This window comes from Streptomyces sp. cmx-4-9, assembly GCF_046548835.1.
In the GTDB taxonomy this organism is placed as follows: domain Bacteria; phylum Actinomycetota; class Actinomycetes; order Streptomycetales; family Streptomycetaceae; genus Streptomyces.
Map to the genome: position 1 here is coordinate 666,688 of NZ_JAEBEE010000002.1, position 219,380 is coordinate 886,067.

The following is a 219,380-nucleotide window of genomic DNA, read 5'->3' on the forward strand; positions in this document are numbered from 1 at the left end:
GCGCCCTCGGGCGCAGCGGACACCGAGCGGTCGGTGCCGGCCCGCGTGACCGTCGACCCCGCGGTGTCGACGACGACCACCGAAGCGCCGTACACCTGCGCGTACCGGTCGATCTCGGCGGACAGCTCCGCCCGGTCGGCGCCGGTGCGCACCCGGTCGGCTAGGTCGGCGAACCGCACCGCCTCCGAACGCCGCTGCAGCAGCAGATGCTCGGTCCGGCCCCGCGCGTACGCGTCGGCCAGCGGCAGGGAGAGCAGCAGCGCCGCGACCCCCATCAGCACCGTCAGGACGGCCAGCAGCCTGCGTCTCACGGCCGGCCGAGCTGGTAGCCGAAGCCGTGGACGGTGCGCACCAGCGCGGGGCGGCCGGTCTTGGCCCGGATCCCCGCGACGTGGACGTCCAGCGAGCGGGAGGCGGCCAGGAAGGCGTCGCCCCAGACCCGGTCGAGGATCTCCTCGCGGGAGTGCACCTCGTCCGGACGGGCGGCCAGGAAGGCGAGGACGTCGAACTCGCGGCGGGTGAGCCGTACCTCGACCCCCGCCACGGTGACCGTCCGGCGCGCCGCGTCCACCTCGACGTCCCCGCAGTGGACGGGACCGCCGGTGCCTGCGCCGCGCCCCGGGTGCGGGTCGGTGCGGCGGCGCACGGTGTCGATGCGGGCCATCAACTCGGCCATCCGGAAGGGTTTGACGACGTAGTCGTCGGCCCCGGCCCGCAGCCCCTGCACGATGTCGCGCTCCTCGCAGCGCGCGGTCACCACGATCAGCGGGGCGTCGCAGACGGTCCGCAGCCGCCGCAGCAGCTCCAGCCCGTCCAGGTCGGGCAGACCCAGGTCGAGCAGGACGAAGTCGGCCTCGCGGACGTGCCGCAGGGCGTCCAGCGCGCGGCCGGCCCTGCGGACGGTGTGCCCGCGCTGGGCGAGCGCGGTGCCCAGGGCCTGGGCCATGCGGTCGTCGTCCTCGACGAGCAGCGCGTGCATAGAGGGTGTCCCGTCAGCCGTGAGCCGGGCGGTAGCTTACGGGAGCCGCCGGTCGTGGTCACCGCGGCCGGTCAGCCCGCGGCCCCGGTGGGGGAGGCGGCCCGGTCGGGGCCTGCGCCGCCACCGGGCGCAGCCCCGCTGCCGTTGCCGCTCCCGCTGCCGGAGGCGGCGTCGGCCTCGGCCTCCGCACGGCTGAGTGCGGTGTTGCGGGTGTCCGGCATCAGGACGTAGGTGACCAGCGAGACCAGCGCACAGGCGGAGACGTACCAGAAGAACATCGTCTCGCGGCCGCTGTTCTTGAACCACAGGGCCACGTACTCCGCCGTGCCGCCGAACAGCGCGTTCGCCACGGCGTACGGCAGGGCCACGCCCAGGGCGCGCACCCGGGTCGGGAACAGCTCGGCCTTGACCGCCGCGTTGATGGAGGTGTAGCCGGTGACGATCACCAGCGCCAGCAGGGACAGGCCCAGCGCCTCCCCGTACGAGGTCGCCGAACCCAGGGCCGTCATGATCGGGTAGGTGCCGACGGTGCAGCCCACCGCGAAGGTGATCAGCAGCGGGCGCCGCCCGATCCGGTCGGAGAGCATCCCGGCGAAGGGCTGGAGCACGGCGAAGAGGGTCAGGGCGGTGAAGCTGACCAGGGTGGCGGTCGTCTTCGCCATGCCCGCACTGCCGACCAGGTACTTGGTGAGGTAGGTGGTGTACGTGTAGTAGGCCACGGTGCCGCCGAGGGTGAGCGCCATGACCAGGCCCGCCTGCCGGCGGTGCTCCCACAGCAGCTTCAGCGTCCCGCGCGCACCGTCGTCCGGGCCGTCCCCGGCGGCCGGCTCCTGCGTGAACGCGTCGGTCTCCTGGAGCCTGCGGCGCAGCCAGAAGACGACCACGGCGAAGAGGGCTCCGACCAGGAACGGGATCCGCCAGCCCCAGCTCTCCAACTGGACCGTCGTGAGCGTGTGCTGCAGCGTGATCAGGATGCCGAGGCCGAGCAGCTGGCCGCAGGTCATCGACACGTACTGGAACGAGGAGCCCAGGCCCCGCCGGCCGCGTTCCGACACCTCGGTGAGGTAGGTCGCGCTGGCCGCGTACTCGCCGCCGATGCTCATTCCCTGGAGCAGCCGGGCGAGCAGCAGGACCAGGGCGCCGGCGTATCCGGCCTGTCCGTAGGTCGGGGCGACGGCGATCAGCAGGGCGGCCACCGACATCATCGTGACGGTGAGCGTGAGGGCGCTCTTGCGCCCGTGCCGGTCGGCCGCGCGGCCCAGGACCCAGCCGCCGACCGGCCGCATCAGGAAGCCCACCGCGAAGATCCCGGCGGTGTTCATCAGCTGGGTGGTCGGGTTGTCGCCGGGGAAGAAGGAGTCGGCGAAGTAGATCGCGAAGCTGGCGTAGACGAACCAGTCGTACCACTCGACGAGGTTGCCGAGCGAGCCGCCGACCAGGGCGGTGCGGCGCTTCCTGCGCTCGTCTGCGGGCGGTCGGGAGGGCAGGGCGGCGGTGGCGGACATGGCGGCTCCAGGGGAGGTCCCGGACGGGAGGAGGTGAGGTGCCCAGAGCATGGAGCCGGCGGCGGGGCCAGACAAGGACCGGCACGGAGATCTAACAATCCGCTAAGAAAGCCCACCCCTGCGGGGGGCGTGAGCCGCGTCTCACCCGGGCTGCGGCGCTTGTCCATGCAACGAGTTGCATAGAAGGATCAGGGGCATGGCACTCGAGCACGCGATCCTCGTCTCCCTCCTGGAGCAGCCGGGCTCCGGCTATGAGCTGGCCCGCCGGTTCGACCGGTCCATCGGCTACTTCTGGACCGCGACGCACCAGCAGATCTACCGCGTGCTCAAGCGCATGGAGGGCGACGGCTGGCTCGACGTCCTCGAAGTGCCGCAGCAGGCCAGGCCGGACAAGAAGGAGTACTCCGTCGCCGCCGCGGGCCGCTCCGCCCTGGCCGCCTGGCTCCAGGAGCCGATCCAGCCCGACACCGTCCGGCACGAACTTGCCGTGAAGATCCGCGGCGCCGCCTTCGACGACCCCGCCGGACTGATCCGCGAGGTCGAACGGCACCAGCGGGTGCACGCCGACCGGCTCACGCACTACCTCGCCGGGGAACGGCGTGACTTCACCGGCCCCGACGCCCCCGCGGTGCCCGACGCCGGACGGGAGCTCCAGCACGTCGTGCTCAGGGGCGGCATCGCCTACGAGCGGATGCAGACCGCCTGGCTCCAGGACGTCCTGGACACCCTCCACCGGCTCGCCGGGCACTGAACGGCCGCCCACCCGGCGCCCGGCGGCCGCACCGCCGCGCACCCCCCCCCCCGCGGCCCGGCACCGACCGGCCGTGCACGCACCTGCCAGGCCTCCCTGCCCGGCCTCCCTGACCGACCTCCCCGAGCCCGATCCGCCGAGTACCGCCGAGTACCGCCGGGCCCACGACCCCCGAAAGGCGACCCCCGATGACCGACCCGCTGCTGTTCAACCCGCACACCTACGACCCCGCGCACTTCGACCCGGAGACCCGCAGGCTGCTGCGCGCGACCGTCGACTGGTTCGAGAGCCGCGGCAAGCGCCGGCTGATCGAGGACTACCGGTCCCGCGCCTGGCTGGCGGACTTCCTCGCGTTCTCCGCGAAGGAAGGCCTCTTCGCCACCTTCCTCACCCCCTCCGCCGCCGCCGGCGAGGACGAGCCGGACAAGCGCTGGGACACGGCGCGCATCGCCGCCCTCAACGAGGTCTTCGGCTTCTACGGCCTGGACTACTGGTACGCGTGGCAGGTCACCATCCTCGGCCTCGGCCCGGTCTGGCAGAGCGACAACGCCGCCGCCCGCAGCCGCGCGGCCGAACTCCTTGCCGAGGGGGAGGTGTTCGCGTTCGGCCTGTCCGAGAAGACCCACGGCGCCGACATCTACTCCACCGACATGCTGCTGGAGCCCGCCGCCGACGGCGGCTTCCGGGCCACCGGCTCCAAGTACTACATCGGCAACGGCAATGCCGCCGGCCTGGTCTCCGTCTTCGGCCGCCGCACCGACGTGGAAGGCCCCGACGGCTACGTGTTCTTCGCCGCCGACAGCCGCCACCCGGCCTACCACCTGGTGAAGAACGTCGTCGACTCCTCCAAGTACGTCAGCGAGTTCCGGCTGGAGGACTACCCGGTCGCCGCCGCCGACGTCCTGCACACCGGCCGCGCCGCCTTCGACGCCGCCCTCAACACGGTCAACGTCGGCAAGTTCAACCTGTGCACCGCCTCCATCGGCATCTGCGAGCACGCGATGTACGAAGCCGTCACGCACGCCCGGAACCGCATCCTGTACGGCCGTCCGGTCACCGCCTTCCCGCACGTGCGCCGCGAACTGGCAGACGCCTACGTCCGCCTCGTCGGGATGAAGCTGTTCAGCGACCGCGCCGTCGACTACTTCCGCTCCGCCGGCCCCGACGACCGCCGCTACCTGCTGTTCAACCCGATGACCAAGATGAAGGTGACCACGGAGGGCGAGAAGGTCATCGACCTGATGTGGGACGTCATCGCGGCCAAGGGCTTCGAGAAGGACACCTACTTCGCCCAGGCGGCCGTCGAGATCCGCGGCCTGCCGAAGCTGGAGGGCACGGTCCACGTCAACCTCGCCCTGATCCTCAAGTTCCTGCGCAACCACCTCCTGGACCCGGCCGGCTACGCGCCCGTGCCGACCCGCCTCGACGCGGCCGACGACGCCTTCCTCTTCCGCCAGGGCCCCGCCCGCGGCCTCGGCTCCGTACGCTTCCACGACTGGCGCACCGCCTACGACGCGTACGCCGACGTGCCCAACGTCGCGCGCTTCCGCGAACAGGCGGACGCCCTCTGCGAGTTCGTCACGACCGCCGCCCCCGACGAGCAGCAGAGCCGCGACCTCGACCTGCTGCTGGCCGTGGGCCAGCTGTTCGCCCTGGTCGTGCACGGCCAGCTGATCCTGGAGCAGGCACAGCTGTCCGGGCTGGACCAGGACGTGCTCGACGAGCTGTTCTCCGTCCTCGTACGGGACTTCTCGGGCCACGCCGTCGAGCTGTACGGCAAGGACTCGGCCACCGCGGAACAGCAGAGCTGGGCGCTCGGCGCCGTCCGCCGCCCGGTCGTCGACGAGGACCGGGCCGCCCGCGTCTGGGCGCGCGTCGAGGCGCTGGCCGGGGCGTACGAGATGGCCCCCTGAGCCGTCCCGTCCCGTCCCACCGCGCTTGCCCGCCGGGCCCGGTCCCGTACTCCCGCGGGTGAGTCGTCCACCACGGACCGCCCATGACCTGCCCGCCGCGGGCGGGCGCAGGTGCGCGCCCGCCCGCGGCGGTCCCTCAGGCCGTGACGGGCCGGCCGGCGGCCGCCATCCGGACGACATCGTTGCCCAGCGAATCCAGCCAGGTCACAGCGGCGAAGAACCGCGGCGGACCGACCTCGGGCACCGGGTCCGGCGGCGAGGGGTCCGCCCGTGACCCGTCCACCGGTTGCGCCCGGTCCGGCCCCTGTACGGCAGCGGGGCCACCGGCTCCGACGGACCCGTGCGGTCCGTCGGAGCCGGAGAGTTCCGCCCGCTGCGCCCTTTGCGCCGCCTGACGCAGGCCGGCGGCCACCGCGGCGCCGTGCTCCCGCAGCCACACACCGTCCTGCGGCCCGGGAGCCTGGCCGCCGCGGACGAGCAGCCGCCGTGAACCCCACAGCACGTGGTGGCCCGTCATCATGGCCGCCTGCCAGTCCGAGACCGGGCCCCCGGCCGGCCGGGGCTCGCTCTGGAACTGTGCAAACGCCGACTCCGCCAGCGACAGCGCGAGTTGGAGCGGCCGGTCGTCGGGCTCCTTCCCCGGCCGGCCCGCCGCCACCGCGGCCGTCGTGTCCTCCACGGTCTCGGCGGCCCGCGCCAGCAGCAGGGAGACCGCCCGGTGCAGCTCCAGCTGGGCGCCCCGCGGCCACGCGAGCAGGCCGAACACGATCCCGATGAGACTGCCGATGAGGACGTCCATGAACCTGACCTCGGCCAGCCGCCAGGTCACCGGCGCCAGCTGCGCGAACGCGAAGGACACCACCACGGTGAACATGCCCTGCGCCCAGCCCACGCCGCGTACCGGCCCCACCAGGAACGCCACGAACATGACCACCGGCAGCGCGATCGCGTAGACGGTGGTCCTCCCGCCCACCGAGGCCAGGACGGCGGCGGCGGCCAGCGCCCCCAGCAGCGTGCCCGCCAGCGCGTGGCGCACGGCCGTACGGGTCTGGGCCGCCGTGGTCCGGGTCAGCGACAGGACGGCGAGCATCGCCCAGAAGCCGTGGGGCAGCGACTCCACCCCGGCGACCGTGCGGGCGGCGGCGAGCGCCAGGCTGATCCGCACGGCGTTCTGGAAGTACACCGAACGCGGGACCGCGTGCGCCGCCAGCCGGTGCCACCACAAGCGCGGCGCCCACAGCGCGGCGTACCAGAAGCGGCCCGGATCGGACGCGGCCGACGACAGCGCCCGGCGGCCCCCGACCGCCAGCCGGGCCGCCGTGGAGAAGGCCAGGGCGGCGTCCGCGACCTCCAGCACGGCCGCGCGCCGCCGGCCCCACGCCACACTCGGGGGGCGCCCGTCCCCCGACCGGGCCTCCTCCCGGACGCGCTGCAGGGCCTGCGCCGCCGCCCCCTGCCCGGCCGCCCCCGGAGGGGATTCGGCGAGCAGGGCGGCAGCCTCCGCCACGGCCGCGCGGACCGCGGGCAGCACCGCGGGCATCTCCTGCGGCGGCGGCCGTACCGCCGGAGCCGGAGGCAGGATCACCAGCCGTCCCAGGAGCGTGCGCGCCGCCAGGCCCGTGTGGGCGAGCGCCCGGTCCCGCAGACCCGGACCGGCAGGCCGCTCCGCCTCCTCCACACGGAAGGGGCGCAGGCTCTCGCCGGCCGCCCGGGCGGCCGCGGCCGAAGCGGCGGACAGCACGAACGGCGCGCGGCCCACCTCCGCCACACAGCGCTCGGCGGTGGCGGCGGCGTCGGCCGCCAGCCGCAGGTACGGGGAACCCCGTACCTCGGGCAGCACGAACAGCTCGGCGAGGATCAGCAGCGCCAAGCCGACGGTCGCGCCCACCAGCCGTTCGCCGAGGGTGTCGGGGGCGTACGGCGGGAAGCACGGCAGGATGTAGAGGAGCTGGAGCCCCGGAGCGGCGCCGCCCGCCCGCGGCCCGGCAGCGGCAGCGAAAGCCAGCAGGAAGCCGATCACCAGCATCCCGGCCACGGCGCTCCAGGTCCGTACGGCGAGGTGGGTGCCGACGGTCACCAGAGCCCAGACCAGCGGCGTCGTCCGGACGAGGACGGCCGCCCGCTGGGGCCCGGTCCCCGGAATGTGGGACAGGGCCGCCATCGAGACGGCCGAGAACAGGGCGTAGGTGGCCGCCACCGGCTCATCCAGCCCGTAGAGGAACAGGAAGAAGCCGGCACACGCGGCCAGGGTGGTGCGGAGGGCGCGCCGGGCCGTGGTCGAAGGACCCCGGCCGGCGCCGCCGTCACGTTCGGCGCCCATGACCCCATGATCGGGCCGCCGGCCGGAACCCACCACTACGGAGCGGGCGGACCCGTCACCCCTGCCACACCACGACGTCGAAGGTGCCCCGGGTGTCGGAAGCCTGCCCGGCCGTCTCCTTGGCGGTCAACCGCGCGACCTTGCCCTCATTGGTCTTCGCGCACACGGTGATGCCCGTCTTCAGGCTGATCTCCTTGCCCGTGCCCCGGGTCTCGACCGCGGCCGCGCAGTCGGCGTACGAGGGCGTCGTGCCGGTGTCCGTCCACACCAGCGCCTTCGCCCCGCGCTCGGGCCGGAGCTTGCGCCCGGCGAACTCGAAGACGCTGAAGTCGTTGTCGCTGTTGACCTCGGACTCGGTCGGCGGCTGCGCATCCAGGTCCTTGTCCTCGGCGTACGCGATCACCAGGGAGCCCTCCCACCGGACGGTGCCGGCCGTCTTCGGCGCGGGGGAGGGGCCGAGCGCACCCGCCGCCGGCGTGCCGCCCGACGCCTCGGGGGCCGCCGGAGCCGGGGCCGAGGCCGGGGCCGCGACCACGTCCGAGGGGGAGGGCGCAGCCGGGGGCTGCGCCGCCGGCGGGGTGCTGGGCGCCGCGGACTTGCCGGGGGTCAGCAGGTAGGCGCCGAACACCGTGATCACCGCGGCCACCATGGTCGCACCTGCCCCGATCCAGGCGGTCCGGTGGGAGGAGCCGCCGCCGGCGCCCGAGGGCGCCGCACCGGAGGCGGGGCCGGCGTGCCAGCCTTCCGGGGGAGGGGCCTGGCTGCCGTACCCGGGTTCCTGCTCTCTGTTCACTGCTGATCGTCCCCCTCGTGTGGATCTTGACCGGGGTAGATTACCCGTGCCGCGCGCCCCCGGGTCCCGGCCGCGGGAGCCCGGCCCCGCCGGGCCGGCGGCTCAGCGGCTCACCGGTCCTGCGCGAGTTCGTACAGCTCCCGGAACCGGCCGCCGGGCACCGCCACGAGCTGGGCGAAGGAGCCCTGTTCCGCGATCCGGCCGCCGTCCAGCACGACGATGCGGTCGGCGAGCCGGCAGTTCTCCATCCGGTGCGTGACGATCACGGTGATCCGGTCCTCCTTCATGTCCCGCAGACCCGCGAACACCCGGTGCTCCCCGCGCGGGTCCATCGCGCTCGTCGGCTCGTCCATGACCAGCAGCCCCGGCCGCCGGTGGAAGGCCCGGCCGCAGGCCAGGCGCTGCCACTGGCCGCCCGAGGGCTCGTGGCCACCCCAGAACGACCGGGCGAGCAGCGTGTCCAGACCGTGCGGGAACCCCTCGACGGCCGTCCGCATGCCGACGGCGTCCAGGGCCTCCCAGACGGCCTCCTCCCCGCGGGGGTCGGGACGGCCCAGCGTGATGTTCTCCCGCGTGGAGAACGGCCACGAGCCGTAGCTCTGGGTCACCAGGCCGACGTGCTGCCACACCGTGCGCTGATCGGCGTCGGAAGTGGGCACGCCGTCCCAGGACACCGTCCCGGTGGTCGGCGCCGTCAGCGCGGTCAGCAGGCGGATCAGCGTCGACTTCCCGGCGCCGTTCTCCCCGACGACGGCGAGGACTTCGCCCCGCGCCAGGGTGAGCGAGACCGGCCCGAGCGCCGGCGCGTCCTTGCCCGGGTAGGTGTACGTCGCCTCCTCCAGCCGGATCTTCTCCGGTGCGGCCTCCACCACCTGCGGGCCGCGCGGCCCGGACCGCTCGGCGGCCTCCTCGATGAAGGTGGCGTAGTCGCCCAGGTAGAGGGCGTGCTGGAACATGGCCGCCCCGTAGACGACCAGCGAAGCGAGTGCCGCCGTCGAGGTCCGCATGGCGACGATCGCGGTGCCGGCCGCCGCCAGCGCCATGTACCCGCCCAGCAGGAGCGCGGCCAGGGCCCCGTAGGTGGCGACGACGAACAGGCCCGATGCGGCCGCGGCGGCCAGGTACACGGCCAGGTAGCGGGGCGCCGAGCCGACCAGTTTGGAGTCGATGCGCTCGCAGACCGCCGCGTACCAGTGGTGGGCGTACGGCCGCATCGCGTTGCCGCGCAGCTCGTCGGCCAGCTTGGGCGTGGTGAGGTGCCAGCGCATCATGTGCTTGATGTTGCGCGAGGCGATCGTCTGGTTGTGCAGGGTGTGGTCGAGCCGGGCGGCGTACACGGAGCCCAGGCCCCGGGGCACCACCGACAGCAGGAGCAGCGGCAGGAGCGCGGGGTGCACGACGGTCAGCACGGAGGCGACGGCAGCCATGTCGATGAGGCCGCCGGTGAAGCCGAGGGCGTCCTGCAGCAGCATGGCGGACCGTGCCGAGCCGGTCTCGGCGGCCTCGGAACGCTCCGTGAAGTCGGGGGCGTCGTAGGCGGCGAGCTCCACGTCCATGTGGGCGTCGACCATGGCGAGGTCGGCGAGGGTGGCCATCCGCGGGGTCAGCCGGCGGGCCGCGCTGCCGGTGGCGATGGAGCACAGGGCGCCGAGGGCCGTCATCGCGGCGGCGAGGACCAGCGGCCCGGTGGCGGCCGTGACCCGCTCCTCGACGCCGCCGCCGGTCAGCAGCGGAACCATGGCCCGCGAGACCGCGGCCAGCGCCGCGGCCGTGCAGAGGCCGCCGAGGACCTGGGCGGCGACGAGTACGCAGAACACCCGTCGGTCGACCGCGAGTGCGAGGCGGGCGGTCTGGGTGAGGGCGGCCGGGACGCGCCGGGCCATCTGCCCGAGCGAGAGGGCCTCCATCGTCCGGTGGTGCCGGCCCCAGGTGTAGGTGAGCTCGGCCGGGGCGGGGGGCTCGGGGAGTACGGCGGGTGCGGCGGGTGCGGCTGTGGTGCTCGTCCCGGGTTGCCGGGACGGCTGCCCGGCCGGCGGACCGGCGTGCTTCTCGGACATGCTGCGGCTCCTTCGACTGCCTTCGATTGCATCAACTGGCGTGCCACTGGCCCCGGTTCACCCGTGCCCGGACAGGGCGGAGCGGCCCGGCGCCGCGGTGTGCGGAGGGGGCGGTCCACGGGGGTGGGGGAACTGGGAGGAGTGAGTACAGCGCAGCCGGCGGGCCGGAGCAGCGGGATCTGGCCGACCTTGTCACGGCCTCAGCCGCGGCCCGTCCGGGGGGCCGGATCCGGCGGAGGCCGCAGGCACGGACCCGGGGAGGAGTGAGGTTGGCCGGAACCCGCCCATCGGGGCCCGGGGCCGTCGCCGGCGGTTTGCGGCCCGCGGCTGGGGCCCCGACGGCGGTCGTCGTCAGGGGAGTTGGCACGGGATCCGATGGGGTGGTGTAGCGGGGCGTCCGGCAGGGGAGGACTGGATCGGGCGCCCCTGACCGGGGGCGGCGCGGCCCGCCTCCGGGGGCCGCACACCGACGTGGCAGAGGGACAGGCATGGCCAACGGCACCGTGAAGTGGTTCAACTCCGAAAAGGGCTTCGGGTTCATCGCCCAGGACGGGGGAGGACCGGACGTATTCGCCCATTACTCGAACATCTCCGGCAACGGATACCGCGAGCTGGTGGAGGGCGAGACGGTGTCGTTCGACATCACGCAGGGCCAGAAGGGCCCGCAGGCGGAGAACATCATCCGCGCCTGACCGCACCCGCCGTCCGGCCGCACTCATCGGCCGGCCGCACCCGCTGTCCGGCGGCGCCCGCACCCAGCTGCGCGGCGCCGTCGGCGCGTCAGGGCCGGCCCCGGCGGCCGCCCGCGGACGGAGGCTCCACCACGGGCCGGCCGGCACGCCGCCGCCGCTGCCTCCCCGGCCCGCCGGGTTCACGCGGCCGGGGGCGAGTCCGTGCCGCCGGGTGGGGCGGGCGCCCGATGCCCGGGCCGGGTCTTGGTCCGCACGCACCCTGGGCTGCCGGCGGCGGCCCCCGGCCGAAGCGCGCTGTCCGCGCGCCCGCCACCCCTGCGCCCCTCGCCGCCCGTACTCGCCGGGCCTCTTCGTGCTGGTCCATGAGGTTTCCGGGCTCATTTGCGTACGGTGTTCTTTGCTGCGTACAGTGTGCGCGTGGCAGGCCGGGCCGGTTCGGACGTCTTCGTTCCGGGGGGGCGAGGCCGTTCGGCCCGGGGGGTGCGGCAACGCTGGAGCGGAGCCGGGGGCGGCCGTGCCGCTCCCTCCGGGCGGCCTGCCATGGGGCCCGGTTCCGTGGCGCGGCGCCGGCATGAAACCGGTGCCCGGGCGGGGCGGGCAGCCCAGACAGCACAGAGCCACCCGACCTGCTCGGGGGCGGGCCGGGCGGCTCCGTGCATCTGTCCCCGCGCAGGTGTCCCCGCGCATCTGTCCTGCGCATCCGTCTCGGGGGAGCCCCCCTGGAGCTCGGCGGCGCGTGCAGGCGCGGGATATACCCTCTATGCGAATACCGTACGCATCAGCAGAGGAGCCGCATGGCGGCACAGCCGAAGGCCGGCGCCATCCCGTCCGTCTGGGCGCGCGCCAAGCCCGCACCGAGCCAGCCGGCCCTCAGCCGGGCGCTGATCGTCCGGGAGGCGATCGCCATGCTCGACGCGGACGGCATCGAGGCGCTGAGCATGCGCAAGCTCGGCGCCCGCCTCAACGCCGGTGCCACCTCGCTCTACCGCCACGTCGCCCTCAAGGACGAGTTGATGGAACTGGCGCTGGACGAGGTCCTCGGCGAGGTCGCCCCGCCACCCGAGGACCCTGCGGACTGGCGGACGGCCGTCACCGACTTCGCCGCGTCCTTCCGGGCCACCGCCCTGCGTCACCCGTGGATGTGCACCGTCCTGGGCCAGGCGGGCCTCGCCTACCTGGGACCCCACCTCAGCGCCCTGTCGCAGCGGCTGTCCACCCTGTTCACCAACGCCGGCTTCCCCGACCCCGGCACCGCGATCAACGCCCTCTACTCCTACGCCATCGGCATGGTCACCACCGAGCTGGCCTGGTTGAACACCGTCGCCCGCTCCCGGCAGACCGAAGCGGACTTCCTCGCCCGTCTGCTGCCCCCCGCCTCACACGAGGGGCAGTCCGGCACACAGGCCGCGGACCCCCGTACGATCCGCGACGACCATTTCGACAACGCCCTCGAACTCGTCCTCGACGGCCTGGCCTGCCAACTCACCCGCTGACCGCCCGCCACACCCACGACGTCCGCCCGCCGGCCCGGCGGGTCAGGGCGGCGTGCCGGGCCCGACGACGCCCCCCGCACCCGGGAGTCCCTGCGTCAGGAGCCGGGTGCGGAACAGGTCGAGTACGGTGTCCAGCGCCTCGCGGGTGGGCTCGCCGGGCTCGTCCACGAGGTGCTCGGTGAGAACGGAGTGCGGGCGCAGGACGGCGTCCGGGTTCGCCGCCGCGTCCTCGATCTCCACGGCGACGAACGCGTCGCCGAGCTCGCGCCGCAAGTGGGCGAACCGGGCCCCGGGGGACAGCCGGTCACCCCGAAACCGCAGGCCCGTGACCTGGAGTCCATCCCGTTCGCAGCGCCGCCGGACCGCTGCGAGGTCCGCGGGGGCGATGTCGACGGCGCCGGCCCGGCCCCTGGTGCAGGCCAGCGGGAGCGAGGGCTGGGACAGGACCGGGACCAGGAGCCGTTCATCGGTGGCCATGGCGAGGGCGAAGCCGCCGGTCAGGCACATGCCGACGGCGCCGACCCCGGGGCCGCCGCAGCGCTCGTGCTCCGCGGCGGCCAGCGCGCGCAGCCACCCCACCACCCGCGAGGTCCGCCCGGTGGCCAGCAGCGTGAACTCCCGGCTGACGCACACCTGCCACAGGGAGGCGGCGGTGTACCGGGCGGCGCTCGGCCAGCCGTGCGCGCCGGGGTGCCCATCGCGCCCGGGGGTGCCTAACAGGACCGGCAGCACTGCCGTGCAGCCGGTGTCCGCCACCTGCGCCGCGAACTCCAGCACCTTGGGGGTGATGCCCGGGATCTCCGCCATGACGATCACCGCCGGCCCGGTGCCGCGGCGCAGGATCCGGCGGGTGGTGCCTCCATGGGTGAACGTGCTCCGGGTGAAACCCGTCAGATCGTGGTCTGCCATGCGCCGGCGCTCCCTCGGGTGGGCCCTTCCGGGGCACCCGGTAAGTTACCGGTCCGTAGGCCCGGGGGAAACGGAGGTGCGCCCGGCGGCCGCACCGTGGCAGGGTGGCGGGCCGCGCACCGGCCCGAAGGGCCCCCGCCGTCCACCGAGGAGCATCCGTGATCCCAGCCCGACTGGCGCCGCTGCTGGAGCAGTTCGACTTCGCGTGCGAGCGCCTCACGGGACGGCTGGCGGGCCCCGTCACGGACAGCGGGGACGGGGCGCAGACCCGCGTCGGCCCGTTGACGGACGAGGAGTTCTTCTGGGAGCCGGTGCCCGACTGCTGGTCGGTCCGGCGGCGCACGGACAGGCCCGGGGCCCGCGCGACGTTCCTGGCCGGCGCCCGCGACGGGGACTGGGGCCGGGACGCGGCCCCCTACCCGCACCCGTGGCCGCCGCCCTTCACCACGCTCGCCTGGCGGCTGAGCCACCTCGGCGAGATGGTGGCGCTCCGCGCCGACCACACCGCCGGCCGTCACGTGCTGACCCGTGACGACCACCGGGTGCCCGGTGGCGCCGGGGAGGCGGTGCAGGCCTTCAGCGAGGGCGCACGGGCCTGGCGGAAGGCGCTGCTGGACGTCGACGACGCCGCGCTCGACACCGTGGGGTACTCCACCTACCCGCACGGCAGCGACGCCGAGGAGCCGTTCGTGGACATCGTGTGGTGGGTCAACCAGGAACTGCTGCACCACGGAGCCGAGATCGCCCTGCTCCGCGACCTGTACCGGGCCCGGCGCCGCTGACCGGCCGGCCGCGCTCAGGCAGCCCCTTCCGGAGGGTCCCCGACGAGTCCGGCCACGTGCTCGGAGATCGAGTCGAGGAGGTCCGCGGAGGCCGCCTCGGGCCCCAGGACGAGCAGGTGCAGGGTCAGTCCGTCGGTCATGGCCGCCAGGTAGCGGGCCAGCGCGGGCACCGGGATCCGCAGCGCGAAGTCCCGGTCGCGGCAGAGGTGTTCGATGAGCTCGGTGTACGTGTCCGCGTACAACTCGTACTGCCGCCGGGCCAGGTGCTCGAAGCCCGGCTGGCGCAGGGCGTACTGGGTGAGCTCGTAGGTGAGCATGTGCTCGCCCGGATGCGCTGCCACGTGGTCCCAGTACGCCCGGAAGCCCGCCCGGACGGTCTCCCGCAACGTGGCCTTGGGCTGGATCGCCTCCTTCACCACGCCGACGTAGTGGCCGGTGATCGTGGTGATGACCGATTCGAGCAGGGCCTGCTTGGAGTCGAAGCAGTAGTGGAAGACGCTCAGCGACACACCCGCCTCGGCGGCGATCGACCGAGTCGTCGTCCGGGCGACACCGTCCCGGGTCATCGCGCGGATCGCGGCCTCGGTCAGCTGGCGGCGCCGTTCGGCCGAGGGCCTGCGAGCCATGGTGGTTCCTCTCCTTGCCGTGCAGGGCGGGGCCGGCCGGATCAGGAGCTGATCCGGCCGGCCCCGGCCGTTGCTCTGGTGGTGCGCCGCGCGTCAGCTGCTGAAGACGCCGACCTCGCGCAGGGAGTAGCCCCACTGGGTCGCACGCCGCAGGCCCTGGACACGGACGTAGCGGGCCGACACCCCGGAGAACCGGGCCGTGTCCAGGCCCCCGTCAGAGGTTTCCGTGGACCACACCGTCCGCCAGTTCGCGTCGTCCGTCGACACCTCGATCCGGTAGGCCTTGCCGTACGCCTCCTCCCAGTCGAGCGTCAGACGCGCGATCCGGCTCGCGGAACCGAGGTCGATGCGCAGCCACTGGTTGTCGTTCCATTCGCTCGCCCAGCGTGAGCCGGGATCGCCGTCCACGGCGCGCCCCGGCGAGTAGTCCACGAAGGGGTTCCACCACTGCGCCGAGGAGGCCGAGGCGCCGGAACCCGCGGCGAGGTTCACCCCGGAGCGGTGCTTCTCGGAGCTGCCCCAGGTGGTCAGGTACGACTCGGCGCCCTTGAACAGGTCGTCCACGACGCCCTGTCCGCCCACGATCCGGATGTCCTCGATCCAGTCGGGGACCAGGCCGTAGTGGGAGGCGCCGTCGGTGTTCAGGTCCCATGTGCGCGCACCGGTGGTCTGCTTGTCGATGACGGAGCCCCCGTCGGTGCTGCGGAAGGGGTAGCGCACCGGGTTCGGGGTGTCCGCCCCGCGCGGGCCGGGCCAGCCCCCGACGCCGTTCATGTCGGTGCCGTAGCCGTAGCCGACGCCGTACTTGTCACGCAGCGCGTCCGTCCGCTTCGCCTCGGCGCTGAAGCCCTCGGCGCCGCTCATGTACGAGGCGACGAAGCCGCCGAGCTTGTAGACCCGCTCGGTCCAGTCGAGGTCCATCCAGCTGTGCGAGGAGATCACCCCCGGGTACGACTCGGACTCCAGGATGTCGAAGGCGCGCCCCGCCGCCTTGACGCTCATGTGGTCGACCTCGAGCATCATCTTGCGCTTCATCATGCCGCGCACCGCGTACTCGCCGAGGTCGGTGAGGCCCCGGGTGTTGCACTGCGCGTCCGCGGCGTACGAGGGGACCGTGACGCCCGGCGGCAACTCCTTCTGGGCCGCGGGCGCCGCGGCCAGGCCGATCGGGTTGTCGTGCTGGGGGCCGGTGCACTTCTCCGTCTGCCAGAACGTCCCGGTGGACAGGAACTGGCCCACGTTGATCGCCGTACCGAGGGTGCCCTCGTCGAAGCGGACCCCGCACAGGGCATTGTCGAACTTGTGGCACAGGAACATGCTGCGCACCCCGAGGCGGTGCAGCTCGTCGAGGCCGCGGTCGACGTCCGCCTTGCTGCACTGCGCGATGTCGAGGACCTGCTTGCAGCCGAAGGGCTCCGAGGTCTCGACCCCGAGGACCACGGCCAGTTTGCCCTGCTGGACCACGTCACGGGCCTGGGCCGAGTCGGTGACGATGCGGAACCAGCCCTTGCCGGGGCCGCCGTACATCCGGTCGATGTAGGCCTGCATGTCGTACGTCTTCTGAGCCTCCAGGCGGATGGCGGTCATCTCGTCGCAGCCGCGGTCCTTGAAGAAGTAGACCGAGCAGATCACCCCGTTGGTGACGAGGTCGTTGACGAGCACCCGCTGGCCGCCGCGCCAGGCCCGTTCCACCCAGGCGTAGTAGTTCTGCTGGTGGGTCAGGGAGTCGTGGGCGGGCCAGTCCTTGAAGGTCGGCCAGCCGTCGGGGTCGTGGCGTCCGTCACCGCCCTTGGTGATGAAGTCGAACACGGCGAGCGTGCCGTCGGGGTAGTGCTCAGGGCAGTCCTTGAGCGCGTCCGCCACTCCCTGCTCGGAGAACGGCTTGCCGCAGATGAGACGGCCGCCGAAGCCCTCGTTGGACATGATGTGGTCGTGCGCGTCGACGAAGCCGCGCACCCGGCCCTGGGCGTCGGTCCCCTTGAACGGTTCGCCCGTGACGTTGATCCCGGAGTCGGGCGCGGGCCGCGCGACCGGATTCCACCAGCCGGGGTCGGCGGCCGGGGCCGGGGAGCCGGCCGCCGCGCCGAGCACGGAGGCCACCACGGCGAGGATGAGCGTCAGCACCGCGAGGGGACTGCGCCGGATCTTCGGCCGTTTCCTTTGGTGCGGGTGTCCAGTCATGGTCATCACTCACGTCTCACGTCGGCGGACGGCACATGAAGTTGTCATGGCCCGCGCAAATGTTGGGTCGAGAATCCCGACCCCCGCCCGGAGAGTCAAGAGTCCGGGACGGATGACCTGATGACACGTCAGAATGTTTCGGTGGCACGGGAGGTCGCGAAGCACCGGCGTCCGGGGTGGTCGCCTGCCACCATGGCGGGGACCGCACACCCCGACCACCGGAGCGGAGCGCCCGTGCGTCACCGATGGAGCAGGACGGCCGCCGCCACCGCACTCGGCGCGGCCCTGATCGCCCTGGCGGGCTGCTCGGGAGGCGCGGAACCCGCCGCGGCCGGCAAGGCCTCCCCCTCCACGGGGTCCCCGCCGCCCGCCACGACCCCTGCACCCGCGCCGCCCGCCCCGACCTCCGCGCAGCCCGCAGCCCCGTGCGTGGACACCTCGGGCATGGGACCGCAGGAACTGGGCACCTACCTCGCCCGGCTCAAGAGCGGCAGCGGCTCCTACGGCAGCAAAGCCCTCAAGATCGACGGGGACGGGCTGGACTTCTCGCCCGAGTCGAGCGAACGTCCCTGCGCCGCGGTCAAGCTGACGCTCAGCCGCTACTGGGTGGACGTCGACCGCTCCGGGGCGTCGTCCGGCCCTCCCCGGCCCTCCCCGGCCGCCACGGAGTTCCGGTACGTCTTCCTGGACCGGCCCGTCCTCACGGTCGGCCCGGCCGACGGCATCGTCGAGGGCAGCGTGCCGCCGCAGTCCGCGGCCTGCCGCGGCTCGCTGTCGGTCGTCCACACCGGAGCCGACATCACGGAGGCGGAACTGCCCGGCGACCTCACCATGCCGACGTCTTTCACCTCCGCGGGCCGCGGCGCCATGGACGTCAAGGTCACGGCCGAGCGGGTGCTCGCGGCGACCTTCGTCCCGCCGTCCGCGCCCAGCGGCTGCTGACCCTCCCGCCGCTCAGGAGACGGCGTACCACTGGCTGGCCCAGCCGGTGTTGATGATGCCCTGCGACTGCTCGGCGAGGTTCACCGCGGCGGGCAGCGAGGTCTGCCCGGTCAGCACGGTGCTGTACCGCAGCTGCGGGGGCGCCAGGCCGGCGTTGACCGAGATGCCCGCGCCCGTGGACTTGAGCGTGAGGGCGTTGGTGGCCCACTCGCCGTTCAGCAGCAGGGCGATGAAGTAGGTGCCGGGCGGGGCGGTGAACGGCTTGGCGAGGGCCAGCGGCTTGGCGATCGGTTCCGTCATCAGCTGGGGGGAGATGTCCGGGGTCGTCGCGAGCAGGGCGCCGCCCGCGTCGTACACGCCGAGGTGGCAGTTGACGAGACGGGCGTTCGGGTCGATGCCGGCCAGCCCCAGCCAGATGTTCGACCAGGTGATCTCCTCGCGCAGGACGATCCGTACGAGGGTGATCCGTCCACCGACCCCGGCAGCCGACTGCGCAGTGACGTGCCCCGCGTCGTTGGGGTCGCCGGTCCACGCGAGGAGGTTCTGGTCCTGCGGCCGGGGCCCCTCGAACCCGCCCTGACCGCCGGGCGCGGAACTCTGCGCGGGCGGCGGGGTCGGCTGGTCCGCCGCCCCCGGGCGCGTGCCCGGTGAGGTGCAGCCGGCCAGGACGAGCAGCGCCGCGAGTGCGGCGGCGAGGCCGGTGGCGGCGGTGGTGGTACGGGTGCGCATGGTCCCCCCATGAGGTACGGATGTGACTGAGGGGACATGGTCACACGGGTCGGCGGCCTCTTCGTACAGGTGGCCGAGGCGGCCTGAGCCACCCCGCCGGCCGGGCCTGACGTCAAGGGCCGACGAAGCAGAACTCGTTGCCCTCGGGGTCGTACATCGTCTGGAAGGACCCCTGGTCGTCGGTGACCGGAGCGCCCGCCGGAGCAGCCCCCAGGCGTACGGCCCCGGCCGCCGCCGCCGCGACGTCCTCGACGGCGATGTCGAGGTGGAGGCGGTTCTTCCCGGCCTTGTCCCCGGGCACCGGCTGGAAGGCGAGCCGGGCGAAGCCGGGCGGCTCGACGTGCGACCAGCCGCGGCCCCGGTCGACCGGTTCGCCGCCCAGCAGGGCGGCCCAGAACCGGACGAGCGTTCCGGGGTCGCGGCTGTCCACGACGATCTGGTGCAGGCGGGCGCGCATGGACCGAGCATAGGCCGCCGGTCCCGCCACGCGCCGCGGGGGCGGCGGAGGCGGGGACGGGGGGCGCGGCGGCCGGACCGGGCCCGCGGCCCCGGGGGCTCACAGCGGGCGGCTGAACTCCAGCCGCTCGGCGAAGTTCCGGTAGCCGGCCCGGGTGAAGGCCTTCGCCATCGCGGCGTTCGCCGCGTCGCAGTCCCCGCGGACCTCCCGGGCGCCGTTCGCCGCGAGGAGCCGTGTGCCCCGGACCACGGCCGCGGCGGCATACCCCTTGCCGCGGTGGGCGGGCGCCACACCCACGAAGCCGATCACCGCCACGCTCGGGTTCTCCGCGGGAAGGCTGATGACCGCCGGGGTGCCGTCCCCGTCGTAGCCGATCTCCCACCAGTGCGGCTCGTGCCGCAGTTCCGCCGTCTCCTCGAAGAGCCGCTCGGCCGCCTGCCGTGCTCCGTACCGCACGACATCGGCGGCCAGCCGGGCGTCCGCCGTCTCGCCGAGCAGCTCCGCCAGGAGGGCGAGGAAGGGGGCGGGTCCGAGGCGGTCAAGGCTGCGGAAGTCCAACCGGGCATCGACGGGCGGAAGTTCAGCCCCGGCCGCCCACCGGAACCGGCGCCCGTCGCGGATGACGCGGAACCCGGCGGAGCGCAGCAGCTCCGCGCGGCGCTCCGGGTCCCGCTGGAACTGCGGTGCCTGGGCGGGCGCGTCCACGACGTGCTCCAGCTCGTCCGCACCGAGGCTGCGCGCCGTCGCGGCGGCCGACTCCAGCAGCGCGGCCGCCACCTCGGCAGACCCCGGCGCCTCGAACAGGACGACGGCATACGGCACTTCCTGCCCGGGCAGGGTCCACAGCACCGCGCTGCCCACCGGCGCGCCCCCGCCGTCCTCGGCGACCAGGCACCACTCGGGACGCGTGCACCCTGCCGCGAGCAGCTCGCCGAGGTAGGCGCGGGTCGCCGCATTGCGCTCGGCGTCGTCGGGGAACTCCAACAGCGCGGGCAGTTCACGGGGGCGGGCGGGGCGGATCACGACCACGGGCAGTCCTTCGTACGGTCGGGGAAGTGCAGGGGCACCCGGCGACGGTAGCCCCGCGCCCCTCGGCCCACCAGTCGATTACCCGGCGGCCGGACGGGTTCCGGGCCGACGTGGCCGGGGAACGCATGGGCGATGTCCGCGGGCTCACGTAGGGTCGGCCCGTGAGCTCACACGTGGTTGTCGGTTTCGGGCCCGCTGGGGCCGCTACTGCTCGCCTGCTCGTCGCGCAGGGGCATTCCGTCCGGGTCGTCACGAGAACGGGGCGCGCGCCGGAGCCCGGGATCGAGCACATCGCACTGGACGCGGCGGACGGCGCGGCGCTGACCGCCGCCGTGCGCGGCGCGGCCGCCGTCTTCGGCTGCGCGGCCCCTCCCTACCCGCAGTGGGCCGGCAAGTGGCCCCCGCTGGCCTCGGCGCTGTACACGGCCGCCGAGGAGACCGGGGCCGTGCTGGTCCTGCTCGGCAACCTGTACGGCTACGGTCCCGTCGAAGGGCCCCTGACCGAGGACCTGCCGCTCGCCGCGACCGGAACCAAGGGCCGGGTGCGCGCCGCGGTCTGGGAGGGCGCCCGGGAACGGCACCACCAAGGGCGCCTCAGGGCAGTGGAGTTGCGGGCCTCCGACTTCTTCGGCCCGGGCGTGACCGACGGCGGCCACCTGGCCGGCCGGGTCCTTCCCCGCCTGCTGCGCGGCAAGCCCGTCTCCACACTCGGCGACCCCGACGCCCCGCACAGCTGGACCTACCTCCCCGACGTGGCCCGGGCCCTGGCCGAGGCCGCCGGGCACGAACGGGCCTGGGGGAGGGCCTGGCACGTGCCCACCGGACCGGCGTTGTCCGTACGGCAGATGACGGACCGCCTCGCCGCGGAGGCGGGGACCGCGCCGGTCCCCGTACGCGGGCTGTCCCCGGCGCTCCTGCGGGCAGCCGCGGTGTTCTCGCCCATGCTGCGCGAACTGAAGGAGGTCCGCTACCAGTTCGACCTCCCGTTCCTCGTCGACACGCGGGCCTACGAGAAGGAGTTCGCGGTCCGCGCCACCCCGCTGGACGAACAGGTCAAGGCGACGGTGGACTGGTGGCGCGAGCGGCTGGCCGGCACCGGACGACGGCCGTGACCCGGCGGGAGGACATAGCCGTCGTGGGGATGGCCTGCCGCTTCCCCGGAGCGCGGGACCTCAACCAGTTCTGGCGGCTCCTCACGGCCCCGCAGGCACAGTTCTCCACCGTCCCCGACACCCGCTGGCGCAGCGCCGCCTTCCTCAGCGACGACTTCCGGGACAGCTCCTCCGCCTCCACCGACACCATGGCGCTGCTGCCGGACGTGGGCCACTTCGACGCCGCCCACTACGGCATCCCGCCCCGCCGGGCCAAGTCGATGGACCCCCAGCACCGGCTGCTGATCGACCTCGCCCGCGAAGCGATCCAGGACGCGGGATGGGAGGCCGAGGGCTTCGACCGGGAGGAGACCTCGGTGATCACCTCCCTCACCGAGAGCGGCTACCGCGAACTCAGCACCATGCGCATCCGGATGAAGCAGCTCACCGGCGGAGAGTTCGGCGCCCGCGTGCCCGATCCCCGCTGGCCCGAGGCGGTCCGCGCCGTCGACGCCCTGCACGGCACCTCCGTGGCGGGCCTGCTGCTCAACATGGGTCCCAACAGCATCAGTTCCGTCTTCGACCTGCACGGAGAGAGCTACGCACTGGACGCGGCCTGCTCCGGCGGGCTGATGGCCGTCGCGAACGCCGTGCACGCCCTGCGCGCCGGCCGCAGCCGCATCGCCCTGGCCGGCGGCGCCCAGCTGATCCTCGCCCCCGACCTGCTGATCGGGCTGAGCCGGATCGGAGCGGTCTCCCGCAGCGGCCGGTGCCTGCCCTTCGGGGCGGAGGCCGACGGCTTCGTCCTCGGCGAAGGCGCCGGGGTCCTCGTCCTGCGGCCGCTGGCCGACGCCCTGGAGGCCGGGGACCGGGTCTACGCCGTGATCCGGGGCGTGGGCAGCGCCAACGACGGCACGGTGCAGGGCGGCATGCACCCGCAGGCCGCCGGGCAGCTGCGCGCCCTGCGCCGGGCCTACCGCGACGCGGACCTCGCACCGGGCTCCGTGGGCTTCCTGGAGGCGCACGGCACCGGGACCAGGGTCGGGGATCCCGTCGAGGTCGCCGTCCTGCACGAACTGCGCGGTGAACGGGCCGCGCCCGCCTACCTGGGCGCCGTGAAAGCCGTGGTGGGGCACGCACTGAACGCCGCCGGAATGGCCGGGCTGGTCAAGGCCGTCCTGGCCGTCCACCGGGGAGTGGTGCCGCCGCAGCCGCCGTTCGCCCTGGCCGACCGCACCCGGCTCGACGCCGCAGGGCTGACCATCGCGACGCAGCCCGCGCCCTGGCCGGCGGCCGACGGGCCCCGGCGGGCCGGGGTCAGCGCCTTCGGCTTCGGCGGCACAGGCGTCCACATGGTGCTGGAGGAGAGCCCCGCGCCGCCGGCCCGCCCGGCACCGGACGCCGAGCCGCACCTCCTGCTGCTCACCGCCCGCGACCGGGAGGGACTGGCCCGGCACGCCCGGGAGATCGCCCGGGCCGTCGCCGACGACCGCCTGCCGCCCGCCGCCGTCGCCGGTACGCTCGCCCGCCGGACGCCCTTCGCGCAGCGCCTGGCCCTGGTGGCCCGGGACCCCGACGAGGCCGTCACCCGGCTGACGGCCGCGGCCGAGGCGGTCGCAGCGGGCCTCACCGGGGAACTCGGACCCGGGCAGGTGGCGGGAACCGCGCCGCCCGGCCGGCCCGAAGAAGCCCTCGCCGTCCCGGCGCCGGGCTCGCTGCCGGCCGGGGAGCGCGCCGCCGCGCTGGACCGGCTCGCACGGCGGGCCGTGACCGGGCCGGGGCTGCTCCCCGACCAGGACCGCACGCCCCCCTGCACGCTGCCGCCGAGCCCGCTCGCGCCCCGGCACCACTGGGTCGTCGACGCGTCCGCCCGCGACGTCGGGGACCCGCCGGAGCCCGCTCCGGAGCCCGCAGCGCCGCAAGCGGCCCAGAGCGCCGGCGGGGCCGGCGCATCCGTGGTCCTCGAAGCGGTGTCGCGGGCCGGGGTGTTCCCGCTGTCCGACCTCAGCGGACGGATGGCCCTGACCACCGACCTGGGCTTCGACTCCCTGATGCTCCAGGAACTGGAGGTCGCACTGGCCAGGCGCGCCCCCGGCTTCACCACCGAGGAGATCTTCCGTCCCGGGCTCACCATCGACGAACTGACCGCCCTGGTCGGCCCGCACCTGCCCGGCCCCCCGCAGCCGCAGTCGCCGCCCCCGCCGCCCCCGCCGCACGGAGCACCCCTCGCCCGCCGCGCACCGGTTCCCCGGCAGCGGGAGGCGGCAGCCGGGCAGGCCGCCGACCCTGCGACCACCTGCGTGGACGCCTTCCCGGAGGTGGCGCAGTTCGAGGAACGGTTCGACGCGATCACCGCCGGCGGGGCGGACTTCCCGTACTTCCGGGTCCACGAAGGCACCATCCGCGACACGACCGTGATCGCCGGCCGCCCCTACCTGTCCTTCGGCAGCTACAACTACCTCGGACTCTCCGGCCACCCGGCGGTCAACGAGGCCGCCCGCGCGGCCGTGTCCCGGTACGGGACCTCGGTCTCCGCCAGCCGGATGCTCTCCGGCGAGCGGGAGCTGACGGTCCGGCTGGAACGGGCCCTCGCGGCCTTCCTCGGCGTCGCGGACTGCCTGACCCTCGTCAGCGGCCACGCCACCAACGTCACCGCGATCGGGCACCTCGTCGGCCCGGGGGACCTGGTGGTGCACGACGCGCTCGCCCACGACAGCATCCTGCAGGGCTGCCTGCTGTCCGGCGCCGCGCGGCGCCCGTTCGCCCACAACGACACGGAGCAGCTGGAACACCTGCTGCGGCTCAACCGGCCCCGGTTCCGGCGGGCACTGATCGTCGTCGAAGGGGCCTACAGCATGGACGGCGACCTCGCCGACCTTCCTGCGGTGATCGAGCTGAAGAAGCGCCACGGGGCCCTGGTGATGGTCGACGAGGCGCACAGCATCGGCACGGTGGGCGCGTACGGCCGGGGCATCGGGGAGTTCTTCGGCGTCGACCGGTCGGGGGTGGACCTGTGGATGGGCACCCTCTCCAAGGCTTTCGCCAGCTGCGGCGGCTACCTCGGCGGCTCGGCCCGGACGGTGCGGTGGCTGCGGCACACCCTGCCGGGGTTCGTCTACAGCGTCGGCCTGACCCCGCCCAACGCCGCCGCCGCCCTGGCCGCCACGGAGCTGATCGTCGCGGAGCCCCACCGGGTGCGTACGCTGCACCGCAATGCGGACCTCTTCCGCGCGCTGGCCGCCCGGGCCGGACTGCCGACGGGCTCCAGCGCACACACCCCGGTGGTCCCGTGCCTGCTCGGCGACTCGGCACGGACCCTGGAGGTCGCGGACCGGCTCTTCGCCCGGGGCATCGTCGCCGACCCGATCTTCCACCCCGCCGTCGAGGAGGGGCTTGCGCGGCTGCGCTTCTTCCTCACCAGCGACCACCGCGAGGAGGACATCCGGCGGGCCGTGTCGGTGCTGGCCGAGGAGGTGGCGGCCACGGCTCCGGCCACCGGGAGGTGACCCGGGGCCGACCCGGGGGCGGCCGGCGTACGGCAGGGCCCCTCCGGCCGCGGGGGAGCGTCAGAACAGGGTGCGTTCGATCCGGCTGAGCATGTCGGACTTTCCGGGGGCGCCGCCGTCCGGGGCCGCGCCCTGCTCCTGCCCGCCGCCGCTCAGCCGCTGGGACAGGAGGTAGGCGATGACCTCCGCCTCCTGCTCCTGGACGTCGTCGTAGGTGGCGCGCAGGAGCATGTCGCGCACGAGGTCGGGGTCGAGGTTGGGGAAGAGGAGGCGGGCACTCGCCTCGTCCAGCCAACCGGCCCCGCGGTGGCAGCAGATGATGTGGCCCAGCTCGTGCAAGATGATGTGCTCCTGATGCGCGCCGGTCGTGTTGGCGTCGTAGAAGATCAGGTCCTCGTCGCGGGCGGCGACCCACATGCCGCAGGGCTGCGACGCGGGCATCTGCATCGGGACCAGCGTGATGGGGCGGTCGCGGATCTCGCCGAGGTAGCGGCAGAGCTCGGCCAAGTCGGCGCCCTTGGGCAGGGCGAGTTCCGCTATCCGCCGCGCGCCGTCCTTGCGGAGCTTCTTCAGCTGGGTGCGGCGGTCCTGGTCGGCCGACCTCCCCTTCCCGGTGAGCTTCACTCCGGGTCCGCGGGGTCGGTGACCGGCGGGAGCCCTTGCAGTTGCCGGTACTGGTCCATGATGGCCGTGATGGCCTGGAGGTTCTCCTTCTTCATCCCCGCGGCCCGCATCGCGACGGAGCGCACCCCCGCCTGCCGCAGCGCCTCGATGGCGGCGACCTGGCTGAGCACGGACTCGGCGACCTTGTCGTCGAAGAAGTAGGCGACCGAGACGCCGAAGAAGCGCGCCAGGGCGGCCAGCAGGTCCGGGGAGGGGTTGGAGCGCTTGCCCGTCCGCAGCTGGGACAAGTACACGCCGCCGACCTTGAGTTCGGGGTTGGCCCGCTTCAGTTCCTCCGCCACTTCGGCGTTGGTCCAGTGCTTGCCCTTGGGACGGACCGTCTTGAAGAGGTCGTCCAGACGTACTGCCAGCATGGGCCGGTCCTCAGTCTCGGACACTGCGAATCTCCCTTCCGTCACCTCCTCGGCATTGCCCTCAGCTATCCAACAGTTTTGCAGATTAGCGGTCAGTTGACAATCTGCCGAGATTCCGCCACCGTGGACCTCGCCGATAGCTGACAGCTAACTTCGCTTACGGGGGTAGTCGGGTTGGTTGGTGGTTGTCGGAGCCCGTTCCGGGCCGGCCCTCGGGGGATGGGGGCCGGCCTGGGCGGGGGTACTCGCAGGGCCCGGGCCGTACACACGGGGGGAATCCGGGGGACCCGGGGTGCCACGGGGGAGCAGCGGGGGAAGACCCGCCCGGCCTGACGGGGGGCAGACCGGGCGGGAGCCCTCACCTCGCCCTGCCGAGCCGGCGGTAGACCGATGCCACCTTGGTGAGCCAGGCGACCTCGGCCGTGAAGTTGTCCGTGTCGCGGTCGTCGAAGTCCCCCGCGTCCTTGTTGTGGTCAGGGATCGTGCCCGCGCGCTTGGCCTGCAGCGCCTGCCTGATCTGGGCCGCCTCCGCGAAGGCCTGCCGGTACTCCTCACTCCCCTCGGGGTCCGCGCCGTGCGCGGCGCGGTCGATGTAGGGGCGCAGGTCCCGCCACCCGTCGCGTATCTCGATGACCCTCCGGTGCAGCCGGTAGTCCAGATCGGAGACGGCGGCGGACACCGGCGGCTCCAGCACGATGTCCGGGGAGGACTCGTACAGGTCCCGCCACAGCGGGTACAGCGCCCGGTAGGCACGGTAACTGCGCGCCCAGTCCAGCAGTTTGGCGGCGGGCGTCTCCCAGGACGACAGGGTCAGGCTCAGGGACAGCGTCACGATGCCGAGCGCGCTGAACACGTTGGACGCGAGCTGCCAGACACCGATGTCCACGCCCCACGCAGCGGTGAGGATGTTGACCGTCCGGCACAGGCAGTAAAGGAACAGGATCACCGCGGCCACCGACAGCATCCGCAGGGCCTGCCGCAGCGAGGCCTTGCCGGTCATCCGGGCGTACGGACCGCACTGGCGGAAGATCGTCACGCACGGCACCGCCTGGGACACGATGAACACCAGCAGGTAGGTGAGCACCAGGGGTTGGCCACTGCCGGTGTTGAAGTCCTCGGCGGGCCGGGACGTCCCGTCGGCGACGAGGAAGAGCGCCACCAGAAGCGCACTGAGGGCGGTGCCCGCGATCAGCCAGTAGCGCGCCCTGCGCGCCGCCTCCTCGGTGGCGGCCGCCCAGCGCAGCAGGATGATCTGGGCGCTGACGCAGAACAGCACCGCCGACACGTGCATCAGGAGGACGGCCAGATTGCCGACTCCCAGGAAGCTCCCGCTCCCCATGGCGACGGCGCCCATCGTGAAGGTGAGGCACTGGAGCAGCAGGGTGGTGAGCAGGGTGCGGTAGGCGCTGTCGTGCCAACTGCGCTTCACCTGGCACAGGCGGTAGACGAGAGCGGCGTACGACGCGAGCGCCGCTATGACGAAGCAGAGGGTCCTGGTGGTGTTCACGGCCTGCTGTCCCGTCCGTGCGGCGCGTGCGGCGCAGCTGCGGACCCGTCGGCGCGGGTGTGCCCGGCCGGCGCGACCACCAGGCCGATGCCCTCGGCCGCCACGGCGACGGCGAAGTCGAAGTACGCGGCCTCGTCACGGACGCTGTCGTGGGTACGGCTGAAGACCTGGAATACGAGGAGGCCGATGAGACTGCTCCACAGGACGATGCCGCGCTCGACGAGGTCCGCGTACGGGGCCTCGGGCGCGCCCCCGAACAGCTCCACGGCCTCGGGCCGGAGCAGCGACGGGCCCTTGAACGGGCGCTCGGGCGGCGCGAGTTCCCCGCCCTCCAAGGCGGAGCGCACGATCCCGGCGAGGACCGCGGGGGTGCGCGAGGCGGGCGCCACGGTGTCCTGCGGAGCGTGGTAGCCCGGCACGGGCGAACCGTAGATCAGGGTGAACTCCGCGGGGTGGGCGAAGGACCAGGCGCGCAGCGCCCGGGCCACGGCAAGGAGCCGCGCCCCCGCCCCGGCCCCGGTGGCGTCCCGGTCGGCCTGCTCCATCGCGGCGGCCGACTGCTCGTAGGCGTCGACCACCAGCGCGGTCAACAGGTCGTCCCGGTGCGGGAAGACGGCTGCGGCCTCGTCGGCGGACCACCCGGCACGCGCGGCGACGGCCTCCAGGGAAAGCCCCGCCGCCCCTGCTTCCGCCAGCAGTTGGCGTGCCGCGGCCTTGAGGGTCCGGTCCCGGCCGGCGCTTGCCGCCGGTGCAGGTGTTCGGGAAGCATCCATGGCCGAACCGTACCCGTCGGTCACCAGACGTCGGGGGCGTTCGCCCGAGACCTCCGTGAACTCCCGGCGATCGCCTGCGTACCGCACCGGCCGACGGCACCGCCCGGGACGGCGCACGCCGTCGCCCGCTGCCGGCGGACCTGGTGGCTGCGCAGTGCGGTGTACAGCGCGGCGGTCATGATGCTGGCGGCGCACCAGGCGCCGAGGACCACGGCGAGCGTGGTGAGGACGGCCATGAGGACTCCTCGGGTGGGGGACGGCCGTTACGGCACCGGGAAGGGACCGTGAGCGGCGCCGGCCGCCGCGACGGGTGAAGGGTACTCACCGTGACGGACGCATACCCGGGGGGTGCGGACTTCACGCTGACTGCCCCCGATGGATTGCGGGTGTGCGAGGCGGGTTCGAGCGGTACTGCCGGCGCCGCCCCAGCACCCCGCCCGGCTGCCTCCGGCGGCCCCTGCCGCATGCCCCGCGGCGCCCGCGGCCCGCCGCCCGCCGCCCGCCGTCCGCCGCCCCGCTCCGCGATACTGGCGGCATGCCGCTGAATCCGCGCTCCGTGGAACCGGAACCCGTGACGGCCGTCGCCCCGCACGCGGCGAACCGCGCGCTCCTCACCCAGGCCTGGCGCGACCTGGCCTTTCTGCACTGGGCCGTCGACCCCGCCGACGTGGCCCCGCTGCTTCCGTCCGGAACCGCGCCGGACACGCTGGACGGGGTCACGTACGTCGGCCTGGTGGCCTTCCGGATGCACCGCGTCGGGTGGCTGGGCCTGCCCGGCATCCCCTACCTCGGGAGTTTCCCGGAGACCAACGTCCGCCTCTACTCCGTGGACGGCCACGGTCGCCGGGGCGTGGTGTTCCGCTCCCTCGACGCCGCCCGCCTGATCCCCGTGCTGGTGGCACGCTCCGTGTTCCGCCTGCCGTACGTGTGGTCGCGGATGTCGGTCCACCGCGACGGCCGCACCGTGACGTACGGCAGCGCCCGGCGGTGGCCCGGACCGCGGGGCGCCCGCAGCAGGATCTCCGTACGGATCGGGGAGCGTATCGAGGAGCCCACCGCGCTCGAACACTTCCTCACCGCCCGCTGGGGCATGCACAGCACCTTCTTCGGACGCTCCCTGTACCTGCCCAACGCCCACCCGAGCTGGCCGCTGCACCGCGCCCGGCTCCTCGACTGCGACGAGGACCTGATCGCCGCCGCGGGGCTGAGCGCACCGGCCGCGCCCGCGGCCAGCGTGCTGTACTCGCCCGGTGTCCCGGTCCGCTTCGGGCCCCCGCCCCGTCCGCCGGGCCGCGCGGCGGGCAAGGGGCCCGGCTCGCGCTGTTAGGGTGACGTGTGCCCGTCAAGCGGGTGTTTTCGGTTTCCTGACTTTCCAACGGGGTAGAACGTGAAGCTTCGCCATGTCCGCGCGGTCGCCGTCTTCGGTATCGCAGTCGTCGCACTCACCGGGGCCCGCGGCTCCCACGGCGGCAGCTGCGGCGGGGGCCACAGCTCAAGCTCGAGTTCCAGCGGCGGCAGCAACAACAGCGACGGCAACAGCAGCAGCAGTTCCGGTGGTTCCTCCGTGCCCGGAGGCTCCGGCAGCAGCAACAAGGCCGAGCGCGACATCAAGATCGACACCTGCAAGCTGGACGACTCCGGCAAGAACCTGGTCGCCCGGCTCACCGTCACCAACAACGGCTCCGTGGACTACACGTACAACGTCACCATGAAGTTCCGCGGGGACAGCGCCACCAGCGCCACCCCCGCACAGGCCCGCGTCACCGGGCTCAAGGTCAAGGCGGGCGCGTCCGCCCCCGCCGAGGCTACGACGCCCTACCCGGGCAAGGGTGACGGCAGCGAGTACAAGGAGTGCGTCGTCGACACGGCCTCCAAGAGCGCCCTCTGAGACACCTGCTCCCCGCAGGGCGCATGCCGGCGGGGCACGCCCGCGCCGGACGAACGGCGCCGCCGCGGCCGGCATCCGGCCGCGGCGGCGCCGTCGGCGTCAGTACACGAGCCGGTACGTCACGTCCTTGGCCACCGGGTCCGGCGCGGTGTCCGTGTAGAGGATCCGGACCGTCGTGAAGCGCCGCAGGTCCGGCTGGTCCGGCCAGGCCTCCGGGTGGCTCAGCGTCACCGTCACCGGATAGGCGCGGAAACGGCCCGCGGCGCAGTAGGGACGGCAGTCGTTCACCATGTCGGTGCCGGTGGCCGTCGCGGTCCCCGGCCCCCAGGTGTCCCAATGCAGCCCGACCAACCGGTTGTTGCCGTCTCCGCAGGCCAGCAGGTACTCCTCGGGGCGTACCTGCGCCTTCGAGGAGCAGTCCACGACCACCACGGGGTCGGCGGCCGGCGCCGGCGCGACGGCACCCGCATGCGCGGAGGCCGAGATCACGGCAGAGGCCGCCAGGACCGCTGCCGCGCACAGCACGGTCGTCGTCCGCGCCCGGGAGCGGGGCGCGCGTGCGGGGCGTTCACCTGGTGAGACGTTCACGGGGGGACCTTCCTCGCCTTGCCGCGGCCGCCTGCTGCACGGCCGTACCCAGCTTCCCCCATCCGCGTGGTCCCCGCACCCGGGCGGCGGCCCGCCGCCCGAGGGCTTCGACTAGGGTCGGCGGGACAGCACACCCCGTACGACGAACGACCACGAGGAGCAGCCGTGAGCAAGCCGGCGTCCACCGCCCTGCAGCAGCAGATCGCCCGGGAACTCCAGGTGCCGGAGACCTTCGACGCACGGCTGGAGATCGAGCGTCGGGTGGCTTTCCTCACCGAGCGCCTCACCTCCACCGGCCTGCGCGGCCTGGTGCTCGGCATCAGCGGAGGTGTGGACTCCACCGCCGCCGGGCGGCTGTGCCAGCTCGCCGTGGAACGCGCCCGCGCAGCCGGCCACGACGCCACCTTCTATGCCATGCGGCTACCCTACGGGGTCCAGGCCGACGAGCACCACGCCCAGCTCGCCCTGGAATTCATCAACCCCGACCGGGTGCTGACCGTGGACGTGCGGCCCGCGAGCGACGCCGCACTGGAAGCGGCCCTCGCCGGCGATACCGTCTTCCGCGACGCCGCCCACCAGGACTTCGTGCAGGGCAACATCAAGGCCCGCCAGCGCATGATCGCCCAGTACGCGGTGGCCGGCGCCCACGACGCGCTGGTCGTCGGCACCGACCACGCCGCCGAGGCCGTCTCCGGCTTCTTCACCAAGTTCGGCGACGGCGCCGCCGACGTGGTCCCGCTGACCGGGCTGACCAAGCGCCGGGTACGGGCGTGCGCCGACCTGCTCGGTGCCCCCGCCGAACTGGTGTGGAAGATCCCCACGGCGGACCTGGAGACCCTGGACCCGGGCAAGGCCGACGAGGACGCGCTGGGCGTCACCTACGACGAGATCGACGACTTCCTGGAGGGCAAGCCGGTCGACCCGCGCGCCTTCGACACCATCGTCCGCCGCTACCGCCTCACCGAGCACAAGCGGCAGCTCCCGATCGCTCCGTAACCGCCCGGACGGGCCGCAGCCCCCGGCGGCGGGACCGTCCGCCGGCTCAGGCCACGGTGACGCGGGCCAAGGCCCACGACGTGTGGTCGAAGGACGAGCGCTGATTGGCGTCCTCGACCACCAGCCGCAGCACATGGACGCCCCGGACGTCCACGTCCACCGGGACGGGCCCGCCCGCCGCCGTCAGGGTGGGTGTGGTCAGCAGCAGCCGGTCGTCGCCGTAGACCCTGGCCCGCGTGGCCCCCAGGGCGCTCTGGGCGGCCGAGAAGTCGTCGATGCCGACCAGGGCGGTGAACCGGAGGCCGGCGCCGCCGAGGTGGTAGGCGATGTCGCTGGGCGCGTGGACGCCCAGGCCCTTGGCGTACGCCGTACCACCGAAGGAGATCGGCGGGCCGTCCCCGGCGGCGTTCCGGCCGTTCGAGGCATCGCGTTCCACCGGGCCCCAGCCGTTGGCGGCGCTGATCCAGGAGAGATCGGACAGGTACGAGTCGCGGGCGGGGGCGGGCGGGGCCGTCCCCACGCCGCCCCGGGCCGGATAGCGGACCGGGCCCGCAGGCGTGACCGCGCTGCCCTCCGCGGTGAACTCCCAGGTCCGTCCCGGTTCGGCGGCCGCCGGCGCGGTGACCTGCCAGGAGGCGGTGAGCCGGGCACCGGCCGGGAGCTGGTCCGCGGTGGTCGCCGAAGTGGCGGACACGGTCCAGCCGGCCGGGGCCCGCAGGACCAGTCCTGCTCCGGTCCAGGGCCGGGCGGAGCCGTTGGCCAGCGTGGCCGTCACGGTGGAGGCCCGGCCCGGGACGATGGCCGGCGGCAGCGTCAGACGGGTGCCGAACGGAGTCCGCGCGTAGCTGTCCTTCCACGAGGAGCGCATCAGCGCCACCAGCTCGGCGGCCCGGGCCGGGTACCGGTCCGCGAGGTCTCGGGTCTCGCCCAGGTCGGCGGCCAGGTCGTACAGCTCGACCTGCCACTGGGCGTCGGGAAGGTCGTGCCGGCGCTGGGGGGCGAAGCGGACGGCCTTCCACTGGTCCTTGCGGACCGCCTCGGCCAGCCAGCCGGCGCGCTTGTTGTCCTGGGCGTCGGCGCGCGCGGTCACCCCGCTCTCGTCGCGGAACCAGTACAGGTGCCCGTGGCGGGCCGCATCGGGGCTTCCCGCGAGCAGGGGAGCGGCCGAGAGCCCGTCCACGTCCGCGGGGGCGGGGGCGCCGCCGAGTTCCGCGAGGGTCGGGAGGATGTCGGTCAGGGAGGTCGGACGGTCGCTGTCGCCCTGGCGGACCCTGCCGGGCCCCCACGCCAGCAACGGGACGCGCACCCCGCCCTCGTACAGGTTCCGCTTGTAGCCGCGCAGCGGCCCGTTCGCATCGAACAGGTCGGGGTTGACCCCGCCCTCCTCGTGGGGACCGTTGTCGCTGGTGACGAGCAGGACGGTGTCCTGTTCCAGGCCGAGAGCGCGCAGCCGGTCGACCACCTTGCCGACCAGCGAGTCGAACCGGCCGACCTGGGCCGCGTGGCCCTTGTCCGCGGCGGACCAGGGCCGGCCGGCGTAGGCGCCGGTGTCCGGGACGTCGCTGGGGGCGTGCGGCACGGTCGGCGTCAGCAGCAGGAGGAACGGCTCGGCCGCGTGGGCGCCGATGAACTCCAGCGCACGCTGCTCGATGAGGTCCGGTGCGTACACCTTCCTGGCGCCGCCCGCGTTCGCCGGGATCGTCTCCTTGACCGCGTTGTGCCACAGGTACTGCGGGTAGTACTGGTGGGCGTGGCCGTGGTCGATGTACCCGTAGAACTCCTCGAACCCGCGGGCCGCCGGATGGCTCTCCTGGTCCGCGGCCTCCGGTCCGAAACCCCATTTGCCGACGACCGCGGTGCGGTAGCCGCGGGCCCGCAGGACCTGCGCGAACGTGGTGTCGGACGCGTTCAGCGAGCCCTGCACCCCGGAGGGGTTGGCCCGGACCGTGGAGTGCCCGGTGTGCAGCCCGGTCAGCAGGGAGCAGCGGGACGGGGCGCAGACGGCGGCCGTGGAGTAGGCGTCCGTGAAGCGGAGCCCCTCGGCGGCGAGCCGGTCCAGCCGGGGCGTACCGATCAGCTTCTGCCCGTAGGCGCCGAGCTCCCCGTAGCCCAGGTCGTCGGCGAGGACGACGACGAGATTCGGCGGCCGGGAGGCGGCGGGGGCGGCCGCACCGGCCCCGGTGGCCCCCGCCGGGGCAGGCTCCGGCGCGGCGGCCGCGGCGGTCCCGGGTACGGCGGCCGCGCCGAGCGTGGCGGCCGACCCGGCCAGGAAGCGACGGCGGCTGGGCATGGGGGCAGCTCCTCGGTGACGTGACGTGATGTGAGGCGAGGTGAAACGGCGTGAGGTGCGGTGGCGGGGCAGGGGCAGGGCAGGGCAAGGCAGCGGCCGACCGGGGGCCCGGGAGGCCGCGGTCGTCCCGCCGATGCCGATCATGGGGTGGGTAACGCGCGGGGACCATGCACGGGGCATGAAGAACGTGTGACGGGGCCGCCGCCCGGCCGGTGCGGCGACAGGGCAGGCCGCCGCCCGTCAGGCCCAGCACAACGCGCGCACCGGTGCGGGAGCGTGTGCAATGAGCGGAAACGGATCACGTCCGCAGTCGTCGCCGGGAGTGCCATGAGTCTGCCGTCCGAACCTCGCGGCGAAGCGGCCCCGCCGCCTCCCGGCCGGACCATCTCGCGGTCCGGACGGACCGCACGGAGCGTCCTGTCGGCCGTGCTGCTGACCTTGACCTGCCTTCTCGTGCCGCTGTCCCTGATCACGGTCTGGGTGCACGACATCGTGCTGGACACCGACCGGTACGTCTCCACCGTCACACCGCTCGCCTCCGACCCGGCCATCGAAGCGGCGGCCGTGCACCGGATCACCGAAGCGGCCGACGTGAAGGTGGACGGGCCCCGCGTGACGGCGGACCTGGCGGCCTGGCTGGAGAAGCAGGGTCTGCCGCCCCGGGTCGGCACGGCGGTCAAGGCGCTGGGGCCCCAGCTGGACTCCGCCGCCGACCAGGTGGTCTCGAAGGCCGCGACCCGGTTCGTCGGCAGCGACCGGTTCGAGGCGGTGTGGACGCGCGCCAACCGGGCCGCCCACACGGCCGTGGTGCACGCACTGACCGGGCAGGGCCGCGGCGCGGTGGGGGTCGAGGGCGGCACCGTCACCCTCGACGTCGGCGCGGCCGTGGACAAGGTGAAGGAGGACCTGGTGGACGCGGGGCTCTCGCCCGCCGCGAAGATCCCCGCCGTCGAGAAGCAGATGGTGCTCTTCCAGTCCGCCGAGCTGGGCAAGATCAGAGGGCTGGTGAACCTCCTGGACCGGGTCGGCAACTGGCTGCCCGTCCTCACCGTGCTGCTGGGCGCGGCCGGGGTGCTGCTCGCCCGGCGACGACGCCGGGCCCTGGCCGCCACCGCCCTCGCCGCGGCCGCCGCCTGCCTGCTGGTCGCGGGGGCGCTGGCCCTCGGGCGCCGCTACTACCTCGACCACCTGCCGGAACAGGTGCAGTCCCCGGCGGCTGCCGCCGCCGTCTTCGACACGCTGGTGCGGTTCCTGCGGGCCGCCCTGCGCACCGCGGTGGTCCTCGGCGTGGTCCTGGCCCTCGGAGCCTGGCTGTCCGGAGCCGGCCGGCTGCCGCGCAGCCTGCGCCGCACCGCCGACCGGGCGGCCGACTCCGCCGCGGGCTGGGGCGCCGGCCACGGGCTGACCACGGGCCCGGCGGGCACCTTCGCCGACGCCCACCGGCGCGCCCTCACCACGGGCGTGCTCCTCGTCCTGGCGCTCGTGTTCGCCCTGTGGAACCACCCGACCGTGCTGACGGTCCTGCTGCTCGTGCTCATCCTCCTGGCCGTGCTCGCGGTCCTCGCACTGCTCGCGGCCACGGGCCGGGCCACGGCGGCGACCCCCGCCAAGGACCCGCCGCCCGGCCGGTAGCCGCAAGCCCCCGCCCGGCCCGAGGACTACGGGGCTCCGCCCGGCCCGGCCGCGGCCCCGGTGTGCAGCCGGCGTACCGCCCAGGGCTCGTGCGCCAGGACCTGGCCGACGGCGATGGCGGCCGCAATGACGAAGAAGAGCGCGATCAGCCAGGAGAGCAGCACGAAGACGGAGCCGAGGGGCCCGAACTCCTGCATGCTGCGCTCCACGGCCCCCGGCATGTAGACCTTCGAGCCCAGGACCAGCAACTCCGCCCCGAACCCCGCCAGCACCGCCCCGGGAAGCAGCGGCAGCCACGGGACGCGGCCGCCCAGCAGCAGGTGCTGCGTCCACCACCACAGGAGCACCCCGCTGACCGCCGCCAGCACGAAGCCGACCACGCGGCTGGTGCCGAAGGCCGTCTGGAGCGCTCCCTGGAACACCAGGGCGGCCAGCCACATCCCGAGCCAGGCCGCCCACCGCCAGGCCGTCAGCCTCGCCCCCGCCTTGGGCAGGTGCCAGGAGCGTTCACACGTCGTCTGAAGGGCCCGGCTGCACGCGGTCGCGGACACCAGCGTCACCACGACGCCGACCGCGCCAGTGCCGGCCAGCGCGGTCGGGTCCGTGCCGGCGTACACGTCCCGCACCTGGTCCAACGCCGCGTCCTGCAACCCGAGCGTTCTGCGCAGCGAGGACACGAGTTGGTCCTGGAGCCAGTCCGGTGCGAGCGCCCCGATGACGAAGACGGCCGGCAGCGCCCCGAGGAAGGCCTGGGCGGCCAGCCGGGTGGCGCAGTCCAGGACCCGGACCTCCGCGAACTGGCCGAGTACCCGGCTCAGCAGGGGAGTGTGCCGGCGCATCCAGCCGGGTACGGCGAAGCGGGCGCGGCGCGTTCCGTTCTGCGGCTCGGACACGACGGGTCTCCTCCGGGACGGGCACTGCTGCGGGCGGCGTCGCCGCCCTTGCCCAGAACCATGACGGAAATCCGGGTGTATCCGGCATTTCGCCACTCGGGCCCGCCACACCCGTGATTGCATCAGCCACGGGCGCCCCTCCCGCGGGACCCGTGAAGGAGTGCGCATGGCCGGCTCGGCTGAGGTGACCCCGCCCCTTCGGCCCGGAAGGGGGCGCCGCACGGCCGGCCCCGCCGGCGGGGCCTTCCACCGCCCGACGCGGGCCATGCGCCGCAACCTCGCCCAGGCGGTCTGCGCCGCCGTCGGGCTGGTCCTCGGGCTGCTCGCCCCCCACATCGAAGGGGGACCGCAAGTGGACGCCGCACGGGCGTCGACCATGCTGTTCACCATCGGGTTCGGCATCGTCAGCCTCGTCGCGATCATCTACTCCATGCTCTTCCTCGTCGTGCAGTTCTCGGCGAGCACCTTCACGCCGCGCCTCGGACTGTTCCGGGAGGACCCGATCGTCTGGTGGACCTTCGCCTTCGTCGTCGGGGTCTTCCTCTTCTCGGTGAGCGCGGGACTGGCCGCCGGCAACAAGGAGCAGGTCTCCGTCGCCGTCCCGATGGCCACCGTGCTGTTCGCCCTGGTGGCGCTCGCCGCCATGCGGACCCTGCAGACGCGCGCCTTCACCGCGATCCAGCTCGCTCCCGCGCTCGCCTCGGTCGCGGAGCGGGCCCACCGGCTCATCGGCGCGCTCTACGCCCGCCCGTACGCCCCGCACGCCCCGCACGCCCCGCACGTCCCGGACACCTTTGAGCCGGGGGCGGACCAGGCGGACGAGGCGGGCGGGCTGGACGGGGCGAGCGAGGCAGACGAGGCGGGCGGGACCCGTACCACCGTCGTGTGGCCGGGCGACGCGACCGTGCTCCAACAGATCGACGTACCCGCCCTGACGGCCGCCGCGGAACGCCACGGCTGCCGCATCGTGCTGGCGGCGGCCCCCGGCTCCTTCCTTCCCCGGGGCGCCCCGCTCGCCCGGATCCACGGACCGGGGGTGCCGCCGCAGGCCGTGCTCAAAGGGGTGAGGACCGGCCCGGAGCGCACCTTCGACCAGGACCCCGGGCTGCCCCTGCGCCTCCTGGCGGACATCACCCTGCGCGCCCTGTCCCCGGCGGTCAACGACCCGGCCACCGCGGTGCAGACGCTGGACCACACCGAAGACCTGCTGACCCGCCTGGCCGGCCGGGACCTGGCGATCGGCACCTTCACCGGTCCGGGGGGAGCGGTCCGGCTGACCGTGCCCGTCCCCACCTGGGAGCAGTACGTGCGGCTCGCCGTGGACGACGTGATGGTCGCCGCCGCCGAGTCCCCGATGACGCTGCTGCGCCTGCGCCTCCTGCTGACCCGCCTCCGGGCGGCGTGCCCGCCAGCGCGCCGCCCGGTCGTCGAGAGCCGCCTGACCTGGACCGAAGCCGCCGGCTCCGCGCGGTTCCCCCTCCACTGGTCCGAGCCGCCGGGGAGCTGACCCGCCCGCCCCGGCTCCCTCGGCCGGCCGGCCGGCCTCGGCCTACGGCCAGAACCAGCACCGGTCGGCGGCTCGGCGGGTCACGGGGGTTGCCGTCTGGCGAAGGGCCTTGCCGGCACGCGCCGGGCGCTGTTGCCGAAGGCCCCGCGGCGCGGGCCGTACGTCCCGGCGGCGGCGAGCCCGCCGGACCCGCGCTGACGGACTGGCGCCGAGGCCCGCCGGAGTGGCGCCACCGGCCCGGCGGACCGACCGGCGCGGAGGCCATCGGACCGGGCGCGGGCCCACCGGCCGAGGCTTGCGGCCGGCGGGGACCTCGCCCCGGGCCCGACGGGCCGACCCGGGTGTGGAGGCCGCCTGACCGGCGCGGAGGCCGTCGGATCGGGCGCCGGCCCACCGGCCGAGGCCTGCGGCCGGCGGGACCCTCGGCCCGGGCCCGACCGGCCGACCGGGGCGTGGAGGCCATCGGACCGGGTGCCGGCCTACCGGCCGAGGCTTGCGGCCGGCGGGGCCCTCGCCCCGGGCCCGACCGGCCGACCGGCCCGTCCGCTGCTGAGCGGGCTGCGGCCCCGCGAAACACCCGGCGGCGACCGGGAGGCCGTTGCCGGACGGAGGCCGGGTGCCGGCCGCCCGTCAGGCGCCGACGTAGGCCGCGAGGTGCTCGCCGGTGAGCGTGGAGCGGGCCGCGACCAGCTCCGCGGGGGTGCCCTCGAACACGACCAGACCTCCGTCGTGCCCGGCGCCCGGCCCCAGGTCGATGATCCAGTCGGCGTGCGCCATCACCGCCTGGTGGTGTTCGACGACGATGACCGACTTCCCGGAGTCGACGAGCCGGTCCAGCAAGCCGAGCAGCTGCTCCACATCCGCCAAGTGCAGGCCGGTGGTCGGCTCGTCGAGTACGTAGACGCCGCCCTTGTCCCCCATGTGGGTGGCCAGTTTCAGCCGCTGCCGCTCGCCGCCGGAGAGCGTGGTCAGCGGCTGCCCGAGGCTCAGGTAGCCGAGCCCGACGTCGGCGAGCCGTTCCAGGATCCGGAGCGCGGCCGGGGTGCGCGCCTCACCGGAACCGAAGAACTCCACGGCCTCCGCCACCGACATCGCGAGCACCTCGCTGATGTCGCGCCCACCGAGGCGGTACTCCAGCACCGACGCCTCGAACCGCTTACCGTCGCACTCCTCGCACGGGGTGGCGACGCCCGCCATCATCCCCAGGTCCGTGTAGACCACGCCGATGCCGTTGCAGTTCGGGCAGGCGCCCTCGGAATTGGCGCTGAACAGCGCAGGCTTCACGCCGTTGGCCTTCGCGAAGGCCTTGCGGACCGGGTCAAGGAGACCGGTGTAGGTCGCCGGATTGCTCCGACGGGAACCGCGGATCGCGCTCTGGTCGACCGACACCACCTCCGCGTCCGCTGGAAGCGAGCCGTGCACGAGTGAACTCTTGCCCGAGCCGGCGACTCCGGTGACGACCACCAGCGTCCCCAGCGGGACGTCCACGTCGATACCGCGCAGGTTGTGGGTCTTCGCCCCCCGGATTTCCAGAGCTCCGGTGGGTTTGCGCACGCTCTCCTTGAGGGAGGCCCGGTCGTCGAGGTGGCGGCCCGTGACGGTGTCGGCGGCGCGCAGCCCCTCGACCGTGCCCTCGAAGCAGACGGTGCCGCCCGCCGCACCCGCCCCCGGACCGAGGTCCACGACGTGGTCGGCGATCGCGATCGCCTCCGGCTTGTGCTCCACGACCAGCACCGTGTTGCCCTTGTCCCGCAGGCGCAGCAGCAGGCCGTTCATCCGCTGGATGTCGTGGGGGTGGAGCCCGACCGTCGGCTCGTCGAAGACGTACGTGACGTCGGTCAGCGGTGAACCGAGGTGGCGGATCATCTTGACGCGCTGCGCCTCACCACCCGACAGCGTGCCCGAGGGCCGGTCCAGGGACAGGTAGCCGAGGCCGATCTCCACGAAGGAGTCGAGGGTGTGACGCAGGGTGGCGAGCAGCGGCGCCACCGAGGGCAGGTCCAGGCCCCCGACCCAGGCGGCGAGGTCGCTGATCTGAAGGGCGCAGGCGTCGGCGATGCTCATCCCGTCGATCAGCGAGGACCGGGCCTCCGCGCTCAGCCGGGTGCCGTCGCAGTCGGGGCAGGTGGTGAAGGTGACCGCCCGGTCCACAAAGGCCCGGATGTGCGGCTGCATCGCCTCCCGGTCCTTGGACAGGAACGACTTCTGGATCTTCGGGATCAGTCCCTCGTAGGTGAGGTTGACGCCCTCGACCTTCACCTTCGTCGGCTCCCGGTACAGGAAGTCCTGCATCTCCTTCTTCGTGAACCTGCGGATCGGCTTGTCCGGGTCGAGGAAGCCCGACTCGGCGTACGTCCGCACCGTCCACCAGCTGTCCGACTTCCAGCCGGGGATGGTGAACGCGCCTTCCGCGATCGACTTCGAGTCGTCGTACAGCTGGGTGAGGTCGATGTCGGTGACCGAGCCGCGGCCTTCACAGCGCGTGCACATGCCCCCGGTGCGACTGAAGGTCTGCTTCACGGTCTTCGTGCCGCTGCCGCGTTCGACGGTGATCGCACCGCTCGCCCGGACCGAGGCGACGTTGAAGGCGAAGGCGTTGGGCGAGCCGATGTGCGGCTGCCCCAGCCGGCTGAAGAGGATGCGCAGCATGGCGTTCGCATCGGTGGCCGTGCCCACGGTGGAACGGGGGTCGGCGCCCATCCGCTGCTGGTCGACGATGATCGCGGTCGTCAGCCCTTCGAGGACGTCGACCTCCGGGCGGGCCAGGGTCGGCATGAAGCCCTGCACGAAGGCGCTGTACGTCTCGTTGATCAGCCGCTGGGACTCCGCGGCGATCGTGTTGAAGACCAGGGAGCTCTTGCCCGACCCGGAGACGCCGGTGAACACCGTCAGCCGCCGCTTCGGGATCTCGATGCTGACGTCCTTGAGGTTGTTCACGCGTGCCCCGTGCACGCGGATCAGGTCATGGCTCCCGGCGCCGCGCGGCGCAGGCGACTGCGCGACCGTCTTCTTGGCCCTGTCCATCGTGTCTCCATCTGTCGGGCGGAGCCGCCTGAGCGGACCCCGCCTCCGTCGCCGTCGCCTCACCCGGTCCGGCCGTGCGCGTGCTCCGCACCCGCAGCAGCCAGGCTAGGCCGGGCACCCGTGCGGGCGCTTCTCCGATCGTGACCGGTCCGGGCGCCGCTTGCGCCGGACCGTACCGGCCGCCGCCCGGTCAGTGGTGGGCGCTCGGACGGCGGCTCGTGGACCGGGGGCGATACTGGAGTACCGTCCCCCGACGGGCAGCACGTTCGGCCGGACTGCGAGGAGCCGTACATGACCATGGCGAGAGACCTGTTCATCGTGGCCGTGGAGCCGCAGCCGGAGCGCTCCGTGGGGCAGGGCGACCTGTCGCTGTGCCTCGCGGGAGCCGAGCTGATCGACCTCCTGCGCCTACAGGCCGTCGCCCTGGACGGTGACCTCATCGTGCCGGGTCCGCCGCCGGCGTCCGAGGACCGGCTGCTCTGCGAGGCGGCGGCACTGGTCCGCCGGGAACCCCACGAGCCGGTCGAGGACTGGCTGTGGCGCAGGGGCCGGGACCTGTCGGCGGCCTACCAGTCGGCGCTGGAGCAGGACGGCCAGCTGACGCACGCCCGGCGCGGCCGGCTGCCCTTCGGGGCCACGCGCATGGAACTCGCCGACACGCCCGCCCGGCGCCGCGCGCTGAGCCACTGGGAGGCGGACGAGCCGGTCCTGCTGGCCCTGGCCGGCGCCCTCGGGATCCGCGGCGGGGCGTCCGAGGAGGACGCGGCCCCGGGCGGCGAGGCGGTGACGACGGTGGTGGCCGCCGTGCACGACGCGGTGCGGGAACTGGAGGCCGTGCGCCAGAGGCGTTCGATCGAGAACGCGGCGTTCGCCAACGTCTGGCGAGTCCCGTAGCTCCCGCCCCGACACCGACACCGACACCGACACGACACCGGCATCTACACCGGTACCGGCTCCGCCGTGTCCGGGGCGGAGTTCCGGCTCAGAGCGGCGGCGGGCCGCCGCGCGGTTGCGGTGCCCCGCCGAGGAGTTCCCGTACCAGCGCGCCGGTCTGCTCCGTCTCGATGAGGAACCCGTCGTGCCCGTACGGCGAACCGATGACCCGCACCCCGCCCGCCCCCGGGATGCCGGCAGCGAGCTCCTCCTGCTGGGACAGCGGATAGAGGCGGTCGGAGTCCACCCCGGCCACCACCGTCCTCGCGCCCACCCGGGAGAGGGCGGCGCGTCTGCCTCCGCGGCCGCGCCCGACGTCGTGGGTGTTCATCGCCTCGGCCAGGACGGCGTAGCTGGCGGCGTCGAACCGCCGCACCAGCTTGGCGGCCTGGTGGTCGAGGTAGGACTCGACCTGGTAGCGGCCGCCGCGCGCGGGGTCCTCCCCGTCCTGCGGGCGGTGGCCGAAACGGGCCTCCAGTTCCGCGGCGCTGCGGTAGGTGGTGTGCGCGATGCGCCGGGCGATCCCGAGCCCCGTGTGCGGCCCCCGCCCCGGTCCGGCGTCGTGGTAGTCGCCGCCGCGCCAGCCGGGGTCGGCGCGGATCGCGTGGACCTGCGCGCTGGCCCAGGCGATCTGGTCCGCGCTCGCCGCCGCCGGGCAGGCGAGCAGCAGGAGCGCCGCCACGCGCCCCGGCCGCGACACCGCCCATTCCAGCGCCCGCATACCGCCCATGGACCCGCCGATCACCAGGGCCCACCGTCCGATGCCCAGCGCGTCGGCGAGCCCGGACTCCGCCCGCACCTGGTCGCGCTGGGTCAGCCGCGGGAAGGAGCCGCCCCAGCACCGCCCGTCCGGACCGGGCGACGCCGGACCCGTACTGCCCTGGCAGCCGCCCAGGACGTTCGGAGCCACCACGAACCACCGGTCGGTGTCCAGCGCCCGACCCGGCCCGACCAGGGCGTCCCACCAGCCGGCCGTCGGATGGCCGGGCCCCGCCGGACCGGCGACGTGGCTGTCACCGGTCAGCGCGTGCAGCACCAGGACCGCGTTGGTCCCCCCGGGCGCCAGCCGGCCCCAGGTCTCGAACGCCAGCCTGACCCCGGGAAGCCGGCCGCCCGACTCCAGGGGCAGGGGCCCCGGGTGGTCATGCCACTGCCGGCGTCCCGGCGGGTCCCCCTCCTGCCACGCCCCGGTGGCGGGAGGGGGACCCGCGGGCGGCGGGGAGCCTGTCCCGCCGATGCTCAGGACGCCCCCTTCGCCGCGCGGAACCCGGCCTCCAGGTCCGCCTTGAGGTCGGCCGGGTTCTCGATGCCCACGGACAGGCGCACCAGCCCCGGGGCAGCGCCCGTGGCGGCCAACTGCTCCTCGTCCAGCTGGCTGTGGGTGGTGGAGGCAGGATGGATGATCAGGCTGCGGACGTCGCCGATGTTGGCGAGGTGGCTGAAGAGCTCCACACCGTCCACGAAGCGCCGGCCCGCTTCGGCGCCGCCGCGCAGCTCGAAGGAGAGCACGGCTCCGGCCCCGCGCGGCAGGTAGCGCCGGCCGGCCTCGTACCAGCGGTTGGAGGGAAGGCCCGGGTAGTGCACGACCGCCACCTCGTCACGCTGCTCCAGCCACTCCGCCAGCACCTGGGCGTTGGACGAGTGGCGCTCCACGCGCAGGCTCAGCGTCTCCACGCCCTGCAGCAGCAGGAAGGCGGAGTGCGGGGCGATGGCGGGGCCGAGGTCGCGCAGCAGCTGCAGGCGCAGCTTGGCGGCGTACGCACCGGGGCCCAGCGCGGGCCAGTACTGCAGGCCGTGGTAGCTGGGGTCCGGTTCGCTGAAGTCGGGGAACCGCTCGGCGTGCGCCCCGAAGTCGAAGGTGCCGGCGTCGACGACGACACCGCCGATGGTGGTGCCGTGGCCGCCGAGGAACTTGGTCGCCGAGTGGACGACGACGTCGGCGCCGTGCTCGATCGGGCGCAGGAGGTAGGGCGTGGGCACGGTGTTGTCGACGATCAGCGGAACGCCGGCCGCATGGGCGGTGTCGGCGACGCCGCGGACGTCGAGGACGTTGCCGCGCGGATTGCCGAGGGTCTCGGCGAACAGGGCCTTGGTCGTGGGCCGGACGGCCGCCCGCCAGGCGTCGAGGTCGTCCGGGTCCTCGACGAAGGACACCTTGATGCCGAACCGCGGAAGAGTGTGGCGGAACAGGTTGTACGTGCCGCCGTACAGGGAGGCGCTGGCGACGACGTGGTCCCCGGCGCTCGCCAGGTTCAGGATCGCCAGGGTCTCGGCCGCCTGCCCGGAGGCGAGGGCCACGGCGGCGACGCCGCCTTCGAGCGCGGCGACCCGCTGTTCGAGGACGTCCTGGGTGGGGTTGTGGATGCGGGTGTAGATGTTCCCGGGCTCGGCGAGCGAGAACAGGTCGGCCGCGTGCCGGGTGTCCCGGAAGACGAAGGAGGTGGTCTGGTAGATCGGAACCGCCCGGGCGCCGGTGGCCGGGTCGGGGGCTGCGCCGGCGTGGAGCTGCTTGGTCTCGAAAGACCATGCGGACGTGTCGGGTCCGGTGGGCGCGCCCTCCGGGGCGGGAGCGGCGGGAGCCGCGGGACCTGCGGGTCCTGCGGTGACGGGGTCGGTCGGCTGGCTCATGCTTCTCCTGGGTGGCGTGCGGTGCCCGGGCGGGCGTACGGGACGGCCGTGCAGGTCATGCGGGGGTGAGAGCAGGTGCGCAGGAGCCGCGGCGGCGCCACGGGCCGTGTCCGGGCAGGGCCACGGGCGGCACGGGCGCGCCGGCAGGGGGAGAGGACGGCCCGGGGGCCGCGGCGCCGCGTCTCAGCAGGCGGCGGGACAACTCGTGGTCGTGACACGCGCGTAGTCCACGTGGCGGCGGGTCACGAGTACGGTCATGGGCTCAGGTAACCACAGCCCGGCGGTGGCGCGCCAGGGCCTCCGGCCTAACCGGCCGGGAACGACCCGCCCGGCACCGGCTCCCGGGGCTCCGACGGGCCGCCCGGCCCCCGCACGGGAGGCACACGGCATGAGAGGCCGTCACATGGCTGACGAGAAAGCGGGGTTCAGCCGACCAGCACGCCCGGGTTGAGGATGCCCCGCGGGTCGAGGGCGCCCTTCGCCGCGCTCAGCGCGAGGGCGAAGGGGTCCGGGCGCTGGCGGTCGTAGCCCGGCCGGTGGTCGCGGCCGACGGCGTGGTGGTGGGTGATCGTGGCCCGGTGCCGGTGCAGGACCTCGCTCGCCACGGCCTTGAGGTCGTCCCAGAGAGCCACCTCGTCACCGGCCCGGCCGGCTGCGAGCACGGTGAAGTAGGGCGCCGCGCCGTCCGGGTACACGTGCGTGAGGCGGCAGTTGACGGTCGCCGGATACCCGGTGGCCTTGAGCGCCGCGGCGCCCACCTCGCGGCGTACCTCCTCGATGAGCGCGGGTACCCGGTCCCAGGTGGCGGCCGTCTCGAAGGTCTCCGCCACGGCGCCCATCCTGGCCAGGCCGTCGCGCAGGTAGGGCATCCGCAGGAAGGCCTCGCGCCAGGCGCTGACGGCCCGGTCGGCGGGACCCCCGCCCGCGCCGCTCCCGGCTGCCGGGCCCGCGGACCGTCCGCCGTGGGCCCGGGCCAGGTCGACGGCCTGCGCGAGGCGGTCCGCGACGGGCGTGTCCGCCGACTCGAAACCGAGGACGAGGACGGCGCAGCCCTGGTGCGAGGCGCCGGACAGGGCGGCCTCGCCGGCGTCCAGCAGGCGGCAGTTGGCGGGGGAGAGGTCGGACTGTGCCAGCGCGCGCACCGCCTCCAGCGCGGCGGGGAAGTAGGTGAAGGCGACGGAGGCGGAGGCCTTGTGGACGGGGCGGGCCTGCAGCCGCATCCACGCCTCCGTGATCACGCCGAGAGCTCCCTCGGAACCGAGGAACAGGCGGTCGGGGGAGGGCCCCGCACCCGAGGAGGGCAGCCGCCACGAGGCATGGGTGCCGGCCGGGGTGACGACACGCAGGGACTGGACGTGGTCGTCGATGTGCGTGCGCCCGGTGGCGTAGTGGCCGCCGGCACGGGTGGCGAGCCAACCGCCCAGGGTGGAGAACTCGAAGCTCTGCGGGAAATGCCGCAACGTCAGTCCGTGGGGCCGCAGTTGGTCCTCCAGATCCGGGCCGAGGGCGCCGGCCTGGATGCGCGCGGACCGGCCTGCGGTGTCGACCTCCAGGACCCGGCCCATCGCGGTGAGGTCGAGGGACAGCACGGCCCGGTGGGCGTCCCCGCGGTACTCCACGCCGCCGGTGACCGAGGAGCCGCCGCCGTACGGGATGACGGCGATCTGCCCGTCGCCGGCCCAGTCCAGCAGGTCGGCGACCTCCTGCTCGTCCGTCGGCCGGGCCACGAGGTCCGGGAAGCGGCCGGGCCGGCCGCGCAGGGCCCGTACGACGTCGCGGTACGCCTTGCCCATGGCGTGGGCCGCACGCTGCTGCGGGTCGGTGTCGACCAGGTGGGCCAGGCTGCCGGGCGGTTCCACGGCCGGGGGCGGGACGGCCAGGTCGCAGACCCGCGGGACCGGGAGCGGGCGGGCCAGCGTGCCGGGTATCAGTGCGCCCATGGCCGTGCACTCGGCGTCACCGGGATGGGCGTCGGACCACCCCCAGCCCCACCAGGAGCGGAGGCGGGACGTCGGCTGCTGCATCAGTCCGGACATGAGCGGGCTCCAGGATTCGCAGGAACGAGCAGGAACGAGCAGGAACGAGGAAGAGCGAGGAAGAGCGGGCAAGAACGAGAACTTACCGATCGGTAAATTACTTACTGATAATATTCCGCCATGGCAACCCCCCGCTCGAAACCCGGCACCAAGGGAGTCCCCCGGCAGGACCGCGAACAGCAGATCCTGGCCGCCGCAACGGAGGAGTTCGGCACCTGCGGCTACGCGGGCGCCTCGCTCGCCGCCATCGCCGCGCGGGTGGGCGTCACCAAGACCCTGCTGCACCAGTACTTCGGGACCAAGGAGGACCTGTACCTCGCCTGCCTTGTCCCCGTCGGCGACCGGCTGCTGGACACCATCCGCGCCGCGATGGGCCCAAGCCCCGCCACCGGTCACACCCCCCTGCGGGTGCTGCACAGCATCTTCACCGCGCTGGAGGGCCGGCGGGAAGCGTGGTTCGTCCTCTACGACTCCACCCTGCCCCCCGGCGGCGAGGCCGCCCGCCGGGCCGCCGACTACTGGTCCGCCATCGACCGGCTCGCGGCCGACGGAACCACCGCGCTCCTGCGGTCGGCCGGATCCACCGACCCGCTCGACGCCGACGCGCTCACCTACGTGTGGCAGGGCCTGGTCGCCACCCTCGTCCGCTGGTGGGTCAAACACCCCGACGAGTCCCCGGACGCCATGGCGCAGCGCTGCGCCCGCCTGTTCGCGGCCGCAGCCGCCCTCACCCCCGCGACGGACGGGGCCTGACCCGACCGGACCGGCAGGGCACGGCACGGCATCCACCGGCCCGTACCGGCGGAAGCGCCGACACGAGCACCGGCGGGCGCTCCCGCGTGACCGGCTCGCCGGCGCGTTTGCCCCCGCCCGTCGGGGGCAGACGGCGGCCATGTCCGAGACCACTGACCCGATGAGCGCGGGAACCGTCACCACCAAGGTTCCCGCTCGCCTGGACCGGCTGCCCTGGTCCCGCTGGCACTGGATGATCGTGATCGGCCTGGGCACCGTCTGGATCCTGGACGGCCTGGAAGTCACCGTCGTCGGCAGCATCGCCAGCCGGCTGTCCGAGGACGGCAGCGGACTGTCCATCACCGACGCTCAGGTGACCGGCGTCGCAGCCGCCTTGTACGTGGCGGGCGCATGCTTCGGCGCCCTGGTCTTCGGACGGCTCACCGACCTCTTCGGACGCAAGAAGCTCTTCCTGATCACGCTGGCCCTCTACCTGGCGGCAACGGCCCTGACCGCGCTGTCCTTCTCCGTCTGGTGGTTCTTCCTCTTCCGCTTCCTGACCGGTTTCGGCATCGGAGGCGAGTACGCCGCCATCAACTCCGCGATCGACGAACTGATCCCGAGCAAGTACCGCGGCCGCGTCGACCTGATCATCAACGGCAGCTTCTGGCTCGGCGCGGTCGCCGGAGCCCTGCTGTCGGTGGTGGCCCTGAACACGGACATCTTCCCGGCGTGGCTGGGCTGGCGGCTGACCTTCGGCCTCGGCGTCGTCCTCGGGCTGGTCATCCTCCTCGTACGGCGCCACGTCCCCGAGAGTCCGCGCTGGATGTTCCTCCACGGCCGGGCCGAGGAGGCCGAGGAACTCGTCGCCGACGTCGAGCAGCAGGTGGAGGCGGAGAAGGGCCGGTCCCTGCCCGAGCCGGGCGAGGCCATCACGGTGACCGTGCACCGCAGCATCGGCTTCGGCGAGATTGCGAAGACGGTGTTCCGCACCTACCCGCGCCGCGCCGTGCTCGGCCTGTCCCTCTTCGTCGGACAGGCCTTCCTCTACAACGCGATCACCTTCGGCTTCGGCTCCATCCTGGTCACGTTCTTCGACGTCTCCAGCTCCGTGACCGGCTACTACTTCGCCGTCATCGCCTTCGGGAACTTCCTCGGACCGCTGCTGCTGGGCCGCCTGTTCGACACCCTCGGCCGACGGCCGATGATCTCCGGCACCTACATCCTGTCCGGCCTGCTGCTGTTCGGGACGGCCTGGATGTTCGGCGCCGGCATGCTCACGGCGGTGACCATGACCGCCTGCTGGTGCGTGGTGCTCTTCTTCGCCTCCGCCGGAGCCAGTTCGGCATACCTGACGGTCAGCGAGATCTTCCCCATGGAGACCCGCGCGATGGCCATCGCCTTCTTCTACGCCGTGGGCACCGCGGCGGGCGGCATCTCCGGCCCGCTGATCTTCGCCGGACTCACCTCCAGCGGACAGGTCTCCGACGCCGTCCTCGCGTTCTGCATCGGCGCCGGACTCATGGTGGCGGCGGGGCTCGTCGCCGTGTTCTTCGCGGTCGCGGCCGAGGGCCGCTCCCTGGAGGACATCGCCAAGCCGCTCTCCGCGAAGGAAGCCGCCTGACGCGTCCGCGCCCCGCGGGCCGTCCCCGCCCCGTCACGCCGGATGGCCGGCCTCCAGGTCGCGTACGTCGGCGAAGCGCAGGGGCGGGCCATCCGCGGCGGTGGCCTCGGGTGACTGCTCGGCCGGCGACAGCAGGAACCCCACGTGGTCGCCGCCCGGGACCTGCTCCTCGACCCGGCCGGTGAACCAGGCCCGTACGTCGGCCAGTACCGGCGCCCCCTCCAGCCCGGGCCGCCACTCCACCCCGGCGAACTTGTCCACCTCGTCGCCGGTGCGGCCGCCGAAGAGCCCGGCCAGGGCGTGCTGGTCCCGGCGCAGCACGTGCACGGTGAGGCAGGGGGCCTGCCGCGCGACGCGGTAGGTCCGGTTGGCGGTCGAAAGCCAGACCATGAAGCGCGGCGGGTCGATCGAGCACTGCGAGGCGAACCCGACCAGGCAGCCCGCCCGTTCCCCGTCCGCCGCGGCCGTGACCACGTACATCGGGCCGTCCATCGCATCGGCGAAGGGGACGGGGTCCTTGTCCTCGGGGGCAGGTCCGGCGTCCGGCATGTCAGCCACTCCTCACGGGCCGGGGCGGCCACTCGCGGCCACCTGCGCACCGGAGCGGCGCAGACGGCGCCCCCGCACCGTACGCCCGGGCAGGCGCCGCAGGGTAGGGATGAGACGGGTGGGGATGAGCCGGGAAGAGATGGGCCGGTGAGGTGTGGGCCGGGGAGGACTTGGCCGGTGGAGCCGGGCCCTCAGGGACGCGGCGCGGTCCGCACGGCCAGCAGGACCGTGTCGTCGTCGGCGTGCGGAGGCGACACGGTGTCCACGAGGTGGCGCAGCAGCCCGTCCAGCGGAGCCCGCGGGTCCGCCGCGGCGAGCAGCCGGGCCGTCTCGGCGATGGCCTCGCAGAGGTCCCCGTCGCGGTGCTCGACGAGGCCGTCCGTGTACAGCAGGAGGGTGCTGCCCGGCGGCAGCAGGACGGTGTGCGTGGTGCGCGGCACCGCGGGCAGCGAGGGGTGGAGCAGGATGTCGTGGGCCCACAGCGTCTCGTCGGTGCGGTCCGCGCGGGCCAGGACGGGCGGCGGGTGGCCGGCGTTGGTCCACGCCAGGTGCCAGTGGCCGCCGGCCCGAGGGGTGAGGTGCGCATGGACGAGGGTGCCGCTCGCCGGGATGCCGATGTGCCGGCAGGCCGCCTCCAGAGCGCCGAGCGCGTGGTGCGGGGGCCGGCCCGGATGGTCGTGGTCGGCTTGCCGGAGCATGATGCGGACCTGGCCCATCACCGTCGCCGCCGCCATGTCGTGCCCGGTGATGTCTCCGACGGTCACGGACCAGCCGCAGGCTCCGTCGGGACCCGGCAGCGGGTACACGTCGTACCAGTCCCCGCCCACCATGTCCTGCCGGGCCGCGGGCCGGTAGAGGACGGCGGTCTCCAGCCCCTCTACGGCGGGCAGGTCGGTGAGCATGGCCTCCTGGAGCTGCCGGGCCACCGAGACCCGCTCGTCGAGGTACCGGGACCGCTCCACGGCCCGGGCGGCGTATCCGGCCAGGGCCAGCAGCACGGCCCGTTCCGCCGGGCCGATCGTGTACGGGATGTCCCAGCCCAGCTCCAGGGCGCCGACGACGGCCTGGACGCCCGGCAGGGGAATGCAGATCGCCGTGTGCAGGCCCAGTGGCCGAAGGCGGCCACGGCCTCCGGGGCGTATCCGTCCCGGAGCGCCTGCGGGTCCTCGACCACCACCGTGCGGCCCTCCCGGACCGCTCGCGCAGTGGGCCAGCCCGCCTCCGGCCCGTACGCATCGCCCGCCTCCAGCCCGTACGCGGCGCCCGCCTCCGCCGATGCGGCGCCCTCGCCACCCGGCGCGGGCGCCCGGTGCAGCCTGCCGTCCTCACCCACCAGCACGAGCCCCACATAGGACGGCTTGAGGTCACCGCTGACCAGGTCGCCGACCCGCGCCCGCACCTCGGCGGGGCCCGTGGTTTCGCCCAGGTCCTCCGCAGCCCGCAGCAGCAGCTGCGCACGGCTGAGGAGCACCTCCATGCGGTCCGCAGCCACCTCGGCGAGCGCGGCGGCCGCCTCGGCCTGCTCGCGGTCGCGCAGCGCGGCCTCGGAGCGGTACCGCAGCCGCATCTGGGCGCTGCAGGCGGCCGCCAGGTCCCCGAGGTCGCGCAGATCGTCCGGCGTCCACCGTCGCGAGGCGCTGTCGGCCACGGCCAGCACGCCGAGGAGCTCGCCGCCCGGCCCGACGAGGGGGACCCCGGCGAACGCGGAGGGCCGGTCCTCGGAGATCCGCCAGGCCGCGGGGCAGCCCAGCTCGGCCACCCGGCGGCAGCCCGCGAGAAGGTCCTCGTCGGATGGTGACGCGGCCGGCCAGGACTCCCAGGTGCCGGGGCCCCCGTCGGCGTCGGCCACCCACACCACGGCCCGCGGGGCGTCCAGGAGCCGGGTGGCCAGGCGCGCGAACCTGTTCACCTGGGTCCTCCCTTCCCGTGGGCGCCCCGCCGCGGCGCACGGCGCTCCGGGCACACCGTCGGCCGGTTGCTGCTTCCAGCTTGCCGGTACGTCGTGCGCCGCGCCCGCCCACCGGCGCGGCGGCGCCTTGCGGCCGGAGCGCGGCGGCGGCAGGCTCGGACCGGCGTACGTCACGCCGCTGCGGAAGACGGGAGGGTGGCCATGGACGCCGAGACGGGGGGCAGCACCGGGGCCGGGTCCCCGGCTCAGGACGAGTCGGGGGCGGGGACGGCCGAACGGGCCGCAGACGCCGCAGGTGCCGCAGACGCCGCAGACGCCGCAGGTGCCGCGAGGGCGGCCGGGGACGAGGGCGGCGAGTCCGCCTGCCTGCTGCACCTGGTGTGTCCCGACTGCGGGCGGCTCACCATTGGGCGCGGTGCGACCGTCTGCTCCTGCTGCGGCGCCCCGCTGGCCTAGGCCGCCGCTTTCGGCCGCTCCGGCCCGGACGGCAGAGGGGGAGGGACGACCCGTGCGGATCGTCCCTCCCCTTCACCCCCTTGGGGGCCGTCAGGATGCCCTCGGTCACGCCGCGGGCCGTGACGTCACCAATAGTGGTTCCGGCCGCCGACCGCGTGCCCGACCGCGCCGAGCACCCACAACACCACGCCGATCAAGACGAGGATCAGGCCGATCGTCCACAGGATCGAGATGGAGAAGACGAACCCGAGGATCAGCAGAATCACGCCGAGGACAATCATGACAACCTCCTTGTCCATCAGAATGCGGACGCTGTGCGTCTACCACTCCTGCGGCGGGTTCACGCCTGCCCGGGGCGGGCAGTTGCGCCGACGGCCCCCGAGGCCGGCCCCAGGCGGTTTTCAGCCGTTCTCGGCCAAGGCGGCGAGCACCCGGTCCGGGGTCAGCGGCAGTTCCCGGATCCGCCGCCCGGTGGCCCGGGCGAAGGCGTTGCCGATGGCGGCGGCCGCCCCCACCGTGCCGATCTCGCCGATCCCCTTGCTGCCCATCGGGTTCAGGTGCTTGTCGTCCTCTTCGATCCAGTGCGCCTCGATGTCGGGCACGTCCGCGTGCACCGGCACGTGGTAGGAGGCCAGGTCCCGCGCGGCGAAGTCGCCGTGCACCGGATCCAGCGGGGCGTGCTCGCTCAGCGCCATCCCCAGGCCCATCACCATGCCCCCCACGAACTGGGAGCGGGCCGCCGTCGGGTTCAGCACCCGGCCCGCCGCGAACACCCCCAGCATGCGCAGCACCCGTACCTCCCCGGACACCGTGTCGACCTGCACCTCGGCGAACTGGGCGCCGAAGGCGTGCCGCGCATAGGGCGAACGCTGCTTGGCCGAGGCCGTGGTGTCGGCGGACGCGCACAGCCCGCCCTCCGGCACCCGGCCGCCGTGCCGGTTCAGCTTCAGGGCGAGCGCGGTGCACGCCCCGTGCACCGCCCATCCCCAGGACGCCGTACCCGAGGAGCCGCCGGCCAGGGGCGCGGGCGGCAGAGAGGTGTGCCCGATGACGGTCGTCACCCGCTCCGCGGCCACCCCGAGGGCGTCCGCGGCCACCAGCGCCAGGACCGTCCGCGCCCCGGTGCCGATGTCGGTCGCGGCAATCTCCACCCGGAAGCTGCCGTCCGGCAGGGCGTACGCCCTCGCCTGCGAGGGGGCCACCAGCACCGGGTAGGTGGAAGCCGCCACTCCCGCACCGGTCAGCAGCCCGTCCCGGGCCTGCGGCCCGCGCCCCTGCGGCCAGCCGAAGCGCCGGGCGCCCTCCCGCAGGCAGGCCGGCAGGCTGCGGCTGCTGAAGGGGCGGCCGCTGTCCGGCTCCACCGGGGGCTCGTTGCGGATCCGCAGCTCCACCGGGTCCAGGCCCAACGCGTCGGCGAGCTCGTCCATCGCCGACTCCAGCGCATACATGCCCGGCGTCTCCCCGGGCGCCCGCATCCACGACGGCGTGGGCACGTCCAGCGGCACCACCCGGTGCGCCGTGAGCAGGTTCGGCGCCGCGTACATCACCCGCGCGGGTACCGCCGCCTGCTCCACGAACTCCCCGATCCGCGAGGTGTACGTCGTCACCTCGTGCGCCACCGCGGTCAGCGCCCCGTCGGGCCCGGCGCCGAGCCGCACCCGGTGCAGGGTGGAGGCGCGGTGCCCCACCACGGCGCCCATCTGGTTCCGCGGCAGGGCCAGCTTCACCGGCCGTCCGGTACGCCGGGTCGCCATGACGGCCAGCACCACGTGCGGCCGGGGCGTCCCCTTGGAGCCGAATCCGCCGCCCACGTGCTCCGAGTCCACACTGATCTGCTCCTCGGACAGGCCGAACAGCGAGGCCAGCTCGGCCCGCACGGCTCCGGCGCCCTGGCTGGAGTCGTACACCACCAGGCGCTGCGCGTCCGCGTCCCAGGCGGCGGTGGCCGCGTGCGGCTCCATCGGATGGTTGTGCAGCGGGGGGACCGTGTACGCGCAGTCCACCCGCACCGCCGCCGCCTCGTACGCGGCCCCGGCGTCCCCCTGCTCGCGGCGCGCGGGATGCCCGCCGTTGGCCTTCTCGGGCGCGTACGCCCCGGGGTGGTCCGTCCGCAGCACCACGTCCGGCGCCGCGCCCGGCTCCTCGTACACCACGGACACCGCGCCGGCGGCGGCCCGGGCGTCCTCCAGGGTCTCCGCCACCGCCAGGGCCACGAACCAGCCGCTGTGGGGCACCTGCGGATCCTGCAGGACCCGCAGCTCCGGGTCCTCCGTCGCACCCAGCCGGGGCGCGTCGAACACGGTCAGCACCGCCACCACCCCCGGCAGGGCCCGCGCCGCGGCCGTGTCCACGGAGGCCACCCGCCCGACGGCCACCGCGGCGGGCACCGGCCAGGCGTACAGGCAGCCGGCGGGGGTGTGCTCGGCGGCGTAGCGGGCGGTGCCGGTGACCTTCAGCGGGCCTTCCCGCCGTGGGGCGGGCGAACCGAGGGCGGGAACGGACGTCGGTGCGGGGGAGGAGTCGTCCACGGGGTGCTCGCAGTCTCTCGCCGGGTCGGGATCGGAGTCGGGGTGCAGGTCCGGATGCGTGCCGCGGGCCGGGCGGCGGCCCGGTCAGCCCTGCCGCGGTGCGGCGAGCCGGCCCAGGACGTCACAGGCGAGGCTGCGGGCGAGGACCACCTTGAAGGCGTTGTCGCGCAGCGGGCGGGCCGCCGCCAGCTCCGCCCCCACCGCCGTGCGGAACGCCTCGGCCGTCGCCGGACCGCCGAGCAGCTGCTCCTCCGCCGTACGGGCCCGCCACGGCCGGTGCGCCAGCCCGCCGAACGCCAGCGCCACCCGGGTGACCCGCCCGTCCTCGGTCTCCAGCACCGCGGCGACCGAGGCCAGCGCGAAGGCGTACGAGGCCCGGTCCCGGGCCTTGCGGTACCGGGACGGCGCGCCGAAGGCGCCCGCCGGCAGCAGCACCGCCGTGACGAGCTCGCCGTGCCGCAGTGCCGTGTCCTGTTCCGGGTGGTCCCCGGGGAGCCGCAGGAACCCGTCGAACGCGACCGTACGGGGTCCGCCGGCGCCGGTGATCTCGACCTCCGCGTCCAGGGCGGCCAGCGCCACCGCGAGGTCCGAGGGGTGGGTGGCCACGCAGAGGGGGGAGTGCCCGAGGACGGCGTGGTCCCGGTTGATCCCGTCGAGCGCCCCGCAGCCGCTGCCGGGCTCCCGCTTGTTGCAGGGCTTGGCCACGTCCTGGAAGTAGCCGCAGCGGGTGCGCTGGAGCAGGTTCCCCCCGGTGGTCGCGGCATTGCGCAGCTGGGCGGACGCCCCGGAGAGCAGGGCCTGGGCGAGGACCGGGCAGCGGGCGCCGGCCAGCGGGTGGGCGGCGAGATCGCTGTTGCGCACGCCCGCGCCGATGCGCACTCCGCCGTCCGCGGTGGCCTCGATCCCGGTCGGCAGCAGCCCGGTCAGGTCCACCAGGGTGTCCGGCTGCTCGACGCCGAGCTTCATGAGGTCCACGAGGTTGGTGCCGCCCGCCAGGTACGCCGACCCGGGGCGGCCCCCGTGGGCCGTGGCCGCCTCGGCGAGGCTCTGCGCCCGGACGTAGCCGAAGGGCTTCACGCGACCACGTCCTGCACGGCGTCGACGATCCGCGGGTAGGCACCGCAACGGCACAGGTTGCCGCTCAGCCGCTCGGCGATCTCCGCACGGGTCAGCGCGACGGGCCCCCGGTCCCCGGGCGGCAGCCCGCCCGCCGCCCCGTATCCGGTGCCCTCACCGGAGTCCGTGACCGTCACCAGCGAGGGAGCCCCCGCCGCGGCCTCCGCCAGCATGCCGACGGCCGAGCACAGCTGGCCGGGCGTGCAGTAGCCGCACTGGAACGCGTCGCGGGCCATGAAGGCCTCCTGGAGCGGGTGCAGCGCGCCCCCGCCCGGGGCGAGGCCCTCGACGGTGGTGATCAGCGCCCCGTCCTGCGCCACGGCGAGCAGCAGGCAGCTGTTGAGCCGCCGCCCGTCGACGAGGACGGTGCACGCCCCGCACTGGCCGTGGTCGCAGCCCTTCTTCGCACCCGTGAGGTCCAGCAGCTCGCGCAGCGCGTCGAGGAGCGTGGTCCGGTGGTCCAGGTCGAGCCCGTGCCGTTCGCCGTTGACGTGCAACGTCACCTGCGAGCGGGTACCGGCGTGGCCGTCCATGACGCAACCCCTGCCTCTCGTAGCGGTCCTCGCACCGGACGGCGTCCGCGGGCCGGACCGGTCGGTTCTCACAGCACTAGGGGGTATCCGGTCGGCGCCCGCCTCACACCTCCCGGCGCCCCGCGTCCCACGGCTGCCGCCGTTTGCCGCCGACGACCGGGGGAAGGAGCGCATCCCCCGACCCACAGCCGGGGCTCCCGACGGAAGGTGGTGGACAGCGTGACGGACGAGGACGTCCTGCCCCGCGACCACACTCAGGCGATCCTGGAGACGACCAAACGCGTCGCGGTCCTGCTGAAGGACTCGGGCGTGCCCTTCGCGCTGGCGGGCAGCGTCGCGGCGTTCGCGCACGGACTCCCCGCCCGCTTCCGCCACGACACGGACTTCTGCCTGCGCCGGCAGGACGTGGACGTGGCGGTGAAGGCGCTGGCCGAGGGCGGCATCCGGCACGTCGACGCGCCCGAGGACTGGCTGGTCAAGGCGCGGGACGGGGAGGAGGAGATCGACCTCATCCTCGACCTGGCCCGGCGCCCCGTCGACGAAGCCCTGCTGGAGCGGGCCGAGATGCGGGCCGTGGACTCCGTCCGCATGCCCGTACTGGCCGCCACCGACCTGATGGACAGCCGGCTGTCCGCGCTCTGCGAGCACTACTGCGACTTCGGCGACCTGCTCCCGATGGCCCGGATGCTGCGCGAACGGATCGACTGGGACCGGCTCGACCGCCGCCACCGCGCCGACCCCCTCCCCGACTCCTTCCTCTACCTGCTCGAACGCATGGACGTGATCCCCGCACGCAAGGAGGCGTCATGAACGGCGAGGCCACGGCGGCACCGGAGTACCTGGCCGCCCACCTGTGCGAGCGTCTGGCCGAGGCCGACATCGCGGAACTGGGCGTACGGGTGGAGGTGCGCGGCGGCTCCGTCCTGGTGTGGGGCCCGGTGCCCGACGCCGCGTGCCGTGACACCGTGCTGCGGCTGGCCGCCGAGGCCCTCGACCCGCTGCCCTGGCGCCACGACCTGTCCGTCGTGGGCACGGGCGCACCCGACCACGGAGAGGACCTGTCGTGATCCGCGTCGCGGCCGTCGGCGACATCCACCTCGCCCCGGGCAGCGAGGGTGTCCTGCGGCCCGCCTTCGAGACCGTCCACGACCACGCCGACGTGCTGCTGCTCGCCGGCGACCTCACCCGCCACGGCACCCCCGAGGAGGCCGAGGTGGTGGCCGGCGAGGTCGCGGGCCTGCCCGTCCCCGTCGTTGCGGTGCTCGGCAACCACGACTACCACAGCGACCAGGAGAAGGCAGTCGTCCAGGTCCTCGCCGACGCGGGCGTGACCGTGCTGGAAGGCGAGTCGGTGGTCCTGGAGGTCGGCGGGCACCGCGTGGGCATCGCCGGTGCCAAGGGATTCGGCGGAGGTTTCGCCGGGCGCTGCGGCAGTGATTTCGGCGAGCCCGAGATGAAGGCGTTCATGCAGTACGGGCGCGCCTGCGCCGACCGTCTGCACGAGGCCCTCACGGAACTGGCGGACGCCGGCTGCGACGCACGGGTCGCCCTGACCCACTACGCGCCGGTCCCCGACACCCTGGCCGGAGAGCCCCCGGAGATCCATCCCTTCCTGGGCAGCTACCTGCTGGCCGAGGCGATCGACGCGACCGGGGCCGACCTGGCCGTCCACGGCCACGCCCACCTGGGCACCGAGCACGGCATGACGCTGGGCGGCGTACACGTGCGCAACGTGGCCATGCCCGTCATCGACCGCGCCTTCGCCGTGTACCGCCTCGGCGACCACGGCGCGTCCGCCGGCCGCTGACCGCGGGGGTTCGGACCGCGGAAGCTGGGCAAGCGCGTCATCGGGCGGCACGGTGCACCGCGTACCGCCCTTCTGACCACGCTGTGGGCGAGGCGTCCTCGGCAACGGGCTTCCGGAAAGGAGTTCGCCATGGCGGACAAGGCCAAGGGAAAAATCGACCAGGCCAAGGGCAAGGCCAAGGAGGCCGTCGGCAAGGTCACCGGCAACGACCGGATGAAGGCCGAAGGCAAGACGGACCAGGCCAAGGGCAAGGCCCAGGAGGCCATGGGCAAGGCCAAGGAAGGCGCGCGCGGAGTCACGGACTCGCTGAGCGGCCGCCGCGACGACGAGGTCTGATCCCGTCCGTACGTGAGGGCCCCCGGCGCAGCCGCTGCGCCGGGGGCCCTCACGCGCGGGGTGTGGCCTCGTGCACGGCCGCGTGGACGGCGCGGGCCAGCCGCGCGCCCCACAGGGACCGGGGCCCGGCGAAGGCGTGCACCTCGCCGCCGGGCACCGGAGTCCGCGCGGCGACGCACACGGCGTCCGTGGGCGTACCGGAGCAGTCGTGGCCCAGTTCCAGCAGGGCCTGCACCTTCGCCTCCGTGGCGGTGGCCACGGCGTTGACGAGCGCCGCATCGGACAGGGCCGCGGGCACGGCGGCGATGATGTTGATCGTCCCCGGCCCCGACGGCAACCGCGTTCCCTCGTCCGCCGAGGCGGCCCAGCCCCGCACCGAGATGCCGGAGGTGACGACGGCCTCGACGCCACCGCTGTGCGCGCGGCCCGGTCGGGACACCGCCGCGGCCGTCATCAGGCCGACTCCCGCGCCCCGCACCCCCGCGACGCGGGCCAGAGCGGACAGGTGCCGGTCCGGGTCGGTGCGCCGGTAGCCGTGCGCCACCTGGGCGTTGAGCACCCAGGAACGCTCCCCGATGCCGCCGCCGAGGACCGCGCTGCTGATCATGCGCCAGCCCCGGCCCGCCCGCCACAGCAGCGAGTGAAGCTCCTCGCCGTCCTCGAAGCGGGTCAGCGGCTGCACCGGCAGGAGGCCGGTGGCGGGTCGGGCGGGCGGAACGACGGCGGTCACCGGGCGGAACTCCTCGCGGGTCGGGTCCGGCCGATCGTATGCGCGCCCCGCGCCGGACCCCCCGGCGGGTCCCCCGTCCGCGCCGTACCTCAGCCGGCCGCCTTCAGGCGCCGCAGGACCTCCTCGGACACCCGCCGGTGCAGCTCGGCCAGTTGCTCGGAGCTGTACGCCCCCAGGTCGCCCGCCCCGCCGCCGGCGCCGCCGTCACCGCTGCCCGCCTTCTGCTTCTCCTTCTCCTTCTCCCGGCGCTGGAGTTCCTGCTCCTCCGCCGAGCCCGGGGCCGCGTACGCGCACCGGATGAGCGTGCCGTCGGCGCCCTTGAGGCAGGTCGCCTCCCGCCCGTCGACCGCCCCCCGCCCCTCCACGCGGTACCGGATGTTCTGCTCGCTGCCGATCGTCGCCGTCCAGGTGCTGCCGCCCGTGGGGACCACTTCGAACACCCGGTCGTCGTTGTAGCAGCAGACGTCCCGGTACTCCGCCTTCACCAGTGCGACCAGGGCCTTCGGCGAGGACCAGGTGGGGTCCAGGCGGTGGACGGTCAACGGGGCCAGCCCGCCGCCCCGGTGCCGGGTGGGGACGGTGGAGACGGCCACCACCGAACTCGCCTCGCCCTGCGGGGTCAGGGGGGTGACGTACGCACTGTTCCCGGACCCCTCGCCGTGGCGCAGGGTGAACTCCGACTCGTTGCCCTCGTTCGCCCCGTCCTCCGACGCGTCCCATCCGCTGCGCTCGAACCACCAGTCGGAGAAGCTGCCCACGGCGGCCGTGGCCTCGCGCTGCCGGGCGGCGAGGCTCAGGGGGTAGGAGGGCCCGGGAACGGCCAGCGTGTCTCCGGTGATGGTGAGTCGCCCGGTCCGCCCGTTGTAGAGCGCCACTCCGGCGGGCCGTTCCGTGACGACGAGGAAGCCGGTCTGGCGCTTGAGCGGGACGACCACCACCGGCACCCCGTCCGAGCAGGTCACGTACACGTCCCCGGCATCGAAGCGGACCCACCGCTGCTGAGCGGAGATCTTGCGGCCGAGGTTGTGGGCGAACCACCCGCCGACCCGCGCGTCCGCCGTGTCCACGTCGAAGGCGCAGCGCTGCTGCTCGCGGCTGCTGCCGCCCAGTGGGATGTCCTGCACGAGCCCGACCTCGTACCCGGCCAGCCATCCCCTGCGTTCGACGAGCGTGGCGAAGCGGTCCGAGTCGGGCAGGTAGGTGATGTCGGCGATCTCCCCCGTGACATCGCCCAGGTGCGGCGCCGCCTGCGCCTTCCCGACCACATAGGGCGCCCGGGCCGACAGCTGCGGCACCGGGTCGGCCACGATCTGCACGCCGCCCATGTACGCCCGGTCCTGCAGGTAGGCCCCGTACACCAGCCAGGCCACGCCCAGCAGCAGACCGGCGAGAGCGCCGAGCCAGCCGAGGGCCACCCCCGCGGACCCGCCTCCCCGGCGGTCGGCCCGGCGCCGGACCCACCAGAGCGCCAGCCACAGCAGGCCCGCAACCCCCGCGGCCACCAGCGGCAGCGCCACCCAGGCGAACAGCTTCCGCAGCTCCCACACCACGATCGTCGTGTAGTACGACGCGTACCACAGGGTGAATCCCAGCAGCAGCAAGGGAATCCCCACCCGAAGTGCCCGGCCCATCAGTCCCCCCGACGTCGGCTCCCCGTTCTGTACCCCCCGCCCCGCCCTGTCACCCGCGTGAGCCGCATCCCACCGCGCCCGCATCCCACCGCGCCCGCGTCCCGCCCTCCCGCGAACCAACCGGTCGGACCTCGGCCACGGAATGGCGAATTCGAGACGGACGGCCCCGCCACCGGGCCCCGCGGGGGGAGGGCCGCGGGATCGGGGGCAGGCGGGTGGGGGCGCCGCGACAGGGCGGGCCCCGGCGAAGGAGAACGATCATGCTGATCACCGTCACCCGCTCCGGAGGATTCACCGGAGTCGAGAAGACCCGCGGGATCGACACCTCGCAGCGGCGGGACGCCCGGGAGCTGGAGCAGCTCGCGCGCCGGGCCGTGCCGTCGGCGGCCGACTCCTTCCACTACCGGATAGCGGTCGACGACCAGGTCTTCGATCTGGAGGGGCCGACGCTGACGGAGGAGCAGCGGGAACTGGTCCGCACTGTCCTCGGCGAAGGGGCCTGAAGGAGGGGGCGAGCCCCGGCCGCGTGATGAGGGGGGAGGTCATCACGCGGCTCGGGCCGCTCTGGAACCCGGGCCGCTCACCGCCCCGGCCTCCGGTAACCCTCGTATGACCCGGGCCCCGCGCGCTAAACCGTCGGCGTCGACAATTTTCGGCTGCCGGTAACCGCCCTGGTCACCACCAGTACACGGGGTAGCGGACGGCGCCCGCGCGGACCCGTGAGAGGGCGCAGCCGGCGACCACGAGCAGCAGGACCGCCCCCGCCAGGAGCGGGACGAAGGTCCGCGGGTCCGGCTCCCGCAACACGATGACCACGGCGGTCGCACAGGCCGGGGAGTGCGGGGTCCGGGCCACGGCCATCACCGCCAGCGAGGCGCCCGCCGCCAGGGCCGCCGCCCAGGAGGCACTGCCGAAGGCGGCGAGGCCCCCGTACCCGACGGCGGCGCACAGCAGGTGCCCGGCGATCACGCTGCGCGGCTGGGCCAGCGGCATGCCGGGCACGCTGTGGATGAGCGCGGCGGACGCGGCGAGCGGCGGAATCAGGACGGGCTCATGGATCAGGGCGCCGATCGCCACCAGGGCCAGCATGACCGCGGTGGCCCCGCTCACGCTGTGCAGGACGGTGCCGGGCACCGGAGCGGGAGCCCGGCCGACGAGGCGGGGCCGTATCCGGCTGCGCGCCGGCTGCCGTGCGGATGCGGCAGCCGGCCCGGGCGTGCTCGGCTCGGGCGTCCGCTCGGACAGGATCTGGTCGGGCGTGATCTGGTCGGTGCTCAAGAGGCGCATTTTCGGGGCTTGGCCGGCGGGGGCGTCCGCACGGCGGTGAACATCGGCAGGAGGAGGGCGACCGTGCCGCCCCGGGGCCGCGCGGTCGGCAGGGCCCGCCTCGCGGCGCAGGCCCGGGGAGGGGCGGCCGCGGACCGCCTCGATCATACGGAGCCCCCCGGGCCGGCCGCCCGCCAGGTCCCGTACCGCCCAGGTCAGGGCCCCTCGGGACGGCCGTCGAAGGTCCAGGCCTTGATGTCGCGGTAGCGGATCGGCGCCGGGCCGCGGCCGAAGTTGCTGCCGACCAGGTGGAGCCGTTCGGCCGGCCAGGCCCGGCCCGTGAAGGCACCGAGCCCGCAGGCGGCCTCCACGGCGCTCGTCGTATCGTTGCGCCGGGACCGGGCCAGTGTCAGGTGGGGGCGCAGCGGCCGGCCCGTGAAGGGGATGCCGCACTCCTCGACCACGGCCCGTACCTCGCCGGCGAGCAGGTGCAGCCCGTCGAGGTCCCCGTCGATCCCGCTCCACAGCACGCGCTCGCCGAAGTGCCCGCCACCGCGCAGCGCCAGGTGCAGGGGGGTGCGCTCCGCGGCGAGCCGGGCGAGCGGCGTCCGCAGCAGCGCTGCGGACGCGACCGGCAGTTCGCCGAGGAACGCCAGGGTGATGTGCCAGTCCTCGATGCGGTTCCACCGCATGTCCGGGTACGCCGCGTAGGCGGGCCGCAGCTCCTTCGCGAGCTCGTCCTTCGCCTCGTCGGGCGGGGCGAGGGCGATGAACACCCGGATGGTGGGGGACTGGATGTGTTCGTTCACAGGGGACTTCGTACCGTGTCCGGCCCGGTTCCGTCACGTCGCACGGCAGGCCGGGGCCGGCGGGCGGGAGCGGGGCCGGGGGTCAGGGACGTGTCAGGGAGCGGGCGGACGCCGTCAAGGCCGCGTCAGGGGGCGGGGGTCGGGGCGGAGCGGGGGGATAGCTTCCTCACGAGCCCCGGACTGCCGTCCCCTCGTCCGGGCGCCGAGCACGTTCGAGGTTCCCCAAGGAGGTCCCCATGTGTCTGTTCCGGTACGAGGACGACGACTCCGCTGCGGAGGAGGAGCGGTCCGCGGCCGGGCTCCTGCACCGGCCGGTCCCGCCTGCGCCGCGGCAGGTCGTGGTGCCGCTGTTCCGCACACCGCCGCCGGAAGGCGCCACCGCCGGCTTCACGGGTCCCGCCGGCGGCCGCGTGGACGGCCGGTCCGGCGGTCAGGGCGAGGACTCCTGGAGGTAGGCGGCGATGGATGCGAGGTCGTCGGCGATGCCCAGCACCTCCTCCGGGTCGGCGCCCGCCGTGGTGGCACCGTTCACACCCGCGTAGAAGGTGTCGAAGCGGCCGCCGCCCCGGTCCAGGTAGCCGGCGATGGTGATGGCGCCGACCGACAGCCGGTTGTTGAGGGCGTCCCCGCCGACGGCCGCCCCGGTCTTGGCGAACACCTTCCCGCGCGCCGGGCAGTCGCGGCAGTTCTCCGCCAGCAGGCCGTCGACCCCCAGGACGGGCAGGGCTTCCCGGAAGAGCCGCGCTTCGGGTGTCCCCTGCCAGTACGCCAGCATCTGCACCAGCACGCGGGGCGTGGCGCGGTCGGCGGGGTTGCCGCCCCGGCCGTCCATCAGCTCCGCCTGCTTGCGGTCGACCCCCGCCCGGTCCAGGAAGCGGGCCAGTACCGGGAAGCCCGCCTCGCACTGGTCGCTGCGGGCCGTGACCGCCATCAGGCAGATGCCGAGGTTGGCGCCCAGGTTGTGGCTGACCTTCAGGATCAGCTTGGCGTACTGGGCGAACGGCGGTGAGGTGTAGGCGGCCACCCGGGGCCGGCCGGCGTAGTCGCGCGGCAGCCGGGCGACCGGGTTGGGACCCGTCGGGTCGGCGGACACCCGCACCCCGGCGCGTCCCAGGGCCTCGATCAGCGCGGTGCGGCCGAAGGCAGCCGGGTCGGTGACCGGAGAGGTCCGCAGCAGGGGCGCGGCGCCGACGGCGACCGTGCCGGACAGCCGGATCCGGGTGCCGCCCTCGGAGGCGGTCACGGTGACCGCGGCGGGCTTCCCGGCGGCGACGGTCTTGACGGTCGAGGTGACCTGGTAGGGGGCGACCTTCGGCCGCCAGTCCAGCCGGGCGTCCGCCCCGGGCCGGTCTCCGGGGGTGGTCAGGAGGTCGATGAGGTTGTCGTTGACGATCAGGGGGGTGGGGACCGGGTCCAGGCCCGGGTCGGGGAGGAAGAGCCGGCTGTCGACGACCACGTCGCCGTCGACGCGGGTGATGCCGGCCTCGCGCACCTGCTGCGCGAGCAGGTCGATTCCGGCGAGCGGGTTCTCCGGGGTGAGGGTGGCCCCGGCGAAGTCGTTGGCGTAGGTGTGGTCGAGGTCGGTGTAGGCGACGGTGCCGTCGGGCCGGGTCCGGCCCCCCAGGGTGAGGTCGCCCTGCGCGACGAGGTCGAGGTCGCCGGTCAGCGTGGCCCCGCTTCGCCGGCCGACCGCGTACACCGGGGTCACGAAGCGGTGGTCGCCGCCCAGGGTCTGCCACGGCCCGGAGACGCTCAGCAGCTTGGCGGTGGATCCCGGGATGAAGAACTGGTCGGCGGAGAGACTGTGCACCGCACGCCCGCCGTCCGGCCCGGTCTGCAGGAGCCCCCACCGGGCGTGGCGGTACTCCGGCTTCCGCATGATCTCCGCGATCCGCGGGTCGAGCCGGCCGAGGCCGTCCTCCCCCGACACCGAGGGAGAGGGGGAGGGGGATGGGGCCGGATCCGCCCCCGACGCCGTCCCGCAGACCAGCGCCGTGAACAGCAGGGCGGCGCAGGAGGCGGCCGCCACGGGCCGCGGTGATACGCAGCGGATCGGACTTCTCACGGCGCGCTCCGTCCGGGTGGCGGTGTCCTCCCGAGGCCTGTGAACAGGGTGGCACGGCCGGAACCTGCCTGCACGCCGCCTACCCCGCCGGCGGTGCGGCCTGCGGGGACCTCGTACGCACGGACGGCACACTTGCCTTCACCTATCGATATTCGATAGATTTCCATCGTTGCTCGATCAGGGGAGTGGGTCATGGGAAGACTGACGGTGCTCGCGCTGCGCGCCGTGCTGGTGATGCTGGCAGCGGGTTCGGTGTTCGTCCAGGCGGTCATGGTGCCGCTGTTCGCCGCCGACCTGGAGGATCTGGATGCGGAGTACGCCTACCTGCGCAGCCCGCTCCTCGTCCTCACGGTCCTGGGGGTCGTTGCGGTCCAGGTGGTCCTGGTCTGCGTGTGGCGGCTGGTCTCGATGGTGAAACGCGGCACCGTGTTCTCGAACGCCGCCTTCCGGTACGTCGACGCCGTGATCGGCGCAGCCGTGGCGGGCGCCCTGCTGGTCTTCGCACTCGGGGTGGTGCTGGCGCCGGGCGAGGCCGTCCCCCCGGGCATGGTCCTGCTGATCGGCGGGGCCGGCGTCGGGGTGCTGGGGGTCGCGCTCATCGTGCTCGTGCTCCGGCTCCTGCTCGCCCAGGCCGTCGCCCGCGACGTCGAGGCAGCCGGCCTGCAAGCCGAGTTGGACGAGGTCATCTGATGCCGATCACCGTCGACATCGACGTGATGCTGGCCCGGCGGAAGATGTCCGTGGGGGAACTCGCGGAACGCGTCGGGATCACCCCGGCCAACCTGGCCGTGCTCAAGAACGGGCGTGCCAAAGCCGTGCGGTTCGCCACCCTGGCCGCGCTCTGCGAAGCCCTCGACTGCCAGCCCGGGGACCTGCTGCGCTGGGAGCCCGGCCCGCCCGGCCCCCCGCCGCAGTGAGGCCCCCGCGCCGGGCGCCCCGCGTCAGGACCGGGTGAGGACCACGAGCCGGCTCGTCGCCCGGGTCATCGCCACGTACCGGTCGACCGCGCCCTCGACCCCCGTGCCGAACTGCTCCGGGTCGACGAGCACCACAAGGTCGAACTCGAGCCCCTTCGCCAGCGCGGGGGTCAGGGAGCGGACCCGCCCGGTGGGCCGGAAGGCCGGGTCGCCGATCACGCAGGCGGTCCCGTCCTCGTGCGCGCCGAGCCAGTCCGCGAGGACCGCGTCCCGGTCGGCGGCGTCCCCGTAGGCCACGGGGATGCCGCTGCTGCGGACGGAGACCGGCACATTGGCGTCCGGGAGACCGGCCCGGATGGCCGGCTCGGCCTCCGCCATCACCTCTTGCGGCGTCCGGTAGTTGACGCTCAGACAGGACACGGTGATCCGGTCGAGCCCGACCCGCTCCAGCCGTTCCTGCCACGACTCCGTGAACCCCTGCCGGGCCTGGGCGCGGTCCCCGACGATCGTGAAGCTCCGGGACGGGCAGCGCAGCAGCAGCATCTGCCACTCGGCGTCCGTCAGCTCCTGCGCCTCGTCCACGACGATGTGTGCGAAGGGCCCGGCGAGCAGGTCCGGTTCGGCCGCGGACAGGGCGCTGTCGTCGACCAGGGTGTCCTGCAGGTCCCGACCGCGCAGCATGCCGAGCGCGCCCTCGCTCTCGTCGATCTCGACGTTCTGCAGCATGCTCTCCACGGCGTCCGCCCGGCGCGCCCGTTCGGCGGCCACCGCAACCTCGTTGCGGCGCCTGCGCCCGGAAGCCCGCGGATCGCCCAGCCGCTGCCGCGCCGCGTCCAGGAGCGGCAGGTCGCCGACCGTCCAGGCCCGCGCATCGGCCCGCTGCAGCGCCCGCACCTCGTCCGGCCCGAGCCAGGGCGCACAGCGGCGCAGGTAGGCGGGCACCGACCACAGGTCCGCGACGAGTTCCGCCGCGTCCAGGGTCGGCCACGCCCGGTCGAGGGTCCCGATCAGGTCCCGGTCCTGCAGCAGCGACCTGCGGAGCAGTTCCGGCGGGGCGCCGCTGTCGTCCTTGTCCGCAAGGATGGCCAGCAGCTCTTCGAGGATCTGCTCACGTGCCTCGTTGTGCGGAGTGCCCGGTTCCACGGCGTCGAACGCTGCCGCCCAGTCCTCGGCACCCAGCCACAGGTCGGACCAGTGGGTCGAGACCGTCATCCCCTCACCGGGCGGCTCCTCGTAGAGCCGGACGGCCGGTTCGATCGCCCCGACCAGGTCCGCGGACGACTTCAGACGGGCCACGACGGGGTCGGTCTCGACCGCGGCCGAGGCCCCCTCGGCGACCAGGTCGCGCAGGGTGCAGGTCTGCACGCCCTCCTCCCCGAGGCTGGGCAGGACGTCGGCCACGTAGGACAGGTACGGCTGGTGCGGGCCGACGAACAGCACGCCGCCCCGACGGCGGCCGAGCCGCGGATCGGAGTAGAGGAGGTAGGCGGAACGGTGCAGGGCCACGACCGTCTTGCCCGTACCAGGACCGCCGTCGACGACGAGGGAACCGCGGGACCCCGCCCGGATGATCTCGTCCTGGTCGGCCTGGATGGTGGCCAGTACGTCGCGCATCCGGGCGGAGCGGTTGCCGCCCAGGCCGGCGATGAACGCGGACTGGTCGTCCAGCGCGGCATGCCCGTCAAGCCCGTCGGAGGTGAACACCTCGTCCCAGTAGTCGCTGATCCGGCCGCGGGTCCAGCGGTACCGGCGGCGGCTCGCCAGCCCCATCGGGTTGCCGTGGGTCGCCGCGAAAAACGGCTCGGCAGCGGGGGAGCGCCAGTCGAGCAGCAGCCGCCGCCCGGTGCTGTCGGTCAGGCCGAGCCGGCCGATGTACACCGGCTCGGTGTCGTCCGGGCCCACGATGTGCCCCAGGCACAGGTCGAGGCCGAAACGGCGCAGGGTGCGCAGGCGGCCGGTCAGCCGGTGGATCTCGATGTCGCGGTCCATGGCCTCCCGGCCGATGCCGCCGGGCGCCCTGCGCGCGGCGGCCAGGCGCTCGGACAGCTCACCGACCGCCTGCTCCAGGCTCGCCGAGACCGCCGCGAAATGCCGCTCGTCGGCGCCAATCAGCGCCGGATCGGCCTTGGCGGAAAGGCGGTCGGACAGGTGGAACGCGCTGGTGGTCAGGTGCACTGCGTGGATCTCCCCATGGCCCGGAATCTGGCTTCGACGGGCGATTCTGCGGGACGACCGGGGCCTTGCCGCAAGCCCCCCTCTGCGCTATAAGTTGAAAGTGGCAAGGAGTGACCACACCTCCCAGCCCCCTCGGCCGGCCCCCCTCCGGCCCCCTCCTTCCCCCCTTCGCAGGCCCATCGGCGCCATCGGCGCCTGCCGTCGGCCCGGGGGCGGATCAGCGGCCCGTCCGGCGCAGCCCGCGGGCCCACTTGGCGAGGCGGTGCAAGCGCGGGTAGCGCTCGCGCTGCTCACGGGAGTGCCGGTCCAGTTCCTCGAGGAGCCGCTCGGAGCGCTTCTCCACCCCCAGTTCGTCCAGCACCCGGTCCGCCTCGGCCAGCAGCGCTCCGTACAGCTGCCACTCCCCGGGGCGCAGCGCCATCTGCTCAGGGAGCAGGGCCGCCAGCTGGTCGCGGCTGCGGCGGGCCGTGAGGAGCTCCTCGGTCAGCCGGGCCTCGGCCGCCTCCGCGTTCGCACTGACCTGTGCCGTGATGAGCTGGGCGAAGGCCTCCACGGCGAGGGCCATGTGCTCGTACAGCGTCTGCAGGGCCTCGGCGATGCGCGGCGGGAAGACCGGCTCGTCCCCCCGGGTCTGGGCAAGGTCCGTGAGCGTACGGCAGGACACCCGCAGGACGACCGCGCAGATCTCCAAGGTGTCCAGACCGGTCCGCAGCACCAGCCGGAAGAGCACCCCCTCACGCACGCGCGGGTTCAGCCGCAGACTGTCCTCCGCCTGCCGCAAAGCCCCGTCCACCTGGGCGATGTCGTTGTCGAGCCGGCGCGCCTCGTGCAGCCGAGCCGCGGCCTGCTCCACGGTGGTGGCAGAGCCCGACTCCCTGCCGATGTGCATCAGCAGGGTGTGCATCCGCGCGGCGAGGTCGCTGATCGCCTCACTCGCGGGCCGCACCCAGACCGGCGGCACGAAGAGGATGTTGAAGGCGAGGCCGACGGCGGCGCCGATCAGCGTCTCCAGGACCCGGTCCCAGGCGGTGTCCGTCACCCGGGTCACGCCGAGGACCAGCATGGCGCTGATCGCCACCTCGGGGACGAACTCCCCGGCCTTCACCAGCCGGCCGACGACGAGCGAGGCCAGGATGATCAGCCCCAGGCTCCACCACGTCAGCCCCACGAGCGCACTGAACCCGATCGCGATGAGCACCCCCGCGACGACGGAGTTCACCCGTCGGATCCCGGTGGTGAGGGTGGTGTACAGGGTCACTTGGACGACCAGCAGGGCCGTCAGCGGCGCGGTGAGCGGTGCAGGCTCGCTGCTGAGCCGGAGGGCGACGACATAGGAGACGACGGCCGCCGCCGTGGAGCGGAGCGCCTGGACGACGGCCGGCTCCCGATGTCGGCTCACCAGGTGCAGGAGTGAGGCAAGTGCTTGCGTCATACCCCGCCCTTGCCCTGTTCGGCGGTCCCCATCGCGGATCTGACGGGTAGTTGATCAATTCGGCCCCGGGATGCGCGGCCGCCCGAGCCCCGGGGCGCCCCCGGGCGCGCCGGGGCCGCTGTGCATACTGCCGGACATGACGTCCTCGCTCGCCACCCGCATGCTCCTGATGATCACCTTCGTCCTGGTGACGTCCGCGGCGGTGGCCGGGGCGTGCTTCGGCTTCCTGCTGGGCGGCCGGACGACGGCCCTGGTCGCCGGTGCGGCGGCCGGCCTCGGCGCGGGCGCCGGCTCGTTCCTCTCCCGCCGCCAGGTCGCAGCCTTCTTCCGGCCCGGTCCCGCGGCCCCACCACCCGTACCGGGCGACGCCGGGCACGCAGCCGCGGCCGCCCCCGCCGGCGGCTACGCCGAGGGGGTGGCGGACGCGGTCTTCGTGAGCATCGCCACCTACCAGGCCGCGGTCTTCCCCCTCGTCCCGGACGGGGTGAGCGAAGCCGAACGTGAGGCCCGCCGCACCGTGGCCTACCGGGTCTCCGCCTACGAAGGCCTGCCCACGGCCGTACGGGTGTCCGCTGCGGCCGCCCTCGAAGCCGTGGACCACGGCCTGGACGCCGACCGGGCCCACGCCGCCATGAAGGCGCTGTCCCTCACCGTCTACGAGCACCGCGCCGGCCGCTGACCGGGCCGCCGACCGGCCGGGGCGCCCGGCCGGCGGGACCGTGTGCCCGGTCACGTTCGTGTTGCGTTTGCGGCCGTGCCCGTGGCGCGGGAGCGGCTCGCCAGTTGGTGCACGTGTGGACGATCACCAGGACGGGGCACCCGTCGCGTACGCGGAACTGCTCGGCGCCTACTGGCTGGAGCCGGACCCCCTTGCTGTTCGCATCGAACTGCACGGTGCCGGCCGGGCGGCTGGTGACGCTGCTGCGCTGACTCCGGAACCGGCCGGGACGCCCCCGCCGGACCGCCACGTCATGCAGCCGGCCCGCGGTCCGGCCGCGGCCCACGGCTCCGGGCGCGGTCGAGTCCGGTGTCGAGGGCGAGGGCGGCGGTGATCAGGGCGAGATGGGTGAAGGCTTGCGGGAAGTTGCCGAGCTGTTCACCGCTGGGCCCGATCTCCTCGGCGAACAGGCCGACGTGGTTGGCGTAGGTCAGCATCTTGTCGAAGGCGTAGCGGGCCTGCTCCAGCCGGTCGGCCCGGGCCAGCGCGTACACGTACAGGAAGCTGCACAGGGAGAACGTGCCCTCGGAGCCCTGCAGTCCGTCCGGTGAGGCGGCCGGGTCGTAGCGGTACACCAGGCTGTCGGACACGAGTTCGGTGTCCATCGCGTCGAGGGTGGACAGCCAGCGCGGGTCCTTCGGCGTGATGAAGCCGACGAGCGGCATCAGGAGCAGGGAGGCGTCCAGGACGTCGGCGCCGTACTGCTGCACGAAAGCCCGGCGCTCCGCGTTCCAGCCCCGGGTCATGATCTGCTCCATGACGGCGTCGCGCGCGGCGGTCCACCGCGCCACGTCGCCCGGACGGGAGTTCGCGGTGGCCTGGCGGATCCCGCGGTCGAGGGCCACCCAGCACATGAGGCGGCTGTAGGTGAAGTCCCTGCGGCCGCCCCGGGTCTCCCAGATCCCCTCATCGGGCCGGTCCCAGTGCTCGCACAGCCAGTCCAGCAGCTGCGCGGAGCGCATCCACGCGTCGTAGCCCACCACGTCGTCGGTCCGCCCGGCCTGGGCCAGGGCGTACACGGCCTCGCCGTAGATGTCGAGCTGCAACTGGTCCGCGGCCCCGTTGCCCGCCCGTACCGGCGCCGAGGCGCGCCAGCCCTCCAGGTGGCCGAGCACCTCCTCGTCGAGCCGCGGGTCGCCGTCGACCCGGTACATGATCTGCAGCGGCTCGCCGCCCGGCGCGCCCCCGTCCTGCAACCGCATGCCGAGCCACCTGCGGAAGGCGTCCGCCTCCTCGGTGAAGCCCAGGTCGCGCATGGCGCGTACGGACAGGGAGGCGTCGCGGATCCAGGTGTAGCGGTAGTCCCAGTTGCGTTCGCCGCCCTCCTGCTCGGGCAGCGCCATGGTGGCGGCCGCGATCGGCGCTCCGGTGGGTGCGTAGGTGAGGAGCTTGAGGGTGATGGCGGACCGGTTGACCATCTGCTGCCAGCGGCCGCGGTAGGTGCACCGGCCGATCCAGTCGTGCCAGAACCGGCGCACGTCGGCGAACTGTTCGAGGGTGCCCGCCGCGTCCGCGGGTGGCGGGGGCGGGCCTCCCGTGTCGCAGACGGTGAGGGTGAGCGCCGCGTGCTCGCCGTGGTGGAGGGTGACGGTGGCGCGCACGTCCGTCCCGTCCGCCTCCAGCGGCACCGCGCCGTCCGCCTGCAGGTACGCGGTGGCGGCCGGGGTGGTGAACCGTGCCGTCGGACCCTCCAGGACCAGCTCGTGCCCGCTGCGGCCGTAGTCGAAGCGGGGCCGGCACTCCACCGAGAAGCGGACCTTCCCGCGGACCACGCGCAGGTACCGCACGACCTGGTGGCGGTCGGTGACGGTGTGCGGATCGCGGACGGGCATGAAGTCGACGACCTCGCCGACCCCCTCGGGAGTGAGGAACCGGGTGATGAGCACGGCGGTGTCGGCCAGGTAGAGCTGGCGGGTGGTGACCTCGGGGGCGTCCGCGGTCACGGCGAAGTGGCCGCCGCGCTCGTGGTCGAGCAACCCGGCGAAGACGCTGGGCGCATCGAAGCGGGGCGAGCAGAACCAGTTGAGGACGCCCTCCGAGGAGACGAGCGCACAGGTCTGCAGATCCCCGATCAGGCCGTGATCGGCGATCGGCGGGTAACGGCGCATCGGCACTCCCGGCTGACGGCCGCTGCCCCGGACCGGCAGCGGCGGAGGCGGCCCCTCCTGCCATCCTTCGGGCCCGCCACCGCTGCGGTCCACCAGGGCTGCGCCGTCCGGGCGTGCGGCAGGCCGGCGCCTGTCGGTGCAGTGCGGCCCGGGCCGGGCCGCAGCTCCTCGTCACCCGGTTGCCCGGCCGACTGGGCAGCGCGGCCGCCGCGCCGTTGACTGGGACGCGTTCCGAAGACTCTGGGAGGCGTGATGGCGGTCGTGTGGATGCGTGGTCTGGCCAGTGCGGTGCTGGCGGCGGTGGCGATGGGCGCGGCGGGGTGCTCGAACGGTGACGCGGACCCGTCCGGAGCCGCCTCGAAGGCGGCGTCGGCGGTGCAGTCGGCGGGAGACGCGGTCTCCTCCGCCGCCGCCGAGGCCACGGCGGCCGCCGCATCGGCCGCCGCCGTGGCGAAGGACAAGATGGGGGAGATCAAGGACGGGGCCGACGCCAAGGACGAGGTCACCCTGGGCGCCCCGGCCACCGACGGGGACGGGTACACCACGGTCCCCGTCACCGTGCAGAACACGGACGCTTCCAAGAAGTCGTTCGCGGTGCAGGTCGACCTGAAGGACGAGAGCGGCAACCGCCTCGACACGGTCGTGGTGACCGTCTCGGACGTTCCCGGCAAGGGCAGCGGCCAGGGGACCGCCCGAAGCACCCACAAGCTGTCCGGGACGGTCTCGGCGCAGACGGGCAAGGCCCTGCGCTACTGAGCCGCCCCGGGCCCGACTGCGGGGCTCCGCCCGGAGTCCCGAGGAGGATGCGGCTCGGACCGGGCGGCGGGATGCGCCGCCCGGGGCGGGTCACGCGGCCGCGTGACCGGTTTGCATGGCCTGCTGGAAGGACTCCATGCAGGGCGGGCAGTGCGTCTCCGTCGTGGGGTGGAGGGCGGGGTCGGTCTCCAGGAGGTGCTGCCCGCACAGGGCGGTCTGCTGGGCTTTGGGTGTGACGTGCCAGGCCATGCCCGTGGCAGTGTTGCCGGGGCCTATGCGCATCTCGTACATGGCTGCCTCCTTAACGGCCAGCGGGGTACCGGCGGCCCTTGGGTCCATGACATCCCATTGAGCCGTGTGGGGGCGGCTGGGGGCGTCCATGTGGGTGACGGGGCCTGTCGGGTGCGGCCGACCGCCCGGCCCCCGCGGGGTCGCCGGGCAGGCCATCGGCCCCGGTTCAGGACGGCACGCCACGCCCACGGGGCCCGCGTCAGGCGATGCCGACCACGAACGAGGCCCGGTACCCGCCGGCCTCCTCCAGCGGGGCCAGCATCATCTGCGGACCGTGGGCCGCGAACCGGTCGTCACGGGTGTTGGGGTGCGCGGGCGCCCGGCGCCCGGAGTACGGCTCGCCCGCGTAGACCTGCCGCAGCAGCTCCTCGGGCAGGAACAGCTGGGAGGCGACCTCGGAGTGCCGGTCGGGCCGGACCTTGAAGTGGACGTGCGGGGCGATGTCCGCGTACCAGCCGGGCACGATGGTGCGGAACGACACGCGGCCCTCCGCGTCGGTGGTCTGCGTGCCGCGCAGGTAGGTCGCGCCGTCCCGCGAGTAGATCCCCGAGGCGTCGGCCTGCCACACGTCCACCGCGACCCGCGGCATCGGAGCGCAGCCCTTCGAGGCCCGTACGATGCGCAGCTCCACCCGCAGCGGCACCCCCCTGCGGTCCTCCACGATGTCGGACCTGGCCCTGCTGTTTCGGGCGTAGTACGGCCCCTCCCCGGTCTCGGGCGTCAGGACGCACGCGGGCGCCGCTGCGGAGGCCGGCCGGGTGCCCGCCGGCGTTGCGGGCGCACGGACGGCTCCCCCCGTACCGGTCCGCGGCCCGGCGCACGCCGGTGCGAGGGCGCTGAGGGCGGTGGTCGTCGCGGCCAGCAGCAGCCTGCGCCGGCGGGGGTCCTGGGGGCGGTCGGCGTCAGCGGTCATGGCGAGCCTCTCAGGGTCGGGTCCTACGGCCACCGCCCCACCGTGGCCGCAGGAGGCCGCCCGTTCCCCTCGACACGCCCCGCCCGGGCCGCGGATTGGGCCGGCAGGACGTCCCGTGCCGGCGCCCCGGGCTGCGCGCTCAGCCCACGCGCCGGGCCAGCACCTGCCCGGGCCAGGTCCCGGCCAGGAACGTCTCGGTGGGGGTGAAACCGCAGCGCCGGTAGTACGCGACCAGCTCGCCGCCACCGCCCGCCCAGCAGTCCACCCGCAGCAGGTCCACGCCGGCCCGCCGGGTCTCCTCGACGGCCCGGTCGAGCAGAGCGGCCCCGATGCCGCGGCCGGCGTGGCGCCGGTCGGACACCAGCAGCCGCACGTACCGCTCCGGCTCCCCGGCCTGCGGGATCGCCACCTTCGGGCTGGGCCCGGTGTCCAGCACCAGGGCCCCCACCGGTGTCCCGTCCCACTCGGCGATGAACGGGCTGTTGACGGTCGTGTAGCCCCTGACCCGCTCGACCCCGCCGGGCAGCCGCGAGTAGGGGGTCGAACCCCACTGCTCGGTGTTGCCGCGGGCGTTCATCCAGGCCACCGCCGAATCGAGCATGTCCAGGATGGCCGGTGCGTCGGCCGGGCCGCCGGGCCTGATCCGTATGCCGTGCGTACTGTCCTGCGTTGCGTCGTCCACTTGCGCAGGATAGGCAGCCCCCGCAGGGCGGGGCGGCGACACGCCGCCCGGTCGGACGCGCCGAAGTGCCGGTGCGGCGGGCGGAGATGCTATCGTGGATCTTGAGCTCGCGGTCGTCGTGCACGGCAGCGGGCCCGGCGTTGGTGGTCCAAGGAAAGACACCCCACTTCCCGTGGGGGGATGCAGGTGCAAGGCCTGCCCAGCGCTCGATCAAGGCCCCGGCCTCCGCAAGGAGGCCGGGGCCTTCTGCCGTGCGCCGCACGGCCGTTGCCCGCAGACGGCCGCGGATGGCCACCGGCTTCCGTCGACGTCCGCGGACGTCCACGCGTGTCTACGGACCCGGTTACGGGGCAGACGGTGCTCACCTCTCTTCAGAAGGAGCCCTTTCATGCTGGGTATAGGCGCAGCCGTGCTGTTCTTCATCGCGTTCCTGATCAATGCGGCCGAGATCTCCACGAACAGCGTGTTCTCCTCCGGGAACGTCATGATCCTCGGCCTGATGGTGCTGGCGTTGCACGTGGCAGGGGTGGGCGCCGCCCGCACCGGCGGGTCGGGCCGGTCCGGCCGGTGGTCCCGCAGACGCTGACGGCTTCTCCACCGCCGGCCGGGCCCGGGACGCTCAATTGGTCCCGGGCCCCGCTGCGTTGGCGGGCGCATCCGGGGCAGACGCGTTCCATGAGCGACATCAGGCGCTGTCGGCTACGGGACGTCGGCCGGCGGGTGGCACCCACCCTGCCGGCCTTCCAGAGGGCGGTACTCGCACCGGTGCTGCGCAGCCACGAGGCTGCCGCCGTGTGCGGAGACGAGAGGAGGCCGCGATGAACTGGGCGGCTGTTCACGGTGTGGCAACGGTTCCCGCATGGTTCCACCTGGTGGTGATGGCGGTGGCCCTGCTGGTGCTCTTCTACAACCTGGCCAAGGACGGCAGGTAGCGCCGGCACCGGGCGGGCAACCCGCGGCGGCGCGCGGGCGCCGCACCCTCGTGTAGCGGAGTCGGGAGCCCGGGGGCAGCCTGGAGGGAGCCCTGCAAACGGGAGGTCCTTCCATGGGATCCGCGGCTTCTTCCCCTTCCCGGCAGCCGTCGGCCGGATGGCTGGACAGTCCCGTCCTCGGCATGGCCCCCTGGATCATCTTCTCCGTGCTGGTCGGGCCGGGCCGGTTCGAGCTCTCCGTATGTCTGGCCCTCGCCACCTCGCTGGTGCTCGTCATCGCCGGGCGGGTGACGCGCCGGGGCAGCTCCTGGAAGATCCTCGAAGTGTCCGACCTGGTGTTCTTCTCGGTCATGGCGGTGATAGGAGCCCTGGTCGGGCCGGGCACCCACCGCTGGCTGGAGACGTACGCGGGGGAGGTGTCGAACATCGCCCTGTTCCTGGTCGCCTTCGGCTCCATGGCCGTGCGGATGCCGTTCACGATCCAGTACGCCCGCGAGCAGGTGGAACCCGGCCTCTGGGACAGCCCGGTCTTCCTCCGCACCAACTACATGATCACCGGTGCGTGGGGGCTGGCCTTCCTCGTCGCGGCGGTCGCCGGCGCCTACGGAGACCTCGTGCTGCGCGATCCCGACAACCTGTGGACCGGCTGGGTCATCCAGGTCGCCGCGCTGATCGCGGCCGTGCGCTTCACGAACTGGTACCCGGACGTGGTGCGGGCCCGCGCCCGCCGCGAGCACCCGGCGGCCCCGCCCCCCGGCCGCCCGGGCCCCGGCTGAACGCCGGGACCTCAGGCGGGCGGCGGACGGCTGCCCGGGGCGGCCCCGGGCAGCCGTCCCTGCGGACCTCAGCCGGCCGCCGCGGCCAGGAGGACGTCCACCAGCCGCTCCGCCGCGTCCGGCCGCCCGTACGCCCGCGCCTGCTGCGCCATGGCGGACCGCCGCGCGGGATCGGTCAGCAGCGGACCGACCGCGTCCACCAGGGCCTGCGGGGTGACCTCGTCGATCAGGGCGACCGCCGCACCCGCGTCGGCCAGGTGCCGGGCGTTGTGCGCCTGCTCGTTGCCCGCGGACGTGGCGAGGGGGACGAACACGGCGGGCTTGCCCAGGGCGGTCAGCTCCGCCAGGGTGCCGGCGCCGGACCGGGACACCACGACGTCGGCCAGCGCCAGCACGTCGGGCAGCTCCGCCCCCACGAACCCGGTCAGGTGGTAGCGGCCCGCGAGGACCGGGTCCAGGCCTGCGGCGGCGGCACGCAGTTCGTCCACGTTCGCCGGACCGCACTGGTGGATGACGTTCGCGTGGCTCAGCAGCCACGGCAGCACGTCACGAACGACGCCGTTGATCTGCTGGGCGCCCTGCGCGCCGCCGGTGACGTAGACGGTCGGCAGCCGCCGGTCGAACCCGTACAGGTTCAGCGTCTGCACCGCCTTGTCGCCGTGGCCGGTGAGGACCTCCGGGCGGACCGGGTTGCCGGTGACGACTGCGCGGTCGCGCACCTCGGCCGGCAGCAGCGGCAGTGAGGACTCCGAGGACACCGCGATCCGCGTGGCGGAGCCCGCCAGCTTGCGGTTGGCCAGGCCCAGGCGGACGGTCTGCTCGTGCAGGACCAGCGGACGCTTGCACAGGCGCGCGGCGAGGCCGGCCGGGACGGCGACGTAGCCGCCGGTCGCCAGGACCACGTCGGGCTGGAACTCGGACACGATCGTCCGGGCCTGTGCCACGCCCAGCGGCACCCGCGCCATGTCCTTCACGTTGGCCGCGGACAGCATCTTGAGCGGGTTCGCCGAGCGGCGGATCTTGCCCGTGGCGACCGTTTTGAACGGGATCCCCTCGGCGGGGGCGATGCGCGCCTCCAGGCCGTCCGCGGTCCCGATCCACAGGACGTCGAGCGTCCTGCCGGTCGCGGCGAGGCGGCCCTGGAGGGTACGGATCGCCGTCAGGGCGGGGTAGGTGTGACCGCCGGTCCCGCCTCCCGTCACGAGCAGCCGGAAGGAACGTGTGAGCGAGGAACTGTCCATTCGGCCAACCCTACTGTCAGGGCGGCGCGGCGAAAGCGACGCCCCCGCACGGGGCAGGTCGCGCAGGAGGGGCGACGATCCGCTCGCCGACCAGGGAGCGGCCCCGACCCTCCCGGCCCCCTGCCTTCGTCCCGGCCCCCGACCCCCTGCCTCCGTCCCGGCCCCTGCCTTGGGCCTCGCCGTTCCCTGCGTCAGGCCGCAGCGGACCGCCCGCCGACGCGCGGACCCGTCGCGTTCACTGACGGAGCATCAATCAAGCTGCTCCAGGGGCGCGTTGCCCGTCCGGTCGGGGGCACACGTAGGGGAAGGCCGACCGTCGGCCGGACAGGAGGCACAGCCGTGACCGTGACACAGGCATCCACTCCCGGGACGACGGCCGAAGCGGCCCGTGCGGCACTGGAGGAGGTCACCGATCCCGGGGCTCGGGCCGTGGCCCTGGCGCTGCTGGCGGTGGCCGAGAGCACGCAAAGCGTGGACAAGCGCCTGAAGCAGGTCAACCAGTACCTCGGCGCCCTGGCCAACAAGCCCTGAGCCGGCTGCCCTGCCGCGGTGCGGGGTGTAGGGGAGCGGGGGCGCGGGCGGTGCGGGCGGTGCGGCGCTCGGGCAAAGGCCAACACTCCGATGAAGAGGACATATGACTATATGTCCACCCTGTTGTGCTTCCATCTCTTCTTGCTGTGTTCCATCCGCGTCCCACCGCACGCAAGGAGAGCTTGGGATGTTCCGACTGCAAGGTGTCGGCGCCTGCCGTCGCCGTAGAAGAGGTGCAGCGCCCGGTCGCACCTGGGTGCTGGCCGTTCTGGCGACAGCAGGTCTCATGGCGGGGTCCCCGGGGATGGCTGCGGCCGACGACGGCGACCGCGACGAGACCGTCGCGGTGCCGTGCGACACCGCCGCGCTGATCAGGTCCCTCACCGAGGCGAACACCCGGATCGGCGCACGGCTGAGCCTGGCGAAGAAGTGCACGTACACGCTGACGGCCGATCAGGGCAACAGCAACGGCCTGCCGCCGATCACCCAGCCCATGACCATCCTCGGCAACGGTGCCACCCTCACCCGTGCCGCCGCCGCCCCCTCCTTCCGCATCCTGGAAATCGCCGACGGCGGTGACCTGCGCCTGAACCAGGTCACCATCTCCAACGGCAACCTCACCGGGGCGAACGAGGGCGGCGGCGTCCTGGTCGGGGAGGCGGGCCGGCTGCACCTGGACCGCTCCACCGTGACCGGGAACCGGACCGTGACCGACGGCGCCGGCCTCTACAACGAGGGCATCACCACCCTCAGCGACAGCACCGTCTCCGCGAATGCGGCGGGCAACGACGGCGGCGGCCTGTACAACTACTACGCCAAGCTGACGATCACCAAGACCCGGATCATCCGGAACACGGCGCAGGGCAGCGGCGGCGGCCTCTACACGGACTCGGGTTCCGTCACGGTCAAGAGCGCGCTCTTCGAGGGCAACTCCACCCCCGGTGACGGCGGAGCCATCCACCAGAGCGACGGATCCGTCGACCTCCTCGACGCCACGATCCGCTCGAACACGGCCGGTCGGGGCGGGGCGGTCTTCCACAACAACGAGGGGCTGCACATCCGCAAGAGCCGCCTCATCGGCAACACCGCCGCCACCCACGGCGGCGCGCTCTACCTCACGGCCCCCGCCGTGATCGACGGCACGCTCATCCAGGGGAACACGGCCCTGCGCGGCTTCGGCGGCGGGGCCTACGTCGCGACCAACGCGGCCGACCAGGAGGCCGTGTCCTTCCAGCGCAGCCGCATCGCACAGAACCAGGCGCCCGGCGTCGGCTTCAGTGCCGGCGGCATCTACGTTGCTGCCGGCGCCCTGGTCAACCTGACCGACACCGAGGTCGTCCGCAACAGCTCCAACACGGCGCCCGGCGGCATCTTCAACGCCGGAACGGTCAACACCTTCGGAAGGGTGACGATCGCCAACAACCTCCCGACCAACTGCACCGGGAGCCCCAACCCCGTGCCCGGCTGCGTCGGTTAGTCCCCGCCTGATCCCGGCATCCGGCACCCGGCACCCGGCATCCGGCATCCGGCATCCGGCATCCGGGCCACCGGGGGTCCCCCCCGGACCATCCGGACCTGCGCCCCGCTTCCCACCGCGCCACATGCGGTGCGGAGCGGGGCGCGCCGTCGTGATGGACCCGCGTCGCGCCGTCGCCGGAGCCCGCGTCGGCCCGGCTGGACGGAGTCGGTCAGGCCAGGGCGGCCGCGACGGCGGCCTCGGCGTGCAGCCGCGCGGTGGGGAAGACGGGCACGGGACTGTCCTCGGGGCGGACGAGCAGCTCGATCTCGGTGCAGCCGAGGACGATGCCCTCGGCCCCGTCCGCCACCAGCCCCCGAATGACCTCGCGGAACGCGCCGCGGGACGCCTCCTCGACCACACCGAGGCAGAGCTCCCCGTAGATCACGCGGTGCACCAGGGCGCGCCCCTCGGGGCCGGGTGTGAGGACCTCCAGGCCCCCGGCCGCCAGGCGCCCCCGGTAGAAGTCCTGCTCCATGGTGAAGGCGGTGCCGAGCAGGCCGACCCGCCGCAGCCCGGCCGCGCGTACGGCGTCCGCCGTGGCGTCGGCGAGGTGCAGCAGCGGGATCGTCACGGCCGCCCCGACCTGGTCCGCTACCTTGTGCATCGTGTTGGTGCACAGCAGCACCATGTCGGCTCCGGCCGCCTCCAGCGAGCGCGCCGCCCCGGCCAGGACCTCCCCGGCCTCCTCCCAGCGGCCCTGCACCTGCAACTGCTCGATCTCCGCGAAGTCCACGGAGTGGAGTACGCAGCGGGCCGAGTGGAGGCCGCCCAGGCGAGCCCGGGTGAGCTCGTTCAGCAGCCGGTAGTACTCCGCCGTGGACTCCCAGCTCATACCGCCGATCAACCCGATCGTCCGCATGCGCCCGCCCCTCGTGTCGCCAGTCCGTCCCTGGTCCCCGCCCAACCGAGCATAAGCGAAGGAGGGCCCGTGGCGACAATCCATAAGCCGTGCTTTGAGGCTCTGCGAGGTGAGGGATGTCGCGGCCGACGGCTCAGGCGGACGTGAAAACCTCTGCCAGCACGTCGTCGAGGATGAACCCGTTGTCGAAGCGGACCCGTACGCGCACCTGCGGCCCCCGCTCGCGGTGCGCCGTCCAGGCGGGCTCCAAGGACCGGATCTTCTCTTCGAGCTGCCGCCTGCTCCCCGGGGGCATGTCGCGCCCGAAGGCGTCGAGGAGCGAGCTGAGCCGCTCGTACTCCTCGGCCTCGGGGCTCACCTCTTGCTCCTCGGCCACCCGCACCACGGTGCCCTCGGTGCCCGCCGCCAGGGACAGGGACCCGGCGACGGCGGACACCGGCGCCGCGTCCTCCCCGGCCGCCACCGCGACCGTGATCGCCTCGGTGAGCCGGGTGTCCGCCGCCAGCCGTACGCGCTGGCCCTCTGTCAACGTCATGGGGTCTTCGTCCCTCGGATCGGTACTGGGCGCCCCATTATCCGGTGCCCAGGGCGCACCCCAGCCGACGGGCCCCGATCGCTGACCGACTGGTTCGAGCCCGGCATAGCAGAGCAGAGCCGGGCCGGGCAGAGCCGGCGCAAGGCCCCGTCAGGGAATCAGGACGCAGTGGTTCTCGATGACCCGGCCGCTGCGGTCCAGGCCTCCGCAGACCGCGAGCTTCGGATACGCCCGGATTTCGCGGTTGACCACGAACCGCCACTGGGAAACACCGGCCTTGGAGGCCCGGAAGTCTCCCACGAAGGCCCGCAGGGTTCCCGGCAGACCCTCCCGCGTCGTGACGGTGATGTCCTGGACGAAGTCGCGGCCCTGGTAGGCGGTGGCCACGCAGATGTACGTGCCGCAGGTGGACTTGACCGAGGCGCTCGCCGGCGTCGCGGCCGCCACCGCGAGGGCCGCGGCTGCGGCGAAGGCCGTCGCGACGGTGGCCAGTCGTCGCCGCGCGCGGGTGGCCGGGCGGATCGTCTGCTGCAGTGCGTCCCTCACGAGACCTCCTGGGTTCGGGTCCGCCCGTACCGGCTGGACGGCATACCACCCTGCCACGAAGTCCCCCGCGCAGGGCGCCTTTCGCCGGATTTCACCCGATCCGGCGAGACGGCCCAGGAGGCCGGGCACGGGTCGATCATGCTGTGGACCGACGACGTACTCGGCCCGGGACGGCGCATCCGTCCGGCGCGTCCACCGGGAACAGGGTCGGCCCCGGACGTGAGGGAGGGACCCCGTGACACCCCGACGACCGTTCTTCGACGCCCACTTCCACGTGATCGACCACCGCTTCCCGCTGCACGCGAACCAGGGCTACCTGCCCCCGGAGTTCACCGTCGGCCAGTACCGCGACCGCACCGCCGCCCTGCGCGTCACCGGCGGGGCCCTGGTGTCCGGGTCCTTCCAGCGCCTCGACCAGAGCTACCTGCTGGACGCACTGGACCGGCTCGGGCCCGGATTCGTCGGCGTCACCCAGATCCCGCACGACCTGCCCGACGAGAGATCGCCGCTCTCGCCGCGCGCGGAGTGCGCGGCGTCCGCTTCAACCTGCGGCGTGGCGGGTCCGCGGCCCCGGTGCACCTCGACGCCCTCGCCCGCCGGGTGCACGAGGTGGCGGGCCTGCACACCGAGCTCTACGTCGACTCCCGCGACCTGCCCGAACTCGCCGCAACCCTGGCCTCGCTGCCCGCGGTCAGCATCGACCACCTGGGCCTGCACACCGACGGCCTGCCGCACCTCCTGGCGCTCGTCGAGCGCGGCGTACGCGTCAAGGCCACCGGCTTCGGGCGGGTCGAACTGGATGTCGCCGCAGCCGTCCGCGCCGTGCTCGCGGTCGACCCCACCGCCCTGATGGCCGGTACCGATCTCCCCTCGACCCGAGCCCGGCGCCCCTTCGCCGACCAGGACCTCGATCTCCTGGCCGAGGCCGCGGGCGCCCACGCCGACGCCGTCCTCCACGACAACGCGGCTGCGTTCTACCGGCTGTGAACCCTGCGCTCGCGCACGCCGACTGGGGGATTCGGCCAAGCATGTGACGACGGGTCGGGGGCAAGCGGACCGTGACGCAGGCACCAGGAAAGCGAGGCGACGTGCACGAGGAACCGCAGGGCAGGGACGAGAGCCGGGAAGAGCGCGCGGACAGACAGTGGCAGGAGCTCATCCAGGAGATACGGGTGGCCCAGACGGGCGTGCAGATCCTCTTCGGGTTCCTGCTCACCGTCGTGTTCACCCCGCACTTCCAAGGGCTCGCCCAAACCGACAAGTCGATCTACATCGGCACCGTCGTGCTGGGCGCCCTGGCGACCGGTGCGCTCATAGGGCCGGTGTCCTTCCACCGCATCGTCTCCGGACGCCGCATCAAGCCGCACGCGGTGAGGTGGGCCTCCCGGCTCACGGTCGCCGGGATCGTCCTGCTGCTCGCCACCTGCACCTCGGCGCTCTTCCTCGTCCTGAGGGTGGCAACCCACGACCACCTCGTCCCGTGGCTGGTGTCCGGGGTGCTGGCCTGGTACCTGCTGTGCTGGTTCGTGCTGCCGCTGTGGGCCAGGGTCCGCCACACCGCGGAGGACTGAGCGGAGGACGGCAAGTTCGGGGGAGTTTCAACCGCCGGGCGGGGAGCATGCGGCAGACGAGCCACCCGATCACCGAGCCGGACACCGGCCCGGCCGGTGAACCGTCCGGTGAGGCCCGTCCCCCCTGTCATCGTCCCCTTGAGCCTGTCCCTCTGAACCCGCACCTCTGAACCCGCACCCTCTGAACCCACACCTCTGTGTAGATCCCTCTGAACCCGTCCGTTTGAACCGCCCAAGGAGGCGACCGCAGACATGTCCGCGAACGTGAAGGACCACGACGTCGTCGCGCTGATCCTCAAGGACCACCGCACCATGGAAGAGCTGTTCCGCCGGATGCGCAGTGTCGAGGCCGACCGCGCGGCCGCGCTGAAGAAGTTCTCGGCCCTGCTCATCGCCCACGGCGAGGCGGAGGAGAACGAGGTCTACGGCGCTCTCAAGCGCTTCAAGAACGTGGACAACGAGGAGGTGGAACACGGCGAGGAGGAACACGAGGAGGGCAACGAGGCGCTGCTCAAGCTGCTGGAAGTGGACGACATCGGCTCCGACGAGTGGGACGAGCGGCTGGAGGAACTCGTCAAGGCGGTCACCCACCACCTCGACGAGGAGGAGCGGACCATCCTCAACGGCGCCCGGGAGAGCGTGCCGGACGACCGGAGGGCCGAGCTGGGAGCCGCCTTCCTGCGGGAACGCGACAAGCACCTCGCCGCCGACTGCGGCAGCGTGGAGAACGTCCGCCGCATCGTCAACAAGAAGTGACCACGCCCCAGCCCGGGTCGCGGCCCGCATGCGGGAGCGGCTCCGGGCTCGGGAACGGCTCGGGCATCCAAGAACGACTCCCGCACCCGGACGGGCGGCGCCGTCGGCCGCCGATGCCGCCCGGCCTCAGCCGAGCGGGTTGTGGCCGGCCGGCACCGCTTCCCCGGGACTGACGGGCTCCGGCGGCAGCCCCGTACCGAACGGCCGCCCGCCCAGGTCGGCCCGGTCGTGCGGCGTGAGCCACCCCGACAGGTCGGGGCCGACGGGCACGATGCCGCTCGGATTGATGTCGGAGTGCACCCGGTAGTAGTGCTGCTTGATGTGCTCGAAGTCGACGGTGTCGCCGAAGCCGGGTGTCTGGAACAGGTCCCGCGCGTAAGCCCACAGCACCGGCAGCTCCGTCAGCTTGTTCCGGTTGCACTTGAAGTGACCGTGGTAGACGGCGTCGAAGCGGACGAGCGTGGTGAAGAGCCGCACGTCCGCCTCGGTGATCGTGTCGCCGACGAGGTACCGGGACGTGGCGAGCCGGTCGGAAAGCCAGTCGAGCCGGGCGAACAACCGCTCGTAGGCCTGGACGTACGCCTCCTGCGAGCCGGCGAAACCAGCCCGGTAGACCCCGTTGTTCACATCCCGGTAGACCACCTCGTTCACGGCGTCGATCTCCGGGCGCAGGGCTTCCGGGTACAGCGCAGGAGCCCCGGCGCGGTGGTACGGCGCCCACTCCTGCGACATGTCGATGGTGATCTGCGGGAAGTCGTTGGTCACCACCTGGCCGGTCGGGACGTCCACGACCGCCGGCACCGTGATGCCCCGGTCGTAGTCCGGATCCCGCGCGAAGAACGCCTCCCGGAGCCGTTCGATGCCGAGTACGGGATCCCGACCGCCCGGATCCAGGTCGAAGGTCCAGCTGCGCTCGTCGTGCACGGGCCCCGCCACGGCCATCGGCAGCGCCTCCTCCAGCCCGAGCAGCCGCCGTACGATCACGGCCCGGCTCGCCCAGGGGCAGGCGCGGCTCACGACCAGGCGGTAGCGGCCCGGCTCCACCGGGTAGCCGTCCCGCCCGTCGGCCGTGATGCGGGTGTCGATGTACCTGCTGTCGCGGGAGTACCCCTTGCCGGGATTCACATAGTTCACGCCAGGCGCCTACCCCCGGCCGGCCGGGCCGAACGCGATGGCCCCGACCGCCGCGGGAGGTGCCGCGCCCGGGCCGGAACGCATGGAAGCCGGGGCTCCGGGAACACGGCCTCTCGGCGGCCCACCAGCCGCCGTGTACGGCGTACGGCGTACGGCATATGGCAGACGGCGAAGGGCGGGCCGTGGGCGCTCCCACCGCCTCCCGTTTACCGGAGGAGTTGTTTTCGCGTGACGGAGCATGTGTGGAGCTACAAGTCGACGGCGGGCTACCTGGCCGGCATCGACCTGACCGGTTTCAAGGTCGAGGCGACCGACGGCAGCATCGGCAAGGTCGACAAGCACTCCGACGAGGTCGGTGACGCCTATCTGGTCGTGGACACCGGAGTGTGGATCTTCGGCAAGGAGATCCTGCTCCCGGCGAGCACCGTGGGCGCGATCGACCCGGACGAGAAGAAGATCCTCCTCGACCGGACCAGGGGCCAGATCAAGGACGCTCCCGAGTTCCACCGGGACCAGCACCTCGCCGACGCACGCTACCGCGAGGAACTGGGCACGTACTACGGCCCGGACATCCCGTTCGGGGGACGCCCCGCCTGAACAGCCCCGGAGAATGGCCCGGACTCCCGAGTCCGGGCCCTTCCGCCTGCCCGCCCCGCCCCCCTCCTCGGAGGCGGCCGCCCCCGCCGGGGCCCGCCGTCGGCTCAGTGGAACGTACGGATCGGCTCGGTCGCGGCGGTGGGGCGGCGGGCAGCGGGGCGGTCCTCCGGGGTCAGGCCAACCAGAGGGAGCTGCGCCGGTGGCGCGCCGGCGGTAGGTCCACCGCGTCCGCGGCGTCGAGGGCGAGTTGGCCGGTGGAAGAGTTCACGAGCCGCAGCAGGAGCCCCACCTGGGCGCGCAGCCGCTGCCGCGCCCGGCGTTCCTCTCCCGCGGACATGGGAACGATGGACCGGTCCTGCCGGTAGCGGGCGAACGAGTGGACGACCACCGTGCGGCGGACCGGGCGGGGTACGGGCCTGGTGGACTCGCGGGCGGCCTGGGTGAAGCACTGGGTGCTGTATCTGAGGTCGTGGAGGACGACGGAGTGCCAGGGGCTTCCTGGCAGGCTGTCGGGCCCGGTCCGGTGGTGCGGAGAGGGCAGGTGGCGGGCGGTGCGTGTCATGGGAACTCCGATGGCAGCCACCGCCAGGTGGGTCCTGGCGGGCTACCTGAAGCCCGTCGGTCCGGTCGCACGGGTGTGGTGCATGTGCGGACCCTACCCCGCACGCTCCGCCGAGGCGTCGCGTCGGACGACGGTACGCTCGCCGTCCATCCGGTGCGTGTGGAGAGGACGTGATGGGTGTGAACCGACCGAGGGTGGGCGTGGCCGTCCTGACGAGGGGCGATCGGATGCCGGAGCTGCGGGCTCTGCTGGAGTCGGTGTCGCGCCAGGACGAGCCCGCCTCCCGGATCGTCGTCGTCGGCAACGGCTGCGTTCTGCCCGAACTGCCGGACGGAGTGGTAGCGGTGGAACTGCCGGAGAACCTCGGGGTCTCCGGCGGCCGCAACGTTGCCTGGCAGCGCCTCCGGGAGTTCGGTGACGTCGACGTCCTGCTGGACCTGGACGACGACGGGCTCCTCATCGCCGTCGACGTCATCCGCCGCATCGCCGACCTGTACGGAGCCGGCCGGGGGAGTGACCTCGCGGCGGTGGGGGGAGGGGGTGAAAGGGAGGGCGCAGGCGGGACTGCGGCGACCAGGCTGGGGATCGTCAGCTTCCGGATCGCCGACGAGACGGGGGAGACCCAGCGCCGCCACATCCCCCGCCTGCGGGCGAAGGACCCCATGCTGCGCGGCTTCGTCACGACGTTCCTGGGTGGCGGCCACGCCCTGTCGATGCCGATGCTGGAGCAGACCGGCGGCTGGCCGGACGCGTTCTTCTTCACCCACGAGGAGACCGACCTCGCCTGGCGGGCACTCGACGCAGGCTGGGACATCCTCTACGAACCCCGGCTCGTGCTCCAGCACCCCAAGACCTCGCCCGCGCGGCACGCCGTCTACTACCGGATGACCGCACGCAACCGGGTCTGGCTCGCCAAACGCCACCTGCCCGCCCCCCTCGTACCGGTCTACCTCGGCGTCTGGATGACGCTGACCGTGATCCGGACCCGGTCGACGGCGGGGCTGCGGGCCTGGTTCGGCGGGTTCGCCGAAGGGGTACGGACCAGCGGTGGCGCCCGGCGGCCGATGCGGTGGCGTACGGTCGCGAAGATGACCCGCCTGGGCCGCCCCCCGGTCGTTTAGGCCGTCTCTCGCGGAGTGTGCCATTCGGGAGCGGGGTGCGGACGGGTTTCAGTCCAGCGTGAGCTGGAAGTGCGCGGTCTCACGGAAGCCGGCGGTGGGCGGGTCGACTTCCACGGTGATCGGGATCCCCTTCCCGCTCGGCTTGATGCGGACCGTAACGGTGCGCTTCTTGTCCGGTCCCAGGGGCGGCATCAGGGCTGCGGCGGACTCCTGCTGGTTGAGCCAGGTCAGGCTGTACCCGGAGGCGTAGTCGTCAAGGGAGCGGCCCGCGCGGACCACGAGGGGCGCGGGACCGTACTCGGACACGCCCGCGTCGGAGGACTCCCCGCCGGGGTGCAACTCCCCGTCGGTGCCGTTCTCGTACGTCACGGTCAGGCTGTAGGTGCCGTCGGACTCCGGGCGAGGCCGGCTGACGGTCACCCTGAGGTCGTCCTCGTAGCGGGCGGTCGCGCCGGGGCCGAGCGGGTCCGCCACGGAGCCGGACGGCCCGCTCTGCTCCAGCTGGCCGTAGCCGTCGAGCCCCTTCTCGAACTCGTCCAGGGCCCAAGCCCCCAGAACCGTCAGGGCGATGAGAGCAGCGGCGGCGATGGCGCAGCCGCTGAACCACCGCGGCAGGTCCGCGGTCGGGGCATCGGTGGGCGTCGGGTTCGGTTCCATGCAGGTCACGGTAGGAGCCGGTCAGTGCGTGGATCATGAGCAGGCGTACTCAGAGGCTGACTGAGTAGCGGAGCGGCAGGCAGCGGGCGGCGGGGGCGACGGATCGCTGAGGTGCCCGAGCCCGGCATCCTGTGTCACGCCGGTTCGACGGGCAGCCACAGCTCACAGGTCGCGGTGCTGAAGTCGGCCGCGCGCTCCAGGGTGGCGACGATCGAGGGCCCCGGTCGCAGCCGCCACGGGTTGGACGGGAACCAGTCCGTCGCGGTGGCTGCCCACGCCGTCTGCAGGGCCTGCGGGTGCGGTCCGCGGGTACGGAAGACCGCCCACATCCCCTCCGGCACCTCGATGGCGTCGAGGTCGTCCGGGGTCGGCGTGCCCGGGCCGAGGGCGACTCCGTGCAGGTAGGTCAGCTCGCTGCCCTCCACCGCGTCCGGATCGACGTCATGGCTGACCTGCAGCAGACCCCCCGGTTCGGTGTCGGCGAGGGCCTTAAGCCGCAGGTGTTCCTCCTGCGGCAGTGCGGCGATGTGCCGCTGGATGTGGGGGTTGACGCCCTCGTGGATGAGCGGGACGCGGGCGGCATGTCCGACCAGCCGGAACGCGGGCCGGCTGACGAGGCGGGTGTCCATGGGGATGCTCCCTTCGACGCTCAGGCGGAACCTGAGCTGCGGTTGTGTGCGCAAGGGGCCTCCGTCGCGGCGCACGTCACCGGGTCCGGCACCGTGGACCGCCCGGAACGCCCGTCCGAACGCTTCCGTCGAGCCGTACCCGTACCGGACCGCGATGCTCAGCAGGTCCTCTTCGCCCCGGATGACGTCGCCGGCGGCCACGGTCATGCGCCGCCGTCGTACGTACTCCGACAGCGGCATGCCCGCCAGGGAAGAGAACATCCGGCGCACGTGGTACTCGGTCGTGCCGAGCGACCCGGCCAACCCGTGGACGTCGGGATCCTCGCCGAGGTGCCCCTCGACGAGTCCCACGAGCTGGTTGAGTGCCGAGATCATGAGGCCTCCTTCTGCGTCCCACCCTGGCAGCAGCTGCCCCGACCGCACCCGACCGCTGCGAACCGATCCGATCATGCCGATCCGATCGCCGATCCGATCATGCCGATCCGATCGCCGGTCCAATCGCCGGTCCGATCGTGTCGTCCCGTACGCGGCTGTCAGACCCCGCCCGTAGCGTCGAAGGCGAGGGATCGGATCGGCCGGTCCTGGTGGGAAGGGAGTGGACGTGATGGGCGAGATCAGCGTGAGCAAGGGGAGCCTGGACCGGCTTCTCACCGACAGCACCAGTACCTGCGGCTCCTCGTTCCAGCAGGCGTTCGCCGACCTCGCCCGTACGCACCGCGGGCGGCCCGCCGCGGAGATACGGCCGCTGCTCGCGCGCGCCGCGCAACAGGGATCGCTGGGGTTCTCCTCAGCAGACCTGTGGGAGCAGGCACGGGCGATCAGCGGCGGCGCCCCGTACGTCCTGCGCGTCACCGTCACCTGACCGCCGGGCCCCGCTCCCTGCCCCCGAGAGGCGACCCGGTCGGGTCCGGGGCTCCGGCCGGGCGGACAGGCGACCTAGACTGGAGAAGTTGAGCAGATCCCGGGCGGAGTGGCGGCGAGGAGTGGAAGTGAGGGCAGTGAAGGCCCTGGCGACACTGGACGGGGTGGCACCGGGAGACCACGTCTGCTGGAAGGTCGACGACAGGCACGGGCTCGCCGGCGGCCTGGAACCGTTCGTCGCGGACGGGACCCTCTTCGGCGACAGGCTCGTGATCGTCGGATCCACCTCGTCGCTGAAAGAAGTGGGACGACTGCGCTCCGTACCGGAATCGGCCGTGATGATCGACGCGCGCGAGCAGGGCGGCTCACTCGCCCTCACCGTGGACCACGAGGTACAGCGGGCCAAGGAGGCCGGCATCACCTCGACCCGCGTCCTGGCGTGCCGCGAGCCCGGGGCCGAGGCTCTCGCCGGTCTGGTGCACCAGGAACTGGGGCTCGACGAGTCGGCCGCCCTCAGTGGCGCGACCGTCGTGTGTGCCTACCTTCCCGGCCCCTGGGGTGCGGGGGAGTTGGAGCAGGTCATGTGCGTACACCCGCAGACGCTGGGCAGCCGACCGGGACTGCCCGGATTCCAGATGTTCAGAACGGGAAGTGAGGACTGGAAGGTGTCAGGGGTGATCGACTCCGACGGGGCGCAGGCATTCGGCACCGTGCTCCGTGCCGCGTCCCTGCGCACCCCCTCGATTCGGCTCCGGTTCGACGAGGTCACGCTGATGGACGCCGCCGGAATGCGCGCCCTGGTCGACGCCGCGACACATCTGCCCGGCCGCTGCGTGGTCATCGAAGGCGCCAACCGCATCGTCAAGCTGTCCTGGGAACTCTCCGGTTACGCCGTGCCCGAGATCCCGGTGGAGGTGCTCGCATGACCACCTCCGTGCACTCGACGGGCGGCTTCCGCCACGAGCTCTACCCCTATCTCGGCGACGACGAGTTCCTCAGCGGCGCCCTCGGTTTCATCGAGGAGGCCCAGGAGGCGCGGGAAGGAGTGCTCATCTCCGTTCCCTGCGACCGCGAGACACTGCTGCGCGCCGAGCTCCCCGACGCCAAGTCGGTCACCTTCCTCGACGCGGCCGCGCCCGGCCGCAACCCCGGCCGACTGCTCGCCGTCTGGCACGACGAGATCGCCCGGCACGCCGCCGAAGGGCGGCCGGTGCGCGGCATCGGCGAATCCGCCTGGCGCCAGGCCCAGACCCCCTCCGAGGCCGCCGAACTGCGCTACCACGAGTGGCTTCTGAACCTGGCCTTCGCGCAGAGCGCCGCCTGGTCGCTGCTCTGCCCGTACGACACGGCGGACGACGACCGGGAGGCACTCCAGGCCCTGGCCCGCTGCCATCCCTTCGTCCGGCGCAACGGCACGGCTTCGCCGAGCGAGGACTTCGACCGGGACGCCCCGTATGTCTTCGAGGAACTCGCCAGTCCCTGCGGGCCTTGCGACGAACTGGCGTACTCGCGGGGCGAGCTGACGGCCGTACGCGACAAGATCACCACGTGCGCCACGGCAGCGGGCCTCCCCGAAATCCGGCTCGGTGAACTCCTGCTCGCCGCCACCGAGGTCGCCTCCAACAGCATCCGTCACGGCGGCGGGCACGGGACCCTGCGCACCTGGACGCAGGACGCGGCCTTCCTCTGCGAGTTCCGCGACGCCGGCCACATCGACAACCCCCTCGCGGGCAGGACCCGGCCCACGCACGACCAGTACGGGGGCCGTGGCCTGTGGCTGGTCCACCAGCTGTGCGACCTCGTGGAGATCCGCTCGGCGCCCGGCACCGGAACCACCGTCCGCCTGCACACCCGGCTCGCGACCGCCTGACCCGGACGCCGTGGCATTGCCCCACCGATCCCACCGATCCCACCGATCCCACAGGACCCCCTGCGGTCATGGATCGATCCCTCTCCGGGCCGCCGGCGCTCTGATCGGTGCGACACAGTGCCGGCAGCCGCCCACGACGTGTACACCCGCACCCGTGACCGTGGGGTCTTCATGGGTGGTAGACCGCGCCGGGGCGCTGGCCGCCGGGGGCCAGGAGCTGCGGGACGGTGACGAACGTGTAGCCGCGCGAGCGGAGTTCGTCGATGATCCTCGGCACGGCGGGGACGGTGCCGTCGTAGATGTCGTGCAGCAGGATGATGCCGTCCCGCGAGGCCTGCTCGAGGATGCGGTCACCGATCAGCCGGGTGTCGGTGGTGGCGTAGTCGCTTGCGGTGGCGCTCCACAGCACTTCGGACAGACCCAGCGAGCGGGCGACCGATTCGACCTTGTCGTTGGTGCGGCCCTGCGGCGGGCGCATGAGGGTGGGGGCCTTGCCGGTGACCTCCTTGATCGCGTCCTGGGTGCGGCCCAGTTCGTCGCGTATCTGCTCGGTGCCGAGCTGGTCGAGGCGTTCGTGCGTCCAGGTGTGGTTGCCGACCTCATGCCCCTCCGCGACTTCCCGCCGCACCAGTTCGGGGTGGGGGACGACATGGTTCTTGCCGAGGAGGAAGAACGTGGCGTGCACCTTCTTCTCCTTGAGTATGTCGAGGAGTCGCGGGGTGTGCGGTCCTGGCCCCGCGTCGAAGGTCAGCGCGATGCACTTCTCCTTCCGGCAGTCCACCGGCGAGGGGTCCACCCCCGCCGGAGCGGTGCCCCCGCCCGCGGCGCGGGCCTCGGCCGGCGTGGTGCGCCCCTGCCCGCAGCCGGTCAGGAACACGCCGCCGACGAGGAGGCACAGAGCGGCGGCGGCGACACGGCGGCGCCCGGTACGGCCGATCCGGTTGTGGTGCGGGGGGCGGCGGCGCGGGGCGTGGGGGGACGGGGAAGGACAGCCGGACGGGGAGGGGCAGCCGGACGGGGTGCGTACGGAAGAAGACATGGGAGCGCTTTCTGGGTCCGCGGGCGGAATGGGCCGGGCTCGGCGGACCGAACCGGTGGACCCGGCGGGGCTGGTGCCGTGAGCTGTGAGCTGTGAGCTGTGAGCCGTCGGCCGTCGGCCGTCGGCCGTCGGCCGTCAGCCGTGAGCCGTCAGCCATCGGCCGTCGATCCGGGCCGGTGCGGGGCTGCCCGGCTGGTCAGCAGCATGCGGAAGCAAACCCAAAGGCCACCTGAAGATTCTTAAGATCGCCTTCAGGAAGAGAACCGCCCGGCGTGCAAGCCTTGGCGCATGGACGACATTCTGGTCGTGGAGGACGATCCCCAGCTCGGCCCCGCCCTGCGGCGAGGACTGGCTGCCGAGGGATACCGCGTGGAACTCGTCGGCGACGGGACTCGCGGACTGGAGCGTGCCCTGACCGGCGATCACGCGCTGATCGTGCTGGACATCATGCTGCCCGGCCTGAACGGCTACCGGATCTGCTCCGCCCTGCGCGCAGCGGGTGTGGACACGCCCGTGCTGATGCTCACCGCGAAGGACGGGGACTACGACGAGGCCGAGGGGCTGGACACCGGCGCCGACGACTACCTCGTCAAACCGTTCTCCTCCGTCGTCCTCCTCGCCCGGCTACGCGCCCTGCTGCGCCGGGGCGGTGCAGGCGCGGGCCCCCGGTCCGTCCTGCGCGCCGGGGACCTGTGGGTGGACCTCGCCACCCGCCGTGCCGGCCGTGGCGGGGACGAGCTCGCCCTGACGCCGAAGGAGTTCGGGATCCTCGCCTGCCTGATGCACACGCCCGACGAGCCCGTGTCGAAGGAAGCCATCCTCGACGAGGTGTGGGACCCGGCCTACACCGGCGGCACCGCCATCGTGGAGGTCTACATTTCCGCGCTGCGCAAGAAGGCCGACGCCCCCTTCGGCACCCACAGCATCCAGACCGTCCGCGGCCACGGATACCGCCTGGACCCCCACCAGGAACGCCGCGATGCGTGACCGCCGTGACCGCCGTGACGGACCTGGCGGGCCGAGCGGGCCGAGCGGGTCCGACCGGCCGGTACGGGCGGACCGGCCGCAAGGCGCACGCCTTCGTCGTTCCCCCGTCCTGCTCGCCGCTCGGCGGCTGCCCGCTCAGATGCGTACCGCGCTCATGGCCGGCCTGGCGGCCCTCGTCCTGTTCGGCGCCGGCGCGTGGTGGTTCCACCGCCACGTCTACGACGACGTCTACCGGACTTCCGAGCAGCGCACGATCGAGCTGTCCCTGCGGCTGGCCCAGCAGGCCGCCACGGGCTGGAAGGAAACCCCTGCCAGCCCGTCCGACGGGCCTTTCGTCCAGCTCGACCGGACCGGCCGCCCCGTCGCCGGGGCGGGAGGCGCGCTGGACCTCGTCAACCTGCACGAGCTGCTCCCGCCTCCGCCCGAGGACCCGGCTCCGGGCCGGACCGTGGGCCAGCCCCGCAGCAGCACCGTCCGCCTGGCCGGGGTCGACGAGCACGAACGGGCCCGCTTCCACCTCCCCGACGGCAGCCTGCGAACGGTCACCGGGGGCTACCCCGAAGCCAAGGACCTCATCGCCCACTCCGAAGCCCACGCCCTCGCGCACCGCACCGTGACGGTGGTCGCCACCGCCGTGCGGACCCCCGCGGGCACCTGTGGCCGTGCTGCGGATCCCGACGGGTCCTGCCGGTCCACCGTCTACGTCCTCACCACCCCGTACGTCGCCCAGTACGTCGCCCACACGCTCGCCACCCCGCTGGCCGCCGGCGTCCCCGTTGCCGCTCTGGTCGTCGCCGTGACGGCCTGGGCCGCCGCCCGACGCTCCTTGCGGCCCGTCGAGGCGATCCGCCGCGAGGTCGCCGAGATCACCGACTCCAGCCTGGACCGCCGAGTCCCGGTCCCGGAGGGCCGCGACCCCATCCGCGCGCTCGCCCGTACGACCAATGCCACCCTCGACCGGCTGGAAGACACCGTCGACCGGCAGCAGCGCTTCGTCACCGACGCCGCGCACGAACTGCGCTCCCCGCTCGCGGCCCTGCAGTACCAGCTCGAATCGGCCCTCGCCCACCCCGACCGGATCGACACGGCCGAAACACTGGGCGAAGCGCTCGCCGCCACCCGGCGCATCCACGGCCTCACCGAGGACCTGCTGCTGCTGGCCCGGCCCGACCGCGCCGCCCCCCACGCGTTGGTCGACCTCGCCGGGCTCACCAGGGAACTCGTCCTGGAGTACCGGCAGATGGACCACCCCGTCACCCTGCGGTCCGCCCCGGACCAGGCTCCGGTGCGCGGTGACGGCCTCGCACTGCACCGACTGCTGCGCAACCTCCTCGACAACGCCGTCCGCCATGCACGGACCGAAGTGGTCCTCGACGTCAGGGACGACGGCAGGACGGTCGAGGTCACCGTGCACAACGACGGCGCCGCCCTGACCCCCGAGGAATGCGAGCGGGTCTTCGAACGCTTCACCCGCCTCGACGAGGCCCGTACCCGTGATGCCGGCGGCAGCGGCCTCGGCCTCGCCATTGCCCGCGACATCGCCCATCGCCACCGAGGCGCCCTCACCGCGGGCCCCTCCCACCCGCCTCCCGGCACCACCTTCACCGTGTCCATCCCTGCGGCGGCACCGGGCCCACCGCCGGCCCACGGACCGGCAGCCGACGGCGACGGCGCCTCCTCCCGATGAAGCAGCGCAGGCACGGGCCGTGACCGGTCGGGAGGAGGCGCCGAGAGCCGGGACAGGCGGCGGGCAAGGCCTCACCGGGTCACCGGATGACCGTGCCACCGGGCCACCGGATCATCGGGTCACCGGGTCACCGGGTCATCGGAGCAACGGATCAACGTCCCTGCAGTGACCTGACGTTGTCACCGAAGGTCCAGCCCTTCGAACCGTCCCAGTTGATCGACCAGGTCATGAGCCCCTTCAGTGAACCGCTGAAGGCGTTCCATGCCTGGCTGACCAGGCTCGGTGCCATGTGGCCGCCGCCCGCTCCGGGTTGGGCGGGCAGGCCGGGTACCTGCTTGTCGTAGGGCACCTTGATGGTGGTGCCCTGGATGGTCAGGCCGTTGTTCAGGCACGTGGTCTGCGCGGTGAAGCCCTGCACCGTACCGGCCTGGTAGGAGTCTCCGGAGCAGCCGTACATGCTGCCGTTGTAGTACTGCATGTTCAGCCACCACAGGCGCCCGTTGTCGGCGTACTTCTTGATGATCGGGAGGTAGGAGCCCCAGATGGACCCGTAGGTGACGCTCCCTCCGGTGACGTACGCCGTCTCGGGAGCCATCGTGAGCCCGAACCCGGCAGGCATCTGGGCGAGCACGCCGTCGATGATGCGCACGAGGTTGGCCTGGGAGGCGGACAGGGTGTTGATGTTGCCGCTGCCGGAGAGCCCGGTCTCGATGTCGATGTCGATCCCGTCGAAGTTGTACCTCTTGAGGATGGGCACGACGGTCGCCACGAAGCGGTCGGCGACGGTGCTGGAACTCAGGTCGATCCCGGCGGTGGCACCGCCGATCGACATCAGGATCGTCGCTCCGGCCGCCTTGGCCCGGCACATCTCGGCGGGGGTGGCGACCTTGACCCCGGTGTCCATCCCGTCCTGCCACAGGACGGTGCCGTCCGAGAGGATCACCGGGAAGGCGGCGTTGATCACGTTGTAGCCGTGCGCGGCGATCCGGCTGTCCGTGATGGGCACCCAGCCCATGCCGGGGTGGACACCGTTCGCGGCGCCGTCCCAGTTCTCCCAGTAACCCTGCAGGACCTTGCCCGACGGCCTGGGCTTCGTGGGGCAGGTCTCGCCGGGCGGCGGGGTGGTCGGGGGCGGTGTGGTGGTGGGCGGCGGGGTCGTAGGAGGGGGCGTGGTCGGGGGCGGTGTGGTGGGGGTCGGCGGGGGAGTGGTGGTCGGCGTGGGGGTGCTGCCACCAGGGCCGGCGAGGGATGCGTCGTCGGCGTGGTAGGCGGGTTGCCCGTACCAGCCGTGCAGGTAGACCGTCACCGAAGTGGTGTTCGGGCCGGTGGTGAAACCGACGCTGAGCCGGCTGTACGAGGGGCTGCTCGCCGTCCAGGTGGACTGGGTGCCGGAGAGGCCGGCGCCGGTGGCGCCCAGGTAGACGTAGCTGCCCTGGACGTACGCGCTCAGGGTGTACGAGGAGTTGGGCTGCACGCTCACGACCTGGCTGCACTGGGCGTTGTCCGAGCCGGACGGTGTGGCCTTGAGGGCCGCGGTGCCGGAGTGCACCGGGGCGGCCACGGCGGTGCCGGACGCGCCGGAGCAGGTCCAGCCGGAAAGCCCGTTCTCGAAGCCGGAGTTGGCCAGCAGCTCGGCGGTGGCCGCCCCGGCCGACCCGGTGCCGGACACGGCGACCCCGGCGCCGACGAGTGCGGCGACGCCCACCCCGGCAAGGGAACGCACGAGGGCGGATGCGGCGAGCCGGGCGCGGCCGGGCTCCTGGACAGCGGGGACGTCGCCGGTGCGGCGCGCAGGACGCGACCTCGGACGGAACATGCCGGGCTCCCTTCCGGTGAGGCGTCATGGTCATGTTCATGACCCGCGCGTGGGGGCGCGACGCCCGGCTCCGGGTGAGGTGGGGACAGGTGGGGGCTGTGCCGGTCCGGATCGTATGAGCGACGGAGAGGGCGGTCAATAGGTATGGACCAATGGGCTGGCGAGGCTCAGGCGGAAGTGCGGACCTCCTCGCCATCCGGTTGCCGGGTCAGGCCGTGTTGCTCTCCGCCGGCATCAGCAGGCAAGGCCAGCAACAGCACCACCGCTCCGAGGAGTGCGACGACGGCGATCCAGCCCGCGCCGACGTGCAGGGCGTGGATGAACGCGCCGTCGGCGGCCCGGGCCAGGGTGGGCTGGTGGAGGGCGGCGGCGACATGGCGCGCCTGCTCGGCCGAAACCCGCGCCTGATCCTGGACGGGACCCGGTGCGCTCGCCAGTGCAGGTTCGATCGCACGGCGGTAGGCGAGGGACGTGATCGTGCCACCCACGGCGATGCCGATCACACTGCCGGTCTGACGCACGGTGTTGGTGACGGCTGACGCGGCACCGGCCCGGTCCAACGGCAGCTTGCTGATCAATGCCGCCGTGACGGGGCCGATGACCATGCCGACCGAAAGGCCCTGGACCAATAGCAGGATCTCGATCCAGGAGAGCGGGGTGTGGAGTCCGAGGAATCCGTACCCGCCCATGGTCAGCGCGGCCACGGCCAGCGCCGGCACGGTGACCAGCCGCAGCGACAGCCGGCGAACCAGGCGCGGGGCGACGAGCGCTCCCGCGAGCGCACCCAATGCGGTGGGGATATTGGCCAGGCCCGCATTCATCGGCGACAACCCGAGTGCGCCTTGGAGATAGAACGCGTGGGAGAAGGTGATGGCGGCCACGGCGAAGAGCAGCAGTCCGAGAGACGCATTGCCGCCGCCGAATGTGCGTTGCGCCAGCAGTCGCGGATCGAAGCTGGGCGCTTCGGTGCGCAGCTCGACGCGTACGAAGACGAAAAGGAGAACCAGGCCCGCCATCACCGGCGCCCAGACGTCGGGGCGACTCCATGCAGCCACCTGCCCGGCACGGATCAGCCCGTACACCAGCGCGGCGAGCCCACTGACCGACAGCAGCATTCCGGCGGGGTCCAGCGGCCGCGGAGTGTGGCTGCGGAAATCAGGTACGAGTACGGCAATGCCGACCAGCGCCAAGACTGCGACCGGGACATTGATCAGAAATACCGAGCCCCACCAGAAGTGATCGAGCAGGAACCCTGCCAATACCGGACCGGCCGCCATTCCCACACCGGCCGACGTCGAGAAGATGCCGATCGCGGCAGCTCGTGCGGGACCGGTAAAGGTCCACATGAGGATGGCCAGGCTGGCGGGTGTGATCAGCGCACTGCCCACTCCCATCGCTGCTCGCGCCGCAATCAGCTGGCCCGCGTCACTCGCGTACGCCGCCCAGAGCGAAGACCCGGCGAAGACCAGCAAACCGGTGGAGAAGACCGTCCGATGGCCGAACCGATCACCCCATGCGCCTGCAGTGAACATCAAGGTGGCAAAGGTCAGCGTGTAGGAACCCGTCGTCCATTGCAGCTCCCCTGGATCGGCCCCCAGCCCACGGACGGGGTCTGCCAAAGTCTCCAGCGTTGTACTCAGGACGGTGTTTTCCAGCCACATCAGCAGCGAACACAGCATGACGACGGCGAGAATCACGTGCTGCCGAGACTTCGGCACCGTGGGAGGCGTTTTCATGGACACCTTTGCCTGTCGATCTCCGGGAACGGAACGACTGGACCATAAACAAACTCCATGACGCCGTCAAGCGTGAATTATTGTGTCAATGGCGTTGTTTTTTCCCGGACTTCATGCCCTCGGCTGCATGTGCGGAGGGGGCAGTCCTGTGTCCTTCAGTGGATTCGCGGGGGAGGGCGTTCCGTGATTTCCCAGGGTTGCGTCGGGACGGAAATCATGCCCTCAAGTGAGCTGCCGCACCGCGTCATTCGTCCCCGCGTGCAGCTGCGTAGGAGAATGCCCTTCAAGGCTGATGCCCAAGGGTTGTCCCGTAGATGATCTTTGAGTCGCCTCGGGCATGGCGGGCCGCAGGGCGAGCCGCTCCTATCCGCCGAGGGCGAGGTTGTGCATGGGGGGTCTTGCCGACGGCGGCTTTGGCGCCGGATTCCTCCCACGCCTTGCACTCGTTGCGGTTCCCGGCGAGCGGCTGGCCGACCACGACGACCAGGCGGGTGTCGGCGTCGATGACGACCTGGTGGTTGGTGGAGTACCGGTAGTTCTTCGAGCGCTCGGCGATGGTGTGGTCGCGGGTGGGGACCAGGGTGCCGTCCACGATGAGCACGGCGTCCTCGGCGAACCGCTTGCGGGGCGGGAGGGCGAGCACTGGTCCCAGGTGGTCGATGATGCGGTCCGCCGCCGACTTTGACACCCCGAACAGCGGCGCGAGCTGGCGCATGGTCAAGTCCGTTCGCCAGTGCGCCGCGACCAGCAGTGCCCTGTCCTCCAGCGGAAGGCTCACGGCCGGCCCTTGCGGACCGCGTCCGCACCCTCACGCTGCAGCACCGTCACCAGGTTGCCGAACTGCCTCGGGCTCAGCTCGGTGAACGGGACTACCCAGCCACCTCAGGGTCCTCACTCGTCAAGCCGCGCGCTCGCAGCTGCTGTGTAGCCTGTTGATCTGTTCGAGCGGGATGAGGAGGACGCCGGTGGATGCCGAGGGAACGCATACTGCGATCCACCTTCCCGAAGGGTCGTGGTGGGACTGGGACGTCGTCGCCTGGGACGGCGGGCAGCTCAGGCTCGCCGCCGGTCACGACTTGGCCTACCACCACGGCCTGGAACTGATCTTCGGCGATCCGATCTTCGTCAGTTGTCCGTCCGGCTTTCAAGACCCGGTCTTCCGATCCCTGTCGCCCGACGAGCTCCTGAAAGTCACTCGTCAGTTCGGAGAGGAGCCGCCCGTCGTGGTCGCCTTCGAAGCTGACGCCGGCGGGCAGGAGCCGGTCTCGTGCCTCATCGCCGCAGAGCGACTCGACATCGTCCAGGAATCGGTCCTGCGGTATTGGCGCGAGGATGCAGGCCCCGATCAGCGGTTTGCTCCCTGGGTGACGCCCCCAGGCCAGTACCAATAGAGGCACTGCGGCTCTGCGGCCGCCGTAGTGATCTCGGTGGCTCGCGGGATTACAGGACAACTTGCGGGGTGTGCCGGGCCTTCCGCACAGACGAGGGGTGTCCCGCAGTGGGGGCGGCCGGTCGGGAGGGTCGGCCCGGCGCCGTGGTCGCCGGTTGGCGTACGGCGCGGACTGACTGCTGCCGGCCTTCTGTGCCGCCTTCGGGGAGCACCCGGGCTCTCAACCCGGGTCTCTCACGTGGCCACGGGGTCAACTGGCGGCGAGGACGTCCTCGCGGAAGCAGGGAATCTCGGCGGACAGCGCGGCCGCGGTCAAGGGCTCCGATGGCCGGGCGGGTTGCGCCTCATCGAGGGTGAACAGGCCGCCCTCCGGGTCCCGTACGGTGATCCGGCGGCCGTGGCCCGGCCGGAACGCGTCGGAGAGGACGGTACCGCCGTGTTCCAGGACCAAGGCCTCGGCTGCGTCGAGATCCGGCACCCTGAAGTGGACTTCCCAGCGGGGCCGCAGCTGCGGCCGGGGGGAGGCGCCGTCGACCGGACCGCTGTCGAGGCGTGCCACGGCCTGCCCGTCGTGTCGCAGGACGACCTGCTCCCGTTCGTAGGACACCTCGCAGCACGTGTCGGCCTCGCCCGCCCAGCCCAGTACCCCGCCGTAGAAGAGGGCCGCGTCGAACGCGTCCCTCGTGTGCAGTTCCAGCCACGCCGTGGCCTTGCCGCCGGACCGCCACCCGGACAGGGCATCGCCCTCCGCGATGCCGAACGACGCCCCGTCGGCATCGGTGGCCAGCGCCGCACGTCCGTACGGCGAGCCCGCGACCGGGCCGACCCCGACCGTTCCTCCACGGGAGCGGATCCGCGTCACTGCCGCGTCCGCGTCATCGACCGCGAAGTACGCCCGCCAGGCCACCGACACCGCGAAACCGTCGGACACCGCACACAGGGCCGCGACCGGCACTCCGTCGGATTCGGCGACCGAGACGTCCCGGCCCGGCCCGGCCTCACGGAAGGTCCAGCCCAGCACGCCGCCGTAGAACGCCTCCGCCGCAGGCAGGTCCCGGGTCGTGAGGCTGAACCAGCACGGGGCGCCCGTCGTGTCCGCCGTCATCTGCACGACGATCAACCTTCCATCCTTCCCGCGTGGTCGCGCGGGCCGACCGGGTCGCTCCCGCACATGCTGCGTGTACGCGCAAGGCGGCCGCACCCGGGATGCCGAGGGGAGTAGACGGGCCGGTGACCGGCCCGTCGTGCACCTGCCCCGGGCGCGGCCGACCATGCGCACAGCATCTGCACCCGGCGTGTCGCGTGCGCGACACGCGCCGCCGGGACCGCAGCAGGAGCAGCTGCCGCCGTCCGAAACGCCCACCCTGGCCGGCTGACCTCATGGACCCCGCTCGGCCCCGGTGCCATGCTCCGAGCATGACGACGAGCCGACGGAGCCAGGCCGCACGAGACGCGACCACGGTCGAGATCTGCTACGCGCTGCTGAGCGCCTGCTTCCTCGGCGGCGTCGCGTTCGCGGTGATCGCCGGCCCGGCCGCCGTCTGGCGTCTTCCTCCCGCGGTCGAGGACTTCCTCGTGACCGCCGGTGCCACGGTGGCCGCAGCCCTGGCGGTGCTTCGCGTCGTCCACGTCCTCTGGCGGTACGGGCACCAGCGCTAGCCGCCTCTGCCCGCCCCGCAGCCGCAGGGGCCGGGACGCCCCCGCCCCGACCCCGCCAGGACGGAATCACGGGCCGGGGCCCAGCGTTGTGCCACGCATGGGCGAGGTTTCTCCGCAGGGTCCGCAGGGCCGCGCCGGCGGCGCGGGCGAAGAGGGCGGCGGGAGCGGCTCGGGCGCGTACGTCGCCGCACGGGCGCTTCTTGCTGCCGATCGCGACGACACGCTTGCGCGCACGGCCGCGCTGAGCCGTGACTTCGACGGGATCGTCGCAGCGAACGCCCTGGTCGCGGTGGACGACGAGCACGACCCCGAAGGAGCCAGCACCGCCTTCGAGCGAGCGCACGTAGCCGCCCTGCTGGCGCGGGCCAAGGAGCACCTCGAAGAGCTCGACCGGGCAGTGGAACGGCTGGAGCAGGGCGTCTACGGACAGTGCGAACGCTGCGGTCGGACGATTCCGCCGGAACGCCTGGAGATCCGCCCCGCGGCGACCACCTGCGTCCGCTGCGCCGCCTCCTCGGACCCGCGCCGCCCGCCGAACCCCGCCTGAGGCATCGGCCCTCATGTGCGTGGCAGGTGCCCGATCATGCCCTGTGCCTCCCGATCCGTGTCCGAGCCGGTTCGACGTCGACGTCTGACCGCCCGGAGACCGCCCCCCGTGGCCCCTGGGGTCGGCCGCGAGACGGACGGCAGTGCCGGCCCCGCAGGTGGTGCGGAGCCGGCACGTGGTGGTTGCTGCGGGTTCCGGGTCAGTCGGTGAAGACCTGGACGATGCGGTCGCCGGACACGGCGACTCCGGTCTTGGTGAAGCTGCAGTTCTTGATGTTGGGTGCGTGGAAGCCGCTCTTGAGCCAGCCGTCCACGTGCGTCTTCTCGTCACCTGAACCCCAGGCGATGTTCTCCGCGGATGCGTTGAACGTCGCCCCGGCCTTCTTCAGCCGCTGCTCGACGGTCGATCCGTCGGAGCCCCTGTGGCTGGTGGTCGTGTCGTTGGCGTATTCCTGTGCGGCCGCGGTCAACGCGGGGTCTACGGCCAGGGGCTGGCACCCGGCTTCGGTGCGGGCCTGGTTGATCAGCGCGAGGACCTTGCCGGGGTCGTTCTGCAGCGGCAGCACGGCGGGCGCTCCCGCCTGGGCGGATGCGGTGGCGGCCGCAGCCGTACCGATGGCGCCGGTGAGTACCAGGAGCGATGAAGCGCAGACCACGGTGCATCCACGCCGAATACGGGCGAAACGGGAAACCATGGAGCCACCTTCCCTTTCGAGGAGACGCGGCGGACGCAAGGACGCCGCCGCCGTACCCCCACCCCCGCCGATTGTCCGCCGCACCCTTCCCGTCCGCATCTCCTCGCGACGAAACCGCAGGTGGGAGGGGTCAGCCTGCGAATTTCCGGTTTCGGGGCACGCGCGGAAGGTGCGGTCCGCCGCTCGGCGCCCGCGCCACGGCGTACCGGGAGTGACGCCATCCGACAGCTACGGCCATGCTCGGGCGACGGGCGGCCTGTGCGCGGCCGACCTGGGGCGGAGCGTCATCTATGCTTCATGGCGGCTCGCGGGGCGGCGGCTCCTCGCCGTAGGCGGCAGCCGCAGATCAGGCGGTCAGGCGGTCAGGCGGTCGGGCCGATCCAAACGTACGGCAGCCCGGGTTCGGTGCGGCGGTCGGTCGGTTGGTCGGTTGGTCGGTTGGTCGGCATGACCCGTTGTCACGGGTTGGGCGGGGCCTCCGCCCGGATCGGCGGGGACCCTATGACGTTGATCATGCAGACCTTCGGGAATGGCGGATCCTCGGCATGCGTCGTAGAGGCGTGGGGCCGCCTGCCCTCCCCGCCCGCTTGCAAGAAGACCATCCGGGAGAAGTGAGGAATGCCAGTGATCTGCGTCGGAGGCATGATCGGCATCGGCAAGACGAGCGTGGCCGAACTGCTTGCCAAGGAACTGGGCAGCGAAGTCTTCTACGAGAGCGTGGAAGACAATCCGATCCTTCCGCTCTTCTACACCGCGTCCCCCGACGAGATCCAGGCGAAGCGCTACCCCTTCCTGCTCCAGCTCTACTTCCTCCAGACGCGGTTCGCCTCGATCAAGGAGGCGTACAAGCAGGGCGACAACGTCCTCGACCGGTCCATCTACGAGGACTGGTACTTCGCCAAGGTCAATCACGACCTGGGTCGGATCAGCTCCCTCGAAATGCAGGTGTACGAGGGACTGCTGGAGGAGATGATGCGCGAGATCGACGGCCTGCCGTACCGCAAGGCGCCCGACCTCATGGTCTACCTCAAGGCGGACTTCGAGACGGTGCTGCACCGCATCGGGCTGCGGGGCCGCGACTTCGAACAGGACGCGAGCCTCGTCGAGTACTACCGGACGCTGTGGTCCGGGTACGACGACTGGGTTCACCGGCACTACGGCGCCAGCGAGGTCCTCGTCATCGACATGAACCACACGGACGTGGTGAACAACCCTGAGGACGCTGCCCGCGTGGCGCGGGAGGTGAAGGACGCCCTGATTGCTGCCAGGGCTCGCCGCTGAGCCTGCCGCTGACGCTGTCCCGGTGCGCCTACCCCGAAACACGGTGGGAATCCCGGGGCTGCCTCCGCTGCGGCGAGCGCGAACGACGGCAGTCGTGTGCACGGGGGCAGGGGCGGGGGAGAGTGGCCTGAGTCGTGGGCCTGTCAGCTGCCGGCCCGCCGGAACCGGCGGTCGAAGGCCCGGGCCACCGATTCTGGCAGGGGGTCCCGGTACTGGGTGATGACGCCGGCCGTGCGGATGAAGGTGATGGTCGGGCCGTCTTCTTGGAGCGGTCCCGGATCGAAGGTGACCGGGGAGCCGCCGACGTCCTCGTCCTCGGCGGGAGGGTCGAGCCTCTGGTAGCTGATGGCCTCGTCACCCGCGTTGTAGGGGGACTGGGACGCTTTGAGGCCATGGCGGGTATAGAGATCGGCCCACCACAGGTTGTAGTGAGCGCACTTCGGAAGGGCGGCTCGGATCCGGTCCATCACGCGTTTCGCCTCGTCCTGGGAGAAGGCGAAGGACAGCACGCGGCCCCGTGTCCTGCTGTCTCCCGGACCGGTCAGCAGAACCTCGGTCGAAGGGGGGAACGCCTTCTCCCGCGGAGCAAGAGCATCGTCGATGTGAGAACAGTTCGCGTGTGAGGGGGGCTCGGGCCCCTTCTCCGGGCGGTGCTCACCGGCGGATGCCACCTGGTATCCGGGAAGTTCCCTGCCGTGCGGCAGAACCCTCACCATCTCAGCCACGCTCAGTGACTCCGTGGACGCCTGAGCGGCGAAAGGATTCGCCAGAGCGAGGAAACTGCCCGCGAAAACGGTGCACATGACGAGACGACGGCGCACGGACTTCCTCCCCGAAGCTGCTCCCCCTGCCTGAACAGACGACCGACGATACCTTCCAGTGATCGTCCGCGAGTCGCCGCCCCGAAAAGCAGACTTCGCGCATCGGCGCATCGGCGCATCGACGCAGAGGGCCGCCCGACGACCCGGCGGCGGGTGGAAATTTCCTCCCGTGTTACCAGGCCGCCCCACCGGTCTGGGCACCTTCGCGGCCCGGGTCTCCCGCTCGCAGGGATGACAGCCCCGTGGCTGATGAGGTGGAGGTGCCCGCAGAGGCCTGTTGATTCACGACTTCGGTGCGAGTACGCAAGACTGTCGTGATGACCGGAGACAGAGACGGGAACGTAGTCAGTGACATCACCCCCGACGGCATAACCGTCGTCCGCGTGCACGGCGACCTGGATGACGACAGCACCCCCGCCCTGACCAGGGCTCTGACGGTGGCCGCGGAGAGTGGCTCCTCACGGACGGTGGTCGACCTGTCCGAGGTGGCCTTCTCGGACTCCTCCGCCCTCCACGCCCTGCTCACGGCTCACCGAGCCCACACCGCAACCGGAACCCTGCTGGTCCTTGCCGGCCCGCTGCAGAGCGCGGTCGCCCGATTGTTCGAGGTCACCCGCACGAAGGCGGCCTTCCATTGGGCCGACAGCGCACAGCAGGGAATGACATGCTGACCGCGGCGTGCGACGCATGAACCCGTCCGGGGCGGACGGCAGCGGCGCCGGCCCCGCGTACCGCCACCCCGGCACCGGCTGGTGACCTCACGCAGCCCACCCCGCTCTGACTCCATGCGAATGCTCATCCCACAGGACAGCAGGGCGCAATGAACGACACCGAGACAGCCAAGATCATTGCCGCTCAGATCGCCGCGTACCTGGCCGCGGTCAAACCCGCCGAGCCGAACCCCGACGACCTCGCCTGGGCCGTACTGCACGCCCTGAAACAGGCGGGTCTCCACGGGTACGCGTTGAACGGCAAGGGGGAGGACGTGAGGCAGTCGGGGGAGCAGCAGGTCCTCGTCCTGCCGGACCGGGACGACGGCACACGCGTCATCGTGTGTGCCGGCGAGTTCGACCAGCAATCCCTGGACGCCATCACCGAGGCCGGCGCCGCCGCCACCGCCGATCCCGCCATCGGCCGCATCGTGCTGGACGTCAGCCGCATCACCTTCGCCGACTCCTCCATGCTGAACGCAATGTTCCGCCTCCGCCGCGCCAGCACCCTGGTCCTCGTCGGCCCCCTGCCCCGCTCCCTGGAACGCGTCCTCCAACTGACCCAGGCGCGCACCCTGTTCGACGTTGCCGAGGACATCGACACGGCCCGCACCCTGTAGGACGTCCGCAACGGACCCGAGAGTCCGCGCTCTCCATGGGTGTTCTCGGGAGGGCGGGAAAGGTGGATACGCGCTGCATCGGTCCGGTACGCGAGGCGACCTGCGGCAGTTGCGGTACGGGTCTTTCCTATCCGGGGTCGCATTCTTCGGTCGCAGCGGGGCTGAGCTGGTGGTGGGCCCGCTGGGTTGAGCGCCGGGTGGTGGCGGAACGGGCGAGCAGCCGGTCCATGGCGTTCTGGACCTCGCGGAAGTGCTGCCACGGGTCTTCCGCCTGTGGTGCCTCGCGATGTGTCATCTGGTGATCTCTTTGCTTCACGATTCCAGCCTTGCTTGTCGGTGCACGGCGTCTGCCCGCGGAGCGCACGAATATGGCGCCCCGGCGTCCCTCGGATACCGAACCCTTCGGATCGCCGCAATCCCCATACGGTTGTCTCCGTTTTGCACGTGTATACGGCATATGCCGGGGTAGGTGTAAGGAGGCTCTGATGACGCTGCCGTGTGGCGCGGAGGTGATGAGGATGGCGGCTGGGAAGAAGGCCAAGAACGTGGCTCAGAAGACCAAGGGAAAGGTGAAGGAGACCACCGGCCGGGCCGTGGGCAATGAGAGTTTGGAAGCGAAGGGTGCGCGTGAGCAGATGGCCGGAGATGCCAAGCAGACTGCTCAGAAGATGAAGGACACGCTGAAGCACTGAGCAGTTCCGGGAAGCGTGTGGGGATGTGCAGGAGGACCGGCACCCGGGTGCCGGTCCTCTTACGTCACATCCCCTTACGTCAGACCCTCTTACGTCAGATCCTCTTACGTCGGGTCTTGCCGTCCAGGTGCGGTCACCGGCGTTGCCGCCGACGCGCTCGACGAGGCGTCTCGGCTTCTTCCTCATCGTCCTCGGCACCCGCGCCGTCCTCCTCCTCGGGGGCCTCTTCCTCGTCCCCGTCCTCGCCCTGGTCTTCGTCCTCGTAGTCCTCGTAGTCCTCCTCTTCGGCGTACGGCTCCTCGCTTTCCTCCTCTGCGCCGTCATCGGCCTCGTCCTCGTCGGACGGTTCCTCGTCGTACTCGTCTTCGTAGTCGCCGTCCTCGCCGTCCTCGCCTTCCTCCTCGGCGCCCTCCTCGTCCTGGTCCTGGGCTTCTTCCTCCAGTGCTTCTTCGTGCGTGCGCACGACCTCTCCGTCGCGGATCTCCCCGCGCCAGCCTTCCGCCTCGTCCGTGGTGAGCGAGACGTGCCGCAGGAAGTGCTTGAGGTCCAGACGCAGCCGCCGGCCCTGGGCCCGCCATATGTTGCCGGTCTTCTCGAAGAAGCCGGAGGGGTAGTACTCGACCACGACCACGATGCGGGTCAGCGAAGGCGCCAGCTCGTGGAAGCTCACGCAGCCGCGCGTAGTGCCCTTGGCTCCCTCGGAGGTCCACACGATCCGCTCGTCGGGTACCTGTTCCTGGACGGTGGCTTTGAAGCCGCGCGTCGAGGGACCGACCTTCACCTTCCAGTCGCTGGTGGTGTCGTCGCCGCGGGAGACGCTGCGCACTCCCTTGGCGAAGCTGCTGAAGTCCTCGTACTGCGCCCAGTGGTCGTACACCGTGCGCAAGGGCAGGCCCACGTCGATGAACTCGACGATGTTGATGACCTTGCCGCCGCCCTTGCGTCCCTTCTTGCCCTTGCCGAACAGGTTCGAGGCAGCATCGGTCACCTTGTCCTTCACGTTGCCGAGGCCTTGCCCGAGCATGGCCTTCACCGGGGAGTCGCCCTGCATCATCCGGCCGCCGATGCCGGCGACGTCGGAGAGCTTGCCCTTGCCGTCGGCTACGTCCTGGAGCTGGTCGGTGACATTGCCGAGTTTGTCGGTCGCCTTGTCCGCCAGCTGACCGGCCTGGGCGCTCAAGAACGAGGTGACTTCCTCGATGAGCTGGTCCAGTCCGGACTTGTCGTCCCGTCCTTCGGAGCGCTGTGTCTGTGCCATGGCCTACCTCCGCGCGGACGGCCTGCGGCCCGCCGTCTTCTTCGCTGCAGTCTTTGCTGCAGTCTTCGCTGCCGGCTTCTTGGCGGCGCTCTTCGTCGCAGGAGCCTTGCGCGCAGGTGCGCGCGCCGGGGTCTTCTTCGCCGCGGTCTTGCGGGCGGGCCCGCTCGCGGTCTTCTTCGCTGCCGCCTTCTTCGCGGCGGGCTGCGCTGCCGCCTTCTTGGCGGTCTTCTTGGCCGGAGCAGTCCGCTTCGCCGCTGCCGGGCGGTCCGCGCTCCGGGACGGCGCGCTCTTCTTGGCGGCTGCCGGGCGATCGGCGGTGCGGGAGGAGCCGGTCTTCCCGGTGGCGGTCTTCTTGGCTGCGGTCTTCTTCACCGCGGTCTTCTTCGCCGCCGTCTTCTTGGCCGCGGCCTTCTTCGCGGGCGCCGAGGTGGGGGAGGGGCTCTGGCGGCGCGTGGACCTGCGCGGCGGCGGCTCGGAGGCGGCACCGCTGCGGGAGCGGGGGGAAGGACGGCTGCGACGACGGGGCGGGGGAGTTGACTGGGGCTCGGCTTCCTCGTCCTCTTCCTCGTCTTCTTCCTCTACCTCTTCGACTCCGGGTTCCTCTTCTTCCTCTCCTTCCTCCTCTTCCTGCTCTTCGTCCTCGGGCTCCGGTTCGTAGGCCTCGTCCTCGTAGTCCCCTTCTCCCTCTTCCTCTTCCTCGCCCTCCGCGTCCTCGGGCTCTTCCGGTTCCTCTTCGTCCTCTTCGTCCTCCGCGTCTTCCTGCGGCTGCGCGTAGTCCTCCTCGCCCTCCTCGTCTTCCTCTCCCGCGCCCGGTCCCTCTGCCTCGCCCTCGTCTTCGCCCTCGTCCTCGTCCTCGTAGGAGTCGTCGTACTCGTCCTCGTACGGCTCCTCGCCCCCCTCCTGCTCCTGGTCCTCATCCTCGTCCTCGTCCCGGTTCTTGCCCTTCTGCGGGCTGCCGAGATCGAGGGTGCGCTGGTGGAGGGAGCCGGCGAGGTCGGTGAGCTTGCGGTTTGCCGCCGCGCTCAGCGCCTTCTTCCCGGCGTCGAGGGCTTCGCCGCGGAGCTGGTCGCCGATCTCGGCGAACTGCGGCGTTTCCTTGAGCTTGGTCAGGCCCTGCGTCATGAGCTGGGTGGGGTCGAGACCGAAGCGGCGGCCGGCGAGGTACGTCGCCAGGGAGAAGGCGACACGGCCCTTCTTGGTGCGTCCCAGTACGTAGCCCCCGGCCACGGCGGCCGCGAGCGCGATTTTGGTCGTGTCCTGCATGAGCTGCAATCCCTTCACCCGGGCTGCTGCCTTCTTTGCGCCCGGGAACGTCCGGGGTCCGCGGATACGCCGGCGCGGTCGTGTATGTGTTCGGCTGCCGACGCAGGGAGACCGCCCCGCTCAGGAGGTCCGGAAACCGCCCACCCCCGAGGCGAGAGATATCTACATATATGATGACACTGTATTCGGCAAGTGGTGTTCCCCCAGTGGAGTGACCGATGGCCGCAGCAGAACCGGCACGACCGCGCCGTACACGCCCGCGTCCGGCTGAAGAAGCCGACGACGCAGACCGGGCGAGGCCGCGTCGCCCGCCCGCCAAGAAGCCCCGGGCCGGCGTCCCGGACGCGGCCGCCGCGATGCGTTCCGCTGCCGGGCAGCTCGCCCAACTCCTCGGCCGCGTACCCGACTCCGTGACCTCGCTCAAACCGACCGAGGGAGGCTGGGAAGCGCAGGTGGAGGTCGTCGAGCTGGAACGCATCCCCGACACGACCAGCGTGATGGCCAGCTACAAAGTCGCCCTCGACCCGGACGGAGCGCTGGTCTCCTACGAACGGACCCGCCGCTACAGCCGAGGCATGATCGACCGGCCGACCTAGTAGGGCCGCCCGGGAAAGGAGACGCCATGACCATGGTTCCGCAGAGCGGCAGCAGCATGAGCAGAGGCGGAAGCAGTAGCGGCAGCCTCTACGACGTCCTGGAACTCATACTCGACCGCGGCCTGGTCATCGACGTCTTCGCCCGCATCTCCCTGGTCGGCATCGAGCTCATCAAAATCGACGTACGGATCGTGGTGGCCAGCGTCGACACCTACCTGCGCTTCGCCGAAGCCTGCAACCGCCTCGACCTCGAAGCCGGCCGCAAAGCCCCCGCCCAGCTGCCGGAAGTCGTCGGCGGCCTGATGGAGGGAGGCGCCCGCGGAAAGTCCAAGGGCGCGCTCAGCGGTGCGGTCGATGCCGTCACCGAATCCCTGACCGGGCGCTCCGCCCCGGACGAGGAGCCGGAAGATGCGCGGGAAGAGGAGGAGGCCGCGCCGCGGCGCCGGCGTCCCGCCCGGCGGCCGGTACGCCGCGAGAAGGAGTGAGCGATGGCGCTCTACGTGTACGCGATCACGGGCAGCGAGCATCCGCGCCGTCCCGACGGCCTGACCGGAGTCGGCGCCCACCCGGCCCCGGTCCGCACCATCACCGCCGGCCCCCTGTCCGCCGTCGTCAGCGACATCTCGGAGGAGGTCCGGCCCAAACGGCGCGACCTGCGGATCCACCAGGAGGTCCAAGAGCACCTCATGGCGGGCGCGGTCATCCTGCCGATGCAGTTCGGCTACATCGCAGCCGACGACGCGGACGTGCGCGAGGCCCTCGAAGCCAGGACAACCGCCTACCTCTCCGCTCTCGGACGGCTGGAGGGCTGCGCCGAGTACCACGTCCGGGCCTCCCAGCAGGACGAGGAGCTGCTGCTGCGGGACGTGCTGGCGGGGTCCGTCGAGGCCCGGGAACTCAATGACCGGATCCGCGCCGGGGACCCCGATCCGCAGCTGCCCCTGGCGCTCGGAGAGCTCGTCGCCCGCGACGTCCAGGAACGCCAGGAGGCACTCGGCGCGGGACTTCTGCAGGCGCTGACCGGGTACGCCCGCGAGCACGTCGTCCACCCCCCTGCCTACCCCGACTTCCTCAACCTCTCCCTGCTGGTCCCGCACGAGAAGAAGGACGACTTCCTGACCGCCCACCAAGGGCTCGCCGACCAGACCGCCGACGGTGTGGACGTCCGGGTCACCGGCCCCCTGCCCCCGTACAGCTTCGTCCAGTGACCGCCGCACACCGTGCAGTCACCCGCACACCGTGCAGTCACCCGCACACCGTGCAGTCACCCGCACACCGTGCGGTCACCCGCAGACCGTGCGGTCCCCGCACACCGCCGGGCACCCGCACACATGCGGCCACCGCCCCCGGAGCCACCGCACTCCCGACCCGAGGAGGACGACGACCATGGGCCTCCTGACCTACCTGGCCACCCTTCCCATCGCCCCGGTCCGAGCCGTCGTCTGGGCTGCGCAACGCGTCACGGAGGAGGCCGAGGAGGAGTTCTACGACCCGGCGCCCGTGTGGCGCGAACTCGCCGACCTGGAGCGACGCCTGCTCAACGACGAGATCGACGAGGACACCTTCGACCGGCGTGAGGACGAGCTCCTGGACCGGCTGGCGGAAATCACCGCGTTCCACCAGCGACGTGCCTGACAGGGAGCCGTCACCGTGACCGAACCCCTCCCCGGCCGACTCGGGTCCTTCCCGTCCCGCGCCGCCCCCGCGCCCTACGGACAGAGCACGTCCAGCCTCGCCGACATCCTGGAACGCGTCCTCGACAAGGGCATCGTCATCGCCGGCGACATCCGTATCAACCTCCTCGACATCGAGCTGCTCACCATCAAACTCCGCATCCTCATCGCCTCCGTCGACAAGGCGAAGGAGATGGGCATCGACTGGTGGGAACACGACCCGTCCCTCTCTTCCCGGCACACCGGCAGCCCCCTCGAACAGGAGAACCGCCGCCTGCGCGCCGAACTGGAAGAGCTGCGTCGCACGGGCACCGGAACGGCGCGTGAGGCGGTGGCGGGCACCGCCGACGCGACGCCCGAGGACGACGCCGACCGCAGGCCTCCCCGGAGGCGGTCCTGATGACCCGCAGCAGCGACACCCTCACCTACGTGTACGCCGCTGCGTACCTCACCGAGGCCCTGCGCGACGCCCTCACGGACCTCCGCGGCATTTACGGCATGACGGTCCACCCCCTGACCGCAGAGCCCCCCACGGGCGCTCCGGAGCCCCCCATGGGCGCCACGGAGCCCCCCATGGGCGCCCTGGACGACCCCCGCCCGGTACTCGCCTTCGCGGCCAGCCCCGTCCCCGCCGACGACTTCAACGAACACGACCTGAAGACCCACTTCGAGGACCTCCGGTGGCTGGAGGACGTCGCCCGCGCCCACCACGACGTCGTGCAGGCCCTCGCCACCCGCGCCACGGTCCTGCCCCTGCGCATGGCCACCGTCTACCAGGACGACGACCGGGCCCGCCAGGCCCTCAGCCGGCAGCACCACGTCTTCGCCGCACGACTCGCCGAGCTCGACGCCCACACCGAATTCGGCGTGAAGATCTACCTCGCCCCCGTCACCGACTCCCCGGAGGAAGACCGCGCCGCACACGGCGAAGCCCCCGCCCCCACCACGCCCGGCAAGGCGTACCTACAACGGCGCAAAGCCCAGCACCACGCCGTCGAAGCCCGCTACGGCCAGGCCCGGCAAGCAGCCGCGGCGCTGGAGGCCATCGCCTCCCACTACGCCACGCACCGCGTCAGCCACCCCGTCCAGAACGGCGCCCTGACCGGTCCGGCGGAGAACGTGCTCAACGACGCCTACCTCGTCCCGAACGCCCACGCACAGCGCTTCACGACCGAGATCGAGGAAGCCGCGAACGCCTACGACGGCATCCGCCTCGAAGTCACCGGCCCCTGGGCCCCGTACTCCTTCGCCATGCCGCCCTCCGACGAGGGACCCCGTACCGGGCCTGACCAGGCGCAGCGCCGATGAGCGTCGTGCACCACGAGGAACCGCTGCCCGGCCGCCAAGTCGCGCTGGTGGACCTCCTCGACCGGCTGCTCAGCGGCGGCGTCGTCATCACCGGCGACATCGTCCTGTCCATCGCCGACATCGACCTCGTCCGCATATCGCTGCGCGCACTCATCGTGTCCGTGAGCTCCGAGGCACCCATGGGCGGCGCGGAGGAGGGGCGTGACACGAGGGCGCAGGAAGAGCCGTGGACATGAGTGCGCAGCAGGGGCCAGGGAAGAGAGAGGGACCCGCGCCGCAGAGACCGGACACGGACCTGCACGGCGTCGGCGACGCCATGTCCCACGCGTTCCGCCTCCTCCAGGCACCTCCCCCACCCGAACCGTCCCCGCGTCGCCCCGCCCACCGCCTCTACACCGACCGCGACACCGTGGAAGAGGACCTCCTCAAACTCGTCCTGACCCTCGTGGAACTCCTGCGCCAGCTCATCGAGCGCCAGGCACTGCGCCGCGTGGACGCCGGAGGCCTGTCGGACGAACAGGAGGAGGAGTTGGGAGCCACCCTCATGGCCCTCCACGACCGCCTGGCCGACCTGTGCGAAGAACACGGCTACGCCCTCGAAGACCTCAACCTGGACCTCGGGCCACTCGGCCCGCTGCTCCCGCCCCCCACCTGACACCGCCGGATGCGCCCACGGCCGCCACCGGCGGCGACGCGAGCCCGCCGGCCCCAACCATGGTGACCCCGGCTGCCCTTGACCGTACGCCCCGTACCCTCCGTACACCCCGTACGCCCCGACCCTCCGTACGCCGCACGCCCCGTGTGCTGCCGGGGGCTCCTCCCTGCGCCCAGGCGTCAACGCAGTACGTCCTTGCCCCTCTCCTTCAGGCGGCGGGCCTTGCCGCGCGCCTCCAGAGCAGCGCCCTTGGCAGCCAGCCTCTTCCGGCCCACCGCCCAGGCCGCCTTGCGCACGACCTTCCCCGAGACCTGCTCGATCTGCGCCTTCGCCTTCTCCCTGGCACTCATGTCGCCCCTCGCTCGCGGTTCTCCGATCGGCAACCGACGGTCTGCGGACCACAGCTGAAGGCCGTCAGGCTGCGCGGTGCGGCTTGTGCGGCGTCACGCGCAGACGTGCGCGCGCGGGCAGGTCCGCCCAACCGGTGGACTGCCGCGCCCGAGCCAGCGGACCTTCACACAGGGTCCGCATGACGGCTTGCGGCTCCCCGTCGGGACTCAAGGTCACATCGAGATCGGCCGTCGGATGCCTGCGCGTACCGACCAGCCGAGCCTGCGCCCCGGCGACGCCGGGCTGACGCCGCACGTCGGCGGCCAGCGCCTCGCTCAGAGCACTCTCCCGCAGCTCCGCTCCCGCCACGCCGGGCTCCCCGCGCAAGGGCACGGGGCCCGGACGGGACCGGTGCAGCTGCGCCAGCAGCCACCACAGCGCCAGCAGCAGGACGACCGCCAGAGCAGCGATGACCACGGGCCACCACCATCCCTCCCGCGTCCACCGGTCACGGTCCGCAGCGGACAGCAGCACGGCCTCGCCACGGGTCAGCGGCCAACCGGACGGAGGCGCCAGTCGCCACTCCCGGTACACGTCGAAGCCGCCCGCCAGCATCAACAGCCCCGCACCCATCAGGACGATGCCCACCAGGGCCAGCAGGATCCGGTTGATCGCAGATTTCCTCATGAGACCCTCTCCTGTCCTCGGCCCGCCGACGGGGCGCCTCGCAGCCGCGTCACGTCCTGCGGGCCCGGGCCCGGACGTTGATCCGCGGCCGACGAGCCAGATAGAGCCGGTCGAGTTCCTTGCGCAGCGCAACCAGCAGATCGGCCTTGACGTCGGCGGGCGCTCGGAAACGCACGTCGGAGCGGACACCGATGCGGTTCCTCCCCACGCGGACGCGGGCAGCGCTGACGCCGGGCACCCGCATGGCCGCGTCCCGCAACAACAGAACCGCAGCCTTGCGGTCGATGACACCCCGCACGTGAGCGTCGGCACGCTGCAGGGGCAGCTTGTGACGCAGTCCCGGCGTCACCGCCAGGACGAACAGCCACAGACCCAGGAGGACGAGTACCACTGCGCCGACCCGCATCCACACGTCGTCCACGGGGCGGCTCGACACCTCGTCGGCGAGGCGGGTACGCCAGGCGGCAGCGGAGCCGCCCGTCCGGACCCTGACCACGTCGAACAGCAGTACCGCGGTCACCAGGGCGATGACCAGAGCCGTCACCGCGGCGGGAATCCGGCGCGCAGACCACGGCCGGTGAACCCCCTTGGAGCGTCCCCCGGCCGGCCCGCCGGGCGAGGGCCCGCCCTCAGGTGCGGGGGAGCGGGGCGCATGCGCGGGTCCGGCGTGCCGGTCCTCCTGCGTGTCCGTTTCCGGTGCGCGTTCCCGGTCCTGGTTCATGCCGGCTCCTTCCGCTGGCAGGCACCGCGCCTCATTGCACGCGCCTGTCGTCCATCCCCCGGAACGGCAGGAGGTGCTCGATGACCAGGGTGACCTCGGACACGCGCATCCCGGTCAGCTCGGACACCCTCGCCCCGACGTACTCCTGCACGTGCAGCGCGGAACCGGTCAGGTCCGACGGATAGGGCAGGTCGATCGACAGGCCCAGCCGGGCCGCACCGTCCCCGGTCGTGACCGAGACCCGTGGGGCGGCCGACCTGCCCGCTGCGCTGTCCGCCAGCCCGGCCATCGCTTCACGGGCCGCACGGACCGCGATACGGGCCACGACCTTGTCCGGGATCACCGTCGCGCCGCGTTCGGCCGCCGGGATCGCCGCCGGCCCGCCCGACTCGACCGCGTCCTCGGGGGGTGCGGCAGGCTGCGTGCTCACCGCCGGTCCCGTGAACGGACGAGCTCGGACAGGTCCAGGTCACCCTGCAGCATGCGGCCAACCACCAAACCCACCGCGCCCAGGACCGCAACGAGGAGGAAGGCCCAGAACCCGCCGAAGAATGCGGCGAAACCCAGAGCCATGCCGGCCATCAGACCCACTGTTGCTGCGCTCATCTCACTCACCCACGCTTTTCGTCAGTCCGCTCTCCGCCCTGTGCGCACCGGAAGCGGAGGAAGTGCGAACAGGGACAGGTCACTGAACGCGTCCTTCGCCTTCGCTTTCCTCCTCGTCTTCCTCGTCCGGCAGGTGGACGTCGTCGACGGTGATGTTCACCTCGACCACCTCAAGACCGGTCATGCGTTCCACCGCGGTGATGACGTTCGTCCGGACGTCCCCGGCGATGTCCACGATGGCGACGCCGTACTCCACGACCACGTCGAGGTCGACGGCGGTCTGCCGCTCGCCCACCTCCACCTTGACGCCCCGGCTCACGCTGGGACGACCGCCCGGGACCATGTCCTTCACGGCGCCCAGCGTGCGGGCCACTCCGGTGCCGAGCTTGTGGATGCCCGGGACCTCCCGCGTCGCCATGCCGGCGATCTTTTCCACCACACTGTCTGAAATCGATGTCCGGCCCCGTGTCTCGGGTGCGGTCCCGGGGCCGCTGCGCCCCGTCAGGGTCTTGTCCGCGGAACCGGTCCTGCTGCCGCCCGCGACCGGGTCGATGGTGTCCGACATGAAGACCTCCCCAGGCTGTCGGTCCGGGCGCCGTGCCGACGCCCTCGCATGGTTAGACACCGCACCCGGGCATTCCTCACGCGGCCGATGCGGCCGTCTGCGGCCTACCATCGAAAGGGCATCCGCGGCCGCGAGACCGTGCCGGGAGAAGGCGAGACGCGATGCGCCACCAGCTCAAACCCCCACCGCCGGCGCCCGGGCCTGCCCTGCAACCAGCCGCAGACGCCCCACACCGCGGCGACGACGGGGCCGGTCTCACCGACCACACGCTGGCCGTACGGGCCGCCGAAGGGGACGAGGACGCCTTCGCCCTCCTGGTCCGCCGGCACAGCAGCCGTCTGCTCGCCCTGGCCCTGCACCTCCTCGGCAACCGGGCCGACGCGGAGGACGCCGTACAGGAGGCCTTCCTCAGCGCGTGGCGGCAGCTCCCGGGCTTCCGGCACGGCTCGTCCTTCGGTACCTGGATGTACCGCATCGTGACCAACCGGAGCCTGAACATCCTTCGCTGCCGACACCGCCCCGAACCCCTGGACGCCCTCAGCGACCCCCCTGCCTCGGATGCGCGCAGCTCACCGCCCCGGATCGCCGAGGCCGACGCCGCGACGGCCGCCCTGGTCCGCGCACTCCTGCAGCTGAACCCCGACCTGCGCGTCTGCTGGGTGCTGCGGGAGCTCCACGGCCTGCACTACGAGGAGATCGCCCGCCTGGTGGGCGTCGGCGAGAAGACGGTGCGCGGCAGGCTCTTCCGTGCACGACGTGCGTTGATGGAGGCGATGAGCCCATGGCGCTAGACCCGGACCGCCCCGGCGGCAGAGACCCGGACGGCGCAGAGAGGGCCGGCCCGGGGAACGCGGCGGCCGAGCGCGCCGATGGCCCCGACCTGCTTCCGTGGGCCGTGGAGGCGCTGGCAGCGCTGGACCGGGCAACCCTTGCCCTACGCGAGGAGGCACCGCCCGAAAGCCGCGCAGTCGCCCACCGCATCATCAACGCGGTCCGGGCGGAGACCCGCCTCGGCGCCCTGCTGCTCCTGGACGACCCCGCACACGACCTGCGCATCGCCGAAAGCGCAGCCGCCAAGATCCTGCGCCAGGCCGTGGACAGCGTCCCCGGTGCCCGCGCCGCCAGCTGCCGCCTCATCCCCACCCAGGGCGACGACACACTGCACACCGTCGCCCTCACCATCGCCGCCGCACTCGACCGCCCCCTGCCGGAGCGCATCGAGGAAGTACGCCGGGCCGTCTTCCAGGCCGCTCACCGCGTCCTCGGCATCGCCGTTGCCACCGTCGACCTGACGGTCGACGCCGCACTCGAACCCACCCGCCTGCCCGACAGGGCGCCCCACGCGAGCAGCGCATCATGAACCCCTCCGCTCTCCACCACGACCTCCACCGCGCGGCAGCTCAGGCCGCCCTCGCCGTACCGGGCGTGGCCGCTCTCCAGCCCTCCTTCGCCGAACGCCTGGCCCTTGCCGCCTCGCGAACGGGACATGCGGCCGCAGGCACGAACACCAGCCGACCCGTCGAGACCGCCGGCGTCCGCTGCACGCCCGCAGCGGACGGCACGTGGTGCATCGAGGTGCGCTGCGTCCTGCACGCCGACCGGCGCATCGCCGACACGGCCCAACGCGTACGCGAACACGTACGCACCGCAGCCACGACCTGCCTGGACCGCCACGGCACCACGGGCTCCGTCGCCGTCCAGGTCACCGTCACGCGTGCTGTCGGCGGCTGCCCACCCGGGCCGAACCGGCTCGCGGGCCTCGGCCCCCCGCGGCCATCGGAGGGAACCTCCGGTGCGTGACGGCCCCGCTGACGGACCGGGGCGTCACGCTGGCAGGGTGAGCGAATCTCCCGCACAGCCCGACCCGTCATCGGATGACGAGGTCGTCGACCGACTCGTGCCGCTGTGGCTTCGTGAAGCGCAACCGCACGAGGCTTCAGCCGCCCACGAAGCGCAGACGGACTGGAAGAACCGCCGACTGTCAACCGCAGCCGCCCGCGAGCTGGCCGACTGGGTGACGGCTCGCGTCACCGACTCCGCGTTCAACGAAGAGGAGGGGCCCACGCACGCAGGGCCCGCCCCGATCAGCGTCGCCGACAAGGCAGCCGTCCACCGCTGGCTCCTGGCACACGGCCACACGCTCTGAATGAAGTTCTGAATGAAGTCCCGGTCGGACAGCCGTACTCCGAGGAGCAGGCCGGGCGCCGGGCATGCACCCGCCCGCCGCACGCTCAGGGTTCGTCGTCGAAGGCGATCACCGAGTCGGCGTAGGCGGGGCGGTGCTCGTGCGAGTCCGCGGGGGGAGCGCCGCCGCAGCGGCCGGCAGACGGGCGGCCGTCCCGATGAGGTGCGGGCTGCGCGGGGCGGATGGTGAAGGTGTGCAGGGTGCCGGTGATGTCCAGGAGACGGCCCAGCTGTGCGGGGACTGCATCCAGGACGAGGGTCTTCTCCGTGGTGGCAGCCTGCCTGTCGAGATCGAGCAGGAGGTGCACGCCGGCGCTGTCGCAGAAAGTCAGGGCGGACAGGTCGAGGTCGAGACCGCTTGCACTTGCTTCGAGCGCCGCCGTGAGGTCGGCGCGGACCCCGGGCTGATTGTCTGCGTCGATCTCTCCGATGATCCGGGCGGTGGTGCGTTGCGGGCCGGGCAGGACCTCTACGGAGACGGTCGGTGCGACGTCACAGGGAGAGGGCTCGTGGGCGGGGTGCGTCATGGCCTGTCTCCTTCGTGGACTCAACACGTACAGGACGCGGGGCGCAGCCTGGCGTCTCAGCGGGCCGCCGGCCCGGGGCTTTCGAGGTCGGCGAGGAGTTTGATCAACTGTGTGATCTCGTGCGGCCCTTCGGCCGGATGCCGGAAGTGGGTGCCGTCGGTGACCTGGTAGCGGTTGCGGCGGCCGTGACGGATCCGGGTGAGGTAGCCGGCGCTCTCCAGATCGGCGACCACGGCACGCACGGCCCGTTCGGTGATCTGGCATGCGTCGGCCATGTCCCGCATCCGCAGCTCCGGGTCCCGCGAGAGCATCGCCAGGATCCGGGCATGGTGGGTGACGAAGGTCCAGCTGGTCCGGGGCGCGGCCGTTTCCATGCCTCGCATTATAGGAAGCAGAATTCCGGTCTCGTCAAGCCTGAGTCGTGGCGCAGGGTCCTGGTTCGGGGAGGCCGGTGATCCCTTCTTGTCTACGAAAGAGACCTTTTTAGGGATTCATCCGTTTATTGCGTCTTTATGGGTAGGCGGGACACGAGAACACGCGCATCACTCCTGCTGTGGAGGTCATCATGGCGTCAACCCACCGCTCGCCCATCGAGGAGCACCCCGACCTGATGGAGCTGCGGGCACGGCACGACCGCGCGGCGGCGACACCGCGCGCACAGATGGTCGAGGCCCTTGCGCTGCTGACCGGTCTCTACCTCGCCGCGTCCCCCTGGATCGCCGGGTTCAACGACTCGGTGACCCTGGCTGTCACGAACCTCATCACCGGCATCGCCTACATGCTGCTGCTCGGCGGCCTCGGCAACTCCTACGAGCGCACCCACTCCATGGCCTGGGCCGCGGTCGCCATCGGCATCTGGACCTGCGTCGCGCCCTGGGTCGTTGCGGGGGACGTGGCCCAGACCCGCTCGATCACCAACAACCTGATCATCGGGATACTCGCCACCGCCCTCGCGCTTGCGGCCGCCTCGGGAGCCCGCGACCGCGACACCGGCCACCGCGGCACCGGCGCCCGGAACTAGCCGCAGCGCACTCACGGGAGCCACTGACGGGAGCCACTGACGGGTCCCGTGCACGGAGCAGCGACCCCAGGGTCGCTGCTCCGTGCTGTTGACCCGGGAGTCAGCGTTCGCCCGCACGAGCCGATCTCGACGGGGCGCCCCGTGGGGTTCAGGTGGTCGGTGAGGCCGGGCTCAGCGTGAAGAGGCTGATGGAGCCGGTTCGCTGGAGGAGTCGTACGAGCTGCGGGTTGGGCGCGACCAGGCGAATGGTGTGACCCTGGCTCGCGGCGGCGACTCGGCCGCGGAGCAGCACGTTCAGGCCGGTCGAGTCGCAGAACGTCAGACCGCTGACGTCCACGACGATCTCCGTCGGCTCCTCGGCGCGGGAGACGGCCTGCCCCAGCGAGGCATCGAGGCGCCGGGTGGAAGCGGCGTCCTGGTCGAGGTCACCGGCCACGCGGATGACGCTCACGGACGCGCCGCAGGCGCCTTCCGCCGGACTGCTCTGCTCGGCCATCTGCGTTCCCCCGTCATCGTGCACCTGATGTGACAGTACGTGACCCGGCGCCCGCCCGCGGTGCGGGGTGGGCACCTGCCTCGAGGGGGAGGGGAGGGGCAGGTGCCCACGGGGTGACGGTCGGGGCCGCTCGCGCCGGACCGCCACACCCTCCACCGTAAGACGGCACCGCTCGAAACGACTCACGGACCCCGGCGCTGCAGATCCTCCCGGGGCCGGGCTTCCCGTCCGCGCCCGCGTACCGCTGCCCGGCGGACCGGCCCGGGTGGCGGCTGCGCTCCTCGAACCGCCTGCACTGCCCGCGCCGGTACCGGGGTCTGACCCGTTTGCCTTACTCCGCATGGTGCAGGGTTCCGCCGGGGCGCACAGTTGCGTGGTGTAAGCAGTCAGTCGCGTGCTGCGATGACGGCGCCCCTGGGGGCGTTTTCGCACACGGCCTGTTCGGACGGAGTGCCATGAGTGACCACGCCATACCCGAGGTTGGGGCCGAGCACGAGCACGAGCACGGGCGCGAGCACGAGCACGGTCAGCCGCGCGCCGCGACGGCCGCGCCATCCGCCCCAGGGGCGGCGGACGCCCCGGTGGCCGATGTCCCGCCGGCGGGGGAAGCGGACGGTTCGGACGGCCTGCGGCGGACGACGGCCGAGGACGCCGAGAGTCTGCGCATGCTGCTGGAGACGGCCGCGGCCCTGCGGCCCGTAGAGGAGATCGCCGACCTCGTGACGCTCCTGCGACGGACCGGTCAGCTCCCCGACAGCGCCGACCAGGCCCTGCGCGCCGCCGCCGTGTCCCGTCCCGTCGAGGACGTCATCGCGCTCGCCGTGCTCCTTGCCGAGGGGCAGGAGCAGCGGTCCCAGCCGGACGTGGCCGCGTCTGAAGGCGAGCCCGAGGGTGAGCCGGGCGCAACGCCTCTCCCGGCCGCGTCACCTGCGCAGACCGGCGTCGCGCCCGCGGTCGCCGTCCACCGTCCCGCCCCCGCCGCGGAGCCGGGTACCGTTCCCCCCGCTCCAGACCCGGAGTTCGCGCCGTCGGAGCCCGCTGCGGGCGTCGGCGAGGTGCCGCACGAGGTCCTGGTGACCGAGGTGCAGAAGAGCACGCCGAGCCGGATGCTGCGCTGGCCGGTGGCTGCGGCACTGCTGGTGTCCGCCGTCGCCTACGTGCCCGGACAGCTGTCGGGTACGCCCGCCGGGTCCCGGGTGTGGCTGATGCTGGGCCTGGCAGGCGCCTGTCTGGTCCTCGCCGGGCTGGTGGTCGCGAGGGACCGTACGTGGGTGTGGTCGGCGACGACCCTGACCGGGATCGGCCTCGTGTCCCTCCAGGCGCTGACGGCCACCCTGGGTGTCCACCTCCTGGACGACACCATGGCCGGCCGGCTGCCCTGGCCCACCGGCGCCACGATGCTCTGTGCCGGTCTCGTCGCCGTCCTGTCGGGCATGGCGCTGCTCTACCGTTCGGAGCAGGCGCAGCGCCCCGCACCCCGCCCCGCGGACTTCGTGCTGCCGGAGGCCGCCGCGACGGCGCTGGACACCCGGTACGACACGAGGGCCGGCCTCGGGCCCGATCACCCGCAGGAAGCGGAAGCCGCGGCAGCCCCGCCGGACCGGCAAACCGAGCCGGCCTAGACGGCCTGCCGGGTTCGTGCCAGGGGGCAACGCCTCACAGGCGTTTGGCGCTGCGCAGGGCGGCGGCGTAGTAGCCGTTCCCATCGAGGCGGGAGGCGCCTCCCTTGTCGCCGATGGTGGGGCCGTTGGCTTCCTCGCGGCTGGAGATGAAGATCTTGTGGCCTTCGGTGTCGTTGCCGAGGTAGATGCCGGCGTGGTCCAGGCGATCCGCGGTTCGCGAGTCGAGCTTGAAGAACACCAGGTCGCCCGGCTGGAGTACGTCAACGGCAGCCGGCCGGTCCTGCGCGGTGACACCCTTCAGCGGCAGGACCTCCACCCCGGTCTTCGCGCGCGCCATGCCGTTGGCGGTACGCGGCAGCCCGTTTCCGCGCGTGTCGGTGGACATCAACGGAAAGCGGCTGCGATAGCCGAAGACCGTGCGGATGAAACCGGAGCAGTCCATGGCACGGAACTTGGGCTTCTCGGGTTGTTCGGTCGTACCGTCACGGAAGGTGTACGGGATGCCGAGGTAGTCGTAGAAGTCCGACTGTTCCAGCCGCAGGTCGTTGCCGGCGGAACCGTTGGGGTTCAGGGGCCCGAAGGCCGCGTCGCCCGCGTACTGGACGCCTGCCGCATCCTTCTTCACCGGCGCCTTGTCGCCGTACTGGAAGGCGATCGCGAAGATGTCGTCCTCCTCGCTGCCGGAGAACTTCTTGAACCAGTCCTGGAACCACTGCTCCCGCTCCGCACCGGCGCGCCAGGGCTCCGGCAGGAGGCGTACCCACGTGTCGGTGACGACCCGGGTCTGCGGGGCGGCCGGCTCGGTGAAGGTGCGGCTCTTGCCGGTGAGCGTCGCGGTACGGGCACCGTCCGTGAACGTCGCGAGGACGGCGCCGTCCCCGCTGCGCAGCACCGAACGCTGCGGGTTCTGCAACCGCTCCCACCTCTCGGTCCCGTCCTGAGCGCCCTTGGCGCCGCCCTGGGCCGCCTGGTCGGACACGCGGGCCACGACGGGTGCTTGAGCCTGCTCCTCCTTGCGCAGCGCATACGTGAAGTAGGCGCTGGCGGTCAGCAGGCTCGTCACCATGAGGACGAGCAGGACGGGGCGGGCGGGTTTGGCGGTCATCGTTGCTCCGGGCGGTACGGCAGACGGTTCGGGCAGGGGCGGGGCGTCGGTCAGGCGTGCGGCAGGAAGCCCAGCAGGATGCCCGAGGTCAGGACGACGTACGTCATGAGGGTCGCGGACCCGGTGGCGAGGAGCGTGGCGCCCTTGGGCTGGCGGACCAGCTGGTAGGCGATCAGCCCGGGGACGATGAAGCCGAGGGTCTGGTTGGCGTAGAGCAGCGGGAACTTCATCTGCAGCACCAGGACCACCGTGGCCTGGAGGAGCACCCCGATCAGGACGACGGCGGCGAACAGGCGCTTGCCGTAGAGGATGACGTACTTCTGCGTGATGAGCGTGAGCACGTACGTCAAGACGGTGATGCCTACGACGAGCGCCGCCCGCTGCAAGTCCTCGATGAGGGTGAGGGCGAGCCACCCCGGGGTGATCATGCCGCCGGGGGAGAGGTTCGTCGTGAGGTAGCACAGGAGGGAGAACAGCAGGCCCAGTGCGATGCCGATCGCGGCTATCTCCGGAGTGAGGACTGCGGGGATCAACGGGGCTCTCCTGGATAGTGCCGGTGCGGGTCGTACGACGGGTCGTGCGGGTCGTACGACGGGTCGTACGGGTCGTACGACGGGTCGTACGGGTCGTACGGGCGGGGGACGTGCGGCTGCTGCGCGTGCTGCGGCCAAGGCTGTTCGAGCTCCGGCTGCGGCGCGGCGTACCCGTGCGGGCCCGGGTGCTGCTGCGGGGCTGAGGGGTGGTGCTGCTGCTCGTGGTGTGGCTGGGGGTACAGCGGCGGTGCATGCTGCGCCGGGTTCGCGTACGGCTGCGGCCGCACGTACTGCCTCGGCACCGGCGGCTGCGTGTACCGCGCCTCCTGTGCGTCGGTGAGGTCCGCGTAGGGGTCGAGGTGCGGGACGTACTGCGGCTGGGGCGGACTCTGGGTGGGCTCCTGCGGCGCGGGCTGGTCCTCCTCGAAGCCGGGGAGTTCCGCGAGGTGCTCCAGGAGGATTTCCCCCTGGCCGTGGATGTTGCCGATGGCCACCAGGGAGGAACTCTCGCCGAGGTGTCCGAGCAGCTCGTGCATGAACGTCTCGCCGTCGCGCTGGTCACCGCCGAGGTCGACGGCGCGCGAGCGCCACTCGGCCGGAATCGCGTCGATGGCGCTCTTGGCCGGGTGGCCGATCACAAAGACCTTCTCCGGCATCAGCGCCGGCACGATCTGGCCCATCTGGCCGTTGCGCTCGACCCGGTCCGGCCGGCAGTTGATCACGACGTGCAGGGGGCGGTCGACGGCGCCCAGGTCCAGCAGCTGGTTGATGTTCATCAGCGTGGACTCGGGGTCGTTGGCGGCGAAGACGTTGGCGAAGCGCACCCGCTTGCCCCCCGGGGCCACGTACCGCTCGACGGACAGCACGCCCGGGTCCGGCGGGGCGTCGTACATCCCCTGGAGCGCGGTCTGGCGGTCGACGCCGAGCAGCTCGGCCACCGTCAGCGCGATGGCGACGTTCTCCTTGAAGGTGAACCAGCTGAATCCGCGCAGCTCCTCGTCGCTGACCGTCTCCGGATCGGCGTAGACGAGCGTGCAGTCGCGCGCATCGGCCTCCTCCTGGAGGACGTGGAAGCGCTCCTTCTCCGCGGTCACGCAGATCCCGCCGTGCGGCATCGAACGGGACAGTGAGCGCCCGATGTCGTCGAGCGTGGGGCCCATCTCGGCGACGTGGTCCTCACGGACGTTGCACAGCACGCCGATGGTCGACTGGATCAGCTTGGACTGGTTGATCTCCTGGAGGGCCGGCATCACCGCCATGCATTCCATGACGAGGACGTCGGGCTGGTAGGCGGCGGCACGCCGGACGATGCCGATCTGTTCCACGACGTTGGCGATGCCGAACTTGCGGTAGACGGGCTCCTCGGTGGCGTCCGGGTGGATGAACCGTGCCGCGGTGCCGGTGGTCTTGGCGACCGTGAGCAGGCCGCCGCCCCGCAACGCCCCCGCGCACAGCCGGGTGATGGAACTCTTGCCGCGGATGCCGTTGACGAGGACGCGGTGGGGTATCCGGTCGAGGTTGGCGAAGTGCCGCCGCTGCTCGACGATGCCGGCGACCAGCATGATCAGGCAGCAGGCGAGCAGCACGCAGTACAGGAAGAGCACGGTGAATCAGTTCCTTCCGGCCGGAGCGGCTCGGCCGGGTGTGCGGTCGGCGGCGCCGGCGTCCCGCTTGCGCTGCTCCTGCAACTGCTGGCGGATGACTTCGAGGCTTCGGGTGACGGCGCCGATCTCGTCGTGGTGGGTCGGATAGAGGACGGTACGGCGGTCCCCGTCCACGAGGGCCTCCGCCCGCCCGGCGAGCGTGCGCAGGGGTCGCACCACGATGATGTGCAGCCAGCCCAGGCAGGCCACCGCGCACGTGAGCCCGAGCAGCCCGGTCAGTACGGTGCGGTTCTGCGTGGTGTAGGCGGGGATCTCCAGGCCCTTGGCGTCCTGGAGGGTGACGACCGTCCACTCCAGCGGCTGGGCCGCCCCGCCCCCGGTCATGGGCGCCGCGGCGGCGATGGAGGTCGCACCGCGACGCAGGACGCTGCTGCGGGGGCCGGGACCCTTGCCGCTCTTCTGGTTGGCGCTCGTCACCAGCTCGTCGAGCCTGGGGTCCGGCAGTCCCGTGAAGGCGCGGTATCCGGTGCTGGAGCCGATGACCCGGTGCTTGCTGTCGACCACCCGGACCTCGCCCATCCCCGGCCGCTTGAGCAGCGCGTTGATGAAGTCGATGCGCAGCTCGCCGACGACCACCGCGCCACCGAGCGCCGGCGCATCGGCGTACTCGGTGATCAGCGGCTCGTTGCCGCTGTCGCTCACGGTCACCGGTTCCCGCGCGGTCTTCCTGGCACCGGCGTGGTGGGGCTTGCCACCAGCCCGTGCCATCACGGTTCCGTCGGCCTTCAGGACGTAGAGCGACTCGTACCGCGCATGCTCGCTGCGGGTGCGTTCCAGGACGGCCGTCATCTCGGCGGGGCCGGTTTTCGCGGAGAGGACGGAGGCGACGGAGGTGAGGTCGGCATGGCCTTCGTTGAGGGCCCGTCGTACCCGGTCGGCGAGGGTGTCCGTGCGCTCGCGCTGATCGTCGACGATCGTCTGCGGCACCTTGGCGGAGGTTCCCGCGCGGTTGAGCGTCAGCAGCAGCGGCGCGGACCACGCCAGCAGGAGGACTGCGCACGCCGCGACCAGGGCACGCGTCCCGATCCGGCTGCGGCGGCCCCGTCGGGGGTGGTCCGCCGGTGCGCCCGGCTCCCCGAGCAGTTGTCGGCGCAGGCGGTCGAGAGCGACCCCGATACGGGCCGTCTCGGCGTACTTGGGCACGGTGACCGGGCGGTGCAGGTCACCGCGGCCGATCCGGCGGCTCTCCAGGAACAGCTGGAGCAGCGGGCGCTGCACGGTGATGACGAGCAGGGCCACGGCGAGCGCTCCGAGGACCAGCAGCGCGCCGGCGGCGGCGATCCAGAAGAAGGAGTCGGTGACGGCCAGGCCGCCTTCGGAGGCGCTGACGAACGAGACGACGGTGAGTCCCAGCGCGGTCGCATCGGTGCCGACGCCGGGGGCCGGGCCGGCAAGCTTCGCGTAGCCGGCCACCGAGCGGTGACCGGCCGTCGCATCCCCGAGCAGGCTGCCGCTCACGCCGGCGAAACCGCCGGAACCCGGGTCCTTCGACTGGAGCGGGTGCTGCTTCGCCTTCTGCGCCGCACTCTTGGCGAACGAGGCGAGCTGCTGCTCCTCGCGCTCCGAGCTGCCGGTGCCTCGGCTGCCCAGGACCTGGCCCGAGGCGTCGAGGACGGCGATGGCGCGGTCCTTGCCCAGGCTGACCCCCGGCACCTTCAGGCTGCTGGAGGCGATGAGGAGCTGCTGCGGACGGCCCTCCCAGGACAGCAGACCGAGGGTGAGGAGACGCACCTCGCCGTTCTCCAGCCGCACCAGGCGGGGGGCCAGGCCGGCCGGAGTGTTCAGTGTGCCCAGGTCGAGGGCCGTCAGTGCGAGGTTCTCACCCCGCTGCGCCTGGAGCCGCCCCGATGCGATCTCGACCACGGCCGTGCCGCGCCACTTCTGGTAGACGCTGCCGAGCTTGTCGAGCACCGAGTCCGGCGAGACCGGCTCACCCGCGCTGAAGAGCGCAGCCGTCCGGCTGATGTCGGTGATGCTCTCGTCGAGCGAGGCGCGCAGGGCGATGGCCCCGTCCTCCGCGAAGTACTGCTGGGAGGTGAGGACGGCAGGCGCCACAGCTCCCCTGCCGACATGGCCGAGCTGGAATGCGGTGAGGGCGGCGAGAGCCAGCAGCAGCGCCGACAGGACGGCGATGGGCGGACGGATGCCCCCCAACAGGGACATGTCTGCTCTACGACGGGTCCGGCGCCGGCGCATCGAACGCGCTGCGGCCAACAGAGGCTCCTCTGGGTTCTGTCCTGGAGCCGGTGTGGCACGAAGGAGCGGGGTGGGTTGCGGGAGGGCGGATTACGGGAAGGCGGGTGCGGGAAGGCGGGGACGGGACCGGATCCACCGGGAAGGACTGACGTCCGAGCCGCGGTGTGGCCGGAGTGCACCACTCCGCTATTTTCATCTGACTATGAGTGCCCCTTTCACCATGCGCATAACAATTGCACTACTGTGCGCATCGCTTGTCGTGGCATGTGCCGGTTTGGTCATTTTTGTGCATCGCCCCGACGGGGCGACTCCACCGGCGGCGTCCGAACCAGCGGCCCCGGCCGAGTCCGCGCCGACCGCCGACAACGACCTCGCGCAGCGCATCAGCCGTTTCACCGCGGGCTTCGGCGAACACGGCGGCTACCGCGTCCCCACCGGCGGGGAACGGACGGCTCTCGTCCGGGGCGTCGCCCTCCTGCTCGACGGCGACCAGGACGCGGCCCGAGCGCAGCTCGCCACCGTCGACTTCACCCTGGACACCGTCACGGACTCCGCCAGCGGCCGCCGGTACGCGGAGGTCGCCGACGGGGTGAGCGAGTCGGGCCCCGGCAACCGGGGCTGGGGGCGGGTGTACGTGGACCTCGACCATCCCCCCCGGTGGTCGGTGCAGGTTCCCCACCCCCTGGCCGATGCACGCACCGAGCTGCTGGGCGCACGCGTGCTGCGCGATGCGCCCGGAGGGGTGCTGGTGCTCGCCGGCGCCCACCGCAATGCGGGCAAGGACAAGTCGGCGGACATGGCCCACCGCACGGACTCCGCGTTCCACGCAGTGGTCCAGGAGCTGATGCGGCGCGACCTGCCCGGGATCCAGCTGCACGGATTCGCCGACGAGTCGTTCCCCGGCCGCGACGCGGTCGTCTCCACCGGCTCCGGTGACGGAGCGGCGGCGGACGCCAGGAACCTGACGGCAGCACTGCGAGGCGACGGGTTGACGGTGTGCGCGGCCTCCACGGAGCGGTGCCGGCTCTCAGGAACGGAGAACGAGCAGGGCCAGGTGGCGGCCGGCGACGACGTCCGGTTCCTGCACCTCGAACTGAACCGGACGGTCCGGTCGGACAACGCACTGCTCAACCGGACCGCGGCAGCGATCACCAGGCTGACCGACCGCTGGTCCGGCACCTGACGCCGGGGCCTTCACCGGGCGCGCCGGCGCCTTCCCGCGGTCGGTCCCTGCCGATGCGGGACACCGGACCGACCGGCGCCGGGGATGTGGGGCACCGGCGATGTCGCAGTCACATCGGCTCCTCGGTCTGCGCGGACTGCCTGGTCTGCTCCGGCTGCTGCTCCGACTGCGCGGTTCCGGCCTCCTGGTCCGCGCCGACGGTCTGGGTGGGCGCGGCGGCGAGGGTGAAGACGATCCGGGCGCCACCGGTGTAGTCGGGGTCGATCGCGATGGTGCCGCCGTGGAACTCGACGATCTTCTTGCACATCGCGAGGCCGATGCCGCTGCCGTCGTACACGTCCTTGGTGTGCAGGCGCTGGAAGATGACGAAGACCTTCTCGGCGAATTCGGGGGCGATGCCGATGCCGTTGTCGGTGACGGCGAACCGCCACAACTCCCCGTCCCGTTCGGCCGACACGTGGATCCTCGGGATTTCCCCGGGACGGCGGAATTTGACGGCGTTGCCGATCAGGTTCTGCCACAGCATCCCCATCTGCGTGGGGTCCGCGACCAGCGACGGCATGCCGTCATGGGTGATCACCGCCCCGGACTCCTCGATGCCGACACTCAGCGCCGACAGGGTGCGCCTCAAGACCGAGTCGAGGTCCACGCTCTGGTGGGTGTGGTGGACGCGGCCCACCCGGGAGAAGTCCAGAAGGTCGTTGATCAGGGTCTGCATCCGGTTCGCGCCGTCCACCGCGAAGTCGATGTACTGGTCCGCCTTCGCGTCCAACTGCCCGCCGTAGCGGCGCTGCAGGAGCTGGGTGAAGCTGGACACCTTCCGCAGCGGTTCCTGGAGGTCGTGCGAGGCCACGTAGGCGAACTGCTCCAGCTCGGCGTTGGACCGCTTCAGCTCGGCCGCCTGAGCGTCCAGCCGGCCCCGGGCCTCCTCCGCGAACGCGAGCTCGCGCACCAGGCGCCGGCGCATGGAGTCGATCTCCGCGCCGAGCAGGCGCAGGTCCGCCGGCCCGGTCGGGGTGATCGGATGCTCGAAGTGGCCTCCGGCCACGACGCGGGCGTCCGCGCCCAGTTGCGCCAGCGGCGTCGTGACTCCGCGCCGCAGACCCTCGAAGACCAGGCCGGCCAGTGTCACGATGACCAGCGCGATGGCCAGGAACACCCAGTTGCGCAGGTCCATGGTCGCCAGCAGCTCATCGCGGGCACGCGTACGCTCTGCCTGGAGCCTGTCCTGCTGGTCGGTCACCGCCGTCCGCACGGCATCGAACGACGTCTTGCCCTCCACCGCGCGCTCGGCCGCCAAGGGGGAGGGCGTCCCGGCCGGCGACGCGGCGATCGGCCGGGCGATCCGCTCCTGCCACCGCTCCACCGCCTCGCGGACGGTCCGCAAGTCCGCAAGACCGGCGGCGTCCCCGTGCAGGAGCTCCTCGATGCGGGTGCTGTGCTTCTTCTCCTCGGCGACCCCCTGCCGGTACGGCTCCAGGAACTCGGCGCGGCCGGTCGAGCCGTAGCCCCGGATGCCGGTCTCCTGGTTGAGCAGAGCCGACTCCAGGCGAATCGAGCTGGTCAGAGCGGGGGACCTCGTGTCCACCAGGTCCTGACTGAGCGAGGCCGTGCGCTCCAGTACCCAGGCGCCCGTGGCGCCCAGCAGCGCCAAGAGGATCAAGGATGCGGCCACGCCGACGCGAAGCCAGCGGCGGGTTGTCCATGCGGACAGCCTCCGTGCGGGCGGCAGCCCGTCCTGCCCGGTCATCTTGCACCCCTCCGCCGTCCGGCCGCTGCACGAACGTGGGGCGGCCCGCATACTGTAGTGCGCCGGACAACCTTTGTTGTCCACGGCCCCGGGATGGGCCTACAGTGCGGGTATGCCGGGCCATGAGTTCACACCACGGGGCAACCCCCCAGAGACGGCCGCCGCCGTGGAGGCAGCCCTGGCCGACCTCGCGCACCGCCTGGTGGGCCTGGACGGGCCGCCTGCGTCCTCACGGGACGATGCCGCGCAGCCACTGGCGCTGCTGCGCGTGCTGGACGACATGCGGCTGGCCGCCGAACGCCTCCAGCAGGGCGCTGCGGCAGCCGCAGCTCGGGCCGGCGCCGGCTACCCGCAACTCGGAGAGGCCTGCGGCATCACGCGGCAGGGCGCCAGACGACGCTGGCCCGGCCTGTACCACCACGCCCACGACAAACCCACGGAGCATCCGATGATGACCGCCCCCGCCCGCGCCTACGACGTCCTGCTCGTCGAAGACGACATGGCCGACGCCATGCTGATCGAAGAGGCACTCTCCGAACGCGGGGCACGCAACCTGGTCCAGGTCACCGACGGGATCGCCGCGCTGGAACACCTGCGCGACCCCGGCAACGTCCGGCCCGACCTCATCGTCCTCGACCTCAACATGCCCCGCATGAACGGCCGCGACCTCCTCCAGGTCCTGAAGACGGACGAGCACCTCCAGACCATCCCCGTCGTCGTCCTCACCACGTCGGCCGCACCCGAAGACGTCGCCGGCGCCTACAGCAGCCACGCCAACGCCTACGTCACCAAGCCCGTCAACCTCGACGAGTTCGAGAAGGCCGTCCAGAGCATCGACGCCTTCTACCTCGACACCGCCACCCGCCCGCCCCGCACCTGACACACCCGCCCGCACGACGCCCCGGCGGCGCCGTCCCGATCTTCGACATGAGGGGGAGAAAGGATGCATGGTTGTCATGGGACAACTGTGCATGCGGTTTCGCCGGTGCTGCGCCGCTGACCAGGCGGGTCGTGCGAGCGTCCTCGGACGAGGCTGCGCGGGGGACCGGCACGTCTGTGAACCCTCTCGACCGTCTCGATCGTCTCGAAGAAATGGCGCTGATCATGACGCACTACCTGGCCGTGGAACGTGCGGTACGCGCGGCAGCTCCGGACGATCTCCTGCGTGCGCTGAGCGACACTCTGATCGAACAGTTCGGTGCGCTGACGGTGGACCTCCTGTTGGCGGACTACAGCCTGACCTGCCTGCAGCCCGTCACCTTCCTCCCCTATACGGCCGAGCCGCTGCCCGTCCAGAACAGTCCTGAAGGCAGGGCGTTCGCCAGCCAGGAGCCGTACCTGCAGTCCGCTGCGCAGAACGGGGCCGTCGATCTCCATCTGCCCGTCACCGTGCGGGGCGACCGGCTGGGAATCCTGACCGTGCGTCTCCCCGAGGCAGCATGCACGTCCGAGGTGGTCGCGGAGCTGACCGAGTCGGCGGAGCTGCTGGGACGCGAGATCGTCGTCGCCGAGCGCGACACCGATCTCTACCTGCAAGCGCGCCGCGCATCCAGGCTCACCCTGGCGGCGGAGATGCAGTGGCAGTTGCTCCCGGCCCGATCCTGCTCACGTCCCGAGTACGCGATCGGCGCCCAACTGGAGCCGGCCTACGACATCCACGGCGACAATTTCGACTGGTCCACCACCGGGGAAAAGCTCACCCTGACCGTCACGAACGGCATGGGTGAAGGCATCCACGCCTCGCTGCTCACCAACCTCGCCATCAACGCGCTGCGCAACGCCCGCAGGGCCGGTATCGACATCGCAGACCAGGCTGCCCTGGCTGATCAGGCAATCTATGAGCGCTATCGAGGCAGCCAGTACGTCTCCACACTGCTGCTGTCCTTCGAGCTGGCGACGGGCCGCGGACGGGTCGTGGACGCCGGTTCTCCGCAGCTGTGGCGCATGAGGGACCGAGCGGTCGAGCGCGTCGAGTTCGAAGCGCAGCTCCCCATGGGCATGTTCGAGGAGACTCCGTATGTCACGCAGGAGTTCGACGCCCTGCCCGGTGATCGCCTGGTCTTCGTCAGTGACGGGGTGTACGGGGCGGTCTCGGCCGGCGGGGAGGCGTACAGCGAGCGGGCGCTCGCCCGGGCCATCCAGGCCACCAGCTTCCTGCCGGCCGCCGCAGTGCCCCGCGGCATCCTGCAGGAGCTTGCCGCACACCGTGCCGCCGATGCGCAGGACGATGCCCTGGTGCTGTGCATGGACTGGTTCGGTCGCGAGGCAGCGGAGGGCGGGGAGGCACAGCAGGTGGGGGAGGCGCAGGAAGGGCAGGAGTGAACCGCGTCGCCGACGGCTGTGCGGGACGCGGCCGGCGTTCGCCCGCGCCGAGCCGCTGAGCTCAAGAGGGCAGCGACTGAACAGTCGCGCACCCGGCGCTCATGCAATATCCGTTCATGCAATATCGGGGACGCCGCAGTCGGGGACGGGGACGGTGTCGCTGACATCGGCGTGGTGGAGGGCTGCACTGTTGAAGGCCGCCATGCCTTCGAACAGTGCTTGCTGCTGGGCCGGGGGCATGTGGGCCAGGACGGCCTGCACCTCGCCGGCCCGAGCGGCACGCACTTCGGCGAGCACGGCCCGGCCGCCTCGGGCCAGCCGTACCTCCAGCTCCCGCCGGTTGCCCGTGGCGCGGGCGCGCTCGATGAGTCCGGCAGCTTCCAGCCGGTCACACAGGCGGCTGACGGAGGGGGGCGTGGAGCCGAGCGCCTGGCCGAGGTCTCGGAGGTTGACGGCCTCGCGTACGTCGATCACGGTCAGCGCCCGCAGCTGGGAGGGAGGGATCGCCGTCAGAACATCCTGACCTCGGGTCCAGAGCAGATCCAGCATCTCCAGGAGCGTGGATGCCTCGAGAGCCACCGGTTCTGGGTCAAGGGATGGCAAGGGGACGGCGTGCGGCATCGCACCAATCTCTCATCCCGGCCGACGTTTGTCAGCCCGGCGGTCGCCACTGCCGAGCACCGAAGCTGAATCCACGGCCGGATCCACGGCCGGATCCACGGTTCGGATCGGGGGTTCCCGGACGTGCTGTCCTCCCGCCGGGTGCGGTTGCCGCAGTCCCTGGAGGAGCAGCTCGATCAGTCGGCGGGGGTCGTTAGCGGGGGTCGCTGTCCTGTCCGATGCAGCGGTTGCCGATGCCGCGCATCAGCTCATAGGGCTGTACGCCGGGTCTGGTGTCGCCGGCGGCGGCCGGTGCGTCGAGGAGCGAGAACCCCGAACCGGTCGCCGCGGTCGCCCGCCTCACCGGTGCCTACCTGCGCAGCGAGCTGGGCGAAGGAGCCTCGCCGCGTGGGGCGGGCGCTGCTCCGGCGTGCGAGGATTCCGGGGGCCCGGCAGTGAGCCGGCCGGATGAAAGGCACCACGACATGGCAGCAGGATTCTCGGACTGGAAAGTCAACCGGCAGTACGCGGAGAACGACCGCGTCTCCTACCAGGGAAAGCAGTACCGCTGCCTGCAGGCGAACAAGTCCAACTCGGCCTCCAACCCGAAAACGGCCGTGAAACTGTGGCGCTCCTACTCGGTGTGACCCCTCAGCACCACTGAGCCACCGGGCCGGGCCGTGTCCGCGTTCCGCGGGCGTCCGTCGGGTGTGGTCGAGGTACTTGCCCCGGCGTGATCGGCTAGGCGGCAGGCCCACCGGCGCGGCGTGCCGGGGGCGTACGCGACCCGGGACGCGGAAACTCCTCAGGGGCTTGCGGCGGAGGGTCATGGCCTGGGCGACGCCCCGTTCAGGGCCCAGCTCGCGAACCCGGGATCGGCAAGGGGGAAGCCGAACGGGTCGCCGGGGGGTCCGCCGAAGGGCGCCGCGCCGACGTCGGTGATCAGCCAGACGTGTCCCCGGTGTGGTCCCGAGACGACCAGATGCCAGTCCATGGCGCAGCCGTCGGTGCCGAGGACCACCGTGCCGTGGTGGTGGACCCGCTCCAGCGTCGCATCGAGGTCCGCGACCTGGCCCGGGTCCTCCTCCCAGATCCACGCCGCCGTCAGCGGGAACGGCCGGCCGAGGTCGCGGAGCCGGCCGTCGCCGCTCCAGTCGTCGGGGAGTTGCGCCAGCGGGAGGAGGCCGTACTCGGGCGGACCGGAGCGGCAGCCGTCTGCGATCTCGGCCACGAAGGTCCGGTACGGCTCGGGCAGCACGACGGCGTGCCCGGCTTCGAAATCATGGACTGCCTCCCAGCCCAGAGCCGCGCTGCCGGTCCCCTCCGCACCGTACGCCGCGCGGAGCGCCGCCAACTCGGCCGGATCTGCTTGGTCGTTGTCCATGCGGTATGGGTATCACCTCGCCGTGACCGGTCCGTTGCCGCACCCGCCGACCGGGGGCCGCCGCGCGGACCCATGGCCGTCGGACCACGCTGCACGGTTCGGGCCCCGGGAGCCTGCCCGGGCGCACGGCACTGGCATCGTACGCATCATGGGAACCACGCGAACGCCGCAGGGGACGCCATCCGAGCCGGTATCGCCGCTCACTCCGGCACCCGCCGTGCCGATCAGCCGTGCGGCTCTGGGTGTGATGGCCTGCCGGTATCGCGCGGGTGAGGTCTTCCCGGAGGATCTGCCGATGTGGGCGGCCGAGGCGCTGGCCGACGGCCTGGACACCCCCATGGTGCGCGAGCTGGCCGGGCTGCCCCGTACCGCGGACGCCCGTGACCTCCGGGACGCGTTCGAGCAGGCACTCGCCGAGGCCGGTCTCGCCGTGCCGGATCCCGGCCTGGCCCGCCGTCACGCCCTGCGCCGACTGGCAGTACGGCTGGCCGGCGGAGAGACCGTCCCTGCGGAGGTGGCGTCGGACGGCTGGTGGGCGACGGAGAGTGCAACCGACGCGGAGCGGGCCTTCGCGGAGTTGCTCCCGCCCTGCGGGTGCTGCATCGAGTACACGCTGGGCCTCGACCAGGGTGCGTGGGAGGCCGAGCTGCAGGCTGCCGCGCGCACGCTGGCGGCGTCCGCGCCGACCGAACCCGACTGCTGACCCGGTCCCGGCTGCCAACTCCGCCCCCGGCTGCCGGCTCCGTCCCGGCCGCCGGTTTCGTACGGGCATGCGATACGCCCGGGTTTCCACCGCTGACCTCGGCCGGAGCGGGTAGTCGAGCGGCAGGAGTCACTTACGGGAACGGTGGTCGGATTGAGTTTGACGGGGATCGATGTGGTGTACGCATGCGCCGGGCTGGGTGCCTTGTGCGCGGCGATACTGCCGACGGCGCTCGCGAAGCGGCCGCTGTCCTTGCCCATGGTGTTCCTCGCGGCCGGGTTCCTGGTGTTCCTGCTGCCGCTCGATGCCCTGCCCGACCTCGACCCCGTTCGCAACAGGGGTCTCGTCGAGCACCTGACCGAGGTGTGCGTGGTGGTGGCGCTGATGGGTGCGGGGCTGGCCATCAACCGGCCGCCCGGCCTGCGCGCCTGGTCGACGACGTGGCGGCTGCTGGGTCTTGCCATGCCCCTGACCATCCTGCTGACCGCGGCTGCCGCGGCATGGCTGCTGGACTGGCCGCCGGCCGTCGCGCTGCTGATCGCGGCGGCGCTGGCGCCCACGGACCCGGTTCTGGCCGCCGAGGTGCGGGTGGGTGAGCCGACCGACGAGAAGGACGACGAGGACGAAGTCCGCTTCGGCCTGACCAGCGAGGCCGGCCTCAACGACGGCCTCGCCTTCCCCTTCGTCCTGGCCGCGATAGCCCTGACGACCGCCTCCGCGACCGGCTGGTCCTCGGAGGGGCTGTGGCACTGGGCCTGGAGCGACGTACTGCTGCGCAGCACCGTGGGTGTGGTCGTCGGCATCGGCGTGGGCCGGCTCCTCGGCTGGATGTTCTTCCAGGCCGGCTGGAAGGCCCTGCGGCTGTCCGAGCACCGTGAGGGTTTCGTCGCCCTCGCCGCGACCTTCACCGCCTACGGGCTGACCGAGCTCCTGCACGGCTACGGCTTCCTCGCCGTGTTCATCACCGCCTGCACCATCCGCGGAGCGGAGCGCGCCCACCGCTACCACCGGGTCATGCACGCCTTCACCGACCAGATCGAACGGCTGCTGACCGCCGTCGTGCTCTTCCTCGTCGGCGGTTACCTGGCCAGCGGCGGCCTCGCTGCGCTCACCTGGCGCGGGGCCGCGCTCGCCCTGGTGCTCCTGCTGCTGATCCGCCCCGTCGTCGGGTGGATCAGCCAGCTGCGGGGCCGGGCCGTCGGGCGGGAGCGGGCCGCCATCGCCGTCTTCGGCATCCGGGGGATCGGCTCGTTCTTCTACCTGGCGTACGCCCTGGGCGAGGCCGACTTCGCCGCGCCCGCCAAGGAGCTGTGGGCCGTGGTCACCTTCGCCGTCCTGGTATCGGTGCTCCTGCACGGCGTCACGGCCACGCCCGTCACCGCCCGGCTGGACGACCGCGCGCAGGAGCCTTCCCCCGACCCCGAACCGCGCTGAACAGGCCCCGGGCGGCGCTGAGATGGCTCCGGGCCCGCCCGGGGGGCGGTACTGGCGGGGGCCGCCGCGCCCGGCCCGGCGGACATCTTCGGGCCGGCGACGGTAGCCGGGGCGCGTTCGGGGTAGCAGCCCGCCATGGAACCGACTCCCGCCCCCCTCGCCCCGCGCGTCGTACGGCAGTTGCGTCGCATCCGGACCGTCTACGCCTCGGGGCTCGCCCTGTGGGCCGCAGGAACCGTATGGGAGGGCCGACAGCATCCCGGAAGCCCCGGGATGTGGCTCTCGCTGCTGCTCCTGGCCGTCTTCACCGGCCTCTTCACCCTCACCGTCACCTCCCTGTGGCGGCACCGGGCAGCGCTGCGGCTGCGCGGCACGTCCCGGCGCACGGCCGCTGTGCCCCGGCAGCCCGCGTGACCAGGGGCCGCACGAGTCACAGTGGTTCCGGCCGGCCCGCATGATCGGCCGATGTGCGGGGAGGCGCTGAGGGAGACCGCAGCGCGCCCCGCACCGCTGGTGCGCCGAAGAAAGGATTCGCCATGACTGCATCCGACGCCCGCGGCGACGACGTCTACCAGCCCCAGCCGGAGGACGAGACGTCCGAGGGACAACCCGACATGGACCACAGCGTGGGGGAGCCCGATACCGACTTCATCCTCGACCAGGGCTACTCGCCGCCCGAGCGCCCCTACGCGAGCGACGGCCGGTACGCGACCACCGGCGAGGAGCAGCAGCAGGGCGAGACCCTTGACGAACGCCTCGCCCGCGAGGTCCCCGACGAGGAGCCCGTCGCGGGCGACGGCATCGGCGACCTCGTCGACGGGGAGGGCGAGCCCGTCGACCCGCAGGCGGGCGACGCCCGCGCGGGCCGGCTGGCGGCGGCCACCGATTCTCCGCACGAGAACAACGTGCTCGCCCGTGACGTAGGGATCGACGCCGGAGCCGCCTCCGCGGAGGAAGCCGCCGTGCACATCATCGAAGATCCGCAGGACGCCTTCTGAACCGTGGCCGCCTGGTCCGGACGATGCCTGCTCCGGACGATGTCTCCTCCGGACGATGCCTCGTCCGGACCAGGCGGCCAGGCCTTCTCTCTCGGATCGTGTCGGGGCCCGGCCCGCCCGGCACGGCACCTCGCCGCGTTGTGGGGGCTCCCCTGTACGTCCCGTACACGGGAGCCCCTCCGCCGTGCGAGGCACCGCACCGGACAGCCCGGGCAGAGCCGACACGATCCGAAAGAGACGACCTAACCGCCGTCCTGCGGGGCGACCACCGTGAACAGGGCGCCCTCCGGGTCGGCGAGCACCACCCAGCGGCTGGCGGGGGAGGTCTCCACGGGGGAGGCGGTGCGGCCGCCGAGGCGGGTGGCGGCCTCGACGGCCGCCTCCAGGTCCGGCACGCGGAAGTGCACGTGCCAGCGCGGGCGGACCTGGGGGTCGGGGTCCTCGTCGAGGGCGCCGCCGCTGATCCGGGCGACGGTGTCGTGGCCGTGCCGCAAGACCACGTGGTCCTGCTCGTAGGAGACGGTGCAGCACCCGGGCGGGCCGCCGCTCCAGTCGAAGACCTCGCCGTAGAAGATGGCGGCGGCGAACGCGTCGCGCGTCCGCAGCTCCAGCCATGCCGGACCGCCCTCGCGGCCGACCGTCCAGTCGCGCACCACCCGGCCCTGCCAGAACCCGAAGGCGGCGCCCGCGGGGTCGGCCGCCAGGCCCGCCCGTCCCCTGCCGAAGGCGAGCGGGCCGACCGCCATGGTGGCGCCGCGCTCGCGGATCCGGGCCGCCGTGACATCGGCGTCCTCGACCGCGAAGTACGGCATCCACGCCACCGACATGCCGAGCCGTCCGGCCAGGGCGCCGATGCCCGCCACGGGAACCCCGTCGTGGCAGGCGACGGACACGCCCTCCCCGAGGCCCGTGGACCGGAACTCCCAGCCGAGCACGGCGCTGTAGAACCGCTGGGCGGCCTCCAGGTCCCGGGCCAGCAGGCTCACCCAGCACGGTGTTCCGGACACCTCATGACTCGACGTCGACACAGCCGGCAACCTCATCTGCGGTACACAGGGGACAGGTCCCTACGACCGTAGACCCGCCGGCAGCACGCGGCGGCGAGCCACGCGACCCGAGCCGCCCATCCACCCGTACGCACACCCGCTCCAGATCGCCCTTGTCCTCGTCGGCGGGCCTCCACACCCACGAGCGCCGAGCCCGAGCCCGAGGGCGCCGGACGCCCGACGGCTCATCCCGTCGAGCGCGGTCTGCCGGCGGACTCCGGGGACGACACCTTCGGGAAAGGCCCGGCGCGCGTCCGGGCAGCGGCTCGCATCTCCGCCCGAAGGATGGGCAGGCGACTGGCGAGCGGCCGACCCCGACCGCTGCACCCGCTGCCCCGGCGCACCTGCCGGGGAGCCGCATTCGGACCGGAGGGCACTCCTGTGGCACGCACCGTCGCCCACGTGATCGTCAACGCACTCAAGGATCTGGGCGTCCAGCACGTCTTCGGAGTCGTCGGAGACGCCCTGAACCCGCTGACCGACGCCATCCGGACCACCGACGGCCTGGAGTGGGTCGGCTGCCGGCACGAGGAGGCCGCGGCCTTCGCCGCCGGGGCGCAGTCCCAGCTCTCCGGCACCCTCGGGGTCTGCATGGGCACCGTGGGACCCGGCTCCGTACACCTCCTGAACGGGCTCTACGACGCCGCCAAGAGCCACGCCCCCGTCCTTGCCATCTGCGGCCAGGTCCCCCTCGCCGAGATCGGCAGCGACTACTTCCAGGAAGTCGACAACGACCTGCTCTTCCGCGACGTGGCCGTCTACCGGGCCACCGTCACCTCCCCGGACCAGATGCCGCGCCTGCTCGAATCCGCCGTGCGCGCCGCCGTGACCCGTGGCGGCGTGGCCGTCCTGACCGTGCCCGGCGACCTGGGCGACCAGGAGCTGACGGACGACCGGCCCACGCGCTTCGCCCTCGACCGGGCCGTCACCCGCCCCGACGACCCGGCCCTCGTCCGGGCCGCCGAACTGCTGAACGAGGCGTCCCGCGTCACCCTGCTCGTCGGCCAGGGCGCCCGCGAGGCCCGCACCGAGGTCCTGGAGGCGGCCGCACTGCTGGCGGCGCCCATGGTGCTCACCCTGAAGGCCAAGGAGGGCTTCGAGGACGACAACCCCTACCAGGTGGGGCAGACCGGTCTCATCGGCAACCCGGCCGCCGCGCACGCCCTCGACAGCGGCGACGCCCTCCTGATGCTCGGGACGGACTTCCCCTACCGGGAGTGGTACCCGCAGGACGTCAAGGTGGTCCAGGTCGACGCCCGCGAAGAGCACCTGGGGCGCCGTACCCCCGTGGACGTGGGCCTGGCCGGCGATGTCGGCGCCACCCTGCGGGCCCTGCTGCCACTGTTGAAGGCGGTCCCGGACCGTGCCCACCTGGACGATGCCCGGAAGGAGTTCGCCCAGTGGCAGGAAGGCCAGCAGCAGCTGGCCGACCCCGCGCACGAACGCCGCTGGACGGGCAGGCTGCGCGCCGCCCTCGACAACCGCGACCACCAGATCCGCCCCGAGGCGCTGGCCGCGGCAGTCGACGCGTACGCAGCCGAGGACGCCGTCTTCACCTCCGACACCGGCATGGCCACCGTCTGGCTGTCGCGATTCGTGACCATGCGCGGCGAGCGCCGTCTGATCGGCTCGTACAACCTGGGATCGATGGCCAACGCCATGCCGCAGGCCCTCGGTGCACAGCTGTGGGCGCCCGACCGGCAGATCGTCGCCCTCTGCGGGGACGGCGGCCTGAGCATGCTGCTCGGCGACCTGATGACGATCAAGACGTACCGGCTCCCGGTGAAGCTCGTCGTCTTCGACAACCGGCGGCTGGGCATGGTCAAGCTCGAACAGGAGCAGGTGGGCCTGCCGGAGTTCGGCACGGAGCTCGACAACCCCGACTTCGCGGCGGTCGCCACGGCCCTGGGCCTGACGGGGATCCGCATCACCGACCCGGCCGACCTGCACGACGGGGTGCGCCGGGCCTTCGAGACCCCGGGGCCGGTCCTGCTGGACGTCCTGACCAACCCGGAGGAAGTGGCCGTCCCCGGCAAGCCGACCCTGTCGCAGGGCTGGGGGTTCGCCGTCGCCAAGGCCAAGGAGCTGCTGCCGGGCGGCGAGGGCTGACGGGGACGGCACACCGGAGAACCGCCCGCGGGGCCGTCCAGGTGACGGACTCCGCAGGTGGCGTAAGAGCGGCGGGGGCTGGGACCGCGCCGGGGAGAGATGGCTGTGTCCGTTCCCCGGCGCGGGGAACAGCCCGGAAAAGAGGAGCCATGTCCGAACTGTGGAATTACGGTCCCGATTCGCGGTACCCGGCCGGTGCCCGCCTGATCGGCTTCAAGGTGGAGGCGACCGACGGGCACATCGGCAAGGTCGACGAGCACACCGAGGACGTCGGATCCTCGTACATCGTCGTGGACACCGGCCCGTGGATCTTCGGCAAGGAGGTCCTGCTGCCCGCGGGCACGATCGAGCGCGTGGACATGGAGGGCGAGAAGATCCACGTCAGCCGGTCCAAGGAGCAGATCAAGGACGCCCCGGAGTACGAGAAGGACAAACACCGCGGAGACGCGTCCTACCTGGGCCGGGTCGGCGACTACTACGGGCACGACCACCACAACTGACCCCGGGCGGGGCACGGGGGCCGGGACCACAGATGTGGTCCCGGCCCCTTCGCGTGCCCCGCCCGTCGCACCGGGGGCGGTTGGACGACGTCGTGGCGGACCCGGCCACACCTCGGCCGCGGCCTGCGGCGCCGGCGCGGGCCGCGGGGTTCATGCGACGGCCCGCCGACCGCCGCAGGAGTGCGGGGGTCGGCGGGCCGGTGTACGGAGGGTACGAGCGGGCCGGAAGCCGGAAGCCGGAAGCGGGGGCTTCGAGACGGGCCCGGGTGCCAGGCGACGGGAGCCGCGTGCCAGGGGACGGGTGCCAGGGGCCGGGAGCCGGGGGCTGCGGGCCGGGCCGCAAGGGCCCGGCCGGTCCGGGTCAGCCCGGCCAGGTACCCGTCAGGCGCCGGGTCGCCACCGCGCCGGACCGTTCCACGGCCACCTTGACCACGGCGAAGATCGCCCCCTGCAGGGCGGCCGCCAGCAGGATCTGCTGCCAGGAGCGGTCCTCGTCGGTGGCGTCCGGGGCGTCGCCCTCCCCTTCGATCACCTTCCACGTCTGCTTGAACGCGGCTCCGGCGATCATGCCGCTGACCATGCCCAGGGCCAGGCCGACGGGCTTATAAGCGATCTTGGACGGTTTCACTTGCGCCCCCGGCTGCGGCGCACCAGCAGGAACACCACCAGCGCCGCACCGGCCGCGATCAGCGGCGTGCGGTTGGCACGCGCGGCCGTGGCGGCCTGCCCGGCCCGGTCGAGGAGCGGGTCGGGGGTCTTGTCGGCAGCGAACTGGCCGGCCTGCGCCGCCGTCTCACGGACCTGCGCCGCCGCCTGGGCGGCCTTGTCGAGGACGGGGTCCGGGGTCTTGTCCTTGACGAGGTGCGCGGCCTGGGTGGCCTTCTCCCGGATCTGGTCCGTGACCTGGGCCGCCTTCTCCGCGGCCTGGCTCTTGGCGGCGGCCGTCTTCTCCTTCACCTGGGCCTTGACGTCGGCCTTGGCCGCCAGCGCCTCCACGGTGCGGCCCAGGTCGTCACGCGTGTGCTCGACCTGCTCCCGCAGCTCCTCGGGCGTGGGCGTGGGGGTGGGCTGGTCGCCGCGGGACCGGTCGTTCATCGGGTCGCTCGCCTCGTTCATCGGTGTGCCTTCTCCTTGATCTGGGCCAGATCGGCCTTGACGCTCTCGATGGTCTGCTCCGGGGCGGGGATGCCGGCCCGGGCGATCTGCTTCTTCCCGGCCAGGGCCATCCCCGCCGCGACCGCCGCCAGGACGACGGTCAGGATCAGGGCCGAGGCCCACACCGGGAGCACCAGGGCAAGCGCGGCGATACCGGTCGCCACCAACGCCTGGGCGGCCAGGAGGCCGACGATGCCGGCGCCGCCGAACAGGCCGCCGCCGAGCCCAAACCGCTTGCCCTTCTCGGCCATCTCGGCCCGTGCCAGCTGCAGTTCCTCGCGGACGAGCTCCGAGATCTGCTGGGAGGCGCGGGACACCAGCACCCCCACCGAGTCGTCGGAGGCGGGTGCCTGCCGTTCAGTCGTGCTCACGGTGTTCTCCTTCTCGTCTCGTGCCCTCCGGCCACGGCGCGAATACCCAGGAAGGGGCAGTCCAAGCGGTCCGGCCCGTTCTCCGGGGCGGCAGGGCGGACCGGGCCGCTCAGCGCCCGCATTCAGTGCGGCCCTTCGATGCGCTCGCGGTCCTCCTCGCTCCACGCCCGGGTGTCACGGGGCCGGACGTACGGCTCCTCGTCCGCGGGCAGCCCTCCGGCGATGGCCCGCTGACGGGCCGTCTCCGCATCGAACTCCAACCCGAGGAGGACGGCCAGGTTGGTCAGCCACAGCCACACCAGGAAGACGACGACGCCGGCAAGGGTGCCGTACGTCTTGTTGTAGGAGGCGAAGTTGGCGACGTAGAAGGCGAAGCCGGCCGAGGCGGCCATCCAGATGACCAGGGCCAGGACACTGCCCGGGGTCACCCACTTGAACCCGCGGCCCTTGGCGTTCGGGGCGGCCCAGTAGAGGAGCGCGATCATGATCGTGACGAGCACGACCAGCACCGGCCACTTCACCACCGACCAGACGAGCAGCCCGCTGTCGCCGACGCCCAGGGCGGTGCCCGCCTGCTGCGCCAGCCCGCCGGAGAAGACCACGATCAGGGCGCTCGCACAGGCGAGCACCATCAAGGTGACGGTGAGGGCCAGGCGCAGGGGCAGCACCTTCCAGACCGGACGTCCCTCGGGCATGTCGTAGACGGCGTTCGAGGCGCGGATGAACGCGGCGATGTACCCGGAGGCCGACCACACCGCGACCAGCAGGCCGACGACGGCGACCAGCGAGCCCACACCGCTGCGGCCCTGCAACTGCTCCACCGCGTCGCTGATCACGTCCCGGGCCGAACCGGGAGCCAGCTTCCGGATGTTGGCGAGGACCTTCGCGGTGGCCGACTCGCCGGCGATGCCGAGCAGGGAGACCAGCACCAGCAGGGCCGGGAAGAGCGCCAGCACCCCGTAGTAGGTGAGGGCGGCGGCCCGGTCGGCCAACTCGTCCTTCTGGAACTCCTTCACGGTGCCCCGCAGCGCGGCCTTCCAGGAACGCCGCGGCAGCGCGTGCAGGTGGTCCGGTGCGCGCTCCTCGACCCGGGCGTCCGGCCCCGCGTCGGTGTAGGCCTCGTGGCCGGGGTCAGGGCCTCCGCGTGCGCGGTCACCCTCGTGGTCCGGCTGTGGTGTGCGTGTCATGTCCTCCCGGATTTCCAGCGCGGGGGCACTCATGTCACGGCGGGAGCCCGGGTTGTGTTCCGTCCGAGCGGGGCAGGCGAGGGACATGACCGAATCCGTTGCGAACACATCCAGCACTTACCACGTCACCGTCCGCGGAGAGCGGTTCACCTGCGGGGAGATCACCGGCCTGGGCCCCCAGGGGGACCTCGGCCTGCCCGGACAGGAGCTGACCCTCACCCTGGACGACTGCGTCCTCACCGATGTGCCCGGGGCGCAGGAGTGGGCCCTGTCGGCGGACGGCGTGAGCGCGCCGGAGCACGTCACGATCGAGGAGACGGCTGCCGGGGAATCCGTCCCGCGCACCACCTGGTACCTGCACGACGTGCGGGCCGACGCCGCGGCGAACCCCAGCACGACGGCGTCCAACCACGAGACCCGCATCGGGCGGCTCACCGTGCACGCCGCAAAGATCACGCCCTCCCTGCCGGAGTAGGCGCCCCGAGGAGGGCGCCCGCCCGGCCCACGGCTCCGCGCATCCGGGCGAATGAACCCCGGGGGGCGGGGCAGGCGGATTCCAGGCGGGAGCGGGAAGCCCGCCGCGCACCGCATACGGAGCGCACCACATACGGAGAAGAGGAAGGACAGGGAAAACCCCCGCCCTTCCGAAGACCGGAGGAGTTGTTTTCGCGTGACTGAGCATGTGTGGAGCTACAAGTCGACGACGGGCCACCTGGCCGGCACCGACCTCACCGGTTACAAGGTCGAGGCGACCGACGGCAGCATCGGCAAGGTCGACAAGCACTCCGACGAGGTCGGTGACGCCTATCTGGTCGTGGACACCGGTGTGTGGATCTTCGGCAAGGAAGTCCTGCTGCCGGCCAGCACCGTGATCCGGATCGACGCGGACGAGCAGAAGGTCTACGTCGACCGCACCAAGGAGCAGATCAAGGACTCCCCGGAGTTCCACCGGGACCAGCACCTCGGCGACGCGGGGTACCGCGAGGAACTGGGCACGTACTACGGCACGGGCGCCCCGTTCGGCGGCCGACCGGCCTGACCCGCCCCACGGGAAGGGGCCCGGACTCGACAGAGTCCGGGCCCCTTCCCGTGCGCGGCGCACCACGCCGTACCGGTCCGCAGCTGCTCAGCCGCGCATGGCCTCGGTGAGCCGGCCGCGGAGCCGGGCGAACTCCGGCGAGGAGCGCAGCGCGGCCACGTCCGTGCCCGGCGCCCGGTCCAGCCCGACCGCCAGCTCCGCCACCACCCGGCCGGGCCCCGCGGCCATGACGAGCACCCGGGAGCCGAGCAGGACCGCCTCCTCGGCCGAATGGGTCACGAACAGCACCGTCGTGCCGAGTCGCCCGGCCAGGGCCCGGACCTCCTCCTGGAGGCGCTCCCGGGTCAGTGCGTCGAGCGCCGCGAACGGCTCGTCCATGAGCAGGAGCCCGGGTTCCGCGGCCAGGGCCCGGGCGAGCGCCACCCGCTGCTGCTGACCACCCGACAGCTCCCACGTCCGCCGGCCGGCCATGCCCGCCAGCCCGACCCGTTCCAGGAGCTCCGTGATCCGGGCGGCCCGCTCGGCCCGCGGCACCCCGTGCCGGGCCAGCGCGAAGCCGAGGTTCCCGCCGACCGTGCGCCAGGGGAACAGCCGGGGCTGCTGGAACACCACCCCGGCTCCGACGCCGGGCGCCGGTGGCGCACCCCGGACCAGGGCCCGGCCCGAGGAGGGCCGCTCGAAGCCCGCCACCACGCGCAGCAGGCTCGTCTTCCCGCAGCCGGAAGGCCCGACCAGGACGACGAACTCGCCCCGCCCGACCTGCAGGTCCACCCCCTCGAGCGCCGTCACCGGACGCTTCGCCGAGCCGTACCGGAGCGACACCCCGGTCAGGTCGACGGCCGGGCCCCCGGTCGCGCCCTGCGTACCGGGAGCGGCAGCCGGGGCATCAGTTCGCGGCACGGCCGAGCTCCTCCACGGCGAGTGCCCGCCCGAACACGGCCTGGTCCGGCACCGCGTCGACCGCCTTCTGGCCCTTCAGGAACACCGCCGCGTCGTGCAGGTGCTCCGCCAGTCGGCCCGGGGCTCCCGGCGTACCCAGGTACTCGGGTCCCGTCTGCTCCTTCGCGCTCAGCAGCACCAGCTCCGACAGCTGCCGCTTCGCCTCCTCCGCCGGCAGTCCGAGCTCCGCACCGATGGACTTCGCCGCCTGGTCGGGGGCGGTCCGTGCCTGGGCGACGGCCTGGTCCTGCGCCTTGATCCAGGCCGTGACGACCTCCGGGTGCCGGGCGGCGAACGCGTTCGTGACCACGCCCAGATCGGCCGTGGGCTTGCCCTGGCGGGCCAGTTCACGGCTGCTGACGAGCACCTTGCCGTCCTTCGCCAGTTCGCCGAGCGTCGGCGTCCACACGTACGCGGCGTCGATGTCCCCGCGCTTCCACGCGGCGAGGGCGTCCTGGGGCTGGAGGTCGATGCTCTGGACGGCCGACGGCTCCACGCCGGCGGCGGTGAGGGCGGCGAGGAGCGAGTAGTGAGCCGTGGAACCGAAGGGCGTGGCCACCTTCTTGCCCGCCAGGTCCTGCACCGAGCCGATCCCGGGCCTGGCGACGAGCGCCTCGTTGTCCCCGATCAGGTCGTGGATCCACACCACCTTGTACGGGATGTCCAGCGGAGCGGACAGGCCCTTGGTGACGGGGCTCGACCCGGCCAGGCCCAGGTCGACCGAGCCGGCGATCACGGCGGTGTTCACATCGCCCCCGGACTCGAACTTCACCCACTTCACGTCCACGTCGGGGAGGGCTTTCTCCAGCAGCCGCTGGTTCTTCACCACCAGGTCCGCATTGGGTATCGCCTGGTAGGCGATCCGTACGGTGGTCCGCCCGGCGGAGCCGCCGGCCGCGTCCCCGCCACCCCCGCAGGCGGTGGTGGCGGAGGCCGTCAGGGCGAGGGCGGCAGTGAACAGGAGGGCGCGTCGGGGCAGGGCGGTGGGCATGGTCGGTCTCCGTCGGAAGGCGTACGGGAAGGGGCAGGGGAGGGAGCGGGGCAGGAAGGGGGCGGGGCCAGGGGGTTCAGGTGCGACCGCGCCACGGGACGGCGAGGCGCTCGACGAGGCGCAGCAGCGCGTCCAGCACGATGCCGGACAGGCCGATGGCGATGATGCCCGCGACCACCAGCGCGGTCAGGTTGTAGCGCTGCGCGTCGCGGATCATCCCGCCGATGCCGGGGACGCCGTTGATGGTCTCCGCCGCGACGACCGAGGTGTAGGCGACCCCGACGGCGATGCGGATGCCCGTGAGGATCTCGGGCAGCGCGGACGGCAACCGGACCGACAACAGCAGCGCGACCCGTCCGGAACCCAAGGCCCGTGCAGCCTCGACGAGTTGCTCCGGGACCGTCCGCACGGCCGCCGCGGTGGCCGCTGCGATCGGCGGCAGGGCGGCGATCACCAGGAGCCAGATCTTCGGAGCCTCGTCGATGCCGAACCAGATGACGAGCAGCGAGAGGTACGCGAGCGGCGGCAGGGTCCGCAGGAACGTCACCGCCGGCTCCAGCACCACGGCCAGTGGCCGGACCGTGCCGATCAGCAGGCCCAGCGGCACGCCCGCCAGGACGGCGTACGCGGTGCCGGTGCCGATCCGGCCCAGGCTCACCCCCAGGTGCTCGACCAGCAGGTGGCCCCCGTAGCCGCGGACCCCCTCGTGCACGGTGGAGGAGAGGACGAACTGCCGCCACACGTCCCCCGGCGAGGGCACCAGGACCCGCGGCCACACCTCGGCGGACACCACGGTCTGCCAGCCGGCCAGGAGCACCGCCAGCGCCGTGAGCCGCAGCGCACCCCAGCGCAGTGCATCGCGCAGCCGGTCCCGCCGGGGGGACGCGGCCCCTTCCTCATCCGGGGCGGTTCGCGGAAGGCGGCCCGGGTCGGCCGCCGTCGTGAGCGCGGTCATGCGGCGGCCGCCGGCCCGGCCAGAGCGCGCAGCCGCGGAGCCACTTCCTCGCCGACCCGGTACGCCTCTTCCAGGTGCGGGTAACCGGAGAGGACGAACTCGTCGATGCCCAGGGCCCCGTACTCGGCGAGCCGGGCCGCCACCTCGTCGTGCGAGCCGACCAGCGCCGTGCCCGCGCCCTCGCGGACCAGCCCGATGCCCGCCCACAGGTTCGGGGCCACCGTGAGGCGGGATGCGTCCACGTCCCCGCCGTGCAGCGCCGTCATCCGGGCCTGCCCGGTGGAGTCCATGGCGGCGAACCGCTCCTGGCTCACCCGCACGGCCTCCGGATCGATCCCGGCGAGGATCCGGTCCGCCTCCGACCACGCCTGCGCCGCCGTGTCCCGGCTGATGACGTGCAGCCGCAGCCCGAACCGGACCCTGCGGCCGGCCGCCCGGGCCCGCTCCCTGAGCCGGTCCACCCGCGCGGCGACGGCGGCCGGCGGCTCGCCCCACAGCAGCTGTACGTCGGCCTGCCGGGCGGCCACCTCCTCGGCGGCGGGCGAGGCCCCGCCGAAGTACAGCGGTATCGGGTGCTGCACTGCCGGACCGGTGAGCCGGGCCCCCTCGATCCGCAGGTGCGCCCCGTCGTGGTCCACGGACCGGCCCTCCAGCAGCGACCTCAGGACCTGCATCACCTCCTCGGTGCGGGCGTAGCGGTCGTCGTGCCCCAACCGGTCACCGTAGGCCCGCTGTTCGGCCGGATCGCCACCGGTGACCACGTTCAGGGCGAGTCGTCCGCCCGCGAACCGCCGGAAGGCGTCCGCCTGCTGCGCGATCAGGGTTGGGCTGGCGAAGCCCGCGCGGAAGGCCACGAGGAAGCCGATGCGGTCGGTGTGCTGCGCCAGCGCGGAGCTGAGGATCCACGGGTCGACGCAGCCCAGCCCCACCGGGGTCAGCAGCGAGTGGAAGCCCGCCTGTTCGGCGGCGCGGGCGACCTGGGTCAGGTACGGGATGTCGGCGGGACGCCGGGTGGCGGCCCCGGTGCGGCCCTGGACGGCGGTGACACCACCGGGATCGCGGCCGTCGCCGCCGGTGGGCAGGAACCAGTGGAGCAGGGGGTCGTGCGTCATGGGGGACCTCGTCGGAGCAGCACCGAGCGACGTGCCGCCGCACAGCGGCGCGGGCACGTGGACACGGGCGGGAGGGCAGGCAGGAGACGGCGCGGGGACGCGCGCAGAGATGTCCGTACGGTGTCAGGCGCGGCGGATCAGCGGATCAACAGCCGTGCGTACGGGGGAAGTCGGCCCGACACAGCATGGTCGAGACACGCAGCAGGTCTACGTGACGACGCGATACCAGGACGGGGGCCATGGCCGTATCCTGTCGGCGCCGCGCGGGCACGTGCAACCGCTGTCCGCATGGTGGATCACCGTGGACCGTGTCCCGGGACGCTTCCTCCCCGGTCCGCCCGGCCGGTGCCGGTCGGTGCCGGCTCAACGCCGCCCATGGGCGCAGCGGTTGGTCGTCGGGGCAGGACGTATCCGGTTGCGGGCACGCCGGTGAACGACGGTGCACCCCGGCGCCGGGGCATGCCGGACGGGCGGGGTGGCGCAAGCGCCGCTCAGGGGGTGCAGGCGTCGGCGAGGTCCGCTGCGAGGGTGAGGACCTTGTCCGTGCCGGTGACGGTGAGGAGGCGCGCGATCTGGGGCGAGAAGGGCCCTGCAAGGACCAGGTGCTGGCGGCGGTGGGCGACGAGCAGCGTATTGAGCATGGACGAGTCGGCGAACGAGACGAGATGCATGTCCAGGACGGTGCGTTTCACCCCGTCGAGGCGGGCGGCGTTCATGGCCTCGGCCAAGGCGCCGTGCGAGTCGATGTCGAACTCACCGGAGCAGACGATGATGCGGGTGCCGTCCCGGTCGGGCAGCGCCTGCACGCAAGCCGCGTCTCCCACGTCTTCTCCTCGTCACTCCACGCCCACCCTGCCGTCTGAAGGGGGTGGGTCTCGTCGAGGTCCGGCCGCGCCCCGGCGGCCGTACCGACGAAAGAATATATCCGCTTCAGAGGCCCAAAAAACTATGGTCGCTGACACAGGAATGTGGCGCTCGGGAGGTGCGAGCCCCGCTCCATTGGTCTTTGCGTGTGCCGGCTCCGGCCCTCAGCCGCCTGACCGGGGGTAACCCGTACCGTGTCGAGGCCGGCGAAAAGCTCCTCCGGCCGTCATGGATATGAGCGAGATCACCATGAGCGACGACACGAGCGACGACACGAGCGACGACATGAGCGACGACATGAGCGATGCCGGTCAGGCAGGCTGTGGTGTGAGGCGCTTGTGGCCCTTGCGGTCGTAGTAGGCGGTCATGGCGAACCCGAAGAGCAGGGCGAGGACCGTACCGACCGCGATCATGATCCAGGAGCGGGTGAGCCCGGCGTCACCGCGGGCGTCGAAGTAGAGGATCGCGCGCACCCCGTCACTGAGCTGGCGCATCGGTTCGAAATGGGACAGGAAGCGGTAGAAGCCGGGAACCGCCTGCAGCGGGACCGTCGCCCCCGACGACGGCAGGCCCAGCACGATGAAGACGAACATCGACACCAGCTGTCCGATACCGCCGAAGGCGGCGTTGATGGCCTGCACGCCCAGACCGACGGCGAGGGCCGCGCAGTAGGAGTAGACCCACAGCAGGGGCAGGTGCGAGGCGTCCATGCCGAGCACGACGACACAGGCCAGCAGCACCAGCGCCGTGCTGAGCAGGGTGATGCCCGCCGTCATCGCCATCTTCAGCAGCAGCGTCTGGGTGCGGTTGATCGGCACGGTCGGGCGCCGGGTGTGCCAGGGGCCGATCTCGTTGTCGGCATACCCGAGGGCGGTGTCGACCCCGTTGCTGATCACGTTGCCGCCCATGAATCCGGCCAGCACCAGCAGCAGGGTGTAGTAGAAGGCCGTCAGGCCCAGGCCGCTGTGGGCGCCGATCGGATGGCCGACGCGGGTGACGACCTCGACCGGGTCGGCCAGCAGCAGCTTCGCGGTGGGGGCCGCCTGCGCCCCGGCGGCCGCCGTGAGCTGTCGGCCCAGGGACTCCGACGCGCGGTGGGCGGCCTGCGTGGTGATCTGACTGGCGAGCGAGGAGCCCAGGCTTCCCTTGCCCGGGTTCGTCAGCACCGTGAGGGCCGGCCGCCGGGTGGCCCCGGAGGTGGTGAGGGCCGTGACGGAGTCCGTGAAGTCGGCGGGGACCACCAGTGCGCCGTAGACCTTGCCCGAGTCGAGCTGGTCCTGGGCCTGGGCACGCGTCAGCACACGCCAGCCGGCCTTCCCGCCCGCGGGGTCGGCGGCAATGGCCGCCGTGATCTGCGCGCCCAGGTTCTGCTGCTGCCGGGGCGGTGGCTGCCCGGCGTCCTCGTCGACCAGGGCGATGGGCAGGTCGTCCAGATCCGCCTGCGGATTGACGATGCCGCCCATGTACAGCAGGGACAGCAGCAGGGCGAGTAGCCCCGTGAGGATCGTGGGGACCAGCCACAGCTGGGGACGGCGCAAGAGGGCCGCGGCGGTGGCTTCAGGTGCGACGGGCGCGGACATGGGTCTCCGTAGCTTTCCGGGGCGGACCTTCGCGGGACGGGCTCGGTGCGGCGGGACGGACGGGTCCCCGCCGACCCCAGGACATCCCAGGATGGGCCCCGCCACCGGGAAGCACGCTCAGCGCCTCGCCCGCCTCCCCCCGTTGCACTACGCCGCGGCTGCCCGACCACGGCCTGCCCCTCGCGGCCAGGGGCCGGAAGGCACCGGGGCGGGGGACGTACGCCCCCCCGCGTCAGGGCAGAAGGGCTCGGTTCTGCTCCCGCGTGTGTGCGGGTCGGCTGCGGGGGCAGGCGCACGCTCGCAGCACCGAAACGAACAGACGGAAGGACGGCACCGTGCCTGGCTCTCCCGCGGCCACCACCACAGTCAACGCCAACCCCGGCTCCGTCGAGCCGGCCGATCAGGGAACGGGCTGCGCCGGCGTCGGACCAGGGACGCGCACCGACAGAGTGCCGCTGCCCGCGATAGCCCAGGCGCACCGGGTCACACCGGCCGACGCGCGCGAGCTGTCGAAGCTGTTCTTCGCGCGCCTGCGGGAGGTGCCTGAGGGCTCCGCCGGCCACCAGTACGCCCGCAACACCCTCATCGAGATGAACATGTCCCTCGTCCGCTTCGCCGCGCGCAGCTTCCGCAGCCGCACGGGCGGCGCGTCCGGCGCGGGCGCCGAGATGGAGGACATCCTGCAGGCCGGGACGATCGGCCTGATCAAGGCCATCGACCGGTTCGACCCGGACCGGGGCGTCGAGTTCTCCACGCTCGCACTGCCTTACATCACAGGCGAGATCAAACGGCACTTCCGGGACACCACCTGGGCCGTACGGGTCCCGCGGCGGCTCCAGGAGCTGCGCATCGAACTGGCCAAGGCCCGCGACGACCTGTCCGCCTCGCTCGGCCGGGCCCCCACCGTCAAGGAGATCGCCGGGCACCTGCGCCTCGACGAGGAAGCGGTCATCGAAGGCCTGGTGGCGGCGAACGGCTACTCCACCGAGACCATCGACGCGCCGGCCCAGTCGGACGAGCAGTCCGCGCCCGGCCAGCGCGCCCACGCGCTGAGCGAGACGACGGGCGAGAACGACCGGGCGATGGAACTCTTCGAGAACCTGCACGCGCTCGGCCCGATGGTGAAGCGGCTCCCCGAACGGGACCGCACGATCTTGTACCTTCGGTTCGGACAGGAGCTGACCCAGGCCGAGATCGGCACCGAGCTCGGCATCAGCCAGATGCAGGTGTCCAGGCTCCTGACGGGCATCCTGACCAGACTGCGGGCCGGCATGCTGGCCTCGTAGTCCCCGCGGCGGCCGGGCGGGCGGCCCGCACCTGCCGACGAACCGGTGAGGACGGACGACGTGACGCCACTGATTCCGCAGGACCCCGACACGCTGAAGCAACTCGTGGTGCGCGAGGTGGCGGCCCTGCGGACGGCCGCCCGCCGGGCCGCGGGCGTCCGCCTCGACGAGCGAGTGGACGAGGGACCGGAGCGCGGGGCGCCGGGTGGCGGGGACGCCGGCGGACCGCCGCCGTCCTGCGCCACCTGCGGTGGCGGCGAGGGGCCCGGCCACGCCTGCGACGACGATCCGCAGGAACACGACCCGTGGGCATGCCTGTGCGCGACGCTGCCCGCGATCCCGGTATCGGCCGCGCTGCTGGTCCCCGTACGCGACGCGGACGGGCGGACCGTGGACTTCACCGTCAAGGCGGGCAACCACGTCCGCTCGGCGCAGTGGCTCGACGCCCCCGACCGGCAGGTCGGGCGGCGGCTCCTCACGGTCCAGCCCGGTGCGGCGGCCGGCGGGCTGATCGACGCGCTGGCCGGTGTACTGGAGAGCGGCCGCGCCCTGAAGGCGCACCCCGTGGACTACACCGAGCAGCGCAGCGACGGACTGCACCGCACGCAGCTGCTGTACGACGCGGCGTCCTGCGGGGACAAGGTGCTGGCCACCTGGAGGCCCGCCCGGAACCGGACCGAACTGCTCTCGCTCGACGCGCAGTACATCGCCTCCATGGGCTGGGGCACCTGGGACCTGCTGTCCGGGGACACCACCTGGTCCGAAGGCCTCCACGCGATCTTCCGCGCCGAAGCGGGCCGCCCCCTGTCGCTCGTGGAACTGTGCGACGCGGTGCTCCTGGACGACGTGCCCCGGTTCTCGAAGATGCTGACCGGGCTCCTCGACGGCGAGGAACCCGCCGGCGACGAGGTGCGCTTCAGCGTGCTCGGAGAGATCCGCACCCTGCACCTCGTCGGCCACCCCGTCATCGCCACGGACGGGCTGCCGTGGGCGCTGCACCTCATCGCCCGCGACCTGACCGCCCAGGTACGCAGCCGCCAGCGGCTCGCCGCGACCCGCCGCCAGACCGAGCAGCTGCGCGAGGAAGCGGCGGCCGAACGGCAGGTCGCGACCACGCTGCGGGAGGCCCTCCTGCCCACGCACTCCGCGGCGCTGGCCCAGCTCGGCCTGTCCGTGGCGGCGGCCTACCTGCCGGTGGAATCCGATGCGGCCGTCGGAGGCGACTGGTACAAGTGCCGCCTGCTGCCGGACGGGCGGATCCTCCTCGCGGTGGGCGACGCCTGCGGGCACGGCCTGGGCGCCGTGGCCCGGATGGCACAGCAGCGGCACGCCCTCGCCGGGCTCGCGCACGCCCCCGGCACCCACGCCGGACAACTGACGACCTGGCTCAACGAACTGCTGTGCAGCGACCCGGCCGCCGAGACGGCGACCGCGATCATCGGCCACGTCGATGCGGAGCGCACCTTCCGGTGGGCGTGCGCCGGCCATCCGCCGCCGCTGCTGCTGCGCGACGGCCGGGCCTCGACCCTCGACACCGGCCACCGGGGGCCCCTGCTCGGCATGCTGCCCGGACACGATTACGCGACCGCCACCGCCCCGCTCCGGCCGGACGACCTGCTGCTCCTGTACACCGACGGCATGGTCGAGCGGCGCGGGGAGGACATCACCCAGGGCATCGACGCCCTCCGCACGGTGCTGCTGTCCTGCACCGGCCTCGGCGCACAGGAATCCCTCGACCGCATCATGGCCGCCTACACCCCTGAGCACCACGAGGACGACACCTGCCTGGTGGCCGTCCGACTGGGCTGAATGCGCGGCGCGTCGGACCCCGGGAGGGGAGTGGGGGCGACCCGACCGTTTTCTGCTGGACATCAGGGGTAGGCGACGTTTCGTCCAGGATTTACCGTCGTCAGCCGTGACGACTCTGCGGAATGGAGACGCTGTGTCCGTCGTCAAGAACGCCCTCCCGGAAGCCGACCTGAAGGTCGTCGGAGAAGCGCTCCAGGGTGCTCTGGTGGACCTGGTGGACCTGGGGCTCGTCGCCAAGCAGGTCCACTGGAACGTGGTGGGCCCCCGCTTCCGGTCCGTCCACCTCCAGCTCGACGAGGTCGTCACCTCCGCACGGGCCCACTCCGACGTGATCGCCGAGCGTGCCTCGGCCCTCGGCATCGCCCCTGACGGCCGCGCGGCCACGGTCGCCTCGGCCACCGCGATCAGCGGCGTGCCGGAGGGCTGGATCAAGGACGTGGACGCCGTGCGCATCCTCGTGGACGCCCTCAGCGTGGTGATCACCCGCATGCGCGAGCGCATCCGGAGCACCGAGGAAGCCGACCCGGTCACCCAGGACCTGCTGATCGCCCTGACCGGCGAGTTCGAGAAGCACCACTGGATGTTCGCCGCCGAGAACGCCTGAGTACGCGGCCACCACCGCAGGGGCCGGTCCGTCGTCGCAGGACGACGGACCGGCCCCTGCCGCATGTCCGGTGCCCGTCAGTCGTCGATCCCGGTCAGGGGTCGGTGATACGGCGGAGGTCGGGGCTGCTCAGGCCGGTTTCCCGCAGGATGCGCTCCACGGTGTCGTCGAGGGCACTCGCGGAGCCGATGACGCTCTCCACCTCCTCGGCCAGCAGGTCGAGCGGCCGGTACCAGGAGGCCAGTGCGTCCTCGGAGACCTCGCGGGCGATCGGCTTCGTCGCATGCCGCACGAGGGTCTCCGCCAGGGGCACGTCCAGGTAGTAGTGGTGGGTCGGTCCCCGGTGGTCGGCGCGCAGCCCGGCGAGCATGGGGCCGTAGTGGCCCGCGGAGAGGATGCCCTCGACGACGACGTGGTAGCCGGCGTCCAGGGCGTAGCGCGCAACGGTGTCGATGAGGCCGATGTTCGCGCCGTCCGGCCGGTCGCGTTCGCGCAGGACGACGCGGCGCAGGTGGTCCTGGCCGACCAGGGCCAGGCCGCGCCCGAAGCGCTCCCGGAGCCCGGCGGCGACCGAGGACTTGCCGGAGGCGCTGTTGCCGCGCAGGACCACGAGCCGGGTGTCGGGGGTACCCACCATCATCCGGTCGACGCTACCGGCCCGCGCCGTCGCGCGGGAGCGAACGGTCACTCCTCCCACCCGTACGGTCACCGCTGCACGATCGCCCAGGGTGCGGCGGTCGATACGGCGTAACCTGGTCAAACCGCCACAAGACGCGCGCACGAGTCGCAGGGCCAGGGCGCGCGTCGTGCACCTGCCGCGAACGATCCAGGGAGGCGGCGCGTGACCGATCCGTTCGGCTTCCTCAGGATTCCCCGCGAGTCCATCCCGGCCCGTCCCGTCGAGGAGAGGCTCGGCGACTGGCGCGAGGTGTACGCCGGCCAGGCGCTGCTGCCGCTCGTCTCCCGGCAGGCCGACCGCTGCATGGACTGCGGCATCCCCTTCTGCCACACGGGCTGCCCCCTGGGGAACCTCATACCCGAGTGGAACGCCTTCGCCGCCCGCGCCGACTGGCGGGCGGCGTACGAGCGGCTGCATGCGACGAACAACTTCCCCGAGGTCACCGGCCGCCTCTGCCCGGCCCCCTGCGAGGACGCCTGCGTCCTCACCATCAACGCCGACCCGGTGACCATCAAGAACGTCGAGCAGACCGTCGCGGACGAAGGGCTGCGGCGCGGCTGGCTGACCCCGCGGCCGCCCGAGCGCACCAGCGGCAGGACGGTCGCCGTCATCGGCTCCGGCCCGGCCGGCCTGGCCGCAGCCCAGCAGCTGACCCGGGCCGGCCACAGCGTCACCGTCCACGAGCGGTCCGACCGGCTCGGCGGGCTGCTGCGCTACGGCATCCCCGAGTTCAAGATGGAGAAGGCGCACCTGGACCGCCGTATCGAGCAGATGCGGGCGGAGGGCACCGTCTTCGTCACGGGCGCGGACCTGGGCGGCGCGGGCGGCCCGGACGCGGCCGAGCTGCGCGGACGGTCCGACGCCGTGGTTGTCGCCGTCGGCGCAGGCGAGCGCCGCGAGCTGCCGGTCCCGGGCCGCGCCCTGCACGGCATCCACCAGGCGATGGAGTACCTGACCTGCGCCAACCGGGTCCAGGAAGGCGACTGCGCCGCATCCCCCGTCACCGCCGAGGGCCGCCACGTGGTCATCGTGGGGGGCGGCGACACCGGCTCCGACTGCCTGGGCACCGCCCTGCGCCAAGGGGCCCTGTCCGTGGTCCAGCTCGACATCAATCCGGAACCCGGCACCGACCGCGCCGACGGCGAGCCCTGGCCGGTGTACCCGAAGGTGTACCGCATCTCCCACGCCCACGAGGAGGCCCGCGGGCGCGGAGGCCGCGACCCCCGGCTGTTCTCCAGCGCGACCCTGCACTTCGAGGGGGACGCCGCGGGCCGGGTACGGGCACTGCGCCTGACCGCCGTCGAGCCGCTGGAGCGCCGGCCCGTGGAGGGCACCGACCGCGTCCTGCCGGCCGGGCTGGTCCTGCTGGCGCTCGGCTTCGCGGGCCCCGAGCGGGCCGGCGGCCTCGGCGAACAACTCGGTCTGGACCTGGACGAGCGGGGCAACTTCGCCCGGGACGCGGCCTTCGCGGCCACCGGCGGCCGCGCACCCGGCGTGTTCGTCGCCGGCGACGCGGGCCGGGGGCAGTCCCTGGTGGTCTGGGCCATCGCCGAAGGCCGCGCCGCGGCAGCCGCCGTGGACCGCCACCTCACCGGCTCCACCTGCCTCCCGGCCCCCGTCGCCGCCCACGACCGGCCCCTGACCGCCCTCGGCCGCCTGCGCTACGGGCCGTACTGAAGCACCGTCGTCGTCGTGTCAGCGACCGCTGTCAGCCGGTGGGCGGGGCGAACTCGGGCTGGTCCAACAGGCGCAGCCAGCTCCCGTCCGGCTGGCGGCGGACGACCTGCGCGCGGGCGCCCGAGCCGTCCCGCGGCGGGGTGGACGTGAGGGCGATGCCGTCGCTGACCAGGGTCGGCAGCGATTCCTCCGGCTCGAAGCGGGGGCGGTGCGCCAGCACCCCCTCCCAGAGCGCGCGGATGGCCTCCCGCCCCACGGTCAGCTCCCCGGCCGGGTAGGCCATCACGGCCTCCTCCTCGTAGAGCGCGGCCACCCCGGCCGCGTCCCCGGCATTGGAGCGCTCGACGAACAGGCGGGTGATGTCCTCAGGCCGCAGGGCCTTCTCGTACGCGTTCACGGATTCCTCCTCGACGGCTGACGTCTCGCCCCCAGCCTGTCCGGTCTCCGCCCAGTAGTCCAACAGATGGAATTACTGGCAACTAGAATTCCTGGTCATGGAACTGAGACAGCTCGCCTACTTCGTGGCCGTCGCCGAGGAGCGGAACTTCACCCGGGCCGCGGAGCGGGTGCACATCAGCCAGTCCGGGGTCAGCGCCCAGATCCGGCGGCTGGAGCACGAACTGGGCGCCGAGCTGTTCGACCGGTCGGCGCGCACCGCAACCCTCACCGCCGCGGGCAGGGCTGCGCTCGCACACGCCCGCGCGGCGCTCGCGGCCGCCGCCGCCGTCACCCAGGCCGTGGGCGAAGTGACCGACCTCATCCGGGGGCGCCTGACCCTCGGAATGGTCATCGGCTGCACGGTCACCCCGCTCTTCGACGCCCTCGACGCGTTCCACCGTGCACACCCCGGCGTGGAGATCTCCCTGCTGGAGGACAACTCCGACCGCCTCGTGGAGAGCGTGCGCGCCGGAGCGGTCGACCTGGCCCTGGTCGGGACGGCGGGCACCGCTCCCGAGGGGCTGGAGGCGCTGACGGTCGTGGCCGAGCGGCTCGTCGCGGCGGTACCGGCCGGACACCCCTTGGCGCAGCTGCACCGGGTCACCCTGCGGGACCTGGTCGACCACCCCCTGGTGTGCATGCCGACCGGCACCGGCCTGCGCACGGTCTTCGACGGCGCCTGCGCCGCCCGGGGGCTGCGCCCCGAGATCGCCCTGCAGGCCGGAGCCGCAGACGCGGTCGCCGGCCTCGCCGCCCGCGGGCTGGGCGTGGCGGTCCTCAGCGCCTCGATGGCCGCGGCCTACGACCGGCTCACCGCCCGCACCATCGACGACGTCGAGACGCCGGCCCTGCTCTGCCTCGTGTGGAAGGGGGAGCCCCGCCCAGCGGTCCGCGCCATGCTCGCGCACAGCAGGCAGGCCTTCGCCCGGACCCCGCTCTGACGGTCCCTCAGGCGACGGACTCGCCGATCCCGACAGGCGACACCGAGCGGTCCGGCGGGGGAGCAGGGCCGGCTACCCCAGGAAGGTCAGCCGCACCTGGCGGTTCGGGTTGTCCCGGTTGGTGTCCACCAGGGTGACGGACTGCCAGGTGCCCAGCTGGAGGGTCCCCCCGATCACCGGCAGGGTGGCGTGCGGCGGGACGAGCGCCGGCAGGACGTGGTCCCGGCCGTGGCCCGGGGAACCGTGCCGGTGCTGCCAGCGGTCGTCGGCCGGCAGCAGGGAGTGCAGGGCCGCCAGGAGGTCCGCATCACTGCCCGCGCCGGTCTCGATGACGGCGAGCCCGGCTGTCGCATGGGGCGTGAACACGTTGAGGAGGCCGTCGCGGCCGGGAGCCACCTCGCGGAGGAAGGAGGCGCAGACCCCGGTCAGGTCGTGGACGGCCTCCCGGGTCCCGGTGGTCACATCGACGGTGCGTGAGTGGAAGGTGTCAGCCATGGCCCCATCCTTGCGGCCCGGTTCCGTACGGAGACGGAACCGGGCCGGTGTCGGCAGCGTGCCCTGAGGGCTATTCCGTGGCGATCCCGGTGATGACGGGGTCGCCGAGGGGGACTTCCTTCTCACCCAGGCCGGCGCGCCGCAGCGCCTGCGACGCCAGGTCGCGCGCAGCGCGTTCGGCCGAGCCGGTATCGGCCGCCTCGACCTCCAGGTGCAGGGTGAAGGCGGGGGAGTCCGGGAAGAAGGACAGGATGTCCAGGCCCTCCTCCACCCCCAGGTCCGTGCTCCGCGGATCGGCCGGACGCAGGGCCCGGAGCAACTCGGCGCGGGCGTCCGGGGTCAGCTCGGTCAGCAGGGTGCCGGGAACGGTGACGACGTAAACGGTCATGAACGACCGGTTGCCCGCACGCGGCGAAAGAATGCGCCCCCGGGCCGGCCGCCCCACGGGCGGAGTCCGGAAGCGACCCGACTGGCCGCCCGGGAGTCCGGGCGGCCAGTCGGGTCGGGTCGCGGCGCTCCTTGGGCGCCGCCCTCCTCAGAGGAAGCGGCGCAGGGGGAGCACCGAGAGCTCCCGGGCGCGCTGCAGGACCGAGCGCCGCTTCCAGCGGTCCTCGCGGATGCGGACGCTGTGCTGCAGGTCCTCGTCGAAGTGCCCATCCAGGGTCTCGGTGAATTCGGGGTCCATCACCGCCAGCATGACTTCCTCGTCGTGGTCGAGGGAGCGCCGGTTGAAGTTCGACGAGCCGATGAGGGAGACCACGCCGTCCATGGTGATGACCTTCGCGTGCATCATCGTCGGCTGGTACTCGTGGATGCGCACGCCGCTGGCGGTGAGCGCCTCGTAGTGGTGCTGCCCCGCCAGCAGGCACACCCGCTTGTCCGTGTGCGGCCCGGGCAGCAGGATCTCGACGGTGACGCCCCGGCGGGCGGTGGCGCACAGCAGGTCGACGAAGTAGTCGTCGGGGGCGAAGTAGGCGGTCGCCAGGCGCACCCGCTCCTCCGCGGACTCCAGGATCACGCGCATCAGCGTCTGCATGTCCTGCCAGCCGAAGGCGGCCGATCCCCGTACGACCTGGATGATGGCGGAACCCGCCGGCTCATGGACCACGAACCGGTCCCGGTCGTCGAACAGCTCGGTGTGGCACTCGGCCCAGTTCTGGGCGAAGGCGGCCGCGATGCCGTCGACGGCGGGCCCCCGGACTTCGGCATGGGTGTCGCGCCACTCCTGCGGGTTGCGCGCGTCGCCGCACCACTCCTCGGCGATGCCCACGCCGCCGGTGAAGGCGGTCCGCTCGTCGACCACCAGGACCTTGCGGTGGCAGCGGTGGTTCTGCTTGAGGGGGGAGAGGGTGACCGGCTTGCGGAACCAGGCGACGTCGACCCCGGCGTCGCTCATGCGCTCCAGCAGGTCCTTCTCTATGAGGCGGCTGCCGAAGCCGTCCAGCAGCAGTCTCACCCGCACCCCGGCTCTGGCCCGGTCGGCCAGAGCCTCGGCGAACTGCCGGGCGATGTCGCCGCGCCAGTAGACGAAGGTCATCATGTCGATGGTGTGGCGGGCCGAGCCCACCGCGTCCAGCATCGCCGCGAAGATCTGGTCGCCGTTGCGCAGCGGCGTTACGGAGTTCCCCTCGGTCGCGGCGATGCCGATGAGCCGTTCGAGCCGGCGGCGGATGCGGTGGATCCGCTCGTCAGCGCTCCCGCTGCCGGCGCCCGTGCGAGGGCCCGCGACGGCGCCGGTGTCCGGCGCGGCCGACGGGTGCGTACCGCGGTCCAGCTGCTGGTCGGTGGTGGTCATGCGCATGCTCCTCGAACAAAGACAGGGGGGACCCGGCACGGGGCCGGGGCCCGCCGGGTGGACGGGACGGCCGGCCCGGTCAGCTCCCGGGCGCGGGGGCGGCGGGGCCACGGACGCCCGCCTCCCACGGCGCGGGCGCTGCCAGGTCGGTCCAGGCCGCCAGAGCCTCGCCGTCGACGCAGACTATGCCGCACGTGGCGGCGTACTCGGTGGCGGGCGCCGTGAAGGAACTGGTGGTGACGAGGACGGCGACGTCGGCCTCGTGGACGGCGAAGCAGGTGCCGCCGAATCGCTGCAGGTCCTGGGAGCCGACCCGGTTGTCCTCGGAGTAGTGCTTGCACTGGATCACGACCCGCCGTCCGTCCGCCGTGGTCGCGAGCACGTCGGCGCCCAGGTCGCCGGCGCCGCCCACCACCTCCACCGAGGTGCAGCCGTCCCGCGCGCACAGCGCGGCGACCGTGTGTTCAAAGCCGTCCGCGTCGACCGCGGCGTGGTCCAGGGCCTCGCCCCCGACATCGGGGAGGTCAGCCGGCGGCGCCGGGTACCCGCCCGGCACCGCACCGGAGCCGACCGGGTGGGCGCGGGCGCGCGAGCGGCGCCGGGCGGGCGCGATGCTCCACTTCGCCAGGCCGATCCCGATCGCGAGGACGCCGGCCGTCGCGATCGGCGTGACCGGGACCCCGGTGCCGGCCGCTGCCGTGGTCTTGAGGAAGACGGCCAGACCGCCGATGCATATGCCCAGCAGCCCCACCGCCAGCACCACATCGCGCCCCACGGACGCGGCGCCCCGCGCCGGCGTGCCCGCGTTCTCCTCCGGTGTGGTCATACGGAAGTCCCCCCTGTGATGTTCCCGCGCCCTGGTTCACGCGCACCGCGGTCCCGAACCCGTCCGGGGTTCGGGACCGCGGTGCACCTCGTGGAGACGAGGGAACGACGTACGCCTGCTCGTGTGGCCCGGATCCCGGGCCTCAAACCCGCGCGGGCATCAGTGCTGGTCGGCGAGTTCCCTGAGGTCGGTGAGCCGTGCGGAATCCGCGGGGCGCGCCGCCCCGTCCAGGGGCATCAGGACCTCGATGCTCTTGCCGCCCTGCGGGGTCGGCCGGATGGTCACGCTCTGCGCGAGCCTGCGGATCAGCGGCCAGCCGAACCCGCCCGCGCGGATCGGGCCGGTGGCCCGGGGGAGGGCAGCCGGGGCCGCGCTGCTCGCGTCGGTGACCACGAGGCGCAGGCCGTCGGCGGCGACCGAGGCGTGGAAGTCGAGGAGTCCGCCGCCGTGCCGGATCGCGTTCGTCACCAGTTCCGACGTCACCAGCAGCGCGTCGGTCAGGGCGTCGTCAGCGGCGACGGGATCGGGCGGCAGCATGCCGGAGGATTCGATGAGCGACCGCACACGGTCCCGCGCCTGCATGGCGTTGTGCGGGACCGGGCGCACCGTCCTGCTCTCCTGGTGCAGCACCGTTCACCTCCTCGTCGGTCGCGTGATGGCCGGACCGTTTCCGTCTGCCCCACCTCGGCCCCGGCAATCGCAGAGGCAAACAACTCCGTGCTCCTTCGGAAGGAGCGCAGCTCAGCGCCGCCGCGGCGGGACGGCCACGACCGTCGCCTCGGCCACGTCGGGAGCGGTGGCGAAGGCCCGGTCGGCGCCGGTGATCTCCAGCAGTCGGGCCAGCCGGCTCGGCACCGTCCCCGCCAGCACCACCGGACGGTCCAGGGCGGGCTGGAGCATGATGCTGAGGGCGGTCGAGTCCACGAAGGTCACCCCGGAGACGTCCAGGACGAACCGGGTGACACCGGCGGCCTCGGGGTCCAGTGCCGTCCGCAGCTCGCCCACGCTGTCCATGTCGAACTCGCCCGCCATCACGACGATGCGCACGTTCCCGTCGGACCGCGCCTCGACGTAGTTGCGCGCGTCGGTGTTGTGCGTGTCCATGTTCCCCACTTTCGTTCCTGCTCTCGGACTGCTCGGCTGCCGGGCTGTTCAGAATGCCCGAGGCAGCTTCACCACGGTGACGAAGAAGTCGTCGATCTGCTGGATCGCCCGGATGAACTGATCGAGATCAACCGGTTTCGTCACATATGCGTTGGCGTGCAGCTTGTAGCTGCGCAGAATGTCCTCCTCCGCCGCCGACGTGGTGAGCACGACCACCGGGATGTGGCTGAGGTCCGGATCCGTCTTGATCTGTTCGAGCACCTGCCGGCCGTCGTACTTGGGCAGGTTCAGGTCGAGGAGGATCAGGTCGGGGCGCGGCGCGTTGGCGTGCTCCCCCCGGCGGTACAGGAAGTCCAGCGCCTCCAGGCCGTCCCGCACCACGTGCAGCACGTTCCCGATCTTGTTGTCCTCGAAGGCCTCGCGGGTCATCAGCTCGTCGCCCGCGTCGTCCTCGACGAGCAGGACTTCCGCGGGTGCTCCCTGGGGCCGTTCGGTGGGGGTGCTCATCAGCTGGTTCCTTCGGTTTCCGCGGGCGGTGCCGTGGGGGAGGAGGCGGAGCCCCCGGCGCCGGATTCGGTGCCGGCGCCGGTGTCGTTCCCGGCGTCGGTCCCGGTGACGGCGCCGGATTCCGTCCCGGCGTCGGTGTCCGTCCCGGCGTCGGTGTCCGTGTCGGTGACGGGCAAAGTGAACACGATCCGGGTGCCCTCGGTGTGCTCAGGGTCGATCCGGATGTGTCCGCCCGTGTGCTCGACGATCTTCTTGCAGAGCGACAGACCGATCCCGGTGCCGCCGTAGCTCTCCCGGCCGTGCAGCCGCTGGAAGATCACGAAGACCTTCTCCGCGAACTCGGCCGGAATGCCGATGCCGTTGTCCGTGACGCTGAAGGACCGGAAGCCGGGCTCCGTGCCGTCGTCGTCCTGCAGCGCGATCTCGACCCGCGGGGTTCGCTCGGGGGAGCGGAACTTGACGGCGTTGCCGACCAGGTTCTGCCAGAGCATCGTCAGGAGCGTGGGGTCGCCCACCACCTCGGGAAGTCGTTCGGGCCGGATGATCACGGCCTCGCTCTCCTCCACGGAGGCGGCCAGGTTGCGCAGCGCCCGGTCGAGCGTCCCGTCCAGGGCGACGCTCTCGCGGGCGTCCTGGACGCGGCCCACCCGGGAGAAGGTCAGCAGGTCGTTGATGAGCACCTGCATCCGCTTGGCACCGTCGACCGCGAACGCGATGTACTGCGTGCCGCGCTGGTCGAGCTGGTCCCCGTACCGCTTCTCCAGCAGCTGGCAGAAGGAGGCCACCTTGCGCAGCGGCTCCTGGAGGTCGTGGGAGGCCACGTAGGCGAACTGCTCCAACTCGGCGTTCGAGCGCCGCAGTTCGGTCGCCTGGGCGTCGAGTTCCGCGGCCGTGCGGTTCAGCTCCTCCGTATTGCGCCGCGAAGCGCTCAGCTCCTGCACGGTCCGGTGGCGCATGGCCTCCACGGCGCGGGCCAGCGCCCGCAGGTCGGACGGCCCGCGCTGCGGTATCGCCTCGTCGAAGGCCCCGTCCGCGACCCGCTGGGACGCCGTGCGGACCAGGGCGAGCGGTCGCAGCACACCCAGGTGCAGCAGGACGGCGAGACAGGCACCCGCCAGCAGGAACACCGCGACGATCGCCAGCAGGATGTGGTCGCGCTCCGAGCGGGCCTGCCCGAAGGTGGTCCGGGCGTCGGCCTGGATGCGGTCCAGCCGCGCCTGCTGCGCCTCCAGGGTGCGGCGGACCTCGTCGAAGCGGTCCTTGCCCGTCTGGACCGACGGGGGAGCGCTCCCGCTCCGTACCGCGGTGACGGCCGGGGTGGCGAACTCGTCGCGCCAGGCCCGTGCGGCCTCCTGCACGGCCACCAGGTCGGCCTGGACGCCCCGGTCGCCGTCGAGCACCGTGGCGAGCTGCCGGGCCGCCTCGCGCTCGTTCACGAGGCCGCGCTCGTACGGCTCCAGGAGGGCCGCCTCGTCCGCCAGGAGGTAGCCGCGGATCCCGGTCTCCTGGTCGAGCAGGGCCGTCTCCAGCCGCAGCGCGTCCCGCTGGGCCGGGAGGATCCCGTCCACGAGCCGGTTGCCCTCCGTCGTGGTGTGCGACAGCAGGGCGGCCCCGAGCGCGCCCGTGCCCAGGACCATGAGGGCCAGCACGCTGAGCACCGTCGTGAGCCAGCCCTGCAGGCTCAGCCCTCTCCGGCCGGACCCTTCGGGCGGCGGGGACGCGGCGGGCGCGGGGGCGACGCGGTCCGGGGTGCGTTCGGGGGCTCGTACGGAGGTGCTCACTTCGGGGTGTTCCATTCGAGGTGGAGTACGGCGACGTCGTCGGCCAGGCCCCCGTGGTCCGCGGCCAGCGCCTGCGCCGCCTGGATCAGGGTGTCGACGAAGGATTCGGCGGGCAGGCCGGCGTGCCGGCGGGCCAGGTCGAGGAGGCCGCTCTCGTCGAGGCGGTCGGAGCCCTGCCCGATGCGCCCCTCGATCAGGCCGTCCGTGAAGAGCATCACCGCGCCGTCCGGCGGCATCGGGACCTCGGTGACGGGCCAGCCCGCGTCCCAGCCGGGCATGATCCCCAGGGCCGGCCCACCGGGCACTTCCTTCAGCTCCACCCCGTCCGCGGACCTCACCAGGAAACCGGGGTGCCCGGCCCGCTGCACGGAGATCCCGTCCGTGCCCGGAGGCCGGGTGACCGAGATGAGGGTGGCGAAGATCTCCGGCCCCGACCGCTCGGCCAGCAGGATCTCCTCCAGAAGCTTGAGCAGGGTCTCGCCGCGGGCGCCGGCCATCACGAAGGCGCGCCACGCCACCCGCAGGCAGACCCCGAGGGCGGCCTCGGCCGGGCCGTGCCCGGACACGTCGCCGACGACGGCGTGGGTGGCCCCGTCGGGGGTCTGCACGACGTCGTAGAAGTCCCCGCCGAGCAGCGCCTGGGCGCGCCCCGGGTGGTAGCGGGCACAGACTGTCACCGAATCGTCCAGCAGGAGCGGTGTCGGCAGCAGGCCCCGCTCCAGGCGGGCGTTCTCCTCGGCGCGCAGCCTGCTCGCCTGCAGGGCGACCGCGGCGAGCTCGGTCCGCTTGCGCTGGATCGCGTAGCGGATGGCCCGCATGAAGACGTCGGCCTCCAGGCGGCCCTTGACCAGGTAGTCCTGGGCGCCCGCGGCGACGGCGCCCAGCCCCGCCTGCTCCTCGGAAAGCCCGGTGAGGACGACCACGGCAGCCTCGGCGGCCTCGGACAGCACCTTGCCCAGGCCGTCGAGGCCCTGGGCGTCCGGGAGGTGCAGGTCCAGCAGGACGCACTGAGGGGGCTCGGCCCGGAGCATCTGCAGGGCGTCGGAGAGGGAACGGGCCCGGCCCAGCCGGACGTCGATCCCGCTGTCCTCGACCAGCTCCTCGACCAGGAGGGCGTCGCCCTCGTCGTCCTCGATGAGCAGGACGTACGGCGGCAGACCGCTCCACAGTGCGAGGGAGCGGTCGTGGTCGACGGAGGAGGCCCGCCGCGGCGGCTGGCTCACCGCCTGCGGTGGTGTGCGGCCGGCCGGGTACTGGGACCCCAGACCGATAGTGCTGCCCATGGCGTCGTCTTTCCCCTCTCGCCACGGAACGCGGACGCCCGACGGACGCCTGGTTGCGTCGGGGGTCAGCTTAGAGTGATCATTTGCCGTTAGGCAATGTTTTAACAAGTCAATTACCCTGCCCCCCGGCACCAGCGCCTCCAGCCGGCCGCTCGCAGCCGTCAGGCGCTGTCGGATAGCCGGGCCGGCACCTGCGCAGGCACCGGCGGCAGGGCCGCGCCACAGGGCTGCACGGCGCCTCCGGTGGAGCCTGCCGCGCCGCCTTCCACACTGGCGTCGGTACGGCGCACGGACGCCGGCACGGCGGCGTGGAGGCCGGCCGCAGCGTCCTGGAACGCGGACAGGCCCTGCACCAGCGCCTCCACCGCCGCAGGCTCCATCCGTTCGAGCACGGCGGCCATCTCGCGCACCCGGATGCCGCGCTGGGCCGCCACCAGCCTGCGCCCGCCCGCGGTCAGCCGCAGTTCCAGCTCGCGGCGGCTGCTGGGGCTGGGGGAGCGGGTCAGCAGGCCGATCGCCTCCAGCCGGTCGCACAGCCGGGTCACCGAGGGCGGCCGGGACCCCAGCACACGGCCGAGGGTCCGCAGATTGATGCCCTCCGCATTCTCCACGACGAGCAGCGCCCGCATCTGGGAGGGGGACACGGCGGGCGCCGGGGCGTCCTGGCCCCGGGCACGCAGGACCTCGAGGAGCTCCGCCGCGGCGCTGACGGCCGCGGACGGTTCCTCGGGTGCGCCGGGTCGACTGCCAGGGCGGGACATGGTGCCCACTGTGCCACCGGCGGGTGCGCGGTGTCGCCCCCGGGTCGGCAGGAACCGCGGGACCCGCCCCGGTACGGAGCCGTACGGGGCCCGGGCGCCCCAGCCCCCGGGAGAAGCGCCCGGCCCCGCGGTCGCCCCGGCTGCTGCCCGTACGCGTCCGGCTGACGGCCGTGCCAGTCGAGGCACCCGACCACGGCGTCGTCCGATCCTGGATCCGGCCCCGGTGCCGTGACCCTGCGCACCCTCGGCCGGCTGCCCGGCGCGGCCCCGCCGTCGGTGACCCGGCCGCGCGACCGCCTCCAGGCCGTCGGAGTCCTGGCGCGCCGACCCCGGGCGGACGACCGCCGCGAGACGCGCCTGGAGTCGACCCCTGCCGGACGGACCTCCCTCGAACGGCTGCGGGCTCCCGCGAAACGGTGCTCACGGAGGCGATGGCAGCCATGCCGCCGCTCTCCCGGGCCGCCCTCACCGTGGGCCTTGCCGACGTCTGCGCGGCGGTCGCGGAACCGCTCAGGCTGCCTCCCGCCGACGCCCTGGTGAGCCGCAGCGCCTGACCCGGCCGCACCCGGACCGAACTCCCGGCGGGCGCACGCCTGTACGGGCCGTCGCGAGGAGGGGTGAGGAAGGCGCCGGACGCCGGAGGCGGGATTGCGTCGGCAGCGCCGGATGGGGGATGGTTGCCGAGGGGAAACTGTCCGCCCGCCCGCCGGTCCGTCCGCATGAGGAAGAGGTGAGGGGCCCGCGCTGCGAGTCCTTGTCTATGGCCAGTCCCCCCGGGCGATCCGCCCCGACGAGCCGTACCGTCACAGGACTTGCGTGCGCCGTTGCCCCCTGCCCCGTCCTCGTCGTCGATGCGTACGGAGCCCTGTCCCTGGTCAACCGGGCCGCGACGCTGCTCTTCCCCGCGGCGCACATCGGCGCCGAGCTGAGTGACGCGGTGCCCCGGTGGGTCACCACCGCCCACCGGCGCCTCACGACCGGGGCGGGCAGGCGGACCCCCGCCTTCGGCCAGGCCCTGGCGCCTGCCGACGGGCCCGTGGGCGACCGCAGTTTCGCGGCGCACCCGACCTGCCTCGACGACGGCGACGTCGCCTGGTGGTTCGTCGACGACACCGAACGCCGCACCGCCGCCGACGCGCTGGCCCTGGAGCGGCACAGGACCGAGTTCCTGGGCCGGGCCTCGAACGCCCTGCTGTCTTCGCTGAACGTCGACCGCTGCATGGCCGTCACCGCCCAGCTCGCAGCCGAACACCTCGCCGACGGCGCCCTGGTGATCGGTCCTCCCTCGGGGCGGACCCACCCGGTGGTCTTCTGCGCCCGGGGAGGGGAGCCCGAGGCCACCCGGCTGGACTTCGACGCCTCCCTGCTGCCCGGCCTCGCCGAAGCCCTCCAGGGCTTCCCGCCGGAGCCCTCCCGCTGGGTCGACCCGGCGGCGGCGCCGCCCTGGGCGGTTCCGGACGGATTCGGCTCCGTGGGTTCCCTGGCGGTCACCCCGCTCCCCGGCCCCGGGCTGCCCGCCGGCGCCCTCGTCCTGCTGCGCCATGGCGAGAAGGCCGCGTTCGACGAGAACGAGGAAGTGTTCGCCCGGCTGTTCGCGGCGCGTGCCGGCGCCGCCATGTCCGCCGCACGCCTGTACGCCGAGCAGACCTCCATCACCGAAACCCTCATGCGGGACCTGCTGCCGCCCGTGCTCCGCCAGATCGACGGAATCGAGTTCGCCGGCGGCTACCGGCCGTCCGGTGAAGGCGACCGGATCGGCGGCGACTTCTACGACGTCCACCCCTGCCCCGACGAGACCGACGGCGGGGAGTCCTTCGTCGTCCTCGGGGACGTCTGCGGCAAAGGCCTGGACGCCGCCGTGCTCACCGGCAAGATCCGCAACACCCTCCAGGCCCTCCTGCCCATGGCGCCCGACCACCAGCGCACGCTCCGGCTCCTCAACGGGGCCCTGCTCAACTCCCATCACGCGCGCTTCGCCACCCTGGTCCTCGCCTCGGCGGCCCGCCACGACGGCAAGGTCCGCCTCCGGCTGACCAGTGCCGGCCACCCGCGGCCCCTGATCGTCCGCGTCGACGGCCGGGTGGACGAGGTGCAGACGCGCGGAACGCTCGTCGGCGCACTGCCCGAGATCCAGGCCGTCACCGTGGGCGCCGAACTCGCCGCCGGCGAGACCTGCGTGCTCTTCACCGACGGTTTCACCGAGGCCAAGGGAGGACCCCTCGGGGGAGAGATGTTCGGCGAGGCACGGCTGAAGCAGGCTCTGGCCGCCTGCGCGGGCATGGCCGCGGAAGCGGTCGTGGAACGCCTGCAGATGCACGCCGCCCAGTGGATCGGCGGCGGCCGCCACGACGACATGGCCGTCGTCGCCATCACCGCGCCGCGCACCAACCACCTCAGCGCGGTCGGGGGACACGGCCCCGGGCGGTACACGGCATGACCCGTCCGCGTCCTTTCACCGGCGGCAGCGGCCGGGCCGCGCCGGAGCCGTCCTGACGGTCCGCCCCGGCCCGAGCGCCGACCACCCCGCCCCGATCCCCTCCGCCCGGAAGCGCAGCCATGACCAGCCCCCCGCCCCCGCCGTTGCTCCTGACGCCGTTCCCTCCCGACGCGAACGACCTGCGCATCGCCCTCGAAGGGGACCTCGACCACACGACCTGCGCGCTCCTGTCGGCCCTGGTCGACCGGCAGCTGGCCGCGCACCCTGGCCTGCGGAACCTCCGGCTGGACTGCACACGGCTGCTCGTGTGCGACTCGATGGGTCTGTCCGCGCTGCTGATGGTCCGACGACGGACGAGCGCGGCGGGCGTCCGTCTGTATCTCGACGGCCGGCAGGCGGCGTTGGAGCGGCTGCTCATCCGCACCGGCACCCTGGAGCACCTCACCGGGCCCCCCGCCACAGACATCCACCGCAGCCGACTGGGCTCTGAGGGCCGCTGACGGGTCAGGGCAGGGAACGGGCAGGGAAAAGGCCCCGGACCCGAAGGTCCGGGGCCGCCCCGAGGTCATGCCCGCCCCGGCGTCGACCGCCCGCGGCGCAGCCGGTCACTCCGGCGTGCGGTGGCTGTCCGCCGTGCGCTGCCGGGGCAGGTTCCGCAGGCGGCGCGAACTGCGCGGTGCGGAGCCGCCCTTGGCGGCGCCGGTGCGGCGGTGCCGGGCAGCGCCGTGGTCGGATGCGGTGCGTCCCGCCGGAGGGGCGAGTGCGAGTGCGGTGATCATCGCCACCACCATGCTGAGGATGAGCACGGTACCCATAGACATGTGTCCCGCCTTTCATCGTTTCCTCAAGGGCCTTTAGCTACCCAGTGTTACCAGTTTCCGCATTCCTAAACACATGGCGTCACGCGTGAAGGATGGCAGAGGGCGGCCCAGTTCCCCGGGGGCGCGGACAACTCCCCACCTTGAGGCGTTCCTGACGGCGCGGCGGATCCGGCGGCGCCCCCGCAGGATCCACGGCGCGCCGCTACCGCCCGGAGGTCCGCCGCAGTACCAGGCAGACGAAACCGAAGCTGTCGCGGTAGGTGCGCAGCCACTCCTCGCGGCGGACGGCGGCGAGGGCCAGGGCCTCGGAGCTGTCGGGGTCCTCGGGATGGTCCAGGGCCCAGCCTGCCAGCGACCCCCAGCACGCCCACTCGTACGCGTCCAGCTCGCGGCGGCTGCTGATGTGGCCGTGGACGGGCGTCCAGCCGTCGGCGGCCACCCGGTCCAGGGTGGTGTCCAGGTCCTCGAACTCGCCGAGGATCGCCACGGCCTCCGGCGAAGGGTCCTTCTCCCAGAAGCCGTCACCGATCAGGACGTGCCCGCCGGGGGCGAGGTGCCTGCGCGCCGCCCCCAGGGTGGGCAGCAGACCCCCGAAGGCATGGGCGGCGCCCACGCTGAGGATCAGGTCGAACGGATGCGGGGAGGCGAAGGCGGCGGCCTCCTGGCGGTGGAGGGTCAGGCGGTCCTGGACACCCAGGCGGGCCGCGGCTTCGCGGGCCCGGACCAGGGCGTCCTCGGAGATGTCCACGCCCTCGGCGCGCAGCCCGGGGTCGGCGGCCAGGGCGCGCAGGAGCCACTCGCCCTCGCCGCAGCCGAGGTCGAGCACGCGGGCGTCGCGCCGGGCCGTACCGCGTTCGAGCAACTCCCGTACCGCAGCGTCGTCGAGGGGGGCCTTCACGGGGTGTCGGGCATGGGCGATGTGGGACATGCGTTCACGGTTCATCGACGCAGCCTGCCACTGCCGTCGCAGGCCCGCAGCTGCATTTCTGCGCCCCGGCGGACCGGCTCCGGCAGGTCAGATGATGTGGATGCGCTCCAGGGAGCCTTCGGTGTCACGGATCATCAGATCGTGTCCCTTGGCGCGCTCCTGCTCGACGAACCCGAGAAGCAGCACCGCCCGGTTGATCACATCGGCCTTGCTGACGCCGGACGCGGCGACCAGCTCGGCGATCGCGGTGACCGCGGGCGGGCACAGGGTCACGGAGTAGCGCTCACTGTCGGGGTGGGACGGGAGCTGGTCCACAGGATGCCTCTCTCGGTTTCATGGCGACCGTCGTCATCGGATCTGCACCACAAGTGCACCATGCGGGGGGCTTGGACGCACCTGCCTTTTCGCTCGGGTCCGATGCGGGATGTCCACCGGCGGTTGCCGAGGTGCTCTTCAGAGGTGCTAAACCGGTGGAAATCGGGAAGTCGGAGGGAAGACGTCCCACTCTCACGGCCGCCCAACGGCAGAAGGCAGGCAGACAGCGTGCTCATCGACCTCTCGGGGAAGACCGCCCTGGTCACCGGCTCCACCCAGGGCATCGGCGCCGCGATCGCGGCCGGACTGGCGGCGGCCGGCGCACGGGTGGCCGTCAACGGCCGCGGCAAGGAGTCCGTCGACGCGGCGGTGGCCCGGCTCGGCAAGGGCGGGAGCGGCGGCGCGTTCCTCGCCGCGCCCGGCGACGTCGCGACGGACGAGGGCGCCGAAGCCGTCTTCGCCGCGGTGCCGGACGTCGACATCCTCGTCAACAACCTCGGCGTCTTCGGCTCGCGGCCGGCCCTGGAGATCGGCGACGCCGAATGGCGCCGCTACTTCGACACGAACGTGCTCACGGCCGTGCGGATGATCCGCCACTACCTGCCCGGCATGACCGGGCGCTCCTGGGGCCGCATCCAGAACATCGCCAGCGACTCCGCCGTGGCGATCCCGGCGGAAATGATCCACTACGGCATGTCCAAGACCGCCCTCCTCGCGGTGTCCCGCGGATTCGCGAAGGAGGCGGCCGGGACGGGCGTCACGGTGAACTCGGTCATCGCCGGGCCCACGCACACCGGCGGCGTGGAGGACTTCGTCTACGAACTGGTCGACCGGGACCTGCCCTGGGACGAGGCGCAGCGCGCCTTCATGCGCGAGCACCGGCCCCAGTCGCTGCTCCAGCGGCTGATCGAGCCCGAGGAGATCGCCCACATGGTGGTGTACCTCAGCTCGCCCTTCGCCTCGGCGACCACCGGCGGGGCCGTGCGCGTCGACGGCGGGTACGTCGACTCGATCCTGCCGTAGCCGAGCAGCGGGCGCGCCCGTCAGAACGGCGGCTGCGGATCGTACTGGATGCCGCGGCGGACCTGGCGTGCGCGTTCGGGGGAGCCCAGCCGGCCGACCAGGTGCAGGGCCATGTCGATGCCGGCCGAGATGCCCGCCGAGGTGATGATGGCCCCGTCGTCGACGAACCGCTCGTCCTCGCGCACGTCCACCGTCGGATCGAGTTCCCTGAGCAGGTCCAAGGAGGCCCAGTGCGTCGTCGCCGGACGGCCGCGCAGCAGCCCTGCGGCGGCGAATACCAGGGAGCCCGTGCACACGGCGGCCATCAGCGGGACGGTCCGGCGCTGCCGGCGGACCCACTCCAGGTGCCCGGCGTCCCGGAGCTGCGGACGGGTGCCCCTGCCGCCCGGGTGCACCAGGACCTCCGGCGCCGGCAGGCCGGCGAAGGACCGGTGGGCCTGCACGGTGAGTCCCTTGGCGCAGGTCACGGGTCCACCGTCGGCCGAGATGCAGGACACGGCCCAACCGTCGTCGGGACATGTCCGGGTCCAGAAGGACAGGACCTCCCAGGGGCCCACGGCGTCCAGTTCCTCGACGCCGGGGAACAGCAGGATCCCGATCTGGCGCACCTCTCCAGCATCACCCCCCTGCACGCTCCCGCCACCCCGGCGGGGCCTGAGGGGGCAAGAGGAGCGGCCACCACGGCCGGACGGCGCCTGGGGCCCGCCGGCCCGCAGGCCGGCGGGCCCCAGGCGCCGCCGTCGTACCAGGGGTCCCGAACGGGACCGCTGCACCGATCCGGTCGACCGATCAGGTCTTGAGCAGCCGGTTGAAGAACGACCGGTACTGCTGCAGTGCGAGCCGCAGGTCCTCCGTGGGAACCTGCTCACCGCGGTCCCACTGGCCCTCCAGGCCCTGCTTGCGGGTCGAGAAGGTACTGGCAAGGGTCTGCATCAGGTCCGCCACGAGGGAGTCGGCCGACTTCACCGCGTCCTTCGGGTCGTCGACGAAGCGGCCCTGGATCTCGCTCCACTTCTTGCGGTACTCCTCCGCCTCACCGGTACCGAGCAGGGGCTCCGCGTCATCGCTGTCCGGGCGCGCGGCAGGCGTCTGCGCTTCCGGCGCCCCACCGTTCCGGTCGGCGTCCCCGTACGCGTCCGTATCTGTGCCGCCCGCGGCGGCAGTACCGGTCCGGTCCCCGTCCCCGTAGGCGTCCGTGTCCCTGGTGGCCTCACCCGGGTACACGGCTGCGCTGCGCTCCTCCGAGGCACCCGGGTGGGCGAGGTCCTCGGTGGTCAGGTCCGGCCGGCGTGCCGAGTCGTCCCGGTCGTCGTGGATGCTCATGTCATCGGCTCCTCTGGTCGGTCAGCAGCTCTTCGAAGAGGGCGCGGTAGTGGACCATCGCACCTCGGAGCTCCTCCGTGGTGGCGTGACCGTCGCCACTGCGCATCTTGACGTCATGGGCGGCGCGGTAGTGCTCCAGCGTGCGCCCGTGCTCGACCGAGAGGTCGCGCAGCTGCCCGTGGAAGTCGTCGGTCGGGTAGCCGCGTTCCTGCATCAGGCGGGACACCAGGCCGTCGGCCTCGGCGACGGAGCCCTCCGGCCGGTCCACGAAGTGCTCCTGGACCCGGCTCCACTCCTCGGTGTACTCCTGCCGGCGCTCGGCGGGCAGTTCCTTGATGTCGAGCTCGTCGTGCCGCTGCTCGCGGGCCCGCAGGTCGCGCTCCGCGGCCCGCCTCCCGCCCTTCTCCTCGACCGTGCGCTCGTACTCGGGGCCGAACTGGGTGCGCAAGTGCCGTCGTCGCGCCAGCATCGACAGCAACGCAGTGAGTGCGAGCACCACGACAACGGCCACGACGAGCACGGCTATGAGCGTGCCTGTGGACATGTCCCGCCTCCGTTCCGGTGCCTTTTCGGCGTGTGCTGCGCGGCTGCCCGCGCAGCCGCCCGACAAACCCGGAGCGGGGCGCGCCGGCGCCGCGGCGCCGGCGGGGAAGTGCGGTCAGCCGGCGGGCGGCGTCCAGGCCGACTCGGCTGCCTGCGCCGTGGGGAAGGTGGGGAAGACCTGCTCCAGGCCGACGATACGGAAGATCCGGCTGACCCGCTCGGGCACGGCGGCCAGGATCACGGCCCCCTCGGCCGCCAGGGCGTGGTTGCGGGCGGCGATCAGGACGGTGATGCCACTGGAGTCGCAGAAGGTGACTCCGCCGAGGTCCACGACGATCTGCTGGCCCGCGCCGAGGACGAGGCCGGGCAGCAGGGCGCGGACCTCCGGCGCGGTGTGGTGGTCCAGCTCCCCCGCCAGCTCCACGACCGGACCGGCGGCGGTGGTGCGGGTGCGGATGGTCAGCGGATGCGTCACGTCAGCCCTTCACGGGGGGTCGGGGCACGGTGAGGGCGAGGACGGCGGTGTCGTCGTCCACCCCGGTGCCGAAGGAGTCGAGCAGGTCGCGGATCGCACCGACTAGACCCTCCGCGGTGGCGGGCGACAGGCCCTCGGCGAACTCCAGGAGGGCCTCGTCGCCGTAGCGGCCGCCCGCAGCCGCGGAATGCGCCTCGGTCAGGCCGTCCGTGTGCAGCAGCAGGGTGTCCCCGGGGGCGAGGAGGACGGACACCGTGGCGATGTGGGCGTCCGGGAGGACACCGATGAGCTGGCCGCCGGGGGTGTGCAGAGACGAGACGCTGCCGTCGGCGCTCAGCAGCAGGGCCGGCGGGTGCCCGCCGCTGGCCAGCGTGACCCGGAAGCCGCCCTCGTCCCCGTCGGGGGTGAGCAGCCCGAAGACGACGGTGCAGAACCGCGGGTCGTGGCCGTTGTACTCGTGGTTCAGGACCGTGTTCAGGTTGCCGAGGACCGCGGCCGGATCCGGGTCGTAGACCGCCGCGGCGCGCAGCGTGTAGCGGGCCAGGGAGGTGACCGCCGCGGCGGCCGCGCCCTTGCCGCACACGTCGCCGAGGAAGAACCCCCACGTGCCGGCGGCCAGGGGGAACAGGTCGTAGAAGTCGCCGCCGACCTCGTCGACGGAGGCGACGTGGTAGTACGCGGCCACGTCCAGGCCGGGCACGTTCGCCAGGGCGGGCGGCAGCAAGGTCTTCTGCAGGGTGGCGTTGAGCCGCTTGAGGCGTTCGCGTTCCCGCTCCGATTCCTGGCGGGCCCGCAGCAGTTCCGTCTCGTAGGCACGGCGGTCGCGGGCGTCGAAGACGGTGGTGCGGATCAGCAGGGACTCCCCGTCGCTGCCGGTCCGGACGGTGGAGGTCACCAGCACCGGCAGCCGGCTGCCGTCGGCGGCCTTCAGCTCCAGGGCGATCCCGCTGATCTCGCCCTGCATGCGCAGCAGCGGTGCGAAATGGGTCTCGTGGTAGAGCCGGCCGCCGACCGTCAGGAGGTCGGAGAAGGTCCGGCGGCCCACCAGGTCGCCGCGCGCATAGCCCAGCCAGTTCAGCAGCGTCGTGTTGATCTTCGCGATCGTGCCGTCGAGGAGGGTGGACAGGTAGCCGCACGGCGCGTGCTCGTACAGGTCCTCCGCGCTGTCCTCCAGCAGCGCCGAGAAGACCGCCTGGTCGTCGTCCCCGGGACGGTCGCCGGACGCGGAGCCCCCGCCGCACCCGCCGCCGTCCGTCGTGCACATCATCCGGCGGCACCGGCGAACGCCGCGATCGCGGCGGCCGTCTCCTCGGGTGCCGCCAGCTGGGGGCAGTGCCCGGTCGCCTTCAGGGTGACCAGCCGGCTCCCGGGAATCATGGACTGCACGAAGGGGCCCACCTCGGGCGGCGCGATCGCGTCGCTGGAACACTGCGCGACCAGCACGGGGACGGTGACCTTCGCCAGGTCCCGCCGGTTGTCCGAGAGGAACGTGACGCGGGCGAAGACCCGGGCGATGTCCGGATCGGTGCGGCAGAAGCTGTTGGTCAGCTCCTCGCCCAGCTCCGGGCGCTCCGCATTGCCCATGATCACCGGGGCCATGGCCCCCGACCAGCCCAGATAGTTCGCGTCCAGGGACTCCAGCAGCTCGTCGATGTCCTCGGCGCTGAAGCCGCCCCGGTAGCCGGACTCCGGGTCGTCGATGAAGCACGGCGAGGGCGCGAGCAGCACCAGTCCGGCGAACGCCTCGGGCTCCCGGGCCGCGGCGAGCACGCCCATCATGGCGCTGACCGAGTGCCCCACGAACACCACGGGCCCCAGCGCCACCTCGCGGCAGATCTCCAGGACGTCCTCGACATAGCCGTCCATCGTGGAGTAGCGCTGCTCACTCCACGACGACAGGTCGGAACGCCCCGCTCCCACGTGGTCGAAGAGCACCACGGTGAAATCGCGCTCCAGTACCGGCACGACCAGCCGCCACATGTTCTGGTCGCAGCCGAACCCGTGCGCCAGCATCAGCACCGGCCCGCCGCGCTTGCCGGACACCGTCACGTGGTTCTTTTTCAGGACGTCCATACGTCCATCCTCGCAGAAGGCTCCTCGATGCCGGGCCGCTTGCACCCGGGCGCGGCGCCCTCGGGGGCAAAGGGCTGCGCCGCAGGTCGGCCACGGTTTCGCGGCCGGTCCACCGCTCCGGATGTGACGCCGATTCACAGAGACTGAGCAGCCCGGGGTTTGAGCGCCGCCCGCCGGGACACACGCGTCGGAGGCGGGTCCTGCGGAGCACGGAGCGCAGGGAGAATCCGCTGCAGGCCCCGGCCGTGTGCCGCGCCGCCGTTCCGGCGCCGAACGGCCGAGGGCCCTGGCACGACCGGAATGCCGCACGGGATCCGCGCGGCAGCCGGGCCCCTCCGTACCCGGCCGTCCCCGGCCGGGGGCGGGGGCGGGCCCGGTACGCCCCCGGCGACGGCGCTCGGACCGCCGACCCCGGGCAGCGGACCCGTCGGCGTCTCCGGCGCCCCCCGGCTGCCCCGCCTCCGGGCGGCCGGCAGCCGCAGCCCCGGCCGCCCGGACGACCTGCTGGACGAACCCCCGGCGGACGATCATCCCCGGCAGGCGAGCAGGCCCGGCAGGCGAGCCCTTTGGCACCGCCCGGTCGGCGAGACCACGGAGTCGTCTCCTCGGACCGGGCCTCAACCGCGCTGCCCGGCCGCGTACGGGCGGGGGGCCGCATGCCGGCGGCGGGCCCGGTGCGGGGTGTGCCGTACCGCCGGGGCCGCCCCGGGGGGCCGGGCGGTGGCGGGCCGCGGCGACTCCGGCTCCGCACGGGGTCCGAGCAGCACCTCCTCGTACCGGCCGAGCGCCAGGACGGCGCCCAGCAGTGCGGGCAGGAGCAGCAACACGGCGAGCATGGCGTTCCCTTCGGCAGGCCTTCCCCCTCCGCGTGCCCCCGACGGGCCGCGACACGCCGCACCGGCGGGCGGGCCGGCGGGCCGACGGGCCGGCTCGGCCGGGAACCCCGTCAGCCGCCGTGCGCTGTGTGCGGGGAGTGCGGGCCGTCCGGGCCCGGCGCAGACGGCCCGCCAGGTGCGCCGTCGCTGTCGGAGCGGGGTGGGCGCCACATCGCCCACAGGACGGGCCCGCCGCCGGGAAGGCGGATCTCGCCGGTGACGCGGAAGCCGAGCCCCGCGTAGAACGGGATGTTGGTTTCCTTGCTGGACTCCAGATAGGCAGGCTGCGCCAGCCGGTCGCAGTGGGCCAGCTGCTGCCGGACGAGGGCCGAGCCCACCCCCGCCCCCTGGGCCGCCGGTTCGGTCCCCAGGGTCGGCAGGTACCAGTGCGGCGTCGGCGGATGCGCCTGGTGCAGGGTGTCCTCCACCTCGGACGCCCGGCCCAGCCCCCGGAGGCCGAAAATGCGCACATAGTGCGGCAGGGCCGCCGCCTCCTGCACCGCCGAGGTCTTCCAGTGGCCGGGCCCCGACCAGAGGGCCGCCCCCAGCAGCCGCCCCTCCCGGGTCGCGGCCACCCGGACACCGCCGGCCCGGGGCCGCTGCTGGCGCTGGAGCAGCGCGAAGAAGCGGGCGATCCTGCGCTGCCCCTCACCGGGGTCGGGGATCATCCACGTCATGACCGGGTCGTCGGCGAAGGCGCGGGCCAAGAGGGCGGCGACCGCCCCCGACTCGGCCGGGCGCGCGCACCGGATCCCGTAACCGGCGCTCGGCCGCACTGTGCGTGTGCTCATCGCGCCACGGTAGGCAGGGGCGGCACACCGCCCCGCCGACCGCGGCAGGACACGCCGGGCGGGGGCCGGACGGCGGGACCGGACGGGTTCCGGACGCCGGGACCAACGGCCCTCCGGCCGGGGACCTCGTCCCCCGCGGGGCCCGGCCGGCCCGGGGAAGGGGCCGGGTACGGACCCGTACGCACGTACCGGGCCGGAACCGCCCCGCTCCGTCGCCGTCACCCGGGGCGGACCGACCCCCAGGAAACGAGGCCCCATGCTGCTCGCCGGTAAGACCGCCGTCGTCACCGGAGCCAAGGGCGGGCTCGGGCTCGCCATCGCCGAACGGTTCGTGCGCGAAGGAGCCCACGTCGTCATGTCGGACGTCGTGGACGCGCGCGAGGAGGCGGAGGCGGCCGGCGCGTACCACCTGCGCGCCGACGTGACCGACGAGGCCGAGGTGAAGGCGCTCATCGCGGCCGTCGAGGCCCGGCACGGCGGCGTGGACATCCTCGTCAACAATGCCGGGACCGAGTTCGCCAGGACGATCCTCGACACCACCGTCGAGGAATGGGACCGCACGATGGCCGTCAACCTGCGCGGCGTGTTCCTCTGCTCCAAGCACGCCGTCGCACCCATGGCCGCGCGGGGCAGCGGGGTCATCGTCAACGTCGCCTCGGAACTCGGCCTGGTCGGGGACGCCGGCGTGGCGGCGTACTGCGCATCCAAGGGCGGGGTCGTCCAGCTGACGAGGGCCACGGCCGTCGACCACGCGAAGGACGGCATCCGCATCAACGCCCTGTGCCCGGGGCCGGTCGCCACCCGGCTGCTCGACGACGTCTTCCGCGACGCCCCCGACCCCGAGGCCATGCGCCGGGACGTCGAGTCCCGCACGCTGCTCGGCCGGCTGGGGGAGCCGCACGAGATCGCGGCGGCCGCCCTCTTCCTCGCCTCGGAGATGTCCTCCAACCTGACCGGCACCACACTCGTGGCCGACGGCGGCTGGACGGCCCGCTGAACGACCGCCCTGCCCGGGGAGCCAGGCGTGCGCCCGCGGCAGGTACATCGGGACGACGGCGGCGGCCGCCGGCAGGTCGGGTACGGCGTTGAGGGCGTACGACCACACGGGCTCCACCCCGTCGCCTCCCGCGCATGCGCTGACCGGTGGCCGCGCCGCCGGGGCGCACAAGCCGCGGGGGCCTGGGGTTCAGCGTCCCGTCGAGCCGGGCTCCGGGGCCGGCACCAGGGCTCGGGAACGCCAGGGCGAAGCGGCGGTGCCCGGTGGTGTGCACGCGCTGGTGGACCAGCCGCCGCATGGATGCGCGTTAGTCCGCGCCCTGCGGCACCTCCCCGTGCCGGAGCCGGTCGTCCAGCGAGGCCCACTCCCCGGCGGTGGCGCCGGCCGCCCGCTGCTCCTGGCGCCGCCGGGCCAGAAGCAGGCCCCCGCCCACGGCCGCCCCGGTCAGCCGCACCACTACCTCGGCGGGGGACCGGCCGGGACTGATCACCAGGATCACCGCCGCGGCCAGGGCCGCCGACAGCAGGGCCCGGGCCCGGGCCCACAGGTACCCGGCGAGCCACCCGTCCACCGAGCTCATCCGTCGTAACTACCGTGCCTGACAACGGCATTGCGCATCGGCGCCCCGGGACCGCCGCCGTATGCCGGGCGCCCGGGCGGACGGAGCCCGGCGGCGGTCGTCAGGAAGTGCGCTTCAACGTCCAGGTGTTGGGGTTGAAGCTGGGGACGGCGGAGTAGCGGCAGCCGCTGGAGTAGTAGCTGCTGGTGATGGTCCAGCCGGCCGGCGGCCAGGTGGAGGCGCAGGCGTTCACCTGGGTGCCCACCGGGTATCCGGTGAGGTCCTTCATCTGCTTGGTGTTGGGGGTGAAGGTGGAGCCGCAGGCGCCGCTGTTCCACCACTGGACGTCGACCCAGCCGGCCGGAGTGAGGCTGCTGGAACAGGAGTTCAGCGTGTCGCCGGGAGCGGCGCCGGCCGGGGTCGCGGCGAGGGCGAAAGCGGTGCAGGCCATGGTGGCGAGGGCTGCGAGACGGGTGCGGATCACGGGAGGTCCTCCTTCGGAGCGCCGGGCTCGCCGCCGACCGTCGACGGGCCGCGCCGGGCACCGACCCCCTTGCTATCCGACTCCGAGTGGTCGCTGACAGTCATCTTTTGGGCATGTGCCCCCGACGGTTTGCGCCGCTCCCCTGACCACCGGGCGAACAGCGGCCCCCCGGCCCGCAGTGGCCACGATCCGGCGTGGACTTTGTCCGGAAGGGTGTCTGTCCTGCCCTCCCCGGTACGGCCATGATGTAAGCCGACGAGCCGTCAGGGGAGACGGCGCGAGGGGGACAGGACGCATTTGGCCACGCCCGGAACCGGAGCCGCCCGCAGCCGTACGGGACTCGCCGTGCTGTGCGCAGCCGTGCTCACGGCGCTGACAGTGCCACTGCCGGCGCAGGCGGCGGCCTCCGTACCCGGGACCGGCGGCCGCGGCAGTGCCTGCAACCCCGCGATCCGGGTGCTGGACTCGCTGCCGGGTCCCGGCGAGTCCCCCGAGCCCTGGAGGCCGGCCACGGAGGTCAGGGACCTCGGCCCGCGCGGGCTCTCCGTCGGCCGTTCCCACCACCGGCCCGTGTACTGGGTCGGCACGTCCGCGCACCCGGTCCCCCTGCCCACCGGATACACCCAGGGCGTCGTGGAGGCCGTCAACCGCTCCGGGGTGATGGTGGGCCGCCTCACCGGCCCCGGCAAGCCGCCGGCCGCCTTCCGGTACGTACGCGGTGCCCGGGCCGTGGCCCTGCTGCCGGGCGGCGAGCAGGCGAGCGACATCAACGACAGGGGTCGCATCGTCGGCCACCGGCGGGACGCCGCCGGGCGGGTGACCGGCGTGGAGTGGGCGGGCACCGCCGTGCGCCGCGAACTCGCACTGCCCCCGCAGATCACCGGCGTCGCCGAGGTCACCGGCATCAACGACGACGGCCGGATCGTCGGGCGGGGCAGCGGTGTGGCCGACGGGGAGGCGTACGAGACCGGCCTGGTGTGGCCGGCCTCCGCTGCCGCCCCCGCACAGGAGCTCAAGCCGTTCCACCCGGGCGACACCTACAGCAGCTACGAGCCGAAGGACATCGACGACGAGGGCCGGATCGCCGGCACGTACGAGTACACCCGCCTGATCACCTCGAACGGCGTCACCTGGGCGCCGCCCTACACGGACGTGACGTACGCCCCGAACCTCGGGGAGCGCACCCGCGGCTCCTTCGAGGACATCAGCCCGACCACCGGCGTGAGCGTCGGGACCGCCTCCGACTCGACGATGGTCGGCCCCTTCCCGCCGGAAACCGCCCCGCCCCACCAGGCCGTGCTCTGGAAGGGCAGCGGCCCCACCCTGGCCCTGCCCCGGCTGGCGCCGGCCGGCCACAGCGGGGCCGCCGCCGTCTCCGACGACGACCGGGTCGGCGGTTTCGCGGTCGACGCCGCGGGCACCCTGCACGCCGTCATCTGGACCTGCGCTTCCCGCCAGGCCGCGACCTAGTGCGGTGACCGGGAAGGTTCACCGGGTCGCGGCTCCCGGCAGACCTCTCCGGTCACCGACTGGTCCGGGATGCGGCCGCAGACGTGGTTGCCCGGATCGGCCGGGTCGTCGCTGAGCCAGAACTGGGTCCACAGCGTGGCGAATTCGGAACGGCTGAGGTGGCCGTCGCCGTCCAGGTCGAGCAGTGCGAAGACCTCGTCGGTGTCGACCTCCAGGCCGTGCCAGGCCTCGATGAGCCGGCGGTGCTCGGTGCGGGAGATCCGGCCGTCCCCGTTCTGGTCCACGGCGTCGAAGAGGGTGTCGGCGGTGGCCGTGACGGCAGCACGCATGGAGGGCAGCCGGTCCACGACGCTGAAGAACTCGTCGATGTCGACCTTGCCGTCGTTGTCGGCGTCGGCGGCGGCCAGGAGGGTCTCCCACCAGCCCAGGGAGACGGCGTCCACCCGGGCCTGCAACTCCGAGCCTGCTTCCACCCCCGGCAGCCGGCCCCAGCGGCCGGCGAGGGCCTCGAAGTCATCCCTCTGCAGATAGCCGTCGCCGTCCACGTCGAACGCGGCGAACATGCCCCGGATCTTGCGCTGCTTGAACGTGCCGGCCATGCGCGGCCCTCTTTCCCACGTCGGATCGTTCCCACGTCGAACCTGAACGGCAACTGCACGTCGAACCTGAAGCGCAACTGCCCTGCGTCATCGGTCATTTACCCTAGGTCGCCGACCCCGGGGCGGGTGCCGGTCATCTGCGAATTGCCGCTATGGCTCATCTGTTCGGTCAGGGCCGGTAGCGCAGCGGGTGGTCCGCCGGCACCTCCACGACGGCGATCCGCACACCGTCGGGGTCGGTGATCCACATCTCGATGAGCCCCCACGGCTCACGCAGGGGCGGCCGCAGGACGATCCCGGCATCCCGGCCGTGCACCTCCTCGTACACCGCCTGCACGTCCGCGACCTGCAACCACAACTGGAGTCCGGGCGACTGAGGCTGCAGGGCGCGGCCCGACACCTCCAGGAAACCGCCGCCGAGGAAGTAGACCGTGCCGCGCTCGGCGCCGGTGCCGAACTCACGGTGGACGGCGAGGCCCAGGACGTCCCCGTAGAAGGCACGCGAGCGCTCGGGGTCGGTGGGGTGCAGCAGGATCCTGCTGCCCAGTACGTGCACCATGACTGCCTCTCTCGTCCGTCCAGGTCAGGAAGCGGCCGGCCCGCTCGGGGCTCGCGCCCCGAGGGCCGCGACGGCGGCGACCATCCGGTCCCAGAACGGCCCGGCCTCCAGGCCCACCGCGACCCGGGCGTTGACGGGCCGGCCGGTGGAGCCGTGCAGGTCCACCACGGTGGCCCCCCGCGTGTACCGGCCGTGCAACTCCACCGTGACGTTGCCCTCGACGCAGTGCACCAGCCCGGGATCGAGGACCCGGGCCACCGCGACGGGGTCGTGCAGCGGCGGGCTGGGGAAACCCCACAGCGTGCGGTACGTGGAGCCGAAGAAGGTCACCAGTTGTGCGCAGGTCCGGCCGAGAGGGGTGCCCAACGCCTCGAAGCGGGCCACCACCTCGGGCGTGGCCAGCGCCTGGTGGGTGACGTTGAGCCCGCACATGGTGACCGGCACCCCGGAACGGAAGACGATGTCCGCGGCCTCCGGGTCGGTGAGCACGTTGAACTCGGCGGCCGGCGTCCGGTTGCCGCGCTCCGTGGAGCCGCCCATCAGGACGATCTCGCGGATGCGGGAGGCGTCCTGCGGATACCGGGTCAGCAGCAGGGCGATGTTGGTCAGTGGCGCCGTCGGCACCAGCGTGACCGGTTCGGGATGCCCGGACAGGATGCGGTGGACGAGGTCCACGGCGTGCTCCGGCACCACGTCCACCGTGGGAGCGGGGAACAGGGGCCCGTCCAGGCCGGAAACCCCGTGCACGTCGTCCGCGACGGCAAGGGGCTGGACCAGTGGCCGGTCACAGCCCGCCGCCAGGGGCACGTCCGTGATCCCCGCGACCGTGCACACCCGACGGGCGTTCAGGGTGGTCTTCTCCAAGGTCTGGTTGCCGGCGACGGTGGTGACGGCCAGCAGGTCGACCGCCGGGTCCCCGGCAGCCAGCATGATCGCGAGGGCGTCGTCGTGTCCGGGATCGCAGTCGATGATGATCGGGACGGGCACGTCACTCCTGCCGCTGCGGGGGCGTGGGGCTCCAGTCTGCCGCCGCGCACGGACCCTGACCACCCGGCCCCGGCCGGCGGGCGGGGCGGGCGCGGGCCCTCAGCTGCTGCGCAGCCGGTCGGCGGCTCCGGGCGTCAGACTCATCCGCACCAGCCCGTCGGCGAGGCGCACGAACTCACCCGGAGGGACGAGCTCGGCGAGGGCCCCGGCGCTGCGCGGCAGCCCGACCCCGGCGGCCGCGTCGCACACCCGCGCATCGGCGAACGGGCGCAGTTCCGGCCAGACGTCCTGGACCTCGCGGCAGAAGATGTCGGCGCCGGTGGGGCCGATCCGCGGCACCTCCTGGAGCAGCTCCCGTACGCGTCCGAGCTCGCCGCCCGCCTCCTCGCGGAGCGTGCGCAGGTCCCCCCGCCGGCGCTCCAGCAGCAGCTGCGCGCCCTCGCCCAGGGCCGTGGCCGTCCGCTCGTCGTAGCGCCGGTAGCGGGCCCGCCCCAGGGCCTCGACACGGGCCTGCCACGCCGAGTCCGCCATCTTCCGCGGGGTGCGCAGGCCGGCTCGGAACAGGGAGCGGGCCGCCGCGACCGCCGTCTGCGTACGGATCGGCGCGGACAGCAGCACGCACAGCACCAGGAGCTGGTACAGCGGGGCAGGGGTGTCCCGCAGCCGGATGCCGGCCTCGTGCGCATAGGTCTCCCCGTGCGCGCTCAGCACTCGGCGGGCCGTCGTCTGCGCGGGGTCCATGGGCGTCCTCACCGGGTCGGCGCTGCCGGAGTCGCAACCGGAGCCCGTTGCGGCGCTCCGGCTCCTCCGACCGGGTGCCTGCCCACCCTCGTGCCGGTCATTCACCGTCCGCGGGCGGGTGGCGCCCTCGTCCGCGGGTAGACGTGGGGTACCTGGTCGACGAGGTGTGCAAGGGAGTGGCCGCCATGGAGGACAAGCACGGTGAGCAGGGGACGGGCGGAGGCCGGGAGGAGCAGGTGCCCCAGCCGGGACCGGACCCGGTGCACCCCGAAGCCAGCAGGCCGGTCCCCGGCATCAGCCCGGAGGAGCTCAGGAAGCGCCAGGAGCGGCTGATGGACGAGGGGCACCACCACGGCGGGTGACCCCGAGGGCCGCGCAGCGCCGAGCCGCCACCCCGGTCGGGGGTGGCGGCTCGGCCGTGCTCAGCGGGGACGGCGGCTCAGCCGCCCCGGCCACCAGGCCCGGGGGCCGATGTCCAGGACCAGGGCCGGGACCAGGAGCGAGCGCACGACCAGGGTGTCCAGCAGCACACCGAAGGCCACGATGAAGGCGATCTGCACGAGGAACGCCAAGGGGATCGCGCCCAACGCGGCGAAGGTGGCGGCGAGGACCACTCCCGCGGACGTGATCACGCCCCCGGTGGCCGTCAGTCCCCGGGTGACACCCTCGCGGACGCCGTGCCGCAGCGACTCCTCCCGGACCCTCGACATCAGGAAGATGTTGTAGTCCACGCCCAGAGCGACGAGGAAGACGAACCCGTACAGCGGCACGGAGGAGTCCGTGCCGGTGAACCCGAACACGTACCGGAACACGAGGGCGGACACGCCCAGGGTGGCGAAGAAGTTCAGGGCCACCGTCGCCACCAGCAGGACGGGCATCACCAGGGACCGCAGCAGCGCCACCAGGATGAGCAGGATGACGGCCAGCACCACCGGGACGATCACCTCGCGGTCCCGCTCGGCCGTCTTCTGCGTGTCGTAGGCCTGCGCGGTGTAGCCGCCCACCAGCGCCTGCGCTCCGGGCACCGCGTGGAGCGCCGTACGGAGCCGGACCACCGTCTCCTTCGCGGCCGCGCCGTCCACCGGGTCCTCCAGGACGACGTCGATGCGTACCCGGCCGTCCTTCTCGGCGCGGACGGCCGCCGAATCCACCCCCTCGGTGGCTGCGGCCCGCTCGCGTACCTCCGCCTGCCGGGCGCCCGAGGCGATCACTACGGCCGGATTGCCCGCGCCGCCCGGGAAATGCCGGCCGAGGGCCTTCTGCCCGGTCACGGAAGGCGCCTCGTTCACGAAGATCTCGTCCAGCGGAACGCCGCCCGAGTGCAGCAGGGGCGCGAAGGCCGCGCAGGCGAGCAGTCCCGCCAGCGCCGCGGCCCACACCCGGCGGGGGGCCCGGGCGACCAGGGCCGCGATCCGGGCCCAGACCCCGGTCCCGCCGCTCTCGGCCCGTACGTGCGCCGGCCAGTAGGCCTTGCGCCCCAGCAGGACCAGCGCGGCCGGCAGGAAGGTGAGCGCACTGACCACCGCGCAGACGATTCCGATGGCACCGACGGGGCCCAGTGCCCGGTTGTTGGTCAGGTCGCTGAGGAACAGGGCGAGCAGACCCAGGGCCACGGTGCCCGCACTGGCAACGATCGGGCCCCAGGACTGCCGCAGGGCCGCGCGCATGGCCGCGTACCGGTCCTCGGTGCGGCCCAGTTCCTCACGGAAGCGGGCGGTCAGCAGCAGGGCGTAGTCGGTGGCCGCGCCGATGACGAGGATGGACAGGATCCCCTGGACCTGGCCGTCGACCCGGACCAGGTCCGCCTTCGCCAGGGCGTAGACGACCGCGCAGGCCGTGGAGAGGGCGAACACCGCCCCGATGATGATCAACAGCGGGAGCAGCACGCTGCGGTAGACCAGCAGCAGGATGACGAGCACGGTCACCAGGGCCACGCCGAGCAGCAGCCCGTCGATCCCGGCGAAGGCCTCGGACAGATCGGCCCGGGTGGCCGCCGGCCCGGTCACGTGGAAGGAGGTGGCGGCGACCCGGGCGCCCGCGTCCCGGATCTCGGCGACCGCGGCGGGGAGTTCGTCCCCCAGCGCGGGATCCAGCGGGACCACCGCCTGCATCGCCCGGCCGTCGCGGGACGGGACGACCGGGGAGGGCGCGCCCGCGGCCCAGGGCCGGTCCGCGAGAGCGGCGAGGGCCGTCTGCGCCGCGGCGACCTCGGCGCCGGTCACGCCCGCGGCGCCGTCCGCCGTCCACACCACCACCGCCGGCAGCGGCTCCTCCTGCCGGAAGGCGGCCGCCGCCTGGGCGACCCGGGTGGATTCGGCGCTGCGGGGGAGGAAGGCCGCCTGGTCGTTGGTGGAGACCTCGCCGAGCTTTCCGGCGTACGGTCCCAGGCTCCCCCCGATGCCCAGCCAGGCGACGAGGAGGAGGGCGGGCACCAGCCACCGGGCCAGTCGGGGCGAGACGCGCATGATGCTCCTGGGGATGGTGCGTACGGAGGGACGGCCCACCGGCCGGCCGGTCAAGAGTGGGCCACGGCCGGTGCCGGAGGCGGCTGACACGCCCCCGGTGCGGCGCCCCACCCTCGCTGCCCTACGGCCGTACGGCAAGATGCAGCGTTTCTGCACCACTTCGGGGCCCGGCGGTCTGCGGACTTCGGAGCGGACTGCGCAGTGCGGTCTGGGGTCTGGGGTCTGCGGGCTTCCGGTCCGCCCGCCGGCCTTCAGGGGTCGAGCGCCGTCAGCCCGCTCTGCCAGCGGGCGCGCCGCTCCGCCGGGCTCTGCTCCCACCAGGGGGTGCCGCGCTCCCCGAGAGCGACCTTCGCCGTCTGGACGCGGGCCCGGGCGGCGCCCTCCGCCTGCGGGTCCTCGGCGCGCCGGGCCGCTGCGATCGCCCGGCGGGCCGCCATCAGGTGGCCGCGCAGCTGCCGGGCCGGTTCGGCCGGGATCGAAGGGTCGGTGGCACGCCAGCGCCGGCCCTTGACGACGATGTGGTGCCCGTCCGGCGTGAGCTCGGGCTGCGGGTTCGGTGACACCCCCGGCGTGTGCCCGCGATCCGGACGAACGATGTCCGAACGCGACCACCGGCACCTGCCTGAGTGCCGGAAACCGGGGCAGACGGCGGGAACAGACGGAAGGAGGCTCCGGATGCCCGGAAGCCGCACGTGGTTCGGCCGCGTGAAGGACGGCGCTGCCGCGCTCGGCGAGCGCCGCGCACTGGTGCAGGCGCGCCACGAAGCCGAGATGCAGGCCGAGCGGGAACGCGCGGCGGAGGCCCGCCGGATCCGTCCGCGCAATCCGGACCCCGCCCGGGCGGTGCCGTGGGGCGTACGGGTGGCGGCCGAGGCGGGCTGGCGGTTCCTGGTCCTCGCGGCCGCCCTGTGGGTGGTCATGCGGGTCATCGGCTCCGTCCGGCTGGTCGTCCTCGCCTTCGCGGCCGCGCTGCTGATCACCGCGCTGCTGGAGCCGACCGTCTCGCGGCTCAACCGCGCCGGGCTCTCCAGGGGACTCGCCACCGCCGTCACGGCGATCTTCGGGTTCGTGGTCCTGGGACTGGTCGGCTGGTTCGTGGTGTGGCAGGTGCTCGACAACCTGGACAACCTGTCCGGGCGCCTGCAGGAGGGCATCGAGGAACTGAAACGCTGGCTCCTCAACAGCCCCTTCCACGTGACCGAGCAGCAGATCAACGATGTCGCCGGCAGCCTCAGCGACGCCATCGGCACCAGCACCAGCGAGATCACCTCGACCGGGCTGCAAGGCGTGACCGTCCTGGTGGAGATCCTCACCGGCATGCTGTTGGCGATGTTCTCGACCCTCTTCCTGCTGTACGACGGCAAGCGCATCTGGGAGTGGACCCTCAAGCTGGTGCCGGCCGCCGCCCGGCCGGACGTGGCCGATGCGGGCCCGGCGGCCTGGCGGACGCTGACCGCATACGTCCGCGGCACCGTGATCGTCGCCTTCATCGACGCCCTGTTCATCGGTCTCGGCATCTACTTCCTGGGCGTACCGCTCGCCGTCCCCATCGGCGTCGTGATCTTCCTGGCCTCGTTCGTGCCCCTGGTCGGCGCCGTGGCGTCCGGGGCGCTCGCCGTGGTCGTCGCGCTGGTCACCCAAGGGGTGTTCACGGCGCTGATGGCCCTGCTGGTGGTGCTCGTGGTCCAGCAGATCGAAGGCCACGTGCTGCAGCCGTTCATCCTGGGCAGGGCCGTACGGGTCCACCCGCTCGCCGTGGTCCTGGCCGTCGCCACCGGCGGGGTGGTCGCCGGCATCGGCGGAGCGGTCGTCGCCGTCCCGCTGGTCGCCGTGGCCAACACCGTGATCGGGCACCTGCGGGCGCACGCCGGCGAGGAGGAGCCGGCGCAGCCGGACGACCCGGCCGGGCCGGACCCCGTACCTGCCGTGGCGCAGCAGGCGGACCCGCCCGCGGCGCCGGAGCAGAAGCCCGGCTGACCTGCCGCCCGCCGACCCGCCCGCCGACCCGCCCGCCGCCCTTCGGCCGGGCCCGCTGCCGCGGGCACCGGACCGGCCCGGAGGGACGGACTGGGCCGGGTGGCCGCGTCCGGCTGTCGCCGGGGCCGCGGCGGCCCGAGGATGCGGGGGAGGCGGTGTGCGGACCCCTGCGTGAGCGGGTCCGCCGCCGCGAACCGGCGAACGGGCGGAGGAGCAGAATGCCGAAGGCGTATCTGGTGGGCGGAGGGATCGCATCGCTGTCCGCGGCGGCGTTCCTCATCCGCGAAGCGGGCTTCGCAGGCTCGGACATCCTGGTCCTGGAGGAGCAGGACCGCGAGGGCGGCAGCCTGGACGCGGCAGGTACCCCGGAAACCGGGTACACCATGCGCGGCGGCCGGATGTTCGAGATCCACTTCGAGTGCACCTACGACCTCCTCGGCTCGATCCCCTCCCTGGACGACCCGTCGAAGTCGGTCACCGAGGACACCTTCGCCTTCCACGAGGACTTCGCCTGGGACGACCGCGCCCGACTCGTGGACGCCGCCGGCAAGGTGGTGGACGCCCACACGATGGGATTCTCCGAGCGTGACCGGCTGGAGCTGGTCACGTGCTCCGCCACCCCGGAGAAGCACCTGGACGGCAAACGCATCACGGACTGCTTCAGCGAAGGCTTCTTCCGCACCAACTTCTGGTGGATGTGGTGCACGACCTTCGCCTTCGAACCCTGGCACAGCGCGATCGAGTTCCGCCGCTACCTCAACCGCTTCGTCCACCTCTTCAAGACCTTCGACTCCATGTCGGGGATCTACCGGACGCGCTTCAACCAGTACGACTCCATCGTCCGGCCCCTGGTGAAGTGGCTCACCGACCAGGGCGTCACCGTGCAACTCGGCACGACCGTCACGGACATCGCCCTCGCCGACACGGACGCGCTCACCGCCACCGCCCTGACGTGGACGCGGGACGGCGCGAGCGAGCAGGTGACGCTCGGCCCCCGGGACCTCGTCATGGTCACCAACGGCTCGATGACCGCCGCCTCCACCCTCGGCTCCACCGACACCGCGCCCGCCTTGGACGCCGATGCAGCCGGCGGCTCCTGGCGGCTGTGGGAGTCCCTCGCCGCCAAGCGCCCCGGCCTCGGCGACCCGTCCGTCTTCAACTCCTCGGTCGGCGACTCCACATGGGAGTCCTTCACGGTCACCACCCAGGACCCGCTCTTCTTCGAGCTGATGGAGAAGTTCTCCGGCAGCGAGGCGGGCAAGGGCGGACTGATCACCCTCAAGGACTCGGCGTGGCTGCTGACCATCGTCCTCAACCACCAGCCGCACTTCCGGGACCAGCCCGAGGGCACCTTCGTCTGGTGGGGGTACGCCCTCTTCCCGGACAGGAAGGGCGACTTCGTCACGAAGCCGATGCGCGCGTGCACCGGCCGGGAGATCCTCGACGAGGTGCTGCACCACCTGCGCTTCGAGGAGGCCCCGCGGATCCTGGAGAACTCCGTCGTGATCCCGGCCCTGATGCCCTACATCACCAGCCAGTTCCTCGTCCGCAGCGCGGGGGACCGGCCCCAGGTCGTTCCCGAGGGCTCCACCAACCTCGCCTTCATCGGCCAGTACGCTGAAGTCCCCGACGACGTGGTGTTCACCGTCGAGTACTCGGTGCGCACCGCCTGGACGGCCGTCGCCACGCTGCTGGGCCTCGACCGGCAGCCGCCGCCGGTCTTCAAGGGCCGCCACGATCCGAAGGTCCTGGTCGAGGCCTTGCACACGATGCACCGGCGCTGACACGGCGGGCGGGGCCGGTGGGGCCGGCGAGGCGGGGGCCGGACCGTCGCGGGGGAGAAGGCCGTGCACAAGCCCCCGCCGCGGTGGCGCGGTGGAGGCCTCGCGGGTCGCCGGTCCGGCCGTACCCGTGATCCTCCGACCCGCCACCGCGTGCCGAAGGCCCCCGCAGCGGGACCTTCGGCGGCCGTCGGAGCTGCGGACACGTCCGCCCCCGCCCGGCCGCGCCCGTGTGGCACCCGTCGCCGGCGGTGGCTCAACTGCGCGGTGCGGGGCCGCCCTCGGAGGGGCTTCCTTGCTGCGGGTGGCGACCGGGCCCCAGCGGGGAGCCGGCCAGCGGGGTGGGGGACAGGGCGGTGGCCTCCTCTCCCGCCTCCAGCAGGGTGTCGGCGGCGCCCACGATCAACGGGTCCGGCTCGCCGACCGCCTCGGCGTCCTTGCGGTCGTAGTCGATGCGCCCCAGCAGGCTCCGGATGGCCTCCAGCCGGCCCCGCCGCTTGTCGTTGTTCTTCACCACCGTCCACGGTGCGTGCTCGGTGTCGGTGGCACGGAACATCTCCACCTTCGCCGTGGTGTACGCGTCCCACAGGTCCAGGGAGGCCACATCCGTGGGAGACAGCTTCCACTGGCGCACCGGGTCGACCTGGCGGATCGCGAAGCGGGTGCGCTGCTCGGCGCGCGAGACCGAGAACCAGAACTTCACCAGCAGGATCCCGTCCGCCACCAGCATGTCCTCGAAGGCCGGGCACTGGCGCAGGAACAGCTCGTAGGCGTCCTGGGAGCAGAAGCCCATCACCCGCTCGACGCCGGCGCGGTTGTACCAGGACCGGTCGAAGAAGACGATCTCACCGGCGGTGGGCAGGTGGGAGACGTACCGCTGGAAGTACCACTGGCCGGCCTCCCGCTCGGTGGGCTTGTCCAGAGCGACGATCCGGGCCCCGCGCGGATTGAGCCGCTCGGTGAACCGCTGGATCGTGCCGCCCTTGCCCGCGGCGTCCCTCCCCTCGCAGACCACCACCATCCGCGACCCGGTGTCCTTCACCCAGCGCTGCAGCTTCAGGAGTTCGATCTGCAGGATCCGTTTGGTCCGCTCGTACTCCTCCCGCCGCATCCTCCGGTCGTACGGATAGTTCTCCTGCCACGTCCGTATCGGCGCTCCCGACGAATCCAGCAGTACGGGCTGCTCCGGGCGCTGGTCGTCGACGCTCAGGCCGGCCAGCAGGTCCTCGGCGTGGGTCCGGTCCCACTCTTGTTCGCTCACCTCGCTCACCTACCCCGGCTGGGGCCCGCTACGACTGCCGCTCAGTCGTGGATGCGGGCACGGCCGATCCGGCTGACCACGGCCGGGTCCCGGTGGGAGAAGAACACGGACTCGCCGGTGTCCAGGCCCGCGATGCGGGCCATCTGGCCGGCGCTGAGCTCGAAGTCGAAGACGTCCAGGTTCTCCGCCATGCGGTCGGCACGGACCGACTTGGGGATGACCACGACCTGACGCTGGACGAGCCAGCGCAGCACCACCTGCGCCACGGACTTTCCGTGCTCCGCGCCGATCCCGCTGAGCACCGGGTCGGTGAACAGGTGGTTGCGGCCCTCGGCGAACGGCCCCCAGGACTCGATCTGGACGCCCCGCTCCCGCATCAGGTCCTGGTCGGCGGTGCGCTGGTGGAAGGGGTGGGTCTCGATCTGGTTGACCGCGGGCACGGTCTCGTTGTGCTCGATGAGGTCGACGAGCCGGTCCGGATGGAAGTTGGAGACGCCGATCGCCCGGACCCGGCCGTCCCGGTTCAGCGCCTCCATCGCCCGCCAGGAGCCGTGGACGTCGCCGAACGGCTGGTGGATCAGGTACAGGTCGAGGTGGTCGAGGCCGAGGCGGCGCAGCGAGGCGTCGAAGGCGCGGTGGGTGTTCGCCTCGCCGGCGTCCTGGACCCAGAGCTTGGTGGTGACGAACAGCTCCTCGCGGGGGATGCCGCTCGTGCCGATCGCACGGCCGACGGCTTCCTCGTTGCCGTACGCGGCCGCGGTGTCGAGGAGCCGGTAGCCGGCCGCCAGCGCGTCGCTGACGGCCCGCTCGGTCTCCTCCGGCGGGATCTGGTAGACCCCGAAGCCGAGGACCGGCATCTCGACGCCGTTGTTGAGCGTGACGTGCTGCATGGCGGGTTCCTTCGCTGCGGGTCTCGGTTCGTGGACCGGCGTCCGGGCGGCGCGTCCACCGGGGCGCGGGGGAAGGCGGTGTCGCCCCGGTCAGGACTTGCGGTACGCGTACGCCTCGCCCGCGGCCGAGGCCACCCCGTCCAGGGAGGCTCCCGCGGAAGCGGCGACCACCGCCGCCACCGCGCCCTCCACGAACGGCGCATCCACCAGCCGCGACCCGGGCGGCAGCTCGTCCTCCACGAGGAGGGCCTTCACCGTGAGCACGGCGCTTCCCAGGTCCACCAGCAGGGCGACCCCGGCGCCGCGGTCCACTTCCCGGGCGGCCGCCGTGATGCGGTCCGCGCTCGTGCCGAGGCCTCCGTCGGCCGTGCCGCCCGCGGCGGCCACCGGGGCCACGGCTCCGCCCGCGGCCAGCCCGCGGGCCAGTTCCGCCACCGATGCGGCAACCGCCGCGCTGTGGGACACCAGCACGATGCCGACCGTCCCCGCCGCAGGGTCCGTCCCGCCGCCCGCCGGCTGCGCCGCGCTCACAGCGGGCCGTTCGCCACGTCGGCCAGCGCGGCGAGCAGCAGCGCCGAGGAGGTGGCACCCGGGTCCTGGTGCCCGATGCTCCGCTCGCCCAGGTAGCTGGCCCTGCCCTTGCGGGCCTGCAGCGGGACGGTCGCCCCGGCGCCGCGTTCCGCCGCCTCCGCGGCCGCCCGGTAGGAGGTGTCCAGCGCCGCCACCCCCGGGACGAGGGCGTCGAGCATGGTCTTGTCGCCGGGGGCGGCGCCGCCGAGCTGCGCCACCGCCGACACCCCGGCGTCCAGGGCCTTGCGCACGTCCTCGTCGGACACGTCGGCGGCCTGCCCGAGCTCCTTGCCGGTGCGCCGCAGCAGCGTCCCGTACAGCGGGCCCGAGGCACCGCCCACGGTCGAGATCAGGGTCCGGCCGGCGAGCTGGAGGACGCCGGCGGGCGTGTCCGGGGGGTCCGCGTCCAGAGCGGCCCGGACCGCGGTGAAGCCGCGCATCAGGTTGCTGCCGTGATCGGCGTCCCCGATGGGGGAGTCGAGCTCCGTCAGCCGGTCCGCCTCACGTTCCACGGCGGCCGCGGCCGCCGCCATCCACTGCCGGAAGAAGTCTGCGTCACGCACCGGATCTCCTCGCCTCGCATCGCCACGGGTCGGTTCCTCGGAAGGCGGAGGTCAGCGGCCCCACCGCAGCGCCGCCGTCTGCACCGGCGCGTCCCACAGCCGCAGCAGCTCCGCATCGGCCCGGCACAGGGTCACCGAGCAGCCCGCCATGTCCAGCGAGGTGACGTAGTTGCCGACGAGCGCCCGCGCCACCGGCACACCCCGCGCCTCCAACACCCGCGCCACCTCGGCGTGGAACCCGTACAGCTCCAGTAGCGGCGTCGCGCCCATGCCGTTGACCAGGGCCAGGACCGGGCCGTCTGCCGGCGCCACCTGGGCGAGGTCCTCCAGTACGGCGCCCACCGCGAACTCTGCGATCTCCCGGGACGCCATCATGGCCCGGCGTTCGCGCCCGGGCTCGCCGTGGATGCCCACCCCGAGCTCCAGCTCACCGTCCGGCAGGTCGAAGGTCGGACTCCCCTTCGCCGGGGTGGTGCAGGCGCTCAGGGCCACTCCGAAGCTGCGCGAGCACTCGTTGACCTTGCGGGCCACCGCCGCGACCTGTTCCAGCGGGGCGCCCTCCTCGGCCGAGGCCCCGGCGATCTTCTCCACGAAGAGGGTGGCCCCGGTGCCCCGCCGGCCGGCCGTGTACAGGCTGTCGGTGACCGCGACGTCATCGTTGACCAGCACCCGCTCGACGCGGATACCGTCCTCCTCGGCCAGTTCGGCGGCCATGTCGAAGTTCAGCACGTCACCGGTGTAGTTCTTGACGACGAACAGGACCCCCTGCCCGGAGTCCACCGCCTTGGCCGCCTGCGTCATCTGGTCGGGCACCGGGGAGGTGAACACCTCGCCGGGGCACGCGGCCGACAGCATGCCGTACCCCACGAAGCCCCCGTGCAGCGGTTCATGGCCCGAGCCGCCGCCGGAGACCAGCCCGACGCGGCCGCCCTCGCGTGCATCACGCCGTACGACGACCCGGCGCTCCACGTCCACGTCCAGATCAGGATGGGCGGCGGCCATTCCCCGCAGGGCGTCGGCGACGACGGTTTCCGCACTGTTGATCAGCATTTTCATGCGTATCTCCCGGTGACGCTTCCAGAGTACTCGGGCTGCCCGCCCCTCACTTCGACGGTAAGCCCTGGAGGAGGTCCACCGCTCCGGACGCGCCAACCCCGTGGAACCCTGCCCGGACCCGCGGCGCCGGGGACCGGACGCGGGGAGGGCCCGGACTCGTCGAGTCCGGGCCCTCCGTCACGCAGGCGGCCGAAGCCGCGCCGGATCAGCGGCGCGGGCCGTTCCTGCCCTCGCCACGGCGGGTGTCCTTGCCCTCGTCGTAGCGGACCTGCTCCTTGCGGACGGTGTCGGAGACCTCCTGCTGCTCCGTCACCTTCTCGGTCTCCAGGCGGACGCGCTCGACCGGCACGGTCTCCTTGCGCGTCACCGCGCGCTCCGCGTGCAGCGTCACTTCCTTCTCCGCCTCGCCGATGTCGCCGCGCACCCGCTCGCCCTTGCGGATGGGCTCGCGCACGACGCGGACCTCCTCGTGGCTGACGGGGACGGTGGTGGTGACGTTCTCGGTGACCACGACCTTCTTCAGCCGGGCGCGCCCGACCTCCTCGTTCGTCGTGCCCACGTGCAGCCGCTCCTCGGAGCGGATCACCTCGTCGTTGCCGCGGCCCTCGCCCCGGTCGTCGACGTACGTCCCGGTGGCGATCCCCGGGGCGTCCACCGCGGTGCGGCGGGTCTTGCCGTTGCCGTTGCCGTTGCCCTTGTCGTGGGAGCCGGCCAGGCCGTAGTGCAGGTACAGCCTGCGCTCCTCCTCGACGTCCAGGTGCTGGTCGGCGTCGACGCGCGGGGCGTCCTTGACGAGCTCCTTGGCGTGCGGGACGTGCAGGGCCCGGCCGTCGCTCCGGGCGCCGGCCAGCGGGACGAACGACTCCTTCATGCCGAACCAGCCGGTCTTGACGGTGACCCACTCGGGTCGGCCGGTCGCGTCGTCGCGGTACACCTGGCCGATGCTGCCGATCTTCTCACCGTCGGTGTCGTAGGCCGTGAGGTTGATCAGCTGCTCGGTGCTCAGGAATCCGTTTCCAGCGCTCATCGGTGAATCCTCCAGTGCGGTACGGCACGTGGCGCGCAGCGACCTCGATGTCCCGCGCTCACCCCGTGCCCCCCTCCAGCCCGCACCCCGGAGCGCCCGCCCGCAACCGGTCGGCGGCGCCGCCACGGGCGGGAGGACCCCGCCAGGCGGGGCGACACCGGGTGTATCCGGGGTATGACCTGCCGTGACCGGGCTGAGCCGAACGGGTGAACGCGCGGATGCGTCCCGGCCGCCCCCGACACCGGCCCCGGGGGCGAACCGGCTCACGGCAGACTGAGCTCGAAGCGGCTGCGGGGGAGCGTCGGCATCCGGGACAGGGGGATGGTCAGGTCCTGGTCGGGGACCTCGAAGTCGAGCTGCGCCAGCTCCGAGACGACGGACGCGAGCACCGTGACGGTGATCTCCTCACCAGGCCGGCGGTGGCCCCGGGCCGGGTCGGCCCCGACCTGGGGGACGAGGTGGTCCAGCGGGCTGTTGGTACTGATGAACCGCTGCGGGTCGAAGCGGTACGGGTGGTCCCACAGGCCGGGGTCGTGGTTCTGCCCGTACAGGTCGAGCAGCACGAGAGAGCCCTTGGCCACGGGCTCGCCCCGCCAGGTCAGGTCCTGCGCGGCGACGCCGCCGACGAACGGGGCGAAGGGGTAGAAGCGCCGGACCTCGTGCGCGAACGCCTCGGTGTAGGCGCCCCGGGTGTCGGACCGCAGCAGTTCCCGGTGCCCGGGCCACCGGTGCAGTGCGTGGGCGGCGAAGGTCGCGAACCAGGCGACGGCGACGGTGGGGCGTACGAGGCCCAGCAGCTCGGCCGCGGCGGTGCGGAGGTCCAACAGCGCTCCCTGCCGGCCGCGGTGCCAGGCCACCGTCTCCAGGGCCGAGCGCTTGGTGACGGCCTCCGGCTGGGTCCGGCGCACCCGCGCGACGAGGTCGGCGAAGGCCTTCTCCTGCCGGACGCGGGCCCGCCGGGCGCGCAGACGCCGGGGGCCGGGAACGGCGAACCCGTCGACCATGGCCGTGCAGTCCCGTGCCATCTCCGCAGCCGCCGCGTCGCTCAGGGGGAGTCCCGCCCAGTCGCACACCGCCCGCGCGAGGACCTCGGCGACCGCGTCGAAGAGCACCATCCGGTCCTGCTGCCGGCCCGCCACCGCCTCGCGCCACCGCCAGCCGACGTGCCCGCCGAGCGTGGCAGCGCCGGCCCCGTCCTTGAGGAGGGTGGCGAACATTGCCGTACGGGCACGGTGCGCATCGCCGTCGGTGGCGGGCGAGCCGGCCCGCCCGTACCAGGCGTCGGCAACCGGGTCCGGCAGCGCGGCAGTTCGTACGACGTTGCGCCGGTCGTAGAAGAAGCGGGCCGCGCCCGGCCCGCCCAGGGCGACAACCGGCCGCCCCAGCAAGCGGGTTCTGACCACCCCCGCCGGCTCCCGGCGCATCCGGTCGGGCAGCCACGCGTACCCGTGCACCAGCAGGCCGAGGGTGGCGTCGCTCCAAGGGGCCGCGGGATTCCTGGAAGAGGTCATGCGGCCCGGCTACCCGGCGCGAGGTACGGCACACCCTCCCTCCCGCGGCGGCCGCGGCAGGGAGGGGCCGCGCAGATGGGCGGGCCCGCCCCCCCCGACGTCGGCACCCGCCTCGCTACATGGGGTCCATGGTGCCGCTGCCCGGGCCGTTCTCCTTCTCGCTCTTCTCCCGGATGTGCACAGCCTTCTCGGTGAGCCGCTGCCGTGTCGCGGGATTCGTCGCATGCTGCGCGGCCTGCTCCAGCTCCTGAGCCCTGTCGCGCATCTGCTGCGCGCGCTTGCTCGGCCGGCTCTCGTTGCTCATGATCGATCCTCGGGTCGGGGGACTACGGCTCTCCCCAGCCAACCAGCACCGGACAGCACCCGCCATGCGGCGCCCGGCCCGCCCGGACAGCGGGTGGGCCGGGCGCCGCGGACGCCGCTCACGAAACCGCGGGCCGTACCGGCGCCGCCGCCGCTGGCGACGGTACGGAGGGCGGCCCGGCCGGAGTGTGCGGGCAGGCGGCGCCGGCGGCGTCGGCAGGGATGCGCATGCGGCGCAGCAGGTCGCGCGTGGTGCGCCCGGTCAGGGTGCTGCGCCAGGTGAGGCCAGGGTGGCGGGCGCGCAGGTGCGACAGGGCCCGTGTGCCGAGGCCGGTGGAGCGCAGCGGCGTCTCGATGTCGACGCCGGTGATGACGCCCTCGGCGCACTCGGTGCAGAGGCGGTAGTGGACCTGGCCGACGACCTTGCGGCCGTGGACCAGGAGCAGGCACTCCTCTGCGGGACCGCTGTCGCCGGGGAGGCGGGAGGACAGGAACGCGATGTCGCGGTACGCCAGGATCCGCCTGCGCAGACGCCTCCCGAACGACTCGCGCCGGGCGTGGCCGGCCGCATGCGCCGGTTCTGCCGGGGTGTCGGGCAGGAGCGTACGGAACGGGGTGCTCGTCGGCCGTGCATGTTCTCCGGACATGGACCTCGGGTGCCCAGACGACGGCGCCTGACGCCTGCCCGTACGGGTGACCCGCGCTCGGCACCCCGGCCGGCGCCGGTCCGGCCGACCCGGGAAAGGCACCTGCCCCGCGGCCGCGCCACCGTGCGGCCAAGGGGCCGGGCCCACGGACATGCCGGGCGAGTTGTCCGGACTTAAACTGATCTATCGAGGATCCGAGGCAGTCGACGGCTGGTCGCAGGGCCGGCGGGAAGCGGGTACTCATGGCTGAGAAGCACAAGGGATCGGGTCTGGTCGGCGAACTCTCCGCCGAATTCGCCGGCACCATGATCCTCATCCTCTTCGGTTGCGGCGTCGTGGCCCAGGTCGTCGCCGGCGGAGCCCTCACGGACCCCGCGGGCGGCCTCGGCAACCACGACAGCATCGCCTGGGCATGGGGCCTCGGCGTCACCCTCGGTGTGTACGTCGCTGCCAGGCTGAGCGGCGCCCACCTCAATCCTGCCGTCACCGTCGCGCTGGCGACCTTCAAGGGATTCCCCTGGAGCAAGGTGGCCCCCTACGCGGTCGCGCAGACGGCCGGCGCCTTCGTGGCGGCCCTGATCGTCCGCTGGAACTACACCGAGGCCCTGGCCAAGGCCGACCCCGGCCACACCATCAAGACGCAGGGCGTCTTCTCCACCCTCCCGGCGAACGGCAACACGAACCTCCCGGTCACCGAATGGGGCGCCCTGCGCGACCAGATCATCGGCACCGCGCTCCTGCTGCTGCTGATCCTGGCCGTCACCGACCTGCTCAACACACCGCCGGGCGCCAACCTGGCGCCGTTCATCGTCGGCCTGATCGTGGTCGCGATCGGCATGGCCTGGGGCACCAACGCGGGGTACGCGATCAACCCGGCGCGTGACTTCGGTCCCCGGCTGGCGAGCTTCTTCACCGGCTACGGGGGAGCGTGGCGAGACCAGTACGGGCACCTGTACTTCTGGGTGCCGATCGTGGGCCCGCTGATCGGCGGCCTGCTGGGCGCGGGCCTCTACAAGGCCTTCATCGGCAGGTTCCTGCCCACCGCCGAGCCGGAGCCGCCCGGACGGATTCCCGCCCCCGACGAGAGCTGACCCGGCAGATCCGGCAGGCCGGCGCACAGGCGACACAGAGAGGCGGCACATCCCATGGCTGACTTCGTCGGCGCAGTGGACCAGGGGACCACCAGCACCCGTTTCATGATCTTCGACCACGCGGGCAGCGAGGTGGCACGGCACCAGCTGGAGCACTCCCAGATCCTCCCGCGCTCCGGCTGGGTCGAGCACGACCCGGTCGAGATCTGGGAGCGCACCAACTCGGTGATCCAGAACGCCCTCCGGCACGGCAACCTCGCCGCACAGGACCTGGCGGCCATCGGCATCACCAACCAGCGGGAGACGACCGTCGTCTGGGACCCGCGCACCGGCCGCCCCTACTACAACGCCATCGTCTGGCAGGACACCCGCACCGACTCCATAGCCGCCGCACTCGAACGCGGCGGTCAGGGCGAGGTCATCCGCCGCAAGGCCGGGCTGCCGCCGGCCACGTACTTCTCCGGCGGCAAGATCCAGTGGATCCTGGAGAACGTCGACGGGGTGCGGGAGGCCGCCGAGCAGGGGCACGCCCTCTTCGGCAACACCGACTGCTGGGTGCTGTGGAACCTCACGGGCGGCCCCGACGGCGGCATCCACGCCACCGACGTGACCAACGCCAGCCGCACCATGCTCATGGACCTCGAAACCCTCGACTGGGACGACGAACTCCTGGGCTTCTTCGGCGTCCCCCGGGCGATGCTGCCCACCATCAACCCGTCCTCCCACCGGGAGGCGTTCGGCGAGACCCGCACCTCCCGGCCGCTGCGGGCCGCCATCCCCATCACCGGCGTCCTCGGAGACCAGCAGGCCGCCACCGTCGGCCAGGTCTGCTACGCGCCCGGCGAGGCCAAGAACACCTACGGCACGGGCAACTTCCTGGTGCTCAACACCGGCACCGAACTGGTCCGTTCCCAGCACGGCCTGCTCACCACCGTGGCCTACCAGTTCGGCGACAGCCCGGCGATCTACGCGCTCGAAGGCTCCATCGCCGTGACCGGCTCCGCCGTGCAGTGGCTGCGCGACCAGCTGAAGATCATCAGTGACGCCGCGGAAAGCGAACGGCTGGCCCGTACCGTCGAGGACAGCGGCGGCATCTACTTCGTGCCCGCCTTCTCCGGCCTCTTCGCCCCGTACTGGCGCTCCGACGCCCGCGGCGCGATCGTCGGCCTCGCGCGGTACAACGACAACGGCCATCTGGCACGCGCCACCCTGGAGGCCATCTGCTACCAGAGCCGGGACGTCGTGGAGGCCATGGAGCAGGACTCCGGCGTCCACCTCGACGTGCTGAAGGTCGACGGCGGCGTCACCGCCAACGACCTGTGCATGCAGATCCAGGCAGACGTCCTGGGCGTCCCGGTCAGCCGCCCCGTCGTCGCCGAGACGACCGCGCTGGGCGCCGCCTACGCGGCGGGCCTCGCCACCGGCTTCTGGCAGGACACGGACGAACTGCGCACCCACTGGCAGGAGTCCAAGCGCTGGGAGCCCCAGTGGTCCGAGGACCGGCGCGCGGAGGGGTACGCGGGCTGGAAGAAGGCCGTCGAACGCACCCTCGACTGGGCCAAGGTCGAATAGGCCCCGCAGGATCCGGGCCGCACGGCGCGGCCGTACCAGGGGGGAGCAGGAGGAGACCATGGCCGAACCGGTGGCGCTCTCGCCCGCGGCCCGTACGGAGGCCCTCGCCCGGATGGGGGAGGCGGAGCTCGACATCCTCGTCGTCGGCGGAGGCGTCGTCGGCGCGGGAGCGGCCCTGGACGCCGCCACCCGGGGGCTGCGGGTCGGCCTCGTCGAGGCCCGCGACTGGGCCTCGGGCACCTCCAGCCGCTCCAGCAAACTCATCCACGGCGGCTTGCGCTACCTGGAGATGCTGGACTTCCGGCTGGTCGCCGAGGCCCTCAAGGAACGCGGCCTCCTGCTCCAGACCCTCGCCCCCCACCTGGTACGGCCGGTGCCGTTCCTCTACCCCCTGCAGCACCGCGTCTGGGAACGCCCGTACGTGGGCGCCGGCATCCTCCTGTACGACACGATGGCCACGGCCTCCGGTACCTCCCGCGGCCTGCCCCACCACCGCCACCTCGGCAAACGCCGCGCCCTGAGCGAGGCGCCCGCCCTGCGCTCCGACGCCCTGGTGGGCGCCGTCCAGTACTGGGACGCCCAGGTCGACGATGCCCGGCACACCCTCTACCTGGCCCGTACCGCCGCCGCGTACGGGGCGCTGGCCGCCAACCGGACCCGCGTCAGCCGATTCCTGCGGCAGGGCGAACGCGTCGTCGGCGCCGTCGTCACGGACCTGGAGAGCGGCGACGAGACGCAGGTGCGCGCCAAGCAGGTCATCAATGCGACCGGCGTGTGGACGGACGACACCCAAGCCATGGCCGGCACCCGCGGACAGTTCCACGTCCGCGCCTCCAAGGGCGTCCACCTGCTGGTCCCGCGGGACCGCATCAACTCCCGGACGGGGATCATCCTGCGCACCGAGAAGAGCGTGCTGTTCGTGATCCCCTGGGGACGGCACTGGATCATCGGGACCACCGACACCGACTGGACCCTCGACAAGGCGCACCCCGCCCTGAGTTCGGAGGACGTCGGCTACCTGCTGGAGCACGTCAACAGCGTCCTGGCCACCCCGCTGGTCCCGGAGGACGTCGAAGGCGTCTACGCGGGCCTGCGCCCCCTGCTGTCCGGCGAGGCGGCCGAGACCAGCAAGCTGTCGCGCGAGCACCTGGTCGCGCATCCCGTGCCGGGGCTCGTGGTGGTCGCCGGCGGGAAGTACACCACCTACCGGGTCATGGCCCGCGACGCGGTCGACGAAGCGGTGCGCGCACTGGACGAGAAGGTCCCCGAGTGCACCACGCACCGCGTGCCGCTGCTCGGGGCCGACGGCTACCCGGCCCTGTGGAACTCCCGCCACCACCTCGCCGAGCGCTCGGGACTGCACGTCGCCCGCATCGAGCACCTGCTCAACCGCTACGGCTCGCTGGTCCCCGAACTGCTCGCCCTGGTCGCGGACGACCCCTCACTTGGCGGCCCGCTGCCGAGTTCCGACGACTACCTCCGGGTCGAGGCCGTGTACGCGGTGACCCACGAGGGGGCCCGCCACGTGGAGGACGTCCTCGCGCGGCGCACCCGGATCTCCATCGAGTCGTGGGACCGCGGGGTGGACGCGGCGCGGACGGTGGCGGACCTGATGGCGCCGCACCTCGGGTGGGACCGGGCGCACCAGGACCGCGAGGTCGACCACTACCTGAAGCGGGTGGCCGCCGAACGCGAGGCCCAGGAGCAGCCGGACGACCGCACCGCCGACGCGGTCCGGCTCGGCGCCCCCGACATCATCCCGGTGCGCTGACCGCGCCCCCGTCCCCCGTCCCCCGTCCCCCGTCCCCCGGCCCGGGGGCCGGGCCGGGGCCCGACCGCTCCGGGCCCGACGTACTGAATCTGACGTTCCGTCCGCAGGCATGACCTCCCGCGCCGTGGGCACCCGCGTGTCCAGAGCAGCACTCATGACCGAGTCCGCGCCCCGGCAGCACAGGGGCGCGGCCCGCACGAGGAGGTTGGTTCCATGTCGCAGGTCGAGCAGTCCATCGAGGTCGACGTGCCGGTCCGCACCGCGTACAACCAGTGGACGCAGTTCGAGACGTTCCCGCACTTCATGCACGGGGTCGAGCGCATCACCCAGGTCAGCGAGACCCTGACGCACTGGGAGACGAAGGTGTCCGGCGTGCAGCGGGAGTTCGACGCCGAGATCACCGAGCAGATCCCGGACGAGCGGGTGGCGTGGACCACGGTCGGCGGCGAGGCCAAGCAGGCCGGCGTGGTCACCTTCCACCGCCTCGACGAGGCGCGCACCAAGGTGATGCTGCAGATGGACTTCGATCCCGAGGGCCTCGCCGAGAACGTCGGCGACAAGCTCGGTTTCGTCAAGCGCCAGGTCAGCGGGGACCTCAAGCACTTCAAGACGTACATCGAGTCCCGTGGCACGGAGACGGGCTCCTGGCGCGGCGCTGTCTGACGCCGATGGCAGACCCCCCGGAGGAGCCGAGAGCGGCTCCTCCCCGCAGAGCGGAGCCCGGCCGGGTGACGATGACACCGGCCGGGCTCCGTGCGTGGTACTGCGGGTTTCAGCGGTACGCGGCTCAGACCGGGGTGTCGGCGAGGGCGGCGAAACCCGGTGCGCAGGCGGCGGGCAGGTTCGCCGGCGTGAACGGGGTCCCGCTGGTGTTGCAGGTGGCCTGGTAGAGGACCCCGTCGCTGCCGAGGAGGGTGATGAACAGGTGGCCCTCGCTCTCCTCGGTCACCGAGACCGCGGTGTCGTAGGTGCACTGGGGGCCGCCCGGGACCAGGGCGAGGTTGATCCACACCCCGGGGTTGCGGCTGTCGTTGAGGAAGGCGTGGCCCTGCCGGTCGGTGGCGGTGCGGAACACGGTCTCGAACACCTCCGGCGACCCGGAGTAGTCCGCCACGGTGGAGCTGACGTCGCGGTCGGTCTCGCAGCGGCGGGAAGGCGCGTCCCCGGAACCCGCCGGGGCCTGCGCGGCCGGCGCCGGCTTGCCCGGGGCCGGCTTGGCGGGGGCGGCCTTGGCCGGAGCCTTGGGGTCGGGTCCGGAGTACGCCCCGGCAGACGGAGCCATGAGCGATCCTGCGAGCAGGGCGACCGACACGGTCGCGGCGCCCCGCACCGCCCAGGTGAGGTTCCGCATGTGATTCCTCTTCTCTCGTTCAGTTGCCGCCGCCCGCGGGCCTGACCCGGGACGGCCGCGCCGTCGCGACAGAAGATCGCAGCAGCGACCTCACGGGATTCGCACGCCGTTCCGCTAAGTCACCCGTGTGAGGTGCCGACCTGGAACCGAATGGCGGCACGCCGCGCACTCCCCGGGCGCCCCGCACGCTCCGAGCCGCCCCGTCCGCCCGCCGACGGGCCGCCGAGGACACGGACGCGCCGTGCGGCGCGTGACACCACGGGGCCGCTCCTCGCGGCAGTAACGTCATGGTTCGTCACTTTTGGCACTATTTTCGGGGATGTGCGTTGCGTCGACTCACCGTTGCCCTCACCCTGCTGGCCACCCTCGCCGGAGGCTCCCTCGCCGCCTCCCACGCCTCCTCCGCCGAGCGTGACACCCCTGCCGCCCACCGGGGCACCAACATCCTCGTCGTCGGGATCGACAGCCGCGCGGGCCTGTCCGCAGCCGAGAAGCGCCGCCTCCACGTGGGCGGCAAGGGGTGCAACTGCACCGACGTCATGATGCTCGTGCACCTCTCCGAGGGCATGCGGCGCGCCAGCATCGTCTCCATCCCCCGCGACTCCTACGTCCCGTACGCAGACCCCGCGGCCCCACCCGCGGCCCCGGGCCCGGCCCGCTCCGGGAAGATCAACGGCGCCTTCGCGATCGGCGGCGGCCCGCTGAGCATCCGCACCGTGGAGAAGGCCACCGGGCTGCACATCGACCACTACCTGGAGACCGGGTTCACCGGCTTCGAGCAGGCGGTCGACAACCTCGGCGGCGCCACCGTGTGCACCGACAAGAGCCTGAAGGACGACGGTTCCGGCCTCGACATCGGCGCCGGCGTCCACCGCACCGACGGCAACACCACCCTGCGCTACGTCCGGGCCCGGCACGTCAACCGCCCCGGAGACCTCGGCCGCGTCCGCCGGCAGCAGCGTACGGTCAACGACCTGCTGGCCCGGCTCACCGCCGAGGGTTCCCTCTCCGGGCCCCTCAACACGGCGCGCACCGCCCGCGCCCTGCTGAAGTCCGTACGCACCGACGACCGCACGGGGCTGGACGACCTCGTGCGCATCGGATGGGCGCTCGGCCGGATGCGCCCCGAGAACATCGAGTTCGCCACCGTCCCCATCCGGCTGTTCGACCACCGGGTGCCCGGAGTGGGCTCCACCCTGGTCTGGCACGAGGCACGCTCCGCCGCGCTGTGGGAGGCGCTGGCCGCAGACCGGCGCCTGACGGGGGACCGCCGCATCCAGCCCGTCCCGCAGACCCCGGTCGAGACGAACCCCGGCTCCATCGCCGTCCGCGTCGATGACGCCACGGTCGCCGCAGCCCTGCGCCGGAGCGGCTTCGTCGTCACCGACACCTCGCAGCCGGCGCCCGCCCAACGCCCCGCGGGCCCCGCCGTCATCAGCCACGGACCCGGCCGGGAGGCCGACGCCGCGACCCTCGCCGCCGCCCTGCCCGGCGCCCGCATCCAGCCGGTCGCCGACCACGACGCCTTCCTCGACGTCGCCGTCGGCACCGAACCCCCCGCAGTCAAGACCGTCACCTACGACCGGAACACCGCCGAGGGCGCCCCCGCCCCCGCCGACACCCTCCGCTGCCCCGGAACCCGGTAGGCGCCGCCCGCCCCCACCGGGCCGCCACGGGACTTCCGACCGGTGGACGCGGGCCCTTCGCTCCCCGCGGGGCGGACGTACGGCCCCTGGCCGCACACCGTCCGGTCCGCTTCAGTGGAGGGTCGCGCCACCTATCCGGACGGACATCCCCAGATGAACCTTCGGCCCGAAACACCCGGACCCGCTGCTCCTGCCGGCCCGACCGACGACCGCACCCCCCGCCTGCTGGTGGACCTCTCGAACGACCCGGGGGGAGCCGGGACGATCCTCGACGCCGACCCGCAGGCCCGCGCCCTGCTGGGGCTGGACCCCGGCGGGTCGGCCGCGGTGCGCCTCGCCGACCTCGCGCCGTCCGGCCACGCCGGATCGGTGTCCCGGCTCCTCCTCGACGTCACCACGCCGGCCCCCGCAGCCGCGCCCGGCCCACCGGTGACCCGCAGCCCCCTCCTGCTGCGCGGCAGGGGCGAGGCCGTGCTGTGCCTGGTGTCGGCGTGGCCCGTCGAAGGACCCGCCGGGCAGCCGGCCGCCGTCGTGGAACTGGAGCAGCCCGCCGCCACCGAATGGGAGAGCTGGGCCGTCCTGCACGCCATGGCCGCGCTCCGCGGCCAGTCCGTCTGGGCCTACGACGAGGAACACGACCGGTTCTGGTGGGTCGAGAACTCACTGGAGTACAGCAGGCACCAGAGCGCCGGCGTACGGCGGCTGGACCAGGTGCTCGACCAATTGCACCCCGAAGACGTGGCGCACGTCGAAAAGGCCTTCTGGGCACTGCGCCGGGGCGAGCGCGAGGTGGTCAACATCAGCTTCCGCCACCCCGACGGGCAGGGCGGCTACCGCTGGCTGCGCTCGGTCTCCCGCATCATGCGCATCGGGTTCGACGGGACGCGCCGCATCGTGGGCTCCACCTCCGACCACACCGCCGCCGTCGAACACGACCTGGCCGTCTCCCGCGAGCACACCCGGCAGAGCCGGCTGGTCCGCGAGCTGGCCGCGGCGTTCGTGGCGGCCCAGACGGAGGAGGAGCTCACCGACGCCATCCTGCACAAGGTGGCACCCGCCTTCGCGGGAACCGGCACCCTGCTCGCCTTCGTCGAGAACGGGCGGCTGCGGGTCACCTTCGGCGAGGGCATCGACCCCGCCATGGCGCGCTCCCTGCACGGCATGGGGCTGAACGCCCCCAAACCCCTGGCCCATGCCATCCGCACCGGACACACCGAGGTCATCGGCTCCCGCGAGGCCTACCGCGCGGCCTGGCCGCAGGCCCACGGCCTGCTCGACGCGACGACGGCGCAGTCCTTCCTGATGGTGCCCTTCGCCGCCGAACCCGGCAGACCCCTCGGCGGCTGGGTCATCACCTACGACGCCCCGCACCGCACCACCGAACCGGAACGCACCCTGCTCGACGTGATCGCCGAACTGGCGGGCCAGGCCTGGGAGCGGATCCGCCTGAGCACCGCCCGACTGGAACTGGCGGGCGCCCTCCAACGCGACATGCTCCCGGCGGCGCTGCCCCGCATCGAGGGCTTCGAGATCGCCGCGCGCTACCTGCCCGCCAACGAGGGGCTGGAGGTGGGAGGCGACTGGTACGACGTCATCGCCCTCCCCGACGGCGGGGTCGCCTGCATCATCGGCGACGTGCAGGGCCACAACATCCAGGCAGCCGCCCTGATGGGCCAGGTCCGCACGGCCATGCACGCCTACGCCTGGGAGGACCCCTCGCCCGACCGCGTCCTGGAGCGGACGAACGAGCTCATGCTCCAGGTGGGCGCCGCCGGTTTCGCGACCTGCCTCTACGCGCTCCTCGACCCGTTCGGCCGGATGCTGTCGGCCCGGGCGGGCCACGTCCCGCCGGTCCTCTGCGGGGCCGACGGAGCCACCGCGCCGGAAACGCCCGGCGGGCTCCCGCTGGGCGTGCAGCACGGGACGAGGTATCCGCTGTCGCAGAGCCGGCTGGCCGAGGGGGACACCCTCGCCCTGTTCACCGACGGGCTGGTGGAGGGGCCCCGGCTCAGCGTGGACGAGGGTACGGACCTGGTCTGCCGGGCGCTGGAGCGATCCCGCGACGCCGCGGCCGAGGAGATCGCGGACTCCCTGATGACCTGCGCCCGGGCCACGCACCACGAGGACGACCGCGCCGTCCTGGTGGTGCGCCGCCTCCGGGGCGACGCACGACGCACCGGCGACGGCTCGGCGACGACGGCGGACCCGGCGGCCCCCGCGGAGTGAAGGCCGGCCCGGCCCCCGCGGGGTGAGAGCCGGCCCGGCCCCCGCGGGGTGAGAGCCGGCCCGGCCCCCGCGGGGTGAGAGCCGGCCCGGCCCCCGCGGGGTGAGGGCCGGGCCGGCCCCGGAGCGCGGCCGGGCCGGCACCGGACTGCGCGCGGCCCTGGCCTACCATCGGCCGCGTGACCTCCGCGCTGCTCCTCATCGACCTGATGCCACGCATCATCGCCCTGCCCGTCGCCCCGCACTCCGGCGAGGAAGTCCTGGCCCGCTGCCGGCGGCTGGCCCGGGCGTGCCGCGCCGCCGGCCGCCCCGTGGTGCTGGTACGGGTGGAGCGGCCGGACACGGCCGAACAGCCGCCCGGCAGCGGCTTCGCCGACGGCCTGGAAGAAGCCGGCGACGCCGTGGTCGTCAAGCGCACCGTCGGCGCCTTCTACGGCACCGGCCTGCACGACCTGCTGCGTGGGCTGGGCGTGGACACCCTGGTGCTCGCCGGACTGGTGACCACCATGGGCGTCGAGTCCACCGCACGGGCCGCCAGCGACCACGGCTACGAGCTGGAGTTCGTCGCTGATGCGATGTCCGGGTTCACCGCCGAGGAGCACGAGTTCACCGTGGAGCGGATCTTCCCCCGGTTCGGCGAGGTACGGGACACGGCCTCCTACACCTGAGCCCCCTGCCCGCCGCCCGCTCCCGGTGCCTGGACCGGCCCCGGCGCCTGGACCGGCCGGTCAGGCCTCGCGGCCCAGGACGCGGCGGGCCGCCTCGGCCTCGGCCGCGGACGGGGACAGCTCGTCCAGGGTGTCGAGCTCGTCGTCCGACGCCAGCTCCCGCTCCCAGGCCTCCGCGAGACGCTCCTGCTCCGCGCGCGGCCTGCCGCCGACGGATTCCCGGTGCCCCGGGTCCAGGGCCGCGAGGAAACGTCCGACCGCATCAGACGGCATGCCGTACTCCTTGTCGCCGGTACCGGGGGTGGAGGGACGCGAGCGGTCGGCCGCCCGCACGGACCAGCTTGGCCACCGGCGCCGCGGCGGCCGCCCCGACACGGCCCTGCCTCTCGAATGCCGCGCGGGGAAAGCCCGTTCGGCGGTACCCACGGAAGAGGGGTCTCTTTCGGCAGACCCCACGCGGTTCCCCCGGATGGTGGAGTGTGGGCTGCTGGTGCGGGGGCATACGAGGACCGCCGAGCTGCTCATATTCCGGAGGTCCGTGTTGCTGTCCCGTGTCGCCGCCCTGATCGCTGTCCGCTTCGAAGAGCCCGCCGGGGACGGCATGCCCCTGCATGCCCGCCTGTCCTACGAACGCGAGGACCCGTTCGCGGTGCGGGCCAAGTTCCTCGCCGGGCACGAGGTGATCGCGACCTGGTGCTTCGACCGGCAGATGCTGGCCGAGGGCCTGCACCGGCCGGTGGGGGAGGGGGACGTGACGTTCCGCCCGCAGTGGTCGGCGGGCGGAGAGGCCGTACGCGTCGAACTGCGTGACGGCGGCGGCTGCGGCGCGGGAGCGGTCCTCTTCGTGGACGCCCAGGCCCTGGAACGCTTCCTGGACATGACCTACGCCGTGATCCCCGCCGGAGCGGAGTCCGTCGACGTGGACGCGTTCCTCGAAGAACTCCTGGCCCGCTGAACCGGCCCGCGGGCCGGGCGTGTGCAGCAGACCATCCGGGGCAGGCGAAGGCTACGAAGAGGCAGGCGGCAACCGGCCGTTGCACGGCGAGACGGAGGAGGAGGTGGGCGACGTGACCGTCAAGGCGTTCGGCTGGGCGCGCTCCTTTCCCATCGCGGAAGGCGTACGGGCGGCACGGAAGTGGACGGCGGAGCACCTGACGCAGCTCCCCTGGGCCGAGGAGTCCCCGGACACCGTCGACTCCGTCCTCCTCACCGTCTCCGAGCTCGTCACCAATGCCCACCTGCACGCGGGAGGCGCCGCACACCTGGTGCTGTCGTGGGACGGCAGCTGTGTCCACGTGAGCGTGGCCGACACCGACCCCCGGCTGCCCAAGCCGCGCGAGGCGGCAGCGGGCGCGACCTCGGGCCGTGGACTGGGCATCGTGGCCACGCTGGCCGACTCCTGGGACGTCCACGCCAGTCACGGCGGCAAGGCCATCACCGCCTGCTTCCACCCCGACGGCGGCCCCCACCCGTCCACCGGCTGACCGGCCGCCGACCGCCGTCACCGGCGTCCGCGCCCCCCCGCAACAGCCCTGCCACGGCACTGACATGCTGCGGCCACAGCGCTGCCGCACCCCGCTCCTAAGGTCTTCCTGGATACGCCAGTCCTTCCGCCCGTATCAGGAGACGCCCCGTGAGCGAGCACCCCCGCACGTCCGTCGGCAGACGCGGATTCCTGGCCGGAGCAGCGGCCGTGGCCGCAGCCGCGGCCACCACGGGAACGGCCCGCGCGGCCGCTTCCGGCAACCCGGCCGCCACCCGCCCCAACATCCTGCTGATCGTCACCGACGACCAGCCCAAACAGACCGACTGGGCCACGCCCCGCCTCGTCGAATGGCTCGGCGGCCAGGGGGTCACCTTCCCGCACGGGCACGCCACCACCCCGCTGTGCTCACCGTCCCGTTCCTCGATCTTCTCCGGCCGGTACGCGCACCACCACGGCGTACGCAACAACAGCGCCTCGCACCGCCTGGACCAGTCCACCACCGTGCAGCGCCACCTCGCGCAGGCCGGGTACCGGACCGGACTGTTCGGCAAGTACCTCAACTCCTGGGACATCGCCGACAACCCGCCGCACTTCGAGGAATGGGCGCTGCTGCGGCCCGGTTTCAAGAACGCGACCTGGAACATCGGCGGCACCGTGCAGGAACTGCCCGGCTAGACCACGAACATCATCAGGAACCGCGCCCTGGCCTTCCTCGACGCGTCGGTCACGGACCCCCGGCCCTGGTTCGCCTACGTGTCCCCGTACGCCTCGCACGAGCCCAACACCCCGGCCGCCCAGTACGCCGAGACGCCCGTCCCCGCCTGGAACGGGCGGCCGTCCGTCCCCGAGGACGACCGCAGCGACAAGCCCGGCTACATCCGCAACGCCACCGGCACCCTGGCCGATGCCCGGGCCCTGAGACAGCGCCAGTTGCGCAGCCTGCTGTCCGTGGACGACGCCGTGCAGGCGCTGCGGGACAGACTCCGAGCCCTCGGGCAGCTCGAGAACACCCTGGTCGTCTACACCGCCGACAACGGCTACACCTGGGCGGACCACGGCTGGCTGAAGAAGTCGGTGCCCTACTCCCCGGCGCACGAAGTACCCTTCCACCTGTCCTGGCCGGCCGCCGGACTCGGCTCCGGAACCACCGACAACCGGCTCGTGGCCACCATCGACATCGCCCCGACCCTCCTTGACGCCGCCGGCATCACCCCCGAACACACCCTGGACGGGCAGTCCCTGCTCCGTCCGGCGGCCCGCGACCACCTGCTGGTGGAGTGGTGGAAGCAGGGCACCGGCGCCGACGGGCCCAAGACCTGGGCCAGTTACGTGGCCAAGGACAAGCAGTACACGGAATATTACGATCTGCACACCGATGCGCAGGGCACCGTCTCGGGCACCGGTGCGGTCGCCTTCCGGGAGTTCTACGACCTGGCGAACGACCCGCACCAGCTGCGGAACCTCCTGTACCAGGCGACCCCCGCACAGGAACGCGCCCTCGGCATCCCCGCCCTCGCGGCGGCCCTGGCCGCCGACCGCACCGGCTAGCCCGCCCCGCAGAGCACGAAGGAAGAGCGACCCATGACGGACAACACGGCGCACGGTGCGCAGACGGCACACGCCGTGAAGGCCTGCTGCACACCCGGCCGGGAGGCCGCCTCCTCCCCGGCCGCCCCGGCCGCCCCCGCGCCGGCCGTCCGCCGACGCGACCCGGCGGCGGAGCGGGCCGTCCGCGACCTCGTCGAGGTCGCGGGCGGCCGGTTCCTGATGGGGACCGACGATCCGGACGGCTTCCCGGCGGACGGCGAAGGACCGGTCCGGGAAGTGGCGGTCGCCGGGTTCCGCATCGCGCCGACCACCGTCACCAACGCCCGGTTCGCCTCCTTCGTCAAGGCCACCGGCCACGTCACCGACGCCGAGGCCTTCGGTTCCAGCTTCGTCTTCGCAGGCTTCCTGACGGAGCCCGTCGCCGCGGCCTCCCCCGCAGTGGCGGGCACGCCGTGGTGGCGGGCCGTCTCCGGCGCCACCTGGCGGGCCCCGGAAGGACCCGGCTCCACGTTCGCCGACCGGCAGAACCACCCGGTGGTCCACGTGTCCTGGAACGACGCCCGGGCGTACTGCTCCTGGGCGGGCACCCGGCTGCCGACCGAGACCGAGTGGGAGTACGCGGCCCGCGGCGGCCTGGAACAGGCCCGCTACCCGTGGGGCGACGAACTGCGGCCGGGCGGCCGGTTCATGTGCAACATCTGGAACGGTGACTTCCCGGTGCACAACACCCGGGCCGACGGCCAGGCGGGCACGGCCCCGGCACGCTCCTTCCGCCCCAACGGCTACGGGCTGTACAACACGGTCGGCAACGTCTGGGAATGGTGCGCCGACCCGTTCGCGCCGGGCCGGGGACCGGAACGCGCCATGCGGGGCGGGTCCCACATGTGCCACGACTCGTATTGCAACCGCTACCGAGTCGCGGCCCGCACCCGCAACACCCCGGACAGCTCGGCAGGCAACATCGGCTTCCGCGTGGCCGCCGACTCCCGCGGACAGGGAGCCGCCGGATAGAAGACCGCGGCCCGTCGGGCGGTCCGTGCCGGGGCGGACCCGGGTGTCCGCTCGGTCGACGCCCGCCGCAGCAGGGGTTTCCCTCCGCGGGCAGCGGGGCAGCCGCCCGGGTGAAGGGCCATCGCGAGCACGAAGGAGGCCCGTCATGGAGGACCAGGGAGGCGCGGGCGGAGCACCGCTGCACGGCGACACCGAGGGGGAAGAGCGCCGCAAGCCGCATGCCGTCCCGCCCCGCGCGCACCGCGGCACGCGCGCCGCGGACACCGACGAGGCCAGCCGCCTCGACCGGCCCGAGGACACGGACCGGCCCGGCGAGGACGGCCCTGCAGGAAAGGACCCGGGTCCCGCGGACACGTGAAACCGGTCAGGAATCGAGAAGCGCGGACCACGGCTCCACGCCTAGCCTGACCGACATGGACCTCACCCTGCACACCAGCGTCCTCCCGCACGAGGACCCCGACGCTTCCCTCGCCTTCTACCGCGACGTCCTCGGCTTCGAGGTCCGCAGCGACGTCGGACAGGGCAAGATGCGCTGGATCACGGTCGGCCCCGCCGGCCAGCCCGACACGTCCCTCCTGCTGGCGCCGCCCGCCGTCGACCCGGGCATCACCGAAGACGAGCGCCGGACCATCGCCGAGATGATGGCCAAGGGCACCTACGGCTGGATCCTGCTGGCCACCAAGGACCTCGACGGCACGTTCGAGAAGGTGCAGGCCGGCACCACCGACGTGGTGCAGGAGCCGACCGCGCAGCCGTACGGCATCCGCGACTGCGCCTTCCGCGATCCGGCAGGCAACTTGATCCGCATCCAGGAAGTCGGCTGACCGCCAGGTCCGCCCCAGCCCTCAGGCCACTGACCCCTCTCCGGGCACCGGGTCCGGGTCCCGCCGCGCGCTTTGGCGCGCGTCGGCCCCCGGTGCCCGGACGCACCCGTGAAGGAGCTCCCCCATGTGCCACCCGTCGTGGGGCCGTGCCCGCGCCGCCGCCCGGCACCTGCACGACCTCGCACTCCTGCGCCGCGTCCGGGACCGGATCGACCGGCAGTACGCACAACCGCTGGACGTCGAGGCGCTCGCCCGGGACGTGGACCTGCCCGCCGGCCACCTCAGCCGCCAGTTCCGGCGGGCGTACGGGGCCTCCCCGTACGCGTACCTCACGGCGCGGCGCGTCGAGCGCGCCGCGGTACTGCTGCGCAGCAGCGACCTCGGCGTCGGCGAGGTCGCCGCCGCAGTCGGCTGCTCCTCGCCGGGCACCTTCCGCACCCGCTTCACCGAGCTGGTCGGCATGCCGCCCGGCAGCTACCGGCGGCTGGCGGCGCAGGCCGGGCATGCTGCGCCGGGGGCGGCTGCGGGTGTCGCCGGCCCGGCGGCGCGGCCGGTCCTGCTGCGCGAAGTCCCGCCTGCGCAGCGGTTCCCTCAGCCCCGGCCCGCCTGACGGGTCCGCGCCTCAGGCGCCGCCGCCGGACCCGTCCGAGCCCGCCTAGGGGGCTGCGGCGGGTCCGCGGGGACGGCTGTGGCGGCCCGGGCCCGCCGGGCCTCCTCAGGTAGTCCAGGGCCTGCCCGCGCGTACTGGCTCGACGAGCACCTGCTGCTCCCGGTGCTGGACGGACTCGACGAGGTGCGGGAAGCGGACCGGCTCACCTGCGCCGGGGAACTCCGGCGCCTGCGCGCCCTGTGCCCGGCACGGCCGTCGGCTGCCGCACCGACCAGGCCGATCTGCGCCGCCTCGCCCGCGGTCTGCGCGCGCTGCGGTACGTGGAACTCCAGCCGGCGCACCGTCCGGGTGCGGGCGGCTGCGGCCCGGGCGGCCGGAGGAGTTGCTGCCCCGGGTGGCACCCGGCCCGGGCCGGGGCGCCTGACGGACCGCGGCCCACCCGCGCCGGATCCTCACGCTGCCGGCAGGCCGTCCCCCTGCACCGCCTGGATGTCCAGCTCCACCCTGAGCTTCGTGCCGATGGCGGCGACGCCCGCCTGGAGTACCTGGTTGTAGTTCATGGCGAAGTCCTCACGGTGCAGCTCGGCCGTCGCACGGAACGCCGCCCGGGTGCCGCCCCACGGATCGGCGCCCGTGCCCAGGTAGGCCAGGTCCAGGTCAACGGGACGCACCACGCCGTGCAGCGTCAGTTCGCCGTGCACGGTCCAGCGGTCGCCTCCGGCGGGAACCAGCCCCGTCGAGCGGTACGCGATCTCCGGGTACTCCTCCACGTCCAGGAAGTCCGGCGACTTCAGGTGGCCGTCGCGCAGCGCGTGCCCCGTGTCGATGGACGCGGCCCGGATCACCGCCTCCACCGCGGACGCGGACGCCCCGTCCGGCGATATGAGGATCCGGCCGGCGAACTCGGTGAACCGGCCGCGCACGCTGGAGATGCCCAGGTGCTGCGCGACCGCCCCGACGGAGGAGTGCGCCGGGTCGATCGTCCACGGCCCCGGGGGCGGCAGTTCCGCACCGCCCTGCCGGGCGAGCACCACGTTCCCGATCTCGGCGCGCCCGCTCGCGGTCACGATCGCGCTCGACGCGGCCGGGGCGTACCCCACCGCGGTGACGATCACCGTGTACGCCCCCGGCGCCAGCGGATGCGTGTCGCGCACCGCACCATCGCCGTCGGCCTCGGCACGCACCACCTGCGTACCCGTCATGTCCGTCACCGTGACGACCGCGTGCGATACGGCCCAGCCGTCCCGCGTGCGGATCCGTGCCGTCAGTCCCATCCCGTCCTTCTCCCTGCAACACTTCTCGAACCGGCCGGAGAGGGCCCGGCCCGTGGCGTGCGTTGCCGCTCGGTCCGCACGCCACGGGCCGGGGCCCGCCTACTCGCCGGGGTGGGCGAGTTCGATGTCGTGGCCGTCCACGCCCCGGCCCGACAGGGTCAGCGCCGAGGCCACCGGCGGGTACCCCGTCGCGATGACGGTGTACTCGCCGCCGTCCAGGTCGGCGAAGGCGTAGGCGCCGTCGCCGCCGGTCCGGGCGGTGGCGACCACGTTGCCCGCGGCGTCGACCAGCGTGACCCGTGCATCGCCCAGCGGTCCGCCCGGCGCCCTGACGACGCCCTGGACCTGCGCACCCGAGGTGAGCTCGACGTCGACCCGGGTGACGCCGGCGACCCCGACCTCCACCGGAAGCGCCGTCGGGCGGTGCCCGGAGGCGTTCACCGCGATGGTCACGTGGCCAGGGACCAGCTCGGCGAAGGTGAACTCGCCCTGGGCCCCGGTGGTCCCGGTGGCCAGCACCTCACCGCGTACGTCCGTCACGATGACCACGGCGCCCTGCACCGGCGCGCCGCCGTCGGCGGCCCGGACGAGCCCGCTCAGGCCGCTCGTACCGCTGAGCAGGATGTCGTAGGCGACGGGCTCGCCGTTCACGACGACCGTCGACGCCTGCGGCCGGAAACCGTCGGCGGAGGCGATCAGCACGTAGGAGCCCGCACCCGGCGCGTACACGGTGTAGGCGCCGTCGTCCCGGGCGACCGACCGGCCCAGCTGCCGCCCAGCGAGGGAGATCAGCGTGACGGCCGCCCGCGGTACGGGCGCACTCTCCGCGCCGCGTACCCAGCCACCCACTTCGATGCCCTCGGGCACGGGGGCCTCTCCTTCGTTCGCCGATGCCGGTGCCGGTGCCGGTGCCGGTGCCGCAGTCGCAGTCGCAGCCGTCGTGGCTGCGGGGGAGCTCTGGCGGGGAACGTCCGCACCGGCGGCCTCCGGGCCCGCTCCCGGCGCTTCGGCCTGGTCCTGGGCGGACTGGTCCAGACCGCCCGAGGTCCGCAGCGGAACCTCCTTGATGAAGAGAGTGACGAGGAAGGCGACGAGGGCCAGCGGCGCGGCGATCAGGAAGACGTCCGCGATGCCGTGGCCGTACGCGCTCTCCATCACGGTGCGCAGCGGACCGGGGAGGCTGTCCATGTCCGGGATGCTGCTGCCCGAGTTCGCCGCGGCAGCCGCCGCCGCGTACTTCGGGTCGAGCGTGGCGAGACCGTCCTGCGCGTAGCCGGTGATCCGGTTGGCCATCACCGCGCCCAGGGCGGAGACGCCGACCGCACCGCCGAGGGAGCGGAAGAACGTCACGGTGGAGCTGGCCGCACCGAGGTCGGACGGCGCCACCTGGTTCTGCGTGCACAGCACCAGGTTCTGCATCATCATGCCGATGCCGAGACCCATGAGCGCCATGAAGACGGCGATGTGCCAGTACGGGGTGTCGTAGCGGATGGTGCCGAGGAGACCCAGCCCGGCGGTCACCAGCACGCCGCCGCACAGCAGCCAGGCCTTCCACTTGCCGGTCTTGGTGATGACCTGCCCGGAGACGGTGGAGGAGACGAAGAGGCCGGCGATCATCGGGATCGTCATCACGCCTGACATCGTCGGGGACTTGTCCCGGGCCAGCTGGAAGTACTGGCTGAAGAACACCGTGCCGGTGAACATCGCGACGCCGACGAACAGCGAGGCGACGGAGGACAGGGCGATGGTGCGGTTGCGGAACAGCCGCAGCGGGATGATCGGCTCGCCGGCCTTCGACTCGATGAGGAGGAAGAGCAGTCCGAGGACGACGGAGCCGCCGACCATGGCGAGGGTCTGCCAGGACATCCAGTCGTACTTGTCCCCGGCGAAGGTGACCCAGACCAGCAGCAGCGAGACCGCGGCGGAGATGAAGAAGGCGCCGCCCCAGTCGACCTTCACCTCGCGCTTGACCACGGGCAGGTGCAGGGTCTTCTGCAGCACGATCAGCGCGATGATCGCGAAGGGCACGCCGACGTAGAAGCACCAGCGCCAGCCGAGCCAGTCGGTGTCGGTGATGACGCCGCCGAGCA

The 219,380-nt window shown here is 73.0% G+C and carries 231 protein-coding genes and 3 pseudogenes (2 of these 234 only partly in view); 102 read left to right on the plus strand and 132 right to left on the minus strand.

Annotated features, from left to right (window positions below):
* From ACLJTM_RS09090 to ACLJTM_RS09100, 3 genes are all read right to left on the minus strand, one after another.
* Nucleotides 1-311 carry the 5' end (the start) of an ATP-binding protein gene (locus ACLJTM_RS09090; protein ID WP_411102919.1) on the minus strand. It extends 1,084 nt beyond the left edge of the window, so the window shows 311 of its 1,395 coding nt (coding positions 1-311); the start codon lies at nt 309-311; the stop codon falls past the left edge of the window.
* Nucleotides 308-979, minus strand: coding sequence for a response regulator transcription factor (locus tag ACLJTM_RS09095; protein ID WP_411102920.1), 672 nt, complete (start codon nt 977-979; stop codon nt 308-310). The genes ACLJTM_RS09090 and ACLJTM_RS09095 overlap by 4 nt, the downstream gene beginning before the upstream one ends.
* 71 nt (nt 980-1,050) lie before the next feature.
* The gene (locus tag ACLJTM_RS09100; RefSeq protein WP_411102921.1) at nt 1,051-2,484 is read right to left on the minus strand and encodes an MFS transporter; all 1,434 of its coding nucleotides are present in this window, start codon (nt 2,482-2,484) and stop codon (nt 1,051-1,053) included.
* Nucleotides 2,485-2,680: 196 nt separating this feature from the next.
* On the opposite strand from ACLJTM_RS09100, the gene ACLJTM_RS09105 reads away from it, so the two are divergent.
* Complete coding sequence (locus ACLJTM_RS09105) at nt 2,681-3,235, plus strand: PadR family transcriptional regulator (RefSeq protein WP_411102922.1); 555 nt, start codon at nt 2,681-2,683, stop codon at nt 3,233-3,235.
* A 188-nt stretch (nt 3,236-3,423) separates the two neighbouring features.
* Entirely contained in the window at nt 3,424-5,148 is a 1,725-nt protein-coding gene (locus ACLJTM_RS09110) for an acyl-CoA dehydrogenase family protein (protein ID WP_411102923.1), read from the plus strand.
* Between the two features lie 136 nt (nt 5,149-5,284).
* Here the strand turns inward: ACLJTM_RS09110 and ACLJTM_RS09115 are convergent, their stop codons facing one another.
* The 3 genes from ACLJTM_RS09115 to ACLJTM_RS09125 all read right to left on the minus strand — a co-directional run bounded on the left by ACLJTM_RS09115 (nt 5,285) and on the right by ACLJTM_RS09125 (nt 10,318).
* A complete protein-coding gene (locus tag ACLJTM_RS09115; protein ID WP_411102924.1) occupies nt 5,285-7,468 on the minus strand; it encodes an FUSC family protein in 2,184 nt (727 codons plus the stop codon).
* Nucleotides 7,469-7,523: 55 nt separating this feature from the next.
* Nucleotides 7,524-8,261 (minus strand): hypothetical protein, encoded by a 738-nt coding sequence (locus ACLJTM_RS09120; protein WP_411102925.1) that lies wholly within the window; start codon nt 8,259-8,261, stop codon nt 7,524-7,526.
* Between the two features lie 110 nt (nt 8,262-8,371).
* Nucleotides 8,372-10,318 carry an ATP-binding cassette domain-containing protein gene (locus ACLJTM_RS09125; RefSeq protein ID WP_411102926.1) on the minus strand — a complete coding sequence of 649 codons (1,947 nt, stop codon included), beginning with the start codon at nt 10,316-10,318 and terminating at the stop codon, nt 8,372-8,374.
* 488 nt (nt 10,319-10,806) lie between these two features.
* On the opposite strand from ACLJTM_RS09125, the gene ACLJTM_RS09130 reads away from it, so the two are divergent.
* Both ACLJTM_RS09130 and ACLJTM_RS09135 read left to right on the plus strand, forming a co-directional pair.
* Nucleotides 10,807-11,010 (plus strand): cold-shock protein, encoded by a 204-nt coding sequence (locus tag ACLJTM_RS09130; protein ID WP_411102927.1) that lies wholly within the window; start codon nt 10,807-10,809, stop codon nt 11,008-11,010.
* A 794-nt stretch (nt 11,011-11,804) separates the two neighbouring features.
* On the plus strand, nt 11,805-12,503 hold the full coding sequence (locus ACLJTM_RS09135; protein WP_411102928.1) for a TetR/AcrR family transcriptional regulator C-terminal domain-containing protein: 699 nt from the start codon (nt 11,805-11,807) through the stop codon (nt 12,501-12,503).
* A 42-nt stretch (nt 12,504-12,545) separates the two neighbouring features.
* On the opposite strand, the gene ACLJTM_RS09140 is transcribed toward ACLJTM_RS09135, so the two are convergent.
* Nucleotides 12,546-13,412 carry a dienelactone hydrolase family protein gene (locus ACLJTM_RS09140; RefSeq protein WP_411102929.1) on the minus strand — a complete coding sequence of 289 codons (867 nt, stop codon included), beginning with the start codon at nt 13,410-13,412 and terminating at the stop codon, nt 12,546-12,548.
* A gap of 158 nt (nt 13,413-13,570) precedes the next feature.
* On the opposite strand from ACLJTM_RS09140, the gene ACLJTM_RS09145 reads away from it, so the two are divergent.
* A complete protein-coding gene (locus ACLJTM_RS09145; RefSeq protein ID WP_411102930.1) occupies nt 13,571-14,194 on the plus strand; it encodes a DinB family protein in 624 nt (207 codons plus the stop codon).
* Nucleotides 14,195-14,208: 14 nt separating this feature from the next.
* Here ACLJTM_RS09145 and ACLJTM_RS09150 read toward each other — a convergent pair whose 3' ends face one another.
* Both ACLJTM_RS09150 and ACLJTM_RS09155 read right to left on the minus strand, forming a co-directional pair.
* Nucleotides 14,209-14,820, minus strand: a complete 612-nt coding sequence (locus ACLJTM_RS09150; protein WP_411102931.1) for a TetR/AcrR family transcriptional regulator — start codon at nt 14,818-14,820, stop codon at nt 14,209-14,211.
* Between the two features lie 93 nt (nt 14,821-14,913).
* Entirely contained in the window at nt 14,914-17,007 is a 2,094-nt protein-coding gene (locus ACLJTM_RS09155; protein ID WP_411102932.1) for a discoidin domain-containing protein, read from the minus strand.
* Between the two features lie 228 nt (nt 17,008-17,235).
* Here ACLJTM_RS09155 and ACLJTM_RS09160 point away from each other — a divergent pair, with 228 nt between their 5' ends.
* Entirely contained in the window at nt 17,236-17,943 is a 708-nt protein-coding gene (locus ACLJTM_RS09160) for a hypothetical protein (RefSeq protein ID WP_411102933.1), read from the plus strand.
* A gap of 12 nt (nt 17,944-17,955) precedes the next feature.
* Here the strand turns inward: ACLJTM_RS09160 and ACLJTM_RS09165 are convergent, their stop codons facing one another.
* The 3 genes from ACLJTM_RS09165 to ACLJTM_RS09175 form a co-directional block, all read right to left on the minus strand.
* Nucleotides 17,956-18,672, minus strand: coding sequence for a hypothetical protein (locus ACLJTM_RS09165; protein ID WP_411102934.1), 717 nt, complete (start codon nt 18,670-18,672; stop codon nt 17,956-17,958).
* A 112-nt stretch (nt 18,673-18,784) separates the two neighbouring features.
* The gene (locus ACLJTM_RS09170) at nt 18,785-19,129 is read right to left on the minus strand and encodes a VOC family protein (RefSeq protein WP_411102935.1); all 345 of its coding nucleotides are present in this window, start codon (nt 19,127-19,129) and stop codon (nt 18,785-18,787) included.
* A gap of 99 nt (nt 19,130-19,228) precedes the next feature.
* Complete coding sequence (locus ACLJTM_RS09175; protein WP_411102936.1) at nt 19,229-20,158, minus strand: GNAT family N-acetyltransferase; 930 nt, start codon at nt 20,156-20,158, stop codon at nt 19,229-19,231.
* A gap of 161 nt (nt 20,159-20,319) precedes the next feature.
* On the opposite strand from ACLJTM_RS09175, the gene ACLJTM_RS09180 reads away from it, so the two are divergent.
* On the plus strand, nt 20,320-21,270 hold the full coding sequence (locus ACLJTM_RS09180) for an NAD-dependent epimerase/dehydratase family protein (protein ID WP_411102937.1): 951 nt from the start codon (nt 20,320-20,322) through the stop codon (nt 21,268-21,270).
* A gap of 29 nt (nt 21,271-21,299) precedes the next feature.
* The gene (locus ACLJTM_RS09185) at nt 21,300-24,755 is read left to right on the plus strand and encodes an aminotransferase class I/II-fold pyridoxal phosphate-dependent enzyme (protein WP_411103283.1); all 3,456 of its coding nucleotides are present in this window, start codon (nt 21,300-21,302) and stop codon (nt 24,753-24,755) included.
* A gap of 60 nt (nt 24,756-24,815) precedes the next feature.
* Here ACLJTM_RS09185 and ACLJTM_RS09190 read toward each other — a convergent pair whose 3' ends face one another.
* From ACLJTM_RS09190 to ACLJTM_RS09210, 5 genes are all read right to left on the minus strand, one after another.
* Nucleotides 24,816-25,379: a toxin gene (locus ACLJTM_RS09190; RefSeq protein WP_411102938.1), complete on the minus strand. Its 564-nt coding sequence runs from the start codon at nt 25,377-25,379 to the stop codon at nt 24,816-24,818.
* Nucleotides 25,376-25,816, minus strand: a complete 441-nt coding sequence (locus ACLJTM_RS09195; protein WP_411102939.1) for a helix-turn-helix domain-containing protein — start codon at nt 25,814-25,816, stop codon at nt 25,376-25,378. The genes ACLJTM_RS09190 and ACLJTM_RS09195 overlap by 4 nt, the downstream gene beginning before the upstream one ends.
* Nucleotides 25,817-26,150: 334 nt before the next feature.
* The gene (locus tag ACLJTM_RS09200; RefSeq protein WP_411102940.1) at nt 26,151-27,299 is read right to left on the minus strand and encodes an MAB_1171c family putative transporter; all 1,149 of its coding nucleotides are present in this window, start codon (nt 27,297-27,299) and stop codon (nt 26,151-26,153) included.
* Entirely contained in the window at nt 27,296-28,072 is a 777-nt protein-coding gene (locus ACLJTM_RS09205; RefSeq protein ID WP_411102941.1) for a TetR/AcrR family transcriptional regulator, read from the minus strand. Before ACLJTM_RS09205 ends, ACLJTM_RS09200 begins: the two co-directional genes overlap by 4 nt.
* A 20-nt stretch (nt 28,073-28,092) precedes the next feature.
* On the minus strand, nt 28,093-28,308 hold the full coding sequence (locus tag ACLJTM_RS09210; protein WP_411102942.1) for a hypothetical protein: 216 nt from the start codon (nt 28,306-28,308) through the stop codon (nt 28,093-28,095).
* A 299-nt stretch (nt 28,309-28,607) separates the two neighbouring features.
* Here ACLJTM_RS09210 and ACLJTM_RS09215 point away from each other — a divergent pair, with 299 nt between their 5' ends.
* Nucleotides 28,608-29,399, plus strand: a complete 792-nt coding sequence (locus tag ACLJTM_RS09215; RefSeq protein WP_411102943.1) for a YqjF family protein — start codon at nt 28,608-28,610, stop codon at nt 29,397-29,399.
* A gap of 60 nt (nt 29,400-29,459) precedes the next feature.
* A complete protein-coding gene (locus ACLJTM_RS09220; protein ID WP_411102944.1) occupies nt 29,460-29,960 on the plus strand; it encodes a hypothetical protein in 501 nt (166 codons plus the stop codon).
* 99 nt (nt 29,961-30,059) lie between these two features.
* Here ACLJTM_RS09220 and ACLJTM_RS09225 read toward each other — a convergent pair whose 3' ends face one another.
* A complete protein-coding gene (locus tag ACLJTM_RS09225; RefSeq protein ID WP_411102945.1) occupies nt 30,060-30,548 on the minus strand; it encodes a hypothetical protein in 489 nt (162 codons plus the stop codon).
* 165 nt (nt 30,549-30,713) lie between these two features.
* On the opposite strand from ACLJTM_RS09225, the gene nadE reads away from it, so the two are divergent.
* A complete protein-coding gene (nadE, locus tag ACLJTM_RS09230; protein WP_411102946.1) occupies nt 30,714-31,544 on the plus strand; it encodes an ammonia-dependent NAD(+) synthetase in 831 nt (276 codons plus the stop codon).
* 46 nt (nt 31,545-31,590) lie between these two features.
* On the opposite strand, the gene ACLJTM_RS09235 is transcribed toward nadE, so the two are convergent.
* Nucleotides 31,591-33,834 (minus strand): sulfatase-like hydrolase/transferase, encoded by a 2,244-nt coding sequence (locus tag ACLJTM_RS09235; protein ID WP_411102947.1) that lies wholly within the window; start codon nt 33,832-33,834, stop codon nt 31,591-31,593.
* 426 nt (nt 33,835-34,260) lie between these two features.
* Between ACLJTM_RS09235 and ACLJTM_RS09240 the strand changes: the two genes are divergently transcribed.
* The gene (locus ACLJTM_RS09240) at nt 34,261-35,466 is read left to right on the plus strand and encodes a hypothetical protein (RefSeq protein WP_411102948.1); all 1,206 of its coding nucleotides are present in this window, start codon (nt 34,261-34,263) and stop codon (nt 35,464-35,466) included.
* A 26-nt stretch (nt 35,467-35,492) separates the two neighbouring features.
* On the opposite strand, the gene ACLJTM_RS09245 is transcribed toward ACLJTM_RS09240, so the two are convergent.
* A complete protein-coding gene (locus tag ACLJTM_RS09245) occupies nt 35,493-36,359 on the minus strand; it encodes a YhjD/YihY/BrkB family envelope integrity protein (RefSeq protein WP_411102949.1) in 867 nt (288 codons plus the stop codon).
* A 166-nt stretch (nt 36,360-36,525) separates the two neighbouring features.
* Here ACLJTM_RS09245 and ACLJTM_RS09250 point away from each other — a divergent pair, with 166 nt between their 5' ends.
* On the plus strand, nt 36,526-37,866 hold the full coding sequence (locus ACLJTM_RS09250) for a DUF2254 family protein (RefSeq protein WP_411102950.1): 1,341 nt from the start codon (nt 36,526-36,528) through the stop codon (nt 37,864-37,866).
* Nucleotides 37,867-38,496: 630 nt separating this feature from the next.
* On the opposite strand, the gene ACLJTM_RS09255 is transcribed toward ACLJTM_RS09250, so the two are convergent.
* Nucleotides 38,497-40,890 carry an ATP-binding cassette domain-containing protein gene (locus ACLJTM_RS09255; RefSeq protein ID WP_411102951.1) on the minus strand — a complete coding sequence of 798 codons (2,394 nt, stop codon included), beginning with the start codon at nt 40,888-40,890 and terminating at the stop codon, nt 38,497-38,499.
* 291 nt (nt 40,891-41,181) lie between these two features.
* On the opposite strand from ACLJTM_RS09255, the gene ACLJTM_RS09260 reads away from it, so the two are divergent.
* Nucleotides 41,182-41,784 carry a GOLPH3/VPS74 family protein gene (locus ACLJTM_RS09260; protein WP_411102952.1) on the plus strand — a complete coding sequence of 201 codons (603 nt, stop codon included), beginning with the start codon at nt 41,182-41,184 and terminating at the stop codon, nt 41,782-41,784.
* Nucleotides 41,785-41,872: 88 nt separating this feature from the next.
* Here the strand turns inward: ACLJTM_RS09260 and ACLJTM_RS09265 are convergent, their stop codons facing one another.
* From ACLJTM_RS09265 to ACLJTM_RS09275, 3 genes are all read right to left on the minus strand, one after another.
* A complete protein-coding gene (locus tag ACLJTM_RS09265) occupies nt 41,873-43,060 on the minus strand; it encodes a homoserine O-acetyltransferase (RefSeq protein ID WP_411103284.1) in 1,188 nt (395 codons plus the stop codon).
* 2 nt (nt 43,061-43,062) lie between these two features.
* A complete protein-coding gene (locus tag ACLJTM_RS09270; protein ID WP_411102953.1) occupies nt 43,063-44,451 on the minus strand; it encodes a bifunctional o-acetylhomoserine/o-acetylserine sulfhydrylase in 1,389 nt (462 codons plus the stop codon).
* A 425-nt stretch (nt 44,452-44,876) separates the two neighbouring features.
* Entirely contained in the window at nt 44,877-46,487 is a 1,611-nt protein-coding gene (locus ACLJTM_RS09275; RefSeq protein WP_411102954.1) for an FAD-binding oxidoreductase, read from the minus strand.
* Between the two features lie 120 nt (nt 46,488-46,607).
* Here ACLJTM_RS09275 and ACLJTM_RS09280 point away from each other — a divergent pair, with 120 nt between their 5' ends.
* Together ACLJTM_RS09280 and ACLJTM_RS09285 are read left to right on the plus strand one after the other, a co-directional pair.
* Nucleotides 46,608-47,240 (plus strand): TetR/AcrR family transcriptional regulator, encoded by a 633-nt coding sequence (locus ACLJTM_RS09280; protein ID WP_411102955.1) that lies wholly within the window; start codon nt 46,608-46,610, stop codon nt 47,238-47,240.
* A gap of 139 nt (nt 47,241-47,379) precedes the next feature.
* Entirely contained in the window at nt 47,380-48,843 is a 1,464-nt protein-coding gene (locus ACLJTM_RS09285; protein WP_411102956.1) for an MFS transporter, read from the plus strand.
* 33 nt (nt 48,844-48,876) lie between these two features.
* Here the strand turns inward: ACLJTM_RS09285 and ACLJTM_RS09290 are convergent, their stop codons facing one another.
* The 3 genes from ACLJTM_RS09290 to ACLJTM_RS09300 all read right to left on the minus strand — a co-directional run bounded on the left by ACLJTM_RS09290 (nt 48,877) and on the right by ACLJTM_RS09300 (nt 51,301).
* Entirely contained in the window at nt 48,877-49,392 is a 516-nt protein-coding gene (locus tag ACLJTM_RS09290) for a flavin reductase family protein (RefSeq protein WP_411102957.1), read from the minus strand.
* Between the two features lie 191 nt (nt 49,393-49,583).
* Entirely contained in the window at nt 49,584-50,387 is an 804-nt protein-coding gene (locus ACLJTM_RS09295; protein ID WP_411103285.1) for a PP2C family protein-serine/threonine phosphatase, read from the minus strand.
* Nucleotides 50,270-51,301 carry a GAF domain-containing protein gene (locus tag ACLJTM_RS09300; protein ID WP_411102958.1) on the minus strand — a complete coding sequence of 344 codons (1,032 nt, stop codon included), beginning with the start codon at nt 51,299-51,301 and terminating at the stop codon, nt 50,270-50,272. Before ACLJTM_RS09300 ends, ACLJTM_RS09295 begins: the two co-directional genes overlap by 118 nt.
* 201 nt (nt 51,302-51,502) lie before the next feature.
* Between ACLJTM_RS09300 and ACLJTM_RS09305 the strand changes: the two genes are divergently transcribed.
* Nucleotides 51,503-51,757 carry a hypothetical protein gene (locus tag ACLJTM_RS09305; RefSeq protein WP_411102959.1) on the plus strand — a complete coding sequence of 85 codons (255 nt, stop codon included), beginning with the start codon at nt 51,503-51,505 and terminating at the stop codon, nt 51,755-51,757.
* A 125-nt stretch (nt 51,758-51,882) separates the two neighbouring features.
* On the opposite strand, the gene ACLJTM_RS09310 is transcribed toward ACLJTM_RS09305, so the two are convergent.
* The 4 genes from ACLJTM_RS09310 to ACLJTM_RS09325 all read right to left on the minus strand — a co-directional run bounded on the left by ACLJTM_RS09310 (nt 51,883) and on the right by ACLJTM_RS09325 (nt 55,934).
* Nucleotides 51,883-52,038 carry a DUF6131 family protein gene (locus ACLJTM_RS09310; protein ID WP_411102960.1) on the minus strand — a complete coding sequence of 52 codons (156 nt, stop codon included), beginning with the start codon at nt 52,036-52,038 and terminating at the stop codon, nt 51,883-51,885.
* 120 nt (nt 52,039-52,158) lie between these two features.
* Nucleotides 52,159-54,285, minus strand: coding sequence for a xanthine dehydrogenase family protein molybdopterin-binding subunit (locus ACLJTM_RS09315; protein ID WP_411102961.1), 2,127 nt, complete (start codon nt 54,283-54,285; stop codon nt 52,159-52,161).
* Nucleotides 54,286-54,369: 84 nt separating this feature from the next.
* Nucleotides 54,370-55,362: an FAD binding domain-containing protein gene (locus ACLJTM_RS09320; RefSeq protein ID WP_411102962.1), complete on the minus strand. Its 993-nt coding sequence runs from the start codon at nt 55,360-55,362 to the stop codon at nt 54,370-54,372.
* A complete protein-coding gene (locus ACLJTM_RS09325; RefSeq protein WP_411102963.1) occupies nt 55,359-55,934 on the minus strand; it encodes a 2Fe-2S iron-sulfur cluster-binding protein in 576 nt (191 codons plus the stop codon). The genes ACLJTM_RS09320 and ACLJTM_RS09325 overlap by 4 nt, the downstream gene beginning before the upstream one ends.
* A gap of 219 nt (nt 55,935-56,153) precedes the next feature.
* On the opposite strand from ACLJTM_RS09325, the gene ACLJTM_RS09330 reads away from it, so the two are divergent.
* The 4 genes from ACLJTM_RS09330 to ACLJTM_RS09345 all read left to right on the plus strand — a co-directional run bounded on the left by ACLJTM_RS09330 (nt 56,154) and on the right by ACLJTM_RS09345 (nt 58,077).
* A complete protein-coding gene (locus tag ACLJTM_RS09330; RefSeq protein ID WP_411102964.1) occupies nt 56,154-56,744 on the plus strand; it encodes a hypothetical protein in 591 nt (196 codons plus the stop codon).
* Nucleotides 56,741-57,001: a hypothetical protein gene (locus ACLJTM_RS09335; RefSeq protein WP_411102965.1), complete on the plus strand. Its 261-nt coding sequence runs from the start codon at nt 56,741-56,743 to the stop codon at nt 56,999-57,001. Before ACLJTM_RS09330 ends, ACLJTM_RS09335 begins: the two co-directional genes overlap by 4 nt.
* Nucleotides 56,998-57,741: a metallophosphoesterase family protein gene (locus ACLJTM_RS09340; protein WP_411102966.1), complete on the plus strand. Its 744-nt coding sequence runs from the start codon at nt 56,998-57,000 to the stop codon at nt 57,739-57,741. The genes ACLJTM_RS09335 and ACLJTM_RS09340 overlap by 4 nt, the downstream gene beginning before the upstream one ends.
* Before the next feature lie 129 nt (nt 57,742-57,870).
* Nucleotides 57,871-58,077, plus strand: a complete 207-nt coding sequence (locus tag ACLJTM_RS09345; protein WP_411102967.1) for a CsbD family protein — start codon at nt 57,871-57,873, stop codon at nt 58,075-58,077.
* A gap of 49 nt (nt 58,078-58,126) precedes the next feature.
* Here the strand turns inward: ACLJTM_RS09345 and ACLJTM_RS09350 are convergent, their stop codons facing one another.
* Nucleotides 58,127-58,807 carry an adenosylcobinamide amidohydrolase gene (locus ACLJTM_RS09350; protein ID WP_411102968.1) on the minus strand — a complete coding sequence of 227 codons (681 nt, stop codon included), beginning with the start codon at nt 58,805-58,807 and terminating at the stop codon, nt 58,127-58,129.
* Between the two features lie 89 nt (nt 58,808-58,896).
* A complete protein-coding gene (locus ACLJTM_RS09355; RefSeq protein ID WP_411102969.1) occupies nt 58,897-60,408 on the minus strand; it encodes a hypothetical protein in 1,512 nt (503 codons plus the stop codon).
* Nucleotides 60,409-60,698: 290 nt separating this feature from the next.
* Between ACLJTM_RS09355 and ACLJTM_RS09360 the strand changes: the two genes are divergently transcribed.
* Nucleotides 60,699-60,941, plus strand: a complete 243-nt coding sequence (locus ACLJTM_RS09360; protein WP_411102970.1) for a protealysin inhibitor emfourin — start codon at nt 60,699-60,701, stop codon at nt 60,939-60,941.
* A 172-nt stretch (nt 60,942-61,113) separates the two neighbouring features.
* Here ACLJTM_RS09360 and ACLJTM_RS09365 read toward each other — a convergent pair whose 3' ends face one another.
* Together ACLJTM_RS09365 and thpR are read right to left on the minus strand one after the other, a co-directional pair.
* Complete coding sequence (locus ACLJTM_RS09365) at nt 61,114-61,716, minus strand: HPP family protein (RefSeq protein WP_411102971.1); 603 nt, start codon at nt 61,714-61,716, stop codon at nt 61,114-61,116.
* 203 nt (nt 61,717-61,919) lie between these two features.
* Entirely contained in the window at nt 61,920-62,513 is a 594-nt protein-coding gene (thpR, locus tag ACLJTM_RS09370) for an RNA 2',3'-cyclic phosphodiesterase (RefSeq protein ID WP_411102972.1), read from the minus strand.
* Between the two features lie 236 nt (nt 62,514-62,749).
* On the opposite strand from thpR, the gene ACLJTM_RS09375 reads away from it, so the two are divergent.
* Nucleotides 62,750-62,968, plus strand: coding sequence for a hypothetical protein (locus ACLJTM_RS09375; RefSeq protein WP_411102973.1), 219 nt, complete (start codon nt 62,750-62,752; stop codon nt 62,966-62,968).
* Here the strand turns inward: ACLJTM_RS09375 and dacB are convergent.
* A complete protein-coding gene (gene dacB / locus ACLJTM_RS09380; protein ID WP_411102974.1) occupies nt 62,944-64,578 on the minus strand; it encodes a D-alanyl-D-alanine carboxypeptidase/D-alanyl-D-alanine-endopeptidase in 1,635 nt (544 codons plus the stop codon). The two genes, ACLJTM_RS09375 and dacB, sit on opposite strands and share 25 nt — an antisense overlap.
* Before the next feature lie 192 nt (nt 64,579-64,770).
* Between dacB and ACLJTM_RS09385 the strand changes: the two genes are divergently transcribed.
* The gene (locus ACLJTM_RS09385) at nt 64,771-65,268 is read left to right on the plus strand and encodes a DUF2975 domain-containing protein (RefSeq protein WP_411102975.1); all 498 of its coding nucleotides are present in this window, start codon (nt 64,771-64,773) and stop codon (nt 65,266-65,268) included.
* Nucleotides 65,268-65,495 (plus strand): helix-turn-helix domain-containing protein, encoded by a 228-nt coding sequence (locus ACLJTM_RS09390; RefSeq protein WP_411102976.1) that lies wholly within the window; start codon nt 65,268-65,270, stop codon nt 65,493-65,495. The genes ACLJTM_RS09385 and ACLJTM_RS09390 overlap by 1 nt, the downstream gene beginning before the upstream one ends.
* A gap of 24 nt (nt 65,496-65,519) precedes the next feature.
* Here the strand turns inward: ACLJTM_RS09390 and helR are convergent, their stop codons facing one another.
* A complete protein-coding gene (helR, locus tag ACLJTM_RS09395; RefSeq protein WP_411102977.1) occupies nt 65,520-67,670 on the minus strand; it encodes an RNA polymerase recycling motor ATPase HelR in 2,151 nt (716 codons plus the stop codon).
* Between the two features lie 217 nt (nt 67,671-67,887).
* The gene (locus ACLJTM_RS09400) at nt 67,888-69,102 is read right to left on the minus strand and encodes an FUSC family protein (RefSeq protein ID WP_411102978.1); all 1,215 of its coding nucleotides are present in this window, start codon (nt 69,100-69,102) and stop codon (nt 67,888-67,890) included.
* A gap of 136 nt (nt 69,103-69,238) precedes the next feature.
* Between ACLJTM_RS09400 and ACLJTM_RS09405 the strand changes: the two genes are divergently transcribed.
* Entirely contained in the window at nt 69,239-69,781 is a 543-nt protein-coding gene (locus tag ACLJTM_RS09405) for a hypothetical protein (protein ID WP_411102979.1), read from the plus strand.
* A gap of 290 nt (nt 69,782-70,071) precedes the next feature.
* On the opposite strand, the gene ACLJTM_RS09410 is transcribed toward ACLJTM_RS09405, so the two are convergent.
* The gene (locus tag ACLJTM_RS09410) at nt 70,072-71,928 is read right to left on the minus strand and encodes a glycoside hydrolase family 15 protein (RefSeq protein WP_411102980.1); all 1,857 of its coding nucleotides are present in this window, start codon (nt 71,926-71,928) and stop codon (nt 70,072-70,074) included.
* Nucleotides 71,929-72,180: 252 nt separating this feature from the next.
* Here ACLJTM_RS09410 and ACLJTM_RS09415 point away from each other — a divergent pair, with 252 nt between their 5' ends.
* On the plus strand, nt 72,181-72,684 hold the full coding sequence (locus ACLJTM_RS09415; RefSeq protein ID WP_411103286.1) for a hypothetical protein: 504 nt from the start codon (nt 72,181-72,183) through the stop codon (nt 72,682-72,684).
* A 90-nt stretch (nt 72,685-72,774) separates the two neighbouring features.
* Here ACLJTM_RS09415 and ACLJTM_RS09420 read toward each other — a convergent pair whose 3' ends face one another.
* The 3 genes from ACLJTM_RS09420 to ACLJTM_RS09430 form a co-directional block, all read right to left on the minus strand.
* The gene (locus ACLJTM_RS09420; protein ID WP_411102981.1) at nt 72,775-72,975 is read right to left on the minus strand and encodes a hypothetical protein; all 201 of its coding nucleotides are present in this window, start codon (nt 72,973-72,975) and stop codon (nt 72,775-72,777) included.
* 199 nt (nt 72,976-73,174) lie between these two features.
* Nucleotides 73,175-73,888, minus strand: coding sequence for an intradiol ring-cleavage dioxygenase (locus tag ACLJTM_RS09425; protein ID WP_411102982.1), 714 nt, complete (start codon nt 73,886-73,888; stop codon nt 73,175-73,177).
* A gap of 139 nt (nt 73,889-74,027) precedes the next feature.
* On the minus strand, nt 74,028-74,489 hold the full coding sequence (locus ACLJTM_RS09430; RefSeq protein ID WP_411103287.1) for a GNAT family N-acetyltransferase: 462 nt from the start codon (nt 74,487-74,489) through the stop codon (nt 74,028-74,030).
* 469 nt (nt 74,490-74,958) lie between these two features.
* On the opposite strand from ACLJTM_RS09430, the gene ACLJTM_RS09435 reads away from it, so the two are divergent.
* Together ACLJTM_RS09435 and ACLJTM_RS09440 are read left to right on the plus strand one after the other, a co-directional pair.
* A complete protein-coding gene (locus ACLJTM_RS09435) occupies nt 74,959-75,156 on the plus strand; it encodes a hypothetical protein (protein ID WP_411102983.1) in 198 nt (65 codons plus the stop codon).
* A gap of 528 nt (nt 75,157-75,684) precedes the next feature.
* Nucleotides 75,685-76,278, plus strand: a complete 594-nt coding sequence (locus ACLJTM_RS09440; protein WP_411102984.1) for a hypothetical protein — start codon at nt 75,685-75,687, stop codon at nt 76,276-76,278.
* 68 nt (nt 76,279-76,346) lie between these two features.
* Here the strand turns inward: ACLJTM_RS09440 and ACLJTM_RS09445 are convergent, their stop codons facing one another.
* Nucleotides 76,347-77,519, minus strand: coding sequence for a UDP-N-acetylglucosamine--N-acetylmuramyl-(pentapeptide) pyrophosphoryl-undecaprenol N-acetylglucosamine transferase (locus ACLJTM_RS09445; protein WP_411102985.1), 1,173 nt, complete (start codon nt 77,517-77,519; stop codon nt 76,347-76,349).
* A gap of 339 nt (nt 77,520-77,858) precedes the next feature.
* Between ACLJTM_RS09445 and ACLJTM_RS09450 the strand changes: the two genes are divergently transcribed.
* Entirely contained in the window at nt 77,859-78,050 is a 192-nt protein-coding gene (locus tag ACLJTM_RS09450) for a hypothetical protein (protein ID WP_411102986.1), read from the plus strand.
* A 286-nt stretch (nt 78,051-78,336) separates the two neighbouring features.
* Complete coding sequence (locus ACLJTM_RS09455) at nt 78,337-79,527, plus strand: hypothetical protein (protein WP_411102987.1); 1,191 nt, start codon at nt 78,337-78,339, stop codon at nt 79,525-79,527.
* 211 nt (nt 79,528-79,738) lie between these two features.
* Here ACLJTM_RS09455 and ACLJTM_RS09460 read toward each other — a convergent pair whose 3' ends face one another.
* The 3 genes from ACLJTM_RS09460 to ACLJTM_RS09470 form a co-directional block, all read right to left on the minus strand.
* Nucleotides 79,739-80,428, minus strand: a complete 690-nt coding sequence (locus ACLJTM_RS09460) for an aspartate/glutamate racemase family protein (protein ID WP_411102988.1) — start codon at nt 80,426-80,428, stop codon at nt 79,739-79,741.
* A gap of 133 nt (nt 80,429-80,561) precedes the next feature.
* The gene (locus ACLJTM_RS09465; RefSeq protein WP_411102989.1) at nt 80,562-80,963 is read right to left on the minus strand and encodes a hypothetical protein; all 402 of its coding nucleotides are present in this window, start codon (nt 80,961-80,963) and stop codon (nt 80,562-80,564) included.
* Between the two features lie 150 nt (nt 80,964-81,113).
* Nucleotides 81,114-81,509, minus strand: a complete 396-nt coding sequence (locus ACLJTM_RS09470; RefSeq protein ID WP_411102990.1) for a hypothetical protein — start codon at nt 81,507-81,509, stop codon at nt 81,114-81,116.
* A gap of 573 nt (nt 81,510-82,082) precedes the next feature.
* On the opposite strand from ACLJTM_RS09470, the gene ACLJTM_RS09475 reads away from it, so the two are divergent.
* The 3 genes from ACLJTM_RS09475 (at nt 82,083) to ACLJTM_RS09485 (ending at nt 83,836) form a co-directional block, all read left to right on the plus strand.
* Nucleotides 82,083-82,496 carry an amidohydrolase family protein gene (locus ACLJTM_RS09475; RefSeq protein WP_411102991.1) on the plus strand — a complete coding sequence of 138 codons (414 nt, stop codon included), beginning with the start codon at nt 82,083-82,085 and terminating at the stop codon, nt 82,494-82,496.
* Nucleotides 82,497-82,597: 101 nt separating this feature from the next.
* On the plus strand, nt 82,598-83,080 hold the full coding sequence (locus ACLJTM_RS09480) for a DUF6328 family protein (RefSeq protein WP_411102992.1): 483 nt from the start codon (nt 82,598-82,600) through the stop codon (nt 83,078-83,080).
* Between the two features lie 252 nt (nt 83,081-83,332).
* Entirely contained in the window at nt 83,333-83,836 is a 504-nt protein-coding gene (locus ACLJTM_RS09485; RefSeq protein WP_411102993.1) for a hemerythrin domain-containing protein, read from the plus strand.
* 126 nt (nt 83,837-83,962) lie between these two features.
* On the opposite strand, the gene ACLJTM_RS09490 is transcribed toward ACLJTM_RS09485, so the two are convergent.
* A complete protein-coding gene (locus ACLJTM_RS09490) occupies nt 83,963-84,961 on the minus strand; it encodes a glutathione S-transferase family protein (RefSeq protein WP_411103288.1) in 999 nt (332 codons plus the stop codon).
* A gap of 237 nt (nt 84,962-85,198) precedes the next feature.
* On the opposite strand from ACLJTM_RS09490, the gene ACLJTM_RS09495 reads away from it, so the two are divergent.
* Complete coding sequence (locus ACLJTM_RS09495) at nt 85,199-85,567, plus strand: PRC-barrel domain-containing protein (RefSeq protein ID WP_411102994.1); 369 nt, start codon at nt 85,199-85,201, stop codon at nt 85,565-85,567.
* Between the two features lie 172 nt (nt 85,568-85,739).
* Here the strand turns inward: ACLJTM_RS09495 and ACLJTM_RS09500 are convergent, their stop codons facing one another.
* Complete coding sequence (locus ACLJTM_RS09500) at nt 85,740-86,129, minus strand: hypothetical protein (protein WP_411102995.1); 390 nt, start codon at nt 86,127-86,129, stop codon at nt 85,740-85,742.
* 173 nt (nt 86,130-86,302) lie between these two features.
* Here ACLJTM_RS09500 and ACLJTM_RS09505 point away from each other — a divergent pair, with 173 nt between their 5' ends.
* The gene (locus tag ACLJTM_RS09505; protein ID WP_411102996.1) at nt 86,303-87,250 is read left to right on the plus strand and encodes a glycosyltransferase family 2 protein; all 948 of its coding nucleotides are present in this window, start codon (nt 86,303-86,305) and stop codon (nt 87,248-87,250) included.
* Between the two features lie 48 nt (nt 87,251-87,298).
* Here ACLJTM_RS09505 and ACLJTM_RS09510 read toward each other — a convergent pair whose 3' ends face one another.
* Entirely contained in the window at nt 87,299-87,907 is a 609-nt protein-coding gene (locus tag ACLJTM_RS09510; RefSeq protein WP_411102997.1) for a hypothetical protein, read from the minus strand.
* 134 nt (nt 87,908-88,041) lie between these two features.
* Nucleotides 88,042-88,911 (minus strand): GyrI-like domain-containing protein, encoded by an 870-nt coding sequence (locus ACLJTM_RS09515; RefSeq protein WP_411102998.1) that lies wholly within the window; start codon nt 88,909-88,911, stop codon nt 88,042-88,044.
* 229 nt (nt 88,912-89,140) lie between these two features.
* On the opposite strand from ACLJTM_RS09515, the gene ACLJTM_RS09520 reads away from it, so the two are divergent.
* The 3 genes from ACLJTM_RS09520 (at nt 89,141) to ACLJTM_RS09530 (ending at nt 91,267) form a co-directional block, all read left to right on the plus strand.
* Nucleotides 89,141-89,398, plus strand: coding sequence for a hypothetical protein (locus ACLJTM_RS09520; RefSeq protein ID WP_411102999.1), 258 nt, complete (start codon nt 89,141-89,143; stop codon nt 89,396-89,398).
* A 127-nt stretch (nt 89,399-89,525) separates the two neighbouring features.
* Complete coding sequence (locus ACLJTM_RS09525; protein WP_411103000.1) at nt 89,526-90,323, plus strand: MEDS domain-containing protein; 798 nt, start codon at nt 89,526-89,528, stop codon at nt 90,321-90,323.
* Nucleotides 90,320-91,267, plus strand: coding sequence for an anti-sigma factor RsbA family regulatory protein (locus ACLJTM_RS09530; protein ID WP_411103001.1), 948 nt, complete (start codon nt 90,320-90,322; stop codon nt 91,265-91,267). The genes ACLJTM_RS09525 and ACLJTM_RS09530 overlap by 4 nt, the downstream gene beginning before the upstream one ends.
* Before the next feature lie 169 nt (nt 91,268-91,436).
* On the opposite strand, the gene ACLJTM_RS09535 is transcribed toward ACLJTM_RS09530, so the two are convergent.
* Complete coding sequence (locus tag ACLJTM_RS09535; protein WP_411103002.1) at nt 91,437-92,306, minus strand: polysaccharide deacetylase family protein; 870 nt, start codon at nt 92,304-92,306, stop codon at nt 91,437-91,439.
* 288 nt (nt 92,307-92,594) lie between these two features.
* Between ACLJTM_RS09535 and ACLJTM_RS09540 the strand changes: the two genes are divergently transcribed.
* On the plus strand, nt 92,595-93,293 hold the full coding sequence (locus tag ACLJTM_RS09540; RefSeq protein WP_411103003.1) for a response regulator transcription factor: 699 nt from the start codon (nt 92,595-92,597) through the stop codon (nt 93,291-93,293).
* Nucleotides 93,294-93,432: 139 nt separating this feature from the next.
* Complete coding sequence (locus ACLJTM_RS09545; protein ID WP_411103004.1) at nt 93,433-94,980, plus strand: sensor histidine kinase; 1,548 nt, start codon at nt 93,433-93,435, stop codon at nt 94,978-94,980.
* 151 nt (nt 94,981-95,131) lie between these two features.
* Here the strand turns inward: ACLJTM_RS09545 and ACLJTM_RS09550 are convergent, their stop codons facing one another.
* The 3 genes and pseudogenes from ACLJTM_RS09550 to ACLJTM_RS09560 form a co-directional block, all read right to left on the minus strand.
* Entirely contained in the window at nt 95,132-96,796 is a 1,665-nt protein-coding gene (locus ACLJTM_RS09550; protein WP_411103005.1) for a carbohydrate binding domain-containing protein, read from the minus strand.
* Nucleotides 96,797-96,963: 167 nt separating this feature from the next.
* Nucleotides 96,964-98,532 carry an MFS transporter gene (locus tag ACLJTM_RS09555; RefSeq protein ID WP_411103006.1) on the minus strand — a complete coding sequence of 523 codons (1,569 nt, stop codon included), beginning with the start codon at nt 98,530-98,532 and terminating at the stop codon, nt 96,964-96,966.
* A gap of 394 nt (nt 98,533-98,926) precedes the next feature.
* Nucleotides 98,927-99,387: pseudogene (locus ACLJTM_RS09560) on the minus strand (transposase family protein); the annotation flags it as partial.
* 110 nt (nt 99,388-99,497) lie between these two features.
* Here ACLJTM_RS09560 and ACLJTM_RS09565 point away from each other — a divergent pair.
* Nucleotides 99,498-99,923 carry a hypothetical protein gene (locus ACLJTM_RS09565; protein WP_411103007.1) on the plus strand — a complete coding sequence of 142 codons (426 nt, stop codon included), beginning with the start codon at nt 99,498-99,500 and terminating at the stop codon, nt 99,921-99,923.
* Nucleotides 99,924-100,172: 249 nt separating this feature from the next.
* Here the strand turns inward: ACLJTM_RS09565 and ACLJTM_RS09570 are convergent, their stop codons facing one another.
* Nucleotides 100,173-101,033, minus strand: a complete 861-nt coding sequence (locus tag ACLJTM_RS09570) for a VOC family protein (protein WP_411103289.1) — start codon at nt 101,031-101,033, stop codon at nt 100,173-100,175.
* A gap of 305 nt (nt 101,034-101,338) precedes the next feature.
* Here ACLJTM_RS09570 and ACLJTM_RS09575 point away from each other — a divergent pair, with 305 nt between their 5' ends.
* Together ACLJTM_RS09575 and ACLJTM_RS09580 are read left to right on the plus strand one after the other, a co-directional pair.
* On the plus strand, nt 101,339-101,581 hold the full coding sequence (locus ACLJTM_RS09575; RefSeq protein WP_411103008.1) for a DUF6332 family protein: 243 nt from the start codon (nt 101,339-101,341) through the stop codon (nt 101,579-101,581).
* A gap of 97 nt (nt 101,582-101,678) precedes the next feature.
* Nucleotides 101,679-102,128 carry a TraR/DksA family transcriptional regulator gene (locus ACLJTM_RS09580; RefSeq protein WP_411103009.1) on the plus strand — a complete coding sequence of 150 codons (450 nt, stop codon included), beginning with the start codon at nt 101,679-101,681 and terminating at the stop codon, nt 102,126-102,128.
* 199 nt (nt 102,129-102,327) lie between these two features.
* Here the strand turns inward: ACLJTM_RS09580 and ACLJTM_RS09585 are convergent, their stop codons facing one another.
* Entirely contained in the window at nt 102,328-102,783 is a 456-nt protein-coding gene (locus tag ACLJTM_RS09585) for a CAP domain-containing protein (RefSeq protein WP_411103010.1), read from the minus strand.
* 657 nt (nt 102,784-103,440) lie between these two features.
* On the opposite strand from ACLJTM_RS09585, the gene ACLJTM_RS09590 reads away from it, so the two are divergent.
* Nucleotides 103,441-104,103, plus strand: a complete 663-nt coding sequence (locus tag ACLJTM_RS09590; protein ID WP_411103011.1) for a deoxynucleoside kinase — start codon at nt 103,441-103,443, stop codon at nt 104,101-104,103.
* Nucleotides 104,104-104,246: 143 nt separating this feature from the next.
* Here the strand turns inward: ACLJTM_RS09590 and ACLJTM_RS09595 are convergent, their stop codons facing one another.
* Nucleotides 104,247-104,828 carry a hypothetical protein gene (locus ACLJTM_RS09595; protein ID WP_411103012.1) on the minus strand — a complete coding sequence of 194 codons (582 nt, stop codon included), beginning with the start codon at nt 104,826-104,828 and terminating at the stop codon, nt 104,247-104,249.
* Between the two features lie 413 nt (nt 104,829-105,241).
* Here ACLJTM_RS09595 and ACLJTM_RS09600 point away from each other — a divergent pair, with 413 nt between their 5' ends.
* The gene (locus ACLJTM_RS09600; protein ID WP_411103013.1) at nt 105,242-105,595 is read left to right on the plus strand and encodes an STAS domain-containing protein; all 354 of its coding nucleotides are present in this window, start codon (nt 105,242-105,244) and stop codon (nt 105,593-105,595) included.
* A 149-nt stretch (nt 105,596-105,744) separates the two neighbouring features.
* Nucleotides 105,745-106,254, plus strand: coding sequence for an STAS domain-containing protein (locus ACLJTM_RS09605; protein WP_411103014.1), 510 nt, complete (start codon nt 105,745-105,747; stop codon nt 106,252-106,254).
* A gap of 127 nt (nt 106,255-106,381) precedes the next feature.
* Here the strand turns inward: ACLJTM_RS09605 and ACLJTM_RS09610 are convergent, their stop codons facing one another.
* Nucleotides 106,382-106,549 (minus strand): hypothetical protein, encoded by a 168-nt coding sequence (locus tag ACLJTM_RS09610; RefSeq protein WP_411103015.1) that lies wholly within the window; start codon nt 106,547-106,549, stop codon nt 106,382-106,384.
* A 190-nt stretch (nt 106,550-106,739) separates the two neighbouring features.
* Between ACLJTM_RS09610 and ACLJTM_RS09615 the strand changes: the two genes are divergently transcribed.
* On the plus strand, nt 106,740-106,946 hold the full coding sequence (locus ACLJTM_RS09615) for a CsbD family protein (RefSeq protein WP_411103016.1): 207 nt from the start codon (nt 106,740-106,742) through the stop codon (nt 106,944-106,946).
* 133 nt (nt 106,947-107,079) lie between these two features.
* Here the strand turns inward: ACLJTM_RS09615 and ACLJTM_RS09620 are convergent, their stop codons facing one another.
* The gene (locus tag ACLJTM_RS09620) at nt 107,080-108,204 is read right to left on the minus strand and encodes an SRPBCC family protein (protein WP_411103017.1); all 1,125 of its coding nucleotides are present in this window, start codon (nt 108,202-108,204) and stop codon (nt 107,080-107,082) included.
* A 3-nt stretch (nt 108,205-108,207) separates the two neighbouring features.
* Entirely contained in the window at nt 108,208-109,467 is a 1,260-nt protein-coding gene (locus tag ACLJTM_RS09625; RefSeq protein WP_411103018.1) for a histone protein, read from the minus strand.
* A 218-nt stretch (nt 109,468-109,685) separates the two neighbouring features.
* Between ACLJTM_RS09625 and ACLJTM_RS09630 the strand changes: the two genes are divergently transcribed.
* From ACLJTM_RS09630 to ACLJTM_RS09665, 8 genes are all read left to right on the plus strand, one after another.
* On the plus strand, nt 109,686-110,063 hold the full coding sequence (locus tag ACLJTM_RS09630; protein ID WP_411103019.1) for a gas vesicle protein: 378 nt from the start codon (nt 109,686-109,688) through the stop codon (nt 110,061-110,063).
* Nucleotides 110,064-110,089: 26 nt separating this feature from the next.
* Entirely contained in the window at nt 110,090-110,548 is a 459-nt protein-coding gene (gene gvpJ / locus ACLJTM_RS09635; RefSeq protein ID WP_411103020.1) for a gas vesicle protein GvpJ, read from the plus strand.
* Nucleotides 110,549-110,551: 3 nt separating this feature from the next.
* A complete protein-coding gene (locus ACLJTM_RS09640) occupies nt 110,552-111,271 on the plus strand; it encodes a GvpL/GvpF family gas vesicle protein (RefSeq protein WP_411103021.1) in 720 nt (239 codons plus the stop codon).
* Nucleotides 111,272-111,449: 178 nt separating this feature from the next.
* Nucleotides 111,450-111,698, plus strand: a complete 249-nt coding sequence (locus tag ACLJTM_RS09645; RefSeq protein ID WP_411103022.1) for a gas vesicle protein GvpG — start codon at nt 111,450-111,452, stop codon at nt 111,696-111,698.
* 15 nt (nt 111,699-111,713) lie between these two features.
* Nucleotides 111,714-112,136 carry a gas vesicle protein gene (locus tag ACLJTM_RS09650; RefSeq protein ID WP_411103023.1) on the plus strand — a complete coding sequence of 141 codons (423 nt, stop codon included), beginning with the start codon at nt 111,714-111,716 and terminating at the stop codon, nt 112,134-112,136.
* Entirely contained in the window at nt 112,136-113,044 is a 909-nt protein-coding gene (locus tag ACLJTM_RS09655; protein ID WP_411103024.1) for a GvpL/GvpF family gas vesicle protein, read from the plus strand. Before ACLJTM_RS09650 ends, ACLJTM_RS09655 begins: the two co-directional genes overlap by 1 nt.
* Nucleotides 113,041-113,280: a gas vesicle protein gene (locus tag ACLJTM_RS09660; protein WP_411103025.1), complete on the plus strand. Its 240-nt coding sequence runs from the start codon at nt 113,041-113,043 to the stop codon at nt 113,278-113,280. The genes ACLJTM_RS09655 and ACLJTM_RS09660 overlap by 4 nt, the downstream gene beginning before the upstream one ends.
* An 80-nt stretch (nt 113,281-113,360) precedes the next feature.
* Nucleotides 113,361-113,699 carry a gas vesicle protein K gene (locus ACLJTM_RS09665; RefSeq protein WP_411103026.1) on the plus strand — a complete coding sequence of 113 codons (339 nt, stop codon included), beginning with the start codon at nt 113,361-113,363 and terminating at the stop codon, nt 113,697-113,699.
* 179 nt (nt 113,700-113,878) lie between these two features.
* On the opposite strand, the gene ACLJTM_RS09670 is transcribed toward ACLJTM_RS09665, so the two are convergent.
* From ACLJTM_RS09670 to ACLJTM_RS09695, 6 genes are all read right to left on the minus strand, one after another.
* Nucleotides 113,879-114,049 carry a hypothetical protein gene (locus tag ACLJTM_RS09670; RefSeq protein ID WP_411103027.1) on the minus strand — a complete coding sequence of 57 codons (171 nt, stop codon included), beginning with the start codon at nt 114,047-114,049 and terminating at the stop codon, nt 113,879-113,881.
* Nucleotides 114,050-114,113: 64 nt separating this feature from the next.
* Complete coding sequence (amaP, locus tag ACLJTM_RS09675) at nt 114,114-114,716, minus strand: alkaline shock response membrane anchor protein AmaP (RefSeq protein WP_411103028.1); 603 nt, start codon at nt 114,714-114,716, stop codon at nt 114,114-114,116.
* 49 nt (nt 114,717-114,765) lie between these two features.
* Entirely contained in the window at nt 114,766-115,437 is a 672-nt protein-coding gene (locus ACLJTM_RS09680) for a DUF6286 domain-containing protein (protein ID WP_411103029.1), read from the minus strand.
* Nucleotides 115,438-115,468: 31 nt separating this feature from the next.
* Entirely contained in the window at nt 115,469-115,867 is a 399-nt protein-coding gene (locus ACLJTM_RS09685) for an Asp23/Gls24 family envelope stress response protein (protein WP_411103030.1), read from the minus strand.
* The gene (locus ACLJTM_RS09690; RefSeq protein ID WP_411103031.1) at nt 115,864-116,043 is read right to left on the minus strand and encodes a DUF2273 domain-containing protein; all 180 of its coding nucleotides are present in this window, start codon (nt 116,041-116,043) and stop codon (nt 115,864-115,866) included. The genes ACLJTM_RS09685 and ACLJTM_RS09690 overlap by 4 nt, the downstream gene beginning before the upstream one ends.
* 79 nt (nt 116,044-116,122) lie before the next feature.
* Nucleotides 116,123-116,608, minus strand: a complete 486-nt coding sequence (locus tag ACLJTM_RS09695) for an Asp23/Gls24 family envelope stress response protein (RefSeq protein ID WP_411103032.1) — start codon at nt 116,606-116,608, stop codon at nt 116,123-116,125.
* Between the two features lie 161 nt (nt 116,609-116,769).
* On the opposite strand from ACLJTM_RS09695, the gene ACLJTM_RS09700 reads away from it, so the two are divergent.
* From ACLJTM_RS09700 to ACLJTM_RS09715, 4 genes are read left to right on the plus strand one after another with little or no spacing between them, the layout of a single operon-like run.
* Entirely contained in the window at nt 116,770-117,399 is a 630-nt protein-coding gene (locus tag ACLJTM_RS09700; protein ID WP_411103033.1) for an RNA polymerase sigma factor, read from the plus strand.
* On the plus strand, nt 117,390-117,968 hold the full coding sequence (locus ACLJTM_RS09705; RefSeq protein ID WP_411103034.1) for a hypothetical protein: 579 nt from the start codon (nt 117,390-117,392) through the stop codon (nt 117,966-117,968). The genes ACLJTM_RS09700 and ACLJTM_RS09705 overlap by 10 nt, the downstream gene beginning before the upstream one ends.
* On the plus strand, nt 117,965-118,408 hold the full coding sequence (locus ACLJTM_RS09710) for a hypothetical protein (protein WP_411103035.1): 444 nt from the start codon (nt 117,965-117,967) through the stop codon (nt 118,406-118,408). Before ACLJTM_RS09705 ends, ACLJTM_RS09710 begins: the two co-directional genes overlap by 4 nt.
* Nucleotides 118,409-118,445: 37 nt before the next feature.
* Complete coding sequence (locus ACLJTM_RS09715; protein ID WP_411103036.1) at nt 118,446-118,754, plus strand: hypothetical protein; 309 nt, start codon at nt 118,446-118,448, stop codon at nt 118,752-118,754.
* Between the two features lie 85 nt (nt 118,755-118,839).
* Here ACLJTM_RS09715 and ACLJTM_RS09720 read toward each other — a convergent pair whose 3' ends face one another.
* Both ACLJTM_RS09720 and ACLJTM_RS09725 read right to left on the minus strand, forming a co-directional pair.
* Nucleotides 118,840-119,319 (minus strand): STAS domain-containing protein, encoded by a 480-nt coding sequence (locus ACLJTM_RS09720; RefSeq protein ID WP_411103037.1) that lies wholly within the window; start codon nt 119,317-119,319, stop codon nt 118,840-118,842.
* Between the two features lie 56 nt (nt 119,320-119,375).
* The gene (locus ACLJTM_RS09725) at nt 119,376-119,693 is read right to left on the minus strand and encodes a helix-turn-helix transcriptional regulator (protein ID WP_411103038.1); all 318 of its coding nucleotides are present in this window, start codon (nt 119,691-119,693) and stop codon (nt 119,376-119,378) included.
* Nucleotides 119,694-119,884: 191 nt separating this feature from the next.
* On the opposite strand from ACLJTM_RS09725, the gene ACLJTM_RS09730 reads away from it, so the two are divergent.
* Nucleotides 119,885-120,340, plus strand: a complete 456-nt coding sequence (locus tag ACLJTM_RS09730; RefSeq protein WP_411103039.1) for an SPW repeat protein — start codon at nt 119,885-119,887, stop codon at nt 120,338-120,340.
* Between the two features lie 148 nt (nt 120,341-120,488).
* Here the strand turns inward: ACLJTM_RS09730 and ACLJTM_RS09735 are convergent, their stop codons facing one another.
* Nucleotides 120,489-120,836, minus strand: a complete 348-nt coding sequence (locus tag ACLJTM_RS09735; protein WP_411103040.1) for an STAS domain-containing protein — start codon at nt 120,834-120,836, stop codon at nt 120,489-120,491.
* A 455-nt stretch (nt 120,837-121,291) separates the two neighbouring features.
* On the opposite strand from ACLJTM_RS09735, the gene ACLJTM_RS09740 reads away from it, so the two are divergent.
* On the plus strand, nt 121,292-122,458 hold the full coding sequence (locus ACLJTM_RS09740; RefSeq protein WP_411103041.1) for a hypothetical protein: 1,167 nt from the start codon (nt 121,292-121,294) through the stop codon (nt 122,456-122,458).
* A gap of 34 nt (nt 122,459-122,492) precedes the next feature.
* Here ACLJTM_RS09740 and ACLJTM_RS09745 read toward each other — a convergent pair whose 3' ends face one another.
* From ACLJTM_RS09745 to ACLJTM_RS09760, 4 genes are read right to left on the minus strand one after another with little or no spacing between them, the layout of a single operon-like run.
* Entirely contained in the window at nt 122,493-123,563 is a 1,071-nt protein-coding gene (locus ACLJTM_RS09745; RefSeq protein WP_411103042.1) for a C40 family peptidase, read from the minus strand.
* A gap of 50 nt (nt 123,564-123,613) precedes the next feature.
* Entirely contained in the window at nt 123,614-124,096 is a 483-nt protein-coding gene (locus ACLJTM_RS09750) for a poly-gamma-glutamate biosynthesis protein PgsC/CapC (protein ID WP_411103043.1), read from the minus strand.
* Nucleotides 124,093-125,700 (minus strand): poly-gamma-glutamate synthase PgsB, encoded by a 1,608-nt coding sequence (pgsB, locus tag ACLJTM_RS09755; protein WP_411103044.1) that lies wholly within the window; start codon nt 125,698-125,700, stop codon nt 124,093-124,095. Before pgsB ends, ACLJTM_RS09750 begins: the two co-directional genes overlap by 4 nt.
* A gap of 6 nt (nt 125,701-125,706) precedes the next feature.
* Nucleotides 125,707-127,923 (minus strand): HAMP domain-containing protein, encoded by a 2,217-nt coding sequence (locus ACLJTM_RS09760; protein WP_411103045.1) that lies wholly within the window; start codon nt 127,921-127,923, stop codon nt 125,707-125,709.
* Between the two features lie 319 nt (nt 127,924-128,242).
* Between ACLJTM_RS09760 and ACLJTM_RS09765 the strand changes: the two genes are divergently transcribed.
* A complete protein-coding gene (locus tag ACLJTM_RS09765; RefSeq protein ID WP_411103046.1) occupies nt 128,243-129,139 on the plus strand; it encodes a hypothetical protein in 897 nt (298 codons plus the stop codon).
* Nucleotides 129,140-129,248: 109 nt separating this feature from the next.
* On the opposite strand, the gene ACLJTM_RS09770 is transcribed toward ACLJTM_RS09765, so the two are convergent.
* Complete coding sequence (locus tag ACLJTM_RS09770) at nt 129,249-130,889, minus strand: sensor histidine kinase (RefSeq protein WP_411103047.1); 1,641 nt, start codon at nt 130,887-130,889, stop codon at nt 129,249-129,251.
* Nucleotides 130,890-131,001: 112 nt separating this feature from the next.
* Here ACLJTM_RS09770 and ACLJTM_RS09775 point away from each other — a divergent pair, with 112 nt between their 5' ends.
* On the plus strand, nt 131,002-131,769 hold the full coding sequence (locus ACLJTM_RS09775; protein WP_411103048.1) for a response regulator: 768 nt from the start codon (nt 131,002-131,004) through the stop codon (nt 131,767-131,769).
* Between the two features lie 224 nt (nt 131,770-131,993).
* Nucleotides 131,994-133,211, plus strand: a complete 1,218-nt coding sequence (locus tag ACLJTM_RS09780) for a PP2C family protein-serine/threonine phosphatase (protein ID WP_411103290.1) — start codon at nt 131,994-131,996, stop codon at nt 133,209-133,211.
* 114 nt (nt 133,212-133,325) lie between these two features.
* Here ACLJTM_RS09780 and ACLJTM_RS09785 read toward each other — a convergent pair whose 3' ends face one another.
* Together ACLJTM_RS09785 and ACLJTM_RS09790 are read right to left on the minus strand one after the other, a co-directional pair.
* Entirely contained in the window at nt 133,326-133,790 is a 465-nt protein-coding gene (locus ACLJTM_RS09785; RefSeq protein WP_411103049.1) for a MarR family winged helix-turn-helix transcriptional regulator, read from the minus strand.
* A 183-nt stretch (nt 133,791-133,973) separates the two neighbouring features.
* Nucleotides 133,974-134,136, minus strand: a pseudogene (locus ACLJTM_RS09790) (TetR family transcriptional regulator); the annotation flags it as partial.
* A 160-nt stretch (nt 134,137-134,296) separates the two neighbouring features.
* Here ACLJTM_RS09790 and ACLJTM_RS09795 point away from each other — a divergent pair.
* A complete protein-coding gene (locus ACLJTM_RS09795) occupies nt 134,297-134,458 on the plus strand; it encodes a carbohydrate-binding protein (protein WP_411103050.1) in 162 nt (53 codons plus the stop codon).
* A gap of 179 nt (nt 134,459-134,637) precedes the next feature.
* Here ACLJTM_RS09795 and ACLJTM_RS09800 read toward each other — a convergent pair whose 3' ends face one another.
* Nucleotides 134,638-135,195 (minus strand): SMI1/KNR4 family protein, encoded by a 558-nt coding sequence (locus ACLJTM_RS09800; protein WP_411103051.1) that lies wholly within the window; start codon nt 135,193-135,195, stop codon nt 134,638-134,640.
* A 295-nt stretch (nt 135,196-135,490) separates the two neighbouring features.
* Between ACLJTM_RS09800 and ACLJTM_RS09805 the strand changes: the two genes are divergently transcribed.
* The 4 genes from ACLJTM_RS09805 (at nt 135,491) to ACLJTM_RS09820 (ending at nt 138,330) form a co-directional block, all read left to right on the plus strand.
* A complete protein-coding gene (locus ACLJTM_RS09805; RefSeq protein ID WP_411103052.1) occupies nt 135,491-135,898 on the plus strand; it encodes a hypothetical protein in 408 nt (135 codons plus the stop codon).
* Nucleotides 135,899-136,057: 159 nt separating this feature from the next.
* A complete protein-coding gene (locus ACLJTM_RS09810) occupies nt 136,058-137,332 on the plus strand; it encodes a cation:proton antiporter (RefSeq protein WP_411103291.1) in 1,275 nt (424 codons plus the stop codon).
* A 135-nt stretch (nt 137,333-137,467) separates the two neighbouring features.
* Entirely contained in the window at nt 137,468-137,746 is a 279-nt protein-coding gene (locus tag ACLJTM_RS09815; protein ID WP_411103053.1) for a hypothetical protein, read from the plus strand.
* 122 nt (nt 137,747-137,868) lie between these two features.
* A complete protein-coding gene (locus ACLJTM_RS09820) occupies nt 137,869-138,330 on the plus strand; it encodes a DUF5709 domain-containing protein (RefSeq protein ID WP_411103054.1) in 462 nt (153 codons plus the stop codon).
* Between the two features lie 242 nt (nt 138,331-138,572).
* Here the strand turns inward: ACLJTM_RS09820 and ACLJTM_RS09825 are convergent, their stop codons facing one another.
* Nucleotides 138,573-139,307: a VOC family protein gene (locus ACLJTM_RS09825; protein WP_411103292.1), complete on the minus strand. Its 735-nt coding sequence runs from the start codon at nt 139,305-139,307 to the stop codon at nt 138,573-138,575.
* A gap of 450 nt (nt 139,308-139,757) precedes the next feature.
* Here ACLJTM_RS09825 and ACLJTM_RS09830 point away from each other — a divergent pair, with 450 nt between their 5' ends.
* Nucleotides 139,758-141,485 (plus strand): thiamine pyrophosphate-dependent enzyme, encoded by a 1,728-nt coding sequence (locus tag ACLJTM_RS09830; RefSeq protein WP_411103055.1) that lies wholly within the window; start codon nt 139,758-139,760, stop codon nt 141,483-141,485.
* 149 nt (nt 141,486-141,634) lie between these two features.
* Complete coding sequence (locus ACLJTM_RS09835) at nt 141,635-141,985, plus strand: PRC-barrel domain-containing protein (RefSeq protein WP_411103056.1); 351 nt, start codon at nt 141,635-141,637, stop codon at nt 141,983-141,985.
* Between the two features lie 361 nt (nt 141,986-142,346).
* Here the strand turns inward: ACLJTM_RS09835 and ACLJTM_RS09840 are convergent, their stop codons facing one another.
* The 4 genes from ACLJTM_RS09840 to ACLJTM_RS09855 all read right to left on the minus strand — a co-directional run bounded on the left by ACLJTM_RS09840 (nt 142,347) and on the right by ACLJTM_RS09855 (nt 144,698).
* The gene (locus ACLJTM_RS09840) at nt 142,347-142,613 is read right to left on the minus strand and encodes a DUF4235 domain-containing protein (protein WP_411103057.1); all 267 of its coding nucleotides are present in this window, start codon (nt 142,611-142,613) and stop codon (nt 142,347-142,349) included.
* Complete coding sequence (locus ACLJTM_RS09845; protein ID WP_411103293.1) at nt 142,610-143,080, minus strand: DUF3618 domain-containing protein; 471 nt, start codon at nt 143,078-143,080, stop codon at nt 142,610-142,612. Before ACLJTM_RS09845 ends, ACLJTM_RS09840 begins: the two co-directional genes overlap by 4 nt.
* Before the next feature lie 17 nt (nt 143,081-143,097).
* Nucleotides 143,098-143,511, minus strand: coding sequence for a phage holin family protein (locus ACLJTM_RS09850; RefSeq protein ID WP_411103058.1), 414 nt, complete (start codon nt 143,509-143,511; stop codon nt 143,098-143,100).
* A gap of 122 nt (nt 143,512-143,633) precedes the next feature.
* Entirely contained in the window at nt 143,634-144,698 is a 1,065-nt protein-coding gene (locus tag ACLJTM_RS09855; protein ID WP_411103059.1) for a YihY/virulence factor BrkB family protein, read from the minus strand.
* 85 nt (nt 144,699-144,783) lie between these two features.
* Between ACLJTM_RS09855 and ACLJTM_RS09860 the strand changes: the two genes are divergently transcribed.
* Together ACLJTM_RS09860 and ACLJTM_RS09865 are read left to right on the plus strand one after the other, a co-directional pair.
* Nucleotides 144,784-145,173, plus strand: a complete 390-nt coding sequence (locus ACLJTM_RS09860) for a hypothetical protein (RefSeq protein WP_411103060.1) — start codon at nt 144,784-144,786, stop codon at nt 145,171-145,173.
* A gap of 195 nt (nt 145,174-145,368) precedes the next feature.
* Nucleotides 145,369-145,737 carry a PRC-barrel domain-containing protein gene (locus ACLJTM_RS09865; protein WP_411103061.1) on the plus strand — a complete coding sequence of 123 codons (369 nt, stop codon included), beginning with the start codon at nt 145,369-145,371 and terminating at the stop codon, nt 145,735-145,737.
* Nucleotides 145,738-145,824: 87 nt separating this feature from the next.
* Here ACLJTM_RS09865 and ACLJTM_RS09870 read toward each other — a convergent pair whose 3' ends face one another.
* The 6 genes from ACLJTM_RS09870 to ACLJTM_RS09895 form a co-directional block, all read right to left on the minus strand.
* Nucleotides 145,825-146,637, minus strand: a complete 813-nt coding sequence (locus tag ACLJTM_RS09870; RefSeq protein WP_411103062.1) for an ABC transporter ATP-binding protein — start codon at nt 146,635-146,637, stop codon at nt 145,825-145,827.
* Nucleotides 146,624-147,667, minus strand: coding sequence for a glycine betaine ABC transporter substrate-binding protein (locus ACLJTM_RS09875; protein ID WP_411103063.1), 1,044 nt, complete (start codon nt 147,665-147,667; stop codon nt 146,624-146,626). The genes ACLJTM_RS09870 and ACLJTM_RS09875 overlap by 14 nt, the downstream gene beginning before the upstream one ends.
* A gap of 76 nt (nt 147,668-147,743) precedes the next feature.
* Complete coding sequence (locus tag ACLJTM_RS09880) at nt 147,744-148,622, minus strand: ABC transporter permease (protein WP_411103064.1); 879 nt, start codon at nt 148,620-148,622, stop codon at nt 147,744-147,746.
* On the minus strand, nt 148,619-149,734 hold the full coding sequence (locus ACLJTM_RS09885) for an LLM class flavin-dependent oxidoreductase (RefSeq protein ID WP_411103065.1): 1,116 nt from the start codon (nt 149,732-149,734) through the stop codon (nt 148,619-148,621). Before ACLJTM_RS09885 ends, ACLJTM_RS09880 begins: the two co-directional genes overlap by 4 nt.
* Before the next feature lie 491 nt (nt 149,735-150,225).
* On the minus strand, nt 150,226-150,558 hold the full coding sequence (locus tag ACLJTM_RS09890) for an STAS domain-containing protein (protein ID WP_411103066.1): 333 nt from the start codon (nt 150,556-150,558) through the stop codon (nt 150,226-150,228).
* Between the two features lie 351 nt (nt 150,559-150,909).
* The gene (locus ACLJTM_RS09895; RefSeq protein ID WP_411103067.1) at nt 150,910-152,178 is read right to left on the minus strand and encodes a YhgE/Pip domain-containing protein; all 1,269 of its coding nucleotides are present in this window, start codon (nt 152,176-152,178) and stop codon (nt 150,910-150,912) included.
* Nucleotides 152,179-152,513: 335 nt separating this feature from the next.
* On the opposite strand from ACLJTM_RS09895, the gene ACLJTM_RS09900 reads away from it, so the two are divergent.
* From ACLJTM_RS09900 to ACLJTM_RS09910, 3 genes are all read left to right on the plus strand, one after another.
* Nucleotides 152,514-153,464 carry a SigB/SigF/SigG family RNA polymerase sigma factor gene (locus ACLJTM_RS09900; RefSeq protein WP_411103068.1) on the plus strand — a complete coding sequence of 317 codons (951 nt, stop codon included), beginning with the start codon at nt 152,514-152,516 and terminating at the stop codon, nt 153,462-153,464.
* A 60-nt stretch (nt 153,465-153,524) separates the two neighbouring features.
* Nucleotides 153,525-155,273: a PP2C family protein-serine/threonine phosphatase gene (locus tag ACLJTM_RS09905; protein WP_411103069.1), complete on the plus strand. Its 1,749-nt coding sequence runs from the start codon at nt 153,525-153,527 to the stop codon at nt 155,271-155,273.
* Between the two features lie 133 nt (nt 155,274-155,406).
* Nucleotides 155,407-155,877, plus strand: a complete 471-nt coding sequence (locus tag ACLJTM_RS09910) for a Dps family protein (RefSeq protein ID WP_411103070.1) — start codon at nt 155,407-155,409, stop codon at nt 155,875-155,877.
* A gap of 94 nt (nt 155,878-155,971) precedes the next feature.
* Here the strand turns inward: ACLJTM_RS09910 and ACLJTM_RS09915 are convergent, their stop codons facing one another.
* On the minus strand, nt 155,972-156,514 hold the full coding sequence (locus ACLJTM_RS09915; protein ID WP_411103294.1) for an AAA family ATPase: 543 nt from the start codon (nt 156,512-156,514) through the stop codon (nt 155,972-155,974).
* 204 nt (nt 156,515-156,718) lie between these two features.
* Here ACLJTM_RS09915 and ACLJTM_RS09920 point away from each other — a divergent pair, with 204 nt between their 5' ends.
* Nucleotides 156,719-158,233 (plus strand): glutamate synthase subunit beta, encoded by a 1,515-nt coding sequence (locus ACLJTM_RS09920; RefSeq protein WP_411103071.1) that lies wholly within the window; start codon nt 156,719-156,721, stop codon nt 158,231-158,233.
* A 31-nt stretch (nt 158,234-158,264) separates the two neighbouring features.
* Here the strand turns inward: ACLJTM_RS09920 and ACLJTM_RS09925 are convergent, their stop codons facing one another.
* Nucleotides 158,265-158,630 carry a YybH family protein gene (locus ACLJTM_RS09925; RefSeq protein WP_411103072.1) on the minus strand — a complete coding sequence of 122 codons (366 nt, stop codon included), beginning with the start codon at nt 158,628-158,630 and terminating at the stop codon, nt 158,265-158,267.
* Nucleotides 158,631-158,727: 97 nt separating this feature from the next.
* Between ACLJTM_RS09925 and ACLJTM_RS09930 the strand changes: the two genes are divergently transcribed.
* A complete protein-coding gene (locus ACLJTM_RS09930) occupies nt 158,728-159,612 on the plus strand; it encodes a LysR family transcriptional regulator (protein ID WP_411103073.1) in 885 nt (294 codons plus the stop codon).
* Between the two features lie 72 nt (nt 159,613-159,684).
* On the opposite strand, the gene ACLJTM_RS09935 is transcribed toward ACLJTM_RS09930, so the two are convergent.
* The 10 genes from ACLJTM_RS09935 to ACLJTM_RS09980 form a co-directional block, all read right to left on the minus strand.
* Nucleotides 159,685-160,107 carry a YjbQ family protein gene (locus tag ACLJTM_RS09935; RefSeq protein WP_411103074.1) on the minus strand — a complete coding sequence of 141 codons (423 nt, stop codon included), beginning with the start codon at nt 160,105-160,107 and terminating at the stop codon, nt 159,685-159,687.
* A 70-nt stretch (nt 160,108-160,177) separates the two neighbouring features.
* Entirely contained in the window at nt 160,178-160,495 is a 318-nt protein-coding gene (locus tag ACLJTM_RS09940) for a hypothetical protein (RefSeq protein ID WP_411103075.1), read from the minus strand.
* Between the two features lie 147 nt (nt 160,496-160,642).
* Nucleotides 160,643-161,902 carry a phospholipase D-like domain-containing protein gene (locus ACLJTM_RS09945; RefSeq protein WP_411103076.1) on the minus strand — a complete coding sequence of 420 codons (1,260 nt, stop codon included), beginning with the start codon at nt 161,900-161,902 and terminating at the stop codon, nt 160,643-160,645.
* A 79-nt stretch (nt 161,903-161,981) separates the two neighbouring features.
* Nucleotides 161,982-162,728 (minus strand): restriction endonuclease, encoded by a 747-nt coding sequence (locus ACLJTM_RS09950; protein WP_411103077.1) that lies wholly within the window; start codon nt 162,726-162,728, stop codon nt 161,982-161,984.
* A 159-nt stretch (nt 162,729-162,887) separates the two neighbouring features.
* A complete protein-coding gene (locus ACLJTM_RS09955) occupies nt 162,888-163,358 on the minus strand; it encodes an ATP-binding protein (RefSeq protein WP_411103078.1) in 471 nt (156 codons plus the stop codon).
* A 111-nt stretch (nt 163,359-163,469) separates the two neighbouring features.
* A complete protein-coding gene (locus ACLJTM_RS09960; protein WP_411103079.1) occupies nt 163,470-163,832 on the minus strand; it encodes an STAS domain-containing protein in 363 nt (120 codons plus the stop codon).
* A gap of 48 nt (nt 163,833-163,880) precedes the next feature.
* Nucleotides 163,881-164,339 carry a response regulator gene (locus ACLJTM_RS09965; RefSeq protein WP_411103080.1) on the minus strand — a complete coding sequence of 153 codons (459 nt, stop codon included), beginning with the start codon at nt 164,337-164,339 and terminating at the stop codon, nt 163,881-163,883.
* Nucleotides 164,339-166,135: a sensor histidine kinase gene (locus ACLJTM_RS09970; protein WP_411103081.1), complete on the minus strand. Its 1,797-nt coding sequence runs from the start codon at nt 166,133-166,135 to the stop codon at nt 164,339-164,341. Before ACLJTM_RS09970 ends, ACLJTM_RS09965 begins: the two co-directional genes overlap by 1 nt.
* Complete coding sequence (locus tag ACLJTM_RS09975; RefSeq protein ID WP_411103082.1) at nt 166,117-167,403, minus strand: PP2C family protein-serine/threonine phosphatase; 1,287 nt, start codon at nt 167,401-167,403, stop codon at nt 166,117-166,119. The genes ACLJTM_RS09970 and ACLJTM_RS09975 overlap by 19 nt, the downstream gene beginning before the upstream one ends.
* A 161-nt stretch (nt 167,404-167,564) precedes the next feature.
* The gene (locus ACLJTM_RS09980; RefSeq protein ID WP_411103083.1) at nt 167,565-168,164 is read right to left on the minus strand and encodes a MarR family winged helix-turn-helix transcriptional regulator; all 600 of its coding nucleotides are present in this window, start codon (nt 168,162-168,164) and stop codon (nt 167,565-167,567) included.
* Between the two features lie 431 nt (nt 168,165-168,595).
* On the opposite strand from ACLJTM_RS09980, the gene ACLJTM_RS09985 reads away from it, so the two are divergent.
* The 3 genes from ACLJTM_RS09985 to ACLJTM_RS09995 all read left to right on the plus strand — a co-directional run bounded on the left by ACLJTM_RS09985 (nt 168,596) and on the right by ACLJTM_RS09995 (nt 171,101).
* Entirely contained in the window at nt 168,596-168,718 is a 123-nt protein-coding gene (locus ACLJTM_RS09985) for a hypothetical protein (protein ID WP_411103084.1), read from the plus strand.
* A gap of 206 nt (nt 168,719-168,924) precedes the next feature.
* Nucleotides 168,925-170,601: a PP2C family protein-serine/threonine phosphatase gene (locus tag ACLJTM_RS09990; RefSeq protein ID WP_411103085.1), complete on the plus strand. Its 1,677-nt coding sequence runs from the start codon at nt 168,925-168,927 to the stop codon at nt 170,599-170,601.
* A 119-nt stretch (nt 170,602-170,720) separates the two neighbouring features.
* A complete protein-coding gene (locus tag ACLJTM_RS09995) occupies nt 170,721-171,101 on the plus strand; it encodes an STAS domain-containing protein (RefSeq protein ID WP_411103086.1) in 381 nt (126 codons plus the stop codon).
* 105 nt (nt 171,102-171,206) lie between these two features.
* Here the strand turns inward: ACLJTM_RS09995 and ACLJTM_RS10000 are convergent, their stop codons facing one another.
* The 3 genes from ACLJTM_RS10000 to ACLJTM_RS10010 form a co-directional block, all read right to left on the minus strand.
* Complete coding sequence (locus ACLJTM_RS10000) at nt 171,207-171,422, minus strand: hypothetical protein (protein ID WP_411103087.1); 216 nt, start codon at nt 171,420-171,422, stop codon at nt 171,207-171,209.
* 202 nt (nt 171,423-171,624) lie between these two features.
* Nucleotides 171,625-172,365, minus strand: a complete 741-nt coding sequence (locus tag ACLJTM_RS10005; protein ID WP_411103088.1) for an SAM-dependent methyltransferase — start codon at nt 172,363-172,365, stop codon at nt 171,625-171,627.
* 72 nt (nt 172,366-172,437) lie between these two features.
* The gene (locus ACLJTM_RS10010; RefSeq protein ID WP_411103089.1) at nt 172,438-172,665 is read right to left on the minus strand and encodes a hypothetical protein; all 228 of its coding nucleotides are present in this window, start codon (nt 172,663-172,665) and stop codon (nt 172,438-172,440) included.
* A gap of 228 nt (nt 172,666-172,893) precedes the next feature.
* Here ACLJTM_RS10010 and ACLJTM_RS10015 point away from each other — a divergent pair, with 228 nt between their 5' ends.
* Nucleotides 172,894-173,688 carry an SDR family NAD(P)-dependent oxidoreductase gene (locus ACLJTM_RS10015; protein ID WP_411103090.1) on the plus strand — a complete coding sequence of 265 codons (795 nt, stop codon included), beginning with the start codon at nt 172,894-172,896 and terminating at the stop codon, nt 173,686-173,688.
* Nucleotides 173,689-173,708: 20 nt separating this feature from the next.
* Here ACLJTM_RS10015 and ACLJTM_RS10020 read toward each other — a convergent pair whose 3' ends face one another.
* The 8 genes from ACLJTM_RS10020 to ACLJTM_RS10055 all read right to left on the minus strand — a co-directional run bounded on the left by ACLJTM_RS10020 (nt 173,709) and on the right by ACLJTM_RS10055 (nt 179,768).
* A complete protein-coding gene (locus ACLJTM_RS10020; RefSeq protein ID WP_411103091.1) occupies nt 173,709-174,296 on the minus strand; it encodes a DJ-1/PfpI family protein in 588 nt (195 codons plus the stop codon).
* Between the two features lie 181 nt (nt 174,297-174,477).
* Complete coding sequence (locus ACLJTM_RS10025; protein ID WP_411103092.1) at nt 174,478-175,011, minus strand: hypothetical protein; 534 nt, start codon at nt 175,009-175,011, stop codon at nt 174,478-174,480.
* A gap of 1 nt (nt 175,012) precedes the next feature.
* Nucleotides 175,013-175,555 carry a hypothetical protein gene (locus ACLJTM_RS10030; protein WP_411103093.1) on the minus strand — a complete coding sequence of 181 codons (543 nt, stop codon included), beginning with the start codon at nt 175,553-175,555 and terminating at the stop codon, nt 175,013-175,015.
* Nucleotides 175,556-175,669: 114 nt separating this feature from the next.
* Nucleotides 175,670-176,029 (minus strand): STAS domain-containing protein, encoded by a 360-nt coding sequence (locus ACLJTM_RS10035; protein WP_411103094.1) that lies wholly within the window; start codon nt 176,027-176,029, stop codon nt 175,670-175,672.
* A gap of 1 nt (nt 176,030) precedes the next feature.
* A complete protein-coding gene (locus ACLJTM_RS10040) occupies nt 176,031-177,293 on the minus strand; it encodes a SpoIIE family protein phosphatase (protein ID WP_411103295.1) in 1,263 nt (420 codons plus the stop codon).
* A complete protein-coding gene (locus ACLJTM_RS10045; RefSeq protein WP_411103095.1) occupies nt 177,293-178,102 on the minus strand; it encodes an alpha/beta fold hydrolase in 810 nt (269 codons plus the stop codon). The genes ACLJTM_RS10040 and ACLJTM_RS10045 overlap by 1 nt, the downstream gene beginning before the upstream one ends.
* A 617-nt stretch (nt 178,103-178,719) precedes the next feature.
* Nucleotides 178,720-178,938 (minus strand): hypothetical protein, encoded by a 219-nt coding sequence (locus ACLJTM_RS10050; RefSeq protein WP_411103096.1) that lies wholly within the window; start codon nt 178,936-178,938, stop codon nt 178,720-178,722.
* 110 nt (nt 178,939-179,048) lie between these two features.
* Complete coding sequence (locus ACLJTM_RS10055; protein WP_411103097.1) at nt 179,049-179,768, minus strand: GNAT family N-acetyltransferase; 720 nt, start codon at nt 179,766-179,768, stop codon at nt 179,049-179,051.
* Nucleotides 179,769-180,024: 256 nt separating this feature from the next.
* Here ACLJTM_RS10055 and ACLJTM_RS10060 point away from each other — a divergent pair, with 256 nt between their 5' ends.
* The gene (locus ACLJTM_RS10060) at nt 180,025-180,765 is read left to right on the plus strand and encodes an SDR family NAD(P)-dependent oxidoreductase (protein WP_411103098.1); all 741 of its coding nucleotides are present in this window, start codon (nt 180,025-180,027) and stop codon (nt 180,763-180,765) included.
* Nucleotides 180,766-181,072: 307 nt separating this feature from the next.
* On the opposite strand, the gene ACLJTM_RS10065 is transcribed toward ACLJTM_RS10060, so the two are convergent.
* Together ACLJTM_RS10065 and ACLJTM_RS10070 are read right to left on the minus strand one after the other, a co-directional pair.
* On the minus strand, nt 181,073-181,345 hold the full coding sequence (locus ACLJTM_RS10065; RefSeq protein WP_411103099.1) for a hypothetical protein: 273 nt from the start codon (nt 181,343-181,345) through the stop codon (nt 181,073-181,075).
* Nucleotides 181,346-181,445: 100 nt separating this feature from the next.
* Entirely contained in the window at nt 181,446-181,808 is a 363-nt protein-coding gene (locus tag ACLJTM_RS10070; protein WP_411103100.1) for a hypothetical protein, read from the minus strand.
* 297 nt (nt 181,809-182,105) lie between these two features.
* Here ACLJTM_RS10070 and ACLJTM_RS10075 point away from each other — a divergent pair, with 297 nt between their 5' ends.
* A complete protein-coding gene (locus tag ACLJTM_RS10075; RefSeq protein WP_411103101.1) occupies nt 182,106-183,278 on the plus strand; it encodes a hypothetical protein in 1,173 nt (390 codons plus the stop codon).
* Here the strand turns inward: ACLJTM_RS10075 and ACLJTM_RS10080 are convergent.
* The 4 genes from ACLJTM_RS10080 to ACLJTM_RS10095 form a co-directional block, all read right to left on the minus strand.
* Nucleotides 183,275-183,877 carry an EF-hand domain-containing protein gene (locus ACLJTM_RS10080; protein WP_411103102.1) on the minus strand — a complete coding sequence of 201 codons (603 nt, stop codon included), beginning with the start codon at nt 183,875-183,877 and terminating at the stop codon, nt 183,275-183,277. The genes ACLJTM_RS10075 and ACLJTM_RS10080 overlap by 4 nt on opposite strands.
* A 169-nt stretch (nt 183,878-184,046) precedes the next feature.
* Nucleotides 184,047-184,436, minus strand: a complete 390-nt coding sequence (locus ACLJTM_RS10085) for a VOC family protein (protein ID WP_411103103.1) — start codon at nt 184,434-184,436, stop codon at nt 184,047-184,049.
* A gap of 24 nt (nt 184,437-184,460) precedes the next feature.
* Nucleotides 184,461-185,423, minus strand: coding sequence for a nucleoside hydrolase (locus tag ACLJTM_RS10090; RefSeq protein ID WP_411103104.1), 963 nt, complete (start codon nt 185,421-185,423; stop codon nt 184,461-184,463).
* A gap of 99 nt (nt 185,424-185,522) precedes the next feature.
* Nucleotides 185,523-186,164: an endonuclease gene (locus ACLJTM_RS10095; protein WP_411103105.1), complete on the minus strand. Its 642-nt coding sequence runs from the start codon at nt 186,162-186,164 to the stop codon at nt 185,523-185,525.
* A 185-nt stretch (nt 186,165-186,349) separates the two neighbouring features.
* Between ACLJTM_RS10095 and ACLJTM_RS10100 the strand changes: the two genes are divergently transcribed.
* Nucleotides 186,350-186,526 (plus strand): hypothetical protein, encoded by a 177-nt coding sequence (locus tag ACLJTM_RS10100; RefSeq protein ID WP_411103106.1) that lies wholly within the window; start codon nt 186,350-186,352, stop codon nt 186,524-186,526.
* A gap of 60 nt (nt 186,527-186,586) precedes the next feature.
* Here ACLJTM_RS10100 and ACLJTM_RS10105 read toward each other — a convergent pair whose 3' ends face one another.
* The gene (locus ACLJTM_RS10105; protein ID WP_411103107.1) at nt 186,587-188,629 is read right to left on the minus strand and encodes an MMPL family transporter; all 2,043 of its coding nucleotides are present in this window, start codon (nt 188,627-188,629) and stop codon (nt 186,587-186,589) included.
* Between the two features lie 251 nt (nt 188,630-188,880).
* Nucleotides 188,881-189,192: a hypothetical protein gene (locus tag ACLJTM_RS10110; protein WP_411103108.1), complete on the minus strand. Its 312-nt coding sequence runs from the start codon at nt 189,190-189,192 to the stop codon at nt 188,881-188,883.
* 208 nt (nt 189,193-189,400) lie between these two features.
* Between ACLJTM_RS10110 and ACLJTM_RS10115 the strand changes: the two genes are divergently transcribed.
* Nucleotides 189,401-190,606 carry an AI-2E family transporter gene (locus ACLJTM_RS10115; protein ID WP_411103296.1) on the plus strand — a complete coding sequence of 402 codons (1,206 nt, stop codon included), beginning with the start codon at nt 189,401-189,403 and terminating at the stop codon, nt 190,604-190,606.
* Between the two features lie 218 nt (nt 190,607-190,824).
* Nucleotides 190,825-192,390, plus strand: a complete 1,566-nt coding sequence (locus tag ACLJTM_RS10120; protein ID WP_411103109.1) for an oleate hydratase — start codon at nt 190,825-190,827, stop codon at nt 192,388-192,390.
* 253 nt (nt 192,391-192,643) lie between these two features.
* On the opposite strand, the gene ppk2 is transcribed toward ACLJTM_RS10120, so the two are convergent.
* From ppk2 to ACLJTM_RS10165, 9 genes are all read right to left on the minus strand, one after another.
* Nucleotides 192,644-193,648: a polyphosphate kinase 2 gene (gene ppk2 / locus ACLJTM_RS10125; protein WP_411103110.1), complete on the minus strand. Its 1,005-nt coding sequence runs from the start codon at nt 193,646-193,648 to the stop codon at nt 192,644-192,646.
* A gap of 41 nt (nt 193,649-193,689) precedes the next feature.
* Nucleotides 193,690-194,538 carry an aldo/keto reductase gene (locus tag ACLJTM_RS10130; RefSeq protein ID WP_411103111.1) on the minus strand — a complete coding sequence of 283 codons (849 nt, stop codon included), beginning with the start codon at nt 194,536-194,538 and terminating at the stop codon, nt 193,690-193,692.
* 90 nt (nt 194,539-194,628) lie between these two features.
* Nucleotides 194,629-195,069 carry a PTS fructose transporter subunit IIA gene (locus tag ACLJTM_RS10135; protein ID WP_411103112.1) on the minus strand — a complete coding sequence of 147 codons (441 nt, stop codon included), beginning with the start codon at nt 195,067-195,069 and terminating at the stop codon, nt 194,629-194,631.
* The gene (gene dhaL / locus ACLJTM_RS10140) at nt 195,066-195,671 is read right to left on the minus strand and encodes a dihydroxyacetone kinase subunit DhaL (RefSeq protein ID WP_411103113.1); all 606 of its coding nucleotides are present in this window, start codon (nt 195,669-195,671) and stop codon (nt 195,066-195,068) included. The genes ACLJTM_RS10135 and dhaL overlap by 4 nt, the downstream gene beginning before the upstream one ends.
* Nucleotides 195,672-195,722: 51 nt before the next feature.
* Nucleotides 195,723-196,727, minus strand: coding sequence for a dihydroxyacetone kinase subunit DhaK (dhaK, locus tag ACLJTM_RS10145; protein ID WP_411103114.1), 1,005 nt, complete (start codon nt 196,725-196,727; stop codon nt 195,723-195,725).
* Nucleotides 196,728-196,932: 205 nt separating this feature from the next.
* A complete protein-coding gene (locus ACLJTM_RS10150; RefSeq protein ID WP_411103116.1) occupies nt 196,933-197,754 on the minus strand; it encodes a DUF2382 domain-containing protein in 822 nt (273 codons plus the stop codon).
* A gap of 263 nt (nt 197,755-198,017) precedes the next feature.
* A complete protein-coding gene (locus tag ACLJTM_RS10155) occupies nt 198,018-199,265 on the minus strand; it encodes a cytochrome P450 (protein WP_411103117.1) in 1,248 nt (415 codons plus the stop codon).
* Nucleotides 199,266-199,380: 115 nt separating this feature from the next.
* Entirely contained in the window at nt 199,381-199,569 is a 189-nt protein-coding gene (locus tag ACLJTM_RS10160; protein ID WP_411103118.1) for a DUF6381 family protein, read from the minus strand.
* Between the two features lie 118 nt (nt 199,570-199,687).
* Nucleotides 199,688-200,215 (minus strand): hypothetical protein, encoded by a 528-nt coding sequence (locus ACLJTM_RS10165; protein WP_411103119.1) that lies wholly within the window; start codon nt 200,213-200,215, stop codon nt 199,688-199,690.
* A 242-nt stretch (nt 200,216-200,457) separates the two neighbouring features.
* Between ACLJTM_RS10165 and ACLJTM_RS10170 the strand changes: the two genes are divergently transcribed.
* The 4 genes from ACLJTM_RS10170 to ACLJTM_RS10185 all read left to right on the plus strand — a co-directional run bounded on the left by ACLJTM_RS10170 (nt 200,458) and on the right by ACLJTM_RS10185 (nt 205,312).
* Nucleotides 200,458-201,306, plus strand: coding sequence for an MIP/aquaporin family protein (locus tag ACLJTM_RS10170; RefSeq protein ID WP_411103120.1), 849 nt, complete (start codon nt 200,458-200,460; stop codon nt 201,304-201,306).
* Nucleotides 201,307-201,360: 54 nt separating this feature from the next.
* Nucleotides 201,361-202,878, plus strand: a complete 1,518-nt coding sequence (gene glpK / locus ACLJTM_RS10175) for a glycerol kinase GlpK (protein ID WP_411103121.1) — start codon at nt 201,361-201,363, stop codon at nt 202,876-202,878.
* 58 nt (nt 202,879-202,936) lie between these two features.
* The gene (locus tag ACLJTM_RS10180; RefSeq protein ID WP_411103122.1) at nt 202,937-204,649 is read left to right on the plus strand and encodes a glycerol-3-phosphate dehydrogenase/oxidase; all 1,713 of its coding nucleotides are present in this window, start codon (nt 202,937-202,939) and stop codon (nt 204,647-204,649) included.
* Nucleotides 204,650-204,862: 213 nt separating this feature from the next.
* Nucleotides 204,863-205,312, plus strand: coding sequence for an SRPBCC family protein (locus ACLJTM_RS10185; RefSeq protein WP_411103123.1), 450 nt, complete (start codon nt 204,863-204,865; stop codon nt 205,310-205,312).
* A gap of 124 nt (nt 205,313-205,436) precedes the next feature.
* Here the strand turns inward: ACLJTM_RS10185 and ACLJTM_RS10190 are convergent, their stop codons facing one another.
* Entirely contained in the window at nt 205,437-206,000 is a 564-nt protein-coding gene (locus tag ACLJTM_RS10190) for a hypothetical protein (RefSeq protein ID WP_411103124.1), read from the minus strand.
* Nucleotides 206,001-206,326: 326 nt separating this feature from the next.
* Here ACLJTM_RS10190 and ACLJTM_RS10195 point away from each other — a divergent pair, with 326 nt between their 5' ends.
* The 3 genes from ACLJTM_RS10195 (at nt 206,327) to ACLJTM_RS10205 (ending at nt 210,537) form a co-directional block, all read left to right on the plus strand.
* Nucleotides 206,327-207,646: an LCP family protein gene (locus ACLJTM_RS10195; RefSeq protein WP_411103125.1), complete on the plus strand. Its 1,320-nt coding sequence runs from the start codon at nt 206,327-206,329 to the stop codon at nt 207,644-207,646.
* 153 nt (nt 207,647-207,799) lie between these two features.
* Nucleotides 207,800-209,872 carry a SpoIIE family protein phosphatase gene (locus ACLJTM_RS10200; protein WP_411103126.1) on the plus strand — a complete coding sequence of 691 codons (2,073 nt, stop codon included), beginning with the start codon at nt 207,800-207,802 and terminating at the stop codon, nt 209,870-209,872.
* Nucleotides 209,873-210,048: 176 nt separating this feature from the next.
* A complete protein-coding gene (locus ACLJTM_RS10205; protein WP_411103127.1) occupies nt 210,049-210,537 on the plus strand; it encodes an isochorismatase family protein in 489 nt (162 codons plus the stop codon).
* A gap of 60 nt (nt 210,538-210,597) precedes the next feature.
* Here ACLJTM_RS10205 and ACLJTM_RS10210 read toward each other — a convergent pair whose 3' ends face one another.
* Entirely contained in the window at nt 210,598-210,810 is a 213-nt protein-coding gene (locus ACLJTM_RS10210) for a hypothetical protein (RefSeq protein ID WP_411103128.1), read from the minus strand.
* 265 nt (nt 210,811-211,075) lie between these two features.
* On the opposite strand from ACLJTM_RS10210, the gene ACLJTM_RS10215 reads away from it, so the two are divergent.
* From ACLJTM_RS10215 to ACLJTM_RS10245, 7 genes and pseudogenes are all read left to right on the plus strand, one after another.
* On the plus strand, nt 211,076-211,492 hold the full coding sequence (locus ACLJTM_RS10215; protein ID WP_411103129.1) for an SsgA family sporulation/cell division regulator: 417 nt from the start codon (nt 211,076-211,078) through the stop codon (nt 211,490-211,492).
* 112 nt (nt 211,493-211,604) lie between these two features.
* Nucleotides 211,605-212,021 carry an ATP-binding protein gene (locus tag ACLJTM_RS10220; protein ID WP_411103130.1) on the plus strand — a complete coding sequence of 139 codons (417 nt, stop codon included), beginning with the start codon at nt 211,605-211,607 and terminating at the stop codon, nt 212,019-212,021.
* A gap of 209 nt (nt 212,022-212,230) precedes the next feature.
* A pseudogene (locus tag ACLJTM_RS10225) lies at nt 212,231-213,571 on the plus strand (sulfatase).
* A 33-nt stretch (nt 213,572-213,604) separates the two neighbouring features.
* The gene (locus ACLJTM_RS10230; protein ID WP_411103131.1) at nt 213,605-214,582 is read left to right on the plus strand and encodes a formylglycine-generating enzyme family protein; all 978 of its coding nucleotides are present in this window, start codon (nt 213,605-213,607) and stop codon (nt 214,580-214,582) included.
* Nucleotides 214,583-214,727: 145 nt separating this feature from the next.
* Nucleotides 214,728-214,940, plus strand: a complete 213-nt coding sequence (locus ACLJTM_RS10235) for a hypothetical protein (RefSeq protein WP_411103132.1) — start codon at nt 214,728-214,730, stop codon at nt 214,938-214,940.
* A 55-nt stretch (nt 214,941-214,995) separates the two neighbouring features.
* Nucleotides 214,996-215,406, plus strand: a complete 411-nt coding sequence (locus ACLJTM_RS10240; protein ID WP_411103133.1) for a VOC family protein — start codon at nt 214,996-214,998, stop codon at nt 215,404-215,406.
* Nucleotides 215,407-215,530: 124 nt separating this feature from the next.
* Nucleotides 215,531-216,016, plus strand: coding sequence for a helix-turn-helix transcriptional regulator (locus ACLJTM_RS10245; protein WP_411103134.1), 486 nt, complete (start codon nt 215,531-215,533; stop codon nt 216,014-216,016).
* Between the two features lie 452 nt (nt 216,017-216,468).
* Here the strand turns inward: ACLJTM_RS10245 and ACLJTM_RS10250 are convergent, their stop codons facing one another.
* Together ACLJTM_RS10250 and ACLJTM_RS10255 are read right to left on the minus strand one after the other, a co-directional pair.
* Complete coding sequence (locus ACLJTM_RS10250; RefSeq protein WP_411103135.1) at nt 216,469-217,290, minus strand: YceI family protein; 822 nt, start codon at nt 217,288-217,290, stop codon at nt 216,469-216,471.
* 99 nt (nt 217,291-217,389) lie between these two features.
* On the minus strand, nt 217,390-219,380 hold the 3' portion of the coding sequence (locus tag ACLJTM_RS10255) for an MFS transporter (RefSeq protein WP_411103136.1). It continues 568 nt past the right edge of the window; 1,991 of the gene's 2,559 nt are visible here — the last part of the coding sequence; the start codon falls outside the window, past its right edge; its stop codon occupies nt 217,390-217,392.

Excerpts from the sequence above, each read along its gene's own strand:
- ACLJTM_RS09640 (WP_411103021.1), top strand. The coding sequence starts at position 110,552 with ATGGCGCTCTACGTGTACGCGATCACGGGCAGCGAGCATCCGCGCCGT.
- ACLJTM_RS09310 (WP_411102960.1), bottom strand. The coding sequence starts at position 52,038 with ATGATTGTCCTCGGCGTGATTCTGCTGATCCTCGGGTTCGTCTTCTCC.
- gvpJ (WP_411103020.1), top strand. The coding sequence starts at position 110,090 with ATGACCATGGTTCCGCAGAGCGGCAGCAGCATGAGCAGAGGCGGAAGC.
- ACLJTM_RS09170 (WP_411102935.1), bottom strand. The coding sequence starts at position 19,129 with ATGCGCGCCCGCCTGCACCAGATCGTCGTGGACAGCCGCGACCCCGGA.
- ACLJTM_RS09695 (WP_411103032.1), bottom strand. The coding sequence starts at position 116,608 with ATGTCGGACACCATCGACCCGGTCGCGGGCGGCAGCAGGACCGGTTCC.
- ACLJTM_RS10030 (WP_411103093.1), bottom strand. The coding sequence starts at position 175,555 with ATGTCCACAGGCACGCTCATAGCCGTGCTCGTCGTGGCCGTTGTCGTG.
- ACLJTM_RS09105 (WP_411102922.1), top strand. The coding sequence starts at position 2,681 with ATGGCACTCGAGCACGCGATCCTCGTCTCCCTCCTGGAGCAGCCGGGC.
- ACLJTM_RS09510 (WP_411102997.1), bottom strand. The coding sequence starts at position 87,907 with ATGGAACCGAACCCGACGCCCACCGATGCCCCGACCGCGGACCTGCCG.
- ACLJTM_RS10230 (WP_411103131.1), top strand. The coding sequence starts at position 213,605 with ATGACGGACAACACGGCGCACGGTGCGCAGACGGCACACGCCGTGAAG.
- ACLJTM_RS09835 (WP_411103056.1), top strand. The coding sequence starts at position 141,635 with ATGTCCGAACTGTGGAATTACGGTCCCGATTCGCGGTACCCGGCCGGT.
- ACLJTM_RS10160 (WP_411103118.1), bottom strand. The coding sequence starts at position 199,569 with ATGAGCAACGAGAGCCGGCCGAGCAAGCGCGCGCAGCAGATGCGCGAC.
- ACLJTM_RS09770 (WP_411103047.1), bottom strand. The coding sequence starts at position 130,889 with ATGACCGGGCAGGACGGGCTGCCGCCCGCACGGAGGCTGTCCGCATGG.
- ACLJTM_RS09305 (WP_411102959.1), top strand. The coding sequence starts at position 51,503 with ATGGACGCCGAGACGGGGGGCAGCACCGGGGCCGGGTCCCCGGCTCAG.
- ACLJTM_RS09995 (WP_411103086.1), top strand. The coding sequence starts at position 170,721 with ATGACCAGCCCCCCGCCCCCGCCGTTGCTCCTGACGCCGTTCCCTCCC.
- ACLJTM_RS09605 (WP_411103014.1), top strand. The coding sequence starts at position 105,745 with ATGAACGACACCGAGACAGCCAAGATCATTGCCGCTCAGATCGCCGCG.
- ACLJTM_RS09615 (WP_411103016.1), top strand. The coding sequence starts at position 106,740 with ATGACGCTGCCGTGTGGCGCGGAGGTGATGAGGATGGCGGCTGGGAAG.
- ACLJTM_RS09515 (WP_411102998.1), bottom strand. The coding sequence starts at position 88,911 with ATGATCTCGGCACTCAACCAGCTCGTGGGACTCGTCGAGGGGCACCTC.
- ACLJTM_RS10120 (WP_411103109.1), top strand. The coding sequence starts at position 190,825 with ATGCCGAAGGCGTATCTGGTGGGCGGAGGGATCGCATCGCTGTCCGCG.
- ACLJTM_RS09405 (WP_411102979.1), top strand. The coding sequence starts at position 69,239 with ATGACGTCCTCGCTCGCCACCCGCATGCTCCTGATGATCACCTTCGTC.
- ACLJTM_RS09880 (WP_411103064.1), bottom strand. The coding sequence starts at position 148,622 with ATGACCGCGCTCACGACGGCGGCCGACCCGGGCCGCCTTCCGCGAACC.
- ACLJTM_RS10000 (WP_411103087.1), bottom strand. The coding sequence starts at position 171,422 with ATGTCTATGGGTACCGTGCTCATCCTCAGCATGGTGGTGGCGATGATC.
- dhaK (WP_411103114.1), bottom strand. The coding sequence starts at position 196,727 with ATGAAAATGCTGATCAACAGTGCGGAAACCGTCGTCGCCGACGCCCTG.
- ACLJTM_RS09855 (WP_411103059.1), bottom strand. The coding sequence starts at position 144,698 with ATGACACGCACACCACAGCCGGACCACGAGGGTGACCGCGCACGCGGA.
- ACLJTM_RS09610 (WP_411103015.1), bottom strand. The coding sequence starts at position 106,549 with ATGACACATCGCGAGGCACCACAGGCGGAAGACCCGTGGCAGCACTTC.
- ACLJTM_RS09535 (WP_411103002.1), bottom strand. The coding sequence starts at position 92,306 with ATGTCTTCTTCCGTACGCACCCCGTCCGGCTGCCCCTCCCCGTCCGGC.
- ACLJTM_RS09530 (WP_411103001.1), top strand. The coding sequence starts at position 90,320 with ATGACCACCTCCGTGCACTCGACGGGCGGCTTCCGCCACGAGCTCTAC.
- ACLJTM_RS09720 (WP_411103037.1), bottom strand. The coding sequence starts at position 119,319 with ATGACGCACCCCGCCCACGAGCCCTCTCCCTGTGACGTCGCACCGACC.
- ACLJTM_RS09545 (WP_411103004.1), top strand. The coding sequence starts at position 93,433 with ATGCGTACCGCGCTCATGGCCGGCCTGGCGGCCCTCGTCCTGTTCGGC.
- ACLJTM_RS09440 (WP_411102984.1), top strand. The coding sequence starts at position 75,685 with ATGGCCCCCTGGATCATCTTCTCCGTGCTGGTCGGGCCGGGCCGGTTC.
- ACLJTM_RS10180 (WP_411103122.1), top strand. The coding sequence starts at position 202,937 with ATGGCCGAACCGGTGGCGCTCTCGCCCGCGGCCCGTACGGAGGCCCTC.
- ACLJTM_RS09985 (WP_411103084.1), top strand. The coding sequence starts at position 168,596 with ATGGCAGCCATGCCGCCGCTCTCCCGGGCCGCCCTCACCGTGGGCCTT.
- glpK (WP_411103121.1), top strand. The coding sequence starts at position 201,361 with ATGGCTGACTTCGTCGGCGCAGTGGACCAGGGGACCACCAGCACCCGT.
- ACLJTM_RS09445 (WP_411102985.1), bottom strand. The coding sequence starts at position 77,519 with ATGGACAGTTCCTCGCTCACACGTTCCTTCCGGCTGCTCGTGACGGGA.
- ACLJTM_RS10165 (WP_411103119.1), bottom strand. The coding sequence starts at position 200,215 with ATGTCCGGAGAACATGCACGGCCGACGAGCACCCCGTTCCGTACGCTC.
- ACLJTM_RS09760 (WP_411103045.1), bottom strand. The coding sequence starts at position 127,923 with ATGTCCCTGTTGGGGGGCATCCGTCCGCCCATCGCCGTCCTGTCGGCG.
- ACLJTM_RS09385 (WP_411102975.1), top strand. The coding sequence starts at position 64,771 with ATGGGAAGACTGACGGTGCTCGCGCTGCGCGCCGTGCTGGTGATGCTG.
- ACLJTM_RS10250 (WP_411103135.1), bottom strand. The coding sequence starts at position 217,290 with ATGGGACTGACGGCACGGATCCGCACGCGGGACGGCTGGGCCGTATCG.
- ACLJTM_RS09415 (WP_411103286.1), top strand. The coding sequence starts at position 72,181 with ATGGCGGTCGTGTGGATGCGTGGTCTGGCCAGTGCGGTGCTGGCGGCG.
- ACLJTM_RS10040 (WP_411103295.1), bottom strand. The coding sequence starts at position 177,293 with ATGTGCACGACGGACGGCGGCGGGTGCGGCGGGGGCTCCGCGTCCGGC.
- ACLJTM_RS10130 (WP_411103111.1), bottom strand. The coding sequence starts at position 194,538 with ATGCAGCACGTCACGCTCAACAACGGCGTCGAGATGCCGGTCCTCGGC.
- ACLJTM_RS09155 (WP_411102932.1), bottom strand. The coding sequence starts at position 17,007 with ATGACCATGACTGGACACCCGCACCAAAGGAAACGGCCGAAGATCCGG.
- ACLJTM_RS09970 (WP_411103081.1), bottom strand. The coding sequence starts at position 166,135 with ATGGAACACCCCGAAGTGAGCACCTCCGTACGAGCCCCCGAACGCACC.
- ACLJTM_RS09270 (WP_411102953.1), bottom strand. The coding sequence starts at position 44,451 with ATGAGCCAGCCGACCGACCCCGTCACCGCAGGACCCGCAGGTCCCGCG.
- ACLJTM_RS09235 (WP_411102947.1), bottom strand. The coding sequence starts at position 33,834 with ATGCCCAGCCGCCGTCGCTTCCTGGCCGGGTCGGCCGCCACGCTCGGC.
- ACLJTM_RS09630 (WP_411103019.1), top strand. The coding sequence starts at position 109,686 with ATGGCCGCAGCAGAACCGGCACGACCGCGCCGTACACGCCCGCGTCCG.
- ACLJTM_RS10155 (WP_411103117.1), bottom strand. The coding sequence starts at position 199,265 with ATGACCTCTTCCAGGAATCCCGCGGCCCCTTGGAGCGACGCCACCCTC.
- ACLJTM_RS09335 (WP_411102965.1), top strand. The coding sequence starts at position 56,741 with ATGAACGGCGAGGCCACGGCGGCACCGGAGTACCTGGCCGCCCACCTG.
- ACLJTM_RS09805 (WP_411103052.1), top strand. The coding sequence starts at position 135,491 with ATGTGGGCGGCCGAGGCGCTGGCCGACGGCCTGGACACCCCCATGGTG.
- ACLJTM_RS09425 (WP_411102982.1), bottom strand. The coding sequence starts at position 73,888 with ATGACCGCTGACGCCGACCGCCCCCAGGACCCCCGCCGGCGCAGGCTG.
- ACLJTM_RS09465 (WP_411102989.1), bottom strand. The coding sequence starts at position 80,963 with ATGACGTTGACAGAGGGCCAGCGCGTACGGCTGGCGGCGGACACCCGG.
- ACLJTM_RS09410 (WP_411102980.1), bottom strand. The coding sequence starts at position 71,928 with ATGCGCCGTTACCCGCCGATCGCCGATCACGGCCTGATCGGGGATCTG.
- ACLJTM_RS10055 (WP_411103097.1), bottom strand. The coding sequence starts at position 179,768 with ATGAGCACACGCACAGTGCGGCCGAGCGCCGGTTACGGGATCCGGTGC.
- ACLJTM_RS09400 (WP_411102978.1), bottom strand. The coding sequence starts at position 69,102 with ATGACGCAAGCACTTGCCTCACTCCTGCACCTGGTGAGCCGACATCGG.
- ACLJTM_RS09665 (WP_411103026.1), top strand. The coding sequence starts at position 113,361 with ATGTCCCACGCGTTCCGCCTCCTCCAGGCACCTCCCCCACCCGAACCG.
- ACLJTM_RS09485 (WP_411102993.1), top strand. The coding sequence starts at position 83,333 with ATGTCCGCGAACGTGAAGGACCACGACGTCGTCGCGCTGATCCTCAAG.
- ACLJTM_RS09740 (WP_411103041.1), top strand. The coding sequence starts at position 121,292 with ATGAGTGACCACGCCATACCCGAGGTTGGGGCCGAGCACGAGCACGAG.
- ACLJTM_RS09215 (WP_411102943.1), top strand. The coding sequence starts at position 28,608 with ATGCCGCTGAATCCGCGCTCCGTGGAACCGGAACCCGTGACGGCCGTC.
- ACLJTM_RS09645 (WP_411103022.1), top strand. The coding sequence starts at position 111,450 with ATGGGCCTCCTGACCTACCTGGCCACCCTTCCCATCGCCCCGGTCCGA.
- ACLJTM_RS09625 (WP_411103018.1), bottom strand. The coding sequence starts at position 109,467 with ATGCAGGACACGACCAAAATCGCGCTCGCGGCCGCCGTGGCCGGGGGC.
- ACLJTM_RS09455 (WP_411102987.1), top strand. The coding sequence starts at position 78,337 with ATGGCGGGGTCCCCGGGGATGGCTGCGGCCGACGACGGCGACCGCGAC.
- ACLJTM_RS09095 (WP_411102920.1), bottom strand. The coding sequence starts at position 979 with ATGCACGCGCTGCTCGTCGAGGACGACGACCGCATGGCCCAGGCCCTG.
- ACLJTM_RS09915 (WP_411103294.1), bottom strand. The coding sequence starts at position 156,514 with ATGGTGGGTACCCCCGACACCCGGCTCGTGGTCCTGCGCGGCAACAGC.
- ACLJTM_RS10210 (WP_411103128.1), bottom strand. The coding sequence starts at position 210,810 with ATGCCGTCTGATGCGGTCGGACGTTTCCTCGCGGCCCTGGACCCGGGG.
- ACLJTM_RS10005 (WP_411103088.1), bottom strand. The coding sequence starts at position 172,365 with ATGAACCGTGAACGCATGTCCCACATCGCCCATGCCCGACACCCCGTG.
- ACLJTM_RS09930 (WP_411103073.1), top strand. The coding sequence starts at position 158,728 with ATGGAACTGAGACAGCTCGCCTACTTCGTGGCCGTCGCCGAGGAGCGG.
- ACLJTM_RS09290 (WP_411102957.1), bottom strand. The coding sequence starts at position 49,392 with ATGCCGGACGCCGGACCTGCCCCCGAGGACAAGGACCCCGTCCCCTTC.
- ACLJTM_RS09700 (WP_411103033.1), top strand. The coding sequence starts at position 116,770 with ATGCGCCACCAGCTCAAACCCCCACCGCCGGCGCCCGGGCCTGCCCTG.
- ACLJTM_RS09250 (WP_411102950.1), top strand. The coding sequence starts at position 36,526 with ATGGCCGGCTCGGCTGAGGTGACCCCGCCCCTTCGGCCCGGAAGGGGG.
- ACLJTM_RS10245 (WP_411103134.1), top strand. The coding sequence starts at position 215,531 with ATGTGCCACCCGTCGTGGGGCCGTGCCCGCGCCGCCGCCCGGCACCTG.
- ACLJTM_RS09285 (WP_411102956.1), top strand. The coding sequence starts at position 47,380 with ATGTCCGAGACCACTGACCCGATGAGCGCGGGAACCGTCACCACCAAG.
- ACLJTM_RS09550 (WP_411103005.1), bottom strand. The coding sequence starts at position 96,796 with ATGTTCCGTCCGAGGTCGCGTCCTGCGCGCCGCACCGGCGACGTCCCC.
- ACLJTM_RS10235 (WP_411103132.1), top strand. The coding sequence starts at position 214,728 with ATGGAGGACCAGGGAGGCGCGGGCGGAGCACCGCTGCACGGCGACACC.
- ACLJTM_RS09895 (WP_411103067.1), bottom strand. The coding sequence starts at position 152,178 with ATGTCCGCGCCCGTCGCACCTGAAGCCACCGCCGCGGCCCTCTTGCGC.
- ACLJTM_RS09975 (WP_411103082.1), bottom strand. The coding sequence starts at position 167,403 with ATGGGCAGCACTATCGGTCTGGGGTCCCAGTACCCGGCCGGCCGCACA.
- ACLJTM_RS09820 (WP_411103054.1), top strand. The coding sequence starts at position 137,869 with ATGACTGCATCCGACGCCCGCGGCGACGACGTCTACCAGCCCCAGCCG.
- ACLJTM_RS09775 (WP_411103048.1), top strand. The coding sequence starts at position 131,002 with ATGCCGGGCCATGAGTTCACACCACGGGGCAACCCCCCAGAGACGGCC.
- ACLJTM_RS09800 (WP_411103051.1), bottom strand. The coding sequence starts at position 135,195 with ATGGACAACGACCAAGCAGATCCGGCCGAGTTGGCGGCGCTCCGCGCG.
- ACLJTM_RS09460 (WP_411102988.1), bottom strand. The coding sequence starts at position 80,428 with ATGCGGACGATCGGGTTGATCGGCGGTATGAGCTGGGAGTCCACGGCG.
- ACLJTM_RS09950 (WP_411103077.1), bottom strand. The coding sequence starts at position 162,728 with ATGACCACACCGGAGGAGAACGCGGGCACGCCGGCGCGGGGCGCCGCG.
- ACLJTM_RS09435 (WP_411102983.1), top strand. The coding sequence starts at position 74,959 with ATGCTGGGTATAGGCGCAGCCGTGCTGTTCTTCATCGCGTTCCTGATC.
- ACLJTM_RS09960 (WP_411103079.1), bottom strand. The coding sequence starts at position 163,832 with ATGGACACGCACAACACCGACGCGCGCAACTACGTCGAGGCGCGGTCC.
- ACLJTM_RS10095 (WP_411103105.1), bottom strand. The coding sequence starts at position 186,164 with ATGGACCCCGCGCAGACGACGGCCCGCCGAGTGCTGAGCGCGCACGGG.
- ACLJTM_RS10150 (WP_411103116.1), bottom strand. The coding sequence starts at position 197,754 with ATGAGCGCTGGAAACGGATTCCTGAGCACCGAGCAGCTGATCAACCTC.
- ACLJTM_RS09100 (WP_411102921.1), bottom strand. The coding sequence starts at position 2,484 with ATGTCCGCCACCGCCGCCCTGCCCTCCCGACCGCCCGCAGACGAGCGC.
- ACLJTM_RS10200 (WP_411103126.1), top strand. The coding sequence starts at position 207,800 with ATGAACCTTCGGCCCGAAACACCCGGACCCGCTGCTCCTGCCGGCCCG.
- ACLJTM_RS09690 (WP_411103031.1), bottom strand. The coding sequence starts at position 116,043 with ATGAGCGCAGCAACAGTGGGTCTGATGGCCGGCATGGCTCTGGGTTTC.
- ACLJTM_RS09390 (WP_411102976.1), top strand. The coding sequence starts at position 65,268 with ATGCCGATCACCGTCGACATCGACGTGATGCTGGCCCGGCGGAAGATG.
- ACLJTM_RS10080 (WP_411103102.1), bottom strand. The coding sequence starts at position 183,877 with ATGGCCGGCACGTTCAAGCAGCGCAAGATCCGGGGCATGTTCGCCGCG.
- ACLJTM_RS09980 (WP_411103083.1), bottom strand. The coding sequence starts at position 168,164 with ATGTCCCGCCCTGGCAGTCGACCCGGCGCACCCGAGGAACCGTCCGCG.
- ACLJTM_RS09725 (WP_411103038.1), bottom strand. The coding sequence starts at position 119,693 with ATGGAAACGGCCGCGCCCCGGACCAGCTGGACCTTCGTCACCCACCAT.
- ACLJTM_RS09130 (WP_411102927.1), top strand. The coding sequence starts at position 10,807 with ATGGCCAACGGCACCGTGAAGTGGTTCAACTCCGAAAAGGGCTTCGGG.
- ACLJTM_RS10190 (WP_411103124.1), bottom strand. The coding sequence starts at position 206,000 with ATGCGGAACCTCACCTGGGCGGTGCGGGGCGCCGCGACCGTGTCGGTC.
- ACLJTM_RS09140 (WP_411102929.1), bottom strand. The coding sequence starts at position 13,412 with ATGGCAGACCACGATCTGACGGGTTTCACCCGGAGCACGTTCACCCAT.
- ACLJTM_RS09940 (WP_411103075.1), bottom strand. The coding sequence starts at position 160,495 with ATGACCGTTTACGTCGTCACCGTTCCCGGCACCCTGCTGACCGAGCTG.
- ACLJTM_RS09590 (WP_411103011.1), top strand. The coding sequence starts at position 103,441 with ATGCCAGTGATCTGCGTCGGAGGCATGATCGGCATCGGCAAGACGAGC.
- ACLJTM_RS09500 (WP_411102995.1), bottom strand. The coding sequence starts at position 86,129 with ATGACACGCACCGCCCGCCACCTGCCCTCTCCGCACCACCGGACCGGG.
- ACLJTM_RS09860 (WP_411103060.1), top strand. The coding sequence starts at position 144,784 with ATGACCGAATCCGTTGCGAACACATCCAGCACTTACCACGTCACCGTC.
- ACLJTM_RS10105 (WP_411103107.1), bottom strand. The coding sequence starts at position 188,629 with ATGCGCGTCTCGCCCCGACTGGCCCGGTGGCTGGTGCCCGCCCTCCTC.
- ACLJTM_RS09670 (WP_411103027.1), bottom strand. The coding sequence starts at position 114,049 with ATGAGTGCCAGGGAGAAGGCGAAGGCGCAGATCGAGCAGGTCTCGGGG.
- ACLJTM_RS09705 (WP_411103034.1), top strand. The coding sequence starts at position 117,390 with ATGGCGCTAGACCCGGACCGCCCCGGCGGCAGAGACCCGGACGGCGCA.
- ACLJTM_RS09735 (WP_411103040.1), bottom strand. The coding sequence starts at position 120,836 with ATGGCCGAGCAGAGCAGTCCGGCGGAAGGCGCCTGCGGCGCGTCCGTG.
- ACLJTM_RS09780 (WP_411103290.1), top strand. The coding sequence starts at position 131,994 with ATGACGCACTACCTGGCCGTGGAACGTGCGGTACGCGCGGCAGCTCCG.
- ACLJTM_RS09965 (WP_411103080.1), bottom strand. The coding sequence starts at position 164,339 with ATGAGCACCCCCACCGAACGGCCCCAGGGAGCACCCGCGGAAGTCCTG.
- ACLJTM_RS10065 (WP_411103099.1), bottom strand. The coding sequence starts at position 181,345 with ATGAGCTCGGTGGACGGGTGGCTCGCCGGGTACCTGTGGGCCCGGGCC.
- ACLJTM_RS09935 (WP_411103074.1), bottom strand. The coding sequence starts at position 160,107 with ATGGCTGACACCTTCCACTCACGCACCGTCGATGTGACCACCGGGACC.
- ACLJTM_RS09210 (WP_411102942.1), bottom strand. The coding sequence starts at position 28,308 with ATGGCCGTCCTCACCACGCTCGCCGTGGTCCTCGGCGCCTGGTGCGCC.
- ACLJTM_RS09165 (WP_411102934.1), bottom strand. The coding sequence starts at position 18,672 with ATGCGCACCCGTACCACCACCGCCGCCACCGGCCTCGCCGCCGCACTC.
- ACLJTM_RS09360 (WP_411102970.1), top strand. The coding sequence starts at position 60,699 with ATGCTGATCACCGTCACCCGCTCCGGAGGATTCACCGGAGTCGAGAAG.
- ACLJTM_RS10045 (WP_411103095.1), bottom strand. The coding sequence starts at position 178,102 with ATGGACGTCCTGAAAAAGAACCACGTGACGGTGTCCGGCAAGCGCGGC.
- ACLJTM_RS09990 (WP_411103085.1), top strand. The coding sequence starts at position 168,925 with ATGGCCAGTCCCCCCGGGCGATCCGCCCCGACGAGCCGTACCGTCACA.
- ACLJTM_RS09815 (WP_411103053.1), top strand. The coding sequence starts at position 137,468 with ATGGAACCGACTCCCGCCCCCCTCGCCCCGCGCGTCGTACGGCAGTTG.
- ACLJTM_RS09680 (WP_411103029.1), bottom strand. The coding sequence starts at position 115,437 with ATGAACCAGGACCGGGAACGCGCACCGGAAACGGACACGCAGGAGGAC.
- ACLJTM_RS09845 (WP_411103293.1), bottom strand. The coding sequence starts at position 143,080 with ATGAACGACCGGTCCCGCGGCGACCAGCCCACCCCCACGCCCACGCCC.
- ACLJTM_RS09600 (WP_411103013.1), top strand. The coding sequence starts at position 105,242 with ATGACCGGAGACAGAGACGGGAACGTAGTCAGTGACATCACCCCCGAC.
- ACLJTM_RS09795 (WP_411103050.1), top strand. The coding sequence starts at position 134,297 with ATGGCAGCAGGATTCTCGGACTGGAAAGTCAACCGGCAGTACGCGGAG.
- ACLJTM_RS09420 (WP_411102981.1), bottom strand. The coding sequence starts at position 72,975 with ATGTACGAGATGCGCATAGGCCCCGGCAACACTGCCACGGGCATGGCC.
- ACLJTM_RS09205 (WP_411102941.1), bottom strand. The coding sequence starts at position 28,072 with ATGGATGCTTCCCGAACACCTGCACCGGCGGCAAGCGCCGGCCGGGAC.
- ACLJTM_RS09110 (WP_411102923.1), top strand. The coding sequence starts at position 3,424 with ATGACCGACCCGCTGCTGTTCAACCCGCACACCTACGACCCCGCGCAC.
- ACLJTM_RS10240 (WP_411103133.1), top strand. The coding sequence starts at position 214,996 with ATGGACCTCACCCTGCACACCAGCGTCCTCCCGCACGAGGACCCCGAC.
- ACLJTM_RS09505 (WP_411102996.1), top strand. The coding sequence starts at position 86,303 with ATGGGTGTGAACCGACCGAGGGTGGGCGTGGCCGTCCTGACGAGGGGC.
- ACLJTM_RS10115 (WP_411103296.1), top strand. The coding sequence starts at position 189,401 with ATGCAGGCCGAGCGGGAACGCGCGGCGGAGGCCCGCCGGATCCGTCCG.
- ACLJTM_RS09325 (WP_411102963.1), bottom strand. The coding sequence starts at position 55,934 with ATGGACGGCCACGCCGGTACCCGCTCGCAGGTGACGTTGCACGTCAAC.
- ACLJTM_RS09125 (WP_411102926.1), bottom strand. The coding sequence starts at position 10,318 with ATGTCCGAGAAGCACGCCGGTCCGCCGGCCGGGCAGCCGTCCCGGCAA.
- ACLJTM_RS10060 (WP_411103098.1), top strand. The coding sequence starts at position 180,025 with ATGCTGCTCGCCGGTAAGACCGCCGTCGTCACCGGAGCCAAGGGCGGG.
- amaP (WP_411103028.1), bottom strand. The coding sequence starts at position 114,716 with ATGAGGAAATCTGCGATCAACCGGATCCTGCTGGCCCTGGTGGGCATC.
- ACLJTM_RS09885 (WP_411103065.1), bottom strand. The coding sequence starts at position 149,734 with ATGACGCACGACCCCCTGCTCCACTGGTTCCTGCCCACCGGCGGCGAC.
- ACLJTM_RS09135 (WP_411102928.1), top strand. The coding sequence starts at position 11,805 with ATGGCGGCACAGCCGAAGGCCGGCGCCATCCCGTCCGTCTGGGCGCGC.
- ACLJTM_RS09275 (WP_411102954.1), bottom strand. The coding sequence starts at position 46,487 with ATGTCCGGACTGATGCAGCAGCCGACGTCCCGCCTCCGCTCCTGGTGG.
- ACLJTM_RS09150 (WP_411102931.1), bottom strand. The coding sequence starts at position 14,820 with ATGGCTCGCAGGCCCTCGGCCGAACGGCGCCGCCAGCTGACCGAGGCC.
- ACLJTM_RS10050 (WP_411103096.1), bottom strand. The coding sequence starts at position 178,938 with ATGCTCGCCGTGTTGCTGCTCCTGCCCGCACTGCTGGGCGCCGTCCTG.
- ACLJTM_RS09745 (WP_411103042.1), bottom strand. The coding sequence starts at position 123,563 with ATGACCGCCAAACCCGCCCGCCCCGTCCTGCTCGTCCTCATGGTGACG.
- ACLJTM_RS09375 (WP_411102973.1), top strand. The coding sequence starts at position 62,750 with ATGTGTCTGTTCCGGTACGAGGACGACGACTCCGCTGCGGAGGAGGAG.
- ACLJTM_RS09580 (WP_411103009.1), top strand. The coding sequence starts at position 101,679 with ATGGGCGAGGTTTCTCCGCAGGGTCCGCAGGGCCGCGCCGGCGGCGCG.
- ACLJTM_RS09255 (WP_411102951.1), bottom strand. The coding sequence starts at position 40,890 with ATGGACAGGGCCAAGAAGACGGTCGCGCAGTCGCCTGCGCCGCGCGGC.
- ACLJTM_RS09660 (WP_411103025.1), top strand. The coding sequence starts at position 113,041 with ATGAGCGTCGTGCACCACGAGGAACCGCTGCCCGGCCGCCAAGTCGCG.
- ACLJTM_RS09520 (WP_411102999.1), top strand. The coding sequence starts at position 89,141 with ATGGGCGAGATCAGCGTGAGCAAGGGGAGCCTGGACCGGCTTCTCACC.
- ACLJTM_RS09655 (WP_411103024.1), top strand. The coding sequence starts at position 112,136 with ATGACCCGCAGCAGCGACACCCTCACCTACGTGTACGCCGCTGCGTAC.
- ACLJTM_RS09875 (WP_411103063.1), bottom strand. The coding sequence starts at position 147,667 with ATGCCCACCGCCCTGCCCCGACGCGCCCTCCTGTTCACTGCCGCCCTC.
- ACLJTM_RS09945 (WP_411103076.1), bottom strand. The coding sequence starts at position 161,902 with ATGACCACCACCGACCAGCAGCTGGACCGCGGTACGCACCCGTCGGCC.
- ACLJTM_RS09730 (WP_411103039.1), top strand. The coding sequence starts at position 119,885 with ATGGCGTCAACCCACCGCTCGCCCATCGAGGAGCACCCCGACCTGATG.
- ACLJTM_RS09540 (WP_411103003.1), top strand. The coding sequence starts at position 92,595 with ATGGACGACATTCTGGTCGTGGAGGACGATCCCCAGCTCGGCCCCGCC.
- ACLJTM_RS09185 (WP_411103283.1), top strand. The coding sequence starts at position 21,300 with ATGGCCTGCCGCTTCCCCGGAGCGCGGGACCTCAACCAGTTCTGGCGG.
- ACLJTM_RS09575 (WP_411103008.1), top strand. The coding sequence starts at position 101,339 with ATGACGACGAGCCGACGGAGCCAGGCCGCACGAGACGCGACCACGGTC.
- ACLJTM_RS10025 (WP_411103092.1), bottom strand. The coding sequence starts at position 175,011 with ATGAGCATCCACGACGACCGGGACGACTCGGCACGCCGGCCGGACCTG.
- ACLJTM_RS10185 (WP_411103123.1), top strand. The coding sequence starts at position 204,863 with ATGTCGCAGGTCGAGCAGTCCATCGAGGTCGACGTGCCGGTCCGCACC.
- ACLJTM_RS09260 (WP_411102952.1), top strand. The coding sequence starts at position 41,182 with ATGACCATGGCGAGAGACCTGTTCATCGTGGCCGTGGAGCCGCAGCCG.
- ACLJTM_RS10170 (WP_411103120.1), top strand. The coding sequence starts at position 200,458 with ATGGCTGAGAAGCACAAGGGATCGGGTCTGGTCGGCGAACTCTCCGCC.
- ACLJTM_RS09710 (WP_411103035.1), top strand. The coding sequence starts at position 117,965 with ATGAACCCCTCCGCTCTCCACCACGACCTCCACCGCGCGGCAGCTCAG.
- ACLJTM_RS09280 (WP_411102955.1), top strand. The coding sequence starts at position 46,608 with ATGGCAACCCCCCGCTCGAAACCCGGCACCAAGGGAGTCCCCCGGCAG.
- ACLJTM_RS10100 (WP_411103106.1), top strand. The coding sequence starts at position 186,350 with ATGGAGGACAAGCACGGTGAGCAGGGGACGGGCGGAGGCCGGGAGGAG.
- ACLJTM_RS09555 (WP_411103006.1), bottom strand. The coding sequence starts at position 98,532 with ATGAAAACGCCTCCCACGGTGCCGAAGTCTCGGCAGCACGTGATTCTC.
- ACLJTM_RS09345 (WP_411102967.1), top strand. The coding sequence starts at position 57,871 with ATGGCGGACAAGGCCAAGGGAAAAATCGACCAGGCCAAGGGCAAGGCC.
- ACLJTM_RS09620 (WP_411103017.1), bottom strand. The coding sequence starts at position 108,204 with ATGGCACAGACACAGCGCTCCGAAGGACGGGACGACAAGTCCGGACTG.
- ACLJTM_RS09115 (WP_411102924.1), bottom strand. The coding sequence starts at position 7,468 with ATGGGCGCCGAACGTGACGGCGGCGCCGGCCGGGGTCCTTCGACCACG.
- ACLJTM_RS09430 (WP_411103287.1), bottom strand. The coding sequence starts at position 74,489 with ATGCTCGATTCGGCGGTGGCCTGGATGAACGCCCGCGGCAACACCGAG.
- ACLJTM_RS10085 (WP_411103103.1), bottom strand. The coding sequence starts at position 184,436 with ATGGTGCACGTACTGGGCAGCAGGATCCTGCTGCACCCCACCGACCCC.